The 224,711-nt window shown below is 70.8% G+C and carries 231 protein-coding genes, 3 tRNA genes and 1 pseudogene (2 of these 235 only partly in view); 72 read left to right on the top strand and 163 right to left on the bottom strand.

The window, feature by feature from the left end; translation table 11 throughout:
* The 3 genes from MUY22_RS16690 to MUY22_RS16680 form a co-directional block, all read right to left on the bottom strand.
* Positions 1-499: the 5' portion of an ABC transporter permease gene (locus MUY22_RS16690; RefSeq protein ID WP_247060761.1), read on the bottom strand. It extends 590 nt beyond the left edge of the window; 499 of the gene's 1,089 nt are visible here — the first part of the coding sequence; it begins with the start codon at positions 497-499; its stop codon lies off the left edge, out of view.
* Positions 496-2,067, bottom strand: a complete 1,572-nt coding sequence (locus MUY22_RS16685; RefSeq protein WP_247060760.1) for an ABC transporter ATP-binding protein — start codon at positions 2,065-2,067, stop codon at positions 496-498. The genes MUY22_RS16690 and MUY22_RS16685 overlap by 4 nt, the downstream gene beginning before the upstream one ends.
* Positions 2,068-2,147: 80 nt before the next feature.
* A complete protein-coding gene (locus MUY22_RS16680) occupies positions 2,148-3,290 on the bottom strand; it encodes a BMP family protein (protein ID WP_247060759.1) in 1,143 nt (380 codons plus the stop codon).
* 1,398 nt (positions 3,291-4,688) lie between these two features.
* Between MUY22_RS16680 and sdhC the strand changes: the two genes are divergently transcribed.
* The 5 genes from sdhC (at position 4,689) to MUY22_RS16655 (ending at position 9,221) form a co-directional block, all read left to right on the top strand.
* The gene (gene sdhC / locus MUY22_RS16675) at positions 4,689-5,132 is read left to right on the top strand and encodes a succinate dehydrogenase, cytochrome b556 subunit (RefSeq protein WP_086861784.1); all 444 of its coding nucleotides are present in this window, start codon (positions 4,689-4,691) and stop codon (positions 5,130-5,132) included.
* Position 5,133: 1 nt separating this feature from the next.
* Positions 5,134-5,547: a succinate dehydrogenase hydrophobic membrane anchor subunit gene (locus MUY22_RS16670; protein WP_247060758.1), complete on the top strand. Its 414-nt coding sequence runs from the start codon at positions 5,134-5,136 to the stop codon at positions 5,545-5,547.
* Positions 5,548-5,566: 19 nt separating this feature from the next.
* The gene (sdhA, locus tag MUY22_RS16665; protein WP_247060756.1) at positions 5,567-7,321 is read left to right on the top strand and encodes a succinate dehydrogenase flavoprotein subunit; all 1,755 of its coding nucleotides are present in this window, start codon (positions 5,567-5,569) and stop codon (positions 7,319-7,321) included.
* Positions 7,321-8,091, top strand: coding sequence for a succinate dehydrogenase iron-sulfur subunit (locus MUY22_RS16660; protein ID WP_247060754.1), 771 nt, complete (start codon positions 7,321-7,323; stop codon positions 8,089-8,091). Before sdhA ends, MUY22_RS16660 begins: the two co-directional genes overlap by 1 nt.
* Before the next feature lie 164 nt (positions 8,092-8,255).
* Positions 8,256-9,221: a hypothetical protein gene (locus MUY22_RS16655; RefSeq protein WP_247060752.1), complete on the top strand. Its 966-nt coding sequence runs from the start codon at positions 8,256-8,258 to the stop codon at positions 9,219-9,221.
* 62 nt (positions 9,222-9,283) lie between these two features.
* Here MUY22_RS16655 and MUY22_RS16650 read toward each other — a convergent pair whose 3' ends face one another.
* Both MUY22_RS16650 and MUY22_RS16645 read right to left on the bottom strand, forming a co-directional pair.
* Positions 9,284-10,678: a S8 family serine peptidase gene (locus MUY22_RS16650; protein WP_247060750.1), complete on the bottom strand. Its 1,395-nt coding sequence runs from the start codon at positions 10,676-10,678 to the stop codon at positions 9,284-9,286.
* Positions 10,679-10,741: 63 nt separating this feature from the next.
* Positions 10,742-10,978, bottom strand: a complete 237-nt coding sequence (locus MUY22_RS16645) for an SCO4848 family membrane protein (protein ID WP_247060748.1) — start codon at positions 10,976-10,978, stop codon at positions 10,742-10,744.
* Between the two features lie 43 nt (positions 10,979-11,021).
* Between MUY22_RS16645 and MUY22_RS16640 the strand changes: the two genes are divergently transcribed.
* Positions 11,022-12,269 carry a D-alanyl-D-alanine carboxypeptidase family protein gene (locus MUY22_RS16640; protein WP_247060747.1) on the top strand — a complete coding sequence of 416 codons (1,248 nt, stop codon included), beginning with the start codon at positions 11,022-11,024 and terminating at the stop codon, positions 12,267-12,269.
* On the opposite strand, the gene MUY22_RS16635 is transcribed toward MUY22_RS16640, so the two are convergent.
* The 7 genes from MUY22_RS16635 to MUY22_RS16605 all read right to left on the bottom strand — a co-directional run bounded on the left by MUY22_RS16635 (position 12,266) and on the right by MUY22_RS16605 (position 18,140).
* Complete coding sequence (locus MUY22_RS16635) at positions 12,266-12,712, bottom strand: helix-turn-helix domain-containing protein (RefSeq protein ID WP_247060745.1); 447 nt, start codon at positions 12,710-12,712, stop codon at positions 12,266-12,268. The genes MUY22_RS16640 and MUY22_RS16635 overlap by 4 nt on opposite strands.
* On the bottom strand, positions 12,709-13,710 hold the full coding sequence (locus MUY22_RS16630; RefSeq protein ID WP_247060744.1) for an NADP-dependent oxidoreductase: 1,002 nt from the start codon (positions 13,708-13,710) through the stop codon (positions 12,709-12,711). Before MUY22_RS16630 ends, MUY22_RS16635 begins: the two co-directional genes overlap by 4 nt.
* A gap of 8 nt (positions 13,711-13,718) precedes the next feature.
* Entirely contained in the window at positions 13,719-14,825 is a 1,107-nt protein-coding gene (locus MUY22_RS16625) for an acyl-CoA dehydrogenase family protein (RefSeq protein ID WP_247060743.1), read from the bottom strand.
* Between the two features lie 56 nt (positions 14,826-14,881).
* Positions 14,882-15,895: an inner membrane protein YhjD gene (yhjD, locus tag MUY22_RS16620; protein WP_247060742.1), complete on the bottom strand. Its 1,014-nt coding sequence runs from the start codon at positions 15,893-15,895 to the stop codon at positions 14,882-14,884.
* Positions 15,896-16,196: 301 nt separating this feature from the next.
* On the bottom strand, positions 16,197-16,706 hold the full coding sequence (locus MUY22_RS16615) for an AAA family ATPase (RefSeq protein ID WP_247060741.1): 510 nt from the start codon (positions 16,704-16,706) through the stop codon (positions 16,197-16,199).
* Positions 16,703-17,734: a tryptophan--tRNA ligase gene (gene trpS, locus MUY22_RS16610; protein WP_247060740.1), complete on the bottom strand. Its 1,032-nt coding sequence runs from the start codon at positions 17,732-17,734 to the stop codon at positions 16,703-16,705. Before trpS ends, MUY22_RS16615 begins: the two co-directional genes overlap by 4 nt.
* Before the next feature lie 46 nt (positions 17,735-17,780).
* On the bottom strand, positions 17,781-18,140 hold the full coding sequence (locus MUY22_RS16605) for a hypothetical protein (protein WP_247060739.1): 360 nt from the start codon (positions 18,138-18,140) through the stop codon (positions 17,781-17,783).
* Between the two features lie 454 nt (positions 18,141-18,594).
* On the opposite strand from MUY22_RS16605, the gene MUY22_RS16600 reads away from it, so the two are divergent.
* Positions 18,595-19,332: a chitinase gene (locus MUY22_RS16600; RefSeq protein ID WP_247060737.1), complete on the top strand. Its 738-nt coding sequence runs from the start codon at positions 18,595-18,597 to the stop codon at positions 19,330-19,332.
* Positions 19,333-19,386: 54 nt separating this feature from the next.
* On the opposite strand, the gene MUY22_RS16595 is transcribed toward MUY22_RS16600, so the two are convergent.
* The gene (locus MUY22_RS16595; RefSeq protein ID WP_247060736.1) at positions 19,387-19,884 is read right to left on the bottom strand and encodes a MarR family winged helix-turn-helix transcriptional regulator; all 498 of its coding nucleotides are present in this window, start codon (positions 19,882-19,884) and stop codon (positions 19,387-19,389) included.
* 64 nt (positions 19,885-19,948) lie between these two features.
* On the opposite strand from MUY22_RS16595, the gene MUY22_RS16590 reads away from it, so the two are divergent.
* Positions 19,949-20,422: a cupin domain-containing protein gene (locus MUY22_RS16590; RefSeq protein WP_247060735.1), complete on the top strand. Its 474-nt coding sequence runs from the start codon at positions 19,949-19,951 to the stop codon at positions 20,420-20,422.
* Here the strand turns inward: MUY22_RS16590 and MUY22_RS16585 are convergent.
* The gene (locus MUY22_RS16585; RefSeq protein ID WP_247060734.1) at positions 20,419-21,225 is read right to left on the bottom strand and encodes an exodeoxyribonuclease III; all 807 of its coding nucleotides are present in this window, start codon (positions 21,223-21,225) and stop codon (positions 20,419-20,421) included. The two genes, MUY22_RS16590 and MUY22_RS16585, sit on opposite strands and share 4 nt — an antisense overlap.
* 896 nt (positions 21,226-22,121) lie before the next feature.
* Between MUY22_RS16585 and MUY22_RS16580 the strand changes: the two genes are divergently transcribed.
* On the top strand, positions 22,122-22,706 hold the full coding sequence (locus tag MUY22_RS16580; RefSeq protein ID WP_247060733.1) for a TetR/AcrR family transcriptional regulator: 585 nt from the start codon (positions 22,122-22,124) through the stop codon (positions 22,704-22,706).
* 79 nt (positions 22,707-22,785) lie between these two features.
* A complete protein-coding gene (locus tag MUY22_RS16575) occupies positions 22,786-23,334 on the top strand; it encodes a permease (RefSeq protein WP_247060732.1) in 549 nt (182 codons plus the stop codon).
* 9 nt (positions 23,335-23,343) lie between these two features.
* On the opposite strand, the gene MUY22_RS16570 is transcribed toward MUY22_RS16575, so the two are convergent.
* Positions 23,344-23,640: an SH3 domain-containing protein gene (locus tag MUY22_RS16570; protein WP_247060731.1), complete on the bottom strand. Its 297-nt coding sequence runs from the start codon at positions 23,638-23,640 to the stop codon at positions 23,344-23,346.
* A gap of 201 nt (positions 23,641-23,841) precedes the next feature.
* Positions 23,842-25,065 (bottom strand): NADP-dependent isocitrate dehydrogenase, encoded by a 1,224-nt coding sequence (locus MUY22_RS16565; protein WP_247060730.1) that lies wholly within the window; start codon positions 25,063-25,065, stop codon positions 23,842-23,844.
* A 258-nt stretch (positions 25,066-25,323) separates the two neighbouring features.
* Between MUY22_RS16565 and MUY22_RS16560 the strand changes: the two genes are divergently transcribed.
* The 4 genes from MUY22_RS16560 to MUY22_RS16545 are packed head-to-tail and all read left to right on the top strand — an operon-like array spanning position 25,324 to position 27,553.
* On the top strand, positions 25,324-25,833 hold the full coding sequence (locus MUY22_RS16560) for a hypothetical protein (protein ID WP_247060728.1): 510 nt from the start codon (positions 25,324-25,326) through the stop codon (positions 25,831-25,833).
* Positions 25,834-25,858: 25 nt separating this feature from the next.
* Positions 25,859-26,239 (top strand): DUF2203 domain-containing protein, encoded by a 381-nt coding sequence (locus tag MUY22_RS16555; RefSeq protein WP_247060726.1) that lies wholly within the window; start codon positions 25,859-25,861, stop codon positions 26,237-26,239.
* A 10-nt stretch (positions 26,240-26,249) separates the two neighbouring features.
* Positions 26,250-26,849 (top strand): class I SAM-dependent methyltransferase, encoded by a 600-nt coding sequence (locus tag MUY22_RS16550; protein ID WP_247060724.1) that lies wholly within the window; start codon positions 26,250-26,252, stop codon positions 26,847-26,849.
* The gene (locus tag MUY22_RS16545; protein ID WP_247060722.1) at positions 26,846-27,553 is read left to right on the top strand and encodes a hypothetical protein; all 708 of its coding nucleotides are present in this window, start codon (positions 26,846-26,848) and stop codon (positions 27,551-27,553) included. The genes MUY22_RS16550 and MUY22_RS16545 overlap by 4 nt, the downstream gene beginning before the upstream one ends.
* Before the next feature lie 48 nt (positions 27,554-27,601).
* On the opposite strand, the gene MUY22_RS16540 is transcribed toward MUY22_RS16545, so the two are convergent.
* Both MUY22_RS16540 and MUY22_RS16535 read right to left on the bottom strand, forming a co-directional pair.
* A complete protein-coding gene (locus MUY22_RS16540; RefSeq protein WP_247063920.1) occupies positions 27,602-28,102 on the bottom strand; it encodes a hypothetical protein in 501 nt (166 codons plus the stop codon).
* 140 nt (positions 28,103-28,242) lie between these two features.
* Complete coding sequence (locus MUY22_RS16535; RefSeq protein WP_247060719.1) at positions 28,243-28,656, bottom strand: DUF2000 domain-containing protein; 414 nt, start codon at positions 28,654-28,656, stop codon at positions 28,243-28,245.
* 49 nt (positions 28,657-28,705) lie between these two features.
* On the opposite strand from MUY22_RS16535, the gene MUY22_RS16530 reads away from it, so the two are divergent.
* Positions 28,706-29,485 carry an AraC family transcriptional regulator gene (locus MUY22_RS16530; protein WP_247060718.1) on the top strand — a complete coding sequence of 260 codons (780 nt, stop codon included), beginning with the start codon at positions 28,706-28,708 and terminating at the stop codon, positions 29,483-29,485.
* 64 nt (positions 29,486-29,549) lie between these two features.
* The gene (locus MUY22_RS16525) at positions 29,550-30,143 is read left to right on the top strand and encodes an HhH-GPD-type base excision DNA repair protein (RefSeq protein WP_247060717.1); all 594 of its coding nucleotides are present in this window, start codon (positions 29,550-29,552) and stop codon (positions 30,141-30,143) included.
* Positions 30,144-30,191: 48 nt separating this feature from the next.
* Here MUY22_RS16525 and MUY22_RS16520 read toward each other — a convergent pair whose 3' ends face one another.
* Positions 30,192-31,370, bottom strand: a complete 1,179-nt coding sequence (locus MUY22_RS16520; protein ID WP_247060716.1) for an MFS transporter — start codon at positions 31,368-31,370, stop codon at positions 30,192-30,194.
* A 109-nt stretch (positions 31,371-31,479) separates the two neighbouring features.
* Between MUY22_RS16520 and MUY22_RS16515 the strand changes: the two genes are divergently transcribed.
* Entirely contained in the window at positions 31,480-31,803 is a 324-nt protein-coding gene (locus MUY22_RS16515; protein ID WP_247060715.1) for a helix-turn-helix transcriptional regulator, read from the top strand.
* A gap of 195 nt (positions 31,804-31,998) precedes the next feature.
* On the top strand, positions 31,999-33,186 hold the full coding sequence (locus tag MUY22_RS16510; RefSeq protein WP_247060714.1) for an MFS transporter: 1,188 nt from the start codon (positions 31,999-32,001) through the stop codon (positions 33,184-33,186).
* Here MUY22_RS16510 and MUY22_RS16505 read toward each other — a convergent pair.
* Both MUY22_RS16505 and MUY22_RS16500 read right to left on the bottom strand, forming a co-directional pair.
* Complete coding sequence (locus MUY22_RS16505) at positions 33,183-33,506, bottom strand: DUF3017 domain-containing protein (RefSeq protein WP_371827622.1); 324 nt, start codon at positions 33,504-33,506, stop codon at positions 33,183-33,185. The genes MUY22_RS16510 and MUY22_RS16505 overlap by 4 nt on opposite strands.
* Positions 33,503-34,360, bottom strand: coding sequence for a bifunctional methylenetetrahydrofolate dehydrogenase/methenyltetrahydrofolate cyclohydrolase (locus MUY22_RS16500; RefSeq protein ID WP_247060712.1), 858 nt, complete (start codon positions 34,358-34,360; stop codon positions 33,503-33,505). The genes MUY22_RS16505 and MUY22_RS16500 overlap by 4 nt, the downstream gene beginning before the upstream one ends.
* A 188-nt stretch (positions 34,361-34,548) precedes the next feature.
* On the opposite strand from MUY22_RS16500, the gene MUY22_RS16495 reads away from it, so the two are divergent.
* A complete protein-coding gene (locus MUY22_RS16495) occupies positions 34,549-37,407 on the top strand; it encodes a TNT domain-containing protein (protein WP_247060711.1) in 2,859 nt (952 codons plus the stop codon).
* Between the two features lie 53 nt (positions 37,408-37,460).
* Here the strand turns inward: MUY22_RS16495 and MUY22_RS16490 are convergent, their stop codons facing one another.
* Positions 37,461-38,048 carry a pentapeptide repeat-containing protein gene (locus tag MUY22_RS16490; RefSeq protein WP_247060710.1) on the bottom strand — a complete coding sequence of 196 codons (588 nt, stop codon included), beginning with the start codon at positions 38,046-38,048 and terminating at the stop codon, positions 37,461-37,463.
* Positions 38,049-38,092: 44 nt separating this feature from the next.
* Positions 38,093-38,575 (bottom strand): VOC family protein, encoded by a 483-nt coding sequence (locus tag MUY22_RS16485; RefSeq protein ID WP_247060709.1) that lies wholly within the window; start codon positions 38,573-38,575, stop codon positions 38,093-38,095.
* Between the two features lie 72 nt (positions 38,576-38,647).
* On the opposite strand from MUY22_RS16485, the gene MUY22_RS16480 reads away from it, so the two are divergent.
* From MUY22_RS16480 to MUY22_RS16470, 3 genes are read left to right on the top strand one after another with little or no spacing between them, the layout of a single operon-like run.
* Complete coding sequence (locus MUY22_RS16480) at positions 38,648-39,487, top strand: helix-turn-helix domain-containing protein (RefSeq protein ID WP_247060708.1); 840 nt, start codon at positions 38,648-38,650, stop codon at positions 39,485-39,487.
* Positions 39,453-39,881: a thioesterase family protein gene (locus MUY22_RS16475; RefSeq protein ID WP_247060707.1), complete on the top strand. Its 429-nt coding sequence runs from the start codon at positions 39,453-39,455 to the stop codon at positions 39,879-39,881. Before MUY22_RS16480 ends, MUY22_RS16475 begins: the two co-directional genes overlap by 35 nt.
* 31 nt (positions 39,882-39,912) lie before the next feature.
* Positions 39,913-40,635 carry a class I SAM-dependent methyltransferase gene (locus MUY22_RS16470; RefSeq protein WP_247060706.1) on the top strand — a complete coding sequence of 241 codons (723 nt, stop codon included), beginning with the start codon at positions 39,913-39,915 and terminating at the stop codon, positions 40,633-40,635.
* Position 40,636: 1 nt separating this feature from the next.
* Here the strand turns inward: MUY22_RS16470 and MUY22_RS16465 are convergent, their stop codons facing one another.
* The 4 genes from MUY22_RS16465 to MUY22_RS16450 all read right to left on the bottom strand — a co-directional run bounded on the left by MUY22_RS16465 (position 40,637) and on the right by MUY22_RS16450 (position 47,296).
* Entirely contained in the window at positions 40,637-43,969 is a 3,333-nt protein-coding gene (locus MUY22_RS16465) for an error-prone DNA polymerase (RefSeq protein WP_247060705.1), read from the bottom strand.
* On the bottom strand, positions 43,970-44,605 hold the full coding sequence (locus MUY22_RS16460) for a hypothetical protein (protein ID WP_247060703.1): 636 nt from the start codon (positions 44,603-44,605) through the stop codon (positions 43,970-43,972). It lies immediately after the preceding gene.
* A gap of 2 nt (positions 44,606-44,607) precedes the next feature.
* The gene (locus MUY22_RS16455) at positions 44,608-46,152 is read right to left on the bottom strand and encodes a DNA polymerase Y family protein (protein WP_247063918.1); all 1,545 of its coding nucleotides are present in this window, start codon (positions 46,150-46,152) and stop codon (positions 44,608-44,610) included.
* A gap of 442 nt (positions 46,153-46,594) precedes the next feature.
* Positions 46,595-47,296: a hypothetical protein gene (locus MUY22_RS16450; protein ID WP_247060702.1), complete on the bottom strand. Its 702-nt coding sequence runs from the start codon at positions 47,294-47,296 to the stop codon at positions 46,595-46,597.
* A 382-nt stretch (positions 47,297-47,678) separates the two neighbouring features.
* Between MUY22_RS16450 and MUY22_RS16445 the strand changes: the two genes are divergently transcribed.
* Both MUY22_RS16445 and MUY22_RS16440 read left to right on the top strand, forming a co-directional pair.
* Positions 47,679-48,167 (top strand): GNAT family N-acetyltransferase, encoded by a 489-nt coding sequence (locus MUY22_RS16445; protein ID WP_247060700.1) that lies wholly within the window; start codon positions 47,679-47,681, stop codon positions 48,165-48,167.
* A gap of 46 nt (positions 48,168-48,213) precedes the next feature.
* Positions 48,214-48,966, top strand: a complete 753-nt coding sequence (locus tag MUY22_RS16440; RefSeq protein WP_247060699.1) for a hypothetical protein — start codon at positions 48,214-48,216, stop codon at positions 48,964-48,966.
* 7 nt (positions 48,967-48,973) lie between these two features.
* Here MUY22_RS16440 and MUY22_RS16435 read toward each other — a convergent pair whose 3' ends face one another.
* The 9 genes from MUY22_RS16435 to MUY22_RS16395 all read right to left on the bottom strand — a co-directional run bounded on the left by MUY22_RS16435 (position 48,974) and on the right by MUY22_RS16395 (position 59,016).
* Positions 48,974-49,735 (bottom strand): hypothetical protein, encoded by a 762-nt coding sequence (locus tag MUY22_RS16435; protein WP_247060698.1) that lies wholly within the window; start codon positions 49,733-49,735, stop codon positions 48,974-48,976.
* Positions 49,736-49,762: 27 nt separating this feature from the next.
* Entirely contained in the window at positions 49,763-51,334 is a 1,572-nt protein-coding gene (gene purH / locus MUY22_RS16430; protein WP_247060697.1) for a bifunctional phosphoribosylaminoimidazolecarboxamide formyltransferase/IMP cyclohydrolase, read from the bottom strand.
* Complete coding sequence (purN, locus tag MUY22_RS16425) at positions 51,324-51,941, bottom strand: phosphoribosylglycinamide formyltransferase (RefSeq protein ID WP_247063916.1); 618 nt, start codon at positions 51,939-51,941, stop codon at positions 51,324-51,326. The genes purH and purN overlap by 11 nt, the downstream gene beginning before the upstream one ends.
* A gap of 78 nt (positions 51,942-52,019) precedes the next feature.
* Positions 52,020-53,525: a DUF6350 family protein gene (locus tag MUY22_RS16420; protein ID WP_247060696.1), complete on the bottom strand. Its 1,506-nt coding sequence runs from the start codon at positions 53,523-53,525 to the stop codon at positions 52,020-52,022.
* A gap of 146 nt (positions 53,526-53,671) precedes the next feature.
* A complete protein-coding gene (locus tag MUY22_RS16415; protein WP_247060691.1) occupies positions 53,672-54,463 on the bottom strand; it encodes a DUF5336 domain-containing protein in 792 nt (263 codons plus the stop codon).
* Between the two features lie 207 nt (positions 54,464-54,670).
* Entirely contained in the window at positions 54,671-55,561 is an 891-nt protein-coding gene (sucD, locus tag MUY22_RS16410; RefSeq protein ID WP_247060690.1) for a succinate--CoA ligase subunit alpha, read from the bottom strand.
* Position 55,562: 1 nt separating this feature from the next.
* Positions 55,563-56,732 carry an ADP-forming succinate--CoA ligase subunit beta gene (gene sucC, locus MUY22_RS16405; protein ID WP_247060688.1) on the bottom strand — a complete coding sequence of 390 codons (1,170 nt, stop codon included), beginning with the start codon at positions 56,730-56,732 and terminating at the stop codon, positions 55,563-55,565.
* Positions 56,733-56,851: 119 nt separating this feature from the next.
* Positions 56,852-57,196, bottom strand: coding sequence for a hypothetical protein (locus MUY22_RS16400; RefSeq protein ID WP_247060686.1), 345 nt, complete (start codon positions 57,194-57,196; stop codon positions 56,852-56,854).
* Positions 57,193-59,016, bottom strand: coding sequence for a hypothetical protein (locus MUY22_RS16395; RefSeq protein ID WP_247060684.1), 1,824 nt, complete (start codon positions 59,014-59,016; stop codon positions 57,193-57,195). The genes MUY22_RS16400 and MUY22_RS16395 overlap by 4 nt, the downstream gene beginning before the upstream one ends.
* Before the next feature lie 1,689 nt (positions 59,017-60,705).
* Between MUY22_RS16395 and MUY22_RS16390 the strand changes: the two genes are divergently transcribed.
* Positions 60,706-61,386 carry a M23 family metallopeptidase gene (locus tag MUY22_RS16390; RefSeq protein ID WP_247060682.1) on the top strand — a complete coding sequence of 227 codons (681 nt, stop codon included), beginning with the start codon at positions 60,706-60,708 and terminating at the stop codon, positions 61,384-61,386.
* A gap of 902 nt (positions 61,387-62,288) precedes the next feature.
* Here MUY22_RS16390 and pcrA read toward each other — a convergent pair.
* Positions 62,289-64,700, bottom strand: a complete 2,412-nt coding sequence (pcrA, locus tag MUY22_RS16385; protein ID WP_247060680.1) for a DNA helicase PcrA — start codon at positions 64,698-64,700, stop codon at positions 62,289-62,291.
* Positions 64,701-64,808: 108 nt separating this feature from the next.
* Between pcrA and MUY22_RS16380 the strand changes: the two genes are divergently transcribed.
* The 7 genes from MUY22_RS16380 to MUY22_RS16350 all read left to right on the top strand — a co-directional run bounded on the left by MUY22_RS16380 (position 64,809) and on the right by MUY22_RS16350 (position 71,819).
* Entirely contained in the window at positions 64,809-65,234 is a 426-nt protein-coding gene (locus MUY22_RS16380) for a DUF1707 domain-containing protein (protein WP_247060677.1), read from the top strand.
* A 163-nt stretch (positions 65,235-65,397) separates the two neighbouring features.
* The gene (locus MUY22_RS16375; protein WP_247060676.1) at positions 65,398-65,694 is read left to right on the top strand and encodes a chorismate mutase; all 297 of its coding nucleotides are present in this window, start codon (positions 65,398-65,400) and stop codon (positions 65,692-65,694) included.
* Positions 65,695-65,758: 64 nt separating this feature from the next.
* Entirely contained in the window at positions 65,759-66,073 is a 315-nt protein-coding gene (locus MUY22_RS16370) for a hypothetical protein (RefSeq protein ID WP_247060675.1), read from the top strand.
* Positions 66,074-66,408: 335 nt separating this feature from the next.
* On the top strand, positions 66,409-67,671 hold the full coding sequence (locus tag MUY22_RS16365; RefSeq protein WP_247060674.1) for a hypothetical protein: 1,263 nt from the start codon (positions 66,409-66,411) through the stop codon (positions 67,669-67,671).
* A gap of 260 nt (positions 67,672-67,931) precedes the next feature.
* Complete coding sequence (locus MUY22_RS16360) at positions 67,932-68,801, top strand: hypothetical protein (protein ID WP_247060673.1); 870 nt, start codon at positions 67,932-67,934, stop codon at positions 68,799-68,801.
* Positions 68,802-69,016: 215 nt separating this feature from the next.
* Positions 69,017-70,654, top strand: a complete 1,638-nt coding sequence (locus tag MUY22_RS16355) for a serine/threonine-protein kinase (RefSeq protein WP_247060672.1) — start codon at positions 69,017-69,019, stop codon at positions 70,652-70,654.
* 16 nt (positions 70,655-70,670) lie between these two features.
* A complete protein-coding gene (locus MUY22_RS16350; RefSeq protein WP_247060671.1) occupies positions 70,671-71,819 on the top strand; it encodes a serine/threonine-protein kinase in 1,149 nt (382 codons plus the stop codon).
* Here the strand turns inward: MUY22_RS16350 and MUY22_RS16345 are convergent.
* Positions 71,816-72,718, bottom strand: coding sequence for a LysR family transcriptional regulator (locus MUY22_RS16345; protein WP_247060670.1), 903 nt, complete (start codon positions 72,716-72,718; stop codon positions 71,816-71,818). The genes MUY22_RS16350 and MUY22_RS16345 overlap by 4 nt on opposite strands.
* Positions 72,719-72,821: 103 nt before the next feature.
* Here MUY22_RS16345 and MUY22_RS16340 point away from each other — a divergent pair, with 103 nt between their 5' ends.
* The gene (locus tag MUY22_RS16340; protein ID WP_247060669.1) at positions 72,822-73,790 is read left to right on the top strand and encodes a DMT family transporter; all 969 of its coding nucleotides are present in this window, start codon (positions 72,822-72,824) and stop codon (positions 73,788-73,790) included.
* A 130-nt stretch (positions 73,791-73,920) separates the two neighbouring features.
* Here MUY22_RS16340 and MUY22_RS16335 read toward each other — a convergent pair whose 3' ends face one another.
* On the bottom strand, positions 73,921-74,589 hold the full coding sequence (locus MUY22_RS16335; RefSeq protein WP_247060668.1) for a response regulator transcription factor: 669 nt from the start codon (positions 74,587-74,589) through the stop codon (positions 73,921-73,923).
* Between the two features lie 40 nt (positions 74,590-74,629).
* Positions 74,630-75,955: an ATP-binding protein gene (locus MUY22_RS16330; protein WP_247060666.1), complete on the bottom strand. Its 1,326-nt coding sequence runs from the start codon at positions 75,953-75,955 to the stop codon at positions 74,630-74,632.
* Positions 75,956-76,133: 178 nt separating this feature from the next.
* On the opposite strand from MUY22_RS16330, the gene MUY22_RS16325 reads away from it, so the two are divergent.
* Together MUY22_RS16325 and MUY22_RS16320 are read left to right on the top strand one after the other, a co-directional pair.
* Positions 76,134-77,429 (top strand): PspC domain-containing protein, encoded by a 1,296-nt coding sequence (locus tag MUY22_RS16325; RefSeq protein WP_247060664.1) that lies wholly within the window; start codon positions 76,134-76,136, stop codon positions 77,427-77,429.
* A complete protein-coding gene (locus MUY22_RS16320; RefSeq protein ID WP_247060662.1) occupies positions 77,422-77,661 on the top strand; it encodes a hypothetical protein in 240 nt (79 codons plus the stop codon). Before MUY22_RS16325 ends, MUY22_RS16320 begins: the two co-directional genes overlap by 8 nt.
* Before the next feature lie 65 nt (positions 77,662-77,726).
* On the opposite strand, the gene guaA is transcribed toward MUY22_RS16320, so the two are convergent.
* On the bottom strand, positions 77,727-79,283 hold the full coding sequence (gene guaA, locus MUY22_RS16315; RefSeq protein WP_247060660.1) for a glutamine-hydrolyzing GMP synthase: 1,557 nt from the start codon (positions 79,281-79,283) through the stop codon (positions 77,727-77,729).
* 125 nt (positions 79,284-79,408) lie between these two features.
* Between guaA and MUY22_RS16310 the strand changes: the two genes are divergently transcribed.
* Both MUY22_RS16310 and MUY22_RS16305 read left to right on the top strand, forming a co-directional pair.
* The gene (locus MUY22_RS16310; RefSeq protein WP_247060659.1) at positions 79,409-79,954 is read left to right on the top strand and encodes a DinB family protein; all 546 of its coding nucleotides are present in this window, start codon (positions 79,409-79,411) and stop codon (positions 79,952-79,954) included.
* Between the two features lie 92 nt (positions 79,955-80,046).
* Positions 80,047-80,517 carry a hypothetical protein gene (locus MUY22_RS16305; protein ID WP_247060657.1) on the top strand — a complete coding sequence of 157 codons (471 nt, stop codon included), beginning with the start codon at positions 80,047-80,049 and terminating at the stop codon, positions 80,515-80,517.
* Here MUY22_RS16305 and MUY22_RS16300 read toward each other — a convergent pair.
* Entirely contained in the window at positions 80,505-81,110 is a 606-nt protein-coding gene (locus MUY22_RS16300) for a rhomboid family intramembrane serine protease (protein WP_247060655.1), read from the bottom strand. The two genes, MUY22_RS16305 and MUY22_RS16300, sit on opposite strands and share 13 nt — an antisense overlap.
* Positions 81,111-81,184: 74 nt before the next feature.
* Here MUY22_RS16300 and MUY22_RS16295 point away from each other — a divergent pair, with 74 nt between their 5' ends.
* Positions 81,185-82,219: a zinc-dependent alcohol dehydrogenase family protein gene (locus MUY22_RS16295; RefSeq protein ID WP_247060653.1), complete on the top strand. Its 1,035-nt coding sequence runs from the start codon at positions 81,185-81,187 to the stop codon at positions 82,217-82,219.
* A gap of 55 nt (positions 82,220-82,274) precedes the next feature.
* Entirely contained in the window at positions 82,275-83,720 is a 1,446-nt protein-coding gene (locus MUY22_RS16290) for an aldehyde dehydrogenase family protein (RefSeq protein ID WP_247060651.1), read from the top strand.
* A 1-nt stretch (position 83,721) separates the two neighbouring features.
* Here MUY22_RS16290 and MUY22_RS16285 read toward each other — a convergent pair whose 3' ends face one another.
* From MUY22_RS16285 to MUY22_RS16275, 3 genes are all read right to left on the bottom strand, one after another.
* On the bottom strand, positions 83,722-85,257 hold the full coding sequence (locus MUY22_RS16285; protein ID WP_371827621.1) for an FAD-dependent oxidoreductase: 1,536 nt from the start codon (positions 85,255-85,257) through the stop codon (positions 83,722-83,724).
* 118 nt (positions 85,258-85,375) lie between these two features.
* Positions 85,376-86,098, bottom strand: coding sequence for a maleylpyruvate isomerase N-terminal domain-containing protein (locus MUY22_RS16280; RefSeq protein ID WP_247060648.1), 723 nt, complete (start codon positions 86,096-86,098; stop codon positions 85,376-85,378).
* A 10-nt stretch (positions 86,099-86,108) separates the two neighbouring features.
* Positions 86,109-87,821: a GMC family oxidoreductase gene (locus tag MUY22_RS16275; protein WP_247060646.1), complete on the bottom strand. Its 1,713-nt coding sequence runs from the start codon at positions 87,819-87,821 to the stop codon at positions 86,109-86,111.
* 164 nt (positions 87,822-87,985) lie between these two features.
* Here MUY22_RS16275 and MUY22_RS16270 point away from each other — a divergent pair, with 164 nt between their 5' ends.
* A complete protein-coding gene (locus MUY22_RS16270) occupies positions 87,986-88,189 on the top strand; it encodes a DUF397 domain-containing protein (RefSeq protein ID WP_247060644.1) in 204 nt (67 codons plus the stop codon).
* Here MUY22_RS16270 and MUY22_RS16265 read toward each other — a convergent pair.
* The 4 genes from MUY22_RS16265 to guaB form a co-directional block, all read right to left on the bottom strand.
* Positions 88,173-89,306 (bottom strand): GuaB3 family IMP dehydrogenase-related protein, encoded by a 1,134-nt coding sequence (locus tag MUY22_RS16265; RefSeq protein WP_247060642.1) that lies wholly within the window; start codon positions 89,304-89,306, stop codon positions 88,173-88,175. The two genes, MUY22_RS16270 and MUY22_RS16265, sit on opposite strands and share 17 nt — an antisense overlap.
* A gap of 76 nt (positions 89,307-89,382) precedes the next feature.
* A complete protein-coding gene (locus tag MUY22_RS16260) occupies positions 89,383-89,847 on the bottom strand; it encodes a hypothetical protein (RefSeq protein WP_247060640.1) in 465 nt (154 codons plus the stop codon).
* Between the two features lie 11 nt (positions 89,848-89,858).
* A complete protein-coding gene (locus MUY22_RS16255) occupies positions 89,859-90,353 on the bottom strand; it encodes a hypothetical protein (RefSeq protein ID WP_247060638.1) in 495 nt (164 codons plus the stop codon).
* Between the two features lie 225 nt (positions 90,354-90,578).
* Positions 90,579-92,090, bottom strand: coding sequence for an IMP dehydrogenase (guaB, locus tag MUY22_RS16250; protein ID WP_247060637.1), 1,512 nt, complete (start codon positions 92,088-92,090; stop codon positions 90,579-90,581).
* 129 nt (positions 92,091-92,219) lie between these two features.
* Between guaB and MUY22_RS16245 the strand changes: the two genes are divergently transcribed.
* Entirely contained in the window at positions 92,220-92,615 is a 396-nt protein-coding gene (locus tag MUY22_RS16245; RefSeq protein WP_247060636.1) for a DUF5319 domain-containing protein, read from the top strand.
* A 67-nt stretch (positions 92,616-92,682) separates the two neighbouring features.
* Here MUY22_RS16245 and MUY22_RS16240 read toward each other — a convergent pair whose 3' ends face one another.
* The 4 genes from MUY22_RS16240 to MUY22_RS16225 form a co-directional block, all read right to left on the bottom strand.
* The gene (locus tag MUY22_RS16240) at positions 92,683-93,627 is read right to left on the bottom strand and encodes an anti-sigma-D factor RsdA (RefSeq protein ID WP_247060635.1); all 945 of its coding nucleotides are present in this window, start codon (positions 93,625-93,627) and stop codon (positions 92,683-92,685) included.
* Positions 93,628-94,200, bottom strand: a complete 573-nt coding sequence (locus MUY22_RS16235) for a sigma-70 family RNA polymerase sigma factor (RefSeq protein WP_247063912.1) — start codon at positions 94,198-94,200, stop codon at positions 93,628-93,630.
* A gap of 397 nt (positions 94,201-94,597) precedes the next feature.
* Positions 94,598-95,194, bottom strand: a complete 597-nt coding sequence (locus MUY22_RS16230) for a response regulator transcription factor (protein ID WP_003073605.1) — start codon at positions 95,192-95,194, stop codon at positions 94,598-94,600.
* A 131-nt stretch (positions 95,195-95,325) separates the two neighbouring features.
* The gene (locus MUY22_RS16225; protein WP_247060634.1) at positions 95,326-96,180 is read right to left on the bottom strand and encodes a hypothetical protein; all 855 of its coding nucleotides are present in this window, start codon (positions 96,178-96,180) and stop codon (positions 95,326-95,328) included.
* 33 nt (positions 96,181-96,213) lie between these two features.
* Between MUY22_RS16225 and MUY22_RS16220 the strand changes: the two genes are divergently transcribed.
* On the top strand, positions 96,214-96,360 hold the full coding sequence (locus MUY22_RS16220) for a hypothetical protein (protein ID WP_247060633.1): 147 nt from the start codon (positions 96,214-96,216) through the stop codon (positions 96,358-96,360).
* 62 nt (positions 96,361-96,422) lie between these two features.
* Here MUY22_RS16220 and MUY22_RS16215 read toward each other — a convergent pair whose 3' ends face one another.
* The gene (locus tag MUY22_RS16215) at positions 96,423-97,328 is read right to left on the bottom strand and encodes a MerR family transcriptional regulator (RefSeq protein WP_371827673.1); all 906 of its coding nucleotides are present in this window, start codon (positions 97,326-97,328) and stop codon (positions 96,423-96,425) included.
* A gap of 231 nt (positions 97,329-97,559) precedes the next feature.
* Here MUY22_RS16215 and MUY22_RS16210 point away from each other — a divergent pair, with 231 nt between their 5' ends.
* On the top strand, positions 97,560-97,880 hold the full coding sequence (locus tag MUY22_RS16210) for a WhiB family transcriptional regulator (protein WP_305879369.1): 321 nt from the start codon (positions 97,560-97,562) through the stop codon (positions 97,878-97,880).
* A 200-nt stretch (positions 97,881-98,080) separates the two neighbouring features.
* Here MUY22_RS16210 and groL read toward each other — a convergent pair whose 3' ends face one another.
* The 3 genes from groL to MUY22_RS16195 form a co-directional block, all read right to left on the bottom strand.
* On the bottom strand, positions 98,081-99,694 hold the full coding sequence (groL, locus tag MUY22_RS16205) for a chaperonin GroEL (RefSeq protein ID WP_247060629.1): 1,614 nt from the start codon (positions 99,692-99,694) through the stop codon (positions 98,081-98,083).
* 97 nt (positions 99,695-99,791) lie between these two features.
* Complete coding sequence (groES, locus tag MUY22_RS16200) at positions 99,792-100,085, bottom strand: co-chaperone GroES (RefSeq protein ID WP_007031106.1); 294 nt, start codon at positions 100,083-100,085, stop codon at positions 99,792-99,794.
* 212 nt (positions 100,086-100,297) lie between these two features.
* On the bottom strand, positions 100,298-100,699 hold the full coding sequence (locus tag MUY22_RS16195) for an ArsI/CadI family heavy metal resistance metalloenzyme (RefSeq protein ID WP_247060627.1): 402 nt from the start codon (positions 100,697-100,699) through the stop codon (positions 100,298-100,300).
* A 73-nt stretch (positions 100,700-100,772) separates the two neighbouring features.
* On the opposite strand from MUY22_RS16195, the gene MUY22_RS16190 reads away from it, so the two are divergent.
* Positions 100,773-101,105, top strand: coding sequence for a metalloregulator ArsR/SmtB family transcription factor (locus MUY22_RS16190; protein WP_247060625.1), 333 nt, complete (start codon positions 100,773-100,775; stop codon positions 101,103-101,105).
* A 72-nt stretch (positions 101,106-101,177) separates the two neighbouring features.
* Positions 101,178-103,070, top strand: coding sequence for an N-acetylmuramoyl-L-alanine amidase (locus tag MUY22_RS16185; RefSeq protein WP_247060623.1), 1,893 nt, complete (start codon positions 101,178-101,180; stop codon positions 103,068-103,070).
* Positions 103,071-103,131: 61 nt separating this feature from the next.
* Here MUY22_RS16185 and MUY22_RS16180 read toward each other — a convergent pair whose 3' ends face one another.
* Together MUY22_RS16180 and xrtP are read right to left on the bottom strand one after the other, a co-directional pair.
* Positions 103,132-104,508 (bottom strand): glycosyltransferase family 2 protein, encoded by a 1,377-nt coding sequence (locus MUY22_RS16180; protein ID WP_247060621.1) that lies wholly within the window; start codon positions 104,506-104,508, stop codon positions 103,132-103,134.
* Positions 104,505-105,014 (bottom strand): exosortase P, encoded by a 510-nt coding sequence (xrtP, locus tag MUY22_RS16175; RefSeq protein WP_247060619.1) that lies wholly within the window; start codon positions 105,012-105,014, stop codon positions 104,505-104,507. The genes MUY22_RS16180 and xrtP overlap by 4 nt, the downstream gene beginning before the upstream one ends.
* A gap of 313 nt (positions 105,015-105,327) precedes the next feature.
* On the opposite strand from xrtP, the gene MUY22_RS16170 reads away from it, so the two are divergent.
* The 3 genes from MUY22_RS16170 (at position 105,328) to wecB (ending at position 107,532) form a co-directional block, all read left to right on the top strand.
* On the top strand, positions 105,328-106,092 hold the full coding sequence (locus MUY22_RS16170) for a choice-of-anchor P family protein (protein WP_247060617.1): 765 nt from the start codon (positions 105,328-105,330) through the stop codon (positions 106,090-106,092).
* A gap of 11 nt (positions 106,093-106,103) precedes the next feature.
* Positions 106,104-106,286: a peptidase gene (locus MUY22_RS16165; RefSeq protein WP_247060615.1), complete on the top strand. Its 183-nt coding sequence runs from the start codon at positions 106,104-106,106 to the stop codon at positions 106,284-106,286.
* A 94-nt stretch (positions 106,287-106,380) separates the two neighbouring features.
* A complete protein-coding gene (gene wecB / locus MUY22_RS16160) occupies positions 106,381-107,532 on the top strand; it encodes a non-hydrolyzing UDP-N-acetylglucosamine 2-epimerase (RefSeq protein WP_247060613.1) in 1,152 nt (383 codons plus the stop codon).
* Between the two features lie 18 nt (positions 107,533-107,550).
* Here wecB and tsaD read toward each other — a convergent pair whose 3' ends face one another.
* Genes tsaD through tsaB form a run of 3 tightly spaced genes read right to left on the bottom strand, consistent with a single transcriptional unit; the run spans position 107,551 to position 109,738 of the window.
* Positions 107,551-108,597, bottom strand: a complete 1,047-nt coding sequence (tsaD, locus tag MUY22_RS16155; protein ID WP_247060611.1) for a tRNA (adenosine(37)-N6)-threonylcarbamoyltransferase complex transferase subunit TsaD — start codon at positions 108,595-108,597, stop codon at positions 107,551-107,553.
* On the bottom strand, positions 108,597-109,076 hold the full coding sequence (gene rimI, locus MUY22_RS16150) for a ribosomal protein S18-alanine N-acetyltransferase (RefSeq protein ID WP_247060609.1): 480 nt from the start codon (positions 109,074-109,076) through the stop codon (positions 108,597-108,599). The genes tsaD and rimI overlap by 1 nt, the downstream gene beginning before the upstream one ends.
* A complete protein-coding gene (gene tsaB, locus MUY22_RS16145) occupies positions 109,073-109,738 on the bottom strand; it encodes a tRNA (adenosine(37)-N6)-threonylcarbamoyltransferase complex dimerization subunit type 1 TsaB (RefSeq protein ID WP_247060607.1) in 666 nt (221 codons plus the stop codon). The genes rimI and tsaB overlap by 4 nt, the downstream gene beginning before the upstream one ends.
* Before the next feature lie 146 nt (positions 109,739-109,884).
* On the opposite strand from tsaB, the gene MUY22_RS16140 reads away from it, so the two are divergent.
* Together MUY22_RS16140 and MUY22_RS16135 are read left to right on the top strand one after the other, a co-directional pair.
* Positions 109,885-111,309, top strand: a complete 1,425-nt coding sequence (locus MUY22_RS16140) for an acyl-CoA synthetase (protein WP_247060605.1) — start codon at positions 109,885-109,887, stop codon at positions 111,307-111,309.
* Positions 111,302-112,630, top strand: a complete 1,329-nt coding sequence (locus tag MUY22_RS16135; protein ID WP_247060603.1) for a carboxyl transferase domain-containing protein — start codon at positions 111,302-111,304, stop codon at positions 112,628-112,630. The genes MUY22_RS16140 and MUY22_RS16135 overlap by 8 nt, the downstream gene beginning before the upstream one ends.
* Positions 112,631-112,815: 185 nt before the next feature.
* Here the strand turns inward: MUY22_RS16135 and tsaE are convergent, their stop codons facing one another.
* The 8 genes from tsaE to glmS all read right to left on the bottom strand — a co-directional run bounded on the left by tsaE (position 112,816) and on the right by glmS (position 122,654).
* Positions 112,816-113,277, bottom strand: a complete 462-nt coding sequence (gene tsaE / locus MUY22_RS16130) for a tRNA (adenosine(37)-N6)-threonylcarbamoyltransferase complex ATPase subunit type 1 TsaE (protein ID WP_247060601.1) — start codon at positions 113,275-113,277, stop codon at positions 112,816-112,818.
* The gene (locus MUY22_RS16125; protein ID WP_247060599.1) at positions 113,274-114,374 is read right to left on the bottom strand and encodes an alpha/beta fold hydrolase; all 1,101 of its coding nucleotides are present in this window, start codon (positions 114,372-114,374) and stop codon (positions 113,274-113,276) included. The genes tsaE and MUY22_RS16125 overlap by 4 nt, the downstream gene beginning before the upstream one ends.
* Positions 114,371-115,486, bottom strand: a complete 1,116-nt coding sequence (gene alr, locus MUY22_RS16120; RefSeq protein ID WP_247060597.1) for an alanine racemase — start codon at positions 115,484-115,486, stop codon at positions 114,371-114,373. The genes MUY22_RS16125 and alr overlap by 4 nt, the downstream gene beginning before the upstream one ends.
* 29 nt (positions 115,487-115,515) lie before the next feature.
* Positions 115,516-116,607, bottom strand: coding sequence for an ABC transporter ATP-binding protein (locus MUY22_RS16115; RefSeq protein WP_247060595.1), 1,092 nt, complete (start codon positions 116,605-116,607; stop codon positions 115,516-115,518).
* A 5-nt stretch (positions 116,608-116,612) separates the two neighbouring features.
* On the bottom strand, positions 116,613-118,043 hold the full coding sequence (gene xylB / locus MUY22_RS16110; RefSeq protein ID WP_247060594.1) for a xylulokinase: 1,431 nt from the start codon (positions 118,041-118,043) through the stop codon (positions 116,613-116,615).
* Positions 118,033-118,866: a DeoR/GlpR family DNA-binding transcription regulator gene (locus MUY22_RS16105; protein ID WP_247060593.1), complete on the bottom strand. Its 834-nt coding sequence runs from the start codon at positions 118,864-118,866 to the stop codon at positions 118,033-118,035. The genes xylB and MUY22_RS16105 overlap by 11 nt, the downstream gene beginning before the upstream one ends.
* A gap of 473 nt (positions 118,867-119,339) precedes the next feature.
* Entirely contained in the window at positions 119,340-120,776 is a 1,437-nt protein-coding gene (locus MUY22_RS16100; RefSeq protein ID WP_247060592.1) for an NAD(P)H-hydrate dehydratase, read from the bottom strand.
* Positions 120,777-120,791: 15 nt separating this feature from the next.
* Positions 120,792-122,654: a glutamine--fructose-6-phosphate transaminase (isomerizing) gene (gene glmS / locus MUY22_RS16095; protein WP_247060591.1), complete on the bottom strand. Its 1,863-nt coding sequence runs from the start codon at positions 122,652-122,654 to the stop codon at positions 120,792-120,794.
* 276 nt (positions 122,655-122,930) lie between these two features.
* Here glmS and MUY22_RS16090 point away from each other — a divergent pair, with 276 nt between their 5' ends.
* Entirely contained in the window at positions 122,931-123,755 is an 825-nt protein-coding gene (locus MUY22_RS16090; protein WP_247060590.1) for a dienelactone hydrolase family protein, read from the top strand.
* Between the two features lie 50 nt (positions 123,756-123,805).
* Here the strand turns inward: MUY22_RS16090 and MUY22_RS16085 are convergent, their stop codons facing one another.
* The 5 genes from MUY22_RS16085 to MUY22_RS16065 all read right to left on the bottom strand — a co-directional run bounded on the left by MUY22_RS16085 (position 123,806) and on the right by MUY22_RS16065 (position 129,222).
* Complete coding sequence (locus MUY22_RS16085; RefSeq protein ID WP_247060589.1) at positions 123,806-124,279, bottom strand: hypothetical protein; 474 nt, start codon at positions 124,277-124,279, stop codon at positions 123,806-123,808.
* Between the two features lie 57 nt (positions 124,280-124,336).
* The gene (locus MUY22_RS16080; protein ID WP_247060588.1) at positions 124,337-126,949 is read right to left on the bottom strand and encodes a WXG100 family type VII secretion target; all 2,613 of its coding nucleotides are present in this window, start codon (positions 126,947-126,949) and stop codon (positions 124,337-124,339) included.
* Positions 126,949-127,260: a hypothetical protein gene (locus MUY22_RS16075; protein WP_247060586.1), complete on the bottom strand. Its 312-nt coding sequence runs from the start codon at positions 127,258-127,260 to the stop codon at positions 126,949-126,951. The genes MUY22_RS16080 and MUY22_RS16075 overlap by 1 nt, the downstream gene beginning before the upstream one ends.
* Positions 127,261-127,409: 149 nt before the next feature.
* Positions 127,410-127,670, bottom strand: coding sequence for an acyl carrier protein (locus MUY22_RS16070; protein ID WP_247060584.1), 261 nt, complete (start codon positions 127,668-127,670; stop codon positions 127,410-127,412).
* Positions 127,663-129,222, bottom strand: a complete 1,560-nt coding sequence (locus tag MUY22_RS16065) for a fatty acyl-AMP ligase (protein ID WP_247060582.1) — start codon at positions 129,220-129,222, stop codon at positions 127,663-127,665. Before MUY22_RS16065 ends, MUY22_RS16070 begins: the two co-directional genes overlap by 8 nt.
* Positions 129,223-129,252: 30 nt before the next feature.
* Between MUY22_RS16065 and MUY22_RS16060 the strand changes: the two genes are divergently transcribed.
* Positions 129,253-130,134: a cytochrome P450 gene (locus MUY22_RS16060; protein WP_247060580.1), complete on the top strand. Its 882-nt coding sequence runs from the start codon at positions 129,253-129,255 to the stop codon at positions 130,132-130,134.
* A gap of 24 nt (positions 130,135-130,158) precedes the next feature.
* Here the strand turns inward: MUY22_RS16060 and glmM are convergent, their stop codons facing one another.
* The 3 genes from glmM to rplM form a co-directional block, all read right to left on the bottom strand.
* Entirely contained in the window at positions 130,159-131,493 is a 1,335-nt protein-coding gene (glmM, locus tag MUY22_RS16055; RefSeq protein ID WP_247060578.1) for a phosphoglucosamine mutase, read from the bottom strand.
* A 198-nt stretch (positions 131,494-131,691) separates the two neighbouring features.
* Positions 131,692-132,306, bottom strand: a complete 615-nt coding sequence (gene rpsI / locus MUY22_RS16050; RefSeq protein ID WP_247060577.1) for a 30S ribosomal protein S9 — start codon at positions 132,304-132,306, stop codon at positions 131,692-131,694.
* A gap of 14 nt (positions 132,307-132,320) precedes the next feature.
* Positions 132,321-132,773, bottom strand: a complete 453-nt coding sequence (gene rplM / locus MUY22_RS16045) for a 50S ribosomal protein L13 (RefSeq protein ID WP_247060576.1) — start codon at positions 132,771-132,773, stop codon at positions 132,321-132,323.
* 263 nt (positions 132,774-133,036) lie between these two features.
* On the opposite strand from rplM, the gene MUY22_RS16040 reads away from it, so the two are divergent.
* A complete protein-coding gene (locus MUY22_RS16040; RefSeq protein WP_247060575.1) occupies positions 133,037-133,930 on the top strand; it encodes a hypothetical protein in 894 nt (297 codons plus the stop codon).
* Positions 133,931-133,971: 41 nt separating this feature from the next.
* Positions 133,972-134,685 (top strand): DUF4333 domain-containing protein, encoded by a 714-nt coding sequence (locus tag MUY22_RS16035; RefSeq protein ID WP_247060574.1) that lies wholly within the window; start codon positions 133,972-133,974, stop codon positions 134,683-134,685.
* A 27-nt stretch (positions 134,686-134,712) separates the two neighbouring features.
* Here MUY22_RS16035 and MUY22_RS16030 read toward each other — a convergent pair whose 3' ends face one another.
* On the bottom strand, positions 134,713-135,081 hold the full coding sequence (locus MUY22_RS16030; protein ID WP_247060573.1) for a VOC family protein: 369 nt from the start codon (positions 135,079-135,081) through the stop codon (positions 134,713-134,715).
* Positions 135,082-135,143: 62 nt separating this feature from the next.
* Between MUY22_RS16030 and MUY22_RS16025 the strand changes: the two genes are divergently transcribed.
* Positions 135,144-135,593, top strand: a complete 450-nt coding sequence (locus MUY22_RS16025; RefSeq protein ID WP_247060572.1) for a MarR family winged helix-turn-helix transcriptional regulator — start codon at positions 135,144-135,146, stop codon at positions 135,591-135,593.
* A 107-nt stretch (positions 135,594-135,700) separates the two neighbouring features.
* On the opposite strand, the gene MUY22_RS16020 is transcribed toward MUY22_RS16025, so the two are convergent.
* From MUY22_RS16020 to eccCa, 5 genes are all read right to left on the bottom strand, one after another.
* Entirely contained in the window at positions 135,701-135,991 is a 291-nt protein-coding gene (locus tag MUY22_RS16020) for a WXG100 family type VII secretion target (protein WP_247060571.1), read from the bottom strand.
* Positions 135,992-136,051: 60 nt separating this feature from the next.
* Positions 136,052-136,369, bottom strand: coding sequence for a WXG100 family type VII secretion target (locus MUY22_RS16015; RefSeq protein ID WP_247060570.1), 318 nt, complete (start codon positions 136,367-136,369; stop codon positions 136,052-136,054).
* A gap of 253 nt (positions 136,370-136,622) precedes the next feature.
* Positions 136,623-136,988, bottom strand: a complete 366-nt coding sequence (locus MUY22_RS16010; protein ID WP_247060568.1) for a hypothetical protein — start codon at positions 136,986-136,988, stop codon at positions 136,623-136,625.
* A gap of 14 nt (positions 136,989-137,002) precedes the next feature.
* Positions 137,003-139,033: a type VII secretion-associated protein gene (locus tag MUY22_RS16005; protein WP_247060567.1), complete on the bottom strand. Its 2,031-nt coding sequence runs from the start codon at positions 139,031-139,033 to the stop codon at positions 137,003-137,005.
* Positions 139,034-139,250: 217 nt separating this feature from the next.
* Entirely contained in the window at positions 139,251-143,267 is a 4,017-nt protein-coding gene (gene eccCa, locus MUY22_RS16000; protein ID WP_247060565.1) for a type VII secretion protein EccCa, read from the bottom strand.
* Positions 143,268-143,730: 463 nt separating this feature from the next.
* Between eccCa and eccD the strand changes: the two genes are divergently transcribed.
* Together eccD and mycP are read left to right on the top strand one after the other, a co-directional pair.
* Positions 143,731-145,095: a type VII secretion integral membrane protein EccD gene (gene eccD, locus MUY22_RS15995; RefSeq protein ID WP_247060563.1), complete on the top strand. Its 1,365-nt coding sequence runs from the start codon at positions 143,731-143,733 to the stop codon at positions 145,093-145,095.
* 20 nt (positions 145,096-145,115) lie between these two features.
* Positions 145,116-146,741, top strand: coding sequence for a type VII secretion-associated serine protease mycosin (gene mycP / locus MUY22_RS15990; RefSeq protein WP_247060561.1), 1,626 nt, complete (start codon positions 145,116-145,118; stop codon positions 146,739-146,741).
* Positions 146,742-146,750: 9 nt separating this feature from the next.
* Here mycP and MUY22_RS15985 read toward each other — a convergent pair whose 3' ends face one another.
* From MUY22_RS15985 to eccB, 3 genes are all read right to left on the bottom strand, one after another.
* Positions 146,751-147,857 (bottom strand): WXG100 family type VII secretion target, encoded by a 1,107-nt coding sequence (locus MUY22_RS15985; protein ID WP_247060558.1) that lies wholly within the window; start codon positions 147,855-147,857, stop codon positions 146,751-146,753.
* Positions 147,854-148,171, bottom strand: a complete 318-nt coding sequence (locus tag MUY22_RS15980; RefSeq protein ID WP_247060555.1) for a hypothetical protein — start codon at positions 148,169-148,171, stop codon at positions 147,854-147,856. The genes MUY22_RS15985 and MUY22_RS15980 overlap by 4 nt, the downstream gene beginning before the upstream one ends.
* 66 nt (positions 148,172-148,237) lie before the next feature.
* Entirely contained in the window at positions 148,238-149,878 is a 1,641-nt protein-coding gene (gene eccB, locus MUY22_RS15975) for a type VII secretion protein EccB (RefSeq protein WP_256475939.1), read from the bottom strand.
* Between the two features lie 570 nt (positions 149,879-150,448).
* Here eccB and eccE point away from each other — a divergent pair.
* Together eccE and MUY22_RS15965 are read left to right on the top strand one after the other, a co-directional pair.
* The gene (eccE, locus tag MUY22_RS15970; RefSeq protein WP_247060553.1) at positions 150,449-151,684 is read left to right on the top strand and encodes a type VII secretion protein EccE; all 1,236 of its coding nucleotides are present in this window, start codon (positions 150,449-150,451) and stop codon (positions 151,682-151,684) included.
* A complete protein-coding gene (locus tag MUY22_RS15965) occupies positions 151,681-152,400 on the top strand; it encodes a hypothetical protein (RefSeq protein WP_247060552.1) in 720 nt (239 codons plus the stop codon). The genes eccE and MUY22_RS15965 overlap by 4 nt, the downstream gene beginning before the upstream one ends.
* 89 nt (positions 152,401-152,489) lie before the next feature.
* Here the strand turns inward: MUY22_RS15965 and truA are convergent, their stop codons facing one another.
* The 41 genes and pseudogenes from truA to MUY22_RS15760 all read right to left on the bottom strand — a co-directional run bounded on the left by truA (position 152,490) and on the right by MUY22_RS15760 (position 178,292).
* Positions 152,490-153,317, bottom strand: coding sequence for a tRNA pseudouridine(38-40) synthase TruA (gene truA, locus MUY22_RS15960; RefSeq protein WP_247060550.1), 828 nt, complete (start codon positions 153,315-153,317; stop codon positions 152,490-152,492).
* Positions 153,318-153,636: 319 nt separating this feature from the next.
* Positions 153,637-154,060 (bottom strand): annotated as a pseudogene (gene rplQ, locus MUY22_RS15955) (50S ribosomal protein L17); the annotation flags it as partial.
* Positions 154,061-154,104: 44 nt separating this feature from the next.
* The gene (locus tag MUY22_RS15950) at positions 154,105-155,175 is read right to left on the bottom strand and encodes a DNA-directed RNA polymerase subunit alpha (RefSeq protein WP_004558887.1); all 1,071 of its coding nucleotides are present in this window, start codon (positions 155,173-155,175) and stop codon (positions 154,105-154,107) included.
* A gap of 106 nt (positions 155,176-155,281) precedes the next feature.
* Positions 155,282-155,887, bottom strand: coding sequence for a 30S ribosomal protein S4 (gene rpsD / locus MUY22_RS15945; protein WP_247060548.1), 606 nt, complete (start codon positions 155,885-155,887; stop codon positions 155,282-155,284).
* Positions 155,888-155,910: 23 nt separating this feature from the next.
* Entirely contained in the window at positions 155,911-156,318 is a 408-nt protein-coding gene (rpsK, locus tag MUY22_RS15940; RefSeq protein WP_247060546.1) for a 30S ribosomal protein S11, read from the bottom strand.
* An 18-nt stretch (positions 156,319-156,336) separates the two neighbouring features.
* Entirely contained in the window at positions 156,337-156,522 is a 186-nt protein-coding gene (locus MUY22_RS15935; RefSeq protein ID WP_020643221.1) for a hypothetical protein, read from the bottom strand.
* Positions 156,519-156,899: a 30S ribosomal protein S13 gene (gene rpsM, locus MUY22_RS15930; protein ID WP_004558883.1), complete on the bottom strand. Its 381-nt coding sequence runs from the start codon at positions 156,897-156,899 to the stop codon at positions 156,519-156,521. The genes MUY22_RS15935 and rpsM overlap by 4 nt, the downstream gene beginning before the upstream one ends.
* A gap of 205 nt (positions 156,900-157,104) precedes the next feature.
* Positions 157,105-157,218 carry a 50S ribosomal protein L36 gene (gene rpmJ / locus MUY22_RS15925; RefSeq protein ID WP_004558882.1) on the bottom strand — a complete coding sequence of 38 codons (114 nt, stop codon included), beginning with the start codon at positions 157,216-157,218 and terminating at the stop codon, positions 157,105-157,107.
* A 34-nt stretch (positions 157,219-157,252) separates the two neighbouring features.
* The gene (gene infA, locus MUY22_RS15920) at positions 157,253-157,474 is read right to left on the bottom strand and encodes a translation initiation factor IF-1 (RefSeq protein ID WP_004558881.1); all 222 of its coding nucleotides are present in this window, start codon (positions 157,472-157,474) and stop codon (positions 157,253-157,255) included.
* 267 nt (positions 157,475-157,741) lie between these two features.
* On the bottom strand, positions 157,742-158,518 hold the full coding sequence (gene map / locus MUY22_RS15915; RefSeq protein WP_247060544.1) for a type I methionyl aminopeptidase: 777 nt from the start codon (positions 158,516-158,518) through the stop codon (positions 157,742-157,744).
* A gap of 44 nt (positions 158,519-158,562) precedes the next feature.
* Complete coding sequence (locus MUY22_RS15910; protein WP_247060543.1) at positions 158,563-159,117, bottom strand: adenylate kinase; 555 nt, start codon at positions 159,115-159,117, stop codon at positions 158,563-158,565.
* Positions 159,114-160,421 (bottom strand): preprotein translocase subunit SecY, encoded by a 1,308-nt coding sequence (gene secY, locus MUY22_RS15905; protein WP_247060542.1) that lies wholly within the window; start codon positions 160,419-160,421, stop codon positions 159,114-159,116. The genes MUY22_RS15910 and secY overlap by 4 nt, the downstream gene beginning before the upstream one ends.
* A gap of 285 nt (positions 160,422-160,706) precedes the next feature.
* Positions 160,707-161,366: a LysE family translocator gene (locus tag MUY22_RS15900; RefSeq protein ID WP_247060541.1), complete on the bottom strand. Its 660-nt coding sequence runs from the start codon at positions 161,364-161,366 to the stop codon at positions 160,707-160,709.
* Between the two features lie 21 nt (positions 161,367-161,387).
* On the bottom strand, positions 161,388-162,182 hold the full coding sequence (locus tag MUY22_RS15895) for a hypothetical protein (protein WP_247060540.1): 795 nt from the start codon (positions 162,180-162,182) through the stop codon (positions 161,388-161,390).
* A gap of 292 nt (positions 162,183-162,474) precedes the next feature.
* Positions 162,475-163,143 carry a hypothetical protein gene (locus MUY22_RS15890; protein ID WP_247060539.1) on the bottom strand — a complete coding sequence of 223 codons (669 nt, stop codon included), beginning with the start codon at positions 163,141-163,143 and terminating at the stop codon, positions 162,475-162,477.
* A 116-nt stretch (positions 163,144-163,259) separates the two neighbouring features.
* Positions 163,260-163,706 (bottom strand): 50S ribosomal protein L15, encoded by a 447-nt coding sequence (gene rplO, locus MUY22_RS15885; RefSeq protein ID WP_247060538.1) that lies wholly within the window; start codon positions 163,704-163,706, stop codon positions 163,260-163,262.
* Positions 163,703-163,888, bottom strand: coding sequence for a 50S ribosomal protein L30 (gene rpmD, locus MUY22_RS15880; RefSeq protein WP_247060536.1), 186 nt, complete (start codon positions 163,886-163,888; stop codon positions 163,703-163,705). The genes rplO and rpmD overlap by 4 nt, the downstream gene beginning before the upstream one ends.
* 1 nt (position 163,889) lies before the next feature.
* The gene (gene rpsE / locus MUY22_RS15875; RefSeq protein ID WP_247060534.1) at positions 163,890-164,537 is read right to left on the bottom strand and encodes a 30S ribosomal protein S5; all 648 of its coding nucleotides are present in this window, start codon (positions 164,535-164,537) and stop codon (positions 163,890-163,892) included.
* Between the two features lie 37 nt (positions 164,538-164,574).
* A complete protein-coding gene (gene rplR, locus MUY22_RS15870; protein WP_247060532.1) occupies positions 164,575-164,973 on the bottom strand; it encodes a 50S ribosomal protein L18 in 399 nt (132 codons plus the stop codon).
* A gap of 2 nt (positions 164,974-164,975) precedes the next feature.
* Positions 164,976-165,515, bottom strand: coding sequence for a 50S ribosomal protein L6 (rplF, locus tag MUY22_RS15865; RefSeq protein ID WP_247060530.1), 540 nt, complete (start codon positions 165,513-165,515; stop codon positions 164,976-164,978).
* Between the two features lie 16 nt (positions 165,516-165,531).
* Entirely contained in the window at positions 165,532-165,930 is a 399-nt protein-coding gene (gene rpsH / locus MUY22_RS15860) for a 30S ribosomal protein S8 (RefSeq protein ID WP_247060528.1), read from the bottom strand.
* Positions 165,931-166,129: 199 nt separating this feature from the next.
* Positions 166,130-166,315: a type Z 30S ribosomal protein S14 gene (locus MUY22_RS15855; RefSeq protein ID WP_020643210.1), complete on the bottom strand. Its 186-nt coding sequence runs from the start codon at positions 166,313-166,315 to the stop codon at positions 166,130-166,132.
* A gap of 4 nt (positions 166,316-166,319) precedes the next feature.
* Entirely contained in the window at positions 166,320-166,883 is a 564-nt protein-coding gene (rplE, locus tag MUY22_RS15850) for a 50S ribosomal protein L5 (protein WP_247060525.1), read from the bottom strand.
* On the bottom strand, positions 166,883-167,197 hold the full coding sequence (rplX, locus tag MUY22_RS15845; RefSeq protein WP_247060523.1) for a 50S ribosomal protein L24: 315 nt from the start codon (positions 167,195-167,197) through the stop codon (positions 166,883-166,885). The genes rplE and rplX overlap by 1 nt, the downstream gene beginning before the upstream one ends.
* Complete coding sequence (gene rplN / locus MUY22_RS15840) at positions 167,197-167,565, bottom strand: 50S ribosomal protein L14 (RefSeq protein ID WP_004558867.1); 369 nt, start codon at positions 167,563-167,565, stop codon at positions 167,197-167,199. Before rplN ends, rplX begins: the two co-directional genes overlap by 1 nt.
* Before the next feature lie 94 nt (positions 167,566-167,659).
* Positions 167,660-167,938: a 30S ribosomal protein S17 gene (gene rpsQ, locus MUY22_RS15835; protein WP_013222609.1), complete on the bottom strand. Its 279-nt coding sequence runs from the start codon at positions 167,936-167,938 to the stop codon at positions 167,660-167,662.
* Entirely contained in the window at positions 167,935-168,183 is a 249-nt protein-coding gene (gene rpmC / locus MUY22_RS15830) for a 50S ribosomal protein L29 (RefSeq protein WP_247060522.1), read from the bottom strand. Before rpmC ends, rpsQ begins: the two co-directional genes overlap by 4 nt.
* Positions 168,183-168,602: a 50S ribosomal protein L16 gene (gene rplP, locus MUY22_RS15825; RefSeq protein WP_004558864.1), complete on the bottom strand. Its 420-nt coding sequence runs from the start codon at positions 168,600-168,602 to the stop codon at positions 168,183-168,185. Before rplP ends, rpmC begins: the two co-directional genes overlap by 1 nt.
* Before the next feature lie 3 nt (positions 168,603-168,605).
* Positions 168,606-169,427 (bottom strand): 30S ribosomal protein S3, encoded by an 822-nt coding sequence (gene rpsC, locus MUY22_RS15820; protein WP_247060521.1) that lies wholly within the window; start codon positions 169,425-169,427, stop codon positions 168,606-168,608.
* Complete coding sequence (rplV, locus tag MUY22_RS15815; protein ID WP_247060520.1) at positions 169,427-169,840, bottom strand: 50S ribosomal protein L22; 414 nt, start codon at positions 169,838-169,840, stop codon at positions 169,427-169,429. The genes rpsC and rplV overlap by 1 nt, the downstream gene beginning before the upstream one ends.
* A gap of 28 nt (positions 169,841-169,868) precedes the next feature.
* A complete protein-coding gene (gene rpsS, locus MUY22_RS15810) occupies positions 169,869-170,150 on the bottom strand; it encodes a 30S ribosomal protein S19 (RefSeq protein WP_026468892.1) in 282 nt (93 codons plus the stop codon).
* A gap of 18 nt (positions 170,151-170,168) precedes the next feature.
* Positions 170,169-171,005 carry a 50S ribosomal protein L2 gene (gene rplB / locus MUY22_RS15805; protein WP_247060519.1) on the bottom strand — a complete coding sequence of 279 codons (837 nt, stop codon included), beginning with the start codon at positions 171,003-171,005 and terminating at the stop codon, positions 170,169-170,171.
* A gap of 14 nt (positions 171,006-171,019) precedes the next feature.
* Positions 171,020-171,331, bottom strand: coding sequence for a 50S ribosomal protein L23 (rplW, locus tag MUY22_RS15800; protein ID WP_091618496.1), 312 nt, complete (start codon positions 171,329-171,331; stop codon positions 171,020-171,022).
* Positions 171,328-172,017: a 50S ribosomal protein L4 gene (gene rplD, locus MUY22_RS15795; protein ID WP_247060518.1), complete on the bottom strand. Its 690-nt coding sequence runs from the start codon at positions 172,015-172,017 to the stop codon at positions 171,328-171,330. Before rplD ends, rplW begins: the two co-directional genes overlap by 4 nt.
* Positions 172,014-172,670, bottom strand: coding sequence for a 50S ribosomal protein L3 (rplC, locus tag MUY22_RS15790; RefSeq protein ID WP_247060517.1), 657 nt, complete (start codon positions 172,668-172,670; stop codon positions 172,014-172,016). The genes rplD and rplC overlap by 4 nt, the downstream gene beginning before the upstream one ends.
* A gap of 31 nt (positions 172,671-172,701) precedes the next feature.
* Entirely contained in the window at positions 172,702-173,007 is a 306-nt protein-coding gene (gene rpsJ / locus MUY22_RS15785; RefSeq protein ID WP_003102098.1) for a 30S ribosomal protein S10, read from the bottom strand.
* 409 nt (positions 173,008-173,416) lie between these two features.
* A complete protein-coding gene (gene tuf, locus MUY22_RS15780; protein WP_247060516.1) occupies positions 173,417-174,610 on the bottom strand; it encodes an elongation factor Tu in 1,194 nt (397 codons plus the stop codon).
* A gap of 132 nt (positions 174,611-174,742) precedes the next feature.
* Positions 174,743-176,842 carry an elongation factor G gene (gene fusA / locus MUY22_RS15775; RefSeq protein ID WP_247060515.1) on the bottom strand — a complete coding sequence of 700 codons (2,100 nt, stop codon included), beginning with the start codon at positions 176,840-176,842 and terminating at the stop codon, positions 174,743-174,745.
* Between the two features lie 63 nt (positions 176,843-176,905).
* A complete protein-coding gene (gene rpsG, locus MUY22_RS15770; RefSeq protein WP_247060514.1) occupies positions 176,906-177,376 on the bottom strand; it encodes a 30S ribosomal protein S7 in 471 nt (156 codons plus the stop codon).
* Positions 177,376-177,750, bottom strand: a complete 375-nt coding sequence (gene rpsL / locus MUY22_RS15765; RefSeq protein ID WP_003102113.1) for a 30S ribosomal protein S12 — start codon at positions 177,748-177,750, stop codon at positions 177,376-177,378. Before rpsL ends, rpsG begins: the two co-directional genes overlap by 1 nt.
* A 383-nt stretch (positions 177,751-178,133) precedes the next feature.
* A complete protein-coding gene (locus MUY22_RS15760; protein WP_247060512.1) occupies positions 178,134-178,292 on the bottom strand; it encodes a hypothetical protein in 159 nt (52 codons plus the stop codon).
* A 165-nt stretch (positions 178,293-178,457) separates the two neighbouring features.
* Between MUY22_RS15760 and MUY22_RS15755 the strand changes: the two genes are divergently transcribed.
* Genes MUY22_RS15755 through MUY22_RS15740 form a run of 4 tightly spaced genes read left to right on the top strand, consistent with a single transcriptional unit; the run spans position 178,458 to position 181,268 of the window.
* Positions 178,458-179,012: a YbaB/EbfC family nucleoid-associated protein gene (locus MUY22_RS15755; protein WP_247060510.1), complete on the top strand. Its 555-nt coding sequence runs from the start codon at positions 178,458-178,460 to the stop codon at positions 179,010-179,012.
* A complete protein-coding gene (locus tag MUY22_RS15750) occupies positions 179,012-179,353 on the top strand; it encodes a hypothetical protein (protein ID WP_247060508.1) in 342 nt (113 codons plus the stop codon). Before MUY22_RS15755 ends, MUY22_RS15750 begins: the two co-directional genes overlap by 1 nt.
* A gap of 11 nt (positions 179,354-179,364) precedes the next feature.
* Positions 179,365-180,618 carry a hypothetical protein gene (locus tag MUY22_RS15745; protein ID WP_247060507.1) on the top strand — a complete coding sequence of 418 codons (1,254 nt, stop codon included), beginning with the start codon at positions 179,365-179,367 and terminating at the stop codon, positions 180,616-180,618.
* Between the two features lie 2 nt (positions 180,619-180,620).
* Positions 180,621-181,268, top strand: coding sequence for a hypothetical protein (locus tag MUY22_RS15740; RefSeq protein WP_247060506.1), 648 nt, complete (start codon positions 180,621-180,623; stop codon positions 181,266-181,268).
* A 3-nt stretch (positions 181,269-181,271) separates the two neighbouring features.
* Here MUY22_RS15740 and MUY22_RS15735 read toward each other — a convergent pair whose 3' ends face one another.
* Entirely contained in the window at positions 181,272-181,496 is a 225-nt protein-coding gene (locus MUY22_RS15735) for a hypothetical protein (RefSeq protein ID WP_247060505.1), read from the bottom strand.
* A gap of 67 nt (positions 181,497-181,563) precedes the next feature.
* Here MUY22_RS15735 and MUY22_RS15730 point away from each other — a divergent pair, with 67 nt between their 5' ends.
* Positions 181,564-182,043: a GNAT family N-acetyltransferase gene (locus tag MUY22_RS15730; protein WP_371827620.1), complete on the top strand. Its 480-nt coding sequence runs from the start codon at positions 181,564-181,566 to the stop codon at positions 182,041-182,043.
* A gap of 140 nt (positions 182,044-182,183) precedes the next feature.
* Here the strand turns inward: MUY22_RS15730 and MUY22_RS15725 are convergent, their stop codons facing one another.
* From MUY22_RS15725 to MUY22_RS15705, 5 genes are all read right to left on the bottom strand, one after another.
* On the bottom strand, positions 182,184-182,417 hold the full coding sequence (locus MUY22_RS15725) for a hypothetical protein (protein WP_247060504.1): 234 nt from the start codon (positions 182,415-182,417) through the stop codon (positions 182,184-182,186).
* A gap of 25 nt (positions 182,418-182,442) precedes the next feature.
* Positions 182,443-182,637 carry a hypothetical protein gene (locus MUY22_RS15720; RefSeq protein WP_247060503.1) on the bottom strand — a complete coding sequence of 65 codons (195 nt, stop codon included), beginning with the start codon at positions 182,635-182,637 and terminating at the stop codon, positions 182,443-182,445.
* Positions 182,638-182,663: 26 nt separating this feature from the next.
* A complete protein-coding gene (locus tag MUY22_RS15715) occupies positions 182,664-184,364 on the bottom strand; it encodes a hypothetical protein (RefSeq protein ID WP_247060502.1) in 1,701 nt (566 codons plus the stop codon).
* Between the two features lie 20 nt (positions 184,365-184,384).
* The gene (locus MUY22_RS15710; protein ID WP_247060501.1) at positions 184,385-186,232 is read right to left on the bottom strand and encodes a selenium-binding family protein; all 1,848 of its coding nucleotides are present in this window, start codon (positions 186,230-186,232) and stop codon (positions 184,385-184,387) included.
* A gap of 362 nt (positions 186,233-186,594) precedes the next feature.
* Positions 186,595-187,236, bottom strand: coding sequence for a zinc ribbon domain-containing protein (locus tag MUY22_RS15705; protein WP_247060500.1), 642 nt, complete (start codon positions 187,234-187,236; stop codon positions 186,595-186,597).
* Positions 187,237-187,419: 183 nt separating this feature from the next.
* Here MUY22_RS15705 and MUY22_RS15700 point away from each other — a divergent pair, with 183 nt between their 5' ends.
* Positions 187,420-188,205: a M15 family metallopeptidase gene (locus tag MUY22_RS15700; RefSeq protein WP_247060499.1), complete on the top strand. Its 786-nt coding sequence runs from the start codon at positions 187,420-187,422 to the stop codon at positions 188,203-188,205.
* Positions 188,206-188,397: 192 nt separating this feature from the next.
* Here MUY22_RS15700 and MUY22_RS15695 read toward each other — a convergent pair whose 3' ends face one another.
* The 16 genes from MUY22_RS15695 to rplJ all read right to left on the bottom strand — a co-directional run bounded on the left by MUY22_RS15695 (position 188,398) and on the right by rplJ (position 210,785).
* Entirely contained in the window at positions 188,398-192,309 is a 3,912-nt protein-coding gene (locus MUY22_RS15695) for a DNA-directed RNA polymerase subunit beta' (RefSeq protein WP_247060498.1), read from the bottom strand.
* Positions 192,310-192,398: 89 nt separating this feature from the next.
* Positions 192,399-195,902 (bottom strand): DNA-directed RNA polymerase subunit beta, encoded by a 3,504-nt coding sequence (locus MUY22_RS15690; RefSeq protein ID WP_247060497.1) that lies wholly within the window; start codon positions 195,900-195,902, stop codon positions 192,399-192,401.
* A 1,031-nt stretch (positions 195,903-196,933) separates the two neighbouring features.
* Positions 196,934-197,800 carry an ADP-ribosylglycohydrolase family protein gene (locus MUY22_RS15685; RefSeq protein WP_247060495.1) on the bottom strand — a complete coding sequence of 289 codons (867 nt, stop codon included), beginning with the start codon at positions 197,798-197,800 and terminating at the stop codon, positions 196,934-196,936.
* An 88-nt stretch (positions 197,801-197,888) separates the two neighbouring features.
* On the bottom strand, positions 197,889-198,902 hold the full coding sequence (locus tag MUY22_RS15680; protein ID WP_247063908.1) for a hypothetical protein: 1,014 nt from the start codon (positions 198,900-198,902) through the stop codon (positions 197,889-197,891).
* Between the two features lie 80 nt (positions 198,903-198,982).
* Positions 198,983-199,582, bottom strand: coding sequence for a hypothetical protein (locus MUY22_RS15675; RefSeq protein ID WP_247060493.1), 600 nt, complete (start codon positions 199,580-199,582; stop codon positions 198,983-198,985).
* A 36-nt stretch (positions 199,583-199,618) separates the two neighbouring features.
* Positions 199,619-200,884: an MCE family protein gene (locus MUY22_RS15670; protein WP_247060491.1), complete on the bottom strand. Its 1,266-nt coding sequence runs from the start codon at positions 200,882-200,884 to the stop codon at positions 199,619-199,621.
* Complete coding sequence (locus tag MUY22_RS15665) at positions 200,884-202,068, bottom strand: MCE family protein (RefSeq protein ID WP_247060489.1); 1,185 nt, start codon at positions 202,066-202,068, stop codon at positions 200,884-200,886. The genes MUY22_RS15670 and MUY22_RS15665 overlap by 1 nt, the downstream gene beginning before the upstream one ends.
* Positions 202,065-203,249, bottom strand: a complete 1,185-nt coding sequence (locus MUY22_RS15660; protein WP_247060487.1) for an MCE family protein — start codon at positions 203,247-203,249, stop codon at positions 202,065-202,067. Before MUY22_RS15660 ends, MUY22_RS15665 begins: the two co-directional genes overlap by 4 nt.
* On the bottom strand, positions 203,246-204,232 hold the full coding sequence (locus MUY22_RS15655; RefSeq protein WP_247060485.1) for an MCE family protein: 987 nt from the start codon (positions 204,230-204,232) through the stop codon (positions 203,246-203,248). The genes MUY22_RS15660 and MUY22_RS15655 overlap by 4 nt, the downstream gene beginning before the upstream one ends.
* Complete coding sequence (locus MUY22_RS15650; RefSeq protein WP_247060483.1) at positions 204,229-205,257, bottom strand: MCE family protein; 1,029 nt, start codon at positions 205,255-205,257, stop codon at positions 204,229-204,231. The genes MUY22_RS15655 and MUY22_RS15650 overlap by 4 nt, the downstream gene beginning before the upstream one ends.
* Positions 205,254-206,588 (bottom strand): MCE family protein, encoded by a 1,335-nt coding sequence (locus MUY22_RS15645; RefSeq protein ID WP_247060482.1) that lies wholly within the window; start codon positions 206,586-206,588, stop codon positions 205,254-205,256. The genes MUY22_RS15650 and MUY22_RS15645 overlap by 4 nt, the downstream gene beginning before the upstream one ends.
* Positions 206,585-207,421 (bottom strand): ABC transporter permease, encoded by an 837-nt coding sequence (locus MUY22_RS15640; protein WP_003060266.1) that lies wholly within the window; start codon positions 207,419-207,421, stop codon positions 206,585-206,587. The genes MUY22_RS15645 and MUY22_RS15640 overlap by 4 nt, the downstream gene beginning before the upstream one ends.
* 4 nt (positions 207,422-207,425) lie before the next feature.
* The gene (locus MUY22_RS15635) at positions 207,426-208,220 is read right to left on the bottom strand and encodes an ABC transporter permease (protein WP_247060481.1); all 795 of its coding nucleotides are present in this window, start codon (positions 208,218-208,220) and stop codon (positions 207,426-207,428) included.
* Positions 208,217-209,419, bottom strand: a complete 1,203-nt coding sequence (locus tag MUY22_RS15630; RefSeq protein WP_247060480.1) for an ABC transporter ATP-binding protein — start codon at positions 209,417-209,419, stop codon at positions 208,217-208,219. Before MUY22_RS15630 ends, MUY22_RS15635 begins: the two co-directional genes overlap by 4 nt.
* Before the next feature lie 376 nt (positions 209,420-209,795).
* Positions 209,796-210,176, bottom strand: a complete 381-nt coding sequence (gene rplL / locus MUY22_RS15625; protein WP_247060479.1) for a 50S ribosomal protein L7/L12 — start codon at positions 210,174-210,176, stop codon at positions 209,796-209,798.
* Positions 210,177-210,230: 54 nt separating this feature from the next.
* Complete coding sequence (gene rplJ / locus MUY22_RS15620; RefSeq protein ID WP_247060478.1) at positions 210,231-210,785, bottom strand: 50S ribosomal protein L10; 555 nt, start codon at positions 210,783-210,785, stop codon at positions 210,231-210,233.
* A 304-nt stretch (positions 210,786-211,089) separates the two neighbouring features.
* Here rplJ and MUY22_RS15615 point away from each other — a divergent pair, with 304 nt between their 5' ends.
* A complete protein-coding gene (locus MUY22_RS15615) occupies positions 211,090-211,977 on the top strand; it encodes a hypothetical protein (protein ID WP_247060477.1) in 888 nt (295 codons plus the stop codon).
* Here the strand turns inward: MUY22_RS15615 and MUY22_RS15610 are convergent.
* The 6 genes from MUY22_RS15610 to MUY22_RS15585 all read right to left on the bottom strand — a co-directional run bounded on the left by MUY22_RS15610 (position 211,974) and on the right by MUY22_RS15585 (position 215,603).
* Positions 211,974-212,756 (bottom strand): alpha/beta fold hydrolase, encoded by a 783-nt coding sequence (locus MUY22_RS15610; protein ID WP_247060475.1) that lies wholly within the window; start codon positions 212,754-212,756, stop codon positions 211,974-211,976. The genes MUY22_RS15615 and MUY22_RS15610 overlap by 4 nt on opposite strands.
* A 70-nt stretch (positions 212,757-212,826) precedes the next feature.
* Positions 212,827-213,546, bottom strand: coding sequence for a 50S ribosomal protein L1 (gene rplA / locus MUY22_RS15605; RefSeq protein ID WP_247060473.1), 720 nt, complete (start codon positions 213,544-213,546; stop codon positions 212,827-212,829).
* A gap of 86 nt (positions 213,547-213,632) precedes the next feature.
* Positions 213,633-214,064 carry a 50S ribosomal protein L11 gene (gene rplK / locus MUY22_RS15600; RefSeq protein WP_155548843.1) on the bottom strand — a complete coding sequence of 144 codons (432 nt, stop codon included), beginning with the start codon at positions 214,062-214,064 and terminating at the stop codon, positions 213,633-213,635.
* Between the two features lie 73 nt (positions 214,065-214,137).
* The gene (gene nusG, locus MUY22_RS15595; RefSeq protein ID WP_247060471.1) at positions 214,138-214,992 is read right to left on the bottom strand and encodes a transcription termination/antitermination protein NusG; all 855 of its coding nucleotides are present in this window, start codon (positions 214,990-214,992) and stop codon (positions 214,138-214,140) included.
* A gap of 74 nt (positions 214,993-215,066) precedes the next feature.
* Positions 215,067-215,504 (bottom strand): preprotein translocase subunit SecE, encoded by a 438-nt coding sequence (gene secE, locus MUY22_RS15590; RefSeq protein WP_247060469.1) that lies wholly within the window; start codon positions 215,502-215,504, stop codon positions 215,067-215,069.
* Positions 215,505-215,530: 26 nt separating this feature from the next.
* Positions 215,531-215,603: transfer RNA gene (locus MUY22_RS15585), tRNA-Trp, on the bottom strand.
* A gap of 206 nt (positions 215,604-215,809) precedes the next feature.
* Between MUY22_RS15585 and MUY22_RS15580 the strand changes: the two genes are divergently transcribed.
* Positions 215,810-216,733, top strand: coding sequence for a TIGR03619 family F420-dependent LLM class oxidoreductase (locus tag MUY22_RS15580; protein ID WP_247060467.1), 924 nt, complete (start codon positions 215,810-215,812; stop codon positions 216,731-216,733).
* 23 nt (positions 216,734-216,756) lie between these two features.
* Here the strand turns inward: MUY22_RS15580 and MUY22_RS15575 are convergent, their stop codons facing one another.
* Entirely contained in the window at positions 216,757-216,972 is a 216-nt protein-coding gene (locus MUY22_RS15575; protein ID WP_247060465.1) for a hypothetical protein, read from the bottom strand.
* 136 nt (positions 216,973-217,108) lie between these two features.
* On the opposite strand from MUY22_RS15575, the gene MUY22_RS15570 reads away from it, so the two are divergent.
* From MUY22_RS15570 to MUY22_RS15560, 3 genes are read left to right on the top strand one after another with little or no spacing between them, the layout of a single operon-like run.
* The gene (locus MUY22_RS15570) at positions 217,109-217,459 is read left to right on the top strand and encodes a GntR family transcriptional regulator (protein WP_247060464.1); all 351 of its coding nucleotides are present in this window, start codon (positions 217,109-217,111) and stop codon (positions 217,457-217,459) included.
* Positions 217,456-218,418 (top strand): hypothetical protein, encoded by a 963-nt coding sequence (locus tag MUY22_RS15565; protein ID WP_247060463.1) that lies wholly within the window; start codon positions 217,456-217,458, stop codon positions 218,416-218,418. Before MUY22_RS15570 ends, MUY22_RS15565 begins: the two co-directional genes overlap by 4 nt.
* A gap of 35 nt (positions 218,419-218,453) precedes the next feature.
* Complete coding sequence (locus tag MUY22_RS15560) at positions 218,454-219,359, top strand: SGNH/GDSL hydrolase family protein (protein WP_247060462.1); 906 nt, start codon at positions 218,454-218,456, stop codon at positions 219,357-219,359.
* A gap of 3 nt (positions 219,360-219,362) precedes the next feature.
* Here MUY22_RS15560 and MUY22_RS15555 read toward each other — a convergent pair whose 3' ends face one another.
* From MUY22_RS15555 to MUY22_RS15530, 6 genes are all read right to left on the bottom strand, one after another.
* Positions 219,363-219,761: a MaoC family dehydratase gene (locus MUY22_RS15555; protein ID WP_247060461.1), complete on the bottom strand. Its 399-nt coding sequence runs from the start codon at positions 219,759-219,761 to the stop codon at positions 219,363-219,365.
* Entirely contained in the window at positions 219,758-220,207 is a 450-nt protein-coding gene (locus MUY22_RS15550; RefSeq protein WP_247060460.1) for a MaoC family dehydratase N-terminal domain-containing protein, read from the bottom strand. The genes MUY22_RS15555 and MUY22_RS15550 overlap by 4 nt, the downstream gene beginning before the upstream one ends.
* Before the next feature lie 81 nt (positions 220,208-220,288).
* Entirely contained in the window at positions 220,289-220,453 is a 165-nt protein-coding gene (gene rpmG, locus MUY22_RS15545) for a 50S ribosomal protein L33 (protein ID WP_005152047.1), read from the bottom strand.
* Positions 220,454-220,503: 50 nt separating this feature from the next.
* Positions 220,504-220,576 (bottom strand) — tRNA-Met (locus MUY22_RS15540).
* Positions 220,577-220,625: 49 nt separating this feature from the next.
* Positions 220,626-220,698, bottom strand: a tRNA-Thr gene (locus MUY22_RS15535).
* An 80-nt stretch (positions 220,699-220,778) separates the two neighbouring features.
* Positions 220,779-223,424 carry a bifunctional diguanylate cyclase/phosphodiesterase gene (locus tag MUY22_RS15530; RefSeq protein WP_247060459.1) on the bottom strand — a complete coding sequence of 882 codons (2,646 nt, stop codon included), beginning with the start codon at positions 223,422-223,424 and terminating at the stop codon, positions 220,779-220,781.
* A 240-nt stretch (positions 223,425-223,664) separates the two neighbouring features.
* Between MUY22_RS15530 and MUY22_RS15525 the strand changes: the two genes are divergently transcribed.
* Together MUY22_RS15525 and MUY22_RS15520 are read left to right on the top strand one after the other, a co-directional pair.
* A complete protein-coding gene (locus MUY22_RS15525; protein ID WP_247060458.1) occupies positions 223,665-224,603 on the top strand; it encodes a GNAT family N-acetyltransferase in 939 nt (312 codons plus the stop codon).
* Positions 224,604-224,675: 72 nt separating this feature from the next.
* On the top strand, positions 224,676-224,711 hold the 5' portion of the coding sequence (locus MUY22_RS15520) for an SAM-dependent methyltransferase (protein ID WP_247060456.1). Its footprint extends 816 nt past the window's final position; 36 of the gene's 852 nt are visible here — the first part of the coding sequence; it begins with the start codon at positions 224,676-224,678; the stop codon falls past the right edge of the window.

The raw sequence follows: 224,711 nt of genomic DNA, 5'->3' as shown, positions 1-224,711 counted from the left end.
TGTTGTTGCCCCGCTGCACGCCGAACTGGTCGGCGTTGATGAGGAAGGCGATGATCCCGCCGACGATCGAGTTCAGCATGATCGTCGCGATCACCTCGCTCACCCCGCGGGTGACCTTGAGGATCGCCGGGACCGCCGCGTACGCCGCACCGGCGACGACCGCGACGATGAGGATGACCAGCGTGTGGATCACCGGCGGCAGGTTCAGCGCGCCGCCGGCGATGGCCGCGACGACCGCGGCGAACCGGTACTGGCCCTCGACGCCGATGTTGAAGAGGTTCATCTGGAAGCCGATGGCGACCGCGAGCCCGGACAGGTAGTACACGGTCGCGAGGTTCGCGGTGTCGACCGCGGTCGAGCCCTTGAACATCTGGCCGATCATCGTGCCGTACGCCTCGAGCGGGTCGGCCCCCGAGATGACCAGCGCGATCGCCGACAGCAGCACGGCGAACGCGATCGCCAGCAGCGGTGGCAGCAGTTTCGTGCGCCAGGAGGTCATTCGTCGTCACCCTCTCCGGCGCCGGTCATCGCCGAGCCCAGTTCCTGCGGCGTCACGGTCGCGGGGTCGGCTTCGCTGACGAGCCGCCCGCGCAGCATGACGCGGATCGTGTCGGACAGGCCGATGAGCTCGTCGAGGTCGGCCGAGATCAGCAGCACGGCGAGGCCGGCGGCGCGGGCCTGGCGGATGTTCTCCCAGATCAGCGCCTGCGCGCCGACGTCGACACCGCGCGTGGGGTGCGAGGCGATGAGCAGCACCGGGTCGCCGGACAGCTCCCGCCCGACGATCAGCTTCTGCTGGTTGCCGCCCGAGAGCGCCGCGGCCGGGACGTCGATCCCGGGTGTGCGGACGTCGTACTCCCGCACGATCCGCTCGGTGTCCGCGCGCGTGCCCGCGATGTCGAGCAACTGTCCTTTGGAGACCGGTTCGCGGGTCTGGTAGCCGAGCATCCGGTTGACCCACAACGGTTGTGTCAGCAGCAGGCTGTGCCGCGTGCGGTCCTCGGCGATGTAGCCGATGCCCGCCTCGCGCCGGGCCAGCGTGCCCGCCTTCGTCAGGTCCCTGGCCACGCCCTCGGCGTCGACCAGTTCGATCGTGCCGCCGGACGCCTTGCGCATGCCCATGATCGTCTCGACGAGCTCGGTCTGGCCGTTGCCCTCGACCCCGGCGACGCCGAGGACCTCGCCCGCGCGCACGGTGAAGGTGATGTCGTCGAGCGCGTTGCGGTCGGAGCCCTCGGCGCCCAGCGTCAGCCCGGTCAGCCGCAGCACGGCCCGGTCGGTGACGGTGGACTCGCGGGTCTCCGGGCTGGGCAGCTCGGAGCCGACCATCATCTCGGCGAGCTGGCGCGAGGTGATGGTCTTGGGGTCGGCCGTGCCGACGGTGGTGCCGCGGCGGATCACCGTGACGGTGTCGGCGATCGCGCGCACCTCGTCGAGCTTGTGCGAGATGAAGAGGAAGGTGTAGCCGTCGGCCTTCATCTCCCGGACGGTCGCGAAGAGCGCGTCGACCTCCTGCGGCACGAGCACCGCGGTCGGCTCGTCCAGGATGATGATCTTGGCGCCGCGGTAGAGCACCTTGACGATTTCGACGCGCTGGCGGTCGGCGACGCCGAGCTCCTCCAGCAGCGTTTCCGGCTTCGCGCGCAGGCCGGTCCGCTGCGCGAGCTCCGCCAGCCGGGCGCGGGCGGCGCGGCCGATGCCGTGCAGGCCCTCGGCGCCGAGGAAGACGTTCTCGCCGACGGTGAGGTTGTCGGCGAGCATGAAGTGCTGGTGCACCATGCCGATGCCGGCGCGGATGGCGTCCTGCGGGTTGCGCAGTTTCACCTCGTCGCCGTTGATCGCGATGGTGCCCTCGTCCGGCGGCTGCATGCCGTAGAGGATCTTCATCAGGGTGGACTTGCCGGCGCCGTTCTCACCACAGATGGCGTGCACCTCGCCGGCGGCGACGGTGAGGTTGACGTCGGAGTTGGCCACCACACCAGGGAAACGTTTGGTGATCCCGGTCAGCTGGACGGCGGGCACGCCCCGGTCGGGGACGGCCGCGGCCGGGGCCTCGGCAGTGCTCATGGGCGGGAGAGTTCCATCTCTGTCAAAACACGTGAGGGCTCGGAGGGCGCTTGCCCTCCGAGCCCTGCCCGCGTTGTCAGTTACTTCTGCGGCTTGTCCGAAACGGTGATCGCGCCCGAGATGATCTGGGCCTTGTACCCGTCCAGGACGTCCTTGATGTCGTCGACCTTGCCGCCGGAGGTGGCGTAGCCGACGCCGTCGACCTTGAGGTCGAACCGCTTCGGCAGGGTCGTCAGGTCACCCTTGGCGACCGCCTGGATGTAGGAGAACACCGCGACGTCGACGCGCTTGAGCATGGACGTGATGATGACGTCCTTGTCGGCCGCGACGGTCTTCTGGTTGTACTGGTCGGAGTCGACGCCGATGGCCAGCGCGTTGCCCGACTTGGCGGCGTCGAAGACGCCCTTACCGGAGGCGCCGGCGGCGTGGTAGATGACGTCCGCGCCCTTGGCGATCTCGGCCTGCGCCTTCGCGTTGCCCTTCGGCGGGTCCTGGAACCCGGAGAAGTCACCGGCCGGCGTGAGGTACTCGTCCTCGATCTTGATCTTGCTGGAAACGGTCTTCGCGCCCTGCAGGAAGCCGGCCTCGAACTTCTGGATCAGCGGGGTGTTGACACCGCCGACGAAGCCGACGTGGCAGCTCTTGCTCTTGTACGCGGCGGCGACGCCGGCCAGGAACGAGCCCTGCTCCTCGGCGAACACCAGCGGCGTCACGTTGGGGAGCGTGATCGAGTCGTCGTCGACGATCGCGAACTTGGTGTTCGGGTACTTGGCCGCGACGGCCTTGACGGAGTCGGCGTAGGCGAAGCCGACGGCGACGATCGGGTTGAGGCCCTGCGAAGCCATCTGCTCGAGGCGCTGCTGCTTGGCCGACTCGGCCTCGCTGGCGGACGCGGTGCTCTCGTTGACCGTCGTCACGCCCAGGTCGGACTTGGCCTTGTCGGTACCCGCGGCGGCGGCGTCGTTGAAGGACGCGTCACCCCGGCCGCCGACGTCGAAGGCCAGGCCGATCTTCAGCTGGCTGCCGTCGACCTTGCCGGTAGCGGCGGTGCTGCTGGAGGCGACGGCGGGCGCCGCGGGCGGCTTCTGCGCGGTGACGCAGTCCGAACCGCCCGACGAAGGCGCGGCACTGTTGTTACTGCTGCCACCGCTCGAGTCCTTGGCGCACCCGGCCAGGGTGAGCACCCCGGCCATGGCCACGGCGGCCAGCGCGGTTCCACGCATGCGACGCAACGTGTGTCTCCCTCCCCGCTGATCCAGCGGATGGTCAAGGGCGCGTCCCGGCCCAACTGCCGGGTCGACCGCCAGACCGTACCCAACGGACAGGAAAGCGCCATAGGAAAGGCACGCTACGTAACACAAACGTTTACTCACGAGTCGCACGCGCGACGAGATGTACACCCAACGTGATCACCAGGAGCACCGCGAGTCGCTTTCGGTGGCTTCTCGACGCCTTCACGGCGCCCGGGACGGCCAAAATGCCACCGATTGTCACGGAACGTGCCGAAGGCTGATGCCGCTCGCGTCAGGTTGTCCACACCGTTCGGCGGTTGTGGACAAGTCGCTCGGTCCCGGCTGTTCCAGACCTTGCTGTCGGGGGGCGCCGATAGACTGGACCGGGGACGTCCCCCCGGAGAGGGTGGGGGACGGGGTTCGGCCGAGCGCGATTCGCGGGGGCGAGGGACAGCGGCGAGAGGCGGCTGGAGGCGGCCGCTCGGAGCGAGTGCGGCACCCGGCGCTTGGCGCCGCCGGGACGCGAGCGGGGCGCCCTCTGGAGCGAGCGTGAGCCGGACGACGACCGCGCGAGCCGGAGGCCGACCGGGCGAGCCGGAGGCCGACCGGGCGAGCGCGAGCCTGGCACGCGCGCACTCCCCGGCACCCGGCACTCCCCGGGGCGCGTGCGCGAGCGGGGCGTCCTCCGGAACACCCGTGAGCCGGACACCAGCCGGAGCGAGCCCGGCACCTGGCACCGCCGGACACGTGCGCGAACGAGTCGTCCTCCGGAGCGCTCGCGACCCGGACCGGCCGGAGCGAGCCCGGCACGCCCAGACGTGTGCGCGAGCGAGTGGTCATCCGGAGCACGCGCGAGCAGGCGCCTGCCGGAGCGAGCCCGTCACTCCAGCGCCTCGCGCCCGACACCCGACACCCGGCACCCGGCACCCGGCACCCGGCACCCGGCACCCGGCACCCGGCACCCGGCACCCGGCACCCGGCACCCGGCACCCGGCACCCGGACGAGGGTCCGCCAGGCGGGCGAACGGCGCGCCACCCGCGCACTCAGCGTCCACAGTGGACCCCCATCGGCTGTGACGGCGCCCACATCACGACGCGTGCGCCGCAGGTAGAGCCGATATCCGCTGCGGCGCCCCGAAAGCCGTCACCCGTGTGCTCCAGACCACACCTCCGGGTGGCCCCGGCACCACTCCGGTGTCTGGTCCATCACAGAGGGGAACCCGGAGGTGAGCCGTCCGTCGGAGGCGGGTCTAGCATCCTTGGCATCCACGCTCGATGACCCTTGATCTCGGCATTGCCGCCGTAGTTCGTCCCCAGTGGACCAGCGACGATCAGTGCGGACCTCACCGGTCACCCGGGCACAAGTCAGACGTTGGAGGCCGTTCACCGATGTCCACCACGGCGAGCACTGCCACTGAGGCAGGGGCGAGCGATCGGGCGGGTGCCTCACGCCGGCAGGGGACCTTCTACCGGGGCGACCCCGGCATGTGGTCCTGGGTGCTGCACCGCATCACCGGCGTGCTCACATTCTTCTTCCTGTTCGTGCACGTGCTCGACACCGCGCTGGTGCGCGTGTCGCCGAACACGTACGACCAGGTCATCGAGACCTACAAGACCCCGATCGTCAACCTCCTCGAGGTGGGCCTGGTCGGCGCGGTGCTGTTCCACGCGCTCAACGGCATCCGCGTCATGCTCGTCGACTTCTGGTCGAAGGGTCCGAAGCTGCAGAAGGCGATGCTGTGGGTGATCGGCGTGGTCTGGGTCGTCGTGATGGTCCCCGGTGCGTTCTTCATGCTGAAGCGCACCGTCGAAACGCTCTTCGGGGGTAACTGACATGGCCGACCTCGCCCTCGCGAACCCCCGCGCGCCGAAGCGTCCCGCCGCCCGCCGCAGCAACTTCGAGCTCTACAGCTGGCTGTTCATGCGGATCTCCGGCCTGGCGTTGATCATCCTGGTGCTCGGCCACCTGCTGATCATGAACATCCTCGACGGCGGTGTGCACCGGATCAACTGGGGCTTCGTCGCCGGCCGCTGGGCGTCCCCGTTCTGGCAGTTCTGGGACCTGGCGATGCTCTGGCTCGCCGAGATCCACGGCGGCAACGGGCTGCGCACCATCATCGACGACTACGCCCGCAAGGACAGCACGCGGTTCTGGCTGAAGATCCTGCTGTACGTGTCCATGGTCCTGATCCTGGCCGTCGGCACCATGGTGATCTTCACGTTCGACCCGAACATGCCCGCGAACTGAAGCCCGGAGAGCTCCCACCATGCAGTTCCACAAGTACGACGTGGTGATCGTCGGCGCCGGCGGCGCCGGGATGCGCGCGGCCATCGAGTCCGGCCAGCGCACCCGTACGGCGGTCCTCACCAAGCTCTACCCGACCCGGTCCCACACCGGCGCGGCCCAGGGCGGCATGTGCGCCGCGCTGGCGAACGTCGAAGAGGACAACTGGGAGTGGCACACCTTCGACACGATCAAGGGCGGCGACTACCTGGTCGACCAGGACGCCGCGGAGATCATGGCGAAGGAGGCCATCGACGCGGTCCTCGACCTCGAGAAGATGGGCCTGCCGTTCAACCGCACGCCCGAGGGCAAGATCGACCAGCGCCGCTTCGGCGGGCACACGCGTGACCACGGCAAGGCCGCGGTCCGCCGCGCCTGCTACGCCGCGGACCGCACCGGCCACATGATCCTGCAGACGCTCTACCAAAACTGCGTCAAGTACGGCACGGAGTTCTTCAACGAGTTCTACGTGCTCGACCTCGTCACCAGCCCGGACGAGGAAGGCAACCCGGTCGCGGCCGGCGTCGTCGCCTACGAGCTGGCCACCGGCGAGCTGCACGTCTTCCAGGCGAAGTCGATCGTGATGGCCACCGGCGGCGCGGGCAAGATCTTCAAGACGACGTCGAACGCGCACACCCTCACCGGTGACGGCCTCGGCATCATCTTCCGCAAGGGCCTGCCGCTGGAGGACATGGAGTTCTTCCAGTTCCACCCGACCGGCCTCGCGGGCCTGGGCATCCTGATCTCCGAAGCCGTCCGCGGCGAGGGCGGGATCCTGCGCAACGCCGACGGCGAGCGGTTCATGGAGCGCTACGCCCCCACCATCAAGGACCTCGCGCCGCGCGACATCGTGGCGCGCTCGATGGTGCAGGAAGTGCTGCAGGGCCGCGGGTGCGGGCCGAACAAGGACTACGTCGTCCTGGACGTCACGCACATCCCCGAGGAGACGCTGAACGCGAAGCTCCCGGACATCATGGAGTTCTCCCGGACCTACCTGGGCGTCGACCCGGTCAAGGAGCCGGTGCCGGTGTTCCCGACCTGCCACTACGTGATGGGCGGCATCCCGACCAACATCCACGGCGAAGCGCTGCGGGACAACGAGAACGTCATCCCCGGCCTGTACGCCGCGGGCGAGGTCGCGTGCGTGTCCGTGCACGGCTCGAACCGCCTGGGCACGAACTCGCTGCTGGACATCAACGTGTTCGGCCGGCGCGCCGGCATCGCGGCCGCGGAGTACGCGCTGGCGCACGAGCACGTCGAGCTGCCGGAGAACCCGACCACGATGGTCGAGGAGCAGCTGGCGGGCCTGCTGTCGGAGCACGGCGACGAGCGCGTCGCCGACATCCGCAAGGAAATGCAGCAGACGATGGACTCGCACGCGTCGGTGTACCGGACCGAGGACACGCTGAAGCAGGCGCTGACCGACATCCAGGCGCTGAAGGCGCGGTACGAGCGGATCACCGTGTCGGACAAGGGCAAGCGGTACAACACCGACCTGCTCGAGGCCGTCGAGCTGGGTTTCCTGCTGGAGCTGGCCGAGGTGCTGATCGTCGGCGCGATCGCGCGCAAGGAGTCCCGCGGCGGCCACGCCCGCGAGGACTACCCGACCCGCGACGACACGAACTTCATGCGGCACACCATGGCGTACAAGCAGGGTTCCGATCTTGCTTCCGACATCCGGCTCGACTACAAGCCGGTTACCTTCACCCGCTACGAACCGATGGAGCGGAAGTACTGATGACTGCCATTGCCGAAGCTCCTTCGTCTTCCGCGTCCGACGAGCACACCCCGATCACGGTCACGCTGAAGATCCTGCGGTTCAACCCGGAGGTCGACACCGAGCCGCACTGGGAGTCGTACGAGGTCCCGGCGCAGCGCACCGACCGCCTGCTGAACCTGCTTTTCCACGTCAAGGACTACATCGACGGCACGTTCTCGTTCCGCCGCTCGTGCGCCCACGGCGTGTGTGGTTCCGACGCGATGCAGATCAACGGCATCAACCGGCTGGCCTGCAAGGTCCTGATGAAGGACCTGCTGGCCAAGGACGGCAAGCCGACGACGATCACGATCGCCCCGATCAAGGGCCTGACGACGTTGAAGGACCTGTACGTCGACATGGACCCGTTCTTCGAGGCGTACCGCGCGATCAAGCCGTACCTGATCACGTACGGCAACGAGCCGACGCGCGAGCGCATCCAGTCCCAGGCGGACCGCGACCGCTTCGACGACACCACGAAGTGCATCCTGTGCGCGTGCTGCACGTCGTCCTGCCCGGTGTACTGGAACGACGGCTCGTACTTCGGCCCCGCGGCGATCGTCAACGCCCACCGCTTCATCTTCGACTCCCGCGACGAAGGGGCGGAGGAGCGCTTGGACATCCTGAACGACGGCGAGGGTGTGTGGCGCTGCCGCACAACGTTCAACTGCACGGACGCCTGCCCCCGGGGCATCCAGGTGACAAAGGCGATCCAGGAAGTAAAGCGAGCGCTACTCTTCAAGCGCGTCTGAGTTTCCTGCCGCGGCTTTAAAGCCGTGAAGGCCTCCTTACCGGCTCTTATGGCCGGGAAGGAGGCCTTCACGGCTTTCGGCAGTTATCCACAGGGGGTGGGTTATCCACAGGTAGTGGCAGTGGGGCTGGTCGGTTGGGGCAGTGCGGCTACACGATGTGTGGCATGCCTAAACGAGGACGGTGGGAACTTCACCCGGAACTGCTGCGCGAACGAAGCCGCGACGGCGTTGTGCGTGTCACGGACCTGGAAGCTGTCGGCATCGACAGCAAGACCGCCTACCGCAAATGCCTTCCCGGGGGCCAATGGCGAAGGCTGCTGCCTGGCGTAGTCCAGCTGCACAACCACGATCCGACCACGGATCAGCGTGCGACAGCGGCCTTGCTCTACGCCGGGGCGGGCGCGCAGATCACCGGTGTGGAATCCTGCCGGCGCCAAGGCATGCGGTCGGCTCAGCTGCCCGCCACCCACGACCTGCATCTGCTGATTCCCCATGAGCGCAAGATTCGGAGCACCGACTTCGTCACCGTCGAACGCACGCTCCGGCTGCCGGCACCGACTATCAGGAACGAATTCCCGCTGGCGCCGCTGACCCGCGCCACCACTGATGTGCTTCGCCGGCTCTACGACGACGAGATATGTACTCAGGTGCTGATCGAAGCAATCCAACGCGGACGCTGCACACCGGAGATGCTGCTCCGGGAGTTGAACAACGGCAGTCAGCGAGGAACAGCGATCCCGCGGCGGCTCCTGATGGAATGGACAACCGTCCGTTCCATGGCCGAAGCCCACGCGAAGCGGTTGAGCAGTCGACTGGCGAATCCGCCCAGCCATTGGAACGTCGATGTCCACGACGCGGCAGGCAGGTACGTCGCCTGCCCTGACGGCTGGTGGGACGACGTGGGCCTCGCATGGGAGATCGACTCGTTCGAGTTTCACTTCGCGCGCGGCGACTACGCCCGCACGCTTGATCGGAACACCCGGTACGCGGCAGCCGGCATCCCAGTCGTCCAGACACTGCCGTCCGAACTGACTCACAACCCGGCAGGCGTGCTCGTGAAACTGGAAGCCGCCCACCTCGCCGCCAAGGCCCGCCCACGACCGGCCGTGCACCTGACCCGCGTCGCCTGAAAGCCGTGAAGGCCTCCTTACCGGCCATAAGAGCCGGTAAGGAGGCCTTCACGGCTTTGGAACTAGCGGACTGCGTCTAGCGCGTTTACCTGGCCGTGGCCGTAGTAGGAGTTGTCGCGTGTCGGGCCGGAGCACGTCGCCTCGGCTGTTGGGCAGGCCACCGGGTCTGCCTCGCCCGTCAGGAACCGGGACAGCAGCTGCGGCGGGATGCCGCGGAACCGCGAAGCCAGCAAAGCCGCGACGCCCGCCGCGTGCGGGGACGCCATCGAAGTGCCGCACTTCGAGCCGTACTGGCCGCCGAAGACCGTTGATGACAGCGGGCACGCCGGGCCGGCACCGGCGGGCGGGGTCTGGGCGAAGTCGCCACCCGGAGCCGTTACGTCGATCTCGCCGTAGTTGCTGAACGACGACTTCGTGCCCGCGTAGCCCACCGAGGACACCGTCACCACCCCGTCGATCGCCTTCGGGAGGATGCCGCACGACGAATCCACCGGGTGGGGGCGGTTCGGGTCCGTGGTCTGCGTTGTCGTGTCGAAGCCCGAGTTGCCCGCCGCCGAGATGTTCAGGACCCCGTGGTGCGTCGAGTAGGTGATCGCGCGGCGGACCGCTTCGTACGCCGCCGCGTCGCCCGGCTCGCGGGAGCAGAAGAACATGCCCGGGTCGATGTAGTAGCTGTTGTTCGTCACCGGGAAGCCGTGCTTCGCCGCCCAGACGAAGCCGCAGACCGCGGACTCCGGGAAGATGTAGCCGTCGTCGTTGACGACCTTCACCGACGCCAGACGAACACCCGGCGCGATGCCCGTGAAGCCCGCCGCCGGGTCCTTGCCCGCGATCGTGCCCGCGACGTGCGTTCCGTGGTCGGACGTCGTCGGCGCCCACGACGCCGGCGTCAGGTCCGGCGCGCCCGTGATGCAGCCCGCCGACTCCGACGGGGAAATCGCAGCCTTGAGAGCCGGGTGCGTGGCGCCGATGCCCGAGTCCAGGACGCCGACCGTCACCGCGCGGCTGCCCTGGTACTTCTTGTTGGCCTCCGGCGCGTGGATCGCCTTCATGTCCCACTGCTGCGCCGACAGGTCACCCGCGGCGGCCACCGACTGGGTGTCCTCCAGCGTCCGGACCGCGCCGAGAGACGACCGGGCCGCACCGGCGGAGGCGACGTCCTTGCCGCCCGAGTACGCCCGGTAGACGCCGATCTTCTGCTGGAAGTCCGCGTTGCGCGAGCTGGCGATCGCGACGCCGATCTCGCCGTAGTACGCCACCTTCGTGCCGCACTTCGCGGCCAGCTCCTTGTCGACGGCCGACGCGCGGGTGCCCGGCTGGTAGGTCACGACGTACGTGTAGGCCGTGCTCATGGTGTCGCAGGCGACCGGGGCGGCCTCGGCGGCCGGCGCGGCGGCCAGCAGGCCACCCCCGACGACCAGCGCCAGCGGAGCCGCCATTCGGCGTAAACGGGACATTCCACCTCCATGTTCGGTGGCGTCAACCTAAACCGAGGGGCAACCGGGCGCCACCGACCAAAGTCAGGAGGCGACGCGAGCCGCACGCACGCCGCGCCAGCCCAGCACCCCGATGAGCGTGCCCAGCACGAACGACACGACCGTCAGCACGGCGTGCACGACGAAGTACGCGGTCGGCGAGCCGTCCGGCGTCCACGACTGGTCGCTCGCCCACAGGTTCTTGGCGAAGGTGATCCAGATGATCCACGACCACACGCCGAAGGCCAGCAGGAACAGCGAGGTGCGCTTGGAAATCCGCATGCCCCTGAGTATGCGCGGGCCGCGGCGACGCTAGATTGCGTGGGTGCACTCCGTCGCCTCCCGGTCGCTCAAGGTCTTCACGACGACGCTCACCGCCGGTCTCCTGGCCCTGGGCACGCCGGTCCTCGCGGCCGCCGCGCCGCCGCAAGGAGCGCAGTGCGCGAACCACCAAGCGCCGCCGCCCGCGGTCGACACGTCGGAGCGGCCCGCGCCCGGCCGGGCGGCGCCCGCGGCGCTGCCGGTGCCCAGCGTGCCCGTCGGCGGCCCGCGGCTGGCCGAGTGCGGCCTCGTCACCCCGGACGGCGCGCTCAACCCGCCGGACGGCAACACCGCCGCGTCCTGGGTGCTGCAGGACCTCGACACCGGCGCGATCATCGCGGCGAAGGACCCGCACGCCCGGCAGCGGCCGGCGTCGCTGATCAAGACGCTGCTCGCGCTCGTCGTCGTCACCCAGCTCAAGCCCGAGCAGGTGCTCGTCGCGACGAAGGAGGACGCCGAGCAGGAGTGCACCTGCGTCGGCATCGTCGCCGGCGGCGGCTACACCGTCGACCAGCTGCTCCACGGCCTGCTGATGCACTCGGGCAACGACGTCGCGCACGCGTTCGCCACGGCGCTCGGCGGGGTCGACGCCACCGTCACGAAGATGAACGCGATGGCCGTCCGCATCGGCGCCCTCGACACCCGCGCCGCGACACCGTCGGGGCTCGACGGGCCGGGCATGTCGACGTCGGCCTACGACCTGAGCCTGATCTTCCACTACGCGATGAAGCAGCCGGAGTTCGCGAAGGCCGTCGCGACGAAGGACTTCGAGATCCCGCCGGCCGGCGGCAAGCCGGCCATCCCGGTGTACAACGACAACAAGCTGCTCGGCGTCTACCCGGGCTTCCTCGGCGGCAAGACCGGGTTCACCGACGACGCCCGCCACACCTACGTCGGCGCGGCGCAGCAGCAGGGCAAGCGGCTCGCCGTCGTCATGCTGCGCGCCGAGCAGAAGCCGACCAAGGTCGTCGACCAGGCGGGCAAGCTGCTCGACTACGGCTTCGCGCTGGAGGCCGACCACGCCGAGCCGGTCGGCCGGATCACCTACCAGCCGCCCGCGACGCCCGAGAGCGGCGAGCCGTCGATCCTGCCCGATGGCAGCACCGCGACCAACAGCGGGACGTCGACAGCTTCAGGCGCCAAGGACGACCCGTTCGGCGTCACCGGCTGGATCATCACGCTGGTGGTGTTCCTGATCATCGTCGGCGCGTTCGTGGTCGGGCACCAGCGCAAGAAGGCCGCGGGCAGCTAGCGGAACGCGGGCCCGGGCTCCGGGGTCACCTTGTCGGTGGCGATCGCGCCGCCGCAGTGCCCGCAGGCGACGTACGTCTCGGTGATCTCGCCGCAGTCGTTGTGCCGCAACAGGATCGGCGGCCCGTCCGGCCCGGCGAGGTGCTTGTCGCCCCACTGCATGAGCGTGACGACGGCGCCGAAGAGGTCACGGCCGGCCTGCGTCAGGTGGTACTCGGGCCGGTCCGGCACTTCCTCGACGCGCTCCAGCACACCCGCCTCGGCCAGCGTCTTGAGCCGCGCGGACAACGTCGGCCGCGGGATGGACAGGTTGCGCGCGAACTCGCCGTAGCGCCGGACGCCGAAGAACGACTCGCGCAGGATGAGCAGGCTCCACCGCTCCCCGACCAGGTCGAGCGCCCGGCCGACCGAGTCCGCCGTGAACCGGTGCCGGAGATCGGTCACAGCGCCAGCACCAGCTTGCCGGTGTTCTCGCCGCGGAACAGCTTGAGCAGCGTCTCGGGGAACTTCGCGATCCCGCCCGTGACGACGTCTTCGCGCGTCTTCAGCTTGCCTTCGCGCACCCAACCCGCCAGCGCTTCGATCGCCTCGGGGTACCGGTCGGCGTAGTCGGAGAAGACGAAACCGGTCATGGACGCGCGCTGCACCAGCAGCTGCATGTAGTTGGCCGGGCCGCGCGGGCCTTCGGTGCTGTTGTACTGCGAAACCGCGCCGCTCAGCACGATCCGGGCGCCGCGCGCGAGCCGGGCGAGGGCCGCTTCGAGGACGGCGCCGCCGACGTTGTCGAAGAAGACGTCGATCCCGTCGGGCGCGTGCTCCTTCAGGTCCGCGCGGAGGTTCCCGGCGCGGTGGTCGACGGCGGCGTCGAAGCCGTACTCCTCGACCAGCGTGCGGCACTTGTCCGGGCCACCCGCGATGCCGACGACGCGGCAGCCGTGGATCTTCGCCAGCTGGCCGGTGACGATGCCGACCGACCCGGCCGCCGCCGACACCACGACGGTCTGGCCCGGCTCCGGGCGGCCCACGTCGAAGAGCCCGAAGTACGCGGTGATGCCGCTGATCCCGAGCGTCCCGAGGAACGTCGGCGCCGGGGCGAGCGACGTGTCGACGACCTGGACGCCCCGGCCGTCCGAGACGGCGAAGTTCTGCACGCCGAACGTGCCGAACACGCTCTGCCCGGGCTTGAACCCGGCGTGGTTCGACTCGACGACCGTGCCGATCCCGGCGGCGCGCATGACCTCGCCGATCCCGACCGGCGGCACGTAGGAGCGGCCCGGGTTCATCCAGGTGCGCATGGCCGGGTCGAGCGACAGGTACTGGACCTCGACGAGGAACCGGCCGTCACCGGGCGACGGGACGGCGTCCTCGGTGTACTGCCAGTCGTCGTCCTTCGGCAGGCCGGACGGCCGGGCGGCGAGGCGGTACTGGGCGTTGACGGGCACGGGGCTCCTCAGAACTGTTCGGTGCGGGCCGGCACGCCCAGCAGCAGCTTGCCGGACAGCTCGAAGCTGGCCGGGTTGACTTGGAAGTGCGCGGTGGCCGTGTGCGCGTCGCGGAACCGGCGTTGCAGCGGTGACGTCTCGTAGATCGCCGCGCCGCCGGCGAGGTCGTACATGCTGTCGGCGACCTTCGCGGCCGTGCGCGTGGTGTGCGTCGCGGCGAGTCTCAAACCGAGCTTGAGCCGGTCCGGGACCGGGTCGGTGCCCTGCGCGGCCTGCCAGGCGTCATCGATGCTGGTGTAGAACAACAACCGCGCCGCGCGCAGGGCGGCTTCGGCCTCCGCGACGGCGGCCTGGGTCTGCGACCGCTCGGCCAGCGACCGGCTGGAGCCGAGCGGCTTGCGCGTCGACGCCAGCTCGATCAGGTCGTCGATCGCGCCGCGCGCGTTGCCCAGCGCGGCCGCGGCGACGGACAGCGCGAAGAAGCCGAAGAGCGGGAACCGGTGCAGCGCAACGGCTTCCTCGGGCGGCCCGCCCAGCACGGAGAAGACGCGGTGCTCCGGGACGAACAGGTCGTCGGCCACGCAGTCGTGGCTGCCGGTGCCGCGCAGGCCGTTGGTGTGCCAGGTGTCGAGCACCTCGATCCCGTCCTTCGGCAACGCGGCGACATACAACGCGCTTTCGTGCACGAACCCGGCGAAAAGCCAGTCGCAGTGCGGGATTCCGCTGCAGAACGGCCAGCGGCCGGAGACGACGTACCCGCCGTCGACTCTTCGGCCGGTCCCGCGCGGCGCCCAGACGCCCGCGGCGACCGTCCGGGGGTCGCCGAAGACCTCCTCGGCGCACTTCCGCGGGGCGTAGGCCGAGAGCAGGCTGCTCGTCACGGCGATCGAGACGCACCAGCCGGCCGACGCGTCACCGCGCGCGACCGTCTCCGCCGTCTCCAGGCTGACGGCGGGCGGCGCTTCGGGGCCGCCGAGGTGACCGGGGACGCCGCTGCGCAGGAGCCCGCCGTCGGTCAGCTTCGCGACCAGCTCGGCGGGCAGCGCGCGCTGCCGCTCGGTGACCGGCGCGAGCGTCTTGGCGAGCGCGGCACACTCGCGAGCGGCGTCCAGCATGAAACCTCCGGTTCAGAATTCTTACCGGTTCAGTTTCTTTACCGCGCGGGTCGCTGTCAAGACTTGCGACGGCCACCCAGCCACGCGAGCAGCGCCCCGGCGCCGAACGCCCCCGCGACGGTGCCGAGCCCCGGCCCGCGCTGCACGGTGACGCTCTGCTCGAGCCGCACCGGCGCCGGTGGCTGGACGATCTTGTGCTGGTTCTCCTTCGCAGTCGCCGTCCACGCCGTGATGAGCAGGAGGAAGCGCGAGACGAGGTTCGCGAACACGAGCAGCCCGATGACCGGCCCGAACAGCGCGGCCGACGGCGACTTCGTGACGCTGGCCAGGTAGATCGAGCCGACCTGCTGCAGGATGACGAACCCGATGGCGGCGACCACGGCGCCCTTGACGGCGCTGCGCAGCGCGACCTGCTCCCGCGGCAGCCGCGCGATCACCCAGAGGAACACGAGGGTGTTGGCGGCCAGGCCGAGCACGATCGTCGCCCCGCGAAGCAGGACGATCGCCCAGGTCGCGTGTTCGAGCCCGACGAGCTCTAGCAGGAACTGCCCCACACCGCCGCCGACAGCGGTCAGCGCGAAGGAGACGATGAGCGCGACCCCGAGGCCGATGAGCGCGACCAGGTCCTTGAGCGTCTGCTTGACGACCGGCTGCGGCTGCTTCTCCTGGCCCCACTGCGCGGTGAGCGCGTCGCGCAGGTTCGACATCCAGCCGATGCCGGAGTAGAGGGCGATGAGCAGGCCGAAGATCCCGATCCCGCCGCCGGAGTCCAGCGCGCCCTTGACGATGCCGTTGACGAGCTCCTTGAGGCCGTCCGGTACGGAGCTGTTGATGCCGTCGGTGATCTTCGTGATGATCGTCTGGTCGTGGTTGACGACCAGCCCGACCACGGCGAACGCCACCATGAACAGCGGGAACACCGACAGGACGCTGAAGTAGGTGATGGCGGCCGCGTAGTGGTTGCCGTACCGCTCGCTGAAGGCCTCGTTCGCCCGGATCAGGTGATCGAGCCACGGGTACTTCCGCCGCAGCCGCGGCAGGAGCTTTTCCTTCGTTTCTTCGTTCGCCACCGTGAAACGCTAACCACGCCGGGTGACTCCCGCAACGCGAGCGGCCTGCGTGAGGGAGGCGAGAAGGGCCTGGTAGGTCCGATCTTGATCACCGGCGGGCGCCGGGACGACCGTCATTCCCGGTCACAGCAACAGGGTTGTCCACACGGCTCGACAGTTGTGGACAACCCGGGCCCTCCGGACCACGAAACCTCGAATCGTCGGTGGGCGCCGATAGACTGGACGTGGGGACGCCCCCCAGGGATGGGTGGGGGCTGAGTTGGGGTCGACCCGACGGATCTCACAGCCGGTGGAACCCTCGTCACGCCTGGGCAAGAAGGGCGAGGAGGTTCTCGTAAGCGTCCTCCGCGCGTAGGGCCATCGCCCGCGGCCGGGTCTTCGCGAACGCGGCCACGGCGTCATACGCCTTGGCCAGCTCGGCCCTGGTGAGCGGCACAGCCGCCTCGACCTCCGACGACCCGCGTTCGGCGAAGCGGCGCAACGCCACTTCGCGGCCGGGCAGGAGCACGATCTCGTGGAAACTCGCACCCGTCTCACGGGCCAGCGCTTCGAGGCGCTCGGCGAACTCCGGCCGGGCCAGCAGCTGCGGCACGACGACGTCGTGACCGGCGGCGAGGTGTGTCCGGGCGGCGGCCGTCGCGAGGTCCCGGGCCAGCAGACCCGCCGGACCCGGCGACTCGCGCCAGCCGCCGATCAGCGCGCGGACGCGGTCGACGTCCAGGGCCAGCGCCGGCGGGTGGTCGTCGGCGTAGCGCCGGGCGAGCGTCGACTTGCCGCTGCCCGGCGGGCCGTTGAGCAGGATGAGCTTCACCGCACCGGCGGCAGGAACCCGATCCGCTGGTACGTCTTGGCCAGCGTCTTCGAGGCCACCTCGCGAGCGCGTTCCGCGCCCGCGGCGAGGACCTTGTCCAGCTCGGTCACATCGTCCAAATAGGACTTGACCCGATCCTGGATCGGCGTCACCCACTCGACGAAGACCTCGCCGAGGTCCTTCTTCAGGTCGCCGTAGCCCTTGCCTTCATAGGCAGCTTCGAGGTCCGGGATCGTGCGCTCGGCGAGCGCCGAGAAGATCGTCAGCAGGTTCGAGACACCCGCCTTGTTCTCGGCGTCGAACACGACCTCGCGGCCGGTGTCGGTGACCGCCGAGCGGATCTTCTTCGCCGAGCGCTTCGGGTCTTCGAGCAGCTCGACGAGACCGTTCGCGGCGGACGCCGACTTGCTCATCTTGCTCGTCGGGTCCTGCAGGTCGTAGATCTTGGCCGTGTCCTTGATGATGTACGGCTCGGGCACGACGAACGTCTTGCCCAGGCGGTTGTTGAAGCGCTGCGCGAGGTCGCGCGTCAGCTCCAGGTGCTGGCGCTGGTCCTCGCCGACCGGGACCGCGTCCGCCTGGTAGAGCAGGATGTCCGCGGCCTGCAGGATCGGGTAGGTGAACAGGCCGACGCTGGAGCGGTCGGAGCCCTGCTTCGCGGACTTGTCCTTGAACTGCGTCATCCGGCCGGCCTCGCCGAACCCGGTCTGGCACTCCATGACCCAGCTCAGCTGGGCGTGCTCCGGCACGTGGCTCTGCACGAACAGGGCACTGCGCTGCGGGTCGATGCCGATGGCGAGCAGCTGCGCGGCCGAGACGCGGGTGCGCTGGCGCAGCACCTTCGGGTCCTGCTCGACGGTGATCGCGTGCAGGTCGACCACGCAGTAGAACGGCTCGTGCGTGTCCTGCAGCCGCACCCACTGGCGCAGCGCGCCGAGGTAGTTGCCGAGGTGGAACGAGTCGGCGGTCGGCTGGATCCCGGACAGGACCCGCGGACGGCGGGCGGCTGCGATCTGCTCTTCGGACACGCTGGGATTCTTTCAGGCCGCGACGCACTGACGGCGTCGAGGGGCCTCAGGCGTGCGGGTGCGGGGCCAGGAACGGGCGCGTCGGACCGGTGTCGGGCTCGGACAGGACGGCCTCCGCCAGCGCCGTCACCGGGCCCGTGACCTCCGGGACGACCGGAACGGCCTCGACGATCTCGGCGGTGGAGCGGGTCTTGCGGCGCTGGCGCAGCACACCCAGCGTCATGCCGACGATGCCGAGCGCGACGGCGACCAGGCCGACCGGGCCCAGCACACCGAAGCTGTCGGTGGTGGTGTCGGCCTGCGCGGTCGTGACGTCGGCCAGCGCGACCCCACCGACGGCCAGCAGGCCGGCCGGGACGAGGGCGAGGACCGCGACGGCGCGGAACCCGCGCAGCGTGGACCGCATCAGGAGATGACCTGGGTTGCGCACCGGAGTGCCTCCCGCGAGTGACGAGCGAAACGCTCACCCAAATGAGTGAGACGCTGCGTGCTACTGGTCAAAAAACTACCGAGCGTGTCAAGGCCTGAGGACCCACTCGACTCGGGGGCCGAGACTAGCGCCCATCTCGTACCACGATCCGGGCACCCCCAGGGTTCACAGCGATCACCCGAACGGTGTTGCGGAAGACGGAACGCTCATACTCAGAGTAGACGCTGACCGATCGTTGTCCGGCCGTTGGTCACCCGTTCATCGCAACACCACCTCACGTTCTGCCGTTTACCGCAGTTCACACTGCTCCGATCGCGGCCTCTTCGCCATGACCCCGTTTCACTCGTTGGTGATTGGTCTATACCTCTTGGCACAGGCCCACACGGCTCGGTCGGACCGCGCACGACCGACACGACCAGAGGAGTCCCGTATGTCTTTCCCCCGGTTCCTGAAGCTCGCCGGAGTGGCGGTGAGCGCACTCGCCGCCACCGCCGCGGCCGTCGTGCTCCCCACCGCGACCGCGTCCGCCGCACCGGCCACTTCGGACGCCGCGTTCGTGGTCAGCGAGGCCCAGTTCGACCAGATCTTCCCGGGCCGCAACAGCTTCTACACCTACAGCGGCCTGACGGCGGCGCTCGACGCGTACCCCGGCTTCGCGAACACCGGTGACGACACCGTGAAGAAGCAGGAAGCGGCCGCGTTCCTGGCCAACGTCAACCACGAGACCGGCGGTCTCGTCTACGTCGTCGAGCAGAACACCGCGAACTACCCGCACTACTGCGACACCAGCCAGTCCTACGGCTGCCCGGCGGGCACCGCGGCCTACTACGGCCGCGGCCCGATCCAGCTGAGCTGGAACTTCAACTACAAGGCCGCGGGCGACTCGCTCGGCATCGACCTGCTGAACAACCCGTACCTGGTCGAGCAGGACGCGGCCGTCGCGTGGAAGACCGGCCTCTGGTACTGGAACACGCAGACCGGCCCGGGCACGATGACGCCGCACGACGCGATGGTGAACCAGCGCGGCTTCGGCGAGACCATCCGCAGCATCAACGGGTCCATCGAGTGCAACGGCGGCAACCCGGCGCAGGTCCAGAGCCGGGTCGACAAGTACACGCAGATCACCGGGATCCTCGGCGTGCCGACGGGTGACAACCTGTCCTGCTGACCTCCTCCGGCGCGGCGATCAGGGCCTTCCCCCGCGGGGAGGCCCTGATCGCGTTCACGGGGTGTCGTACTCCCGCAGCAGCTTGCGCAGGACGTCGTCGAGCAGGCCGAGTTCCTTGCCCCGCAACGAAGAGAGCAGCTCGGTGACGTTCGCGGTGTGCTCGGTCATCGCCGCGTCGACGACCTCGAAACCCTTGTCCGTCAAGCGGATGCGGAAACTGCGGCGGTCGTTCGGGTCGAGCGTGCGCTCGACGAACCCGGCGGCTTCGAGCCGGTCGAGGCGGCTCGTCATGCCGGCGCGGGACATCATCAGCGTCGCGGACAGCTCCGACGGGATCAGCGTGTAGGGCTTCCCGGAGCGGCGCAGCGCGGCCAGGACGTCGAACTCCCCGCGTTGCAGGCCGAACTTGCCGAAGACGCGCTCCTGCGCCGGGCCGAGCACGAGGCTCAGCCGGCTGAGCCGGCCGGCGACGCCGATGGCGGTCAGATCGAGGTCGGGCCGTTCGCGGGCCCACGCCGACACCACGGCGTCGACGGCGTCTTCGTCAGTCACCCGGGCAGTCTATTCGCTCCCAGATAGTTTGACAGCGAACTATCAGCCGTGGAACCATCTCGGTATGACAACTTTGCTGGTACGCCACGACGAAGCCGAACAGCTCGGCACCACGCCCGACACGATGACGCTGCTCGCCGACGTCTCCCGGACGGACGGGCACCTGAGCACCAACCGCGCGTCGCTGGGCCGCGGGCGCGACGGCGCGACGCCGCACTTCCACACGGCGTCGGCGGAGATGTTCTTCATGCTCGACGGGGAGCTGGAGGTCCTTCAGGACGACGAGGTGGTGACCGTGCGGACGGGTGACATGCTGTTCGTCCCGCCGCACACCACGCACGCCTTTGGCGCGTCTTCGCGGTCCGGCGCGGACGTGCTGATCGTGTTCACGCCCGGCGTCGAGCGGTTCGAGTACTTCCGGCTGATCGACCGCATCCGGCGCGGCGAGGCGTCACCGGCGGAGATCCTGGCGTCGCAGGAGCGGTTCGACAACCACTTCGTGGACAGCGAGACCTGGCGCGCCGCCCGCGCGGCCTAGATGTCGTAGGTGGCGGTGACGGGCGCGTGGTCGGACCAGCGCTGGTCGTAGGCGGCGGCGCGCTCGACGACGACGGACACGACCTTCTCGGCGAGCCCGGGGGTGGCGAGCTGGCAGTCGATGCGCCAGCCGGAGTCGTTGTCGAAGGCCTGGCCGCGGTAGGACCACCAGGTGTAGGGCCCGGGGCCGTCGGGATCGAGGCGCCGCTGGACGTCGGCGTAGCCGGCCTCGGTGTAGACGCGGCCGAGCCACTCGCGTTCCTCGGGCAGGAAACCGGAGTTCTTGCGGTTGCCGCGCCAGTTCTTGAGGTCGACGTTGCCGTAGGCGATGTTCCAGTCCCCGACGACGACAACTTCCCGGCCGTCGGCGGCGGCCTTGGCCCGCAGTTCGACGAGGTAGGGCAGGAACGCGGCCATGAAGCGTTCCTTTTCGTCCTGACGCTCGGTACCGACGTCCCCGCTGGGCAGGTAGAGACTCGCGACGACGACCTTCGGCAGGTGGACCTCGAGGTAACGCCCGCTGTCCTCGAACTCGGGCTCCCCGAAACCGACGCGGACGGCATCGGGCTCCACACGGCTGTAGACGGCGACGCCGTTGCGCCCCTTCGCGGCGGAGGGAGCGTGCGCCGCGAACCAGCCATCGGGGTCGACGACGCCCGCGGGAAGCTGCTCCGCGGTGGCGCGCACCTCTTGGCAGCAGACGACGTCGGCCTTGGTGGCGGCAAGCCACTCGACGAAGCCCTTTTTGGCGGCGGCGCGAAGGCCGTTGACGTTCACGGTGGAGACGGTCAGCACGAACAGCACGCTACCGGCCGGGGTGCGGGTGGCTGTGGTGCCGGGTCGGGAGTGTTGCGCGGGGGTGTGGTTGGGGGCGGGGTCGCGGGTCGCTCGGTGGCGCCGCGGCCCGCACTGAGTTCGACGGCGAAGTGCTGGTCGCGGAGGAAGATCTCACCATCGCGCTCTGACCCCCGTCAGAACCCGGTCCCCAGGCTCGATCCTCCTCCGGACCACGTGCACCTGCCGCCGGCCCTACTGCGCGATCGGCCAAGCGCAACGGACGCCGCTCCCCGAGCTACACCCGTCTCCACCTCGACGACATGCGCCACCTCGACAGTGCCGGCGAACCCCAGCCGCGTCGCGCTCCCCAGCGCAACGCCAGGCTTCGCCGATCACCGCTCGGCCCTGCCGCACCACGCTTCCCAGCGCCGCGCGCAGCCACCACCCGGCCCGCACTGCAGGCTCCCCGGCGCGCAATGCGAGGAGTGCCCAGCCGCAGGGCGACCGCCGCACACCGCGCTCCCAGCTCGGTGCGAAGCGTCCCGACCGCCCCTCGGCCGCGCTCCCCTAGGCAATGTCAGGCGTTTCCCGGCAACCGCACGGCGTCCGCATCGCGCTCCCCAGCTCGACGCGAGCGTCCCCCGGCAACCGCCCAGCCCCACCACGCCGCGCTCCCCAGCGCCGCGCGCAGTCGCCCCTGCAGCCGGCTCCAGCGCCCGCGGAACTCCCCCTGGAGACCCCGCGGACACGTCCGCCACCCCGGCGCACCTCACCTCCCAAACACCGCTCCTCCCCCGGCGAACCACCCGCCGACCTGCGTTTTCCGACGGGATCAGTTCTAACACCCACCACCGACAATAAACGGGCCTTGACCCCACAAGCTACGAGCCTTAGCTTTAAGGCTATGCCAAGTAGCCAGAGTCATGTCGCCTAGGGCCGGGCTCACCACCAAAACCGTCGTCGATCTTGCGCTCGTCCTCGTCGACGAGCACGGGCCCGACGAGCTGACCCTCGCCAAGGTCGCCGAGCGGGCCGGGGTGGCCGCGCCCTCGCTCTACAAGCACGTCAAGAACCTCGCCGACCTGCGGCGGCTCGTCGATCTGCGGGTGGTTCAGGAGATGGCCGACGTCCTGCGCACCGCCGCCACCGGGCGCGCGGGGGACCAAGCCGTCGGGGCGCTCGCCGACGGTTATCGCGGCTACCTGCGGGAACACCCGCGCCGGACCGGTGCTCTCACCGCCGATCCGGACCGGGGGGACGTCGAACTGAGCACCGCGACCCACGCCGTCGCCGAGGTCGTCTTCGCCGTGCTCCGGCCCTTCGGCTTCGACCACGCGCGGTCCGTGCACGCGACGCGCTGTCTTCGCGCCGCCGTCCACGGCTTCGCCGGGCTCGAGGCCTCCGGCGGCTTCGGGCGGCCCGAAGACGTCGACGAGAGCTTCGAAGTCCTCAAGACCATGCTCGTCCAAGGCCTGAAAACCTATGCGGAGAAAGAGAATCCACGATGACCTTCATCATCGCCGTGCTCCTGTTCACCGTCGGGCTCGGTGTGCTCGACGCCCGCTTCCCCTGGACGGAGGCCCGCCGATGATCGCCGGGCACTTCGGGCTGGCGGCCGCGGTCAAGGCCGGCCGCCCGGCCATTCCCGTGTGGACGCTCATGCTCGCCACCGCGTGGCTGGACGTCGTGTTCGTGCCGCTCTACCTCTCCGGCGTCGAGACGATCGACGGCGAAGGGTACGGCGGCGGCGTCATCCACGCCGACTACACGCACTCCCTCGTCGGCGCGCTCGTGCTCGCCGCGTTGTTCGGCGCCGTCGCCGCGTGGCGGCTCGGCCGGGAAGCCGGCCTGGTCCTCGGCGGCGTCGTGTTCTCGCACTGGCTGCTCGACCTCGTCGTGCACCGCGCCGACCTGCCGATCCTGCCCGGCAACGCGGGCGACCTGCCGACGTTCGGCTTCGGGCTCTGGCGGCTGCCCGCCGTCTCGGCCGTCGTCGAACTGCTGATGCTGGTGATCGGCATCGGCCTCTACTGGCGCGCCGCGGCCAAGCGCGACCCGAAACGCGCGCGGGTGCTGGGGCTGACCGCCGCGCTGTGCGGCGTCATCACCCTCGGCACCGACCTCCTGGGCGTCTGACCGGGACGATCAGCAGGCGGACCCGGCGACCGGCTCGGTGAACGCGGCGGCGACCCACTTGTCGTCGGCCACCTTCCGGAAGCCGTTCTGGACACCCGGCAGCGCGTCGAACTGGGCGTCACGCAGGTACTTCCCGACGACCTTCGCGTTGCCGTCGGCGGCTTCGCGGGCGTTGAGGACGTCCGCGATCACCGTGACCTTGCAGCCGGTGGTCGACGCCCCGGACGCCTGCTTGTTCGTGTTCAACGCGTAGATGACGATGACCGCGACGATGGCACCGACGATGATCAGCGTTTTCTTCGACATACGAGGACCACGCCTTCCTTCACCACGAATCCCGTCCTGCACGCCAGGGTAGGCAATCCTTTACCCAGACGAACAGCGCCGGGCGGCGTAACCACCCGGAGGCGCCAATCAAGGCCCTCCGACGGTTACGCAGTGTGCTCGGCCGAACCACGCGAAAGCCCCCTTCCCGACATTCCGGGAAGGGGGCTTTCGTCCGATCGATCAGCCCTGGGCGATCTTCTTGGCCAGGTTGTCGTCCAGCGTCGCGAGGAACTCCTCGGTCGTCTGGAACGGCTGGTCCTTGCTGATGAGCAGCGCCAGGTCCTTCGTCATCTGGCCGGACTCGACCGTCTCGACGACGACCTCTTCCAGCTTGTTCGCGAAGCCGATGAGCTCCTGGTTACCGTCCAGCTTGCCGCGGTGCTCGAGGCCGCGGGTCCAGGCGTAGATCGACGCGATCGGGTTCGTCGACGTCGGCTTGCCCTGCTGGTGCTGGCGGTAGTGCCGGGTGACCGTGCCGTGCGCGGCCTCGGCCTCGACGGTCCGGCCGTCCGGCGTGCGCAGCACCGACGTCATCAGGCCGAGCGAGCCGAAGCCCTGCGCGACCGTGTCGGACTGGACGTCACCGTCGTAGTTCTTGCACGCCCAGACGTAGCCGCCCTCCCACTTCATCGCCGCGGCGACCATGTCGTCGATCAGGCGGTGCTCGTAGGAGATGCCCTTGGCGTCGAAGTCGGCCTTGAACTCGGCCTGGAAGATCTCCTCGAAGACGTCCTTGAACTGGCCGTCGTAGGCCTTGAGGATCGTGTTCTTGGTGGAGAGGTACACCGGCAGGCCGCGGTCGAGGCCGTACTGGAGCGAGGCGCGCGCGAAGTCCTCGATCGACTTCTTGTAGTTGTACATCCCCATGGCGACGCCGCCGCCCTCGGGGAACTTCGCGACCTCGAACTCCATCGGCTCGGAGCCGTCGTCCGGGGTGTAGCTGATGGTCAGCGTGCCCGGGCCGGGGACCTTGAAGTTGGTCGCCTTGTACTGGTCGCCGTGGGCGTGGCGGCCGATGATGATCGGCTTCGTCCACGTCGGCACCAGCCGCGGGATGTTCTGGATGACGATCGGCTCGCGGAAGATCACGCCACCGAGGATGTTGCGGATGGTCCCGTTCGGGGACAGCCACATCTTCTTGAGGCCGAACTCTTCGACGCGCGCTTCGTCCGGGGTGATCGTGGCGCACTTGACGCCGACGCCGTGCTTCTTGATGGCGTTCGCGGAGTCGATGGTGACCTGGTCGTCGGTGCGGTCCCGCTCCTCGATACCCAGGTCGTAGTAGTCCAGGTTCACGTCCAGGTACGGGTGGATCAGCTTGTCCTTGATGAACTGCCAGATAATGCGGGTCATCTCATCGCCGTCGAGTTCGACGACGGTGCCCTGGACCTTGATCTTGGCCATGAGCAGCGGTGCTCCTTCCGCGGATCTTCGCGTTCTTCTTTTAAGTCTCGCCGGTAGCGGTACAAGCGTACTGCTTGACGCGGCTGGATGGTTCAAGTAGTGGTCGGCATCAAGTCTCCACCCGTGGATTGTGGCCGGGATCACCGGGCACGACCTGCCGGTCACCCGATCCGACCGCTCGCCGAGCGATCGTCGCGCCGATGGGGTGAACCAGGGCACGATGCCATCCGTGAACTCATCATGCGGGAGGTGACGGCCATGTCGACCCATCGGTACGCCGAATACGAAGACGAATACGACGACTACGACGACACCCCGGACGTGCTCGAAGAACGGCCGCGCCGCGGCGTCGCCCACCTGGTGAGCGCACTGGGCGGGCTCCTGCTCACCCCGGTCGCGCTGGGTCTGCTGAGCTGGGGCGGGCTGCGGCAGCAGCAGCTGATCCAGGCCACCCTGAGCACCAACCGCGACCCGCTCGGCATCGCGCTGCTGGCCGGTGGCGCGATCCTGCTGCTGCTCGTCGCCGCGCTCGGCGCGCTGTCCGCCGCCGGCCCGATCCTGGGCGGGCTGATCTACGGCGTGCTGCCCGGCGTCGCCGCGATGGCCGTGCCCGAATGGGGCTTCAAGCTGGTGAACCTGATGCCGAAGAGCGACATCGCCTACGGCGTCATGGACTTCCTGTTCATCGGCGGGCTGCTGGGGGTCGGCTTCCTGCTCGTCGGCAGCGGGCTGGCCAACGCGCTGGTCCGGCGGCGCCGCGAAGCCTGACGCGCGCCGGTGGCAAAATCGGCGGATGGGACTGTTCACCGTCGCGGAAGCGTGTGACGAACTGGCGCGGCTGCGGCCGGTCCTCGACGAGCTGGTGCGCGTCCGCGCCGACGCGGCCGAGCTCGCCGCGTCACTGCGGCCGGGCGGCCGCGCGACGGTGCTGGGCGGGCTGCCCGAGTGGAAGGCCGCGCAGGCCCGGCTCGACGACCTGATGACGACGGTGCAGCACACCGGCGCCGAGCTGAAGGGCTTCGCGCCGCTGCTGGTCGACTTCCCGGCCGAGCTGGACGGCGTCGACGTCCTGCTGTGCTGGCTGGAAGGCGATCCGGAGATGGGCTGGTACCACCGCACGGACCTGGGGTTCGCGGGCCGCCGGCGACTGAAAACCGCTGGTCCGCCCGGCTAGGTTGGGTGCTGTGGACCACGACACCAGAGCCGATTTCTTCGACAGCACAGCCGAGAACTACGACGAAGACACCTTCCACGCTTCGGTGGCGGAAGCGCTGGTCCTACCCCTGCCGGAGGGGCCTGAGCTGGTCCTCGACGTCGCGTGCGGGACGGGCTTCGCGGCGTACGCGGCGTTGCGGCTGAAGCCCTCGCGGGTGCTCGCCGTGGACCTGTCGCCGGCGATGCTCGCGCGGGCCGAGGCGAAGGCGCCTTCACAGGACCCGTCGGGGGTGATCACGTGGCAGGCCGGACCGGCGGTCCCGATGCCGGTCGAGGACCACACGGCCGACGTCGTGCTGTGCGCGTCGTCGCTGCACTTCCTGGGCGCGGTGGCCTTCGCCGACTGGCGCCGCGTGCTGCGCCCGGGCGGCCGGCTGGCGTTCTCGGTGGTGTCGGGGCTGCGGTTCCGGCCGTCGGGGCAGTTCGAGGCGTTCGTCCCGCGGGACCTCACGTTCCCGACGGACGAAACCGAGGCGGCGGCGCTGGCCGCGGGGTTCGTGGACGTCTCGGCGACGACGTTCGCGGTCGGGACGCGAAGTGTGTTCGTGGTGCACGCGACGGCCCCGTGAATCTCGACCTGGCACGGTTCGCCGACGGTCGTCTGACGGCGGTCACGACGGACGGGAGCCGCGTCTCGCTGCGGTTGGAAGCGCACACCGGCGGCCGGTTCGTGCCCGGCGAGGTTTCCGTCTTCGAGGTCTACGAGCTGAGTACCGACCGCGGCGAGCTGGCGATGGCCGGGCCGCCGGCCGCGGACCACACGATGGAGGAACCGTCGTGCTGGGAAGCCGACGGGCTGACGACGGCCGAGTTCTTCGCGCCCCTCCGGATCCGCGTGACGGCTTCCGCGTTCGAGTTGACGCTGCTGCGGACGGACCGTCGGCCGGTGCTGCCGGAACCGAGCGCAAACGCTTGCACCTTGCGGCTCACCGCCCCGCTGGATCCCGCGCGGTGGCAGGAGGCGCTCGGCCCCACGGTGGCCTGGCGGATTCTCGGCGGCGACGCGGGCACACCCGCCGATCCCGACGGCTGGTTCCTCCAGCGCCGGGACCGGCTGGCGACGTCCCGCACCGGCGTCTTCTGCCGGACAGCCGGGGGCCGCGTGACCCTCGATCGGCACGACGCCGATGACGAGCTGTGGCAGGCCGTCAGGCTGCTCGCCGCCGAGAGCGCGAGCCGCGTGTGGTGCGGGAACTGCGTGTTCGCCCCGGCCGACTGGGTCACCTGGCTGACGACCGGGGCACTGCCCCCGCTGGAGCGGCTCGTGCCGTGAGGGGCACCTTCAGGGACCTAAGCGCCCTGGGGGTGCCCCTCATGGACTTCACACGTGGAAGTGGACCTCGCCGTGGGTGGCCGGGCCGTCCGGGGTGCCGCAACGCTGGACGAACGTTCCGTCGTAGTCCGTCAGCTTTCCGTCGGCCGAATGGTCCAGGCGGTCGATCGTGAACTCGGCGTAGTCGTCGCCGCAGACGAGACCGCCCGCGTAGACGAAGATCCCCGGGCCGGCAAGCGCCGGGTCGCTCTGGCCGCGGAACCGCGCGCCCGTGTAGGTCCCGGTGTGCAGGGTCTCCCCGGCCGGGGCGCTCAGCTCGACGTTCAGGTCCTTCAGGCCGGACTGGACGTCGATCCACAGCACGCCGCTGGTGGACTCGAAGACGGTGATCTCGTCACCCGGCGCCGAGTAGCTCGCGGAGCCCGTCAGCGGGTGTGCGCCAGGCTCCGAGACGTAGGCGACCGTCTGGACCGGATCCGCCGAAGCCACCGGCACGAAAGCGAGACCCAGCGCCAGCGTGGATGCGGCGAGCACACCGGTGCGCAGCATGGTTTTCAAGGACTACCTCCCCAGTCAGGGCCGCCTCCCGCGGCTCTGACGGCGATAATGGCACCGGTCGCGAGCCGCGCCCCGGGTTTGCGCGGTTCGCCACTTTTCGCCGGGCCGTGCAACCGTTTCCGGGGTCCCGGTCAGCGGTGCAGCGACGCGCCCTTGAGGATCTTGTCGACGGCGTTCTTCGGGCCGTGCACCGCGAGGCCCGCCAGCGCGAGCTTCTCCCCCGGCACCGCGCGGACCGCGGCGCGGTTGTCGTCGTCGTTGCCCGTGTGGAACAGCTCGTCGGTGAAGATCGAGATGCGCAGGCCGCGGCCGAGCGCGCGGCCGTGCGCCGCGGTCAGGACGTCCCCGGTGCCGGCGAAGACCAGCACCGGCTGGCCGAACATCGGCAGGTAGGCCGTGCCGTCGGCGTCTTCGTAGGGCTCGCCCATCAGCTCGGGCGTGACGTGCGCGATGCCGCTGACCAGGAACGCCGTGACGTTGAGCCGTTGCCAGGACGCCAGGTCGTCCCGCAGCAGGACGGCGATCTTCGTGTCGAAGGAACTCATGCGGAAAGCGTCGCCCGCCGCCGACGCCCGCGTCTTGTACGTTCTTGACATGGAGGCGCGCGTCTCGGCTTGGCGGCCGGCGGTCCCGGGGATCGCCGAGGTCTTCCACGCGCGGTTCACCACCCACGCCTACCCGCTGCACACGCACGACACGTGGACGCTGCTGATCGTCGACGACGGCGTCATCCGCTACGACCTCGACCGCCACCACCACGGCGCGCTCGGCCCGGCGGTGACGCTGCTGCCGCCGAACGTCGCCCACGACGGGCGCGCCGCGACCAGCCACGGCTTCCGCAAGCGCGTGCTGTACCTGGACGCGCCGGTGCTGGGCGAGGACCTGATCGGCGCCGCGGTCGACCGCCCGAGCCTCGCCGACGGCCTGCTGCGCACGCGGATCCACCAGCTGCACGAGTCCCTGGCCGACGCGGGTGACGCCTTCGAGGCCGAAAGCCGGCTCGTGCTGGTGGCCGACCGGCTGCGCACCCACCTCGGGCGACCCGCGGCCCACGAACCGAAGCGCGGCCTCGCCGACGAGCTGCGTGACCTGCTCGACGCGAAGCTGCCCGAAGCGATGACGCTCGCCGAAGCGGCGGACACGCTCGGCGCGCACCCCGCGTACCTCGTGCGCTGCTTCGGCGCGCGGTTCGGCCTGCCGCCGCACCGCTACCTGACCGGCCGCCGCGTCGACCGCGCGCGGCGGCTGCTGCTCGACGGCACTCCCGCCGCCGACGTCGCCGCGGCCGCCGGGTTCACCGACCAGGCCCACCTGACGCGGCACTTCAAGCGCTACCTGGGCGTGACGCCGGCGCGGTACTCCAAGACGCGCTGACCGGCCCGGGCGAACCCGCGCGACGGAGCACGTTCGGAGACGGCGCTTGTGTCAAAATGGCCACATGCTGCGCGAACTGCACCTGACCGGCGACCCCGCGGCCGACAAGCTGCTCAACGACGATCCCTTCGCCCTGCTCGTCGGCATGCTCCTGGACCAGCAGTACCCCATGGAGCACGCGTTCGCCGGCCCGCGGAAGATCGCCGACCGGATGGACGGCTTCGACATCGCCAAGATCGCCGCGACCGACGTCCAGACCTTCGTCGAGATGTGCGTCGTGCCGCCCGCCATCCACCGCTACGGCGGCTCCATGGCGCGCCGCGTCCACGCGCTCGCCGAGCACATCATCGAGAACTACGACGGCCACGCGGAAGGGCTCTGGACCGCCGGACGCCCGAAGCCCGACGGTCCCGAGGTCCTGAAGCGGCTGCGCGCGCTGCCCGGTTTCGGCGAGCAGAAGGCGAAGATCTTCCTCGCCCTCCTCGGCAAGCAGCGCGGCGTCGCCCCGAAGGGCTGGCGCGAAGCGGCCGGCGCCTACGGCGACCGCGGGTCCCACCGGTCCATCGCGGACGTCACCAACGCCCAGTCGCTCGCCCAGGTCCGCGCGTTCAAGAAGGCCGCCAAGGCCGCCGCGGCCGAACCCGTCTCACCCGCGTAACCACCGGCGCGACGCACTGTCCGAAGTGGACCGGCGCGGTCCCGTCGGCTAACCGACCGCGACCTCTTCACGGCGTTCCCGGACCCGGCCCCACGCCATGCTGACGAGCAGCAGCGCGACGAGCGTCAGCGCGGCGGCGACCTCGGGCAGCACCAGCGGGCCGGCGGAGTCGAGGACCGCGCCGCCGACGACGCCCGACAGGCCGACGCCCAGGTAGATCGCCGACGCGTTGAGCGAGAGCACCAGGCCCGCGTGGCCCGGGGCCAGCTCGATCAGGCGGTGCTGCACCGGCGGGCTGAACGACCACGTCGCCACGCCCCACACGAACAGCGTGACGCCGGCCGCGATCGGCGTCGTCGTCGCGATCGGCAGGAGCGCCAGCACGACGGTGATCCCGGCCGTCACGACGAGCAGCGGCGCGCGGGAACCCCAGCGGTCGGCCGCCCGGCCACCGGCGAAGTTGCCGACCGCCCCGCCGACGCCGTAGCAGAAGAGCAGCACAGTGACCGCCGTGCCGTGGACGCCCGCGGTCGCGGCCAGTAGCGGGGACACGAACGTGTAGACCATGAACGCGGCGAGGCACCCGAGGACCGTCACGGCCAGCATGACGAGCACGCGCGGGTCGCGGCCGGCGGCGAACCGCTCGGCCAGGGTGACCCGCGGCGGCGCGGCGACCGACGGCAGCGCCAGCCGCACGGCCAGCGCACTCGCCAGGGAGAACGCGGCGACCAGCGCGAACGCCGTCCGGTAGCCGAGGTGCTGCGAAATGAGGCTGCCCAGCGGCACGCCGAAGATGAGCGCGACGGTCAGGCCGCCGAACACGAGCGCGATCGCGCGGCCCCGGCGTTCGGGGCTGGTCAGCTCGGCCGCGACGGCACTGGCCGCCGGCGTGAACACCGCGGCACCGATCGCGGTCACCACCCGGGCGACCAGGAGCGTGCCGTAGCCGGGCGCGAGCGCGGCGAACAGGTTGCCGGCCGCGGTGACGACGAGCGCGGCGACCAGGAGCGTGCGGCGTTCCCAGGTGCCGGTGACGGCGGCGAACAGCGGCGAGCCGATCGCGTAGGCGATGGCGAACGCGGTCACCAGCTGCGCCGCGGCGGTGGCGGAGACGTGCAGCTCGCCGGTCAGCGCGGGCAGCAGCCCGGCGACGATGTAGCCGCTGGTCCCGACGCCGAACGCGCCGAAGGCGAGCACGGAGATCCTCGAGGGCGAGGGTGCGGACATGGTGGAGCCCCCCAAGCGAAGCAGGCGATTGGTTCGACGAACGTCGTAGTTCGATGGCCACCGTACTACGCGGTGGCGACAATTTCGACCGGCGTCGTACTATGGACCCATGGCCAAGTCCGTCACGCTGACGCCGCTCGTCCACCCCGGGCAGGACGAGATGACCGTCGAGGGCACGCTCCGCGCGCTCGCCGACCCCGTGCGCCTGGCGATCGTCCGCCAGCTGGCGGCGTCGGAGCGCGAGGTCTCGTGCGGTGCGCTGGCCGTCTCGGTGACGAAGTCCACACTCACGCACCACCTGGGCATCCTGCGTCAGGCCGGCGTCGTCGCCAGCCGCCAGGAAGGCACGACCCGGTTCAACTCGTTGCGCCGCAAGGATCTTGACGCCCTGTTCCCGGGCCTGCTGGACGGCGTCCTCGCCGCGCCTCGCTGACCCGCGCGTCCCGGGTGTGGATCGTCACCCGATATCGGGATGACAACGACCCCCCTCGTCGGTTGGACTGTGCGTAGGGCAGCTCACGGCGTCGGTGCCGGGTAGCTGTCTTCCTTTTTGCCCCCGGACTGAACCGATCCAGAAGCAGATCCAAGATCGTCCGGGTAATCGATTTCTCACCTTGGAAGGAGTGCCGTGCCCGTCGCGCTGCTCGCGCTCGCCATCGGAGCCTTCGGCATCGGGACCACCGAGTTCGTCATGATGGGCGTGCTGCCCCAGACGGCCGCCGACTTCGGCGTCGACATCCCGACCGCCGGCTACCTCATCTCCGGATACGCCCTCGGCGTCGTCGTCGGCGCCCCGCTGCTCACGGCAGCCGCGGTCCGATTGCCGCGCAAGACCATGCTGCTGGCCATGATGGGCCTGTTCACGCTGGGCAACGCCCTCTTCGCGCTCTCGCCGAACCAGGAGTTCGGCGTCGCGTTCCGGTTCCTCGCCGGCCTGCCCCACGGCGCGTTCTTCGGCGCCGGGGCGGTCGTCGCGTCCGGCCTCGTCGGCCCCGGCCAGCGAGCCAAGGCCGTCTCGATGATGTTCCTCGGGCTGACCCTGGCGAACGTCATCGGCGTGCCGCTGGGCACGCTGCTCGGCCAGCAGGTCGGCTGGCGCGCCACCTTCGGCGTCGTCGCCGTGATCGGCCTGGTCGCCGCGGCCGCCATCGCCAAGCTGGTGCCGCACCAGGGCAAGCCCGCCGAAGCGTCGCTGCGCACCGAGCTCAGCGCGTTCAAGCGGCCGCAGGTGCACCTGGCGCTGGCGATCGTCACGTTCGGGCTGGGCGGCGTGTTCGCCTGCCTGAGCTACATCACGCCGATGCTGACCGACGTCGCCGGCTACTCGCCGTCGAACGTCACGCTGCTGCTGTCCCTGGCCGGCGTCGGCATGACGATCGGCAATCTGCTCGGCGGCCGGCTGGCCGACAAGGCCCTGATGCCGGGTCTGTACGCCGCGCTGCTCGCGCTGGCCTGCGTGCTGGGCATCTTCACCATCACCGCGCAGGGCAAGGTCGGCGCCGCGATCACGATCTTCTTCGTCGGCGTCGCCGGGTTCATGATCGGCCCGATGATGCAGGCCCGGATCATGGAGAAGGCCGGCGGCACGCCGTCGCTGGTCTCGGCGGCGGTCCAGTCGGCGTTCAACATCGCCAACTCGATCGGGGCCTACCTCGGCGGCCTGGTCATCGCCGGCGGCCTCGGCCTCGTCGCCCCCAACTGGGTCGGCGCGCTGCTGGCCGTCTTCGGCCTCTCGCTGGCCATCGTCTCGGGCACATTGGACCGTCGCGAAGCCCGCGTCGAACGACGTGAGCGCGAACTCGCGATGGCGTCCTAAGAGGAGCTGAGCGGGCCGCCGATGATCGTCAGCGCCACGAACAGGATCAAGGCGGCCAGGCCCACGTAGGTGACGATGTCGACGACCTTGCCGCGGATCGCCAGCAGCCCGGCCTTCTCCGTCGACAGCACCGCCCGCAGCACCGCGGCGACGAGGAGCGCGGCGCCGATCAGCGCCGCGCCCTCGCGCCAGTGGTACTGGAAGATCCGCAGGGCGGCGACCGCCACGACCACCAGGACCGCCGCGAACGGCAGCTGCGTGAACCGCGCCTGCCGTGGCCGGCGGTCCCGCTGGTCCCGCCGGTCGTCGGTCATGGTCATCGGGCCTGGGCCGAGCGCTCCGCCGCTTCGACGACGTTGCTCACCAGCATCGCCCGGGTCATCGGGCCGACGCCGCCGGGGTTCGGCGAGATCCAGGCCGCGACCTCGGCCACGTCCGGGTGAACATCGCCGGTGAGCTTGCCGTCCACGTGGGACACGCCGACGTCGAGCACCGCGGCGCCCGGGGCGACCATGTCCGGCGTGATGATCCCCGGCACGCCGGCCGCGGCGACCACGATGTCCGCGCGGCGGACCTCGGCCGCGAGGTCGCGAGTACCGGTGTGGCACAAGGTGACGGTGGCGTTCTCGCTGCGGCGGGTCAGCAGCAGGCCCAGCGTGCGGCCGACGGTGATGCCGCGGCCGACGACGGTGACGCGCGCGCCGTTCAGCTCGACGCCGTGGCGCGTGAGCAGCTCGATGATCCCGTACGGCGTGCACGGCAAGGCGCCGCGCTGGCCGAGCACCAGCCGGCCGAGGCTGACCGGGGCGAGGCCGTCGGCGTCCTTCTCCGGGTCGATGCGCTCGAGGACGCGGTTGGCGTCGAGGTGCTTCGGCAGCGGCAGCTGGACGATGTAGCCGTGACAGGCCGGGTCGGCGTTGAGGTCGTCGACGACGGCCTCGAGCTTCTCCTGGGTGATGTCGGCCGGCAGGTCGCGGCGGATCGAGTTGACGCCGATCTTGCCGCTGTCGGCGTGCTTCATCCGCACGTACGAGTGCGAGCCCGGGTCGTCTCCCACCAGGACGGTGCCCAGGCCGACCGTCACCCCCTTCGCGGCCAGCGCCGCGACGCGCGGCTCGAGCTCCGCGAAAATGGCGTTCTTGGTGGCTTTGCCGTCGAGAATCTTCGCCGTCACAACGCCCATTCTGGCAAAGGGGCGCCCGCGCGTCGCTTCCAGGCGTACGCGGTCGCAGCCCGTAAACTCATCGCCACTCCCGGAGCGGCCCTCCGTGATCTTGTCCGCGACCAACCTGTGATCTATGGCACGTCGCATCACGCGAGGTCAGGGCGTGTGCGGCTGACCCGTCGAGCGGCAAAACCCACATGCGGGGTGCACTCGCGCGCGCGAACAGTCAAAATGTCCCCGTGGCACAACCGACGACGCAGCTGAACGCGACGGAGCAGGACACCCTGGTCAAGCAGATCGGGCTGGCACTGCTGCGCGCCGCCCCCCGCGACTGGCGCAAGGTCAGCGCGGAGTACCGAGCCGTCGGGAGGTACCACGAGCTGACCGGCGAGATCGTCACCGAGGACGGCTCGGTGCACGAATGGCTCGCCACCCACGACATCGCGACCCTCTTCGGGCGGTTGCGCGGTGGGATGTACCGCGACGGCCGGGGTACCTGGTTCAACGCGCGGTACCAGCTGGACCACCCGTCCAGCTACAACCTCGAGTACAACCGCGACGAACCCGTGTGGAACCTCGCGCCGCCCCCACAGGCCTATTCGGACGAACTGCGCATGTTCCCCCGCACGGAGGAGAACGTGCCCGAGTGGCTGATCCGGCGGATGTCCGGGCTCGGCCCGGAGCAGCCGGGGCCGCACTTCCGGATCGCCCGGATCTTCGACACGATCGGCCCGGCAGGCCGACCGGTGATCAACCGGCCCGACCTCGAGGTCGACGAGCAGGACCGGATGCTCGAGTACCTCGACCGGGCCCCCCTGGTCGTCACCGAGCGCGGGTACGACATCGACCGGCTGGCGCAGACGCCCGAGGCGACCGTCCCGGTCGCGTTCCACAGCGACGGCCAGTGGATCTGGCCCGCCGCCGTCAACTTCTACCTGCGCAAGTACGGCGTCTCGCCGGAGCCGGACCTGGTCGAGCACGTCCGCGCCGTCGGCTTCAAGCTGCCGCCGGTCGACGAGCCGACGCTGCAGGCCGCCGGGGCGTACCTGACCCGGGGCAACCCGCAGCAGCGTCCCGCCGGGCCGCCGCCGCAGGGCCCGCCCCCGCCGCAGCAGCAACAGCAGGGGCCGCCGCAGCAGCAGGCCCCCGCGGGCCCGCCGCAGGCGGCCATGGCCGCGCAGGCTCCCCCGGCCCTGCCGGTGCCGCCCGTGGCGCCGCCGCAGCAGCACCAGGAGCCGCCCGCGCAGGTCGAGCCGCCGCTCCTGACGCACACGGCGGAGCCCGAGACCCCGGCCGAGGAGCACTACGAGGACGAGGCGTACCCCGCCGCGGGCGCACCGCAGCAGGAGTACACCGAAGAGGCCGAGTACACCGAAGACGGCTACGACGACCAGGAGTTCGACGACCGCTTCGCCGAGGACGACCAGTACACCGAAGACGGCCACTACGAGCCGGCCGGGCACGCCGCCGGGACGAACGGCACAACGCCGGAGCCCGGCCGGGTGCCGGACCTCGAGGAGACCGCGGAGTACGTCCCCGACCAGCCGATCGGGCAGGAGGAGCCGGCGCACGACGGCGTCGCGTTCGACGCCGGTCAGCCGGAGCCGGCAGACCCGCACGGCTTCCCGCAGGGCCGCCACGACGAGGAGCCGGCCGCCGACGAACCGGCGCACGCCGCCTTCGAGCCTGCTCAGGATGCCGCGGGGCGGACCGTCTTCCAGCCGCCGGTGCGGGACGACGACGGGTTCGACGACCACGATGCCCAGGACGTCTCCCACGACGACGAGCCGGCGCGGGCCGCGTTCGAGCCCGGCCAGCCGCGGCGGGAGGACGAGCCGGCGCACGCGGCCGCGTTCGACCCCGGCCCGCCGACCATGATCACCCAGCCCGAGGTGCCCGGCGTGCTGCCGGTGCCGGAACCGCCGGCACCCCAGCCGGCCGTCCAGGCGCCTGCTCAGGCCGAGCCCGCCGCCCCTCGCTCGGGCCGGCGCGCGCTGCGCCGCGAGACGCCGGACCACCCGGTGCTGGCCGGGCTGCAGTCCAAACTGGACGAACTGGACGTCCCGGAGAGCAGCTACAAGCTGGGCGAGCCCGCCGAGCACGGCTGGAGCGTCGAGCAGGTCGACGACGGCTGGCGCGTCGGCTGGTACGACGGCAAGCTCAGCAACCCCGCGGTGTTCGGCGACGCCGAGGACGCGGCCGCGTTCATGCTCGGCAAGCTGCTGCTCCACCCGGAGGGCCACGTGGTCGCCGAGGAGCCACCCGCGCCGGAGCCCGAACCGGAACCCGAGCCTGAGCCGGAACCCGTGCCGCAGCGGGTCGTGGCGACGCTGTCGCCGGAGATCGCGACCGGCTCGTACCCGGTCCGCAAACCCGAGCCGGTGCCGCTGCAGGAGCAGACGGCGTTCACCAGCGCCGACGAGCTGTTCGGCGACCTCGAAGACGACGAGCCGCCGACGCCGGTGCGTCAGCCCGGCCCGCCCGCGCCGGTCGCCGCCGGCCCGGGTGGTCCGCCGCCACTGGCGCAGCAGCAGGCCGGACCGCCGCCCCCGGCCCCGGCCCCGCCGCGCCGTGAGCCGCCGCAGGCCGCGCCGACGGTCCTGGCGCCGGTGCCCCAGGGCGCCCCGCTGGTCCCGCCCGGCCAGGGTCGTCCGGAGCCGGTCCGCGGGGCTGTCAACGGCGGCGGTGGTGGCGGTAACCAGCAGTGGCCGATCGGGCCGATGTCCGGGGAGCCGCCGCTGACGCTGTTCCGCGGCAAGGAGCTGCGCGAGCTGCCCGCGGGCAGCGAACTGGACCGCTTCGGCGGCCCGAACGGCAACCTGACGTACGCGGCGGGCACGCCGTTCGCCGAGCGGTCGCTGGTGCCGGAGTGGATCAACCGCCCGTACCACGTGTACCGGGTGCAGCGGCCGCTGGAGACGCTCGCGGGCGTCGCGATCCCGTGGTTCAACCAGCCCGGCGGCGGGTCGGCGTACCTGCTCCCGGCGTCGATCGAGGAACTGGTCGCCGACGGCGCCCTGCTCGAGCTCGACCCGGGCGAACCGCCGATCGACTGAGTACACGCGTGAACCGGCGGCGAGCACCCTGTGCTCGCCGCCGGTTTCTTCGTCTAGCGGACGATCAGGCCGTGCGCGGCGGCGAAGGAGACCGCGGTCTCCATGTCGACCTGCGCACCCCGGAGATCGGCCTGCACCAGGGCGTTCGCGTCGAGCCGCGCGCCGCGCAGGTCCGCGCCGTCGAGCTTCGCGCCCTGCAGGCGCGCGCCCGTCAGGTCGCTGCCGCGCAGGTCGGCGCCGGTGAGGTCGGCCTCCATCAGGTTGGCTTCGCGCAGCCGCAGGCCGGACAGCCCGAGCCGGCGCAGCCGCGCCTTCGCCAGCGACGCCAGCGAGAGGTCGCACTCGGTGAGCGCGATCCCGCCGAACCCGCTGTCGCCGAACGACGAACCCAGCAGCGAGCACGACGACCAGCGGCTGTCGACGAGCACCGTCCGGTCGAACGTGCACGAGCGGAACGCCGACGCCTCGTGCCGCGAGCGCGACAGGTCGGCCCGGCTGAAGTCGCAGTCGTCGAACGTGCAGCCACGGGTCTGCAGCCCGCTCAGGTCCGCCCCGGTGAAGTCGCAGCCGGTGAACCGGCGCTTTTCCCACCACTGGCCGGACAACCCCGCTTCGCGGTAGTCCTCACCGGTTTCCAGCACGGCCCCAGGGTGTCACACCGCCGCGGCCGGGCCGCAACCGTCCACTATGGACGACGGCTGACCAGGTCCGCGCCCTGGACGTAGTTCATCGCCGCGACGTACTCGGGCAGCTGAGCGCGGCGCGTCATCTCGGCTTCGTCGAGGTTCTCCAGCCGGGTCTGGATCCACCAGAGGTTGCCGAACGGGTCGCGCACCCGGCCGACGCGGTCGCCGAAGAACAGTTCCGTCTGCCGCGTCACCTCGGTCGCACCCGCTTCCAGGGCCTTCCGCTGCGTCTCCTCGCTGTCCGGGACGTACAGGCGCAGGTACGCCGGGGTCTCCGGCCAGTCGTCCGCGGCGTCGAAGGCCATCACGACCGCGTCGCCGATGCGGACCTCCGCGTGCCCGATCTTCCCGTCCTCGCCGACGACCCGGCCGAGTTCTTCGGCGTCGAAGGCGTGCTTCAGGAAGTCGAGCAGGCCGGCGGTGTCGCGGCCGATGATCCACGGGGTGACCGTCGTGTAGCCGTCGGGAACGGGGTTGACCATGACGCCTCCTTGGTTGTGCGGGCGACGCTAACGGCGAAATAGGACAGCTCCTGACCGCTGCATACTGGCGTCATGGGAGTTCCGCTGCGGCCGCTGGCGGTCACCGCGAGCACGCGGTCGAGCTACCGCGAAGTCGCGCCGCCGCCCGCGCTCGCGGGCGTGCTGGCCTGCGGCTGGCACGGGCGCACCGGCTGGGCGCGGCCGCTGCGCGTGCTCCCGGACGGCTGCGCGGACCTGGTCTGGGACGGCGAGGCGCTCACGGTGGTCGTCACGGCCGGCGCGTCGCTGCGGCTGTGGGTCCCGGCCGCGGCGTCCCGGGTCGGCGTGCGGCTCCGGTGCGGCGCCGCGGGCGCGGTGCTCGGCACGCCGATGGCGGAGCTGCCCGCGGGCGCGACCCGGCTGAGCGACCTCTGGGGCGCGACGGCCCGACGCGCTTCCGACATCCTGGCCGCCACCGAGGATCCCTTGGTACAGCGGGAAGTTCTCGAAGAGCTGGTCGCCTCGCGCGGCGTGACACCCGATCGGCGCGTGCTGGCCGCGGTCGACGCGCTCGGCGGACCGGGGACGCGGACGACCGATGTCGCGGGCGAGCTGGGCGTCAGCGACCGCGCGTTGCGGCGGCACCTGGCGCACGCGGTCGGCGCCGGGCCGAAGCAGGTGCACCGGATCCGGCGGTTCCAGCGCTTCCTACGCCGGCTCGAACCGCTCGCGGCCCGGCGGACGTCGCTGGCCGCCGTCGCCGCCGACCTCGGGTACGCCGACCAGTCCCACCTCGGCCGCGACTGCCGCCGGCTGTCCGGCTCCTCCCCCGCCGCGCTCGTGCGCGTGGCCGAAAAGTTCCAGACGCCACCCGCCGCCCGCCGCGAAGATCCGGGACATGACCTTTCGCGTCACGATCGCGGTGCGCGCTGACGACCTCGACGTCAACGGCCACGTCCGCGGCCCGGCCTACCTCGCCTACGCCGACCACGCGCGCTGGACGTGCGTCCAGGCCGCCGGGATCGACCCGGCCGAGCTGACCGCGCGCCGGATCGGGCCGGTGAACCTGGAGACGACCGTGCGGTTCCGGCGTGAGCTCCGCGGCAGCGAGGTCGAGGTCGGCTGCGCGTTCCACTGGGGCACCGGGAAGACGTCGCGGGTGACGCAGGAGTTCCGCGCGCCCGACGGCACGCTCGTCGCCGAGGTCGAGAGCGTCTCCGGCCTGCTGGACCTGGACCGGCGGCGGCTGGTCGCGGACCCCGGCGCGTACTGGCGGGAGCTGGCCGTGCGGCCGGAACTGCTCGGCCTGGCACCGAAAACCGGATGAGTTCTCTTGAGCCGGTCACTACGTTGGCGTTGTGCCTGATCACGCCTTCGACGACGCCGGACTCGCCGCGCTGTACGACGCCTTGAACCCGCGGGAGAGCTCCGGCGACTTCGCGTTCTACCTGCCGATGATCATGGCCGCGGAGTCGGTGCTGGACGTCGGCTGCGGCACCGGCTCGCTGCTGCACTGGGCCCGCGAGTCCGGCCACACCGGCCGGCTGGTCGGCCTCGACCCGGCTCCCGGGATGCTCGCGCAAGCCCGCCGTCGTGACGACGTCGAGTGGGTGCTCGGCGATTTGTCGACCGCACGCTGGGACAGCGAGTTCGACTTCGCCGTGATGACCGGGCACGCGTTCCAGGTGCTGCTGACCGACGACGAGCTGCGGACGACGTTCGCCGCGATCCACCGCGCGCTGACCCCGGCCGGCCGCTTCGGGTTCGACACGCGCAACCCCGCGCGTCGCGCCTGGGAGCGCTGGACGCCGGAGAACGTGTCGCAAGCGGGCACGGTGCGTTCGTGGAACGACGCCGGCCCCTTCGAGGACGGCCGCGTCACCTTCAAGACGACCTTCGAGAGCCCGGGCTGGGACGCGCCGCGGTTCAGCGAGTCGACGTTGCGTTTCCTCGATGTGCCAACACTTTCCGCCTTCGTGGCGGAGGCCGGCCTGGTCGTCGACGAGCAGTATGGCTACTGGGACCGCACGCCGGTGACCGATTCCAGCCCGGAGATCGTCACGATCGTCCGCCGCGCCTGAGTCACTGGAAGTCGCGCGACTTCGCCTTGATCCGCATCGGCAGCGCCTCGACGCGGTCGGCGAGGACGCTGAGCACGCCGTCGGCCTTCTCGACGACGCCGCGGATCAGCAGCGCCGAGCTGCCGCGCGCGACGCGGTGGTAGCGCTGCCACAGGCCGAGCGTGCAGATCACGTTGACCATCCCCGTCTCGTCCTCGATGTTGAGGAACGTGATCCCGCCCGCCGTCGCCGGGCGCTGCCGGTGGGTGACCGCGCCGCCGATCAGCACGCGCGCGCCGTCGTCGTGGTCGGCCAGGCGGGCCGCCGGGACGACGCCGAGCGCGTCGAGGCGGTCGCGGATGAACTCGGTCGGGTAGCTGCCCGGCGAGACGCCGGTGGCCCAGACGTCCGCGGCCGCGACGTCGAGGCCGTCCATCCCGGGCAACGTCGGGGCCTGCGCGCTGATCAGGCCCGGGAGCTTCTCCGCGCGTTCACCGGCGACCGCGCCCGCGGTCCACAACGCCTGCCGGCGATCGCCGCCGAAGCTCTCGAACGCCCCCGCCGTGGCCAGCGCCTCGATCTGCGGCGTGGTGAGCCGGACGCGGCGGGCGACGTCGGCCATGTCCGTGTAGCCGCCCGTTTCCCGTTCGGTCACGATCTTCTTCGCCAGCTCCTCGCCGATCAGCCGGATCGTGCTCAGCCCGGTGCGCACGGCGTGCAGCTTTCCCCCGTCCGGCTCCAAAGTGGCGTGCGGCAGGCTGCGGTTGATGTCCGGGCCGTGCACGGTGACGCCGTGGCGGCGCGCGTCGGCGACCAGCGACTGCGGTGAGTAGAAGCCCATCGGCTGCGCGCGCAGCAGGCCCGCCAGGAACGCGTCCGGGTGGTAGAGCTTGAAGTAGGCACTGGAGAACACCAGGTGCGCGAAGCTCAGCGCGTGGCTCTCGGGGAAGCCGAAGTTCGCGAACGCCTTGAGCTTCAGGAAGATCTTCTTCGCGAGCTCTTCCTCGACGCCGTTGGCGGCCGCGCCCTCGAGGAACCGCTGCCGCAGCCGGTCCATCTTGCTCTCGGAACGTTTCGAGCCCATCGCGTGCCGCAGCTGGTCGGCCTCCGCCGCGGTGAAGTTCGCGACGTCCAACGCGATCTGCATCATCTGCTCCTGGAACAGCGGCACACCCTTGGTCTTGTGCAGCGCCTTCTCCAGCAGCGGGTGGTCGTAGGTCCAGGTCTCCTTGCCCTGCTTGCGGCGGATGTACGGGTGCACCGAGCCGCCCTGGATCGGCCCGGGCCGGATCAACGCCACCTCGACGGCGAGGTCGTAGAACTCGTCGGGCTTCAGGCGCGGCAGCGTCGCCAGCTGCGCCCGGCTCTCGACCTGGAAGACACCGACCGCGTCGGCGCGGCACAGCATCTCGTAGACCTTCTGGTCGGTGAGGTCCAGCTCGGCGAGGTCGACCTTGTCGCCCTTGTACTCCTCGACGAGGTCGAGCATGTAGTGCAGCGCGGAGAGCATGCCCAGGCCGAGCAGGTCGAACTTGACCAGGCCGGCGGCGGCGCAGTCCTCCTTCTCCCACTGGATCACGCTGCGGTCGGCCATCCGCGCCCACTCGACCGGCACGACCTGGCTGACCGGTTCCTGGCACATGACCATCCCGCCGGAGTGGATGCCGAGGTGGCGCGGGAAGTCCTCGAGCGCGAACGCGAGCTGCACGACCTCGTCCGGGATGTCGTGGTCGTGGTCCTTTTCGGTGTCGCGCAACGAGCCCCAGCGGTCGATCTGCTTGCTCCAGGCGTCCTGCTGGCCGGGCGAGTACCCGAGCGCCCGCGCGGCGTCCCGGACCGCGGACCGGGCGCGGTAGGTGATGACGTTCGCGACCTGCGCGGTGTTGAGCCGGCCGTGTTTCGCGAAGACGTACTGGATGGCCTCTTCGCGGCGGTCGGACTCGATGTCGAGGTCGATGTCCGGGTAGCCGTCGCGGTCCGGAGCGAGGAAGCGCTCGAAGAGCAGTTCGTAGGCGACGGAGTCGACCTTGGTGATGCCGAGTGCGTAGCAGACGGCCGAGTTCGCGGCCGAACCGCGGCCCTGGCACAGGATGTCGTTCTCGCGGCAGAACCGCACGATGTCCCAGACGATCAGGAAGTACCCGGGAAAGCCGAGTTCTTCGATGATGGCGAGTTCGTGCTTGATCTGCGCTTTCGCTTTGGCCTCGTGGTCCTTGCCGCCGAAGCGTTCTTCCGCGCCCGCGTTCGTGAGTTCGCGCAGGTACGTCGTCTCGGTGTGGCCTTTGGGGACGTCGAACGGGGGCAGCTTGGGCGCGAGGAGTTTCAGCGGGAACGCGCATTCGATGCCCAGCAACGCCGAACGCCGTACCGCGCCGGGATAACGCCGGAACATCACGTCCATCTCCGCGCCCGAGCGGAGGAAGGCCGCGCCGTCCGCGGGAAGCCAGCCTTCGAGGTCGTCGATCGCCCGCCGGGCCCGGATCGCGGCGAGCGCGTCGGCCAGCCGGGCCCGCTCGGGCCGGGCGTAGTGCGCGGCGGTGGTGGCGACGGTGGGCAGCCCGAGCTCTTTCGCCATTTCGCTGAGCAGATCGTTGTGCGTGCTGTCGAGCGGCTGCCGGTGGTCGGTGAGCTCGACGTAGACGTTGTCACGGCCGAACCTCTCGACGAGGCTTTGCAGGCTCTCGGCGGCGGCCGCCGGGCCGTGCGTGACGAGGGCCGAGCGCACCGCACCCTTGCGGCAGCCGGTGAGCACCACACACTGCCCGGCGACCTCCTCGGCGACCGCGTCGAGGTCGTAGACGGGCCGGCCCTTCTCGGCCTTGGCGCTCCGGCCGTCGAACCCGGACAACTGCCCGGCGGTGATGGCGCGACAGAGAGCCCGGTACCCCTGATCCCCGCGGGCGAGCAGCAGGAGGTGCTCGCCTTCGGGGTCGGCGACGCCGTTCTGCGGACCGCGGAGCCCGAAGCTGAGTTCGGTACCGAAGACGGTGTTCACGCCGAGTTCCCGCGCGGCCTCGGCAAACCGCACGACGCCGTACATGCCGTCGTGATCGGTGAGGGCGATGGCGTCGAGGTTGAGGCGGGCGGCCTCCTCGACGAGTTCTTCGGGATGGCTGGCGCCGTCGAGAAAGCTGAAGTTGGAGTGGCAGTGCAGTTCGGCGTAGGGCACCCGGACGGCCTCGCCGCCGTCGTCGGTGCTGCGTCCGGGCAGGTCGTCCGGCCGCTGGTAGCCCTCGCGGTGGCGGCTCCAGGCGGGGCTGTCGCCGTGGTCGCCGCGCGCACCGTGGTCGCCGTGGTCGCCGTTCAGCCGCCTCGCGAGGTCCTTCCAGGGGACGGGCGGGTTGTTCCACCCCATCTAGCGGCTCCGGTCCTCGGGATCGTCGTTGTCGTTGTTCCGGCCGTCGTTGCTCCGGTTGCGTTCCCGAGTCGCGTCAAGCTCTTCACGGCGGCTTCGGTCGATGGCGTCGTCCAGCTCCCGCCAGGGGCGCTGCTCATCGAGCCGATTCGAGCGGCTTGGCCGTCCGGCCTGGATGTCGGGATCGCGCAGCGGCCAGCGCGGCACCTCGGGCTCGGCCACGCGATCGCCGATCTCCGCACGCTCCGCCGCTTTCCGGCGATGCCAGTTGGAGGGATGGTTCCAGCGGCTCCGCTCCTCGGCCGCACTCCGGCTTTCCGGCTCCCGGCCCTCTCGGCCCTCCGCCGCAGTCCGGCCCTCCTCCTCAGCTCGGCTCTCCGGCTCGCCGCCGTCTCGGCCCTCCGCCGCAATCCGGCCCTCCGCCTCAGTCCGGTCCTCCTCCTCAGCTCGGCTCTCCGACTCGGCGCCCTCTCGGACTTCGGGCGCAGTCCGGCCCTTTGCGTCGCGGGGGCGGCGATTCTCCTCGGAGCGCCGGGGTAGCGGAATCGCCACGTCGTCGGAGTCCGGGCGGGGGCGCGGCGTCCCCGGGTCGGCGCGCAACCAGTCGCGCAGCAGGCGTGCGTAGTCCTCGTCCATGCTCAGTCGTACACTCCCTCAACCGTCCACAAAGGATTCTCGGTGCCCGCGCAGTGCACCAGCACCGCTTCGGGTGGCTCATCCGGTCCGGCCGCGAGCAGCAGCTGGAGCCGCGCCCGCTGCGGACGCGGCCGCCGGCGGTCGCCCGCGAGCGGCCACGGGCCGGCCCAGCCCACGACGTCCCGCGGTGCCCCGCCCGCGACGCTCAGCCGCCGCGGCGGTGCGGTGACCCACTCGCGCGCGGTGATCCCGACGGCGCGGCCTTCGGCGTCGAAGACCTGGGCGGGCACCGGCCGGTCGAGGACGGTCGCCGGGGAGGGCGCGGGGAGGCGTCCCGGCCAGGTGGCGCCGGCGGGCGTCGTCCGCTCGCGCGGGTCGCCCCACGGCACGAGCCGGAGCCGGGCCGCCGGGTCGCGGCCGCCGTCGAGCAGCGGGGTGAGCACGCCTTCGGGCCCGAGCAGCCCCTGGACCCGGACGAACGCCCGCGCCGCGCGTTCGTCGGCCTCCGCCAGTCCGCCTTCGCCACCCAGCTCGAGCTGCAGCGACCGCCCCTCGACGGTCTCCTCGGGCTCCAGCCGCAGCCGCACCACGCCGGACTTCGGCCGGTGCCCGGGCCGCAGCCAGCCTTCGAACTGCCAGCGCACGCGATCGGCGACCCCGGCGGGCGTCAGCGGTTCCGCGCAGCGCCACACCCGGCCGAGCTGTTCGCCGTCTTCGGTGACGGCGTGGATGCCGAGCCGGGTGCAGGCGAGCCCGTGGCCCGCCAGCCCGGCGCAGAACCGCGTCGCGAGGCCCTTTGCGAGGAACGCGGCGACGTCCACCCGCTCGACGACGGGATCGAACTCCTCGGTGAGCGTCAGTTCGGGCGGTGGACGTCGCCGCAGCGGCGGACGTTCCGAGCGGCCCCGGGCCAGCCGGTGGGCGAGCATCCCGTCGGCGCCGAACCGGTTGACGACGTCACGCTCCGGCAAGGCCGCGAACGCCCCGAGCGTCCGCAACCCGAGCCGTCGCAACAGATCGACGAGTTCGGGGCGGTCGTCAAGCTCGGTGATGGGCAGCGGCGCGAGGAACTCGGCCACCCGCCCGGGTTCGACGAACGCGCCGTGCCGCGCGGCGAGCGTCGCGGCGAAAAGCCCCTCGGCGACGCCGACCTGACACTCCACACCCGCGGCGGCGGACACCTCGTCGACGAGCCGTTCGACGAGCGCGTGTTCACCCCCGAAGTACCCCGCGGCCCCCGCGACCGGCACGGCCACGAGCCCGGGACGCACCACCTCGACCCCGACGACAAGCGCCTCGACAGCCCGCGCGACGGCCTCGAACAGCCGGGCATCCCGCTCGTCATCGTTCCCGAAGACAGCCAGGTCGGGACACCGCGACTGAGCCTCCCGCCGCCGCATCCCCCGCCGCACCCCATCCCGCCGCGCGACGGCGGTACAGGCGACAACCCGGTTGCCGGCGAAGACGGCAGCAGGCCGGGTAACGGCAACACCGCCCACGGCAGCCGCGGCGACGGCCGGCCAGTCCGGGCACCACAGCACGAGCATCCGGGTCGGGAGGTCGGAGGCACTGCGTTGCGTGGGGACGGTCATCCGACCTCCCCCAGCCGACGACTCACGACGGCGCCCCGAAGCACTCCGGCATCCCGGCAAGACCGCCGACAAACCTCGGGTGCCCTGTGATCGGCGGGTCGACACGCGTGATCGAAGAGCCGACTCGCGTGAGTGAAGAGACGACACGCGAACCCGTACGGCCGGCCCGCGTGCCCGGAAGGTCGGCTCACGTACCTGAAGGGTCGACTCACGTACCCGGAGGGTCGGCTCACGCACTCGGCCGGACGACACACGCACCGCGCCGGTTGACTCGCGTGACTGGGCGGTCGACTCGCGTGATTGAAGGGACGACTCGCGTGATCGGAGAGTCGACACGTGTGGGCGGGTGGGCGGCGCGTGGTGGGGCGCACGAGTCGGGTGTCTGCTTTGGGCTGGGTCATGCTGTTTCCTCGCGTAGCGAGGTGACCGTGCCCAGGCGGGAGGTGGCGATGGAGCCCGTGGGGGTGGGGAGGTCGACGTGCGCCGAGGTCGGGCGGGCCGCCGCGCCGCGGCCTCTGGCCCGGACCACGGCCCGGCGGTGGCGGAGGTGGCCGTAGCCGTCCTCCAGGCCAGACCAGGTGTCCAGGCGGCAGGACAGCTCGACGTCCGCGGCCGGCCACGCGCCGAACGGCAGCAGCACCGCGCCGCGGTGGCGGGCACGTGCCGACAGCCGCCGCGCCACGGCCGGCTGGATCGTCGACGTCGATGTCGCCACCAGGTCGACTCCGTCCAGCAAGGCCGCTACCACCGCCGGCAGCTCCGGGCCCGGCCGCGGGATCAGCGCCACCCGGCCCAGGTCCACGCCGTACTCGGCCGCCGCCGCTAGGCCCAGCGATGGCAGGCCGACCACCGCCGCCCATGAGCCGGCGGCGGTGGCTTCGGCCAGCAGGGCGAGGAGCAGTGAACTCGCCCCGTGGACCGCCACGGTGGTTCCGCGCCGGAGGCCGGCGTCGGGCAGCAACCCGGCCAGCGCCGGGACGACCGGGAGCACCCTTCCCGTCGCCCGCGCCTGGCCGGCCTGGGCCGCGACCCGGCTCGCCGTGCTGACCCCGGGCAGGGCCGCCAGCCGGGCCACCGGCGGCTCCACCACAGCGGTCACCGCACGCACCTCCCCACCAACGGGCCAGCGACGACGGCCGCGCCTCTCCCAAAACACGACCGGCGGCCCTGGCACGCCGCGGGGAAGGCGGCGGATCCATTACCAGCATCGAACACCTGTTCGACGCATTCAGTCAACCGCGAACGCCCACCCCTGTCAAGTCACCCACAAGTGGGTAACGCCAGCCACGCAACGGCGCCCAGGAAGAGCAGCGGCAGGCGAAGCCAGAGGAACGGAAGGCGGCGTGCGTGGCCGTGCTCAGCGACCCGCCAAAGCCCAGGCCCGCAGCGCGAGCGAGGGCCAGGCCGGGAAAGAGCCGGAAGTCACCCCGCCGCCGTAATGGAGTTGCCCGCGTCCCGGCCGCGTCACTAGACAGACCGCCGTGGACATCACCGACGCCCGGCCCGACGACTGCCCCGAACTGCTGGTCCTGCAGCGCTGCTGCTGGGCCCAGGAGGCGATCCTCAACGGCACCCTCGACATCCCCGCGCTGCACGAGACCCTCGAAGACCTGCGCGACTGGACGAAGAAGTGGTCGGTGTGGACGCTGCGGGACGGCCACCGCCTGGTCGGCGCCGTCCGCGCCCGGCTCGACGGCGACCGCTGGGAGCTCGGCCGGCTGATGGTCGCCCCCGACCTCGCCGGCCGGGGGCTGGGCCGGCGGCTGCTCGAACACGCCGAGGCCTGCGCGCCCGCGGAGGCGCGCACGTTCGTGCTGTTCACCGGGGCTCGCAGCGTCCGGAACATCCGGCTGTACGAGCGGGCCGGCTACCGGCTCACCGACGTCCCGGACGCGCCGGGGCACATCCCGGGCGCCGTTCATCTCGAAAAGGACGTCACAGAGCGCGAAAAGCCCGGTCCGCCCGCCTGACGCTGCGGGGTCGGCTAGATTCCCCGGTGGACTTCCGGGGGTGGCGATGACGAAGAGACCGATCCTGTGGGCGGCCGGGGTGCTGGTCGTGGCGGGCGCGGTGCTGGCCGTCGTGCTCGCGTCCGGCGGCAGCGGCCTGCCCGGCGCGAAAGCCGCGGCCCCCGGCCCGACGACCATCGGCCCGGAGTGGCGCTCGTTCCGCGCCGACGTCACCGGTATCCGCCCCGGTCCCGACCCGTTCAGCCTGTTCGTCCAGGTCGCGCTGCCCGGCCCGGACCCCGGCTGCGTCCGGGAGCCGCGGATCGAGCAGGTCACCGAGGCCAAGACCGACATCCGCGCCGACGTCGTCTACTCGACGCGGCCCGCGGCGGGCGGCTGCGAGGACAAGGTGCCCGCCGAGCTGCGGCTGGCCACGACCGGGCCGGTCGCGGACCGCACGGTGATCCTCAACGCCGACAACGGCAACGCCTGGCACAAGCTCGGCGCCGGCTGGGGTCACTGCGCCCCGCAGGGCACCTGCGCCCCGCCCGCCGACCACTGCGACCCGGCGTGGATCGGCGCGGCGGTGTCCGCGACGGGCGCCGAGAGCAGCGGCGCCACCCGCGCCTGCGACTCGAACTGGCTGGTCCTCGACCTGCTGCTGCACCAGACCGACCCGCCGTCGCGCACGGCGTTCCGCTGGAGCGACGCCGGGTGGACGGCGTTCGCGCAGGCGAAGTCCGCGGGCTGCGCGGAGATCCGGGCGGCCGACCCGAAGTTCCCGGCGGCGCTCTGCAAGGCGCTGCCGGCACCCGCGTGAGCCGCTCCTAGCGCGGCAGCTTCTTGACGACCTCGGCGCCGACGGCCTTCACCGCGTCGTCGGCTTCCTGCTGGGGGATCGGCGAGTTCGAGAAGAACCCCTTGTCCCAGCCGGTGACCTCGACCGTGAAGACGGTTGTCCCCTTGAGCACGTGCAGTTCGGCGCCGCTGAACGCGCTTTGGGTGATCAGGCGGACCAGCGCCGCCTTGTCGCCGAGGCCGCGCACCTCGATCGGCGGTGTCTCCGGCTTGTACAGCATGAAGTTGTTCTTCGCCTGCTGCGCCGCGCCTTCGCCGGAGTACTCGACGACCCGGACGTTCAGCGTCGCGTCGCGGACGTTCTCGTCGGGACCCGGCTTGAAGCCGCAGCCGATCTGCTTCAGGCCCGGCACCGTCGCGGCGGCGCCGGGGTTGCCGCTGACGAAGCTCGGGAACCCGGCCTTCGCCAGCACCTGCGGCGGGATCTGGCATTCGGCGGGCACCGGTGACGACACCGGATCCGCGCCGGTGCTCGCGTAGTACTCGCTCGCGAAGATGCCGAGCGGGATCCCGGCGCCGAGCAGCACGACGACCGCGCCGACGATGCCGACGATCAGCCCGGTCTTCTTTTTCTTCGGCGGCTGCTGCGGACCGCCGTACCCGGGCGGCGGATACCCCTGATGCGGCGGATATCCCGGCGGCGGGTAACCCTGCTGGGGCGGGTACCCGGGCTGCTGCCCGTAGCCCGGGTACCCCGGCTGACCTTGACCGTACTGCGGTGGTTGCTGCATCGAGCCCTCCCTCTCGAAGCCCGCGGGTCAGTGCGCGAAGTGGCGCGTCCCCGTCAGGTACATCGTGACGCCCGCCTTCTCCGCGGCCGCGATCACCTCGGGGTCGCGGACCGAGCCACCGGGCTGCACGATCGCCCGGACGCCCGCCTCGACCAGCACTTCCAAGCCGTCCGGGAACGGGAAGAACGCGTCCGACGCGCCGACCGAGCCCTTGGCCCGGTCACCCGCGCGCGAGACGGCCAGCCGCGACGAGTCGACGCGGTTGACCTGGCCCATGCCGACGCCGACGGTCGCGCCGTCGGCGGCCAGCAGGATCGCGTTCGACTTCACCGCGCGCAGCGAACGCCACGCGAACTCGAGGTCGCGCAGGGTCTGCTCGTCGGCCGCCGTGCCGGTGGCCAGCGTCCACGACGCCGGGTCGTCGCCCGGCGCGTCGATCGCGTCGACGGTCTGCACCAGGACGCCGCCGGAGATCGGGCGGAACTCGATCGGCGACGGCCGGTCGATCGCCGGCAGCTTGAGCAGTCGGATGTTCTTCTTGCGCTGCAGGATCTCCAGCGCTTCGGCGTCGAAGTCCGGCGCGAGCACGACCTCGGTGAAGACCTCGGCGATCTGCTCGGCGGCCTCGCGGCTGACCGGCCGGTTCGTCGCGATGACGCCGCCGTAGGCCGAAGCCGGGTCGCACGCGTGCGCCTTGCGGTGCGCCTCGGCGATGTCCGTGCCGACAGCGATGCCGCACGGGTTGGCGTGCTTGATGATCGCGACAGCCGGCTCGGCGAAGTCGAACGCGGCGCGGCGCGCGGCGTCCGTGTCGACGAAGTTGTTGTAGGACATGGCCTTGCCGTGCAGCTGCTCGGCGTGGGCCAGGCCCGGGGCCTGGCTCTTGTACAGCGCGGCCCGCTGGTGCGGGTTCTCGCCGTAGCGCAGGACGTCGGCGCGTTCCCAGGTGGCGCCGGTGAAGTCCGGGAAGCCGGAGTCGGCAGCGTCCGCATCGGGGGCGTAGACGTTGGCGAACCACGACGCGACGGCCGTGTCGTAGGCGGCCGTGTGCGCGTACGCCTGGGCCGCGAGCCGCTTGCGGTCACCGAAGTCGAAACCGCCGTCGGCGACGCGCTCGAGCACCCAGCCGTAGCGGGCCGGGTCGACGACGACCGCGACGCTGCCGTGGTTCTTCGCCGCCGCGCGGACCATCGCCGGGCCGCCGATGTCGATGTTCTCGACGCAGTCCTCGGGGCTCGCGCCGGACGCGACGGTCTGGGTGAACGGGTACAGGTTCACGACCAGCAGGTCGAACGCCGCGATCCCGAGCTTTTCCAGCTGCGCGACGTGGTCGGCGTTGCCCTGGTCGGCGAGCAGCCCGGCGTGCACGTTCGGGTGCAGCGTCTTGACGCGGCCGTCGAGCGACTCCGGGAACCCGGTGACCTGCTCGACCGGCGTGACCGGGACACCCGCGTCGGCGATGGCCTTCGCCGTGCCGCCGGTGGACACGATCTCGACGCCGGCCGCGTGCAGGCCGGCCGCGAGGTCCAGGAGGCCCGCCTTGTCCGAGACGCCGATCAGCGCCCGGCGGACCGGCCGCCGTCCCAGGTCAGTGCTCACGAAATGTCACCTTTCGTCCGTCCACGGTGCAGCCACCGCGGCCGAGTCGCTCGATCGTTTCCACCAGCAGCCTGCGCTCGACGGCCTTGATCCGTTCGTGCAGGACGTCTTCGTCGTCGTCGTTCTCCACGACGACCGCCTCCTGGGCGATGATCGGCCCGGTGTCGACGCCGGCGTCCGCGAAGTGCACGGTCGAGCCGGTGACCTTCACGCCGGCCGCGAGCGCGTCGCGGACCGCGTGCATCCCGGGGAACGACGGGAGCAGCGCCGGGTGCGTGTTGAGCACCGTGAACCGGCCCAGGAATTCCTCGCCGAGGATCTTCATGAACCCGGCCGAGACGACCAGGTCGGGCTGGTAGGCGGCGACGGCCTCGGCCAGCGCCTTGTCCCAGGCGGCGCGGTCGGGGTGGTCGGCGACGCGGACCGTGAACGACGGGATGCTCAGGCGTTCCGCGCGGGCCAGCGCCTCGATGCCGGTGCGGTCGGCGCCGACGGCGACGACCTTGGCCGGGAAACCCGACCGCCCGGCGGCGTCCAGCAGCGCCTGCAGAAGGGTGCCGGAGCCCGACGCGAGCACGACGAGCTTCACCGGAGTGGGCAGCTCCAACCGTTGAGACAGAGCAGGCTCCTTGCCGCCGGCGGTGCGCAGCCAGGGCGCACGGCGCTTCACCAGGTCGCGTCAACCCTAACGGTCGGCCTCGCCCGGCTCGACGTCGCCGCAGGTCTCGGTGCCTCCGGTCACAGCCTCGCCGGGCTCGGCGGCACTTTCACGTGAAAGTGCCGGGTCCTCGAAGGCGTCACTTTCACGTGAAAGTGCCGGGTCTTCGAGGCCGAGTTCGGCGTCTGCCTCGGCGTCGAACTCCGTGTCCTCGTCGGGCTCTTCCTCGTCGAAGGGCTCTTCGTCCTCTTCGGACTCTTCGAAGTCTTCTAGCGCTTCGGCTGCTTCGTCGGCGTCGACGTCTTCGGCGTCCTCGAAGGCTTCGTTGTCTTCGAGAGCCTCCGGCGGCGCGGGCGGCTCGTGCTCGCCCGCGAAGAACGCCGTGAACGCGCCCGGGATGACGATCCAGCAGAACGCGACCACCGAGGCGACCCCGACCGGCACGTTCACCGGGTCGAACGGGCCGTCGCCGAGCCGGCCGCCGGACAGCGTGCCCAGCAGGACGCAGCCGAGCGCGACCACCGCGCCGGCGACCGCGACCGTGCGGATGCGCTGGGCCGGGTCGGCGTCGACCTTGCGCAGCGACCAGCCGACCAGCACGCCGGTCGCGGCCGGCAGCACCAGCAGGGCCGGCCACCAGGTGCTCGAGTGCTCGGGCAGCCCGCCGAGGATCGGGACGCCGGGCACGGCGCCGCCGTGGTAGCCGAACATCCCGACGTTCAGGCCGCCGATCGAGAACCCCGGGCCGGTGACGAAGGACAGCGCCGCCGTCACGGCGTTCGGCAGGTACAGCACGGAAAGCAGGAAGAGCCCGAAGCTGTTGCCCAGCCCGGGCTCGTACATGTCGGCCACGGTCGACCAGGACGCGGCGGTCGCGGCGGTGAAGACCGCGGCCCCGCAGGCCAGCAGCACCGCGAGGCCCAGGGCGCCGGCCCGGATCCCGCGCAGCGCCATCGGGTCGACGCGGTCGGCGACGAAGTCCGGCAGCCCGCAGGCCGCGGTGATGCCCACGGCCGAGGCCACGGCGGCGAGCAGCCCGGGCACCGCGCAGGCGACCAGCGGGTTCGCCGTCACCGGCGAGCCCTGCGCGCAGAGCGCGATGACGAGCCCGAACACCGCGTGCGCCGCGGTGACCGTGACGAACACCGGCAGCGCCTCACGCGGCGAGCGGCAGCCCAGCCGCTGGGTGGCGCCGGACGCCGTCCGCGCGGCCAGCGCGACCGCGCCGAGGGTCGGCAGCAGCGGCAGCAGGCCGAGCGGGTGCCCGCCGATGCCGAGGCGCACCTGGTGCGCGGCGAGCCAGCCGGGCGCCGCGGCCAGCAGCACGCCGAAACCCGAGAAGACGGTGCGTTCGGCGGTGAGCGTGACGAGGGTCAGCACAGTGGCGACGACGGCGTAGCCGGTGACCAGCGGGCCCAGCGCGGCCGCGAGCAACACCCGCACCCGCGCCGCGCCGGTGGGGTCGACGTCGGCTTCGAAGTCGCTCACCGGCTCTTCGCGGGGGTCGCGGGTGAGCAGGTCCATGATCCGCACCTTGACATCCGGGCTGGTCCGTACGGGTGAGCCACGCCGCCTCCGACCTGCGTGGCGAAGCTAACCCACCCGGTCGGGTAACCCCCTGAGTGCAAAACACCCGCTGTGACACGGAGGGTCACAGCGGGTGTTTCACGCGGAAGGCGTCAGCTCGACTTGCCGAATCCCCCGGGCGGCGTGCCCGGGTTGTCGGACGGCGGCTGCTGGAAGAACTGGCCCTGCATCGGGGCGTACGTCGTGGCCTGCGGCGGCGGGTTGGTGGACGGCGGGTTCGGCGAGCCGTACTGGCCCGGCTGCGCGAACGGCGCCGAGGGCTCCCCCGTCGAACCGGCCGGGCCCGGCTGCTGCTGGCCGTACTGGGGCCCGCCCTGCGGTCCGCCCTGGCCGAACTGCTGCCCGCCCGGCTGGCCGAACTGGCCGCCCTGGCCGCCGTAGGACGGCGCGGCGGGCTTCGGCGCCGGCGGCTTGAGCACGTCGTGCTCGATGAGCAGCGCGCCGACCGCGCCGACCATCTGCAGGATCGCCAGGATCAGGACGACGATGACGAGGCCCGGCGTGTTCTGCAGCGAGACCAGCGTGTCCAGGACCTCGAGGGTGCCGAGGACGCTGAACAACGCGGCGAACGGCAGGGTCCGCGGGCCCTTCGGCAGGGCGTGCATCGCGGCGAGCAGGCCGCCGGCCAGCAGGAACGTCGTGCCGAGCCCGAGGTCGGCGTTGTCGGAGAAGCCCAGGAAGTACTGGACGATGCCGAGGACCGCGACGATGAGCGCGAGCAGCAGCGGCAGGTTCTGCGGCAGGCCCGCGAGGCCCGACGGCGCCTGGTGCGAGTGCTGCGGCTGGTGCTGTTGCTGCTGGAAGCCACCGGGGGGCGGGGGTCCGGGGGGCTGCTGGCCGCCACCCTGCTGGGGGTAGCCAGGCCCACCGCTGGGGAAGGTCATCGGGATGCACTCCTGTCGGTTCGACCGGCACTCCGGGGCACGAGGGCGCCCGGGAAAGACGAGGCGGCTTGTGTGCGCAGAACGCTAGCGCACTCGCAGGCCACCAGCCCATCAGACGCGTGAATACCTCAGGAGGTTTCGTCTTGAAACCAGGAAAGGCCGGGCACCCTGTGGGTGCCCGGCCTCACCAGGAGTTATCCCTCGGTATCAGCCGAGGTTGTTGTACAGCTCACGCGCCAGGACGGCGGTCTCGCTCGGGGTCTTCCCGACCTTGACGCCGGCGGCCTCGAGGGCCTCCTTCTTGGCGGCGGCCGTGCCGGAGGAGCCGGAGACGATGGCGCCCGCGTGGCCCATCGTCTTGCCCTCGGGCGCGGTGAAGCCCGCGACGTAACCGACGACCGGCTTCGTCACGTTGTCCTTGATGTAGGCCGCGGCGCGCTCTTCGGCGTCGCCACCGATCTCGCCGATCATCACGATGACCTTGGTCTCGGGGTCCGCCTCGAACGCCTCGAGAGCGTCGATGTGGGTGGTGCCGATGATGGGGTCACCGCCGATGCCGACCGCGGTGGAGAAGCCGATGTCCCGCAGTTCGTACATCATCTGGTAGGTCAGCGTGCCGGACTTCGACACGAGGCCGATCTGGCCCGGGCCCGAGATGTCGGCCGGGATGATGCCGGCGTTCGACTTGCCGGGGCTGATCACGCCGGGGCAGTTCGGCCCGATGATCCGGGTCGTGTTGCCCTTCGCCACCGCGTGCGCCCAGAAGTAGGCCGAGTCGTGCACCGGGATGCCCTCGGTGATGACGACGGCCAGCGGGATCTCGGCGTCAATCGCCTCGACGACCGCGTCCTTCGCGAACTTCGGCGGCACGAAGATGACCGACACGTCGGCGCCGGTCTCCTTGATGGCCTCTTCGACCGTGCCGAAGACCTTCAGGTCCTTGCCCTCGATGGTGACGGTCTGGCCGGCCTTGCGGGCGTTGACGCCGCCCACGATGTCCGTGCCGGACTTCAGCATCTTGGTGGCGTGCTTCATGCCCTCGGAGCCGGTGAGCCCCTGGACGATGACCTTGCTGTTCTCGTTGATGAAAATCGACATCTCACGCACCTGCCGCGGCGAGCTCGGCAGCCTTGTCGGCCGCGTTGTCCATTGTGTCCACCACGGTGACCAGCGGGTGGTTCGCGTCGGCCAGGATCTGGCGACCCTCGACGACGTTGTTGCCGTCCAGCCGGACGACGAGCGGCTTGGAAGCCTCGTCACCCAGGATCTTCAGCGCCTCGACGATGCCGTTCGCCACCGCGTCGCAGGCGGTGATGCCGCCGAAGACGTTGACGAAGACGCTCTTCACGTCGGTGTCGTTGAGGATGACGTCCAGCCCGGCCGCCATGACCTCGGCCGACGCGCCGCCGCCGATGTCGAGGAAGTTCGCCGGCTTCACGCCGCCGTGCTTCTCGCCCGCGTACGCCACGACGTCCAAAGTGGACATGACGAGGCCCGCGCCGTTGCCGATGATGCCGACCTGGCCGTCGAGCTTCACGTAGTTGAGGTTCTTGGCCTTGGCCTTCGCCTCGAGCGGGTTCTCCGCGTCCTTGTCGACCAGGGCCTCGTGGCCCGGCTGACGGAAGTCCGCGTTCTCGTCGAGGGTGACCTTGCCGTCCAGGGCGATGATCTTGTCCTGCGGGTCACGGACCAGCGGGTTGACCTCGACGAGGGTGGCGTCCTCGGAGACGAAGGTCTCCCAGAGCTTCACGACGACGTCGGCGGCCTCGTCGATGATGTCGGCCGGGAAGTTGCCGGCCTTCAGGATCTCGAGGGCCTTCGCCTTGTCGACGCCGGTGATCGAGTCGACCGGGATCTTGGCGAGCGCCTCGGGACGCTCGACGGCGAGCTGCTCGATCTCCATGCCGCCCTCGGAGGACGCCATCGCCAGGAAGGTCCGGTTGGACCGGTCCAGCAGGAAGGAGAAGTAGTACTCGGACGAGATGTCCGAGGCTTCGGCCACCAGCACGCGACGCGTGATGTGGCCCTTGATGTCGAGGCCGAGGATGGCTTCCGCCTTCTCCTTCGCCTCGTCGGGCGTCTGGGCCAGCTTGACGCCGCCCGCCTTCCCGCGGCCGCCGACCTTCACCTGCGCCTTGACGACGACCTGGTTACCGATCTGCTCCGCGGCGGCCTTGGCTTCTTCGGGGGTGCTAGCCACCGAGCCCGGCAGAACCGGTACTCCGTGGGCGGCGAAGAGATCCCTCGCCTGGTACTCGTAGAGGTCCACTACTCCAGTCTCCTGACGACACGCCACTGTGGTGGTCCGCACTACCGGACCGCGCTGTCGGACCAGTCGAGGTTAGCGACCTGCGCGAACGCAGGGCACTCCGCACCTGGTGAAGTCGGTCACCGTACGCGGTCAGACGGTGTTCCCGAGGTGTGAGACCGCCCACCGCGCAACCATTCCGCCGCTTCTTCGGGGGTTTCGAAGACGCCGCTCGCCGGGTCCGCGGGCTCGTCGAGGTAGAAAACGCGAACGTCTTTCAGGGTCGCCCGCAGCTCGCCGCCGAGCACGCCGACCGCGTCCGGGTCCTCCTGCTCGGCGATGCGGAGGACCTGCTCGGTGGTGTCCAGGGGGCCGGCGTGGACGACCTCCATGCCTTCGTCGCGCAGGACGCGGCCCAGCGCGACGGCGCGCGGGTCGGGCCCGCCGAGCTCGACGACGAGCACCCGCGGCATCGCCCGGCTCACGCCGTCCGCCGGGCACCCGCGGCCGACATGGCCGCCGCGGCCAGCAGCGCGACGGCCGCGGCGAGCGCGACCCAGAACCCGGTCGCCGGGCTCGCGCCGCCGAGCGAGCCGCCGACGAGCGGCAGCTCCGCGGCGTGCAGCAGGGCGAGCAGCGCGGCCCCGGCCAGCAGGGCCGCCGCCGGTTTCGGCCGCGACCGCAGGGCGAGCACCGCCGCGCCGACGACCACCGCGGCCGCCGTCAGCAGCCCCCACGAAGGCGTGTCGAAGTCCGACCAGAGCCCGGGCGCGACGTAGCCGGGCACGCTGAAGACGGGCAGCCCGAACGCCGCGACGGCCAGCACGGCCCCGGCCACGACGGGCGTGAGCACACCACCGTTGGCCCGGCTGCCGTCCACCGCGTCCTCGCGTTCGACGACGCCGGTCCCGACGGCGGCGAGCGCGGCCAGGACGGCGAGCACGAGCGCGGCGAACGTCCACGCGGCGCCGGCCCCGAGGTCGTAGGTGAAGGCGGGCGTGGCGCTGGAAGCGCCGTTCAGGTCGGCCCCGCCGAAGCCGGCGAGGTTGCCGGCCTGGGTGGCGGTGAGCGCGGTGTTCAGCACGGCCGTCCCGGCCAGGACGATCCCCGCCCAGGCGAGCCCGAGCAGCGCCCGCGCGCCGGGCGCCGTTTTCGGCGTCAGGACGCCGAAGCTCAGCACGGCCACCACGATCGCGGCGGTGAGCAGGAACCACCGGGCCGGGCTCTCGGCGGCCGCGCTGACGGGCGTCGCGGCGGCCGGGTTCAGCGCGGTGACGGCGACCTGCGGCGCGAGGGTGCCGATCACGGCGGCGACCGCCGTGGCCAGGCCGAGGAGGCCGGTCGTCAGCCGCCACCAGAACAAGCCGGGCAGTTTCGCCTCGCCGGCCAGGTTCTCGGCGTCTTCTTCCGAGGTTTCGGTCAGCCGGGTGCCCGCGAGCCCGGCGACGGCCGCCATCGCGACGAGCACGAGGACCGGCCCCCAGGTGACGTGCAGGTCGTCCCGGACGAGACCGGCCACCACGGGCGGCGCCGCGACACCGAACGCGGCCGCGGCGAGCCCGCCCAGGGCCCCACGGGCCACGTGTTCGAACGGTGCGGCCAGCGCCAGCACGGCGGCGAACGGCAGCGCGACGGCGAGCAGGAGGTACCCGCCGAGCGCGGGCCACGGCCCTTCGAAAGCGGAGCGGGCGAGCAGGAAACCGTTGTCCGACAACACAGGCGCGGTCAGCAGCCCGACGGATGCCGTGACGGCGAGCAGCGGGACGAGCAGCCGCCACCGCCGCCGTTCGGGCTCGTCGTCCCGCGCCCGGACGGCCCGCCAGGCGAGCACCCCGGCGACCGCGGTGAGGACGTCCCCGGCGACGAGCAGCCAGAACCCGCCCCCGACGGCCGAGCCGCTCACGAACCGGTCGGGCAGGTAGAGCTCGGGCCGGATGGTGAGCGGCCCGTTGACGGCGAACTGCAGGTCGAGCACCAGCCGCCCGGGAGCGAGCGCGGCCAGCCCGACCACGACGCCGGCGGCCAGCCCGGGTTTGCCGCGCACGAGGAAGGCGGCCACGACGGGCCCGAGCGCGAGAACGGCCAGCCACGGCCAGCTCGTGAACCCGGGCCCGGCGGCCGGGGAGACGTGGACGAAGGCCGCGACGGTCAGCGCGACCGCGCCGAGTGCGACCAGCACGAGGGCGACGGTGAGCTGCGGGGTGGGGCTGGGGTCGTCTTCCCAGGAGGTGATCGGGGGATCTTCCGGGGGTTCGGCCGGCTTGCCGGGGCGTCGGGTGGAGGGGGCGCGTGAAGGTGTGGCCACAGTGGAACCTGACTCGGCTGAGGGCTTGCGCCGGTATTCGGCGGCGGAGGAAGTCCGCGCGGGCACAGGGGAATCGCCGGAATCCGACGCCGCGTCGCTGGGGTCGGTTGGCTCGGCGGGTTCGCGCGGGGCCGTGAAGCCGAGTGCGGGCGTCGCGGTGGAGTCCGGCGCCGACGCGGGGCCGGACGGCTGAGGGGATCGCGCGGCGGCGGGGCCCGGCGCGGGCGTCTCCGCAGGGTCCGGCGCCGATTCGGGGCCGGCCGACTGGGGAGATCGGCGTACGGCGGTGGAGCCCTGTGTGGAGGTCGCCGCAAGCTCCGGCGCCGATTCGGAGCCAGCCGACTGAGCGGATCGGCCCACAGCGGCAGGGCCCCGCGTCGAAACCGTCGCAGGGTCTGGCGCCGATGCCGGGCTGGCCGACGGGGCAGGCCGGGGCACGGCGGTGGAGCCCGGCGCGGGCGTCTCCGCAGGGTCCGGCGTCGATGCCGGGCCAGTCGGCTGGGGGGATCGGCCCACAGCGGCAGGGTCCCGCGTCGAAGCCGCCGCAGGGTCCGGCGCCGATGCCGGGCTGGCCGACTGGGCAGGCCGGGGCACGGCGGCGGAGCCCGGCGCGGGCGTCTCCGCAGGGTCCGGCGTCGATGCCGGGCCAGTCGACTGGGGGGATCGGCGCACGGCGGCGGAGCCCAGCGCGGGCGTCTCCGCAGAATTCGGCGCCGACGCGGTGCTGGCCGGCTGACGGGATCGGCGTCCGGCGGCGAAGCCCTGCGTGGAAGTCGCCGCCGGGTCCGGCGCCGGTGCGGCTGCGGGGTCACGACGCTGTGCGGCCGCGCCTTGGTCGGGGGTCTGCCGCGCCCGATCGGGCTCCTGGGCGGGTTCGCTCGTGGTCGTGAAGCCCAGTGCGGGCGTCTCCGTGGCGTCCGGCGCCGGTCGCGTGGCGGGGAAGCCCGCCGTTGGCGGGTCCGGTGTGGAGTCCGTCGCTGCGGGCTTCGGGGCGTCCTTCGCTGCCTCGGCCGGTGCCGGCTGGGCTGGACGCGGCTGGGGAGGCGTCCGCTTGGCGGTGGGACCTGGGGCCTCGGGGGCCGGGTTCTGCGGGGGGCCCGGGGAGGCGGGGGCGCTCCCGGCTGGGGGCTCTGAGCGTGGGGGCATTGCCCGCGAACCTAGCAAGTCCGGGCGATTCCGGGCGGGTCGCCGGCGCTCCGGTCGTCGAGCGGTGTTCAACGCCCGTCCGCAAACCCTTATTCCGGCGGGCTGCGGCCCGGAGCACCCTCGGAGGTCTCCAACCAACCGGGGATCCTGTAAGCCAAGTCACACCAAACGCAGTAACCTCCCTTTAACTTTGCGTAATTCCTACAGGTGGACGCAAGATCGACACCACTCGATCGGCCGACGCGGGGGGCAGATCTTGCCTACAGCGGTGCCCCTTCGTTACTGTCCCCCGGTCCCCATTACAGTCAGGTCACGAAGTAGGACACCGAGCAAACCACCCCCGAGGTTGGCTCACCGGGTTCCCCCGCCCGCAGTCCTAGGCCCGGCTCCCCGACGATGGAAGGCCCTGTCTTGGCTTCACACCGCTCCCCCGGCGGCCAAGCTCCTTCCCCGGCATTGAAGGACGCACTGGAAGGTGCGGTCGTTCGTGTCCGGGGTGCGCACCGCATCGCTCCGCCCTCTTCGGCCCTTCGCGGCCGTGTCGTGGTTGCCGCTGTCGCGGCCGGTGCGTTCGCTGCAGCTGCTGCGGGCTCGACCCTCAAGACAGTCACCGACTCGGACACCGCGATCACGCCGCTGGCCAACAGCCAGGACGCCAGCGCCTCGTTCACCGCCGGAGGTGCGGGTTCCGGGGGCGCTCCCGAGCTCCTGCCGACCGGCCACGTCGTCGACGCCTCCGCCGAAGCCGCGAAGCTCGCCGACAGCGCCTCGATCACGCAGGCCCGTGAGCAGCGCGAAGCCGACGCCGCGAAGAAGGCCGCCGAAGAGGCTTCCCGGCCCAAGACCTGCCTGCCGGCGCACGGCACCTTCACCTCGGGCTTCGGTGCCCGGTGGGGCACGAGCCACCTCGGCATCGACATCGCCAACGCGATCGGCACCCCGATCTACGCCGCCTCCGACGGCACCGTGATCGACGCCGGCCCGGCCAGCGGCTTCGGCCTCTGGGTGCGCGTCCAGCTCGACGACGGCACGATCCAGGTCTACGGCCACATGAACAGCTTCTCCGTCAAGGAGGGCCAGAAGGTCAAGTGCGGCCAGCAGATCGCCGAGATCGGCAACCGCGGCCAGAGCACCGGCCCGCACCTGCACTTCGAGGTGTGGCAGAACGGCACGAAGAAGATCGACCCCCGGCCGTGGCTGGCCGCGCGCGGCATCGTCGTCTGAGTCGCCTGAGTCTTCCAAGCCGCCTGATCCGCAGTTCGCTCCACTCCTGACGGCCGCGCGAGAGCTGCACAGCAGCCGCGCGGCCGGGGTGTCGAAACCGTCCGCGGCTCCCTGAGCTGCCGGTGACGGCCGGAGACGCCCACCGGCCACGGGGATCACCGCAGGCTCGACGCGCCACTCCGGACACAGGTCCTCGACGCGGCGGCCGACCACAGGGCTCGCCGCCCCTTCGACCGGCGGCTCGAGCCTCGCACGACGCCGGAACACCGGCAGCGCCACAGAGCGCCTCAAGACTTCGCCGGTGGTTCGGACCACCGATCGCACCCCGGCGCCCGCCCAGCACGCCCTCAGCGCCGGGAACCACCTACCGGTGACCGCCCGGCAACCGGCGGATGAAGTACCCCACCGCGACCTGCCACACCGTGCACAGCTCCGCCGGTCTTCGCACCGGCAGCCAGCCCCACGCCACCGAGGCCGGCTCGGTCTTCGCGGAGCGGACACGCGCGGCTCTCCGGGCCCTGGTCGTCCAGCGGCGTCCCCGGCCGCAGGTGACACAGTGCCCGTCCGCGCCGAGCTCGTGCTGCCTGAGCAGCGCTCGCCAGGCGGCGGCCAGCCGGCACGCCTCCGCTCCCGCACGCGAGGTGCTTCCCGAAGCCCCCGATGGCTCCCGACCCCGATCCGGAACCGTCGTCTCCAGGACTCCTCGCAAGTATTTTCGTACCCCTTCGGCCAGCAGACCAAACAGCACCGCGTCCACACCACGTTCTCCCTTCGTCGAACTCGTGTTCGATCACGGGGTCAGTTCTACCGGTGGGGTACGACGATTCCGGCGGCGATCGCGGAGATCGCCGCCGGAATCACTCGGACGGGTGGTGCGGCCCTGAACAGGGCCGATGACCGGGCTAGAGCTTCACCATCGGGACGCTGCCGATCAGCATCAGCCGGACCTTGCCGGCCGCGCCGAAGTCGATCGTCGCCGTCGCGCGCGGGCCGACGCCGTCGCACGAAACCACCGTGCCCAGGCCGTACTTGTCGTGGCTGACGCGGTCGCCGACGTCCAGCTTCAGCGCCACCGTGTCCTTCCAGCCCTTGCCGAAGGAGCTGACACCGGGAGAAGGCGCGGACGAAGACCGGTTGCCCCACGTGGTCGCCGCCCGCGGCGTGCCGCGCGAACCGCTGCCGAACGACCCGAAACCGCGGTTGGACGGCTCCAGGCGCCGCCAGTCGACGAGGTCCGGCGGCAGCTCGTCCAGGAACCGCGAAGCCGGGTTCATCGAGGGCTGGCCCCACGCCGACCGCGTGATCGCGCGCGAGACGTAGAGCCGCTTGCGGGCCCGCGTGATCGCGACGTACGCGAGCCGCCGTTCCTCGGCCAGCTCGGCCGGGTCGCCCAGCGCCCGCATGTGCGGGAAGACGCCGTCCTCCCAGCCGGTGCAGAACACGACCGGGTACTCCAGGCCCTTCGCGGTGTGCACGGTCATCAGCGTGACCACGCCCGCGCCGCCGTCGCCTTCTTCGCCGCCGTCGGGCGACGGCACGGAGTCGGCGTCCGCGACCAGCGAGACGCGCTCCAGGAACGCGGGCAGCGAATCCGGCGCCGGGACGCCTTCGTCGACGATCAGCTCGGCGTTCTCGTCCGCGACGATCTCGGCGGTCAGCTCGGTGAACTCCCGCGCGACCGTGACGAGCTCGGTCAGGTTCTCCACGCGCGAAGCGTCCTGCGGGTCTTCCGACTCCTCGAGCTCGACGCGGTAGCCGGTCTTGTCCATCACGGCTTCGAGGACGTCGTGCACCTCGGCGCCGTCCGCGATCATCGTGCCCAGCTCGTCGAGGATCGCGACGAACCCGCCGATCGCCTTGACCGAGCGCGGGTTCAGCAGCGGCACCTTGTCCTCGACGGCGTCGCGCAGCGCCTGCGCGAACGAGATCCGCTCGCGCTCGGCGTGCGTCGCCACGACGGCTTCGGCGCGGTCGCCGATGCCGCGCTTGGGCACGTTCAGCACGCGCCGCAGGCTGACCGTGTCCTCCGGGTTCGCCAGCACACGCAGGTACGCGATCATGTCGCGGACTTCCCGGCGCTCGTAGAACCGCACGCCGCCGACGACCTTGTACGGCAGGCCGAGCCGGATGAAGATCTCTTCGAAGACCCGGGACTGGTTGTTGGTGCGGTAGAAGACGGCGACGTCGGAGTAGTCGGCTTCGCCCTTCTCCGCCAGCGCGTCGATCTCGTTCGCGACGAACGCGGCTTCGTCGTGGTCGTTGTCCGAGACGTAGCCGACGATCTTCTCGCCGTCGCCCGAGTCGGTCCACAGCCGCTTCGCGCGGCGGTTCGGGTTCCGCTCGATGACGGCGTTGGCCGCGGACAGGATCGTCTGCGTGGAGCGGTAGTTCTGCTCCAGCAGGATGGTGTGCGCGTTCGGGAAGTCCCGTTCGAACTCTTCGATGTTCCGGATCGTCGCGCCGCGGAAGGCGTAGATCGACTGGTCCGCGTCACCGACGACGACCAGCTCGGCCGGCTCGACGCCCGACTCGTTCGGCGTGGTCCCGGCCAGCTCGCGCACGAGGGTGTACTGCGCGTGGTTCGTGTCCTGGTACTCGTCGACCAGCACGTGGCGGAAGCGCCGCCGGTAGTACTCGGCGACGGCCGGGAACGCCTGCAGCAGCGAGACCGTGCGCATGATGAGGTCGTCGAAGTCGAAGGCGTTGGCCTGGTTCAGCCGCCGCTGGTACTCGACGTAGACCTCGGCGACGCGGCGTTCGAGGTCGTTGGCCGCGTTGGCCGCCGCCTCGTCCGGGTCGACGAGCTCGTTCTTCAGGTTCGAGATGTGGATGGCGAGCGTGCGGGCGGCGTAGCGCTTCGGGTCGATGTCGAGGTCCCGCGCCACGAGCGTGATGAGCCGCTTGGTGTCGTCCGAGTCGTAGATGGAGAAGCTCGACGACATGTCCAGCGTCTTGGCTTCCCGGCGCAGGATCCGCACGCACATCGAGTGGAACGTGGAGACCCACATCGCGTTGGCGCGGCGCCCGACGAGCGCGGCGACGCGCTCGCGCATCTCGGCGGCGGCCTTGTTGGTGAACGTGATCGCCATGATTTCGCCGGGGTGCACGTGCCGTTGCCCGAGGAGGTAGGCGATCCGGCGGGTCAGCACCCGGGTCTTGCCCGAGCCCGCACCCGCGACGACCAGCAGCGGGCCACCGGCGTGGGTGACGGCTTCGCGCTGAGCGGGGTTCAGGTCGTCGAGCAGATCGGCCTGCCCGCCGGAGGCGGGCTTGCGCGCGGGGGTCTCGGCGGGGAGATCGAAGAGGGTGTCCATCGCCTGTCCACGCTACCCCGGGCGGGTGGGCTACCGCGCCAGGCGTAGCGGGAGATGTCGCCTGGCGTCCGACGCGCCGCCGGCCCGCCGCGCGGAGCATCGGCGGGTATGGAAGACATCCGCCCCGCCCGCATCCGGGCCGCCGACGCCGATCGCGAGCGCGTCGCCACCATCGTCCAGTCCGCCGGCGCCGAAGGCCGGCTCACCCTCGACGAGGTCGAAGAGCGCCTCACCCACGTCTATTCCGCGCGGTTCACCGACGAGCTGACCGCGCTCACCGCCGACCTGCCGCGGCCCGTGCCGCAGTGGTCCGGCTTCCCGCTCTCCCTGGCCGCGTTGCGCCGCCATCCCGCGCTGCGGCTGCACCTCGCCGTGGTGGTCGCCATCGCGGTGGTGGCGATCGTGCGGTGGGCCGTGCTGGGCGCCGGGTTCTTCTGGCCCGCGTTCCCGATGTTCTGGCTCGCGGCGAGCCTCTTCATTCATGCCGGGGTCCGCTCGGCACGGGAACGCGTCCGGACGCCTGTGCCATACTGAACCCATGCGGCACCACGCAAAGCGATTTTTCTACGGGACCCGGACCCCGGCTCCCGTGATCGCGTAGTGCCCGAACCCGCCATCACGCCAGCCCCGGAGTCCACGGACCCGGGGCTGTCGCCGTCCCTGGGGCCGGATCCGGGCTTCAAGGAAGAGGTTCCCGATGAACGCACAAGCGACGAACGCCGACGGCCAGCCCGCCGAGGACACTCCCGCCGGTGACGACATCGCGTCGCTGCGGCAGGAGATCGACTGGCTCGACAAGGAGATCCTGCGGCTGGTGAAGCGCCGGGTCGAGGTGTCCAAGACGATCGGGGCGGCGCGGATGGCCGCCGGCGGCACGCGCATCGTCTACAACCGCGAGATGGACGTCCTCGCGCGCTACCGCGAGCTGGGTCCCGACGGCCGTCAGCTGGCCATGGCGCTGCTGAACCTGGGCCGCGGGCGGCTCGGCCGGTAACGGTTGACCGAATTCGGGGTCTTCCCCGAGGCACCGGTGGCCCCGGTACGGGCAGACTGGGGCCATGGACTGGATCGTGAACCTCATCGCCGTCATCGTCGCTCTCGCGAGCGTGCTGGCCGCACTGGGCCATGTGGGTTATCTGGCCCTGCTCAACAACGCGGCGGGTAAGCGTGCCGGCGGTGCTCCGGTCGCGCAGTACGTCCGCGGCCGGTGGGCGGTTGCCGGCGGTACCACTGCGGCGTCACTGTTCGCCTGGCTGCTCACGGCCGGGGGACCGACGCTCGACATCTTCGCGATCATCGTCGCTGCGGGTAGCGGCGTGGTGGCCACGAAGGCGCTGCAGTCGACCCGGGATCGCTACCGCACCGGCGGCTGAATCCCGCTGAGCTGCGGCGATCGCGCTGCGTGAAGTTTCGCAGCGCCCGTCTCCCCCTTTCGGTCGCGCCCGACCGAGTGAAACCTCTGCAACTTGCAGGTTTGGGGGCGACTTTCTACGCCGGATGCTCCTAGGGTTGACGCCGTGAGGACCCTTGCGCCTGGGTCGGGCGACGCCCGGAAGGCGCGCGGGGGCACTGGCCCCGCGCGTCCATTCTCGCATGCGCGTGCATCTGCGCAGGATTCCGAACAGGATTCCGCGCGTGAGGGTGCTCCGTTCGGGTTGACCCGGCCCCGGTCGGCGTCACACCCGAACCGGCAGGTGGTCGAATCCGCATGAGCAACGGCACGGAGTTCCACGGCCGCGGCACCGCCCCCGCGCACCCCGGACGGCACCGGCAGGGCGTCACCGACGGCTGGACGCCGACGGCGCCGCCGTACCGCCCCGTGCGGCACTGCGCGGACGACACGGCGCCGATCGACGTGCCGGTGTCCGGCTCGCTCCCGCTCCCCCAGCCCAGCCGGCCGCTGCTGCCCCAGCCGCGCGACCGGCGGCCCGCGCTCTTCCCCGCCGCGCAGGGGAACCTGCCGCTGGCCGAAGCCCCCGAGATGCCCGAGGCCCCCGACTTCGGCGACCCGGGAACGGGACCCGTCTCGATGCCCGACACCGAGTCCCGCGCGGAACAGGCCGCCCGGCGCACCCGGGTGTCGCTCGCCAACCCGAAGCCGCGCCGCCCGGAGCCCGACGACGACGAGGTCCGGATCTACGCCGCCCCGCCGATCGACGCCATCGACGGGCTCGGCGGCTTCACCATCGGCTCGGTGCCCGCGTCGGTGACCCCGCCGAAGACGTGGCGGAAGGCGGCCTGGTTCGCCACGGGCGCGTCCGGTGCCGTGGTCGTCGGCCTGCTCTTCGCCGGTTCCTTCCTGATGGGCAAACCGCCGATGGACCAGGCCGTGCAGGGCGCGTGGCCGGGTTACCAGGGCGCGCCGACGGTCGACGACCCGGTGAACGGCGGCGGCGACCGGCCGCAGCAGCCGACCTCCCGCCCCGGCGGGTCCGCGACCGGCCCCGACAGCACGTCGCAGCAGCAACAGCAGGACGACGCGACCGGCACGAGCAGTGGCGGGGGCGCCGGGCCGGTCGACGGCACGGTCCCGCCGCCCCCCGAACACCCTTCGGGCTCTTCGGGGTCGACGACCACCGGCGACACGGCCACGACGAGCGGCCTCCCGCAGAAGCCGCCGGTCACCGCGGCCGAGCGCGAAACCCCGGTGAAAGCGCCGTGGTGGTACTCCTTTCCGCCCGACGTCCAGACGCTGGGCGACAACTCGGAGAAGTTCTTCAACACGGTCACGACCGACCCCGGCACGGCGTCGACGGTGACCACCGGCGAGCTGCACGACCAAGGCCCGCACGCGCTCGCCGAGCGGTACGCCGGCATCGCGTACTTCGAGGTCAAGAAGGTCAGCATCGACCAGCAGCGCGGCGTCACGGTGAACACCGTCGAGATCACGCACGATGACGGGACCAAGACGATCGAGGAGCGCACGCTGGCGTTCGGGGACGGCGACAAGATCAGCAGCGACGGTCAGTAGTCGATCTTGCACGTGCGGTTCGCCCGTTCCGATGCACGTGCGGTGCGCCCAGCGGTTATGCCTGGTCCGGGTGGGTGACATAAGCTGCCGCTCGTCGTATCGCGACGGCATTCCGGCGACAGAGCCTGGTGGTTGCCGTCCGCACAGGGTTACCTGGCGACAGTGGCTCCGGATCCGGTCACGAGTCGGCCATCCGGAGCAACGGATACCCGGCCGAACGGCCGAGTGCCCGTCCCCGGAACCCCAGAGCGAGGACTTTCGTGCTTGATCGGCAGCGCACTCGGCGTGAGGCACCCAACGCCGTCCGCGTCGAGGACGTGATCCCGGCCGAGATTCTCGACGGCGTCGGTGACGCCGATCGCGACTACCTCGAGCAGGTCTTCCGCGATCCGCAGAAGTTCCTGCCGCCGCGCCCGGAACCGGTCCGCGACGCCGAGCAGGCCGACGACCAGGGTGAGCCGGAGAGCCGCTTCGCCCGCCGGGCCAAGCTGGCCGGGCTCCTCGCCGCCGGCGCGCTCGTCGCCGGAGCCGTCATCGCCGCACCCATGCTGACCAGCGCGCACCGCGCCGTCTCCGCGGGCGACACAGCCACGCCGGCCGACTTCACCGGAGCCGCGGAGCTCGGCGGCCTCGCCGTCCCGCAGCGCCAGGCCGGTGGCGGGGCACCGGAGCAGTCCGGCCCGACCACCCCGCAGGGCACGCACTCCGGTGGCGCGCCGTCGGCCCAGGAGTCGACGTCCGGTGGCAGCCCGCAGTCCGACACCACGGCCCCGAAGTCCGACACCACGGTGCCGGACGCGGCGGCCGATCCGCGCAGCGCGACCCGGAAGATCCAGGCCGTCAAGAACTTCTACGCCGCGATCGCCAAGAACTCGGACGGCGCGCTGGCCCTGCTGAGCCCGACGCTGGCCGACGGCGCGGCCGGTGAGCTCGTCCGCACCTGGAGCGCGATGGACGCCATCGACGTCCAGGAAGCCGACACGCAGATCAAGCCGGACGGCTCGATCGTCGCGGTCGCCACGCTCCACCGGCCGGACGGCGCGCTGGTGCGCGTGACCCAGCTGTTCCGGGTCGCCGACACGGGCGGGTTGATCACCGAAGCCGAGCTCGTGTCCGCCCAATACATGTAGCCCAGCGCGATCACTCCTTCACCCGTGGTTCAAGTGCCTGTACCGGATTCGTGTGCGCAGAGTGAGCGCCTAGCCTTGTCACGCGTCGGTCTCGGAAAAGCCGGCACACAGCCCACGACATGTGCATACGCTCCAGCGAAGCGGCGTGCGCCTGGCCGCGTCACCGGGAACCCATCCTCACGCCCTGGTGAAGTCGGAGCCCAAAGGGAGGTCGCGTGAGCGACGAGGGTCGCCTGGTCGCCGGTCGGTACCGCATCGACGGCCGGATCGGCACGGGCGCGATGGGGGCCGTCTGGCAGGCGCACGACGAAGTCCTGGGCCGCACCGTGGCCATCAAGCAGCTCCTGCTCCATTCCCACCTGGACGAGCACGACGCCGAGGACGCCCGCCAGCGCACGATGCGCGAGGGCCGGATCGCGGCCCGGCTGCACCACCCGAACGCCATCTCCGTGTTCGACGTCGTCACCGACGACAACGGCCAGCCGTGCCTGATCATGGAGTACCTCAACTCCACCAGCCTGGCCGCCGTGCTGCAGGAACGCCGCACGCTGCCGCCGACCGAGGTGGCGCGCATCGGCGCCCAGGTCGCCGCGGCGCTGCGCGAGGCGCACGCGGTCGGCATCGTGCACCGCGACATCAAGCCGGGCAACATCCTGCTCGGCGGCAACGGCGTCGTGAAGATCACCGACTTCGGCATCTCCCGCGCCAAGGACGACGTCACGGTCACCAAGACCGGGATGATCGCCGGCACGCCCGCGTACCTTGCTCCCGAGGTCGCCATCGGGGGTGATCCCGGTCCGGAGTCCGACGTGTTCTCCCTCGGGTCCACGCTCTACGCCGCGTGTGAGGGCCAGCCGCCGTTCGGCCTGTCCGAGAACACGCTGAGCCTGCTGCACGCCGTCGCCGCCGGGCAGATCAACCCGCCGCGCCAGTCCGGGCCGCTGGCGAGCGTCCTGGCCGTGCTGCTTCACCCGGACATCGAGCACCGGCCGACCGCCGAGGAGTGCGAGGAGCTGCTCGCCGCCGTCGCGCGGGGCGAGCTGCCGCTCGGCGGGCCGGCCGAAGAGACCGTGCTGGCCCCCGCGGCCGGGGTGCTCGGCGCGGCCGCCCTCGCCGACCCCGGCGCGACCCAGATGTTCGACGAGATCCCCGCGGGCCACTCCGGCACGCTGCTGGGTGGCGGCGCGGCGCCGACGCAGGCCGTGCCGTTCTACGACGATGACGACTACGCCGAGGGCACCGGCTACCCCGAGGACGACTACGACGGGTACGACCAGTACCCGGAGGACCGCCGGTACGCCTCGACCGGCGGCGTCCCGCCCGGCCTCGCCGCGACCCGCGCGGTGCCCGTGCCGCCGCACGGCCAGCAGGACCCGTACGCGGACGACCAGTACGACGACTTCGACGACGAGCCGGCCCCGCCGCCGCCTCCCCCGCGGCAGCGGCCGCAGGCGAGCCCGCCGCCGGACGACGACGACAAGCCCGGCGCCTGGAAGCGCCCGGCGATCATCGGCGGCATCGTGGTCATCGGCCTGGTCGCGCTGGGTGTCTGGCTGCTGAGCCCGAACAACCCGGAAGCGCCCGCGACGCCGGTGTCGAGCAACAAGCCGACGGTCGCCGCGACGACGGAGTCGCTGCCGTCGACGACCGAGGAGCCGACGGATACGGTGACACTGCCGTCGACGACCGAGGAAGCGACCTCGTCGTCGAAGCGGACGACGCCGCGGCAGACCGAGCCGCAGCAGACGACGCCGAAGACCACGCCGAAGACGACGACGTCGGAGGCGACAACTACTCCGACGACGCCTACTACGCCGCCGACGGAGACCTCTCCGACCGGCACCAATCCCTGACAGCCCGAGGTTTGTGTTGAGTTCCGAAGGCACCATCGTCGGCGGCCGGTTCCGGCTGGACCAGCCGATCGGCCGCGGCCGCGCCGGGATCGTGTGGCTGGCGTTCGACACTCGGCTGTTCCGCACCGTCGCGATGAAGCGGATGTACCTCCCGGTCGGCGCCGGTGACCGCGCCGAGCAGGCGCGCGCGGCCGCGATGCAGGAGGGCAAGGACGCGGCCCGGATCGAGCACGCGTCCGCGATCAAGGTGTTCGACGTGCTGCCCGAGGGCCAGGACGTCTGGCTGGTGATGGAGTACATCCCGTCGCGCAGCATGGCGACGTTCCTCGCCGAGCACGGCCGGCTCACCCCGGACCAGGCGGCGGCGCTGGGGATCCAGCTCGGCAACGCGCTCGCCGCGATCCACGCGGCCGGGTTCGTGCACCGCACGCTCGAACCGGGCACCGTGCTGCTCGCCGACGACGGCGGCGTGAAGCTCACCGACATCGGCATCAGCGGCGGCGGGCCGAGCCCCGCGTACGTGGCCCCCGAGGTGGCGCGCGGCCTGCCGCCGTCGCCGCCCGCGGACGTCTTCTCCCTCGGCTCGACGCTCTACACCTCGGTGGAGGGCGTGCCGCCGTTCGGCGACGACGGGCAGTCCTCGGAGCGCCCGGCGCAGAACGCCGGCGTGCTCACCGCGGCGCTGCGCAAGATGCTGCGCGCGGACCCGGCGACCCGGCCGACGATGGCGGACACCGTCCGGGCGCTGAGCGCGATCACCGAAGGCCGGGAGACGGCGTTCATCCCGCCGACCGCGCCCGGGATCCCGCCGCCGCCACCCCCGCCGCCCCCGCCCTTCAACCCGGCGCACACGCCCGCGGCACCGCCGCCGCCGTCGGGACCGCAGTACCAGCAGCAGATCCCGCTCAACACGCCTGCGCCCGGCTACTCCTCGGCGGAGGAGACGCAGCGGATGCAGCCGGTGCCGCCGTCCCAGCAGGCGACGCAGTACGTGCCCGCACCGGTTCCCCAGTCGCCGGCTCCGCAGTCCTCGCAGGCGTCACAGCAGGCGGCGGCCACGGACGAGTGGAACCTCCCGGTGTCGAAGAAAACGCTGATCACCGTGGCCGCGATCCTCGCGGCCGTGCTGGTGGGCATCCTCGTCTCGGAACTGTTCTTCGTTTAAGCCACTTTCGCGGTCGCCGCGCGCATCGCTTCGAGCAGCGTGCGGACGGCCGGGTGTCCCCAGGCGCGTGACGCGACGGCGGCGTGGATCGCCCGGATCGGCTCCGGGTGGCGGATCTTGCGCACGACCACGCCGGGGTGCTGCGAGCCGAGCCCGAGCTCCGGGATCAGCCCGACGCCGATGCCGGCGGCCACGAACCCCTGCGCCGTCTGGTAGTCCTCGGACTCGACGACGACGTTCGGCGCGAAGCCGGCCTGCGCGCAGGCGCCGAGCAGGATGTCGCGGCAGACGCCGGGCAGGCCGTCGACGCCGACCCACGGCTCCTCGGCGAACTCCGTCAGGTCGATGACGCGCTTGCGGGCCAGCGGGTGGGTCTTCGGCAGCACCGCGCGGTACGGGTCGTCCAGCAGGTGCACCAATTCGACGCCCTTGCCGGGCGGGGTCTTGCGCGGGAAGACGGTGATCGCGACGTCGGCCTCGCCCGACTCGACGTCGGCCAGCGGGTCCAGGGGTTCGACGAGCTTGAGGTCGAGGCGCACGCCGGGGTGCTCGCGGCGGACCGCGGCGATGGCGGGCGGGACCAGCGACGCGCCCGCCGTCGCGAAGTAGCGGATGGTGATGCGGCCGATGCGGCCCTCCTTGAGCTCGGTCAGCGCGGCCTCGGCCCGCGCGAGCTCGGTGCTGAGCGTCTCGGCGTGTTCGGACAGCAGCGAGCCCGCCGGGGTCGGCCGGACGCCGCGCCCGACGCGTTCGAGCAGCTCGGTGCCCGCCTCGCGTTCGAGCGCGGACAGCTGCTGGCTGATCGCGGACGGCGTGTAGCCCAGGTTGCGGGCCGCGGCGGTGATCGACCCGCTGGTGATCACGGCGCGGAGGACCTGCATGCGGCGGACGTCGAGCATGGCCCGATCGTACAGCTCGGCTTAAGTGTTCCTGCAGTTATTTGCGCTTGTCCTTACGTCTCGTGGGCACGAAGCTGGCGATGATCGTTGAAGGAGGACAGGGGTGGGCGAGACGAAGACCCTGCTCAGGATCGCCGCGCTGGCGCTGATGTGGGGCTCGAGTTTCTTCTGGATCAAGCTCGGGCTGGGGATGTTCTCGCCGGTGCAGCTGGTCCTGGCGCGGCTCGTGCTGGGCGCGGCCATGCTCCTGCTGCTGTGCAAGCTGCAGCGGGCCCGGCTGCCGCGCGACCGGCGGACGTGGGGGCACCTGACCGTCGCGGCGTTCTTCCACAACGCGCTGCCGTTCCTGCTCTTCGCGATCGGCGAGACGACGGTCGACTCCGGCATCACCGGCGTGCTGAACTCGACGACGCCGCTGTGGGTGCTGCTCGCGGCGCCGATGATGGGGACGTCGTCGCGGATGACCGGGACGCGTCTGGCCGGGCTGCTCGTCGGCCTCGGCGGGATCCTGCTGATCTTCGCGCCGTGGCAGGCGTCGGGCCTGCTGAGCTGGGGCGCGCTGGCCTGCCTCGCGGCGGCGGCGAGCTACGGCTTCGCGTTCGTCTACGAGGGCAAGTACCTGTCGGGGACTCCGCTGTCGCCGTACGCGCTCTCGGCCGGGCAGATGCTGATCGCGAGCGGGTTCCTGCTGCTGGCGCTGCCGGCGGGCGGGTTCACGCCGGTGCACTTCTCGGTGGGGCCGCTGCTCGCGATGCTGGTGCTCGGCATCGGTTCGACGGGCATCGCGTTCGCGCTGAACTACCAGCTGCTGGCGAGCGAAGGCGCGGTGGCGGCCTCGGTGGTCGGCTACCTGCTGCCGGTGGTCTCGGTGCTGCTGGGCGCGGTGTTCCTGGGCGAGCAGCTGAACCTGCGGGTGATCGCGGGGATGGCGGTCGTCCTCGGCGGGGTCGCGCTGACCCGGCTCCAGAAGCCGGAGCGAGGGGTCCTGGAGGAGCCCGGTGACCAAGCGGATGGGCTTGGTGACGACACCACCGGCCGCACGTCCAGGCCTCTCGCTCCACTGGCGGACTGAGGCTCGCTCGGAGTGCCGTCACGAACGGCCCGTTCGCGCAGCCCAAAACGCATCTTTCCTGGAGAAAGTGACGCCTCGGAGGCCGGATCGTGCATCTTTCCTGGTGAAAGTGACGTCCGAGGGGTTGCGGTCAGACCAGACGGCGGTCGGAGGCCCAGCGGGACAGCTCGTAGCGGTTCGACAGCTGGGTCTTCCGCAGGACGCTCGACACGTGCGTCTCGACCGTCTTCACCGAGATGAACAGCTCCGACGCGATCTCCTTGTACGCGTACCCGCGGGCCAGCAGCCGCAGGACGTCGCGCTCGCGGGGGGTCAGCAGGTCCAGCTCGGGGTCGTTGATCGGGGCCGAACCGGGGCGGTCGGCGAAGGCGTCCAGCACGAATCCGGCGAGCCGCGGGGAGAACACCGCGTCGCCGTCCGAGACGCGGACCACCGCGCGGACCAGTTCCTTCGACGAGATCGTCTTCGTGACGTAGCCGCGGGCGCCGGCGCGGATGACCGCGATGACGTCCTCCGCGGCGTCCGACACCGAGAGCGCCAGGAACACGATGTCCGGCAGCTCCGGACGGACCCGGCGCAGGACCTCGGCGCCGCCGCCGTCGGGCATGTGGACGTCCAGCAGCACCACCTGGGGCTTCGTCCGGGCGATCCCGGCCACCGCCTCGGCGACCGAACCGGCCTCGCCGACCACGCGGACCTCGTCCGTGATCGAGTCGAGCTCGGTGCGGACGCCCGCGCGGAACAACGCGTGGTCGTCGACGAGGAAGACCTTGACCGGTTCCCGCTTGCTATCCGTCACGACTCTCCCTCACTGGCCCTGGCCCCCGAGCATAGCCGCCTCACGCCGCCCCCTTGCCCGCTTTCACCGGCATGGCGAGCTGCACTTCGGTGCCCTCGCCCGGCGCGGTCCGCAGCTTGCACGTGCCGCCGTGGCGGGTCATCCGGCCGCGGATCGAGTCGGCGAGGCCGTGGCGGTCGCCCGGGACGACGTCCGGGTCGAAGCCCTTGCCGCGATCGCGGACGAACACCGTGACCGACGTCGGCTCGACCTCGGCGTAGACGCTGACCTCTTCGACCCCGGCGTGCTTGGCGGCGTTGACGATCGCCTCGCGCGCGGCCTGGACCAGGGCGATCAGCGCCTCGTCCAGCTCGGCGTCGCCGACCACGACCTGGCCGACGGAGATCGCGAAGGTGTCCTCGACCTCGCCGCACGCCGTCGCGAGCGCTTCGGACAGCTGTCCCGAAGTCTGGGTCTCCTCACCTTCGGCGGTCTTCTCGACGGGCTTTCCGTAGCCGTTCGGGCCGTAGAGCCAGCCGCGCAGCTCACGTTCCTGGCTACGCGCGAGGCGCGCGACCTCGCGCGGCTGCTCGCTCTGCTTCTGGATCAGCGCCAGCGTCTGCAGCACGGAGTCGTGCAGGTGGGCGGCGATCTCGGCGCGTTCGTCGGTGCGGATGCGGGCCTTGCGCTCGTCGGACAGGTCGCGGACCAGCCGCAGCCAGAACGGCACGGTCAGCACGGCGACGCCGATCAGCGTCGCGATCACCGCGATCAGCGCGAACTGGACCTGGTCGAGGCTGCCGCTGCGGAGCACGACGACGCCGATGCCGGTGATCACCAGCGCGACGCCGGCGACGATCCGGATGGCCGCCGACCAGCCGCCGCCCCCGAGGAAGGCGCCGGCGACGCTGTCCTTCGCGCCGGTGCGCCAGCGGCGGCGCTGCGACTCGTCGGCCTCCCGCCAGACGACGGCCGCACCGATCATGGCGACGGCGAGCGGCACGGCGACCCAGCCGCTGATGAACCCGGTGAGCGTCCCGCTGGCGACGGCGAGGCCGACACCCAGCGCGATCAGCCCGAACGCCTGCTGACGCTCTTTCGACGTCGGCGTCCTCGCGGTTTCTTCGGACTGCTGCTGGACGAACACCCAGAGCAGGCCGTACGCGAGCAGGCCGGCGCCGTTGAGGGCGGCCAGCAACGCGAACCCCGTCCGCACCCAGACAACGGGCACGCCGAGGTGATCGGCGAGACCACCGGCGACGCCGGCGATCGCCCGCCCGGACCGGCGCCGGAACATCTTCGGCGAGGGCGGGACGGTGACGGCCTGCGTCACCGTCTCGGGGACGACGACCTGGTCGTGGGACTCCTGCACGCCGTCCATGGTCACACGCGCGGACGTGGGGGTGCATCGGGGAAACCCCCTGATCCGGTGGATCGGCGCCCTTCCAGCCCACGGAACGGCCGACGAGGCGAAGGCCGGTGGGCAGCCTCGGGGGACCCTCTCCGGGGAGAATCAGGGTCCTTCCCGGATGTCTCCGGGACCGCCGTCGCGCATGCTTTGGCCTATGAGTGGTGCGAGTGAGACACGGGCACCGAAGCCGAGTCCGTTGAACGGCTTCGAGGAGACCGTCAAGGACTTCTGGGGCAGCCGGCCGCGGCGGCCGCACGGTGGGCGCAAGGTCGCCGGGGTGGCCGCGGCGATCGGGAACCGGTACGGGATCGATCCCGTCGTGGTGCGGGTCGCCCTGGTGGTCGCGACGATCTTCGGTGGCTTCGGGGTGACCTTCTACCTGCTGGGGTGGCTGTTCCTGCCCGGCGAGAGCGACGACGTCTCGGGCTTCGAAGGGCTGATCGGACGGGGACGCTCGTCGGTGTCACCGGCGTTCGCCGTGGTGCTGTCGATCCTGACCGTCGTGAGCGTCGGCGGGAGCTTCAGCGGCTCGTGGTTCGACGGCGGCGGCCTCATCAGCTTCGCGCTGCTCGGCATCGCGCTCTACCTGCTGCACCGCAGCCGGGGTCACGAGAACCGGCCGGCCCCGGTCACGCCGCGGTCGCCGGCCGCGGCCTTCACCGGGAACGGAGCCTTCACCATGACCGACACCGCGACCGCCGAAGCGCAGTCGCCGTCCCAGCAGGGCTGGGACCCCCTCGCCGCCGACCCGGCCGGCTGGGACCTGCCCGACGCACCGTCCTACCGGGAACCGCCGCCGCCCGTGCCGCCCAAGGCGTTCAAGGCACCCGTGCCCCGCCACCGCTCGAAGGTGGGCTCGGCGACGTTCGGCCTGGCCGTCGTGACCGCCGGTGGCGGCGTGCTCGCGAACCTCAACGGCGTCACCTGGTTCTCCGCGCAGCACATCATCGGGCTGGTGCTCGGGGTGGTCGGGATCGGCCTGGTCACCGGCGCGTTCGTCCGCGGCGGGCGGGGCCTGATCGGGCTCGCGGTGCCGCTGGCGATCGTCGGGATGATCCTGACGACGGCGCCGTTCCAGAACTTCGACTTCCGCGGCGGCGCCGGCGACCTCACCGTGACGCCGGTCGTGGCGACCGACGTCAAGCCGCTCTACCAGCACGCCGCGGGCGACATCGACCTCGACCTGACCAAGCTGCCCGTCGGTTCGCCGATCACCACGAACGTGGTCAACGGCGCCGGCAACTCGACGATCACCGTGCCGGACACGGCGGACGTCACGTTCGACTGCCGTACCGGCGCCGGTACGACGGAGTGCTTCAACCGGTCGACGGACGGCATCAGCCAGGACTCGCTGACCGGGACGGACTACGGCACCGACGGCGTCGGCGGCCAGAAGATCACCCTGCACGTGTCGAACACGGTGGGCGACGTGGAGGTGCGCCGTGGCTGACCAGAACCCTTACGCCTACGACAATCCGGCCGAAGCAACGCCCGCGCGGCGCGGCGTGGACTTCTTCACCCTGATCGTCGGTGTCGCGACGCTGCTGATCTCGGCGTACGTCCTCTCGGACGGCGCGAGCTGGCTGCCGCACTTCGACTTCCGCTGGGTGATCGCGGGCGGCGCGGTGTTCGTGGGGCTGATGCTCCTGGCCGCGTCGTTCGGCGGCAAACGCCGCCGCTGAGCCAAAACACACCACTCTCTCGAGGCCCCGGATCCCACGCCGGGGCCTCGAGTCCGTCTAAGGCCTTACTCCCACTCGATCGTGCCCGGCGGCTTGGACGTGACGTCCAGGACCACCCGGTTGACCTCCGCCACCTCGTTGGTGATGCGGGTCGAGATCCGCTCCAGGACCTCGTACGGCAGACGCGTCCAGTCCGCGGTCATCGCATCCTCGGACGACACCGGACGCAGGACGATCGGATGGCCGTACGTGCGGCCGTCACCCTGGACGCCGACGCTGCGGACGTCGGCCAGCAGCACGACCGGGCACTGCCAGATGCTGCGGTCCAGCCCGGCCGCCGTCAGCTCCTCGCGGGCGATCAGGTCGGCCGCGCGCAAGGTCTCGAGGCGCTCGGCGTCGACCGCACCGATGATGCGGATGCCCAGGCCGGGTCCGGGGAACGGCTGGCGCTGGACGATCGTCTCCGGCAGGCCCAGCTCGGTGCCGACCTTGCGGACCTCGTCCTTGAACAGCAACCGCAGCGGCTCGACGAGCTCGAACTGCAGGTCGTCCGGCAGGCCGCCGACGTTGTGGTGGCTCTTGATGTTGGCCGTGCCCTCGCCGCCGCCGGACTCGACGACGTCCGGGTAGAGCGTGCCCTGGACCAGGAAGCGGTAGTCGCCCTCGGCCTTGAGGTCGCGCTCGGCCTGCTCGAAGACGCGGATGAACTCGCGGCCGATGATCTTGCGCTTCTGCTCCGGGTCGGTGACGCCGGCGAGCGCGTCGAGGAAGCGGTCGCGGGCGTCGACGGTGACCAGGTTGACGCCGGTGGCGGCGACGAAGTCCTGCTCGACCTGGGTGCGCTCCCCCGCCCGCAGCAGGCCGTGGTCGACGAACACGCAGGTCAGCCTGTCACCGATGGCGCGCTGCACCAGCGCGGCCGCGACAGCGGAGTCGACGCCGCCGGACAGGCCGCAGATCGCGCGACCGTCGCCGACCTGCTCGGTGATCCGCTGGACCTGGTCTTCGACGATCGACGACGTCGTCCACTGCGGCTTGATGCCCGCGATGTCGTGCAGGAAGCGGCGCAGCACCTCCTGGCCGTGCGGCGAGTGCGCGACCTCGGGGTGGTACTGGACGCCGGCGAAACGGCGCTCGACGTCTTCGAAGCCGGCGACCACGGCGCCGTCGGAGGAGGCCGTGACGACCGAGCCCTCCGGGGCCTTGGTGACGCTGTCGTTGTGGCTCATCCAGGCGGGCTGGCGCGCGGGCAGGCCGGCGTGCAGGACCCCGCCGTCGCCGGTGACGCGGACCTCGGTGCGGCCGAACTCGCGGACGCCGGTCGGCTCGACGACGCCACCGAGCGCGCTGGCGAGCAGCTGGTGGCCGTAGCAGATGCCGAAGATCGGGACGCCCGCTTCGGTGAGCTTCGGGTCCATGCTCGGGGCGCCTTCGGCGTACACGCTCGAGGGGCCGCCGGAAAGGATGATCGCCGAGGGGTTCTTCGCGAGGAGCTCCTCGACGGACGCGTTGTGCGGCACGACCTCCGAGTAGATCTGCGCCTCCCGGACGCGCCGGGCGATCAGCTGCGCGTACTGCGCCCCGAAGTCCACGACGAGAACCGGACCGGTGGGACTGGGCACCTGGGAACCTCCTGGCGACGGTGGGATTCGCCTCCATCGTCCCAGGTGGGCCGGGTCACCCGGGCCCCGCCCCCACCGTCGAACGAGGACAGCCGCTGTCCGCGAAAGGCTCTACGGTCTGCGGCATGACTGTCGATTGGACCACCCAGCTCGCCGACCAGCTCGACTTCCACTGGCAGAACTTCTTCCGCCCGAAGCTCGACGGCCTCACGGACGACGAGTACCTGTGGGAGCCGGTGCCGGGCTGCTGGACGGTGCGGCCGCGGAAGTCGGACGACGAACCCGGCTCGGGCGAGTTCACCATCGACTTCGCCCACCCCGCGCCCGAACCGCCCCCGGTCACGACGATCGCCTGGCGGCTCAGCCACATCCTGGTCGGCGTGCTCGGCATGCGGACGGCGTCCCACTTCGGCGGGCCCGCGATGGACTACGACTCCTACGACTACCCGGGAACGGCCGCCGGCGCGCTGGGCCAGCTGGACGAGCTGTACGGCCGCTGGATCGCGGGCGTGCGCGCGCTGGACGCCGCCGGCCTCGCCCGGCCGTGCGGCCCGGCGGAGGGCCCGTACGCCGCGGAACCACTGGCCACGCTGGTCCTGCACATCAACCGCGAGACCCTCCACCACGGCGCCGAGGTCCTGCTGCTGCGCGACCTCTATCGCCGCCGCTGACCGAAGATCCTTGTAACGCCGAGTCACCGCCGGTGCGACTCAACGGGTGGAAGGTGGCTCCGACCGGGACCGCCGCCGAGGGGGACCCGCGCATGCTCTACCGACTCCGCCCGTCCGGCCGGCTGACCTGGTGTGACGTGCCCGGGTACGCGGTCTGCCGCGCCGACGACCAGCCGTCGCCCGACTGGGAACGGCTGTCGTGGGTGCCCGCCGAGACGCGGGCGTTCAGCAACGACCTCCTGCGGATCGCCGTCCGGCACGGCGTGCGCTCGGGCAGCGGGCTCGTCCTCGACGCGCGGCACACCGAGGACCTGGGCCGGGCCGACGAGCTGCGCTGCGACCGGATCGCCGCCGCCCACGCCCGGGCGGAGCTGCGCAGCGGCGCGGGCGGCCAGCCGGTGGGGGTGCTCGGCTCGGACACCCGCTGGGAAACCCAGGACTGGGACCGCACCGAGGAAGCCGCGCGCAAGGCCGAGGCGGATCTCGCCGAGATCCTCGCCGTGCCCGTGCAGCCGCACCTGGTCGCGCACTGGCGCCAGCTCGGCGGTCACTACCCGGACTGAGTCGTGACGGGCCGCGGCAGGAGCGCGAAGCCGAGCGCCATGCCCAGCAGGCAGGGCACGCCGTGGTTGTCGTGGACGACCGTGTCGGCCACCGCCAGCACCGGCAACGCCCACGCCAAGACCCGGAACTGCATGGGCAGCACCACGCCGTAGCGGCGCGACGCCACGATGACCAGCACGGCCAGCGCGCCGAGCAGGCCGGCGACGCACATCGAGTTGCCCGCACCGACCGGGTTGAGCCAGACGTAGCTCATGAACTGCCCGAACAACCCGCAGCCGAAGTACAGCACCAGCCACCGCCACCGGCCGAAGGTGCGCTCGGCGAGCGTGCCGAACACCGCCAGCCAGAGCAGGTTCGAGACCAGCCCGAACGCCCAGCCGTCCTGAAAGAACATGCCGGTGAGCAGGCGGTACCACTCGCCGTCGTCGATGCGGGCCGCGTCCCGCACGACGTGGTCGTACAGCGGCGGGTGCACCAGCTGCGCGATCCCGCACGCCAGCGTCACCAGGAAGACCACGCCCGTCAGCACCGGCAGGCGGGGACCGGTGGCGAGGGCCCCGAACGGGTTGCGAGCTGCGGCGCGAGTGGTCATGACGGAAAATCTAGGGGCGACGACGTGGTCGCACCCCCGACGTTTGTCACGTTCCACCCGAGAAAGGCACCTGCATGCGAGCGACAGTCATCTACGGTGCCGGCGACGTGCGGGTGGAGACCGTGCCCGACCCGAAGCTGGTCGAGCCCACCGACGTCGTCCTGCGCGTCGTGCGGTCCTGCATCTGCGGGAGCGACCTCTGGCCCTACGCCGACATGAAGCCGAGCGAGCACGGCCGCCGCATCGGGCACGAGTTCCTCGGCATCGTCGAGGAGACCGGCGCCGACGTGACGACCGTCGCGAAGGGCGACCTCGCCGTCGCGCCGTTCCTCTACTCCGACAACACCTGCGAGTTCTGCCGCGAAGGCCTCCAGACGTCCTGCCTGCACGGCGGCGGCTGGGGCGCGAAGGGCGTCGACGGCGGGCAGGGCGAGGCCGTGCGCGTACCGCAGGCCGACGGCACCCTGGTCAAGCTCCCGCACACCGAGGACGACGCGCTGCTCTCGTCGTTCCTCACGCTGTCGGACGTCTTCTCGACCGGTCACCACGCCGCGGTGAAGGCGCGCGTGAGCGCGGGCCAGAACGTCACCGTCATCGGCGACGGCGCCGTCGGCCTCTCCGCCGTCCTCGCGGCGAAGCGGCTCGGCGCCGACCGGATCGTCCTCATGGGACGCCACCAGGCGCGCACCGACCTCGGCCGCGAGTTCGGCGCGACCGACGTCGTCGCCGAGCGAGGTGACGAAGGCGTCGAGAAGGTCCGCGAGCTGACCGGCGGCCACGGGACGCACGCCGTGCTCGAGTGCGTCGGCACGAAGGGCGCGTTCGAGATGGGCATCGGGGCCGTGCGGGCGGGTGGCGCGGTCAGCCGCGTCGGCCTGCCGCAGTACGACGAGGGCCCGATCGGCGTGGGCGTGTTCCGCCGCAACGTCACCGTCACCGGCGGGGTCGCGCCGGCCCGGCACTACATCCCCGAGCTGCTGCCGGACGTCCTCGACGGCAAGTACCAGCCCGGCAGGGTCTTCGACCGGACCATCGACGTCGAAGGCGTCCCGGACGGCTACCGGGCCATGGCCGGCCGCGAAGCGCTGAAGGTGCTCATCAAGCCGTGACCCGTCCGGGTGGGGGTCCCACGCCGGACTCCTCACCCGGATTACGTTGGTACGCATGGACATGATCACCCCCGAGCCGCGCCCCGCCTGGATCGCCGGCCGCCCCGAACCGGGCGCGACCACCCTCGTCGTGCACCACCCGTACGACGGCAGCGAGGTCGCCACGGTCGCGGTTCCCGGGCCGGAGCAGGTCGAGCGCGCGGTCGTCGCCGCGGTGGCGAGCGCGAAGGAGCTGCGACGGCTGCCCGCGCACGTCCGGGCCGGCGCGCTCGAGCACGTCTCCCGGGTCCTCGCCGCCCGCGCCGACGAGATCGCCGAGGTGATCACGGCGGAGAACGGCAAGCCGCTGAAGTGGGCCGAGGCCGAGGTGAACCGCGCGGTGTCGGTGTTCCGCATCGCCGCCGAGGAGGCCCGCCGGTTCACCGGCGAGGTCCAGCGGCTCGACACCGACCCCGCGGGCGAGGCGCGGATGGCGCTGACCCGCCGCGTCCCGCGCGGGCCGGTGCTCGGCATCGCGCCGTTCAACTTCCCGCTCAACCTGGTGGCGCACAAGGTCGCGCCGGCCCTCGCGATCGGCGCGCCGATCATCGTCAAGCCCGCGCCGCGGACGCCGCTCTCGTCGTTGATCCTGGGTGAGATCCTGGCCGAGACGGACCTGCCGGAAGGCGCGTTTTCCGTGCTGCCACTGGGAAACGAGGAAACGCAGGCGCTCGTCGCCGACCCGCGGCTGCCGGTCGTGTCGTTCACCGGTTCCGGCCCGGTCGGCTGGTCGATCCGCGACGCCGCGCCGCGCAAGCACGTCGTGCTGGAGCTCGGCGGCAACGCGGCGGCCGTCGTGCTGCGCGACTGGCCCGACCCCGAGGGCGCCGCGCACCGCATCGCCACCTTCGGCAACTACCAGGCCGGGCAGTCCTGCATCGCCGTGCAGCGGGTGATCGTGGACGCCGCGATCGCCGGCGAGTTCGTCCCCGAACTGCTGGAAGCCGTGCAGTCGCAGCGGACCGGCGACCCGTACGACCGCAACACCGACGTCGGGCCGGTCGTCGACGAGGCCGCCGCCGAGCGGATCGTCGCGTGGGTCGACGAGGCCGTCGCGGCGGGTGCGAAGCTGCTCACCGGCGGCACGCGGGACGGCGCGACCGTCGCCCCCACGCTGCTCACCGACGTCCCGCCGGACACGAAGGCGTGGTCGGAGGAGATCTTCGGCCCGGTGCTCGCGGTGTCCGTTGTGGACGGTGTGGACGAGGCCTTCCGGTCGGTCAACGACTCCGCGTACGGGCTGCAGGCCGGCGTCTTCACCACCGACGTCCAGCTGGCCTTCCACGCGTCGGCGGAGCTGGAGGTCGGCGGCGTGATCATCGGCGACGTGCCGTCCTACCGCGCCGACCAGATGCCCTACGGCGGGGTCAAGGGCTCCGGCGCCGGCCGCGAGGGCGTGCTCGCCGCGATGCACGACCTCACCGAGGAGCGCGTCACGGTGTTCACCGGCATCGACCTCTGACTCAGACCTGGATGCCCTGCCCGAACCGGAAGACGTTGAAGGGGTCGTACTTCTTCGCGACGTCCTGCAGCCGGTTGACGTTGTCGCCGTAGTAGGCGGTCTTCCAGTCGGGCAGGGCCGGGTCGATGTAGTTGACGTAGCCGCCGCCCGCGCCGGCCGCGGCGAGGCCCGCGACGACGTCGGCGACGGACTGGCTCACCTTGGCCTGGTTCTTCGCCGTCGCCTGCGCGTAGACCTGCACGCTGGCCAGCGCGTCGCGGTGCCAGAACGCGGTGGCGTTCTTGGCCGGTTCACCGACCTTGCCGCCGAGGCCGTCGATGAGCAGGTCGGTGCCGGCGCGGCCGGTGGCGAGCGCGACGACCTTCGCCGCGTCGACCGGGGCCGTGATGATCCGCGACGACCCGAGGAACGACTGGCGGTCCGAGCTGCCCTCGAAGTACTTCATGGCGCCGAGGTAGTCGAGGCTGCGGACGGTGCGCTGCGTCGGCTTCGCGCCGGCGTTGGTGGTCAGGTTGTTCAGCAGCGTGTTCAGCCCGGACGCGCCGCCGACGTAGCAGCCGCCGACCCGGCACTGGACCGGCGAACCGCCCGAAACGACCAGGTTCGCCCACAGCTCCGGCGGCATCGCGGGGATCCACTGCTGCCACGCGTTGAGCACGTCGGCCGCCGAGCCGACCGGGAAGTGCAGCGAGAACACCGTCAGGTTCGGCGCCGGGTCGGTGTCGAAGGTGAACTCGGTGACGACGCCGAAGTTGCCGCCACCGCCGCCGCGCAGCGCCCAGAACAGGTCCGGCTCGGACGTCGCGGACGCCGTCACGAGCTTGCCGTCGGCCGTGACGACCTTGGCGGAGCTGAGGTGATCGCAGGTCAGGCCGTACTTGCGGGCGAGCACGCCGATGCCGCCGCCGAGGGTCAGCCCGGCGATCCCGACCGTCGGGCACGACCCGGCGGGCAGCGCGCGCCCGGCCGCACCGAGCGCCGCGTAGACGTCCTTGAGCTTCGCGCCGGCACCGATCACGGCCTTGGTGCCCTGGACTTCCACCTTGTTCATCGCGGACAGGTCGATGACCATCCCGCCCTCGGGCACGGAGTACCCGGCGTAGCTGTGCCCGCCGCTGCGCGCGGCGATGCTCACGCGGCCGGCGATGGCCTGGACGCACGCCTGCACGTCCTGGGCCGTCGAGGCCTGGGCCACGGCGACGGGGTTGCGGCCGTCGAAGAGCGGGTTGAAGGCGTGCTTGGCGGTCTCGTAGTCGTCGTCACCCGGGCGGAGGAGGCCACCGGTCAGCCGGGTGCGCAGGTCGTCCCAGTTCGGCGGCCCGGTCGGCGGCCTGCTGGTCGTCGGCGAGGCCGGGGGCGCGGTCGTGGGCGCGGTCGAGCCCACGGGCACCGGGCTGCCGCCGGTCGAGCAGGCCGCGGCGACCGCGCCTGCCGCCGAAACGCCCGCGATCCGGAGGAACGCCCTTCGGTCCAGGTCCATACGGGGGTAGACGTCCGGCTGTCCGGCGGGTTGTCCCGCGTCCTGCTCGCTGTCCACATCGGACTCCTCAGCCCCGGGGGAAGCACCCGGCGCGGCCAGTCTAGGTCCGCCGGAGAACATCAACACGCTGAGCCGCTCCGGCTCGATGGGTACACGCGCCCGCGCCGCGGCGCGTTCAGGACCAGGCAGGAACGCGTGGCACGGCACCGTCCAAGGCGGACCCGTCGGACCGGCCGCTCAGCCAGGCCAGCAGCGCGCCGGGCGTGCCCGTGACGGTCTCCTCCGGCGCGTCGCCCATCGTCCACTCGAAGCCGTCGGTGACCAGGCGCAACGCCGGCAGGTGGGCACCGCGGGAGGTGATCGCGTGCTGGACGACGTCCTCGGTGAGCGGGCCGAGCAGGGCCAGCACCTGGTCGAGGTCGGGCCCGATCCCCAGGTCGGCGAGGTGGATGGTCAGCTCGGACAGCCGCATCCGCGCGACGACGGCGCCGGTCACGGGCCCGCCCTGGCGGTTGCGGGCCTCGCGCGCCCAGGCGTCGTCCGGCATGGCCACGGCGTACTGCTCGAACCGCCCGGCCGACGCGACGAAGTCCGCGAGGATGTCCGGCACCGCCTGCCGCGCACCGGCCTCGATGTCCGTGTCGCGAGCCTCGGGGCTGGCGTACATCGGCGTCTCGACACCGGTGTTCGCCCAGGTCAGCAGGTTGCGCAGGCCATCGGCGTTGCGCGCGACGTGCGCCACGACGTGCGCCCGCGTCCAGCCGGGCAACGCACTCGGCGCGCGCAGTTCGGGCTCACCGAGCCCGCCGGCCACGCGGGCCCATTCGTCGTCGAGCCGCCGCACGCCGTCGAGCAATGCGCGTGCCTTCCCGGATGCCTGTTCCGATGCCGTCGTCACGGGCCCGAGTCTAGGACCGCCGCAGGGCTGCCGGGGCGTCCGCCGGGACGGCCGGGTTCTTCGGCGCGATCGGCTCCAGCCGCACGTACGGCACGTCCTGTGTGGGGCGCTCGTCCGGTTCGCCCTTGTTCGGCCAGAACGAGAACGCCCGCTCCGCCTGGGCCGTGATCGTCAGGGACGGGTTCACGCCGAGGTTGGCCGTGATCGCCGCGCCGTCGACCACCGACAGGCCCGGATAGCCGAACACCCGGTGGTACGGGTCGATCACGCCCTCGTCCGTCGTGGCGCCGATCGGGACGCCGCCGATGAAGTGGGCCGTCAGCGGGATGTCGAAGATCTCGCCCCAGGTGCCGCCCGCGAGGCCGCCGATGCGGTCGGCCGTGCGCTCGTTGGCCTCGTGGCCCGCCGGGATGAAGCTCGGGTTCGGCTCGCCGTGGCCCTGCTTCGAGGTGTACTTGCGCCGGCCGAACAGGCCGCGCTTCGTGTACGTCGTGATCGAGTTGTCGAGGCTCTGCATCACCAGCAGGATCACCGTGCGCTCGCTCCAGCGGTAGCCGTTGAGCAGCTTCGCCGTCTGGAGCGGGTGCTTGACCATGAACGACACGGCCTGCCGCCAGCGCGGCACCGGCGAGGCGCCGTCGGTGGCGATGGTCTGCAGCAGGCTCATCGCGTTGCTGCCCTTGCCGTAGCGGACCGGCTCGATGTGGGTGTTCTCGTCCGGGTGAATCGACGACGTGATCGCGACCCCGCGGCTGAAGTTGCGGCTCTCGTCGACGTCGGTGCGCGCGGCGCCGATGATCGCCTCGGAGTTCGTCCGGGTCAGCTCGCCCAGGCGCCGCGACAGCGCGGGCAGCGTGCCGGTGTCCTTCATCTTGTGCAGCAGGTTCTGCGTGCCCCACGTGCCCGCGGCGAAGACGACCTTCTCGGCCGTGATCGTCGTCCGGAACCGGCGGGACGTCGTCCCGGTCTTCTTCAGGTCGACGTCGTAGCCGCCGCCCGAACGGAGCCGGACCGACGTCACCGTCGTGAGCGGGATGACCTGCGCGCCGTCCTGCTCGGCGAGGTACAGGTAGTTCTTGACCAGCGTGTTCTTCGCGCCAACGCGGCAGCCGGTCATGCAGGCGCCGCACTCGGTGCAGCCGGTGCGCGCGGGCCCGGCGCCCCCGAAGAACGGGTCCGCGGCCTTCTCCCCCGGCTTGCCGAAGTAGACGCCGACGGGGGTCGGGTGGAACGAGCCGCCGACGCCCATGTCCTTCGCGACGTCGCGCATCACGACGTCCGACGGCGTGATGGTCGGGTTCGTGACGACCCCGAGCATCCGGCTCGCCTGGTCGTAGTGCGGCGCGAGCTCGGACTCCCAGTCGGTGATGTGCGACCACTGCTGGTCGGCGTAGAACGGCTTCAGCGGCCGGTACAGCGTGTTCGCGTAGACGAGCGACCCGCCGCCGACGCCGGCGCCCGCGAGCACCATGACGTCGTTGAGCATGTGGATGCGCTGGATCCCGTAGCAGCCGACCTGCGGCGCCCACAGGTAGCGCTTGAGGTCCCAGGACGTCTTCGCGAACTCGTCGTCGGCGAACCGGCGCCCCGCCTCGACGACGGCGACCCGGTAGCCCTTCTCGGTGAGCCGCAGCGCCGCGACGCTGCCGCCGAACCCCGACCCGACCACGACGACGTCGTAGTCGAAACCATCTGCACTGGTGGTGGTGTTACTGGCAGTCACACCTTGAGCGTAACCCCGGGTCCGCTTCCTGACCAGAGGTAAGTTACTGGCCAGTCACCCGTCTGCACGCTTCTCGGACGGTGATTGTGGGTATACAAACAGTAGCTCGATGTTCACGTCGGCGAGACCCGTTCGGCGGGACACGATTTCCGGGAGGGACCGACATGGGCCCCCAGCAGCTCACCGGTTGGCGCAAGTCGAGCCACAGTCACTTCGAAGAGAACGCCTGCGTGGAGATCGGTTCCGCGCCCGGCGTCGTCGGGGTGCGGGACACCAAGCAAGCGGCACTCGGTGCCGCCCGCCCGGTGCTCGTCTACCCCGCGGAGGCCTTCGCGGCCTTAGTGCGGCACCTCACCGGCGAACGGTGAGCCCCACCCGCTGGAACTCCTTCAAATCCGAATAACCCGTTTTCGCCATCGCGCGACGCAGGGCCCCGAAGAGGTTCACCACGCCCTCCGCGTCGGACGACGGCCCGAACAGCAGGGTCTTGAGGTCGACGGCGTAGTCCGGCCCGGCCGCCACGCGCGAGCGCGGCAGCGACGGGTGCGCGGCCGCCGCCGTCCAGTACAGGCCCTGCCCGGGCGCGTCCGACGCGGCGGCCAGTGGTGAACCGAGCATGACGGCGTCCGCGCCGCACGCGATGGCCTTCGCGATGTCCCCCGACGTCGTCATGCCGCCGTCCGCCAGCACGTGCACGTAGCGGCCGCCGGTCTCGTCGAGGTAGTCGCGGCGGGCGGCCGCGGCGTCGATGACGGCCGTGGCCATCGGCACGCCGATGCCGAGCACGCGGTCGGTGCTCGTCACGCCCGGCGTGTAACCGTGGCCGACGATCACGCCGGCCGCGCCGGTGCGCATCAGGTGCATCGCCGTGCGGTAGTCGCTGACGCCGCCGGCGATCACCGGCACGTCGAGGCGGCCGATGAAGTCCTTGAGGTTCAGCGGCTCGGCGTCGCGCACCACGTGCTCGGCGGAGATGATCGTGCCCTGCACGACGAGGATCTCGACGCCGGCCGCGATCAGGTCCGGGGTCAGCTCGGCGGCGTGCTGCGGGCTGACGCGCGCGGCCACCGTGACGCCGGACTCGCGGACCGTCTTGATCGCCTCGGTCAGCAGGTCGAGCCGGATCGGCGCGGCGTGCAGCTCCTGCAGCACCCGGCCGACGGCGGTCGGGTCCTCGACGTCCTCGGCCGCGCGGACCAGCTGGAAGATCGCGTCCTCGACGTTCGGGTGCCGGGCCCAGAGCCCTTCGGCGTTGAGCACGCCCAGGCCGCCGAGCTCGCCGACGGCGACCGCGGTGCCGGGCGAGACGATCGCGTCCGTCGGGTGGGTGACCAGCGGCAGGTCGAAGCGGTAGGCGTCGATCTGCCACGAGGTGGACACCACCGACGACGACCGGGTCCGCCGTGAGGGCACGATCTCGACGTCGTCGAGGTCATACGCCCGCCGCGCGGTGCGGCCCATCCCGATCTCGACCAGGTCCCGCACGTGAAGCCTCCTCCGACGACGACAATCTGCCGTGCCCCATTGTCGCCAGTCCGTGTGGGTGACCCGCGCACGGGGGTTAGAACAGCAGGAACACGGGCACCGCGCCCGCCGCGAGCCCCGCCGCGGAACCGGCCAGCCCCAGGCCCAGCCGGCGCTGCTCGGCGGTCCCGACGAGGACGGCGGCCTGGATCCAGCCCCCGAACAACACCGCCCAGAAGACCAGGGCCAGGCCCGAGCCGACCGCGACCCGTTCACCGAGGCGCTCGACCGCCCGCACCTGGTGGCCGACCTCGGAGATCTCCAGGCGGACCGGCTCACCCGGCGGCATGTCGAAGCCCTCGTCGGCGCTCCAGGCTTCGAACCGCTCGCCTTCGGCCGTGCGGAAGACGAGGTGGTGGCTGTCCCCCGTGCTGCTCCGCGTCACGGTGACGGCTTCGGTCCGCTCGACCGGCCCGATCGACTGAACGGTCCAGAACGCCGCGAAGCAGAGGGCGGCCCCGGCGGGGATCGTCACCAGCGCCGCCGTCGCGAGCGTCGCCACGCGGCCCACGGCTACACGCGGACGAACACGGCGACCGGCGACAGGGTCGCGCCCAGCGCCAGGGCCAGCCAGGTCGCCATGGGTGGATAGACGTTGAGCCGGACCGCGCCGAAGTAGACCGCGCCCAGTGCGAGCAGGGACGCGACGATCAGGAGCACCGGCCGGATCACGCCCGCCCGCAGGTCGAGCACGCCGCCGCCGGCCCGCAGGTAGGCGATGGTGCCGTCCGCGGTCGAGACGTCGAGCGCGACCGGCTGCCCCGGCGGCAGGTCGAGGCCGGACCCGACGGTGGTGATGCTGTAGTGCCGCCCGTCGGCCGCGTCGATGCCGATGGTGTGCCGGACGGCGCCGTCGTCGCCGCCGACCGGGAGCTCGCCCCGCTCGTGGGACGCCACGTGCCCGTCGACGCGGTAGGTGGGCGCGTCCCGGCCCGCGAGCACCTGGCACATGAGACAGACGACGCCGCCGAGGAACAGCGAGACGAGCGCGACTGCCGTGAAGAACACCCTGCGGAGCAAGCGCGTGAAGCGGCCGGCCGTCATGGCGTCCAGTGCACACCAAGGTGGCCACGGAAGGCGATAGGCCAGTTACCGTAAGCACTCTGGGTAACGAAGGTTCAGCCGAAGAGGCCTATGGCCCAGGCCGAACGGGGGCATTTGCCGCCGGAAGACCCGCGATCTTGTAATCAGAGCAGGTCGCGAGCGGTGCCGTGGGCACCGCTCGCGCCTCCCTCAGCGAGTCGTGTAGTTGGGGGCCTCGACGGTCATCGTGACGTCGTGCGGGTGGCTCTCCTTGAGCCCGGCCGCCGTGATCCGGACCAGCTGCGCCTCCTGCAGCTGCGGGATCGTCTCGGCGCCCGCGTAGCCCATGCCCGCGCGCAGGCCGCCGACCAGCTGGTGCACCACGTTGGCGAGCGGGCCGCGGAACGGGATCCGGCCCTCGATGCCCTCCGGGACCAGCTTGTCCTCGTTGAGCACGTCGTCCTGGGCGTAGCGGTCCTTGGAGTAGGACTTGCCCTCGCCGCGCGACTGCATGGCCCCCAGCGAGCCCATGCCGCGGTAGACCTTGAACTGCTTGCCGTTGACCAGGATCAGGTCGCCGGGCGCTTCGGCCGTGCCGGCCAGCAGGCTGCCCAGCATCACGGTGGACGCGCCGGCTGCGATGGCCTTCGCGATGTCGCCGGAGTACTGGATGCCGCCGTCGCCGATCACCGGGATGCCCGCCGGGCGGGCGGCCTGGTCGGCCTCGTAGATCGCCGAGATCTGCGGGACGCCGACGCCGGCGACGATCCGGGTGGTGCAGATCGAGCCCGGGCCGACGCCGACCTTGACGCCGTCCGCGCCCGCGTCGACCAGCGCCTGCGCGCCCGCGCGGGTCGCGACGTTGCCGCCGACGATGTCGACCGCGTCGCCCAGCTCCTTCTTCAGCAGCGAGACGGTGTCGACGACCGCGCGGGAGTGCCCGTGCGCGGTGTCGACCATCAGGACGTCGACGCCCGCGTCGGCCAGGGCCATCGCGCGCTTGTGGCCGTCCGCGCCGACGCCGACCGCGGCGCCGACGATGAGCCGGCCGTCCGGGTCCTTCGTCGCCTTCGGGTACTGCTCGGTCTTCACGAAGTCCTTGACCGTGATCAGGCCGCGCAGCTTGCCCGCGCCGTCGACGATCGGGAGCTTCTCGATCTTGTGCCGGCGCAGCAGGCCGAGCGCGGCGTCCGCGGACACCCCGACCTGCGCGGTGATCAGCGGGGCCTTGGTCATGACCTCGGACACCGGGCGGCTGTGGTCGACCTCGAACCGCATGTCGCGGTTGGTGATGATGCCCACGAGGGTGCCGGCGGCGTCGGCGACCGGCACGCCGGAGATGCGGAACTTCGCGCACAGCGCGTCGACCTCGGCCAACGTGGCGTCGGGCGCGCAGGTGACCGGGTCGGTGACCATGCCGGCTTCGGACCGCTTGACCACCTCGACGGCGGCGGCCTGCTCGTCGATCGGGAGGTTGCGCTGGAGCACGCCGATGCCGCCCTGGCGGGCCATGGCGATCGCCATCCGCGCCTCGGTGACGGTGTCCATGGCGGCGGAGACCAGCGGCACGCCGAGCGTGATGTTCCGGGTCAGCCGGGTGCCGGTGTCGACCATGCTGGGGACGACGTCCGATTCCGCCGGCAGCAGCAGCACGTCATCGAAGGTCAGGCCGAGCATGGCGAACTTGGCCGGAACGGGGGCGGTGATGCCGTCGCTGGTCATAGCGGGTGAAGGGCCTTCCTGGCGCGGGGTGAGCGGCGTCGCTGTGGCGACTCGGAGCCTTCCCCTCATGATATCCGGGTCCGGCCCCCGCCCCGGGTGGTGGGCGAGCCGCGAGGACCGACCGGTAGCGTGCAGGCCGTGGCGCATGACGTTCTGCCTCCGGACCCGTTCGCGGACGACCCGGACGACCCGGCCCGCGCGTTCCTCGACAACGAGGAGCGGCTGGACGAGCCGATCAGCGACCAGGAACGCACCGAGCTGCTGGCCGATCTCTCTGATCTGGCCGTCTACCAGGCGCTTCTCGAGCCTCGCGGGGTCCGCGGGATCGTCGTGGACTGCGGCGAGTGCGACGAACCGCACTACCACGACTGGCACCTGCTGCGGGCCAGCCTGGAGCAGCTGCTGGCCGACGGGCGGATGCGCCCGCACGAGCCGGCCTACGACCCGAACCCCGGCGACTACGTCAGCTGGGACTACTGCCGCGGCTTCGCGGACGGCGTCACGGCGAACGAAAGCGCGTACTGAGCGCCCCTGACCGAACGAAGAAGCCCCGGTGAGTTTCCTCACCGGGGCTTCTTCGGCATCTGGACGACTACGGCGTATCGGTGACGCCCTGCTGGCCGGCACCGCCGACCGTCTCGCTGCGGGGTGACGTGCCCGGGTCGTTGCCGCTCGCGGCCGTGGAGGTCGGCGTGGTCGGCGGCGGGGGCGTCGTCTCGGTGGTCGGCGGCGGGGGCGTCACGGTCGGCGTCGCGGTGCCCGGCAGGCTGGTCGTGCCGCCGCTGCTGCCCGGGATCGACGTCGCCGAGCCGGCCGGCGGCACCTGCGTCGCCGAGACACCACCGGGCGGAATCTGCGTCGACGTGGGCTGCTGGGTCGGGCCCTGCACCGGCGCGTCCGGGTTCTGGAGCTGGGCGGCGAGCTGCCGGTGCTGCTCCATCAGCTGGTCTTTGTTGTCCTCGTCGCTGACCTGCGAGAGCGCGGTCTGGGCGTCCTGGAGGGCCTGGCGGGCGGCGACGAGGTCGCCGCCGGCGATGGCGAGGTTCGCCTTCTCGAGGTCGAGCTTCGCGTTCGCGGCCGCCTCGACCGAGTGGGTGTGATCGGAGTACAGGACCTTCGCGAGGCCCCAAAGCGTGTCGCCGGGCTCCGCGGAGCGCGCGGCCAGCCCGGTTCCGGTGAACGCGATCGCCAGCACAGCGGCGGCGACGGCGACCGGGACGAGCAGCCTGCGGCGGCGTCCGCTCGAGGCGTGCCGCCGCGCGAGAGCGGCGGTGGTGACGGTGCGTACAGCGGTGTCGACGTCGACCAGTTCGGCCAGTGGCTCACTGTCGATGTCTCTTCGCCACGCCACCAGCAACGCGTTGAGCTCCTGGTCGCCGAGGCCGTCGGCCAGGGCCGGGTCGGATCCGCCGAGCGCGTCGAGCAGGGCGTCGTCCGCCTGCACCGCCGTCAGGTCGGCGGCGAACTCCGCCTCCGAACCCGACAGGCCGCCGGCCCAGACGTCATCCGGCTCGAAACCCTTTTCGTGACCGGTCACTCAGAGCACCTCCTCCGCGGCCAGGACCTTTCTCAGCCGCGCGAGCGCGCGGTGCTGAGCGACGCGGACGGCTCCGGGGGTGGACCCCACGGCGTCCGCGGTCTCCTCCGCCGACAGGCCGACGACCACGCGCAGCACCACGATCTCCCGCTGCTTGTCCGGCAGCACCTGCAACAACTGGGACATCCGCTCGTTCAGCTCACCCTGCAACGCCCGCTGCTCGGGACCGACGCCACCCTCGACCTCGTCGGGGATCTCGGCGACCGGTTCGGCGCGGTTGCGAGCCGCCGCGCGGTGCGCGTCGGCCACCTTGTGCTGGGCGATCCCGTAGACGAAGGCCAGGAAAGGGCGCCCTTGGTCACGGTACGAAGGCAATGCCGTTAGCACCGCGAGACACACCTCCTGCGCAACGTCGTCCGCCGAAGCGAACGATCGCTCCTGCCTGCCAACCCGAGCGCGGCAATACCGCACTACCAGTGGACGGATAGCAGCCAGCAGCCGCTCCACTGCCTGGGGATCTCCCTCGACAGCAGCGGCGACCGGTTCATCCAGTCCATCCCCCACATTGGCCATCGCAGACAACAGTCCCAGTGTTACGTGTAGGCGTGCAAAGAGTCCGGCTCGTGGCTGCCCGCGCCGCGGACCGGTGACCGTTACCGTACCTGCGGCCGGCTCGGACCGGCGCGCGCGGTGCTCCCCGGCGCGCCGCGCCTGCCGGCGCCGCGAAAATACGGATTAGCCTCTGCGGCCCACGGTCGATGTCGTCGAATCAACGAGCGACCGGGGCCACAGGTACGAGTTCCCGTCCGGAGGGCGGGAGCCGGGGCGGGAGACCGCCCCGAGGGCTGCCCCGAAGGGCGCCGGAGTGTGATGGGGACCACACAGGTACGGGCCAGGACGATACGTCGCCCTGGCCCGCTGTCACCTGTATTCCGGCCGTGTCAGGATCGAGGAGAGTGCCGCGGAACGGTCAGCTGACCAGGCCGCGGCGGAAGCCGTGAGCCACGGCCTGCGCGCGGTCGCGCACGCCGAGCTTGCGGAACAGCCGCCGGGCGTGGGTCTTGACCGTGTCCTCGGACAGGTACAGCTCGCGGCCGATCTGGCCGTTGCTCTTGCCCTGGCTCATCCCGCGGAGCACCTGAAGCTCGCGCTCGGTCAGCTGGACGCCCGGGTCGGACGGCTGACGGGGCGCGGGCACCGAGGTGCTCGCGAGGGTGTGGGCCAGTGCGGCGACCAGCTCCGGCCGGGACGCGTCCCAGCGGAGGTAGCCGCGGGCACCACCGGCGATGGCGGCAGCGATGCTGCCGGCGTCGTCGGGGGCGCCGAACACGATGACGTTCGCCTGGGGGTTCGCGGAGACGAGCCGCCGGGTGGCTTCGACACCTGTCGGGACCGCGCGTTGCGTCCCGACCAGCACGACGTCGACGGGCTGACGGGAGTACCGGGCCAGCAGCTCGTCACCGTGCGCTACGCAGTCGATGCGACTGACCCCAGGGACCGCGGACATCACTCGGGTGAGCCCTTCACGGACACTGCGTCGGTCGTCGCAGATCAAGACCGTCGTCACGGGGTTTCCTTCCTGCAGCCGGGTGACATTCCACTTCCCCTATCGGACGCTTTAGCCCGAACCTTGACACGATCCGGTGGCTTTTTTTGAAACTTCTTAGCCCGGATGCCGGAACACCCCATTCCGACGGCTCAACCACCCGGGGCGGGGACCCATGGCGATTCCCCCGCGATCCTCCTCCCGCAAGGATCTGCGCTTCGTAACACTGCGTGCAACACCTCGGCGACTCTGAATCGATACTCCTCGGCGTGTCCTGGGCGCAGGTCGGCCGCGACGAGGGCGGCGGGCCACAAAAGTGAAAGCAATTCGCATTCTTCGGCGGCCGCCATTGCCTTTCCGACGAGAGCGTCCGAAATGTTCCGGTGATCGGGAGCTCCGGCCGCCCGCAGGGCCACGGCCAGCACGATGCCGGATTTGGTCGCGTGGCGGCGGGCACCACGGGCGACGGCGGTTTCGAACGCGCGCTCGGCGGGCGCCACGGCGGCGGCACCCTGACCTGCGGCGAGCTCGATCTCGGCGCCGACCCAGCCACCGCGGACCTCGGCCCGCCACCCGGCGTCCTGCGCCGCGGCCCGCGCGGCCAGCCGCCGCGCGGCGCTCAGCCGGCCCAGGGCGAGGTTGTCGGCGGCCAGCCCGAGCAGCGCGTCCGCCCGGGCCCCGGCGGGGTCGAGGCCATCCGGGTCGGGGTCGCCGCGCAGGGCCGCCGCCCGCGCGAAGGCCTCGCCGTCGAGTGCGCGGGCCCGGGCGTGGCCGCCCAGCTGCCGCCGGTGCGCCGCGAGGGTGCTGGCGGCCAGGGAGCCGAGCAAGGGGTCGCCCGCGGCACGCAGGGGGTCCAGGAGCGCCGCGGCGGCCGCGTACCGCCCCTGGGCGCCCAGGACGACGGCGGCGAGCAGGCGGGCGCGTGGCGGCCCGGTACCGCGCAGGACGGCGGGGTCGGGCCGCGGGTCACTGCCGAAGGCCGCGGCGCGGAGGGCGGGTTCGTGCACCCGTCCTTTCTAGCGCCTGCCACCGACAGAAACATGATCGAAGTGCGCTGGGCCCGGATCGAGCCGGCCCGGGGCCGCGGCTCGATCCGGGGTGCGGACGGATCGGCCGAATGGCCGCAGGACGGATCGAGCCACAACCAGCGCACGACGCGCTGCGCGTTGGGCTCGGCACGGCCGTGAGGGGCACCCTCAGGGACCTGAGCGCCCTGAAGGTGCCCTTCACGGCGTTCCGCGCGGGTCGGTTAGTGGTGGACCCCGACCAGGACGTGCTCGATGCGGTCCGCCGCGCCCTGCAGGTCCGGGAGGTGCTCCACCTTGTCCGGCAACCCGGACGGGTCCCAGCCCGGGCCGCAGGCGAACAGCCGGCTCCGCTGGCGCCCGCGCGACACCCGGGCGAACAGGCGGGTGTCCGCCATCCCGTGGCGGTGGGCCCACAGCACCACCGCCGCCGGCGCGCTGCGGCGGACCGCCACCGCCAGGACGTCCGCGGGCAGCGGGACCCCGAACAGCTGGGCGCCGATCCGCCGGCCGGCCAGTGACGCCGCAAGCGCGTACATCGGCATCGTGTCGCGCTCCTCCGGGACGCAGCCGAGCAGCACCGGGCGGGTGTTGCGCGGCTCGTCGAGCACCGGGGTGGCGCGGATCAGGGCGGCGTACACGCACTCGGCGAGCAGGTACTCGACCTCGGCGCCCGCGCTGGCCCCGCGCCAGCGGGCCCGCAGCGCCGACAGGACCGGTTCGAGGACGCCCGTCCAGGCGGGCAGCACCCCCAGCTCCGCGACGGTGTCGGCGAGCATGCGCTGCACGGCGTGGACGTCCATGGCCAGCGCGGCGGTGCTCAGCCGGCGCGCCAGGCGGGAGCGGACCTCGTGACCGTCGTCGGCGGTGCCGGGTTCGGGAGGCTCCTCGGGCTCCTCCGGCTGCGGTGAGCCGGAGCGCGGGATCTGCTCGAGGGCGTAGCGCGCGGCCTCCGCCGTCGACGCGCCGCTGAGGAGGGCCCGCTGCATCAGTTCGAGCCGGCCGATGTCGGAGGTGCCGTAGCGGCGGTGACGGCCGTCGGTGTGGCGGCTGGGGCCCAGCCCGTAGCGCCGGTCCCAGGTTCGGAGGGTGGACGGCGCGACCCCGAGCCGGCGGGCGACCGAGGCCACCGGCAGGGTGGGTTCTTCGGTACCCGACCCAGCTCCCACGAGCCTCAATATCCAGGCACCCACCGAGGTCGGCAACCGGAGGCGAACCCCCCGCTCACACATCCGGGGGATGCCTAACGGCTGATATCGAACCGAATCGCTTGAACAACTATTGGCGCGCTTCTAACGTTACGGCCGTTGCACCGAATGGAGTATCGGCACCACAGCAGAGCAGCTAGCGGCATCGACCGAATGACGGAGGCGGTCAGGATGGCAGACACGCGCAGGCTCCCAGGACCCAACGCCGACATGTGGGACTGGCAGCTGGAGGGGTCGTGCCGGGGGATGGACAGCGCGTCCTTCTTTCACCCGGACGGCGAGCGCGGCCCGGCGCGGGCACGGCGGGAGGCCAGGGCGAAAGCCGTGTGCCTGAGCTGTCCCGTTTTGGAGATGTGCCGCAGCCACGCGCTGGCGGTGCACGAGCCCTACGGCATCTGGGGCGGGCTCTCGGAGTCCGAACGCGAACACTTGATCAAGGCCGACAAGCGCACGCTCAGCATGTCGGGCGGCTGAAGGCCCACGAACACCGGAGGGCGGCGCCGGGTGGGGTGGCCGCCCTCCGTGCTTTCCGGGTGAGTTCTGCCCGGGACGGGACCGGGGCGGCATCCCTCGCGGATGCCGCCCCGTTTTCGCGCGCGGAGCAGGCCCCGTCCGAGACGAGAAAGGGGCGGCACCCCTTGCGGGATGCCGCCCCTCTCGTGCTCAGGACTGCGTCAGTGCGAGTGGCCGTGGCCCGCTGCGGCGGACTCTTCCTCGGCCGGCTTCTCGACGATCGACGACTCCGTCGTCAGCACCAGGCGCGCGATCGAGGCGGCGTTCGCCACCGCGGACCGGGTCACCTTGACCGGGTCGACGATGCCGGCGGCCAGCAGGTCCGTCAGCTCGCCGGTGGCGGCGTTGAAGCCGTGGCCCCAGCTCTGCTCCCGGACCTTGTTCACGATGACCGCACCTTCGTGGCCCGCGTTGGTCGCGATCCAGAACAGCGGGGCGGACAGCGCGTCACGCACGATGCGGACACCGGTCGCTTCGTCGCCCTCGAGGCCGAGGCCGTCTTCGAGCTCCTTGACCGCGTGCACCAGCGCCGAGCCGCCGCCGGGCAGGATGCCCTCTTCGACAGCCGCCTTTGTCGCCGCCACGGCGTCCTCGATGCGGTGCTTGCGCTCGTTCAGCTCGGTCTCGGTGGCCGCGCCGACCTTGATCACCGCGACACCGCCGCCCAGCTTCGCGAGCCGCTCCTGCAGCTTCTCGCGGTCCCAGTCGGAGTCGGTGGTCTCGATCTCCTTGCGGATCTGCGCGATCCGGCCCTGGATGGCGTCCTTGGCCCCGCCGCCGTCGACGATCGTGGTGTCGTCCTTGGTGACGACGATCCGGCGGGCCTTGCCCAGCGAACCGAGGTCGGTCTCGGACAGCTTCTGGCCGATCTCCGCGGAGACGACCTCACCACCGGTGACGAACGCGAGGTCGTCCAGGAACGCCTTGCGACGGTCACCGAAGAACGGCGCCTTGACGGCGACGGCGGTGATCGTCTTGCGCAGCGAGTTCACCACGAGGGTGGACAGCGCTTCGCCGTCGACGTCCTCGGCGATGATCAGCAGCGGCTTCTTGGCCTCAACGACCTTCTCGAGCACCGGCAGCAGCTCCGCCAGCGACGAGACCTTCTCGCGGACGAGCAGGATGTAGGCGTCCTCGAGGATCGCCTTCTGCTCCTCCGGGTTGGTCGCGAAGTGCGCCGAGAGGAAGCCCTTGTCGAACTGGACGCCCTCGGTGATCACCAGCTCGGTCGCCAGGGTCGACGACTCCTCGATGGTGATGACGCCGTCTTCGCCGACCTTCTCGACGGCTTCGCCGAGCAGGGCGCCGATGTTCGCGTCACGCGAGGTGACGGTGCCGACCTGCGCGATGCTCTCGCGGCCCTTGACCGGGGTCGCCTTGCTCTTGAGGACCTCGATGACCTTCGCCGCGGCGGCTTCGATGCCACGGCCGATCGAGGTCGGGTTCGCGCCGGCCGCGACGTTGCGCAGGCCGACCTTCACCAGCGACTGCGCGAGCACCGTCGCGGTCGTGGTGCCGTCGCCGGCGACGTCGTTGGTCTTGGTGGCCACGCTCTTGGCGAGCTGGGCGCCGAGGTTCTCGAACGGGTCGTCGAGCTCGATCTCACGGGCGACGGTCACGCCGTCGAGGGTGATGGTCGGGCCGCCGAACTTCTTGTCGAGCACGACGTGGCGACCGCGCGGGCCGAGGGTGACCTTGACCGTGTCGGCGAGCTTGTTCACCCCGCGCTCCAAGGCGCGACGAGCGTCCTCGTCGAATCTGATCTGCTTGGGCATAGCGTGTTCCGCTTACCTTTCGGTGGGTCTGAAACGCACGAACGCCCCGCTCCCCGGCTTGTGCGGGGCCCGGGGCGTCATGCGCTGCGAGCGGACGTCAGTTGATGACGGCCAGCACGTCGCGGGCGGACAGGATCAGGTAGTCCTCACCGTTGTACTTGACCTCGGTGCCGCCGTACTTCGAGTAGATGACGACGTCGCCGACGGAAACGTCGAGCGGGACGCGGTTGCCCTTGTCGTCGATCCGGCCCGGGCCCACGGCCAGAACCTTGCCCTCCTGGGGCTTCTCCTTGGCGGTGTCGGGGATGACGAGACCGGAAGCGGTCGTCTCCTCGGCCTCACTCGTCTGGACAACGATCTTGTCCTCGAGCGGCTTGATGTTCACGCTCACCGGGTTGACCTCCACGGTCGTCGAAAGCGTTGGCAGGTTGTGGTTACGGCTCTACCACCCCCGCCGTCGCGGGTGCCGGGGCTGTCGGGCCGTGCGATTAGCACTCTAGCCACGGGAGTGCCAGTCTCGCAAGGAGGGTGCGTCTTGCCGGTGATAACGCGCCTGACCGGCGGCTTTGTTCCGCCGCCCCCACCGCCGCCCACCGGCGCCGCTCAGGAGCAGCAGCCCCCGGACGGCGCCGCGCTCCCCGCGTCGACCTTGACGACGTAGACCTCCCACGGCTCCCGCCCCGGCCCGTGCACCCAAACCTTGTCCTGGACGGCGTAGCAGCAGGTGGTACCGGTCTCGGCCCGGGTTTCGAGGCCTTCGCCGGCGAGCCGCCCGGCGGCCGACTCGACCTGCTCGGCGGACTCGACCTCGACGCCGAGGTGGTCCAGGACCGTGGCCTGCCCGGGCTCGCCCTCCAGGAGGACGAGCTTGAGCGCGGGTTCGGCGACGGCGAAGTTCGCGTAGCCGGGCCGGCGCTTGGCGGGGCCGGTACCGAACAGCTTCGAGTAGAAGCCGATCGAGCCTTCGAGGTCGCCGACCCGCAGAGCGAGCTGTACTCGGGACACCACTGCCTCCTTGGATAGATGATTGTCTAAGCAGAGGATTGCGCCTTGGATAGACATCCGTCAAGATAGAGAGGTGTCGAATCAGCTTCCGATCGCCTGCTGCGCGCCGCTCGTCCGCGAGCCGCTGACCGGACCGCAGGCCGTGGAGCTGTCCGCGTTGTTCAAGGCGATGGCCGACCCGGTGCGGCTGCGCCTGCTGTCCCTGATCGCCTCCCACGGTGGCGGCGAAGCGTGCGTGTGCGACCTGACCGAGGCCTTCGACCTGACCGGCCCGACCATTTCGCACCACCTGAAGGTGCTGCGGGAGGCCGGCCTGATCACCGGCGAACGGCGCGGGACGTGGGTCTACTACCGCGTCCACCCCGAGGTGCTGGCCCGGCTGGCCGCCGTGCTCGTTCCCGCCTGAGCGCGGGCTCTTACCCCCGGCGTGAGTTTCTGGTTAGGTTCTCACCGTCTGGCACCTGAACCCTGGGGGTTTATGCCCATGTCGTCTCGTTCGCTCTCCAGAACGGCGGCGCTGGCCGCCGCCGTCGCCCTGCTCGGCGGGGCCCTCACCGGCCAAGCCCACGCCGCGAGCACCACCACCGATCAGCGGCAGCGGGACTTCGCCGCCGCCGCGGCCGAGTTCGGCGTTCCGGTGGACGTCCTGCTCGGCGTCTCCTACCTCGAATCCCGGTGGGACTTCAACGCCGGGACGCCCAGCGCATCCGCCGGCTACGGCCCGATGCACCTCACCGACCTGCGGGAAGCCGGGGTCGCCGGCAGTCACCACGACGTCGGCAGCGAGGACCCGCGCGGCGACGACGCGCGGCCCGCGCTGCACCCGGCCGCCGGGCCCGACGTGCCGCCGCAGACCGGGCTGCAGACCGTCGACGAGGCCGCGGCGCTGACGAAGACCGACGCGCGGACCCTGCGCACCGACACCCGGCAGAACATCCGGGGCGGCGCCGCGCTGCTCGCGAAGTACCACGTCGGCCAGACCGGCTGGTACGACGCCGTCGCGCGCTACAGCGGCTCGACCGGCGACGCCGCGCAGACGTTCGCCGACGAAGTCTTCGAGACGATCAAGAGCGGGATGAGCCGCACCACCGACGACGGCCAGCAGGTCACCCTCGCCGCCACGCCGGGCCTCGCGCTGCCGAAGCACGCCGAGGCCGCGGCGAACCCGGCGAACGTCGAGTGCCCGCGGACCGTCACCTGCGAGTCCGTCCCGGCGCCCTACCAGGAACTGCCGGGCAACGACTACGGCAACCACGACCTGGCCAATCGGCCGGTGAGCCAGAAGATCGACCACATCGTCATCCACGACACCGAGGGCTACTGGGACAGCGTCCTCAAGCTCGCCCAGGACCCGACGTACGTCAGCTGGAACTACACCATCCGCTCGGCCGACGGCCTGATCGCGCAGCACGTGCCGACCAAGGACGTCGCCTGGCACGCGGGCAACTGGTACATCAACGCGAAGTCGATCGGCGTCGAGCACGAGGGCTTCGCCGCGAAGGGCACCTGGTACACCGAGGCGATGTACCGCTCGAGCGCGAAGCTCGTCGGCTACCTGGCGCGCAAGTACGACATCCCGCTCGACCGCGCGCACATCATCGGCCACGACAACGTGCCGGGCACGGTCCCGTCGACGATCGCGGGCATGCACTGGGACCCGGGCCCCTACTGGGACTGGTCGCACTACTTCGACCTGCTGGGCGCGCCGCTCGGCGGGTTCGGCCTGCCCGGCTCGTCGCTGGTCACCATCGACCCGGACTTCGCGAAGAACCAGCCGCTCTTCACCGGCTGCGACACCGCCGGAACCCCTTGCGCGCCGAGGGGTTCCGAGGCTGTCGTGCTGCACTCGCAGCCCAGTGACGCCTCGCCGCTGCTGGTCGACATCGGCCTGCACCCCGCGGGCGGACCGTCCACAACGGACGTCTCCGACGTCGGCAGCCGCGCCGCCACCGGGCAGCAGTTCGCCGTCGCCGGCACCAGCGGCGACTGGACGGCGATCTGGTACCTCGGCCAGAAGGGCTGGTTCCACAACCCGCACAACGCGCGCGTCGCCAAGCCCGCGATCGGCCTGGTCGTGACGCCGAAGCCGGGGCTGGCCACGATCCCGGTGTACGGGCGCGCCTACCCCGAACCCGAGGCCTACCCGGCGAACCTCACGCCGCAGGCGATCACGCCGCTGCCGTACACGCTGGCCGCCGGGCAGAAGTACTCGTCGGCCGGGGTGGTCGGGTCGGAGTACTACTCGGCGACCACGTTCGACGTGGCCGATCACGTGGTCGTGAAGGGCAAGCTCAAGTACGTCCAGATCCAGTTCGGGCACCGGATCGCGTTCGTCAAGGCGGACGACGTCCGGTTCCTGCCGGCGTTCTAGCCCAAAGCCGTGAAGGCCTCCTTACCGGCCGTAAGAGCCGGGAAGGGGGCCTTCACGGCTTTCAGGCGTCGAGCGCGACCTTCGCTCCCCCGGTCCGCTCGGTGTTGCGGCGCGTCTTCGCCCAGCCGTTGCGGCCGCGGATCAGCCGGAACACGGCGCGCCACGACGTCACGTAGAACGTGTAGATGTACGCCGCGTAGGCGAAGCCCAGGCCGATGCCACGCAGCACATTGCGGCTGCGCAAGCACTTCAGCTGGTAGATCGGGCCCCAGACGATGAACGGCAGCAGGCCGAACGAACCGTAGATCGCGAACAGGATCCAGGCGCCGCCGGTGAACCACGTCCACATCTGCGCCGGGTCGCCGGCGGTGCTGAAGATCAGCAGCAGGAACGGGATCGGGTACAGCAGCGAGCCGAGCAGCTGCAGCCACGGCTGCGCGAGGTAGTACATCATCTCCGCCGCGCCGAGCGTGCTGACGTGCGGTGAGTCCCAGATCCGCCGCAGGTACCGCGCGCACTGCATGGTGCCCTGGCCCCAGCGCGTGCGCTGCACCAGGAACCGCCGCAGGCTGTACAGACCTTCCTGCGCCACATGGGAATCCGGGGTGAACCCGGTGCGCCAGCCCGCGGTCAGCAGGTGGACGCCGAGCTCGAAGTCCTCCAGCAGCGAGCCGCGCCACGGCTGCTCGCCGGGGCCGGCGATCGAGTCGAGCGCGGTGAGCCGGGTGAACTGGCCGTTGCCGCCCATGGAGATCGTGCCGGTGAAGCCGCGCGACGTCTGGATCGCCGCGATCGCCGTCCGGAACTCCAGGTCCTGCAGCTGCGCGAGCTTCAGCCCGAACCAGCGGCCGGCCGGGTTGCGCGTCGGCGGCGGGGTCTCGACGTTGCTCATCCGGACGTCGAGCTGCACCGCGCCGATCCCCGGGTCGCCGAAGAGGTGGTCCGCCGCGCAGACCTCGAGGCAGTTCGGCGCCGGGCGGCCGTCGGCGTCGACCACCACGACCACGACGTCGTCGCGGGCCGCGTCCGGCCCCATCCAGTCGTTCAGAGCCCGGTAGGCCGCGTTGAGCGCGTCACCCTTGCCGGTGCGGGCTTCGGGCCGGACGCGCGGCACGAGGTGCAGGTACGGGTCATAACCGCCGTTGCGCCGCCACAGCATCCGGACGACGCGGGCGGTGCGGTCCTCCGAGTCGTCGTCGACGACCCAGACGTGCGCGTGCCGGAACGTCGTGCGCAGGTAGCGGATCGTCTCGCGGATGACGGTCTGCTCGTCGCGGCACGGGACGAAGAAGTGCCACGTGAAGTCCGCCGGGTCGCCCACCGGGCCCGGCTTGCGGCGCAGGTACGGCACGACGATCAGCACGACGTAGACCAGGAACGCCACGCTCATCGTCAGCGCGAACGCCTGGGTGATCGCCAGCAGGACCTTGCCGCTCATGCGTTCTTCTTCCGCGTGGCCAGCCAGACGAACAGGACGAGCGAGACGGCGCCGCCGAACACGCTCACCATCGAGCCCAGCAGCGTGTGCCCCCAGTAGTAGCCCTCGTCCGGGCCGAGCCAATGGACCAGGCCGACGATCGTGAGAATGCGCAGCTGGTTCACCAGCACCACGACGACCACGGAAACGCCGAGGGAAAAGAACAGTCGTTTCGCATTGGCGGGCCGGAACCACAGCATGGCCATCGTCACAACGAGCAGTGGCAACAGAAGAAACGCCGACGAACATTCCGGCGTCATTCTCAACCCGAATGGAGCAGCACCGCTCAACCCAAAGTAAACGGACTCCCGATCACCGGCGACATAAACACCCGATGTAGTGATGATGTTGAGGATCGCGCCCGCCAGCTGCACTTCCAGCTCGCGGTACAGCCGCTCGGCCAGCACCACGACGGCGCCCGCGGCGGCCAGCGCGCCCAGCCCCACGACCAGCGGGAACTTCGCCATCCCTGAGTTCGGAGCGCTCGCTACGGCCACGACGTTCCTCTCGGTGTCGATTTCTCATGGAGGTTCAAGCGGCCATTCGGCAGGTGCGGCGGCGAACTTGCTAGACCGTCCGAGTGATGCCGTATTCGACCTGCGAAGACGTCCGAAAGCATTACCCGATCCGGTGATTCGGTGAATTTCATGTGCTATTCGAGGCCCTGTTGGCGATAGTCGATTCGCGTGCCGACTCGAGGCTGGCCGGACCGATCCGCGCCGGAGTCGTACACACCACGCGAACCCCCGAGAAACTCAGCGAAATTCGGAGGACCAGTTGATGAAGAGCTCCCTCGTGCGCCGTGGCGGACTGCTCGCCGCGGTCGTGGCGAGCGTCGTGCTCGCCGGCGCGGCCCCCGCTTCGGCGGCCCCCGGCGACGGTTCCGCGTACGGCGTCAGCGTGAACGTGACGCTGCTCGGCCGGCCCGCGGTGAAGGTGGGGCCGCTCGCGGTCGCCAACACCGCCGGCCCGACCACGAGCACCGTGGCCGGCGCGAACGCGGCCGGCATCCTGACGGCCGGGGTGATCACCGCCGAGGCCAAGCGTGACGACGACTCCGGCGCGGTGACGGCGAAGGCGACCACCGCCGACGTCGGCCTGCCGCTGCTCAAGGCCGCGCTCGGCACCGTCGGCGTCAAGACCGTCGAAGCCGTCTGCACCGCCACCCAGGAAGGCGTCAAGGGCAGCAGCACGCTGGCCGACGCGAAGCTCGGCAGCGTCGGCGCGGTCGACGCCAACCCGGCGCCGAACACCCAGGTCAAGGTGGCCGTCGGCCTGGTCAACGTCGCGACGATCATCCTGAATGAGCAGGCCAAGAACAAGGACGGCAGCCTCACGGTCAACGCGCTCCACGTGCAGCTGCTCGGCGGTGTCGTCGGCGCGCTCGGCTCGGGTGACGTGATCGTGTCGTCGGCGACCTGTGGCCCGGCCGCGCCGCCGATGCCGCTGGCCTCTGGCGCCGGCCTGTGGGTCGGGCTCGGCCTGCTCGGCGCCATCGCGCTGCCGGTCGGCACGCGTTTCCTCCGCAACCGCCGCACGGTCTGAGCGAGGTCCGGGTGTACAGGATGCCAGGTGCCGGCGTCGGCGTGGCCGGTGGCGGGGTGGGCACCCTCGCCGTCACCGGGGCCGACGTCGGGTGGTGGCTGGCCGTCGGTGTGCTGCTGGTCCTGCTCGGGACCGTCGCGCTGATCGCCGTCCACCGCCGCAGCCGCCGGCTCTCCCGGGCGCGGGAGCACTGAAACCCGGGGTCGCCGGCGTGCGCCCTCGCACGCCGGCGACTCCGGACGGAAATTCTCGTGGACACTGGACGATGTGGAAAAGAGGCACCGCGGGGTGGATGTGATGTTGCTGGCCGGGACCCGCCCGGAAGCGCTCAAACTCGCGCCGCTGGCGCTGGCCATGGACGCGCACCCGACACTCCGGCCGATCCTGGTCCACAGCGGCCAGCACGCGGGCATGGTCGAGCAGGCGCTGCTGCCGTTCGGCCTGGTCGCCGACGCGTGGCTGGACGTCCCGTCGCGCGTCACCGGCGGACAGGCGGAGCTCGTGGCGGGCCTGCTGCCTGCCCTCGACGACGCGCTGCGCCGGCTCGCCCCGGCCGCGCTGGTCGTCCAGGGCGACACGACGACGACGCTGGCGGGCGCGCTGGCCGCGTTCTGGCTGGGCATCCCGGTGGTGCACCTGGAGGCCGGGCTGCGCACGCACGACCTCACGGCGCCGTTCCCCGAGGAGGGCGCGCGGCAGATGGTGTCCCGCCTGGCCGCGCTGCACCTCGCCCCGACGCTCGGCGCGGCGGCCGAGCTGCGCGCGGAAGGCGTTGCGCGGCAACGCATCGCGGTCACGGGCAACACGATCGTCGACGCGGTGCTGGAGATCGCGGCGCGCGATCTCCCGGCGCGCGACACAGCGCTGGCCTTGCTGGAGATGGAGATCGCGGAGGCCGGCGAGCGGCTGGTGCTGGTGACGTCGCACCGCCGCGAGTCCTGGGGCGAGCCGCTGGAGCGGACGCTCGCCGCGGTGCAGCTGATCGTCGCCGAGCACCCGGACGTCCAGGTACTGTTCCCGGCCCACCCGAACCCGCAGGTCAGGACCCAGGTGGACGCCGCGCTGGGCGGCCTGCCGCGGGTGACGGTGACGGACCCGCTGGAGTACCCGGACCTGGTCCGCGCGCTGCGGCTGGCGTCGCTGGTGCTGACGGACTCGGGCGGTATCCAGGAGGAGGCGCCGACGTTCGGCACGCCGGTGCTGGTCCTGCGCGACGTCACCGAGCGCGCGGAGGTCGTCGACGCGGGGTGCGCGTGGCTGGTGGGTACGGACACGGCCCGCATCGCCGACACCGCGGCCCGCCTGCTGCGCGGCGAGCTGTGCACGGCCCAGGTCGGAAACCCTTACGGCAACGGCAATGCGGCCGTCTTGGCGGTGGCGGCGATCGAGGAGCTGCTGGGCGTCGGGACGCCCGCGCACAGGCACGCCGCGGCTTCCTAGGACCAAGACTCACGAGGCCTAGAGCGAGATGACGGTGACCGGGAGGGCCGGGTTCGCGCTGAAGTCCAGGGCCGCCGTGGGGCGCTTGGCCGCCACCACGTGGGCGCCCAGCGCGGCGATCATCGCGCCGTTGTCCGTGCACAGCCGCGGCCGCGGGACGCGCAGCTCGATGCCCGCCGCCGCGCAGCGTTCCGCCGCCAGCGACGACAGCCGCGAGTTCGCCGCCACGCCGCCGGAGATGACGATCGTGCCGATCCCCTGCTCCTTCGCCGCGCGGATCGCCTTCGCCGTCAGGACGTCCGCGACGGCTTCCTGGAACGACGCCGCGACGTCGTCCACCGGGATCTCCTCGCCGCGACGCTGAGCGCCTTCGACCCAGCGCGCGACCGACGTCTTCAAGCCGGAGAAGGAGAAGTCGAACTTCGCGTCGCGCGGGCCGGTCATGCCGCGCGGGAACGCGATCGCGGCCGGGTTGCCGTTCTTCGCCGCCTTGTCGATCGGCGGGCCGCCCGGGTACGGCAGGCCGAGCACGCGCGCGACCTTGTCGTACGCCTCCCCCGCCGCGTCGTCCACAGTGGACCCCAGCTCGGTGATCGACGACGCGATGTCGTCGACGCGCAGCAGCTGCGTGTGCCCGCCGGAGACCAGCAGCGCCAGGCACGGCGCCGGCAACGGCCCGTGCTGCAACGTGTCCACCGCGATGTGCCCGGCCAGGTGGTTGACGCCGTAGAGCGGCACGTCCAGCGCCGTCGCGTACGCCTTCGCCGCGGAGACGCCGACGAGCAGCGCGCCCGCGAGGCCCGGCCCCGCCGTCACGGCGATGGCGTCCACATCGGACAGTGACAGCCCGGCCGTGGCGAAAGCCCGTTCAGTCGTCGGGACCATCGCTTCGAGGTGCGCCCGGCTGGCGACCTCGGGCACGACGCCGCCGAAGCGCGCGTGCTGCTCGACGCTCGAGGCGACCTCGTCGGCCAGCAGCTCGAGCGTGCCGTCGTCGTGCAGGCGGACCAGGCCGACGCCGGTCTCGTCGCACGAGCTCTCGATGCCCATGATGATGCGCGACATCAGCCCGCCACCTCGTCTCGCGTCCGCGCGGGGCGGACCATCGTGTACGCGTCGGCGCCGGAAGGCTGGTAGTAGCGCTTCCGGATGCCGAGCCGTTCGAAGCCGTGGCGCTCGTACAGCCCGAGCGCGGTCGTGTTGTCCGTGCGGACCTCGAGGAACACCGGTGCCCCGAACTCGTCGGCGCGTTCGAGCAGGGCCAGCAGCAGCGCCTTGCCGATGCCTTGGCCCTGGTACTCCGGCGCGACGCCGAGGGTGTGCACGGTCGCCTCGTACTCGCCGCGGCGCCGCCCGAGGACGGCCAGCCCGCCGTACCCGAGCACCTCGTCACCCTCGTCCGGGCGGGCGGCCAGGTAGAAGTGGCCGATGTCCAGCTCGGAGTGGAACGCGTGGGCGTTCCACGGGTCGTCCCCGGGGAAGAGGATCTTCTCGATCTCGACGCAGCGGGCGATGTCCTTGCGGCGCAGGGGATCGAGTCTCACGGCGCGGTCACCCGCTTCGGCGCCGACGGCTCGGCGGCGTCGGGGCGCCGCAGGTACAACGGCGTCAGCGGCGCGGGCGTCTCCTGCGCGAGCAGGGCGCTCCGAGCGGCCTTGACCAGCCCGGCGGGCGACGGGAAGCGCGGCTCGATCGGCCGGACGTCGAGCACCGCGCCGTAGAGGACCGCGCCGTCGCCGGCCGCCGCCTTGACGTCGGTTTCGAGGTCGGCCGGGCGCTGGACGTCGGGGCCGTGCGTGCGCGCGCCGGACGCGTCGTAGGCCGCCCAGTAGACCTCGCGGCGGCGGGCGTCGGTGAGCACGAGGAACGGCTTCTCGCCCGGGGCGACGTCGGCGGCGATCGCGTCGAGGCTGCCGACCGGGTACACCGGGATGCCGAGCGCGTGGCCGAAGGCGGCCGCGGTGGCCATGCCGGCGCGCAGGCCGGTGAACGGCCCCGGGCCGACGCCGACGACGATGGCGTCGAGGTCCTTGAGGGTGACGCCGGCGGCTTCGGCCGCGGCCAGCGCGTGCGGCGTGATCAGCTCGCCGTGGGCGCGCGGGTCGACGGTGACGCGGTCGCCGCGCGTCTCGACCCGGTCGCCGTCCAGTGCGACGACGCCCGCGGTGACCGCCGGGGTCGAGGTATCGATCGCCAGTACCAACACGGTGTCCCAGCCTACGACCAGGCCGGGATGTCGCATTCGCGGGCCCGGATCACCGGTGAAACCGGTCGCTGCGGGGGCCAGATCAGCACGGTAACGTGCGAATCGGGGTTCGCAGGAGCGAGTCCCCCGAGCTGGAGGTCCCCGCGGTGCCCGACCCGTTGTTCCCCGCCCTCACGTCAGCCTCGGGCAACGAAGCCCTCCGCTTCGGCGAACAAGCCCTCACCTACGCCGAGCTGGCCGCCGTCGCCGGCAGCCTCGCGGCAGAACTCCCCCGCGGCCGCGTCGCCGTGTGGGCGACGCCGACCCTGCACACCAGCGTCGCCGTCGTCGCCGCCCTGCTCGCCGGGGTGCCCGCGGTGCCGCTGAACCCGAAGATCGGCGAGCGCGAACTGGCACACATCCTCGCCGACAGCGAGCCGCGGCTGGTGCTGGCCGAACCCGGCGTCGAGCTGCCCGCCGGGCTGGCCGGCCTGCCGCGGCGGGACATCCCGCTGACCGGGCCGGCCACGCCGCTGCAGGAAGAACCGGACGCCGAGGCGCCCGCCCTGATCGTCTACACGTCGGGGACCACCGGGCCGCCGAAGGGCGTCGTCCTCCCCCGCCGTTCGATCGCGACCACACTGGACGCCCTCGAAGACGCCTGGGCGTGGACCGCCGACGACGTCCTGGTGCACGGACTCCCGCTGTTCCACGTGCACGGCCTGATCCTCGGCATCCTCGGCCCGCTGCGCCGCGGCGGCTCGGTCCGCCACCTCGGCCGGTTCTCGACCGACGGCGTCGCCCGCGAGCTGAAGGCCGGCGCGACCATGGTGTTCGGCGTCCCGACGATGTACCACCGCATCGCCGGTGAGGTCGGCACCGACAGCGCGCTGGCCGACGCCCTGCGCGGCGCGCGGCTGCTCGTCTCGGGGTCGGCGGCGCTGCCGGTGCACGACCACCAGCGGATCACCGAAGCGACCGGCCAGCAGGTCGTCGAGCGCTACGGCATGACCGAGACGCTGATGAACACGAGCGTCCGCGCGGACGGCGAACGCAAGCCCGGCACCGTCGGCGTCCCGCTCGGCGGCGTGGAGCTCAGGCTGATCGGCGACGCCGGCGAGGTGCTCGACGGCGCCGAGACCGTCGGCGAGATCCAGGTGCGCGGCCCCAACCTCTTCACCGAGTACCTCAACCGCCCGGACGCCACCGCGGCCGCGCTGGCCGACGGCTGGTTCCGCACCGGCGACATGGCCACGCGCGACGCCGACGGGTACGTCAAGATCGTCGGGCGCAAGGCGACCGACCTGATCAAGAGCGGCGGCTACAAGATCGGCGCGGGCGAGATCGAGAACGCGCTGCTGGAGCACCCCGGCGTCGCCGAAGCGGCCGTCACCGGCGAGCCGGACGACGACCTCGGCGAGCGGATCGTCGCCTGGGTCGTCCCGGAGGGCGAGCGGCCGTCGGCCGACGAGCTGGCCGACCACGTCGCCCGGCTGCTCGCGCCGCACAAGCGCCCGCGGGTCGTCCGGTACCTGGATGCCTTGCCGCGCAACGACATGGGCAAGGTCCTGAAGCGAGCGCTCGGTGACTAGGCGGCCGGCGCGCGAGGTCGTCGACACGATTTCGACCGGTTTCGAGGAGTTCACGACGCCGCTGCGCGAGGAGCCCGCCGACGGGCCGATCGACTGGCCGGGCTACCGCGAAGCACGCTCCGCCGCCGAAGAGCGCACCGGCGAGAAGGAGTCGGTCGTCTGCGGGACGGCGAAGATCGGGGACGCCGAGGCCGTCGTGATCGCGTTCGAGTTCGGGTTCCTCGGCGGCTCGCTGGGGCAGCGCACCGGCGACCGGATCGAAGCGGCGTTCGCGCACGCCCGCGACGTCCGGCTGCCGGTGGTCTCGCTGATCGCGACCGGCGGCAGCCGCATGCAGCAGGGGATGCGCGCGCTCATGCAGCTGCAGCGCGTGGCCCGGGCGGCAGCGCGGACGCGCGCGGCGGGCGTCCCGCAGATCGCGGTGCTGCGCGACCCGACGACCGGCGGCGGCTGGGCGACGCTCGGCGCGGGCGCCGACGTCATCCTCGCGCTGCCCGAGGCCCAGGTCGGCTTCGCGGGTTCACGAGTGCGTCCGGCCGGCTCCCCCGAGGCGTACACGGCGGAGGCGAAGCTCGAGTGGGGTCAGGTCGACGCCATCGTCACGGCCGAGGACCTCGGGCCGGCGTTGGAGCGTTGGCTGCGCTTGCTGACGTCCCCGTCGAACGCCGCGGCGCCACCGCCCCGGGCGCTGCGCGAGGCGGCGCTGCCGGACACAGGCTGGGACGCGGTCCAGGCCGCGCGGTCGCCACGCCGGGCGCGAGCCGTCAAGTACCTGGACGCGTACTTCGACTGGCGCGAGGACATCAGCGGCGACCGCTGCGGCGGCGTCGACGACGGCGTCCGCTGCGGCTTCGGCCGGCGCAACGGCCGCACGATCGCGTACGCGGCCCAGTGCGGCACGCCGACGCTGCCGTCGGGCTTCCGCACGGCCGCGCGTCTGGTCCGGTTGGCGTCACGGCTGGCGATCCCGGTGCTGACGCTGGTCGACACCCCGGGCGCGGCCAACGACGCGGCGGCGGAACAAGCGGGCGCGGGCGGCGCGATCGCGGACCTGTTCGAGGCGGTCGCGACGGCGTCGGCCCCGGTGACGACGCTGGTGATCGGCGAGGGCGGCTCGGGCGGCGCACTGGCGTTCGCGGCCCCGGGCTCGACGTGGGTGACCCCGGACGCCTACTTCTCGGTGACCTCACCCGAAGCGGCGGCGGCGATCCTGAAGCGTCCCGCGTCGGAGGTCCCGGAGCTGGCCAACCAGCTACGGCTGCGGCCGCAGGACCTGGTGCAGCTGGGCGTGGCCCGAGCGGTCGTGAGCCCCGCCGACTAGCCCGGCTGCGGCTGCCTGCCGAAAGCCGTGAAGGCCTCCTTACCGGCGCTAAGAGCCGCGAAGGAGGCCTTCACGGCTTTCGCACGGGCGAGCGCTAGGCGAAGGATCCTCGGCGAAGCTGCCCAGCGTCGCCGGGAAGTCCGCGTCGATCCAGGTCGCCTTCGGCAAGCCGGAAGGCGCGTGCGTCACGAGCGGGCCAGCTCCGGCACTCGGTCGGCCCAGGTGCCGTGGGGTTCCAGGGTCACCTCGCGGACGTCGTCGTCGCGGCGGTCCAGCCGGACCACCAGGTAGTCCGACGACAGCCGTTCCGCCGAGCCCTCGCCCCACTCGACGACGATGGCCGAACGCTCCAGGTCCGTGTCCAGGTCCAGGTCGTCCAGCTGGGACAGGTCGCCGCCCAGGCGGTAGGCGTCGACGTGCACCAGCGGCACGCCGGCGGCACCCGCCGGGTGGACGCGGGCCAGCACGAACGTCGGGCTGCTCACCCGGCCGCCGACGCCAAGGCCGTCCGCGATGCCGCGGGTCAGCGTGGTCTTGCCCGCGCCGAGGGGCCCGGCGAGCAGCACCAGGTCACCCGCGCGCAGGGACCGGCCCAGCGAGCGCCCGAACTCCATCGTGTCTTCGGGCGTGGGAAACACCAACGTCAACGCTGCCACCACCAGTTCCGCCGGGCCGAGTCCTCGCCGTCCACACCGGAGCAGCGTTGCAACAAGTCGATCAGGTGGCTGGTCACCAGGTCGGGCTGCTCCAGCAGCACCATGTGCCCGGCGCCGCGGACGCGCACCAGCTCCGCGTCGGGCAGCTCGGACGCGATCCGCTCGGCGTGCGCGAACGGCGTGAACCGGTCCGAATCACCGCCGAGCACCAGCACTTCCGCGGTCTTCAGCCCGGCCAGCGCCGCGTAGCGGTTGTGGCTGCCGAGCGTGTCGACGAAGTTCACGAGCCCGCGCACCGGCGTCACTTCCAGCATCTCGAGCATGAAGTCGACGAGCCGGGGCGCGACGTCGCGGCTGCCGAACGCCAGCCGGCGCACGGCCTGCCGCGTCAGCTGGCCACCGGCCGCGCGGACGAACTCGACCAGGCCCGGCTGCCAGCCGGCGAGACCGCCGGCGGCGCGCGTCAGCGGGTTGTACTTCGAGAGCAGCGAACGCGGCAACCCGCGCGCCCCGACTTCGCCCGCCGCCGTCGCGATGAAGGCGACGCCGGCCACGCGGTCCGCGAACAGCTGGGGGAACTCCGCGGCCAGCTCCATGATCACCATGCCGCCCATCGAGTGCCCCACCAGCACGATGGGCCCCGTCGGCACCAGCGACCGCAGCACGACGTCGAGGTCGCGGGCCAGCTGCTCGATCGTCGAGTTCTCCGCCGACGCCGCGCCGGACAGGCCGTGGCCGCGGTGGTCGTAGTAGACCTGACGCACGCGCGGCAGCCGCAGCTTCGCGAGGTCGCGGCGCTGGAAGTGGAAGCACCGCCGCGAAAGCGCGAAGCCGTGCACGCCCACGACGGTCAGTTCGGGCTCGCCGCCGTCTTCCGGGTCGATCTCCTCGACCGAAAGCGGGGTGCCGTCGTCGGCCGCGACCGTGGACGTGCGGTCCGGCTTCAGCTCCCCCAGTGGCTCGTCCACGTACGGGTCCTCACTGTGCCGCCGCTGCTGGGCGGCGACCGCGATGGCGGCCGCGGCGGTCCCGGTGGCCACGGCTCCGACGCCGCCGGCGATGGCCAGCAGTCGACGTGAAGGTGTCACGAGGCCGCCCCCGGATACCGGCGGCGCACCCGCGGGCGGTACATCGACGTCACGATCTCGTAGTCGATGGTGCCGAGCTTGTCGGCCCATTCCCGCGCCGTCGGCTCGCCGCGCGTCCCCGGTCCGAACAGGACGACCTCGGTGCCGACGGCCGGCTCGAAGTCGCCGCAGTCGACGATCAGCTGGTCCATGCAGACGCGCCCGACGACCGGCCGCCGTTGCCCACCCAGTAGTACGTCCATCCGGCCCGACAGCGACCGCGGCACGCCGTCGGCGTAGCCGGCCGGCACCAGGGCCAGGTTCGTGTCGTGCGCCGCGGTCCAGGTGTGCCCGTAGGACACCGACTCCCCGGCCTCGATGCGCTTGACCAGCGCGACGGCGGACCGGAACGTCATGGCCGGGCGCAGGTCCTCGGCCTGCGGCACCGGGTTGAGGCCGTACATCGCGATGCCCGGCCGCACGACGTCGAAGTGCAGGTCCGGCCGGGTCAGCAGGGCCGCGGAGTTCGCGAGGTGGCGCAGCGGGTCGAGCCCGGCGGCGCGGGCGACGTCGTAGGCGTCGTCGAAGCGCTTCGCCTGGGCGTCGATCGACGGATGACCCGGCTCGTCCGCGCACGCGAGGTGCGACCAGATCGCGACGACGTCGACGCGCGGTTCGGCGGCCGCCGCGGAAACCAGCTCGGCCCAGCCCGCGGGCGGGCAGCCGTTGCGCGAGAGGCCGGTGTCGATTTTGAGGTGCACGCGAGCCCGGGTACTCGCGGGGACAGCGGCGGCGATGCGACGTAGCTCACCGACCGAGCTGGCGGCGAGGTCGACGCCGGCCTCGACGCCCGCGGCGAAGTCGACCTCGGGCACGTCCAGCCAGCTGAACAGCCGGGCGGTGATCCCGGCGCGGCGCAGGTCGAGGGCCTCGCCGAGCGAGCAGGTGCCGAGCCAGCTCGCGCCGGCCTCGACCGCGGCGCGCGCCACCGGCAGCGCGCCGTGGCCGTAGGCGTCGGCCTTCACCACGGCCATCACTTCGGCGCCGGGCGCGCGGGCGCCCAGCAGCGTGAGGTTGTGGCGGATCGCGTCGAGGTCGATGTCGACCTGCGCTCTTGGGAAACTGGGGGTCATGACGACCCCCAGTTTCCCATGAGCCGAGGTCAGGACAGGCGCGCCCCGGACGTGGCGGAGAACACGTGCAGCTCGTCGGGACGGATCCGCAGGTGCAGGGTGTCGCCCATGGCCGGCGGCTTGCGCGGGTCGACCCGGGCCACGACGTTGGACTTGGTGCCCTCGGCGTCGGTCTCGGCGAGCTTGCCGTAGACGTAGGCGTCCGAACCGAGCTCCTCGACCAGTTCCACCTTGATCGGCACGGTGCCGTCTTCGGTGGCCGACACCTCGAGCGACTCCGGCCGGAAGCCCAGCGTCACGGTGTCGCCCTCGGCGGCGGCGATGATCTCGCGGGTCAGCGGCACGCGCGCGCCACCCACCTCGGCGCCGTCGGTGGTGAGCTTCGCGGTGACGAGGTTCATCGCGGGCGAGCCGATGAAGCCGGCGACGAACGCGTTCGCGGGCTTGTCGTAGAGCGCGCGCGGGGTGTCGCACTGCTGCAGCAGGCCGTCCGACAGCACGGCGACGCGGTCACCCATCGTCATGGCCTCGACCTGGTCGTGCGTGACGTACACGGTCGTGACGCCGAGGCGGCGCTGGAGCGCGGCGATCTGCGTACGGGTCGACACGCGCAGCTTCGCGTCGAGGTTCGACAGCGGCTCGTCCATCAGGAAGACTTGCGGCTCGCGCACGATCGCGCGGCCCATGGCGACGCGCTGGCGCTGACCACCGGAAAGCGCCTTCGGCTTGCGGTCGAGGTAGTCCTCGATGTCGAGCAGCTTGGCCGCGTCGAGCACCTTCTGCTTGATCTCGGACGCGGGGCGCCCGGCGATCTTCAGCGCGAAGCCCATGTTCTGCCCGACGGTCATGTGCGGGTAGAGGGCGTAGTTCTGGAACACCATCGCGATGTCACGCGAGCGCGGCGGCAGCTGGGTGACGTCGCGGTCGCCGATCCAGACGGCGCCGTCGTCGATGTCCTCGAGGCCGGCGAGCATGCGCAGGCTGGTCGACTTGCCGCAGCCGGACGGGCCGACCAGCACCAGGAACTCGCCGTCGGCGATCTCCAGGTCCAGTGCGTCGACGGCCGGGCGGTCGCTGCCGGTGTAACGCCGGGTCGCCTTGTCGTAGGTGATGGAAGCCATCGGGGTCAGTCCTCTCCGAAAGTCCGCCGGACCCCGTGCGCGGCTTCGCGCGCTTCGAGGTGGCGCTGCTGGATCCGGTGGCCCTCGGCGCGCTGCGCCTCGGTCGGCTCGTCCAGCTCGAGCCGTGTCTTGTTGTTTCCTTGCCAGGACGGGGGTTCCGCACCGGAAGCCAGGGCCCAGGCCGCCTGCCGCGCCGCGCCGATGGCGACGTACTCGGCGACCTCGGGCAGCTGCACGGGCACGCCGAACACGAGCGGCGCGACCGCGCGGACGGCGGCCGACTGCGCGCCACCGCCGATCAGCAGCACGCGGTGGACGTCGAGGCCGTGCGCGCGGACCGCGTCGAGACCGGCGGCCAGGCCGCACAGCATGCCTTCGACGGCGCTGCGCGCGAGGTTCTCCGGCGTCATGTTGGCCCGGGTCAGGCCGGCCAGCGAGCCGGTGGCGTCGGGCAGGTTCGGGGTGCGTTCGCCGTCGAGGTAGGGCAGGAACGTCAGGCCGCCGGCCCCGGGCTCGGCGCGCAGGGCGAGCCGGTCGAACTCGCTCAGCGTCGCGCCGAGCATCGTCGCGGTCGACGTCAGGACGCGGGCGGCGTTGAGCGTGCAGGCCAGCGGGAGGAAACGGCCGGTGGCGTCGGCGAACCCGGCGACCTCGCCGCTGGCGTCGGCCGCGCCGGTCTCGGCGACGCCGAACACGGTGCCGCTGGTGCCCAGCGACACGACGACGTCACCCGGCTGCAGTTCGAGCGCCAGCGCGGCGGCCATGTTGTCGCCGGTGCCGGCGGAGACGAGCACGCCGCCGGGCGTGTGGCCGGCGGTGTCGGCCGGGCCGAGCACGGTGGGCAGCTCCGGCGTCCGGCCGCCGAAGGCGTGCGCGAGGACGTCGAGGCGGTAGGCGTTGTCGGACGGCGAGAAGTAGCCGGTGCCGGAGGCGTCACCGCGGTCGGTGACCGGGTCGCCGCCGGTGAGCTTCCAGGTCAGCCAGTCGTGCGGCAGCAGCACGCGGGCGACGCGGTCGGCCAGCTTCGGCTCGTGGTCGGCCAGCCAGCGCAGCTTCGTGACGGTGAAGCTGGCGACGGGCACCGACCCGACGGACTTCGCCCAGACGGACGGCCCGCCGAGCTCGTCGATCAGGTCGAGCGCGGCCTGCGCCGAGCGGTTGTCGTTCCAGAGCAGCGCGGGCCGGACGACGTCGCCGTCTTCGTCGAGCGTCACCATGCCGTGCTGCTGGCCGCCGATGCCGATGGCCTTGACGTCGTCGAGCAGCCCGGAGGTCGCTTCCTGGAAGGCGCCCCACCACGCGGCGGGGTCGACCTCGGTGCCGTCCGGGTGCGGCGCGCGGCCGGTGCGGACGATCTCCCCGGTTCCGGCGTCGCACACGACGACCTTGGTCGACTGCGTGGACGAATCGATGCCGGCCACCAGCTCAGCTGTCATACGGCTGCCCCTCCTCGACGTGTTCGACGATCTCGATCGCCGTGCCCGCGTTGAGCGCGGCCTCGATCTCCTCGGTCGGCGTGGTCTCGCCGGTGATCAGCAGGTCGTAGTCCCCGACGTCGCCGTGCGCGTAGGTCGCGGTCCGGCCGAACTTCGAGTGGTCGACGACGAGGACGCTGTGGTTCGCGATCTTCAGCGCGGTCTTCTTCAGCTCGGCGTAGTCGCGATCGGGGTGGTAGAGCCGCCCGATGGCGACCGCGGTGACCGACACGAAGGAGACGTCCGCGCGGATCGAGTCGAGCAGGTTCAGCACCTCGGGCCCGGCGCAGGAGTCGTACTCGTGGCTGTACCGCCCGCCGGCGAGCACGACGTCGACCTTCGGCCCGAGCAGTCGGGCGGCGTGCAGCGAGTTGGTGACGACGGTGAGGGCGTCGATCTCGGCGAGCCGCTTGACCAGCGGAAGGAGCGTGGTGGAGTCGTCGACGAAGACGGTCTGCCCGGGCTGGACGTGGTTCGCGGCGGCCTCGCCGAGCGCGTCCTTCTCGCCGTGGTGGAGGGTGTCGCGGAAGCGGGCGGCGGTCTCGATGGTGAGCGCCGGATAGGCCTCGACCTTGCCGCGCAGCTTGCGCAGGAGACGACGTTCGTCGAGGTCGTCGAGGTCGCGGTGCATGGTCATCAGGCTGACCTTGAATTTTGTCGTCAAGTCGTCGATCCGGGCTTCACCCTGCTCGATGACGTGATCGAGGATGTCCTGCCGCCGCTGTTCGACGACAGCATCGGACGGCCGGGTCTTCCGGTCTCCAGACGCTGTGCCGCCGCTCACACGCACTTCTTACCAGATTTAACGCCCGGAGTTAACAGAGAACTCGATAACTCTTCGCACGCCGGTCGCTCGGGTGCTGGTTTCGTGGGCTTGGTGGGGGTGGCACGAACGGCCCGTTCGCGACGCTCGGCGGGCACGAACGGCCCGTTCGCGACGCTCGCCCGGGCACGAACGGGCCACTCGCGCCCCCTCGCTGGGCACCAACGGGCCACTCGCGACGCTTGCCCGGCACGAACGGGCCACTCGCGACCTTCTTCGCGCACGAACGGGCCACTCGCGACGCTCATCCGGCACGAACGGCCCGTTCGCGACGCTCCCCTGGGCACCAACGGGCCACTCGCGACCTCCTGCCAAGGCGCGAACGGGCCACTCGCGCCCCCTCGCACCGCTTCGAGCGGCACCAACGGACCGTTCGCACCTCACGCACGCCCCCCCAAAGCGGCACTTTCACGTGAAAGTGCCGCTCGGCCACGTCAGGACGTCAAAGACCGGACCGCGCGGATCGCCTCGGGGATCGCGTGGACCAGCGCCGACGACGACGTCGGGGCGTTCTGGGCCGCGATCGCGCCCGCCAGGGAGTGCACGTGAGCCGCCGCGGCTGCCGCCAGCCACGGGTCCACTCCCGCCGCAAGCAGGGCGCCGATCAGGCCTGAGAGCACGTCGCCCGAACCCGGTGTGGCCAGCCATGCTCCGTGTGGCTTGTTGACCGCCACCCGGCCGTCCGGGGCCGCGATCACCGTCACGTACCCCTTCAACAGCACCACCGCGTTGTACCGCCGGGCCGCGTCGCGCGCGGCCTTCACCCGGTCGGGGCCCGGCGCGGCGCCCATCAGCCGTGCGTACTCGCCCGCGTGCGGGGTCAGGACCAGCGGTGTGTCCGGGTCGCGCGCGTCCAGGACCTCGGGGGACTTCGCGATGATCGTCGTGGCGTCCGCGTCCGCGCACACCGGCAGGCCCCGGCCGAGGACGTACCGGACGACGTCGCGGCCCTCCGAGCCCGTGCCGATTCCGGGGCCGACCGCCCACGCCTGCACCCGGCCGGCGTCGGCGACCGTGCCCGTCGCGATGACCTCCGGCCACTGCGACCGGACGACGTCGGCCGCGTGGCCCGCGTACCGGACCATCCCCGCCGTCGCGCGGACCGCCGAGCCCGCCGTCAGCACCGCCGCGCCCGGGTAGGTCGCCGAGCCCGCCGCGACGCCGACGACGCCCTGGCTGTACTTGTCGTCCTCCGGCCCGGGCACCGGCCACGCCGCCGCGATGTCCGCGATGTCCAGCTGCCGGATCGACGGCTCCCCCAGCTCGAGCCCGATGTCGACCAGCACGACCTCGCCGCACCACGTCGGCGCCAGCACGTGCACCGGCTTGCGGGCGCCGAAGGTGACCGTCAGCGTGGCCCGCACCGCCGGGCCGTCGACCGCGCCGGTGTCCGGGTCGACGCCGCTGGGCAAGTCGACCGCCACGATCGGCGCTTCGACGAGGGAGACCAGCCGCGCGGCTTCGGGGCGCAGTGAGCCCGAAGCGGAGATCCCGACGATCCCGTCGACCACGACGTCCGCCCGGACGATCCACTGTGGACCGTCCTCGGCGGACACGACCCGGCCGCCCGCGCGGCGCAACGCCGCGAGCCCGGCCTCGTGCGCCCGCGAACCCAGCAGCACAGCCGTGACGGCGACTCCGCGACGGCGCAGGAAAGCCCCGGCCCACAGGGCGTCACCGCCGTTGTCACCGGAGCCGACCAGCAGCACGACCCGGCGGCCGGACACCGTGCCGGTGTGCTCGGCGAGGAACTCCGCCAGCCGCACGGCGAGCCCGAACGACGCGCGCCGCATCAGCTCGCCCTCGGGCGTGACGGCGAACAGCCGCCCCTCCGCCTCGCGAATCCGTTCCGTGGTCCAGATTCCCTGCACGGCGAAGGCCTCCCGCTATTCGACGGTGACAGACTTCGCCAGGTTACGCGGCTTGTCGACGTCGTACCCGCGGGTGCGGGCGATCTCCGCGGCCAGCACCTGCAGCGGCACCGTGGACACCAGCGGCTGCAGCAGCGTCGGCACCGCGGGGATCTCGATCAGCTCGTCCGCGAACGGCCGGACCTTCTCGTCACCCTCTTCGGCGATCACGATCGTGCGCGCGCCGCGGGCCTGGATCTCGCTGATGTTCGACACCAGCTTCGAATGCAGCACCGCGCGGCCCTTGGGCGAGGGCATCACGACGACGACCGGCAGGCCGTCCTCGATCAGCGCGATCGGGCCGTGCTTGAGCTCGCCGGCGGCGAAGCCCTCGGCGTGCATGTACGCGAGCTCCTTGAGCTTCAGCGCGCCTTCGAGGGCGACCGGGAACCCGACGTGGCGGCCGAGGAACAGCACGGCCTTCGAGTCGGCGATCCGGCGGCCGAGGTCCCGCACCTGGTCCACAGTGGACAGCACCTTCCGGACGGCCGCGGGCATGGCCTCCAGCTCGGCGAACTCGCGGGCGACCTCGTCCGGGTACTTCGTGCCGCGGGCCTGCGCCAGCGCCAGGCCGACCAGGTAGTTCGCCGCGATCTGGGCGAGGAACGCCTTCGTCGAGGCGACGCCGATCTCGGGGCCGGCGTGCGTGTAGAGCACCGCGTCGGACTCGCGCGGGATCTGCGCGCCGTTGGTGTTGCAGACGGCCAGCACGCGCGCCTTCTGCTCGCGCGCGTGGCGGACGGCCTCGAGGGTGTCCGCCGTCTCGCCGGACTGCGACACGGCGACGACGAGCGTCGCGCGGTCGAGCACCGGGTCGCGGTAGCGGAACTCGCTGGCCAGCTCGACCTCGACCGGCAGGCGGCACCAGTGCTCGATGGCGTACTTGGCGACCAGGCCGGAGTGGTAGGCCGACCCGCAGGCGACGACGAAGACCTTGTCGACGTCGCGCAGGTCCTGGTCGGAGATGCGCTGCTCGTCGAGGATGATCCGGCCGTTGTCGAAGTGCCCGCGAAGGGTGTTCGCCAGTGCTTCGGGCTGTTCCTCGATCTCCTTGAGCATGAAGTACTCGTGGCCGCCCTTTTCGGCGGCCGAGAGGTCCCAGTCCACGGTGAACGGCTTCGCCTGGGCGGCGTCGCCGTGGAAGTCGGTGACCTCGTAGCCCTCGCGGGTGATCACGACGAGCTGGTCCTGGCCCAGCTCGACGGCCTCGCGGGTGTGCTCGATGAACGCCGAGACGTCGGAGGCGACGAAGTGCTCGCCCGCGCCGACGCCGACGACCAGCGGCGACGACCGGCGCGCCGCGACGATCGTGCCCGAGTGGTCGGCGTGCGTCACGACCAGCGTGAACGCGCCTTCGAGACGACGGCAGACAGCGGCGACGCTGGCCGCGAAGTCCCCGGCGGTCTCGCCGCCGGTGTACGCCCGCGCGATCAGGTGCGCGGCGGTCTCACTGTCGGTGTCGCTGGCCATCTCGACGCCGTCGGCTTCCAGCTCGGTGCGCAGGGCGGCGAAGTTCTCGATGATGCCGTTGTGCACGACCGCGACGCGCTCGGAGGCGTCCCGGTGCGGGTGCGAGTTGCGGTCCACCGGGGCACCGTGGGTGGCCCAGCGGGTGTGGCCCATGCCGGCGGTGCCGGCGAAGCTGCCGCGGCCGACCTTGTCCAGCTCGGCTTCCAGGTTGGCGAGCCGGCCGGCCTTGCGCTCGACGTTCAGCGCGCCCGCGCCGTCGAGGACCGCCACGCCGGCCGAGTCGTAACCGCGGTACTCCATGCGCCGGAGCCCGCCGAGAACGACGTCCAGGGCCGGGCGGTGCCCGACATATCCCACGATTCCACACACGCGCACCAGCCTAACGAGGGACGTTCAGCGGGCTGACCGGGCACGTGAACCGCCCGCGACCTGCGCGAACACGAGTTACCGTGGTCCGGACCAATACAAAACCGGGTGACCCCGCACCGGCACCCTCCCGAGCGCCCCAATGTGGCGTTGGGTGCGTTGGACGCACCGAACGCCACATTGGGTGCGTTGGACGCACCCAACGCCACATTGGGGCGTTTGCGGGGAGCCGGGGCGGCGAGCGAGCCGGGGCCGGGTGCGGGCAGTAGGGTTCCGGCCATGGCCAGCAAGCCCAAGCAGCTGCTCGCGGAGCTCAAGCACCCGGGTCCGCACGAGGTCCTCCGGGGCAACCTCGCCCTGGTCGGCCTGCCGGGCGTGGTGTATACGCCCCGCGCCGGTCTCGGCCTGCCCGCCGTCGCCTTCGGGCACGGGTGGCTGCAGCCGCCCGACCGGTACCGGCAGCTCCTGCACCACCTCGCCAGCTGGGGCATCGTCGCCGCGGCGCCGGCCACCCAGCGGGGGCCGCTGCCGTCGCACCGGTTGCTCGCCGCCGACCTGCTGACCACCCTCGACGTCGTCACGACGGTCCGGCTCGGCCCGGACGGCATCAGCGTCGACCCGGCGAAGCTCGGCCTCGCCGGGCACTCGGCCGGCGGCGGCTCGGCCGTGCTGGCCGCGGCGCAGGACGCGCAGGCCGAACACCCGCGGATCCGCGCCGTCGCGACGATCGCGGCCGCCCAGACGCTCCCGCCGGCGAGCGAGGCCGCGCGCGGCATCACCGTCCCGGGCCTGCACCTGGCCGCCGACGAAGACCTGGTCGCGCCGGCCGTCGGGCACGCCGAGGCGATCTCGGACAACTGGGGCGGCGACGACGTCCAGCTGCGCACCCTCGGCAAGGCGTCCCACCTCGGTGTCACCGAGGGCCGGCACTGGTCGCAGCTGATCATGCACGGCAAGCCGCACCGCGGCACGCAGCAGCTCACCCGCGCGCTGTTCACGGCGTTCTTCCTGACCCACCTGACCGGCACCGACAAGTACCGGCCCCTGCTGGAGGCGGACGTCAAGCGCGCGACCATCGAGCGCGAGGACGAACCCGCTCACTGACCACACGAGAAAGGCCCGGCGAACCGCCGGGCCTTTCCGCTGTCAGAACCTCAGACCAGCCAGCTCGTGCTGGAGAAGTCGTCCTCGTCCTCGACCGGACGCGCGTGCCGTCCCCGCGGGCGCTGCGCCTCGGGTGCCGGGGGCGGTGGCTCCGGTGCGGGCACGGGCGCCGTCACCGGCTCGGGCCGCGGCGCGGTCGCGGCCAGGGCCGGAGCCGCGGGGAAGCTGTTGGTCGGCGTCGAGTCCTCGTCCTCGCCGCCGAACTGCATCAGCGACTCGCGGCCCTTGTCGGCCAGGGTCTTCTCCGTCGCCCAGCCACCCGCGCTCTGCTTGCGCTTGTTGAGCTCGTCCATGTGCTCGGCGTACTTCTGCGCGGCACCCAGCTCGTTCTTCAGGCCTTCACGCGCCTGCGTCTCGGCCTCCGCGACGCGCCGTTCGCGCAGCCCCCGCTGCTCGTCCTGCTCGCGCGCCGCGGCGTCCATCGTGGAGATCGCCGCGCGGTACCGCTCTTCGGCGCTGCTCATCGCCCCTCCTCAGCTCTCACTCGAAAGCCCTCCCAGAAATCCGGCGCTGAACGCCCGTCACCGGTCGTACCGGATCGAGCGCTCACCCTCGTCGTCCAGCGAGCCGCTGATCCGGCCCTTCGCCCCGCTCGTCTCGAAGACGCCGCCTTCGATGCGGTACTGGCTGGGGCCGCGCTGCTGGTCGCCACCGCCGCCACCACCACCGGGCGAGCCACCCATGCCGCCCATCATCCCGCCCATCCCGCTCATGCCACTGGCCGAGCCGCTCGCGGCCGCCTGGTGCATGCCGGGGTCGACCGGGGTCGCGCCGAGCCCGCCGCCGTCGGCCGCCGGGAGCGACGCGTCGCTGCCCGTCTGGGCGCCCGGCTCCAGCGACACCGCGCCGGCGAAGTCGGCCGTGGTGTGGCCACCGGTGACGGCGGAGCCGAAGTCGCTCGCCCCGGCCGTCGTCGTCGAGTCGCCGCCGCCGGCCCCGGCGTCGGCCGTGGCCAGCGCCGGTTCGGCCGTCGCGCCGGTGCCGAGGTCACCGGAGAAGTCCATGCCCCCCGGCGCGCTGAACCCGCCGCCGCCACCGGCCGACGAGCCCTGCGTCATACCCGGGTCCGGGTTGTCCGGCGCCGGGTCCTTCGTCAGCGGCGGCTCGGCGTCCGCGTCGTGCTGGATCTCGGCGGCGACGCCACTGCCGCTGTCCGGCCCACCGGCCGCGCCGTCGGACCCCCCGGTGCCGCCGGGGGTCGCGCCGGACGTGCTCGTGCCGGACGCCGCGCCGGTGCCGTCGGCCTTGAGGTCGTCGGCCTTCGGGCCGTCCTTCGAGTCCAGGGTGTAGGTGGTCGGCTCGCCCTTGCCGTCGTCGACGGTGACGACCGTCGGCCCGCCGGGGCCTTCCGGCCGCTCGGCGGTGATCTTCAGGTTGCCGTCCTGGATGTGGATCTTGCCGTCGGCGCCCGGCTTGTAGCTGCCGTCGGCCGAGGGCTGCCCGTCCTTGACGGCGTGGCTGCCCTGCGGCCCGAACGCGGCGTCCTTGCCGTCGGTGGTCTTGCCGTCGGCGCCCTTGGCCTCGGCCTTGTCGTCGTCGCCCCAGTCGAGGGGGTAGTCCTTCTTGTGGCCCTGGCCGTCGTCGACCGTGATGTCCATCTTGCCCTGCTTGTCGGGCTCGGACATCTCGATCGTGTTGTCGCCCTTCTTGACCGACACGGTCTCCGTGTCGTCGGCGTCCTTGATGGCCTCGCCGGTCTTCGGGTCGATCGGGTACGGCTCGCCGGTCGACGGGTCGACCTCGAGGGGCTTGCCGGTGACCGGGTTGGTGCCGGCGTCGTCCGGCTTCGGCGCGGCGTCCTCGGGCTTCGGCGGCTCGCTCGCGGACGGCGTCGTGGTACCGCCGCCACCGCTGCCGGTGCCGCCGCCACCCGTGCCGGGCCCGCCCCCGCCGGTACCGGGGCCGCCGCCACCGGTGTTGGAGTCCTTGCCCCCGCCGCCGGTGCTGGTGTCCTTGCCGCCGTCACCCTTGCCCGTGTCCGGGCCGGCACCCTTGGCCTCGGTCAGCTGGTTGGTGTAGCCGGACAGGTACTGGTCGAGCGCGCCCCACTGCTGGTCGATGGTGTCCTTGGCGGACTTGCAGGAGCCGTTGAACGCGTTGATCAGGCCCTGGTACTCGGTGGTGAACGCGCCGTCGCGCCAGTAGCGGCAGACCTGGCGGCCGTACTCCTTGTTCTCGTCGTTGAAGCCGCAGTCGTCGTTCTGCAGCCGCTCGGCGAGGTTCGTCTGGTTGCCGTTCTGCGCGTTGACGCTGTCGACCCAGCCGGCGACCTTCATGAAGTCGTCGAACTCGCCGGTCTCGCCGTTCGCGATCTTGAGGACGTCGCGGGCCATGGTGATGTCGGCCTGGGCGATCGTCGTGCGGTGCAGCGCGAGGACCTCGTCGACCTTCTTCTTGACGGCGTCGAAGACGTGCCCGACGGTCTCCGGGAGCAGCTTCGCGGCGCCGTCGATCTGCTGGGAGAGCTCCTTGGCGTGCGGCTTGATCGCCTCGTCGTACTTGATCTCCGCCGCGTTGGCGCCCTTGCCCTTCCACTCCCCGAAGAGGGTCTGGAGCTCGGTGTCGCTCTTGGAGAGCGTGTCCTCGACGACCTTGTGCGCCTTGCCCAGGTCGTCGGCGTCGGTGAGGAACTTCTGGTACTGGATGCCGCGGTTCTCGTGGAACTTGTCCTTGAGGTCCTTCTGCGGGTCGAGCTGGCCGCTGCCGCCCTTGATCTTGTTCCAGATGTCGGTGGTCCACAGCACCAGGAAGTCGACCGTGACGTTGCCCTGGTCGAGCTGCTCGTCGGAGCTCTTCGCGCCCGCGTTGAGCGTCGGCTTCGCGATTCCGTCGAGGTTCTTCTTCGCCTGGTTCTTGCGGTCGGTCTGGGCCTGCTGTTCCTTGCCCTTGGCCTGCGACTCCTGCTGGGCTTCCTTCAGCCGGTCGTCGACCTCGCCGTCGGAACCCGTGGGATAGAGCGGCGTGGTGGCCCAGTTCCGGTCGGAATACCCGTCGATGTATTCCTTGGCGTACTTTTCTTCTTCGTCGTTGAAGTTCCAGGTGTCCTTGTCGTACGCCTCCATGAGGGCGGATTTCTTTTCCATGGAGACGTTCGGGTCGTCGAGGACCTTCTTGATGTCAGCCCATTCGGCCATTACTTGCTCCCCGCCGCGTTGGCCTGCGCACCCGCGTCCGATTCCTGCGTGGTGTACTTCCCGCCCGCGGTACCGATGCCACTGCCGAGGTTCATCAGCGCGTTCGACAGCCCGGTCATGCCCGCGCCGATCTCGTCGATCCCGGCCTTGTACTTGCCGAAACCTTCCTGGTGGACGCGGCCGAAGTCCGCAGCCACGATCGCCGTCGGCGCGACTTTCTTCGCTTCGCCCGCCGGGTCGTCCGCGACGTCGTTGAGACGGATCTGCGCCCGCGTCATCGCTTCCGAACTCGCCGTATAACCGTCTGGCATGGTGGCTGCCCCCTTCGATCCCACAGTCCCTGGCACCTGTTCGAAGACTGTGACGCGCCCGGACGCCGATCGGTGCCGTCGCAGATGCACACAGAGTCTAGCGTTCGGCCGTCTGGCCAGCCGCGACTTCGGAAAAGTGCACCCGGGAGTCACCCGGTGGCGCGCTGTGCTTCGACGGCTTCGGAAATGACCTCGGCGACACCCCGGACGTCGACCAGCCGGTCGAGCTCGTCCAGGTCGACGGAGACGCCGAAGCGGACCTCGACCCGCGCGAGCAGCTGGATCCGCTGCCGGGACGTCAGACCGATGTCGTCGAACGGCGTCGAGTCGGCGAGCCGGTCCGGCGGGAGCTCCAGCGCGAGCGCGACGATCTTCCGGATCTCGTCGGCGTAGGCGGCCGCGTCAGTCATGGCGCCCATTCTCACCCCACCAGCGGTCCCGGGCCGCGGCGCGGGAGACCTTGCCGCTGGAGGTGCGCGGCACCGCGCCGGGCCGGACCAGCCACAGGCCGCGCAGGGGCAGGTCATGGCCCGCCGACACGGCCCGGCGGACGGCGGTGGCCACGGCGTCGTCGTGGTCCGCGGCGCCGACCACGGCCGCCACGCCCTCGCCGCGGCCGTCCCGCACCGCGAACGCCGCGACCCGGCCGGCCCGGACGGCGGGGTGCGCGGCCTCGATCGTGGCCTCGATGTCCTGCGGGTGGTGGTTGCGGCCGTCGACGATGATCAGGTCCTTCAGCCGCCCGGTGACGTACAGCAGGCCGTCGTGGACGAACCCGAGGTCGCCGGTGCGGAGCCAGCCCGGCTCGGCGAAGGCGTCACCGCGGTCCGGCCGGCCCCAGTAACCGTCGGCGACGTTGGGCCCGGCCACCCAGATCTCTTTGTCGACAACCTGGACGCGCTGGCCGTAGGGCCGGCCCGCCGAGACCAGCCGTTCGCCGGCGAAGTCCGTGATCGTCGGGCCTTCGTCCCCCGCGCTGGCGACGAACACCGTCGCCTCCGCCAGGCCGTAACACGGCTTCTGCGCGGCCCGGGGCAGCCCGAACGGCGCAAAGGTGCGATCGAACGCCTCGACGGTGGCCGCGCGGACCGGTTCGCTGCCGTTGAGCACCGAGTTCACGTGCGACAGGTCGACGTCTTCGAGCTCCCCGGCGGCTTCCGCGGCCAGGTCGAAGGCGAAGTTCGGGGCCGCCGTGATCGCGCCCGGGTGCCCGGCCAGCAGCCGGATCCAGCGGAGCGGGTCGCGCACGAACTCCATCGGCGTGAAGAACACCGAATGCGCGCCCAGGAACACGGGCGTGCCGATGAGCAGGACCAGGCCCATGTCGTGGAAGAACGGCACCCAGCCGGCCAGGTGGGTCGACGCGTCGGCGTGGTAGCACTCGGTGGTCTGCCAGCAGCTGGCCACCAGCGCGCGGTGGGAGATCACGGCGCCGGCCGGGCGGCTCGTCGAGCCCGAGGTGTACTGCAGGTAGGCGGGGTCGGTCATGGCGACCGCGGCGGGCGGCTCGGCGTCGTCCGGCTCGACGTCCTCGATCGCCAGCAGCACCTCCGGCCGGGACGCCAGGCTCCCCAGGAAGTCCTTCGACGTCAGGATCACCGACGGCGTGGCGTCGGCGAAGGCCGACTCGAGCCGGGCGCGGTGGGTGCGCCCGGCCGGGACGGACAGCGGCACCGCGACGCGCCCGGCGTACAGCGTCCCGAGGAAGCAGACGACGTACCCGAGGTCCTGACGGGCGACGATCGCCACCCGATCACCCGGCCGGGTGACGCGGCGCAGCTCGCGGGCGACCCCGCGGACGCGCGCGAGCACCTGCGGCCACGTCAGGGTGTGATCGGTGTGGCCGTCGGGTCCCGGGAAGACCCGGCAGGTGAACGCGGGGCGGTCGGCGGCCGCGTTGCGGAGCAGGAGGTCCGTGAGGGGCGTGGTCAGGACCTCGTCCGGGACGGCTGCGGGCGGCACCGCCCCATCCTGCCCTACGGTGTGGATCCGATGGACGAGTTCGAACGGCACGGGATCGCCGTGGTCGAGGGCCGCGACGCGGCCGCGCGCGCCCTGCGGTCGCCGGAGCTGACGTCGGATCCCGGGCTCGGGTCACCCAGCGTGCTGCTGCGCGACGGCGACGGCCACGCGCGGGTGCGCGGTGTGCTGCGGGAGATCATCGCCACGCTGGAGCCGTTCCCGGACGCGGTCCGCGACGGCGTCGAAACGGTCGTCGGCGCGCTGGGGACGTCGTTCGACCTCGTACGCGACTTCGCGCGGCCGGTCGCGGGCCTGGTGACGTCAGCGGTGCTGGGCGTGCCGCTCGACGACGTCTTCCTGGATCACCTGGAAGCGACGACGGCGAACCTCGACGTCTTCGGCGGCACGGACCGGCAGGGGCAGGCGTCGGCGTTCCGGCTGTCCGTGCAGCTCAGCCGGGCCCCGGCCGAGCCGGGCAGCGGTCTGGCGGCCCTGCGCGCGGCGCACGCGGCGGGCCGGCTCGACGACGACGAGCTGGCGATCAACCCGGTGGTCCTGGCGCACGCGGCGTACGAGAACTCGCTGAACTTCCTGGCGAGCGCCGGACTCTCACTGGCTTCCGCCGCCGAGCCTCGCAGTGCGCGTGACCTGGCGGCGGAGATCTGCCCGGCCCGGTACGTCCTGCGCTTCGGCCCCGACGGCCCGGTGGCGATCTCCCTGACCGACGGCTTGCCGTTCGGCCTGGGCCGCCACGCGTGCCCGGGATCCGGGGTGGCGCTGGCCGAAGCCGAGATCGCGCTGCGCGCGCTGGCCGACGTCCTCAGCGGCGGGTGCCGGGTCGAGGACGTGCGGTGGAAGACCCACCCGGTGTTCCACGGCCTGGCCTCGGCGCGGGTTCTCGTGAGCGGCTAACCGCTCACGAGAGCCGCGGCAGACTCAGGAAACCGCCGAGACCACTCCGGCGAGGCGGTCGGCGGCGGCCTGGGCGGTGGCCTGGGCCGGGGCCTCGACCATCACGCGGACCAGCTGCTCGGTGCCGGACGGGCGCAGCAGCACCCGGCCTTCCTCACCCAGCTCGGCCTCGACCTCGCCGACGGCGTCGCGGACCTCGCTCGACCCCGCGACCGCCGCCTTGTCGGCGACCCGGACGTTGATCAGCACCTGCGGCAGGCGGTTCATCACGGCCGCCAGGTCGGCGAGGGACTTGCCCGTCTCGGCCATGCGGCTCATCAGGCGCAACGCCGTCAGCAGGCCGTCGCCCGTGGTGGCGTGCGCCGGGAGGACGACGTGGCCGGACTGCTCGCCGCCGAGCGCGAAGCCGCTGGACCGCAGCTCCTCGAGGACGTAGCGGTCGCCGACCGCGGTGGTGACCACGGTGATGCCGTGGGCGCGCATCGCCAGGTGCAGGCCGAGGTTGCTCATCACCGTCGCGACCAGCGTGTCCTTGGCCAGCTCGCCGGACTCGGCCAGCGCGAGCGCCAGCACGGCCATGATCTGGTCGCCGTCGATCAGCTCGCCGGCGGAGTCGACGGCCACGCAGCGGTCGGCGTCACCGTCGTGGGCAATGCCGAGGTCGGCGCCGTGCTTGACGACGGCCTCGCGCAGCCGCTCCGGGTGGTTGGAGCCGCAGTGGTCGTTGATGTTGACGCCGTCGGGCTCGGCGTACAGCGCCACGACCTCGGCGCCGGCGCGGCGGTAGATCTCGGGCGCGGCCGCGGACGAAGCGCCGTTCGCGCAGTCGACGACGACCTTGAGGCCCTCGAGCGAGTGCGGCGTCACCGCGAGGAGGTGCTCGGCGTAGCGGTCGAGCGCGTCTTCGACGTCCGTGACACGGCCCACACCGGCGCCGGTCGGGCGGATCTTGCCGTCGGCGAGGCCGGCTTCGATCTCGTCCTCGATGCCGTCGGGGAGCTTGTGCCCGCCCGAGGCGAAGAGCTTGATGCCGTTGTCCGGCATGGGGTTGTGCGACGCGGAGATCATCACGCCCAGGTCGGCCTCGAGCGAGCCGACCAGGTAGGCGACGGCCGGCGTCGGCAGGACGCCGACCCGGCGCACGTCCGCGCCGGCGGAGGTGAGCCCGGCCACGACCGCGGCTTCGAGCATCTCACCACTGGCGCGCGGGTCCCGGCCGACGACCGCGATGGGCCGGTGCGAGCGGTCGTGCGCGGCGAGGACGCGGGCGGCGCTGGCGGCGAGCGCCAGCGCGAGTTCGGGCGTCAGCTCGGCGTTGGCCAGACCACGTACCCCGTCGGTACCGAACAGGCGTGCCATCGATCGACCTCCTCAGAGCGGCTGCGGCAGCGCAACCACCACGACAACCTAGCGAGCGTTCCCAGGTGCACTCCCCCACCCCCGAATGTCGCTCCGAGCACCGGAAATGCGACATCGGCCCGGGCGGGTCGGTAAAAACACCGAAGCGCCCATCCGATAGACGGATGAGCGCTCCGGTGGGTTGCGCCAGAGGCGCGATCAGCGCTTGCTGTACTGCGGGGCCTTACGGGCCTTCTTGAGGCCGTACTTCTTCCGCTCCGTGGCGCGCGCGTCACGGGTCAGGAAGCCGGCCTTCTTGAGGGCCGGGCGGTCGTCCGCGTCGACCTCGATGAGCGCACGGGCGATGGCCAGGCGCAGCGCGCCGGCCTGACCCGAGACGCCGCCACCGTGCAGGTTGGCGAAGATGTCGAACGCGTCCGGCTTCTCGACCAGGACCAGCGGGTCCTTGATGAGCTGCTGGTGCACCTTGTTCGGGAAGTACTCCTCGAGGGTGCGGCCGTTGAGCTTGAACTCACCGGTGCCCGGGACGACACGCACGCGAACGACGGCTTCCTTGCGGCGGCCGACGGTCTGGGCGTTGCCGCCCGCGGCCCGCGACGGGCGCGGGGCGGTGGCGGACTCGCTGGTCGCCGCCGGGGTCTCGCTGGTGGCGACCGGAGTCTCGCTCGTCGCGACCGGCGTCTCGCTGGTGGCGACGGCAGCCTCGGGAGCTTCCGTGCTTTCGGGAGCCTCGGTGGCTTCCGGGGTCTCGACGGCGCCGGTCTCGGTCGCCTCGGTGGTGACCTCGGCGGTCTCGGGCTCGGTGCTGGTCACAGACTGTTCCTCACTCACTGCGCGACCTGCGCGATCTTGGTGATCTCGCGCACCTGTGGCTGCTGCGCGGTGTGCGGGTGCTGCGGGCCGGCGTAGACCTTCAGCTTCTTGGCCTGGGCGCGGCCGAGCTTGTTCTTCGGCAGCATGCCCTTGACGACCTTCTCGAGAAGGTGTTCGGGCTTGGTGTCGAGCAGCTCGCCGAAGGACCGCTTGCGCAGACCGCCGGGGTAACCGCTGTGCCGGTAGGCGAACTTCTGCGTGCGCTTGTTTCCGGTGAGCGCGACCTTCTCGGCGTTGACGATGATGACGAAGTCACCGGTGTCCACGTGCGGGGCGTAGGTCGGCTTGTGCTTGCCGCGCAGCAGCGTGGCGACCTCGGTCGCGAGCCGGCCGAGCACGACATCCTCGGCGTCGATCACGTGCCAGGCACGAGTGACGTCGCCGGGCTTGGGGCTGTACGTGGGCAAGGGTCTACCTCGTCGTCAACATTGCGTGTGGGTTCTGTGCGGGCCTAGCGCGCTGATGCGCCGCAACGCACAACGACATATGAAGATACCCCCACGCTCGCCGCAGCCACGCATCGGGGGTGGGTGGAAGCGCCGGGACAGGCCCGGCCCCTGCGGACTCTACCCGGTTTTCCGGCCGAAGTGCCCGCACGCGCGGCCCCGACACGCGAGGATGAGACGATCCGAGCGCTGGGAGCACCGGCACAGTCGAGCAGGGGACGGCGATGAGGAAACGACCGACGGCGATCTTCGTCCTGGGGGCGTTCCTGGCGCTCGTCAGCGCCTGCGGCCAGGCCAAGGCGGGCACGCCGCTGCCGAAGGGCGACGACGCGGCGGACTACGTCGGCGGCAAGTTCGAGCAGGTGATCGGCAAGCTCGAGGACAGCATCACCGACACCCGCGACGTCACCAACTCGCTCGACGCCTACTTCAAGTTCGACGACAAGTGGGTCCACAGCACCGTCACCTCGGCCCGCACCGGCAGCCCGGAGAACCGGGTCGTGCGGCACCGCTCGCTGAAGAACCCCGACGAGATCATCGACACGTACACCCCGGCCGACGGCCCGGTCGAGTACACCTACCTCGGCCCGATGTACGTGCAGAAGGGCGTCTCGCCGACGGCGTGGGTGTCGATGCCGAAGCCCGAGGCCGGCCTGATCCAGCCCTGCGTCTGGGGCGGGGTGCTGACCCCGTGCCGGATGGCCGACTCGACGGTGGACGCCTACCGGGCCGACAAGCGGGCGGTCCGCGGGGCGAAGAGCCTCGGCGACGGCAAGACCGCGCTGACGGTCAACGTGCCCTTCGAGGTCTTCGTCAAGAACCGGGTCGAGATCCTGCCGGCCAGCGTCACCAGCCTGATCGGGCCGGAGCTGAACAAGGCCATGGTGCCGACCACGATCACGCTGAACCCGGACGGCAGCCTGGTCTCGTTCGCGATGGACGCCAAGTTCGGCGGCGACAGCCACCAGGTCGAGCTCAAGTACGAGTTCAAGTTCACCGGCCCGGCGAGCCTGCAGGACATGCCGAAGCTGCCCGACGCGTCGCAGATCACCGTGCTGCCCGACCGCGCGGCGATGGACGACTTCTACCGCCGGCTCGGCGACGCGCAGGGCAACTGAGCCGTGGCCGTCTCCCCCCGCCCGACCCGAGGTGATCCCCGATGACCCAGCCGCCCGACCAGCAGCCGCAGTGGTGGCAGCCGCCGGCCAACCCGCCGGCACCGGCCAACCCGCAGGCGCCGCAGGCCCCGGCCTGGCAGCCGGAGCAGCAGGCGACCGGCCCGCATTCCGGGCAGTGGCAGCAGAACGACACCCCGGGCGCGGCCACCGGGTCCTACACGGGCCAGTGGGCCCCGCAGCAGCCCGGCCCGAGCGGGTCGTTCTCCGGGCCGTGGCAGGGACAGCAGAACGCCCCGTGGCAGCCGCAGCCGCCGGCACCCCAGCAGGGCGCCCCGGGCGGCGGCCGGCCGCCGCAGCAGCCGGGCCCGCAGTACGGCGGCGGGTTCCAGCCGTCGCAGTACGGCGGCCTCGGCGCGTTCGCCGCGGCGCCCGAGAAGAAGCCGAAGTCGAAGAAACCCTTGCTGATCGCCGGGATCGTGGTCCTGGTGCTCGTGCTCGGCGGCGGTGGCGCGTGGCTGCTCGGCGCGTTCCGCGGGGACGTCCTGGACCAGGAGTCCCTTCAGGACGGTGTGGTCAAGGTCCTGAACGAGAACTACGGCGAGCCGGACGTGAAGAACGCGCAGTGCCCGTCGAACGAGGCGGCCCGGAACGGCACGACCTTCGACTGCACGGTGCAGATCGGCGGTCAGGCCAAGAAGGTCACCGTGCGGGTGCTCAACGACCGCCCCGAGTACGAGGTCGGCGCGCCGCACTGAGTCCCCGGCCCGCCACCGTCCGGCCGGTCAGGCGCGGTCGTGGAGGGTGACCTGGTAGCCGTCGGGGTCGGCGAAGGTGAACGTCCGGCCGAAGGGGCCGTCGATCGGCGCGGCGACGATGGTGTGGCCGTCGGCGGCGAGAGCGTCGTGGATGGCCTGGACGTCGGTGGCGTGCAGCCAGATCGCGGCACCGATGCCGGGCTGGGCCACGGATGCGAGGTCGGTGCCGGGCACGACGTCGCGGAGGGCGAACGCGATCGGCTTCGTCTCGAAGACGACGGCGTGCGGCGGTCCGGCCGGCGAGCGGACGAGGCCGAGGTACTGCTCGTAGAACGCCTGTGAGGCGCCGAGGTCGCGCGCTTGGAGCGAGATGAAGTCGGGGCCGGTGACGGGCATGTGGTGCTCCTTCTTTCCGTGTCAGTCTTCTGACACGGCTCAATCTATGTCAGAATACTGACATGAGTCAAGACGGAGTCGGCGTCGACCTGGAGACGTCACTGGGCTACCTGCTGAAAGAGGCGTCGAGCGCCCTGCGCGCGGCCATGGACGAGGTGCTGCGGCCGCTCGGGATGAGCGTGACGCACTACTCCTGCCTCGAACTGCTGGCCCAGCGACCGGGCTTGTCGAACTCCGAGCTCGCGCGGGGCGCGTTCGTGACCCGGCAGTCGATGAACGTGCTGCTCCAGACCCTGGAACGAGAGGGCCACGTGACCAGGCCCGAGGCGGCGCCCGTCGGGAAGGTGCTGCCCACGCGGCTCACGCCCCGAGGCCGGCGGAGCCTCGAGAAGGCGACCGTGGCGGTGCGGTCCGTCGAGGTCAGGATGCTGGCCGGGATGACCGGAACCGAGCAGGCGGACGCGTTCCGGATCCTGCGGAGCATGATCCGGTCCCTGCGCGACGGCGGCTAGCTCGCTCCTCCATCTTCCGCGATGAGCCGGTTTTCCTTGTCCGGAAACGGAAAACGGCGGGCCCCGCACCGAAGTGCGGGCCCGCCGTGGTTCCCGGGGCTAGCGGCTCAGAACAGGCCTTCGACGGCGCTGTCCGTCGACTGGTAGCCGTCGGCGATCTGCGGCAGGGCGGCGGCGATCTGCGCCAGAACCTGCTTCAGGTCCTCGAAGCTCTGGTCCCACGCGCGCTGGGCCTGGTCGTACTGCTCCTTGGCGGAACCGGTCCAGGTGGTGATCAGCGGCTTCAGGTCGTCCTTGAGGCGGTCGAACGCCTGCTGCAGCTCGCCCCCGGTCTGCGTGCAGTCGTCCGCGGCAGCGCGGATGGTGGCGTAATTGACGACAATGCCGGCATCGGACATGACGTACTCCTTCGGAACTCAAGAATTTCGGGTGAATGAAAAGAAAGACGAGGGTGAAGCTCAGCCGAGCGCGTCGAAGCCGCGGTTGACGGCGCCCAGGATCTCCTGCTGCTGCTGCTCGGACTTCTCGTACTTCGAACCGGCCTCGCGGAGGAGCTCCGCGATCTTCTGCAGCGCCTGGTTCATCTTGCGGGCGTCCTCGTCGAAGCGCTGCATGACGTGGTCGAACGCCTTCTGCGCGTCGCCCTGCCAGCCGGCGCGGGTGGCCTCGATGCGGTCGCGCAGCGTGGACAGGTTGCTGTCCATGCCCGCGCGGACCTCGGTGACCTTGCCCTCGGCGTCGGTGAACTGCTGAACTGTCCCTGTGAATCCAGCCATGCTGGAAACCCCCTTCATAAGAGTGGTTGGCCGTAGCGCGTCTCGTTCGTTTGTACGGCCCTACGACGCAGACCCTGCCATGCCCGGTTCCCTCTTGTCGTGCTTCGCCGGCAAGTAGTTGCTTGCGTGAACGCTCCCCCTGGGAACCGATCGCCGCCCGTTGCGGCAGATCACCCCGATCCGGCGACCTGTCACCCGAAAATACGTTCTCCACCAGCGGGGTTAGCACACGCACAGCGAACACGCGGTGAACTCACTGGCCACGATTCATGATTCGCATTTGGGAAAAGTCTTCGTCATCGTCACTCGTTCGAGGAGCCCGAGCGGGAGATTGCGAACGCGAAGGAACCGAATCGGGAACCACAGGGGTCTCGGGGGTCTCCGGAACCGCCAGCCCGCGGGCCCGGCGGAACCGTTCGGCGGCCGCCCGCAGGGTGCCGGGCGTCGGATCGCCGGACTTCGCGCCGCGACCCGTTCGCTTCAGCAATTCGACGTTTTCGCTGTGGTGGCGCTGATTGCGCGCCTTCGCGTTCCCGGAGACGCGCCGGGCGTGCGTCACGGCGTCCTGGCCGATCCGCTTGAAGGACGCCGCGGCGCTCTCGAATTCTTCGGACGGCACCGCGTGCCCTCCTCTCAGTTGAGGATTTCCACCGTCCGCACGGCCTGCGTGCAGGCGGCGGCGACCCGGTCGCGCAGCTCGGGCTTCACGTACTGGCAGCCGACGTGGACCCGGATCCGGCCCTTCGCCACGACGTACCAGTCGACCTGGATGTCGGGGCGGTCCGGCTTGACCTGGTGGTAGAAGATCACCGTGCGACCCGCGTACGAAGCGCTCGGGTTGTACGCACTGTACTGCTCCGGGTCGTTGTCGGCGCTCTTCTTGAGCTCGTCCGAGAGCTTCTGCGGGTCCGCCGTCGCGTCGTAGTCCATGACGTACTCCTGCGCGACGAGCAGGTCGTTGCCGTCCGCCGACTCCTGCGGGTGGATGACGACCTGGCGGTCGGCGACCCGGTCGTCGGTCTGGACCCAGTCGGTGGGCGCGACGAACTTGAAGTCGTACTGCGAGAGCGTCCGGCCGGTCTCGGCCTGGGTGCTGTCGCGCGTGAAGAAGAGCACCCCGCCGACGACGAGCGCGGCCACGACGACCACCGCGACGGCCACGACCCCCCACAGCTTCTTGCGGTCCTTCGCGGGCGGCTCGGGCGCGGGCGGAGCCGCGGACGCGCCGCCGGGCCGGGGCCCAGGGCCGCCAGGGCCGCCGGGGCCGCTCTGGGCGGGCTGGCCGGCCGCCGGCGTCCACGGGCGGGCCGCCGGCTGGCCGTGAGGCGGCGACGGTGGCGGCCCGGGACGGTTCGCGTTCGGCGGGGTGAACTGAGCCGGTACGGACCGGGGTGGCGCCGGGCGCGGGGCGACGTCGCCGGGGCGGACGACCTCCGTGCGCTGCGCCGCCGGGTTCAGCGCACCCCCCGGCACCGCGCCCATCCGGGCCATCGCCTCGCCGGGCAGCGCGCCGGTGCGGTCCGGGTCGACCAGCACCGCGCGCAGCGCGCCGCGCGCGACCACCGTCTCCGGCTGGTCGAGGCTCGTCGGGACGACGCCGGTGCGTTCGTGCACCAGCCGGGAGATCATCGGGATCCGGCTCGACCCGCCGACCAGGAAGATCGCGGTGAGCTGCTTCGGCCGCAGGCCGGCGTCGCCGATCGAGGCGACGGTCAGCTCCACCGCGCGCCCCAGCGGCGCCGCGATCAGCCGTTCGAGGTCCTCGCGGGTGACGTGCGCGTCGGCGAACGGCGGCGGCATCGGGACGTCGGTGTAGGCGTGCCGCGACAGGGTTTCCTTCGCCCCGCGCACGTCCTGGCGCAGGACGCGGCGGCGTCGGCGGTCGACGAGCTCCCGGCCTTCGACGAGCTGGCGCCAGGCGTCCTGCTCCCCACCCGCCACGAGCTCGCCGACGTGCTCCAGCAGCGCCTGGTCGATGTCCGCGCCGCCGAAGGCGGGATCACCCCGGGTGGCGAGGACCTGGAAGCCGCCGCGCTGCGGTCGGCCGGCCCGGTCCCGCGCGGTGTCCGGCGGGAGCCGGCGCACGACGCTGACGTCGACCGTGCCGCCGCCGAGGTCCAGCACCGCGAGCGCGTCGCCCGGGCGGCCGCTGAACTCGACGGTGCGGTCGTTGGTGACGTCCTGCGGTGCGAACGTCGCGGCGTGGTAGACCGCCGCCGCGACCGGCTCCGGCACCAGCGCGACCTCGCGCGCCAAGCCGCCGGCCGCCTGCCGCAGCAACCGGGTGCGGATGGCACCCCAGTCCGCGGGGTGGGTCAGCACGAGCAGGTCGACCTCGGCCTCGCCGGCCAGCCGGCGCGCCTCGGCGACCGCGCGGCCGAGCACGGCGTGTACGACGTCGGTGACCCGCAGGACGCTGTCGCCGAGCAGCAGCTCGCCCTCGTCGATCCGCCGCTTGGGGTTGGGTTCGTAACGCGACGGGTCGACCGCCGCCTGCCGCTCGGCCTCCTGGCCGACGAACAGCGTGCCGTCGGCCGCCGCGTACACGGCCGAGGACATCAGCGGCTGGCCGTCGATCACCACGACCTGCGGATCGCGCCCGTTGACCGAGGCGACGACACAGGTGCTCGATGTCCCGAAGTCCACCGCTACCCGCACTGTCACCCGATGCTCCCGCAATACTCGCCGCGATCCCCCGCGCCACCGCGATCACGCCGGCGGGGCGCACCCTCGGGGAGGAAACCTACCCCGTCGTCGAAGGTGCGCCCCGCGGCACTGTTCCCGATCCGGCCAAAAGCAGGCCGCCGCCCCCGGAGGACGCGACCGTTCCACGAAACCCTTCGGCCGTGGCTGTGGCCGGATCGGGGACGAACGGCACAGTTCAGTCCGGCTGGATCCACGACACCTGGATCAGCTGCTTGCCGTACTTGCGGGTCAGCATCAGGCCCCGGCCCGGCGGCATCGCGCTCGGCTTGATGTTGCCGATCAGCGCACCTTCGTCGCGCGAACCGTTCATCACCATGCCCGGCGCCGCGATCTCCTTCAGCTTGCCGATGATCGGGTCGTACATCGCCTTGCTCGCACCACCGGTGCGCCGCACGACCACCAGGTGCAGGCCGACGTCCTTGGCCTGCGGCAGGAAGTCCGAGATCTTCCGCAGCGGGTTGTTGGACGAGGTGGCCACCAGGTCGTAGTCGTCGACCAGGATGAACAGCTCCGGGCCCTTCCACCACGACCGCGTCTTCAGCTGCTCCTGCGTGACGTCCGGGCCGGGCAGGCGCCGCGTCATCGAGTTGAAGACGTCGTTGACCATGCTCTCCAGCTGCGCCGCCGACACCGCGTAGCCGAGCAGCGAATCGCCCTGGACGAACCCGAGCATCGAGCGCCGGTAGTCGACCAGCAGGATCAGCGCTTCCTTCGAGGTGAACCGCTCGGAGATGCCCCGGGCGATCTGCCGCAGCAGGTTCGTCTTCCCGGACTCGCCGTCGGCGAACGCGTAGAAGTGCGGCTCGGCGTTGAAGTCCAGGTAGATCGGCTGCAGGTCCTCTTCGTTGACGCCGATCGGGATCAGCTTCGACTCGCGGGCCGTGTCGAGCTTCAGCACCTCGTCGTAGGTGATCATCTCCGGCAGCAGGCGCACCTGCGGCGCCACCCGGCCCCGCCACGCCGCCTTGATCTTCGCCACCGCGTCGGCCACGCCGGACGCGATCGTCTCCGCGTCACTCGAGCCGTCGATCCGCGGCAGGCCGCCGAGCAGGTGCAGCTTCTCCCGCGTCAGGCCGCGGCCCGGCCGCCCGGCCGGGATGTTGACCGCGATCCGGCGGTCGATGTCCGACTCGGTCGGGTCACCGAGGCGCAGCTCGAACCGGGTGCCGATCATGTCCTTGATCGCCGGGCGGATGTCCGCCCACCGGTTGGCGGAGATGATCACGTGCACGCCGTAGGACAGGCCCTGGGTGGCGAGCCGGGTGATCGTGGTTTCGAGCTCTTCGAAGTCGTCGCGCAGGGCCCGCCAGCCGTCGACGATCAGGAACGCGTCGCCGAACGGGTCCTGGTCCGGCCGGATCTCGCCGCGGCGCTTCCGGTTGCGGAACTCGGTCATCGAGTCGATGCCCATCGCCCCGAACCGGCCTTCCCGCTCGACGAGCAGGGTGGTCAGCTCGGCCACGATCCGGCGCGCCTTGTCCGGCTCGCGCCGGGCCACGGCCACCCCGCCGACGTGCGGCAGGTCGGCCAGCCCGGCCAGGGTGCCACCACCGAGGTCGAGGCAGTAGAACTGCGCCTCTTCCGGCGTGTGCGTCAGCGCCATCGACATGATCAGCGTCCGCAGCATCGTCGACTTGCCCGACTGCGGGCCGCCGACGATCACGCCGTGCCCGGCCGCACCGGCGAAGTCCGCCCACAGCGGGTCACGGCGCTGCTCGTACGGCCGGTCGACGATGCCCAGCGGCACCTGCAGCCGGCCGTTGCCGAAGAAGCCGACCGGGGACAGGCCGCGGTCGTCGGTCGGGTTCAGGTTCGGCAGCAGCGTGTCGAGCGAGTTCGGGTCCTTCAACGGCGGCAGCCACACCTCGTGCGCCGGCGGGCCCTGCCCGATCAGCCGCGAGACGATGACGTCCAGCTCGCTGGGCTCGACCGCCTCTTCGGGCTGCTGCCGCTCTTCGACCTTCGGCGCCGCGTCGAACAGCTCCGGTTCCGGTTCCTTCGGCAGCTCGACGAAGTCCGGGACGAACAGCTGCGGGCGCTTGTCCGCGCGCACCACCGTCGCCGCCGGGCCCGCGGCCTGGATGCCGGCCGGCCGGTACGGGCCCGACACGTAGGACGCCTTGAACCGCACCAGCGTCGAGGTGTCGAACTTCAGGTAGCCACCACCGGGAACCGAGGGCAGCTCGAACGCGTCCGGGACGCCGATCGCGGCGCGGGACTCCGCCGCCGAGAACGTCTTCAGGCCGATCCGGTAGGACAGGTGCGAGTCGAGACCGCGCAGCTTGCCCTCTTCCAGGCGCTGCGACGCGAGCAGCATGTGCATCTGCAGCGACCGGCCCAGCCGGCCGATCGCGACGAACAGGTCGATGAAGTCCGGCTTCGCCGCGAGCAGTTCGGAGAACTCGTCGCAGACGATGAACAGCGCGGGCAGCGGGTCGAGGTCGGCGCCGTTCTCACGGGCTTTCTCGTACTCCCAGACGTTCTTGAAGTTACCGCCGTTCTTCAGCGCTTCCTGCCGGCGGTTCATCTCGCCGGCCAGCGCGTCCTTCATGCGGTCGACCAGCGTGACCTCGTCCGCGAGGTTGGTGATGACCGCGGAGACGTGCGGCGCCTTGTCCAGGCCCAGGAAGGTCGCGCCACCCTTGAAGTCGACGAGGACGAAGTTGAGCGTGCTCGACGAGTGCGTGGCCAGCATGCCCAGCACCAGCGTGCGGAGGAACTCCGACTTGCCGGAACCGGTCGCGCCGATGCACAGGCCGTGCGGGCCCATCCCCTCGGCGGCGGCTTCCTTGATGTCCAGCTCGACCGGCTGGCCGTACTCGCCGACACCGAACGGGACGCGGTAGCGGTCGCGGATCGGCCGGGGCCGCCACGCCTGCTGGACGTCGAAGGTCATCGGGTCGCCCGGGATGCCGAGCAGCTCCAACAGCGACGGGTTGGATAGCAGTGGCTCCTCGTCGCTGACGTCCTGCCCGGCCGCGCCGCCGACGCGGTACGGCGAGATGAGCCGCGCGAGCGACTCCGTCTCGACGACGCTCAGGGTGTCCGGGCGGCCGAACCACTCGACGCCGCCGGCACTGCGCGCGCCGAGGCGATCGGCCTCCACGACCAGCCGCAGCCCGCGGCGGGCGGCGAGGTTGCCGATGGAGTCGGACAGGTCGATCAGCGTGACGCCGACCAGGCCCTCTTCGAGGATGATCTGCTCTTCGCGGGTCACCTCGGCGTCGTCGACGATGATCACGACGTGCGGCTGGTCCGGCGCCGGGGTGGCGTTGCGGGAGAACCGCTGGCGGTCACGCAGTTCTTCGTCGAGCCAGTTTTCGATCTGGGCCAGCGAGCCGGCCATCATGCGGAGCTGGCCGATGCCGTCGGACATCGTGGGGTGCTGGGCGTGCGGCAGCCACTTCGCCCACTCCCACTCCTCCTTCGCGCGCCCCGCGGTGGCGACCGCGATCAGCACGTCGTCGGGGCTGTGGAAGGTGACCATCTGCGCGAGCATCGCGCGGGTCAGGCCGCGGGTCAGCGCCCGGTCGCCCTGCATGCTCACCGCGGCGAACCCGCGCAGCGTGATCTGGGTGGGCAGGTCCGGCACGATCGAGTGCGCGCGCACGAACCGGCGCAGCGCGAGGGTGGCGATCGGCTCCAGCTCGTCGACCGGCCCGGTCTGCGGCGGGACCAGCCGCGTCGCGAGGCGGTGCGAGCTGCGCCCGACGCGCAGGTGCAGGAAGTCCTGGTCGTTCTGGCGGCGCTCCCACATCCGGCGGCTGCCGGCCAGCGGCCACAGGGACTGGGGGTCCGGGTGCACCCACTCGAGCGCGGCCCGCTGGTCGACCATCGCCTCGCGGGCGCGGTCGCGCATCTGGCCCAGGTAACGGAGGTAGTCCTTGCGGTCCTCGTCCATCTCGGCGCGCTTGGCGCCACCGCCCTTGCCGCCACCGCCGGCCATCATCCCGAGCGTGCCGACGACCATCATGCCGCCCATGGCCATCATCATCGGGTTCCGGTTGCTGGCCTGGAACATGAAGACCATCATCCCGAGCGACGCCACGATCATCACGATCGGCAGCGCCTTCATGACGATGTTGCCGGGGATGACGCGGGGCACCTCGGGCGGCGGCTCGAGGTGCACCTCACCACCCGGCGGGCGCGGTGCCGCCAGCCGCGGCGACTTCTTGAACTGCAGCGTGCTCATCGAAGGACCCCTCATTCAAACTCGACGATGGCGGCCACCGTTTAGTGCACAAGGTGCGCGGAACAACCTAGCGAACGTCGCGGAGGAATTCCGGCGGATACCGCAACCGCCTCTGTGACCCACGTCGGGCGTCCCTGCCCTCGTCCGGCGAGTGTACGGCCCACGACCGACAGTCATGATCGCTCGGGGAAATCCGCTGTCACACTCTTGGTTACGGCGGGTTCACCCTTGGCGACAGGCGTGGTGATCATGATCTGGGATGATCACCGTGCGGAGGGCCGCTTCGCCCGCTTCTCCCGCGACGACGTCATCACCGACAAACGACTCGGACCGACCTGCGGCGGGCAGTGATTTTCGGACGTTCGATGATGTCGGCGCCCGGGTCCGGTATAAGTTCCCCCGGGAGCAGTATCAACCGAGCGGGGGCAGTGCAGTGGCTACGGGCACGACAGTTTTCAGCAGGGTGACGGTGGTGGCGCCCTCCACCCGGATCGACGTGGCGCTGCCCGCCGACGTCGCGGTGGCCGATCTCCTCCCGATGCTGCTCGACATGGCCAAGGAATCGTCGCCCGACGGCGGCGCCCGCCACGGCGGCTGGGCGCTGGCGAAGCTCGGCGACGCCCCGCTCGACCCCAGCCGCACGCTCGCCTCGCTCGGTGTCGTCGACGGCGAGCTGCTGCAGCTGCGCAAGCGCAACGAGAACCCGCCGCCGCCGCTGTACGACGACGTCGTCGACGCGATCGCCGAGTCCTCCCCGGACAGCTTCCGCCCGTGGACCAAGGAAACCGCCAACCGCTTCGGGCACGTCGCGGGCGGGCTGGCGCTGGTCGTCGCCGCTGTCGCGCTGTTCTTCAGCGGGTCGTTCTACGGCGGCAGCGCGCTCGGCGCGGCCATCGCCGGCGGCATCGGCGCGATCGCGTGCGTCGCGGTCGGCGCGACGCTCGCCAAGGCGTACCAGGCCGAGTCGACCGGCGTGCTGGTCGCCGCGGCCGGCGGCCTGCCACTGGCCTTCGTCAGCGGCTTCTACATCGTGCCGGGGCTGTCGCTGCGGGCGAACCTGCTGCTCGGCGCGGTCCTCGTGATCATCGTCGCCTCGGTCTGCATCATGGTCATCGGCGCCGGCATCACGACGTTCATCGCCGCCGCCACCGCGGGCACCTTCGGGGCGCTGGCGTTCCTGTTCGGCACGCTCATCGCGCACCCGGCCGCCGGCATCGCGGCCGGCACCATCGCCGTCGCCCTCGCCTGCATCTCGATCCTGCCGCGCGCCACGATCTGGCTCGCGAAGCTGCCGCTGCCGCACGTGCCGGGCAGCGCGGAGGAGCTCAAGGAAGACTCCGGTTTCCCCGACTACCGGGCGATCGAGCGCCGCACGGCGATCGCGCACAACTACATGACCGGCCTGATGATCGGCTGCGGCGCCACGGTCGCGGTGGCCGCGGTCATCGCCTCGTCGGCGCCCGGCGTGTTCGGCATCATCCTCGGCGTCGTCGCGACGCTCGTGCTGCTGCTGCGCGCCCGCGCGTACGCGAACGGCAGCCAGGCCATCGCCCTGCTCACCACGGGCATGGTCTCGGCGACCGGCATCGCGATCGGCTGGCTGACGACGTCGAGCCCGCAGAACCGCCTGCTCATCGTCTTCGGTGTGCTGATCCTGCTGGCCGCGGGCGCGCTCGTGGTCGGCGTGATCTTCCCGAACCAGCGCTTCTCGCCGCCGCTGCGGCGCACGGTGGAGATCATCGAGGCGCTCTGCATCGCGTCGGTGCTCCCGCTCGCCCTGGGTGTGATGGACCTCTACACCACCCTGCGGCACCTGAACTTCAAGTGACCGGATCGGGTGAATCTCGGATGGCTGCAGGACGCCGCTTCGGCGCGACCCGGCGAACGACCACGGCGTTGCTGGCCGGCACCATCGGCGTGCTCGCGCCGCTCGGCGTCGCGCTGCCGGTGTGGGCGCAGACGGCCCCGGCGGACGGCTACTACGCGACCCCGCCGCCGGTCGACGACAGCAAGCGGCCGGTGGACGAAAAGAAGCCCGACAAGGCTTACACACAGACCAAAGGCTGCGTCCAGCGCGCCGTCCTGGGCCAGAACATCCAGATCAACAACCGGCCGTGGGGCCAGGAGTACCTGCAGCTGGCGAAGGCGCAGGAGATCGTCCGCGCCGCCACGTCCGACCACTCCGCCGGCGGCGGTGTCAAGGTCGGGGTGATCGACACCGGTGTCACCGGGCACCCGTGGTTCCAGAACCGCCTCGAGTCGGGCGGCGACTACGTCGCGGCGACGACCCACGGCCAGCCACCCGGGCTCGAGGACTGCGACGGCCACGGCACCGAGGTCGCCGGGATCATCGCGGGCCGGCCCGACAACCCCGAGGTCGGCTTCGTCGGCGTGGCACCGGACGCGACGATCGTGTCCTTCCGCCAGCTGAGCGAGAACTACGGGCCCCCCAAGGAGACCCCCACCCCGCCGGCCGGCACCACCAGCAGCTCGCCGTCGTCGAGCGAGAACCCGCCCGCCGGGTCGGAGTCGCAGCTGCCGCCGAGCACCGGCGCCGGAGGCGGCGGGGAGGGCGAGGGCACCTCGCCGGGACAGACGAACGGCGGCCGCCAGCTCGAGAAGGACGGCACAGCGGGGACCCTGAAGACGCTCGCGGAGATCCTGGTGCGGATCGCCGACCGCGGCGACATCAAGGTCGTGAACATGTCGGTCGACAACTGCCGGGTGGCCGACGGCACGATCACCCAGGGCGAGCAGCAGGTGCAGGCGGCCGTCCACTACGCGGCTTCGAAGGACGTCGTGATCGTCGCCGCGGCCGGCAACGTCGGGGACAAGTGCCTGCAGAACGACCAGCCGGACGCGCGCAAGCCGAAGACGATCGTGACCCCGCCGTGGTTCGCGGACGACGTGCTGTCGGTCGGCGCGATCGACGAATTCGGCAGTGTGGCGCCGTTCAGCGTGCACGGCCCCTGGGTCGGCGTCGCCGCCCCCGGCACGAAGATCATCTCGCTGGATCCCGCCGAAGGGTCGACGGGGCTGGCGAACCTGACGTTCGAAAGCGGTGACAAGGCCAGCGAAATCCAGGGCACGAGCTTCGCGGCGCCCTACGTCGCCGGTCTCGCGGCGCTGGTCCGGGCGAAGTACCCCGACCTCAAGGCGAAGCAGGTTGTCGACCGGATCAAGGAGACCGCCCAGCACCCGGCCGCACAGGGCGGGCGAGACAACTTCGTCGGCGCCGGCGTGATCGACCCGGTGGCGGCCCTGACGCAGAGCCTGCCGTCGGAGGTCGGGGTCGTGGCGTCGGACCCGGGCCCGCAGATGGCCCAGCTCCCCCCGGCCAACGACCGCAGCTCGACCCCGATGATCGTGGCCCTGGCCGGCACCGGTGGTGGCCTGGTGGCCCTGCTGATCACGCTCTTCGTGATGCGCACGATCCGCCGCAACCGCCCGGAGCCCACCGGCCCGGTCCGCTGACCGCAGGCACTACCGCTGCGCGGGCGGCGCCGGGGGCTTGGGCTTCGGCGCCGTCTCGTCCTCGCCGATCACCGGCGGGGCGACCAGGTCCGGCTCGCCGAGCAGCTCCGACGACTTGATCATCGGCCGGTTCTTCGACGGGCGGCGAGCCTGACCGCCGCCTCCGCCGAAGCCGCCGATGCCCATCATCGGCATCATCGGCATGCCCGACGCGCTGTGGTCCGCGGTGTCCGCCACGACCGGGGCGACCGGCGCCTGCGGGACGGCCGCGTCCGCGGGCCGGCCGGAGTCGGTGTGCTTGCTGTCCTCCGCCGACGACGCCGTCATGACCTCATCCGAGCCCGAGTCCGAACCGGTCGAACCCGTCGAAGAAACCGCCGTCGCACCGGACTCCGTGTCCTGCAACCGAAACCGGTCCTGCGGGTACCGGTGGTTGATCTCGACGCTGCGGGTGGCGACGTCGGGGTCGTCGACCCCGTCGCACAGCCGGTCGAACGCCTCCAGGACGTCGCGCGCGGTCTCGTAAAGCCCCTTCGCCGACTCCTGCGTCTCCCGCAGCTGCGTCCGCGCTCGCCGGGTGCCGCCGCTGGGGAGCGTCATCGACTCCGACACCAGCTCCGCCGCGTCCACCAGCACTTCGACGAGGTCGACGACGACGTGGCGCAGGGTCGTCACCAGGTCGTCGAGGGCGCCGGCGAGGACGGTCAGCGCTTCCTGGAGGTCGCCGCCCGCGGCGCCGATCTCGCGGATGTACGCGACGAACGCGTCCGCGTCCCGGCCCTCCCAGCCGCCGTCCAGGCGGCCGAGCCGGTCGTCGAGCCGGGCGGACACCTCGGCCGCCGCGGCGGCCGCCCGGCGCAACCGGCCGGCCTCGGCACCGAGGTCGCCCCAGCGGCCGATCAGCGGGCGGAAGTACGTCTCGACGGGGTCGATCAGCCCGAGCTGCCCCGAAAGGTCCGTGAGGTACGACAGGTACGGCTCGGCCGCGGCGGCGATGTCGTCGCCCGCCGCGTCCGGCCCGAAGGTGATGGCGGGTGCCGCCGCGGGGGCGGCCGTCCGCTTGGCCAGGGGGTGCGGGATGGAAGCGGTGGACGCTTCCGGTTCGGCGAACGTCATTCGAGCCTCCCGGCGCGCTTGATCAGCTCCGCGGCCTGGGCGTCCTGATCGCTGTGGCGGACCGTGACGTGCCGCAGCGCCTCCGCGGCCGACCGCAGCGCCTCGGCGCCGTCGGCCAGCTGCTGCCGCAACGCCCCGGCCGCGCGGCCGTACGACGCACCGAGGCCGAGCTGCGCCCCCAGAGCGCCGTAGGACTCGTCGGAAACGCCTTCGCCGCCCACCTCGGCCGCCGCCGAATCCAGGTCGGCTGCAGCCTCCTCAGCCGTCTTGGCGTACTCGGCGACGACAACGCCGTCCATCCTCAAGCCGGCCACGGCACCTCCGCTCGCGAAAAGACCATCCGAGCGTGTGTGACGCGCGGAGCGGCCCGATGGTTCCGCTCAGCTGCCCGGCTGCGGGCCGGGCGTCGGGAACGAGCCGGCGTTCGGGTCGATCGGCACGGAGTCGAACTCCCGCAGCACGTCCTGGGTGTTCAGCGAAGCGCCGGTCGGCAGCAGCCCGATGATCGACTCCGGCGCCGGCTGCCGGTTGTTCAGGCCGATCGCGTCCGCGGTCGCGGCGTCCGGGACGCTGTAGCGGATGCCGCGGTCGGAGATCAGCTGGATCGAACCCTTGCCGAAGCTCGCCTTGCCGGTGGCGGACTGGACGACCGCGCCGAACCCGGGCTGCAGGTAGAACCCGTTGACCGGCACGCGGTTCGGGCCGGGCGTGGTCACCTTGATCGTGCTGAACTTGTCGCCGTGGCTGTTCTGGCCCGGCAGCTGGGTGTCGATGTAGACCGAGGTGTGGGCGTCGCGGTTGTCGCCGTCGCCGACCACGGACCAGCCGAGGCAGGCGACCGCCGAGTTCTTCGTCGCGTCGAGGACCGTCGGGACCGTGCGCGGGAAGTCGTCGACCTTGATGTAGTCCGGGTCGGTGGGCTGCAGGACGCGGACGCCGGACAGCTTGTCGAGGCCGAGGATCTGGATCCGGCTCGCGCTGCCGTGCTTCGCGACGCGGATGACGTCGGCGACCGCGTTCGACACCTGCTGGATGCCGCCCGTGGTGATGGCCCAGTACTGCGGCTGGGCCCCGGTCGGCTGCGTGGAGAAGACGTCGCCCGCGGTCAGGCCGTCGAAGTCGGCCGGCGCGTTGCCGTCCGCGATCACCGGCGGGGTCAGGCGCGCGACCTCGGGGATGGCGTTCAGCAGCCCCTGCGTGATCTTCCGCGGTTTCTGGTTCAGCTGCAGGGCCGTCGAGACCGCGTTGTGCGAGTCGCCGGTGTCGATCTCGGCGCGCACGGTGTTGGCGTTGGGGCGGTTCTGCGTGCTCGGCAGGCGGTAGATCAGGTACGTCTTGCCGTTGTCCGCCGCCGCCAGCAGCGCTTCCTTGTCCCCCAGCTCCGTGCCGAGGGCGCTCGGCGCGATTCCGCCGAAGACGTAGGTGTTGGTCTTGTTCACGCTGTCGGGCTGCGGCAGCGAAGGATCGAGCTGAACCTGGTCGCAGACGGCCCAATTCGCGGAAGTCCGCTGCGAATCCCCCGGAATCAGTTGCGGGCCGTCCGGAATTCCGGTCAGTTTTCCGCGCGGGATGTTCTTCAGCTGTTCATCGGAAACGACCGTGGGATTCTTCACAGCGGCCGGGCTCGCCGCGGCCGCCGGCGCCGCCACGCTGTTGCCGCCGGCCGCACCGGACGACTGCTGCTTCGACTGGGCGAGCAGCAACAACCGCGCGGACGCGAGGTTGAAGGTCGGGACGAGCATCTTCGGGTTGCCCATCACCACGTAGACCGTGCCGGACTGCTCACCGATCACGATGCCGCCGGCCTCGGGCACCGACGGCGCCGGGCTGAGCAGGCCCCAGACGACGAACACGATGGCGCCGAGAGCGCCGAGCACAACACCGACGATCGTGGCCCTCGTGTGGGTGCGCATCGGGTCGTGCAGCATCACGGCATCACGCCGGACCAGTGCCGACTGCATCCGGCGCAGGACGAACTTGTACGCCTGAACCTGAGACTTAGTCGTGGGTGTTGATGGCATTCTCGACCTACAGCTCTCCCCGTCGCGGTACGGTTCCGCAGGATAGCCGTACGGGGACCGTCTGGTGTGGGGTTTCTACCAACTCAAGCTAGTGTCGGACTCCCCGGGACCCGGCTTCCGGGTACGCAGCAAGCACGAGGGGAAGAGAAAGCGCGGATGTCCGTCACCAACCCTCCACGTCCGCCTGGCCCGCCCGGGCCCCCGCCGCCCGGCCGTCTGCCGGGCCCGCCGCCTCGTCCGGGCAGACCGACCGGCCCCAACGTCCTTCCCGGTGGCCCTGGCGGACCCGGTGGGGTGCCGGGTGGCCCCGGTGGCGGACCCGGCGGACCCCAGGGGCCCGGTGGTGGCCCCGGCGGACCCCCTCGCGGCCCCGGCGGCCCCGGTCCCGGCCCTGGTGGCCCCGGCGGACCGGGTCGTCCCGGTCCCGGTGGCCCGGGCGGACCTGGTGGGCCCGGCGGCCCGGGAGGTCCCGGTGGACCCGGCGGCCCGGGCGGACCCGGTGGTCCCAGCGGCCCGCAGGGGCCCGGTGACTCCGACGGCCCGGCCAGTACCCCGGCCGGCGCGACCCGGATGGCCCCGCCCGCGCGGCGCCGGTCCTCGGGCGTGAACCTCGGCCCGCTCCCCGTGGCGAACCTCGTCGTGCTCGAGGTCGGTCTCGCGGTCGGGCTGGTGCTGCTCGCGATCGACATGTCGTTGAAGTACGTGGGGATCGGCATCCTCGGCGCCGCCCTGATCGTCGCGCTGCTGCGCTGGCGCGGCCGCTGGTTCACCCAGTGGGTCGGCCTGACGATGCGGTACTCCTTCCGGTCCCACGACCGCGTCGCCGAGCCGCTGCCGCCGAGCAGCGTCGAGGCGATGGCGGCCGAGGAGACCGCGGTGACCGGCGCGGACGACGCCCGCGTGAACCTGCTCCGCATCGCCGTCCCGGACCTCGTCGTCGCGCACGGCGTCGACCACGAGCGCCAGCAGGTCGGGCTCGCCTGGCACGACGGCTCCTGGACGGCCGTGCTGCTCGTCGAGCCCACCCCGGCGATGATCACCCAGGCCGGTGACGCGCCGAGCCTGCCGCTCGCGGCGCTCGCCCCGTGCCTGGAGGACCGCGGCGTGGTCCTCGACTCCATCCAGATGATCTGGCACTGCTACCCGGGCAGCGCGGCGCTGCCGTCGGACTCGCCCGCGCTGAGCTCCTACATGGAGGTGCTCGGCCCGCTGCCCGCGGCGGCGCGGCGGACGACGTGGGTCGCGATCCGGCTGGACCCGAAGCGCTGCCCGGCGGCGATCCGGGAGCGCGGCGGCGGCGTCGTCGGCGCCCACCGCGCGCTGATCGGCGCGCTTTCCCGCGTGCGCAACGCCTTGGAGTCGCAGGGTGTCCCGACCCGGCCGCTCGACCCGGACGAACTGCTGCGCGCGAGCATTTCCGCCGCGGAGCTGACGTCGGTCGCCGGCTCGCCGGACAAGGTGATGCTGCAGGAGCGGTGGTCCGGCGTGACCGCGGCCGGCATCGGCCACGCGAGCTACGCGATCACCGGCTGGCCGAAGGGCAAGATCACCGGCAGCCTGAACGCGCTGACGAGCGTCCGCGCGCTGTCCGCGACGGTCGCCATGTCCATCTCGCCGGCGTCGGACGAGGGCAAGATCGGCCTGCGCGGCGTGGTCCGGCTCAGCGCGCGCAACCCGCGTGAGCTCGACGCCGCCGACCAGCGGCTGCACGGCCTGTCCGAGCGGCTCGGAGTGGTTCTGACGCCGCTGCGCGGGCTGCAGGTCTCCGCGCTCGCCGCGACGTTGCCGATCGGAGGTACGGCATGACTTCCCGTCTCCGCGACGCCGGGCAGAACACCGGTGTGGCGCCGGAGTTCACCGTGGACCCCGCGATGCTCGACGCGATCAGCCCGTCGGGCGACCGCGGCGGCATCGTGCTCGGCTCGGGCCTCAAGGGCGAGCCGCTGACGATCTCGGCCCTGCGCTCGACGCCGACCCGCATCGTGCTGGTGGGCGGGCTGTACCTGGCCCGCCAGGTCGCGATGCGCGCGATGGCCGTCGGCGCGTGGGTCGTGGTGGCCACGGGCCGCCCGACCGAGTGGCAGGTGCTGTCCCGCGCGGCCGGCAGCCGCGACGGCCGGCCGTCCCCGCTGGTCCAGATCCGCCGGCTGTCCCCGGTCGAGCTGCCCCGCCCGTCGGAGGACGCCCCGCTGCTGGTCGTCACCGACGGCGGCCCGACCCCGCAGGACCTGTTCCCGCCGAGGTCGCCGTGGCAGACGACGATCTACGTCCTCCCGTACCTGCACCCCCAGGCGGGCGCGACGGCGAACGCGGCGGACCTGGTGCTGATGCAGCGCCTCCCGGCCGGCCAGGCCGAGCTGGCGGCCCGCATCTGGCGCCTGCCGCCGCAGATGATGCGCCAGCTGACGACGTTGAAGGACGACCAGGTGGTAGCCCTGGGCCGCAACCTCTGGCGACCCCTGCGCCTGGTGACGACGGGCAAGGAGCAGCAGCTCCTGGGCCCGGTCCGCCGCGGCGACTGAGGTTTCCGCTCTCGGCAACGTCGTGAGGGGCACCTTCAGGGACTCAGCTTCCCTGAAGGTGCCCCTCACGGCGTTCCTGGGCACGGCTTTCAGGGGGAGGTGCGGACGTTGCGCGTTTGCTCGGCTCGTGCGGCCAGTTCGGTGTCCGGCGGGTAGTCGACCGCTGTGAGGGTCAGGCCGTGGGCCGGGGCCACCGCGCTGTCGCGGACGCCGCTCGCCAGGACCTCGCCCGGCCAGCTCGGCCCGCGGCGGCCGTCGCCCACCAGGAGCAATGCTCCGACCAGGCTGCGGACCATCGAGTGGCAGAACGCGTCCGCGGAGACCTCGACCTCCAGCAGGTGCTCGTCCACCCGGCGCCAGACCAGACGCTGCAGCTCGCGGATCGTCGTGCCCGTGTCGCGCTGCTTGCAGTACGCCGCGAAGTCCTGCAGGCCCAGCAGCGACGCCGCCGCGGCGTTCATGGCGTCCGTCGACAGTGGACGGTTCCAGGCCAGCGTGTCGTTGCGGCGCAACGGGTCCACGCCCCAGGGGGCGTCCGAGACGCGGTAGCGGTAGTGGCGGCGGACCGCCGAGAACCGGGCGTCGAAACCCGCCGGGGCCACGCGGGCGCCCAGGACGCGCACGTCGCCCGGCAGGAGGCGGTTCCAGCGCCCGGCCATGCGGGTCAGGTCCGGGATCCCCTCGGGTGACACCGGGACCCGGCCGGAAGGGCCCGTGAGCGGCACGACGTCGACGTGCACCACCTGGCCGGCCGCGTGCACCCCGGCGTCCGTGCGGCCCGCCACGACCACCGACTTCGGTACCGAGGCCCCCGGCGGCTGGCGCTGCAGGGCCTCCTCCAGCTCCGCCTGGACCGTGCGGCGGCCCGGCTGGCGGGCCCAGCCCGAGAAGTCCGTGCCGTCGTAGGAGACGTCCAAGCGCAGACGAACGAGCCCGCCGTCCCCAGCGGGGATGGCGGGCTCGTTCGGAACGGCTTCCGTCGTCAGGACTCGTCGTCCTGCTGCGACGGCGGCAGCGAGAAGCCCGCGGCTTCCGCGGCCTCGGCGGTGGCGAACCACACCTCGGCCTTGGTCTGCTCGTAGTACGGGCTTTCCTCGGTGTGGTAGTACTTCGACTCGTCGTTGCCCTTGATCGGGAAGCCCTCGGGCTGCGTCCCGTCCTCGAGCGGCGCGTGGCTGCCCTCACCGTAGGGAGCCTCCGAAGCGGCTTCCTCGGCGGCCGGGGCGGCCTCGACAGCGGCGGCCGGCTTCTCGTCCTTGGCGAACTTGGTCTTGCGCGCGCGCTCGGCCTCGCTCGTCACGGTCTTCTCGTTCACCAGCTCGATGACGGCCATCTTGGCGTTGTCGCCCTTGCGGGCCATCGTCTTGGTGATCCGGGTGTAACCACCGGGACGCTCCGCGAAGTGCGGACCGATCTCGGCGAACAGCTTGTGGACGACGTCCTTGTCACGGACGACGCGCTGAACCTGACGGCGGTTGTGCAGGTCGCCCCGCTTCGCCTTCGAGATCAGCTTCTCGGCCAGCGGGCGGACCCGCTTCGCCTTCGCCTCGGTGGTGGTGATCTTGCCGTGCTCGAACAGCTGCGTGGCCAAGTTGGCCAGGATCAGCCGCTCGTGCGCGGCTGATCCGCCGAGCCGGGCTCCCTTGGTAGGGGTGGGCATTGGTTCTCCTACTAGTTCAGCTCGCAGCGTCCAGGCACAGAGCCCTAGAGCTGCTCGGTCTCTGCGTAGTCCTGGCCATCGTCGTGGCCGTCCGAAATCCCGTCGGCGATGCCACCGACACCCTCCGACCAGCCTTCACCGTCGTAGCTGGCGGCAGCCGCGGTCGGGTCGAACCCGGGCGGGCTGTCCTTCAGCGCGAGGCCGAGACCGACGAGCTTCAGCTTGACCTCGTCGATCGACTTGGCGCCGAAGTTGCGGATGTCGAGCAGGTCCGCCTCGGAGCGCGAGACCAGCTCGCCCACCGTGTGGATGCCCTCGCGCTTGAGGCAGTTGTACGACCGGACGGTGAGGTCCAGGTCCTCGATCGGCATCGCGTAGGCGGCGATGGTGTCCGCTTCCTGCGGCGACGGGCCGATCTCGATGCCCTCGGCGTCGACGTTCAGCTCGCGGGCGAGACCGAACAGCTCCACCAGCGTCTTGCCGGCCGACGCGACCGCGTCGCGCGGCGTGATCGACGGCTTGGTCTCGACGTCCAGGATCAGCTTGTCGAAGTCGGTGCGCTGCTCGACACGGGTGGCCTCGACCTTGTAGGTCACCTTCAGCACCGGCGAGTAGATCGAGTCGACCGGGATCCGGCCGATCTCCGCGCCCGCCTGCTTGTTCTGCAGGGCCGGAACGTAACCGCGGCCGCGCTCGACGACGAGCTCGATCTCGAGCTTGCCCTTGCCGTTCAGCGACGCGATGTGCAGGTCCGGGTTGTGCACGGTGACGCCGGCCGGCGGCACGATGTCGGCCGCGGTGACCTCACCGGGGCCCTGCTTGCGCAGGTACATGGTGACCGGCTCGTCCTCTTCCGAGGACACCACGAGCTCCTTGAGGTTCAGGATGATGTCGGTGACGTCTTCCTTCACACCGGGAACGGTGGTGAACTCGTGCAGCACGCCGTCGATGCGGATGCTCGTCACGGCCGCGCCCGGGATGGACGACAGCAGCGTGCGCCGCAGCGAGTTGCCGAGGGTGTAACCGAAGCCGGGCTCCAGCGGTTCGATGGTGAACCGGGAACGGGTCTCGTTGACCGTCTCTTCGCCGAGAGCCGGCCGCTGGGAAATCAGCATTCTTCCTTGTTCCTTTCCAGACGACGCCCGCCATATGACGTCGAAGGGATGGCGAGGCGGCGGCGCACTGTGGGCGCCGCCGCCCGTAACCGGCCCGGAAGCCGGATTACTTCGAGTAAAGCTCGACGATCAGCTGTTCCTGAACCGGAACGTCGATCTGCGCACGCTCCGGCAGCTGGTGGACCAGCACGCGGAGGTTCGACGAAACGACCTGCAGCCACGCCGGGATCGGGCGGTCGCCGTAGGACTCCTTGGCCACGACCAGGGGCAGCATCGTGAACGACTTCGGCCGCACGTCGATGATGTCCCACTTCGAGACCTGGTAGGACGGGACGTTGACCTTGACGCCGTTGACCAGGAAGTGGCCGTGGCTCACCAGCTGCCGCGCCTGACGGCGGGTGCGGGCGATGCCGGCGCGGTAGATCACGTTGTCCAGACGGGACTCGAGGATCTGCAGCAGGTTCTCACCGGTCTTACCCGGACGCCGGACGGCTTCCTTGTAGTACCGGACGAACTGGCGCTCGAGAACGCCGTAGGTGTAGCGAGCCTTCTGCTTCTCCTGCGACTGCAGGAGGTACTCGGACTCCTTGATGCGCCCGCGGCCGTGCTGGCCCGGCGGGTAGGGGCGACGCTCGAAAGCCTGGTCGCCGCCGATGAGGTCAACCTTGAGGCGACGCGAAATACGCGTCGCGGGGCCGGTGTAACGAGCCATTTCTTCTTACTCCTCCCCGTTCCTCAGACCCGGCGCCGCTTGGGCGGGCGGCAGCCGTTGTGAGGCTGCGGGGTCACGTCCTGGATGGTGCCGACCTCGAGGCCGGCTGCCTGCAGCGAGCGGATCGCCGTCTCGCGGCCCGAACCCGGGCCCTTCACGAAGACGTCGACCTTCTTCATGCCGTGCTCGGCAGCCTTGCGGGCGGCGTTCTCGGCGGCCATCTGCGCGGCGAACGGGGTGGACTTGCGCGAGCCCTTGAAGCCCACGTGACCACTCGACGCCCACGCGATCACGGCACCGGTCGGGTCCGTGATCGAGACGATGGTGTTGTTGAAGGTGCTCTTGATGTGCGCGTGACCGTGCGCGACATTCTTCTTTTCCTTGCGGCGGACCTTCTTGGTCCCCGCCGCGGTACGAGACTTCGGTGGCATGTTCTGAGGGTTCTCCTGTTAGCGCGCGTTCTCTTGGTGAGCGGCGACCGCTTCGGCCTGTCCGCGCCGGATGATCGAACCGGCGTCGGTGTACAGGTTGCGGAGCGCCATCGGGCGGGCGTAGAGCGCCTTGGGCGAGACACAGGCCGAGCCGCGACGCTGAGCGCCGCCCATCTGCACGACCTTCTTGCCCTGGACGCTCACTTCTTGCCAGCCTTCTTCTTGCCGGCGACCGTCTTCTTCGGACCCTTGCGGGTACGGGCGTTGGTCTTCGTGCGCTGACCGCGGACGGGCAGTCCGCGACGCCAGCGAAGGCCCTCGTAGCACCCGATCTCGATCTTCCGACGGATGTCGGCGTTCACCTCGCGGCGAAGGTCACCCTCGACCTTGAAGTTCTCTTCGATGTACGTACGCAGCTTCGCGAGGTCGTCATCGCTGAGGTCCTTGACGCGGGTGTCCGCGTTGAGCTCGGCAGCCTTGATGAGCTGCTTCGAGCGGGTACGGCCGATGCCGTAGATGTAGGTAAGCGCGATCTCCAACCGCTTTTCGCGGGGGAGGTCTACGCCAGCGAGTCGTGCCATTGGCGTTGATGCTCCTTCTTAGAATTCATCCTCAGGTCTGCTCCCCGTCCGGTTCCGGGACCGACTCGCCTGTCGTGCCCTCGGCTCGCGCTTCGGGTGTCCCGGCCCCGGCCTGAAGTCCGGGGGTGAACCGGATCACTCGCGTGACCCGGCAGGTGCGGGGAGGTTGTGTAGCCGTCAATCCACTCTGGTCGAGTGCGGGCGATCAGCCCTGCCGCTGCTTGTGCCGCAGGTTTTCGCAGATCACCATGATCCGGCCGTGACGGCGGATCACCTTGCACTTGTCGCAGATCTTCTTGACGCTCGGCTGGACCTTCACGTCTTCTGCTCTCCTGTTTAGCTGCTCTTCGTGATCACTTGTAGCGGTAGACGATGCGACCACGAGAGAGGTCGTAGGGCGAGAGCTCCACGACAACCCTGTCCTCCGGCAGGATGCGGATGTAGTGCTGCCGCATCTTGCCGCTGATGTGTGCCAGGACCTTGTGACCGTTCTCCAACTCGACGCGGAACATCGCGTTGGGGAGCGGCTCGACTACGCGGCCTTCGACCTCGATGGCCCCGTCTTTCTTCGCCATGTCCTCCGCATTTCCTTGTCGGCATTGCCTGTCGCTACACTGAGTGATCAGATGAGCACGAGTGCCTGTCTGGTGTGCAACGTCGGCACACTCGTGCCCGAGTCCCAGTACCGTGAATTCACGAACGCGCAGGATCCGGGCGCGATAAGTGCGCCGACTTGACAGTGTACGCAACCCGTGTCGCGACCCCCAAACCGGGGGTAACCATGCTAGAAGAAGGCGCAGGTCGCCGTGCGGATGATCAACACCGACGGGTGAACGCGCAGGTCAGGCGTCTTCCGGAGCCGTGAGCACCCACGGGCCGTCTTCGGTGATCGCCACCGTGTGCTCCCAGTGGGCCGCGCGGGAGCCGTCGGCCGTGACGACCGTCCAGCCGTCGTCCAGCTCGCGGGTCTCGCCGCCACCGCCGGTGAGCATCGGCTCGATCGCCAGGGCCATGCCGGGCTTCAACCGCGGGCCCTTGCCCGGCTTGCCGACGTTCGGCAGGAACGGGTCCATGTGCATCTGGCGGCCGATGCCGTGGCCGCCGTACTCGACGATCATCCCGTAGTCGATGCCGTCGTCCTTGGCCGCGCGCTCGGCGGCCGACTGGACGGCGTAGGAGATGTCGGTGAGCCGGCCGCCGGCGCTGACCGCCTCGATCCCGGCCCACATCGCCGCTTCGGTCGCCGCGGACAGCGCCAGGTCGGCCTTCGCGACTTCCCCGATGGCCAGCGTGACGGCGGAGTCGCCGTGCCAGCCGTCGAGGATCGCGCCGCAGTCGACCGAGATCAGGTCGCCGTCGGCGAGGACCTGGGTCTTCGCCGGGATGCCGTGGACGATCTGCTCGTTCACCGACGCGCAGATCGACGCCGGGAAACCGTGGTAGCCCTTGAACGACGGCACCGCGCCGGCGTCCCGGATGGTCTGCTCGGCGAGCTCGTCGAGCTCGGCGGTGCTGACCCCCGGGACCGCGGCGGCGCGGACGGCGGCGAGCGTACGAGCGACGACGAGCCCCGCGGCCCGCATCGACTGCAGCTCGCCCGGGGTCTTGACCTCGATCATGCGCCCACGCCGGAGCACTTGCAGAACACGCAATCCTCCGAGATTCACGTGCGGTCGCGCAGCGCTTTCAGCACGCGGTCCGAGATCTCCTCGACACTGCCGACGCCGTCGACGGTCACCAGGATGCCGGCGTAGTACTCGAGCAGCGGCGCGGTGTCCGACACGTAGATCTGCTGACGGCGGCGGATGACGTCTTCGGTGTCGTCCGCGCGGCCCCGCGACATGAGGCGGCCGACGACGACGTCCTCCGGCACCTGCAGCTGGATCACCGCGGTGAGGGAAGCGTCCGCCTCGCCGAGGATCTCGCCGAGGACCTCGGCCTGCTTGGTGTTGCGGGGGAAGCCGTCGAGCAGGAAGCCGGCCTTCGCGTCCGGCTCCGCGAGCCGCTCGCGGACCATCTCGTTCGTCACCGAGTCGGGCACGAGCTCGCCCGAGTCCAGGTAGCGCTTGGCTTCCTGGCCGAGCGGGGTCTCCTGGCCGACGTGGGCGCGGAACAGGTCGCCGGTCGAGATGTGCGGGATCCGCAACTGCTCGGACAGCGCCACCGCCTGCGTACCCTTGCCCGCGCCGGGCGGACCCACGAGAACCAGCCGCGTCACTTCAAGAACCCTTCGTAGTTGCGCTGCATCAGCTGGCTTTCGATCTGCTTCACGGTGTCGAGCCCGACACCGACCATGATCAGCACAGCCGTGCCACCGAACGGGAAGTTCTGGTTGTTCCCGCTACCGGTCAACGACAGGAAGAAGTTCGGGAGGATCGCGATGATACCGAGGTACAGCGAGCCCGGCAGGGTGATCCGGCCGAGCACGTAGCTCAGGTACTCCGCGGTCGGCCGGCCCGGGCGGATGCCCGGGATGAACCCGCCGAACTTCTTCATCTCATCCGCACGCTCGTCCACGTTGAACGTGATCGTGATGTAGAAGTACGTGAAGAAGATGATCAGGGCGAAGTACAGCGCGATGTGCACCCAGCTGGACTGGTTCACGATGTAGTTCTTGATGAAGACCTGCCAGCCGGAGTTGGCGTTCTGGTCGCCGACGAGGCGGCTGATCAGGTCCGGCAGGTACAGCAGGGAAGACGCGAAGATGACCGGGATGACGCCGGCCTGGTTCACCTTGATCGGCAGGTAGGTCGACGTGCCGCCGTACATCCGGCGGCCGATCATGCGCTTGGCGTACTGCACCGGGATCCGGCGCTGCCCCTGCTCGACGAAGATGACGCTGGCGATGATCACCAGGCCGAAGACGCAGACGATCGTCAGGCCGAGACCACCCGCGTTGCTGAGGATGTTGCCGCCCTCGACCGGGATGCGCGCGGCGATGTTCAGGAAGATCAGGACGGACATGCCGTTGCCGACACCGCGTTCGGTGATCAGCTCACCCAGCCACATCATGACGGCGGTGCCCGCGGTCATGGTGATGACGATGATCGCCAGCGAGTAGACGCTGTTGTCCGGGATGATCGGCGAGTCGCAGTCCGGGAAGAGCTGCTTGCGGTCCGCGAGCGCGACCACACCCGTGGCCTGCAGGATCGCCAGCGCGACCGTCAGGTACCGGGTGTACTGGGTCAGCTTGCCCTGGCCGGACTGCCCTTCCTTCTTCAGCTCCTCGAACCGCGGGATGACCACGGTCAGCAGCTGGATGATGATGCTCGCCGTGATGTACGGCATGATGCCGGTCGAGAAGAGCGACAACTGCAGCAGCGCACCACCGCTGAACAGGTTCAGCAGCTGGTAGACGCCCTCCTGCTGCGCCTGGGAGCTGCACGCCTGAACGGCTCCGTACGAGATCCCGGGGGCCGGAATGGTCGCACCGATTCGGTAGACCGCGACGATGGCTAGCGTGAACAGGATCTTCTTGCGTAGATCCGGCGTCGCGAGAGCCGAGCGGAAGGCGCTGAGCACGCGGGGGACCTCCTCGGCGTCGTCGGCTGTCCTAACCGACGATCGGCTTGGCCGGCACGGGTGGCCGGCGGGAACACAGCACTACTGGCACGCAAGCCAGGAACGCTTCGGGGCACACTCGTCCCGAAGCGTGTCGCCGACTCTAACAGCTTCACAGGGCGTGTCCGCAGTGCGTGTGCGTTTTCCGTACCAAGGTTGCTCCGGCGGGTTGATCCACTTCGGCGTCTTGGCTGTATTCCTTGACACACCGGGCCGTGATCATGGTGGATACGGGCCCTTTCCGGCTCAGGAACCGGCCGTCGCGAGGACGCCGGCGAGGCCGACCAGGACCACTCCGGTACCGCGGTCCACGTTGCGCCGCGCGCGTGGCGACGGCTTGATCGACTTCACCGCGGCGCCGACACCGACGTAGGCCGAGCCGGCCAGGAACTCGGCCAGCAGGTAGACCCCGCCCAGCAGCGCGATCTGCGCCGGAAAGGGCCCGTGAGCTGGCTCGATGAACTGCGGGACGAAAGCGGTGAAGATGAGGACGGCCTTCGGGTTCGTGATCGCGACGCCGAACTCCTTGCGCGCGACCCGCCACGCGGACATCGGCACGGCGGGCTGCGCGGCCGCATCGGTGGCGTCGCCGGCGTCGTCGCGGCGGCGGATCGTGGACCACAGCAGGCGCGATCCGAGCCACAGCAGGTAGGCGGCCCCGGCCCACTTGATGATCGTGAGCGCGGTTTCGGAGGCGGCGAGCAGCTGCCCGAGCCCGGCCGCCACGGCCGTGATCAACAGCGTGAACGCGACCAGCCGGCCGACCAGTCCGGCGAGCCCGCGGCGAACACCGTGCGTCATGCCGTGGTGCAGACCGAGCAGGTTGTTCGCCCCTGGCGTAAGCGCGACGAGCACCGACGCGCCGAAGAAGACCAGTACCCACACGACGACCACCTCCACGTCCACCGTAACGACGGCGGCGAGCGGTTAACGGCGCTCGGGATCCTCCGGCGGCAGCACCGTGATGGCGATGCCGGAAGGCGGCGTGGGCGTGTCCGCGTAGGCCGCGCCGGGGTCCGCCCAGGCCGGGCTCGGCTCGGCGGGCGTCAGGTGGCCCAGCACCGCGGACGCGGCGGCGAGGACGACGCCGATGATCAGCGACCACAGACCGAGGCCGAGGCTGACGTCCAGGCCTTCGTCGCCGAGACCGGAGGAGAACCCGAAGGCGCTCATCCCGATGGTGGCGGCGACGCCGGCGGCGAAGCTCGCCCCGATCACGGTGAGCCGGGCACCGAGCCGGCCGGATCGCCTCGTGAAGCTGAAGACCGCCGCGGCCGCCAGCACCGCGACCGCGATCACGATCGGGATCCCGACGGGCGCCGCAGGCTGGTCGATCGAGTAGTTGCCCTCCGCGGAGACCTGGCTGCTCCAGGCGGACTGGGTGAAGACCAGCTTGGGGGTGAAGAAGGTCTGCTGGGGCGTCACGTGCTGCTCGATCCGGAGCAGCGGCAGGAAGCTCGCGCCGAGAACCAGCAACGCACCGAGCACCACGAGGAGTGGCGCGAGCACCCGCGGCGGTCCGGTGGCCGGTTTCGGGGGCTCCGGAGCGGGCGTCTCGGCCGGTGCCGAGGGCGCGGCCGGCGGCGAGCCGGGCAGGATCGCGACCGGGACCGGCTCGGTGGGCGGGCTTTGGCTGTCGGACAGCGAAAGCGGCGGTTGCGGCGCTCCGACGGGGAAGGCGCCGGCCGGTTCGGGCCGGGGCGCCTCGACGGGGAACGCCAAGGGCGACCCCTCCGCCGCCGGTCGCTCCGCCGGGGGCTTCACCGCATCGGGATCGGCCGGGCCGAACAGGTCCCCCGTCGCGGACCCCGACGTCTCCACCGGGAAGGCCAGCGGCGACGCGGGGGCGTCCGGCTCCGCAGGCCGTGGTGCTCCGGGATGCGCCGGTTCCGGCGTTCCGGACGGCTCCGCAGGCCGCGGCCCGTCGGACGGGTCTGGCGGGTTCGGGTCCTGCGGCGATCTGTCCACTCTGCGATCTTCCGCGCCGGATCCGGTATCGGCAAGAAACTCCGGTTCAGCCACCCGGTCGCTCGGGCGGCGCTTCCGGCGGGAGGACCGTGATCGAGACCCCGTCGAGCGCCTGGACCGCCGGCATCGCGAACCCCGACGGCGGGGTGTCCGTGTCGGCGTAGGCCACCGCCGGGTCGGCCCAGTCCGCGCCGCGGTGACCGTCCGCGCGGTGGGTCAGCACCGCCGCGGCCGCGGCCACCAGCGTGCCGCCGATGAGGAGCCACATGCCCGGCTCGGTGGTCAGGTCGATGCTGCCGTAGTCCGCACGCGCCCCCTGGCCGAGGCCGACCATCTCGATGGTGAGGACGACGCCGGCGGCGAAGACCACGCCCACCTGGCCCAGCCACCCGCCCAGGCGCCGGCGGGCGAGGAGGAGGCCCGACGCGGCAGCGAGCAGCACCACCACCACGATGATCGGGAAGCCGAAGGGCGCGCCGGGCCGGGCGAGGGACTCCTGGGCGGTGAACTCGATCCGGGTCCCCCACGCCGACGTCGTGATGACGGCCATGGCGCCGGCCTGCAGCTGGGAAAGCGGGTAGACGGCGCGGAAGAGCGGCAGGAACAGCCCGCCGGCCATGAGCACGGCGGCCAGCGCGTAGAGCCCCGGTGCGAGGAGAGCCCGCTTCCGCCGCGGCGTCGTGGCGGGCGGCGGGGGCTGCTGAGGGGTGTCCACTCGCCGATCTTCCAGGCGAAATGCCCGGTGGGCAAGGCTGCCGCACGAGGGCGCGGGAACGCCGAAGGCCCGCCTGGCTGGGCCAGGCGGGCCTTCGGTCAGTACTGCGAACGAGCTCAGTTGGTGGTGGCGGAGCCACCGGCCGCTTCGAGCTTCTCCTTGGCGGAGCCGGAGAAACCGTCGGCGGTCACGTCGAGCTTGACGCCGTCGATGTCACCGTTGCCGAGCACCTTGACGAGCTTGCCCTTGCGGACGAGACCCTTGGCGACGAGCTCCTCGGCGCCGACCTTGCCACCGTCCGGGAAGACGCGGGCGATGTCGCCCACGTTCACCGGCTGGTACTCGGTGCGGAAGCGGTTCTTGAAGCCGCGAAGCTTCGGGAGCCGCATGTGGATGGGCATCTGCCCACCCTCGAAGCCGGCGGGCACGTTCTTCCGGGCCTTGGTGCCCTTGGTACCGCGACCGGCGGTCTTGCCCTTCGAACCCTCACCACGACCGACGCGCATCTTCTCGCGCTTGGCGCCCGGAGCCGGACGCAGGTGGTGGATCTTGATGGCCGTCATGCCTGGACCTCCTCGACCTCCACCAGGTGGCGGACGGTGTGGATCAGGCCGCGCACCTGGGGGGTGTCATCACGCACGACGCTCTGGCGGATCTTGCGCAGCCCGAGGGTGCGCAGCGACTCGCGGTGAGCGTGCTTCGTGCCGATCTTGCTCTTGATCTGGGTGACTTTGAGCTGAGTCATGTCAGGACCCCTGACCCGCGCGCTGGCGCAGCATCCGGGCCGGAGCGACGTCCTCGAGCGGGAGACCGCGGCGGGCCGCGACCTCTTCGGGACGCTGCAGACCCTTCAGGGCCGCCACAGTCGCGTGCACGATGTTGATCGCGTTGTCGGAGCCGAGCGACTTCGACAGCACGTCGTGGACGCCCGCGCACTCCAGCACCGCGCGCACCGGGCCACCGGCGATGACGCCGGTACCGGCGGAAGCCGGACGGAGCAGCACGACACCGGCGGCTTCCTCACCCGTGATCGGGTGGGGAATGGTGCCACCGACGCGGGGGACGCGGAAGAAGTTCTTCTTCGCTTCCTCGACGCCCTTGGCGATCGCCGCGGGAACTTCCTTGGCCTTGCCGTAGCCGACGCCGACCTGACCGTCACCGTCACCGACGACGACGAGGGCGGTGAAGCTGAAGCGACGACCACCCTTGACGACCTTGGCGACGCGGTTGATCGTCACGACCTTCTCGAGGTGCGGGGTCTTGTCCTGGCCGGCCCCGCCACGGCCGCTGTCGCGCCGGTCCCGGCCGCCACCGCGACGGTCATTGCGGTCGTTGCCGCCCTGCCCGCCGGGTCCGCCCTGTCCGCCGCCGAATTGCCGTGTACGTCCCGGCATCAGGCTGTCCCTTCTTGCTTCTGCAACTGCATGGTCGTCAGAACTCCAACCCCGCCTCACGGGCGGCGTCGGCGAGCGCGGCGATGCGGCCGTGGTAGGCGTTGCCCCCACGGTCGAACACCACAGCCGAGATCCCGGCGTTCTTGGCACGGGCCGCGACGAGTTCCCCGACCTTGGCGGCCTTGGCCTTCTTGTCGCCGTCCAGCGCCCGCACGTCCGCCTCGAGGGTGGACGCCGACGCCAGCGTGTGGCCGGCGAGGTCGTCGATGACCTGCACGGCGATGTGCCGCGAAGACCGCTTGACGACCAGGCGCGGACGCTGTTCGGTGCCCGCGACCTTCTTGCGGAGCCGGAAGTGCCGACGGGTCTTCGCAACGCGGCGGCGGGTCGAGATGTCCTTGCCCACCGGCTTGCGCTTCGTAGTCGTGTCGCTCATGATCACTTACCCGTCTTTCCGACCTTGCGGCGGATCTTCTCACCCTCGTAGCGCAGGCCCTTGCCCTTGTACGGGTCCGGGCGCCGCAGCTTGCGGATGACGGCCGAGATCTGGCCGACCTTCTGCTTGTCGATACCGGAGACCGAGAACCGGGTCGGGGTCTCCACCTTGAAGGTGATACCTTCCGGGGCTTCGATCTTCACCGGGTGCGAGTAGCCAAGGGCGAACTCGAGGTCCGAGCCCTTGGCCTGCACGCGGTAACCGACACCGTGGATCTCGAGCTTCTTCTCGTAGCCGGCGGTGACGCCCACCACGAGGTTGTTCACGAGCGTGCGGGTGAGGCCGTGCATGGCCTTGCTGTAGCGCTCGTCGTCCGGGCGCTTGATCAGCAGGGTGCCTGCCTCGTCGCGCTCGACCGTGATCGGCTCGGCGATGATGTGTTCCAGGGTCCCCTTGGGGCCCTTGACGCTGATGCGCTGACCGTCGATGGTCACCTCGACCCCGGAGGGGACGGCGACCGGCAGCTTTCCGATGCGTGACATGTCTGTGCCCCCTTCCTTACCAGACGTAGGCGAGGACTTCGCCGCCCACGCTGTTTCGCTTGGCCTGACGGTCCGTCTGCAGCCCCGAAGACGTCGAGAGGATCGCGACGCCGAGGCCACCCAGAACGGACGGCAGTTCGGTCGATTTTGCGTAGACCCGCAGGCCGGGCTTGGACACGCGCCGGAGGCCGGCGATGCTGCGCTCACGGTTGGGGCCGTACTTGAGCTCGACGATCAGGTTCTTGTGCTTCTCGCCCGGCTCGTCGCGGTAGCTCGCGATGTAACCCTCGCGCTTGAGGATCTCCGCGATGTTCGCCTTGAGCTTCGAGTGGGGAAGCACGACCTCGTCGTGGTACGCCGAGTTCGCGTTACGCAGACGGGTCAAGAAGTCTGCGATCGGGTCGGTCATCGTCATGGTGACCTGTCAACCTTTCTCGCCTGGTTCCCCGCCACCCGGGAGTTCCGGGCAGCGGGGCCTGTGGCGAAGTGGGAGTTCTGTGTCGAATGCTTGCCAATCCGACCGGCAGTCACGGCGGAAGGGTGCCGGTGAGCCGGTGAGCTCTCGGCCCGTGCCGCCTGCTTTCGGCCGGATTGGCAAAGATGAAGAACCGCTTCTACCAGCTGGACTTGCGGACCCCGGGCAGCTCGCCCGCGTGCGCCATCTCGCGAAGGCAGATCCGGCAGAGCCCGAACTTGCGGAACACCGCGTGCGGGCGGCCGCACCGCTGGCAACGGGTGTAGCCGCGCACGGCGAACTTCGGCTTCTTCGAGGCCTTGTGGACCAGTGCTTTCTTGGCCATCGGCTCAGTTCTCCTTGAACGGGAAGCCGAGCTTGCGCAGCAGCGCCCGGCCCTCGTCGTCGTTCGTGGCGGTCGTGACGACGGTGACGTCCATGCCGCGCGGGCGGTCGATGGAGTCAGGGTCGATCTCGTGGAACATCGACTGCTCGTTGAGACCGAACGTGTAGTTACCGTGGCCGTCGAACTGCTTCGGCGAAAGCCCGCGGAAGTCGCGGATACGCGGCAGCGCGATGGTCAGCAACCGGTCGAGGAACTCCCACATCCGGTCGCCGCGCAGCGTGACGCGCGCACCGATCGGCTGCCCCTCGCGCAGCTTGAACTGCGCGATGGACTTGCGAGCCTTCCGGACCTCGGGCTTCTGGCCGGTGATCAGGGCGAGGTCCTTGACCGCGCCATCGATCAGCTTGCTGTCGCGAGCGGCGTCACCGACGCCCATGTTCACGACGACCTTCACGACGCCCGGGATCTGGTGGACGTTGACGAAGGAGAACTCCGCCTGAAGCTGTCCCTTGATCTCTTCGCGGTAGCGCACCTTGAGGCGCGGCGCGACCTTCTCTGCGGTGGTCATCAGATGTCCTTACCGTTCCGGCGCGAGATCCGGACCTTCTTGCCGTCCTCGCCGATGCGGTAACCCACCCGGGTCGGCTTGCCGTCCGCGTCGACCACCATCACGTTCGAGATGTGGATGGGGGCTTCCTGGGTGACGATGCCACCGGACTGCGCGCCGCGCTGGGTCTGGCTGATCCGCGTGTGCTTCTTGATCCGGTTAACGCCCTCGACCAGCACGCGTTCGCGCTCGGGGTAAGCCTGGATGACCTTGCCCTTGGCGCCCTTGTCCTTGCCGGCGATGACGACGACCGTGTCGCCCTTCTTCACCTTCATTACAGCACCTCCGGCGCGAGCGAAATGATCTTCATGAACTTTCGGTCGCGCAGCTCGCGGCCCACCGGGCCGAAGATGCGGGTGCCGCGGGGCTCGTTGTCGTTCTTGATGAGCACGGCGGCGTTCTCGTCGAACCGGATGTAGGAACCGTCCGGACGACGACGCTCCTTGACCGTGCGGACGATGACCGCCTTGACGACGTCGCCCTTCTTCACCCCGGCAGCCGGGATGGCGTCCTTCACGGTGGCGACGATGATGTCGCCGATGCCGGCGTAGCGCCGCCCGGAGCCACCGAGAACCCGGATGCAGAGGATTTCCTTCGCACCCGTGTTGTCGGCTACCCGAAGCCGCGACTCCTGCTGGATCACGTCAACTCCTGTATGTCGCGCCGGTTCTCGCCAGCTCGTGAAAGGTCACAGTGAGCGAGCCTTGCGGAACTAAGGACTCTCGAGAGAGCCCTGCTTACTTGGCCTTCTCCACGATCTGCACCAGGCGCCACCGCTTCGTCGCCGACAGCGGGCGGGTCTCCATCAAGGTGACCCGGTCGCCCACGCCCGCCTCGTTGTTCTCGTCGTGCACCTTGACCTTGGTGGTGCTGCGAACGACCTTCGAGTAACGGGGGTGCTTCTTGCGGTCTTCGAGCTCGACCACGATCGTCTTGTTCATCTTGTCCGAAACCACGTAGCCCTCGCGGACCTTGCGGTCGTTCCGGGCCGGCGTCTCGGTGGTGGGCTCGCTCATGCGGCACCTTCACTCTCGGCGTCGGGGGCCACGGACAAGCCGAGTTCGCGCTCGCGCATGACCGTGTAGATCCGCGCGATGTCCGTGCGGACGGTGCGCAGACGGCGGTTGTTGTCGAGCTGCCCGGTCGCCATCTGGAAGCGGAGGTTGAAGAGCTCCTCCTTGTATTCCTTCAGACGCAGGACGAGCTCTTCCGCGGTGAGCTCACGCAGCTCCGATGCCAGAGCGGCACCTGCCTTCGCCATCAGAACTCACCACCTTCACGGGTCACGATGCGGCACTTCATGGGCAGCTTGTGGATCGCGCGACGGAGCGCCTCGCGGGCGGTCTCCTCGTTCGGGAAGCTGATCTCGAACATCACGCGACCCGGCTTCACGTTGGCGATCCACCACTCGGGCGAACCCTTACCGGAACCCATGCGGGTTTCGGCCGGCTTCTTCGTCAGCGGGCGGTCCGGGTAGATGGTCGTCCACACCTTGCCACCACGCTTGATGTGACGGGTCATGGCGATACGAGCGGACTCGATCTGCCGGTTCGTCACGTAGCTGTGCTCAAGCGCCTGGATGCCGTACTCGCCGAAGCTGACCTTCGTGCCACCCTTGGCGGCGCCGTGGCGCTTCGGGGAGTGCTGCTTCCGGTGCTTGACCCTGCGCGGGATGAGCACGTCTCAGCCCTCCGTCTTTTCTGCGGTCTCGGTGGCCGGGGCCGCCTCGGTCGTGGCGGCAGCGGCGGCGCGACCGGCTTCGGTCGAGGTGGCGGTCGTGCCCGACGCGCCGGAACGACGCGGACGGGCCGGCCGGTCACTGCGCTCGCGACGCGGCGCGCGCTCGGCGGCGTCACGGGCTTCGCGGGCCTTCAGGCCACCGACGAGCTCACCCTTGTAGATCCACACCTTGACGCCGATGCGACCGAACGTCGTCTTGGCCTCGAAGAAGCCGTAGTCGATGTCGGCGCGCAGCGTGTGCAGCGGGACACGGCCGTCGCGGTAGTGCTCGGAGCGGGACATCTCGGCACCGCCGAGACGACCGCCGCACTGCACGCGAATGCCCTTGACCTGCGGCGAACGCATGGAGGTCTGGATCGCCTTCCGCATCGCGCGGCGGAACGCCACACGGTTGGAGAGCTGCTCCGCGACCGCCTGGGCGACCAGCTGGGCGTCGGCCTCGGGGTTCTTGACCTCGAGGATGTTCAGCTGGACCTGCTTCTTGGTCAGCTTCTCCAGCGCGCCGCGGATCCGGTCGGCTTCCGCGCCGCGGCGGCCGATGACGATGCCCGGCCGGGCGGTGTGGATGTCGACGCGGACGCGGTCACGGGTGCGCTCGATCTCGACCTTGGAGATGCCGGCGCGCTCCATGCCCGTCGCCAGCAGCTTCCGGATCTTGACGTCCTCGGCCACGTACTCGGCGTACTGCTTGTCGGCGTACCAGCGCGACTTCCAGTCCGTGGTGATACCCAGGCGGAAACCGTGCGGGTTGATTTTCTGGCCCACTACCGGCCACCTGCCTTCTTCTTGCTCTGAGCCTTCTGCGCGGCGGCCGGACGCGACTCCACCTCGACGGTGATGTGGCTGGTCCGCTTGCGGATCCGGTACGCGCGCCCCTGGGCCCGCGGGCGGATGCGCTTGAGGGTCGGGCCCTCGTCGGCGTACGCGTTCTTGACCCAGAGCGTCTCCGGGTCCAGCTGAAGGTTGTTCTCGGCGTTGGCCACGGCGCTCGCGAGCACCTTCGCGACCGGCTCGCTCGCCGCCTGGGGGGCGAAGCGGAGCACGGCCAAGGCGTCGGCGGCGCTACGTCCCTTGATGAGCTCGATGACCCGGCGCACCTTGGTAGGCGAGTCCCGGACAAAGCGAGCCCGCGCGTAAGCCACAGGCAGAGCCTCGGCCACGTCGTTCTGGGCGTTCATCGCTAGTTCCTTGATCTCTCGTGCCCGCTCAGCGGCGGCGCGACTTCCGGTCGTCCTTGATGTGACCCTTGAAGGTCCGAGTCGGGGCGAACTCCCCCAGCTTGTGACCCACCATTGCCTCGGTGACGAACACCGGGACGTGCTTGCGGCCGTCGTGCACCGCGATCGTGTGACCCAGGAAGTCCGGGATGATCGTGGACCGACGCGACCAGGTCTTGATGACGGTCTTCTTGCCCGACTCGTTGAGAACGTCCACCTTCTTGAGCAGGTGGTCGTCCACGAAGGGGCCCTTTTTGAGGCTACGTGGCATGTTCTTCTACCTCCCTGCTCAGCGCTTGTTCTTGCCGGTACGGCGACGGCGGACGATCATCGCGTCGGATGCCTTACGGCGACGCGTGCGACCTTCGGGCTTACCGTTCGGGTTGACGGGGTGACGACCACCGGACGTCTTGCCCTCGCCACCACCGTGCGGGTGGTCGACCGGGTTCATGACGACACCACGGACCGTGGGGCGCTTGCCGCGCCAGCGGTTGCGGCCGGCCTTGCCCCAGTTGATGTTAGCGTGCTCGGAGTTGCCGACCTCGCCGATGGTGGCGCGGTTGCGCACGTCCACGTTGCGGATCTCACCCGAGGGGAGACGCAGCTGGGCGTACGGACCGTCCTTGGCGACGAGCTGCACCTTCGCGCCCGCGGACCGCGCCATCTTCGCGCCGCCACCGGGGCGGAGCTCGATCGCGTGGATCACGGTACCGACCGGGATGTTGCGCAGCGGCAGGTTGTTGCCCGGCTTGATGTCGGCGCGGGGGCCGTTCTCAACCGTGTCACCCTGGCGAAGCTTCTCCGGTGCGATGATGTAGCGCTTCTCACCGTCGGCGTAGTGCAGCAGCGCGATGCGAGCGGACCGGTTGGGGTCGTACTCGATGTGCGCGACCTTGGCGGGAACGCCGTCCTTGTCGTTCCGGCGGAAGTCGATCAGCCGGTACGCACGCTTGTGGCCACCACCCTTGTGCCGGGTGGTGATCTTGCCGGACGAGTTGCGACCGCCCGTGCCGCTCAGCGGACGCAGCAGCGACTTCTCGGGAGTCGAGCGGGTGATCTCGGCGAAGTCCGAGACGCTCGAACCGCGACGACCCGGGGTCGTCGGCTTGTACTTGCGGATGCCCATGTCAGCTCAGTCCTTTACGCGGTGGGTCCGCCGAAGATCTCGATCGCCTTGCTCTCAGGCGAAAGAGTCACGATGGCGCGCTTCGTGTCCTTGCGCTTGCCGAAGCCTGCGCGAGTCCGCTTCCGCTTGCCCTGGCGGTTGGCCGTGTTGACGCTGACCACCTTGACGCCGAACACCTTTTCGACCGCGATCTTGATCTGGGTCTTGTTGGCGTCCGGACGAACGATGAACGTGTACTTGTGGTCCTCGAGCAGTCCGTAGGACTTCTCGGAGATCACCGGCGCGAGCAAGATGTCGCGGGGATCGGCAATGGCGACCGAACTCACTGCTCGTCACTCCCTTCCGAAACCTCGCTCGACCGCGCCGAAGCCTTCGCGCTCTTGCCCCGGGCGGGGCCGGCGACGAAGCCGTCGTAAGCGGCCTTGGTGAACACGACGTCGTCGTTGACCAGCACGTCGTAGGTGTTGAGCTGGTCGAACCAGATCAGGTGAACCTCGGGGAGGTTCCGCAGGGAAACCCAGCTGTACTCGTCGTCCCGGTGCAGCACCACGAGCACGCGCGTCGCCTGCGTCACCGCGGCGAGAACGGCCTTGGCGGCCTTCGTGGACGGCTTCTCACCCGTCACCAGTTCGGTGACGATGTGCAGCTGGCCGGCGCGAGCCCGGTCCGAGAGGGCGCCACGCAGAGCGGCGGCCTTCATCTTCTTCGGGGTGCGCTGGGAGTAGTCACGCGGCGTGGGGCCGTGGACGACGCCACCGCCGACGAACTGCGGCGCACGGGTCGAACCCTGGCGGGCACGGCCGGTGCCCTTCTGGCGGTACGGCTTCTTGCCGCCACCGCGAACCTCGCCACGGGTCTTCGTGTCGTGCGTGCCCTGGCGGCCGGCGGCCTGCTGGGCCACCACCACCTGGTGCATCAGCGCGACATTGGCCTGCACGTCGAAGATCTCCTCGGGGAGGTCCACGGTGCCGTCGGCTTTACCGGCCGGGGTCTTCAGCTCGACGCTTGTCATTCGGAGTTACCACCCTTCGCGGCGCTGCGCACGAACAGCAGGCCGCCCTTGGGACCGGGCACGGCGCCCTTGATCAGCAGCAGGCCGTCCTCGGCACGCACCGCGTGCACGGTCAGGTTCTGCGTGGTGACGCGGTCGGAACCCATCCGACCGGCCATGCGCACGCCCTTGAAGACGCGGCCCGGGGTGGCACAGCCACCGATCGAGCCCGGCCGGCGGTGCACGGCCTGCGCACCGTGGCTCGCGCCCTGGCCCTTGAAGCCGTGGCGCTTCATGACGCCCGCGTAGCCCTTGCCCTTGCTGGTACCGGTGACGTCGACCTCGACGCCGGCGGCGAACACCTCGGCGGTGATCTCCTGGCCGACCTCATAGGTCTCGGCGTCGGTGGTGCGCAGCTCGGCAAGGAAGCGGCGCGGCGTCACGCCCGCCTTGTCGTAGTGGCCGGTGCGCGGCTTGTTCACCCTGCGCGGGTCGACCGCGCCGAACGCCAGCTGCACGGCCGTGTAGCCGTCCTTGTCCTGGGTCCGAACCTGGGTCACCACGTTCGGACCGGCCTTGACGACCGTGACCGGAACGACCCGGTTCAGTTCGTCGAAGACCTGGGTCATGCCGAGCTTGGTGCCCAGGATGCCCTTCATTTGCCTGTCAGACATGAGTCTCTTATCTCCGCCGCTCGCCCAACGCTTACTGGATGTTGACGTCGACGCTCGCCGGCAGATCGATGCGCATGAGCGCGTCGACCGTCTTCGGCGTCGGGTCGAGGATGTCGATCAGACGCTTGTGCGTGCGCATCTCGAAGTGCTCGCGCGAGTCCTTGTACTTGTGCGGCGAGCGGATGACGCAGTAAACGTTCTTCTCGGTGGGCAGCGGCACCGGCCCGACAACACGGGCGCCGGTGCGCGTGACCGTCTCCACGATCTTGCGCGCCGAGGTGTCGATCGCCTCGTGGTCGTAGGCCTTGAGCCGGATGCGGATCTTCTGTCCCGCCATGGTGGCTGCTCGTTCCTTGTCGTCTCGTGCCGCTATCTCACAAAACCCGCCCCGGATGTTGCCATCCGGTCCCGAGTTTCCGCAGTTCAACGGCCCTGTCCCCGGTCCACGCGGTCGGGCGTGTCGCGCCCGACGCACAGACGGATCCCGCGGGATCGTCGTCTTGCCTGGTCTTCCTCAACGTGAGGAGGCTATGCGCCGGCACGCTTTCGCAAGCACTGCCGGCTCACCGCCTTTGCCCGCTCGCCTCACCCGAAGGAAAGTGCTCCGCGGACCGTGGCCACTCGCACCGAGGCGGCCGGATCCCCGAAAGGATCGGCCGCCCCAGGACGAGCAACCTGAATAGTGTCGCACACGTGATTTGACGCCCCGGACCCGGGGGTGTATCAGCCCCGGGTGGGGCGCCGAATCACTTGATGATCTTGGTGACCTGACCCGCACCGACGGTGCGGCCACCCTCGCGGATGGCGAAGCGCAGGTTCACGTCCATGGCGATCGGCTGGATCAGCGCCACCGAGATGTCGGTGTTGTCGCCCGGCATGACCATTTCGGTGCCCTCGGGGAGGGTCACGACGCCGGTCACGTCCGTGGTGCGGAAGTAGAACTGCGGGCGGTAGTTGTTGAAGAAGGGGGTGTGACGGCCACCCTCGTCCTTCGACAGGATGTAGACCCGGCCCTCGAAGTCGGTGTGCGGGGTGGTGGTACCCGGCTTCACGACGACCTGGCCGCGCTCGACGTCCTCACGCTTGATACCGCGGACGAGGAGGCCGACGTTGTCGCCCGCCTGGCCCTGGTCCAGCAGCTTGCGGAACATCTCGACACCGGTGACAGTCGTCTTGGTCGACTTCTCCTTGATGCCGACGATCTCGACCTCTTCGTTCACGTTGACCACGCCACGCTCGACGCGGCCGGTGACGACGGTGCCGCGACCGGTGATCGTGAAGACGTCCTCGATCGGCATGAGGAACGGCTTGTCGAGCTCGCGCACCGGGTCCGGCACGTTGTCGTCGACAGCGTTCATCAGCTCGAGAACGGCTTCGCCCCACTTCTCGTCGCCCTCAAGGGCCTTGAGGCCCGAGACGCGCACGACCGGAGCGTCGTCGCCCGGGAACTCCTGCGAGGACAGCAGCTCACGGACCTCCAGCTCGACGAGCTCGAGGATCTCCTCGTCGTCGACCATGTCGGCCTTGTTCAGCGCGACCACGATGTAGGGCACGCCGACCTGGCGGGCGAGCAGCACGTGCTCACGGGTCTGCGGCATCGGGCCGTCGGTCGCCGCGACCACGAGGATCGCGCCGTCCATCTGAGCGGCACCGGTGATCATGTTCTTGATGTAGTCAGCGTGACCGGGGGCGTCGACGTGCGCGTAGTGACGCTTCTCGGTCTGGTACTCGACGTGCGAGATGTTGATCGTGATACCACGCTGGCGCTCTTCGGGCGCGTTGTCGATCTGGTCGAACGCACGCGACTCGTTGAGGTTCGGGTACTTGTCGTGCAGAACCTTGGTGATCGCCGCGGTCAGCGTGGTCTTGCCGTGGTCGACGTGACCGATGGTCCCGATGTTGACGTGCGGCTTGCTCCGCTCGAACTTCGCCTTCGCCACTGGAATGTCCTCCTGGACTGATTTCGCTTTGTGCTCGGGGGCCGGCGTGGCTGCCAGCCCCCGAATGTTCCTTACGTCGGTGCTAGCGGACGTTCAGGAGAATCCCTTAATGCCCGCGCGCGGTGGGGGGAGTTACTCCCCCGTCGCCTTCGCGATGATTTCCTTCGCGACGTTCGCGGGAACCTCGGCGTAGGAGTCGAACAACATGGAGTAGTTCGCCCGGCCCTGGGTGCGGGACCGAAGGTCGCCGACGTAGCCGAACATCTCCGACAGCGGGACCAGCGCCTTCACGACGCGGATGCCCGCCCGCTCCTCCATGGCCTGGATCTGGCCACGACGGGAGTTGAGGTCACCGATGACATCGCCCATGTAGTCCTCGGGCGTGGTCACCTCGACCGCCATCATCGGCTCCAGGATCACCGGGCCGGCCTTCTTCGCGGCTTCCTTCATCGCCATGGAACCGGCGATCTTGAACGCCATCTCCGAAGAGTCGACCTCGTGGTAAGCACCGTCCAGCAAGGTGAACTTCAACCCGACGAGCGGGTAGCCGGCCAGGACGCCGTACTGCATCGCGTCCTGCGCGCCCGCGTCGACCGACGGGATGTACTCCCGCGGCACGCGGCCACCGGACACCTTGTTGACGAACTCGTAGAGCGCGCCATCGGTGCGCTCGAGCGGCTCCAGCTTCACGATGACCTTCGCGAACTGGCCGGAACCACCGGTCTGCTTCTTGTGGACGAAGTCGAGCTTCTCCACCGTCTTCTTGATCGTCTCGCGGTAAGCGACCTGCGGCTTGCCGATGTTCGCCTCGACCTTGTAGTCGGACTTCATCCGGTTCACCAGCACCTCGAGGTGCAGCTCGCCCATACCCGCGATGATCGTCTGGCCGGTGTCCTCGTCCAGCTTGACCTGGAACGTCGGGTCCTCTTCGGCCAGCTTCTGGATCGCCAGGGACAGCTTCTCCTGGTCGGCCTTCGTCTTCGGTTCGATCGCGACCCGGATGACCGGCTCGGGGAACGTCATCGACTCGAGCACGATCGGGTTCTGCGGGTCCGCCAGGGTGTCACCCGTGGTGGTGTCCTTCAGCCCGATGACCGCGTAGATGTGGCCGACCTGGGCGTCGTTGACCGGGTTCTCCTTGTTGGAGTGCATCTGGAAGATCTTCCCGATGCGCTCCTTCCGGTCCTTGGTCGCGTTGACGACCTGGGCGCCGGCGGCGACCTTGCCCGAGTACACCCGGATGTAGGTCAGCTTGCCGAAGAACGGGTGCGCGGCGATCTTGAACGCGAGCGCGGCGAACGGCTCGTCGACCGACGCCTTGCGGGACGCGACGGTCTCGCCGTCGGGCAGCAGGCCCTCGACGGCCGGGACGTCCAGCGGGGTCGGCAGGTAGTCGATGACCGCGTCGAGCATGGGCTGCACGCCCTTGTTCTTGAACGCGGAACCGGCCAGCACCGGGAAGACCTGGCTGGTGATGGTGAGCTTGCGGATGCCGGACTTGATCTCGGCCTCCGTCAGCTCCTCACCCTCGAGGAACTTCTCCATCAGCGTGTCGTCCGCCTCGGAGACGGTCTCGATCAGCTTCTCGCGGTACTCCGCGGCCAGCTCGGCCAGCTCGGCCGGGATCTCCTCGACGGAGTAGTCCTCGCCCTTCTGCACCTCGCCACGCCAGGTCAGCGCCTTCATGCGGACCAGGTCGACGACGCCTTCGAAGTCGTTCTCGGCACCGATCGGCAGCTGGATGACCAGCGGCCGGACGCCGAGACGATCGATGATCGTCTTGACCGTGTAGTAGAAGTCCGCGCCGAGCTTGTCCATCTTGTTGACGAAGCAGATGCGCGGGACGTCGTACTTGTCCGCCTGCCGCCAGACCTGCTCGGACTGCGGCTCGACGCCTTCCTTGCCGTCGAAGACGGCGACCGCGCCATCGAGCACCCGGAGGTTGCGCTCCACCTCGACGGTGAAGTCGACGTGGCCCGGGGTGTCGATGATGTTGATCTGGTGGTCGTCCCAGAAGGTGGTGGTGGCAGCCGAGGTGATGGTGATACCCCGCTTCTGCTCCTCCTCCATCCAGTCCATGGTGGCGGCGCCGTCGTGGACTTCACCGATCTTGTAGTTGACCCCGGTGTAGAACAGGATCCGCTCGGTGGTCGTCGTCTTGCCGGCGTCGATGTGGGCCATGATGCCGATGTTGCGGACCTTGTTCAGGTCGGTCAGCACGTCACGTGCCACGAGAGTGTTCCCCTGTTCTCAAGCTTGGGGCCCGGCATGGCTTGATCGACAGCCGGGCGATCATCACCAGCGGTAGTGCGCGAAGGCCCGGTTGGACTCGGCCATCTTGTGCGTGTCCTCACGGCGCTTCACGCTGGCACCGAGGCCGTTGGAAGCGTCGAGGAGCTCGTTCTGCAGGCGCTCGATCATCGTCTTCTCGCGACGAGCCTGCGAGAAGGAGACCAGCCAGCGCAGCGCCAGGGTCGTGGAGCGACCCGGCTTGACCTCGATCGGCACCTGGTAGGTGGCGCCACCGACACGGCGGCTCTTCACCTCGATGGTGGGCTTCACGTTGTCGAGAGCGCGCTTCAGCGTGACGACCGGGTCGGTGCCGGACTTCTCGCGAGCGCCTTCGAGCGCGCCGTACACGATGCGCTCGGCGAGGGAGCGCTTCCCGTCCTTCAGCACCTTGTTCACCAGCTGGGTGACCAGCGGGGAGGCGTAGACGGGGTCGGAGATCAGCGGCCGCTTGGGGGCCGGACCCTTGCGGGGCATTAGCTCTTCTCCTTCTTCGCGCCGTAGCGGCTGCGCGCCTGCTTGCGGTTCTTCACACCCTGGGTGTCGAGAGAACCACGGATGATCTTGTAGCGGACACCCGGAAGGTCCTTCACACGACCACCGCGCACGAGCACCATCGAGTGCTCCTGCAGGTTGTGGCCCTCACCGGGGATGTAGGCGGTGACCTCGATGCCGCTGGTCAGCTTCACACGCGCGACCTTGCGCAGCGCCGAGTTCGGCTTCTTGGGGGTCGTGGTGTACACGCGAGTGCACACGCCACGCCGCTGCGGGCTCCCCTTGAGGGCCGCGGTCTTCTGCTTGGCAGCCTTGTCCTGGCGGCCCTTGCGGACCAGCTGCTGGATCGTGGGCAATGGACCAGCTTCCTGTCGTGATCTTGCTTCTACGTGTCTTCACCGGCCCCCGCGGTCGGGCGTGTCGGCCCGCGTCACGGTCTCTCGACCGGTAACTTCCCGTAGGGATTTTCCGTCGCAACCCCGACCTGCCGAAGCCGGTGACCGGGTGCCTGAGCACCCCGCCCATGCCGCACGGCACGCGGAGCGGCCCGACGCCTGCCGGGCACGGTCTCCAAAGATACCCGCCCATCTACCGGACGGGCGAAGCGGGGGGTCTGAAGGTCGACGAACCCTCAGCCTACCTCTCAACACGGGCGGAGCGCCGGACATTCCGCAGGGTGGCGCGGCCGGGCCCGACGGGGCCGGGAACGCCGCCACGGCCCCGTTTCGCGCCCCGCCGCTCAGTCTTCTTCGGGCTTCGCGTGGTCCGGCTTGCCCGGGTTCGGGTCACGCGAGAGATCGATCAGCGGGTGCACACCGGCCCCCTCGGGCGCCGCGTGGCTGCCGCTCTGCTTGCGGTCTTCCTCTTCGGACCGTCCGGCCCCTTCGGTGCTGCTCATCACACACTCCTAGCGCTTGTCCCCTGCTTCCCCTTGCGGCCGAAACCTACCCATTTCCCGATCGGGTGACGCAGAGGGATCGGATCCGCCGTTCCCCGCGTCACACCGTCGCCGAGGGGCCACGATGGGTGGACCACGTACCGGGCGTTCGGGAGGAAGCAGGACATGTCGGCGGAGTTCGACCAGCTGGTCGCCGAGTTCCAGCGGTTCGAGGCGGGTATCCGGGACGCCGGCGAGCGGTTCGCCGGGCTGGACGCGATGCGGCAGGAACTGACCGGGCTGCGGGCGACCGCGGCGTCGCCGGACGGCGGGGTCACGGTGGTCACCGGGCCGGGCGGCGCGGTCCTCGACGTCACGTTCACCGACGCGGCGCTGGCGAAGGGGCCGCAGGCGCTGTCGGCGGCCCTGATGGCGACGCTGCGGGAAGCCGTCGGCGCGGCCGCGCGCCGGCAGGCCGTCATCGTCCAGGAGCACGTCGGCGACGACGGGCTCGTCGAGCAGGTCCTCGAAACGCAGGCCGAGGCGTTCGGAACCAGCGTCGAAGAACTGCGGTCGAAGCTGGCGGAAGAGACCGCGCCGCCGACCGCGGCTCCCGAGGACTTCTCCGAAGACCGGGTGCTGCGGAAGGCCGACGCCCCGGACCCGCCGGCGGCCCCGCCCGCGAGCGGCGGGTCCGCGGGCGACAGCTTCCTGCGCAACCTGTTCGACGAGGAGGACTGATGCCCGACGGTGCCGGTGGTTACCAGGTCCGGGTGGACGCGCTGCACAGCTACGCCGGCGTGCTCGGCAAGTACCGCGAGCAGGGCGCGAAGTTCACCGAGAAGGTCGGCCAGGCCGACGTCGGGGACAAGTCCTGGGGCGTGGTGGGCCTGTTCACCAAGCACGGGTACGACGAGACGCTGCGCGAGCTGCGGGACCTGCTGGGGTCGATGGCCGACGGCCTGACCTCGGCGCAGGAGAAGTTCACCGACGCGGCGCGCGTCTACCAGGGGACCGAGGACGACCACAAAGCCTTCTTCGGGCAGGTCGAGGTCCTGCTCGACGGGCCGAAGAAGCCGTAGGGGGACCGACGATGGCGGAGTTCCAGGACGTCGCGAGCGGCGTCACGGTCAAGCCGGCCGACCCGGCCACCGTGCTCGGCGTGAACGCCGGCAACGCGGTCAAGGCGACGCCCTTCGCGGGCAGCGCGGTGACCGTCGGCCAAGACGCCGTCTCGGTGGTCAAGGCCGTCTCCGCGCCGCACCCCGACGGCGCGGACATCACGCTCGGGCTCACCTCGATCGCCACCGACACGGCGGGTTTCATCCAGTCGAGCTCCAGCACGATCACCGACATCGCCACCGACCCGCTCGGCTGGCTCGTCGGCCAGGGGCTGAACTTCCTGCTCAGCGCCGTCCAGCCGATCCAGGACGCGATCCACTTCGTCAGCGGTGACGGCCCGGCGCTCGGCGTCGCGGCGGAGAACTTCTCCGCGATCGCCACCGGTCTGGACCAGCTGGCGAAGAACTTCGCCGAGGTCGCCGACTCGTCGCTCGCGCAGTGGCAGGGCGACGCGGGTGACGCGGCCCGCCGGTCGCTCGGCGAGTTCGCGCACGGCATCGGCGGCGTCTCCGCGAAGTCCGGGGACCTGGCGCGGATGCTGCAGCTGAGCAGCATGCTGATGAGCTTCGTCGAGGACCTGATCAAGGCGATCCTGACCGAGCTGATCACCTGGCTGATCATGATCTGGGTGCCGGCGCTGGCCGCCGCGGTGCCGACCTGCGGGGCGTCGGTGGCCACGGCGGGGACGGCGTCCGAGGTCAAGCTCGGCACCACCACGGCGAAGACGACGCAGAAGGTGTCCAAGGTCCGCGAGCTGCTGCAGAAGATCCTCGCCTGGCTGGAGAAGATGAAGGCCGAGCTGGCCGCGTCGAAGCTCGGCCGGGTGTTCGCCGGCTCCGACACGGGCAAGGCGCTCGCGAAGATCACCAAGGGCAACGAAGGCCGGACGCTGCTCGAGAAGGCCATGGGTGAGAACGGGATGCTCGGCTCGCGCTGGGCCAAGGCCTGGGAGAACCCGGTCAAGGACGCGGCGGGCAACATCCAGTACACGCCGACGATCCTGAAGACCGGCGCCACCGAGGTCCTGAAGAAGGGCGGCGAGGCCGCGGTCAAGGGCGTGCTCGGGTTCGACCCGGCCAACCCCGGCGACAACCCGGCCAAGACGGTCAACGACCACCTCGGCAAGCTCAACAGCCACGTCAAGAACGCCAAGAAGGCGAGCGACCACGGCGAAACGGGCCGGGACCAACCGGACGACGAGACCCGCGCGGACCTGGACTTCTGACGATGCTCCTCGCCGATGGTGGCAGTACCGGAGCGGTGATCCTCGGGATCGCGCTCGTCGTGGTGGTGGTCGCGGCCGTCGTCGGGCTCTGGTGGCGGTCGCAGACCAAGTCGTCGGAGAACCGGGAAGAACACTGGTTCAAAGCCTTCGCGGCCGAGCGCGGGGGCACGTTCCACAGTGGCGTCCCGGGCGAGGAGGGCGCGGCGCCGACGTTCGGCGTCGTCCACCCGACCGGCCGGCCGCTGGCGGACCACCCACGCGAGACCTGGGTCGAGTTCCGCCACCGCGACCGGCAGGCGATCGGGATCGACGACCGGGAGCCTTACCGCAACTTCGACGACCACACCCACCTGCGCGACACCCACGTCACCCAGGTGCGGGTGCCGGAGTGCCCGGAGCTGCGGATCGTGGCGGGCCGGGCGATGACCATGCCGACGCTGCCGCCGGACTCGCGCCTCGAGGGCGAGCTCGCCCGCTGGCTGGCCGCGAACCCGCGGTTCGCGCGGCGGGACGTCGTCGTCGAGCACGGGTCGGCGCGGACCTGGGGCCCGGGCTGCGCGACGCGGCAGAACCTCGTGGCCGAGGCCGACTACCTGGCCGACCTGGCCGGGAACCTGCCCGCGGCGCTGTGGGAGCACTCGCCGCGGTAGCCGTCAGCGGCGGCGGGACGTCAGGTGCGTGAGGCCGGCCGACAAGGCGAACACCACGCCCAGGCCGACGACGTACGGCCCGGCGAGCAGGGCGAACCCGGCGCCGATGTTGGCGTCCGGCTCGTCGGAGGTGGCCCGGAAACCGATCGCGCCCACCGACAGCAGGACCGCACCCGCCGTGATCAGCAGGACGGCCACGATCGTGAGGCGCTTCGTGACAGGCGTCATGCCCTCATGGTGCCCGGGGTCGGGCGCCGCCGCTGAATTCGGTGGACAGCTTCCCCAGGATGGGGACGTGGAGTGGAACATCACCGAGGTCCCCGTCAGTCACCCGGACGCCGTCGCGATCATGCGCGAGTACATGGAGGAAGTCGCTTCGCGGTACTACGGGCGCCCTGTCACCGACGCGGAGATGGCGATCGCGCTGGCCGACGAGCCGGGCACCGACCTGGTCGCCCCGACCGGGGCGTTCCTGCTGGGCTCGTGGGACGGCGTGCTCGCCGGCTGCGTCGGCACCCGCGTCCTCGAGCCGGGGGTCGGCGAGCTGACGAAGATGTACGTCAAGCCCGCCCACCGCGGCTCGGGAGCGGCCCCGCGGCTGGTCGCGGCGGCCGAGGACGCGGCCCGCAGGCTCGGCGCGCGGCACATGCGGCTCGACACCCGCCACGACCTCGTCGAGGCCCGGGCGCTCTACGCGCGGACCGGGTACGCCGAGGTCGAGCCCTTCAACGACGACCAGTACGCCGAGCACTGGTTCGCGAAAAGCCTGGCCTAGCAACGGTCTTCCCGAGTGGCTCGTCGCCGTGGGGCCCCGGCTCCCGCGGGTGGCGGCGCTCGTCGGACGTCGCCCCTCCGGCGGGAGCCGGCTACGGGCCTGCAGGCGGCCCCCGGCCGGAGCGGGGGCCGCCGGGTGGGTCAGAAGGAGGGCAGGATCTTGCCCGGCACTCCGTTGATCGACTGGAGCAGGCCGAGTGCCGGGACGCCGAGCGGGGCGAACGTCCAGATGTTGTTCAGGCCGCTGGTGTCCGGTTCGTCGACCACGGTGACGCCGCCGGGGGCGTCGGCCGCCAGTGCCGGCGCGGCCGCGCCGAACAGGACCGCGCCGGTGAGCACCGCGGCACCGGCCGCGCGCACGAGAGTCTTCTTCATCGTTCCCAACCTTTCTGTTTTGTACTCAGGAAATCGCGGTGATGAGCCCGAACACCGGTGCGAGCAGACCGACCGGCCCGAGCACGCTGCCGAGGTCGAGGCCGGGCCCGACCCAGACCGAGCCGTCGGTCGGGTCGGCACCGGCGACGCCGCCGGCCAGGCCGGTGAGCGCGGTCGCCGCGGCGAGCGGCAGCAGCACGCGGGCAGCGAGACGCTTCATGAGAACTTCCTTTCGACACAAGGGATTCAGCGGAGAACCGACGTGATCGGCACGATGGTTCCGTCGGGCACCCACTGGCCCGCGTAGTCGCGGTCCATCACCATTCCGGTGGCGTGGGGTTCGGTGGGGTACATCGGCATGGCGTTGACCTGGGCGGCCGCGAAGATCTGGACGTCACCCGCCGGGTTGCCTGCCCCGAGCCAGCTGCGAAAACCGCCGGCAGACGGGCTTTCGCCGCCGAAGCGGTCGCCGACCGCGACGGCGTACCCGACCGCCGTCGCTTCCCGCGGGTCGAACCGCAGCGGCAGCGACGCGCTCGCGACCGCGTTGACGATCGGCCCGTTGAGCAGCCACGGCGCCAGGTAGAGCCCGTACTGGTGGGTCGGCTCCAGGCGTTGCGACTCGGCGGCGCGCGTCATCGCCAGGTACGCCGGGGCCCAGCCGGCGACGACGACGAGCGCGGTGTCCGGCCCGGCGTCCGGCTGCACGGCCAACCCGGTGCGCGCCGCCGTCTCGCGCACCAGTTTCGCCGCCGCGACGCCGCGGGGTGAGTCGTCCTCGACCAGCGTGATCGCCGACGGCTTCCGCCCCGCGAGGAACTCGACGAGCTTGACCAGCGCCCCGCTGTCCGCCGGCGTCAGCGCGCCGGACGGGCACGCGGTCAGCACGTCGGAGCGACCGGCGACCAGGCCGCCGAGCGCCGCCGCCGCGCACTCCGGCGCGTCGGCGTCGGTGATCGACGGGCCCGGCGTCTCCCCCGCGTCGACCTCGACGACCGTCGTCGTGCCGCCGCGGTGGATCTCCAGGTCACTGCGCCCGGCCGGCAGGTCGACGTCGGCCCAGGTGCCCGCGGCCCCGGCCCGCACCACGGCCTTGGTGAGCACTCCCCCGCGCACGCCGGCCGACAGGTCCTCGCCCGCGCTCGCCGGGAAGTGGACGAGGTTGCGGCCCGGCCGCTGCGGGCTGACCAGCACCGGGAAGCCCGCCCGGCCGGCCAGCAGCGGCACCCCCGGCACGGGCAACGGCGGCGGCGCCGGAATCGCGCCGAGCGCGCTCCACGCGACGAACCCGAGCGCGACGCCGACCGCGCCGAACCGGTAGGCCCGCCCGCGCAGGACCGCCGCGAGCCCGGTCACCACCAGCGGGAGGACCACGACGGTGAGCACCGCGATCCCGAAGACCGTGCTGTGCAGCCGCCGGTCGAAGCCGACGCCGGACACCCCGAACCGCACCGCGCCGGCGAGGACCAAGAGCCCGCCGAGGGTGAGGGCCAGGGGGCCGGGCCGGATCGACGACGACGACGACGACGACGTCGGGACGGGCCCGTTGACCGCGAAGCCGAACCAGACGGCGGCCCCGGCGACGAACACCGAGTCGAGCGCGAACCCGACGCCGGAACCGCCCGACGACGTTTCCAGCACGACCAGGACCAGCAGTGCGACCGAAGCCCAGCGGCCGGCCTTCGGCCACCGGACGAGGATCGGCACCGCGACCGCGAGCACGACGTGGACCGCGAGGGCGACGACGTTGACGTCGACCGCGAACTCCGAGACCACGGCGAGCGAGGCGGAGGTCCCGCCCAGGACGTACAGCGTGCGGCGCGCCGGCCCGGGCACCAGCCCGCCGCCGGCGAGGAACGCCGTCGAAAGCAGCAGCGCCAGCCGCAGCACCAGCGCCAGGACGTCCACTGTGGACGAACCGGCCGGGGCGGCGTGGTCGTGATCCATCAGGACTCCCAGGTCGGGGACTACTTGACGGTCGCGTCCGCGACCACGAACAGCTCGGAGTGCGGCTTGGCGTTGCCGAAGTCCCCGTGCGGCCACGACTTGCGGTTGAAGTTGATGCCGACCTGGCCGGTGAATTCGTCCCGGAAGTCCGGGTCGACGGCGATCTTCCCGTCCGGTCCGATGTCCAGCAGGTTGACCTTGTGGTCACCGTCCAAACCGGACCGTGCGACGAAGTAGTTCGACACCGCGAGGTGCTGCGGCGTGTCCGTTTCGTGGTAAAAACCGTCATCGCCGAGCGCCAGGTTGTCGTAGGCGCCCCAGTGCGGGCCCGCGCCCGGCGTGCCGGGGTTGATCGGGGCCGCGCCGACGACGGTCGGCAGGTCGCCGCCCCCGCCCTGCTGCGCCTTCGCCTTGGTGTCGACCCGGCCCTGGATGTCCTCGATCCGGTCGCCGGCGGCGAGCAGCTTCCGGATGTCGAGGACGTAGACGCCGCCGGTGGTGCCGGGGTCGTCCGCCGAGAGGGTGCCCTTCTGCCGCCCGACGATAGCGCGGTAGAGGTACTTGTCGTCCGGGCTCGTCTGGATCCAGCCGCCGTTGGAGCTGGCGCCGTTCGAGTCGTTGTTCGGGTAGATGGCCTTGTTCGCGGCGCCGTCGTCGAACACCTCGATCCAGTGCGGCTCGGCCGCGGTGATGTCCGGCGTGTAGAACACCGCGCCGCCCTGCATGGTCTGGGCGAACGCGCCCTTGTGCCCGGGCAGGTTCGTCACCGTCGTCTCCATGACCGCGCGGCTCTCGGCGTGCAGCGGGTCGGCCGGATCGGCGCGCGGGCCGTCCTGCAGGTACGACACCGACTTCAGCTTCGGGTGGTTGCGGTCGGCGATGTCCCAGGTCCGCACGGTCGGCCGGCGCAGGTACGGCGACGGCTGCTTCACCGGGTCGAGGATGATGTTGCGCGGCTCGGCGTAGTCGCTGGTGACGAGCGTGTTGAGGTCCTCGCGGGCCTGGATGCCGTGCGGGTTGGCGCACGTCGGCTTGCCCAGCTGCGGCAGGTTGTCGCAGAGCTTCCGGTTGTCGCCCTGCGGGGTCGCCGCCGGGGACTCCGAGAGCACCTGCGCGTTCTGTCCGAAGTGGACGACCTCGCCGGGGCTGCCCGCGAAGCCGTTTCCGATCTGGGTCGAGCCGTCGGCGTAGCTGTGCGGGCCGGGGACGACCGGGCCGCCCATGTAAGTGCCGTACGCGGTGCCGTCCTTCAGCACCCAGTAGGCGTCCGGGACGCTGCCGCCAAGGGTGTTGGTCGGCAGGCTGACGCCCTTGAGCTTGAGCTGCGGCAGCGCGCTGACGTCGAAGGCGTACGTCGCGGCGGCGAACAGCGCGCCGGCGTAGACGGTGTCGCCCTTGTGCCACACGTACTGCATGTGGTGCGGCTCGTTCTCGACCAGCGGGCCGACGGTCGCGGTGTTGACGACCTTGCCGTAGGTCGGCGACCCCTGCGTCGCGTCGATCACGGCGAGGAAGTCCGGGCCGGGCAAGGCGTTCTTGATCTTGTTGAGCCCGCCGCCGAGGGTGCCCGGCAGGTTCTTGACGTCCTTGACGAGGGTGTCGGCGATGTTCTCGTCGCCGGCCCAGACCAGCAGCCACTTCTTCGGCGTGCCCTCGGCGCGCGCCGCGAGATCCTTCGTCACCAGGTGGTTCTGCACCCAGTACTGCTTGCCGTCGGACGCCGTCTTCGCGTCCGTGATGGTCTGGACGTCGGCGTAGGCGCCGGTGGCCGACCCGGTGTACGTGACCGCGCCGACGGCGAGGGCGAACGCCGCGGCGCCGGTCACCACCTTTCGCCACCGGCCGGGACGCAACGGTTTCGATCGCATTCGTCTCCCTGTTCTCATTTCCCGGGCGGAAAAGGGCGCGCCGAACCACCGATTCACCGGGGAATCGTTGGGGCACAACGGAAAGTGTCACCAGCCGGGACCGGCGGACACCGGCGGAATATTCGCGCCGAGCGGGCAAAGCGTCCAGCCGTGATCAAAGAATGAGAAAAGACCCGAGCGGGTGAATGTCTCACGACTCGGACCGAGTTGCGCGCCACCATTGGGCCGAAAGGGTGACCGCCGCGGTTGCGCAACGGTTGGACCACCCGGCGGTGTCACGGTTGGTCACAATGGCGCAGCCCCGGCGCCTGAACGCCGGGGCTGCTCGTTACTCACTCGTTATGGATGCCGGGAACTCCGGGTCAGAATCGGTTGCCGCAGTCCGAGCAGAACATCGCTCCGGCCTTGTTGCTCTCGCTGCCACAGCCGCCGCAGCGCACCTTCATCGCCAGCGCGGTGCCGCACGACTGGCAGAACTTGCCGCCTTCGGCCTTGAGGCCGCAGCCCGGGCAGGACACCTTCGCGCGGGTGTCGATGTCGAGACCGGACGTCCAGTCCCGCTCGCGGGCCTTGTCCCAGATCTGGTCGCGCTGCGCGGAAGCCTGCGCGCGCGAGATCTCCTCGGCGACGCTCGGCGAGCAGCGCAGGCACTGGCCGATCTCCTCGTTCCAGCACTGGTCGTGGCACATCCAGTCGCCGCAGCCGCGGCACTGCCGGAAGCTCGGGGTGATCTCCTTGACGGCCGCGGCCAGCGCGCGGTCCTTGGCGGGCGAGTTCGTCGCGCGGTCGTAGCGCCACTGGTCGGCCGAGTTGCTCAGGTCCCGCAGCGTCCCGCCGAAGAACGAGCCGACGGTGCGAAGCACGCTTCGCCCGGTTTCCATGTTGTCGCGCTGGAACGCGGAACGGAAACCGTTCCCGCAGCGTTCACAGCGGAACTCGAACTGGTACCCCTGCGTGTTGGAGAGGTCCGAGAAGTTGTCCGTGAAGGGCACAGAGTCAGCCACAGCCCATCTTCCCCAGCCGACCGCGATCACGGTGACGGAAGATTTGCCGACAACGGCTCGGCTACCGGACGTCACGACCCTGCGCGCGAAAACCGTTACACCGCACGCAAATCGGCCAAAATCCGTCAAGTCTCCCCCTGAGCGGCGGCTGATCGCGAGACGATTTCCTGCTAGACGTGCGGTATGCCGATTTCCACCCGGATACGCACCCTCGCCGTCACTCTCGCGGCCCTGTCCACCTTCGCCGTCCCCGGCCCGGCCGAGGCGACCACCACGTCGCACGAGTTCGTCGCCCTGTCCGATGTCGCGCCGTCGATCCTGCAGGACATCCGCTACGCCACCCCGCACAACTTCGTCGGCCGGCGCGTCGACGGGTACCTCGAGCCCACCTGCGTCCTGACCCGGCAGGCCGCCGAGGGCCTGCGCACCGCCCAGACGCAGCTGCGGAAGCTGGGCTACACGCTCAAGGTCTACGACTGCTACCGGCCGCAACGCGCGGTCGACCACTTCGTGCGGTGGGCGAAGGACCTCGCCGACGAGAAGATGAAGGCCGAATTCTACCCGAACGTCGCCAAGGACCGGCTCTTCGAGGACGGCTACATCGCCGAGAAGTCCGGGCACAGCCGCGGCAGCACCATGGACCTCACGCTCGTCAGGATCCCGCCGCGGCCCCAGCGGCCCTACTTCCCGGGCGAGCCGCTGAGGCCGTGCTTCGCGCCGCAGGGCAGCCGCTTCCCCGACAACACGGTCGACATGGGCACGGGCTACGACTGCTTCGACCCGCTCGCCCACACCGACAACCCGGCGATCACGGGCATCGCGCGGCAGCACCGCGACCTGCTCCGGACCACCCTGATCGCGGCGGGCTTCCACAACCTGCCCGAGGAGTGGTGGCACTACACCCTGGACAACGAGCCGTTCCCGGACACGTACTTCGACTTCCCGGTGAGCCGCCACGGCCTCCCGTGAACGACGGTGCCCCCGGTCCACAGTGGACCGGGGGGCACTGTCTCGTTCAGCTCTGTCACCGCAGCCCGGCGGTAGGTGAGCAAGCCGGGCAGCGCCACGGCCCGCCGAAAGAGCCGTCACCGCGGGCACGCCGGAAACGGGAAGGGCCCCCGCCGGAAACCCGGCGGGGGCCCTTCTCGTGGATCAGCTTCGTCAGCGGAAGTCGCGGCCGAAGTCGTAGTCGTCCAGCGGGACCGCGGCACCGGTGCCCGTACCGAACACGTCCGGGGTGTAGTAGCCGTCGTCGTAGGACGGGATCGCGTACGCGGCGACCCGGGCCTCTTCCGTCGGCTGCACCTGGATGTTGCGGTACTTGTTGATGCCCGTACCGGCCGGGATCAGCTTACCGATGATCACGTTCTCCTTGAGGCCCACGAGCCGGTCCGAGCGGCCGTTGATGGCCGCGTCGGTCAGGACGCGCGTGGTCTCCTGGAACGACGCCGCCGACAGCCACGAGTCCGTGGTGAGCGACGCCTTCGTGATCCCCATCAGCACCGGACGGCCCGAAGCCGGCTCGCCGCCTTCGGAGACCGTCGAACGGTTGCGTGCCTCGAACTTGGTCCGCTCGGGCAGCTCGCCCGGCAGGAAGTCCGTGCCACCCGAGTCGATGACCGTCACCCGGCGCAGCATCTGCCGGACGATGACCTCGATGTGCTTGTCGTGGATCGACACACCCTGGGCCCGGTACACCTTCTGGACCTCGTCGGTGAGGTGCATCTGCGCCTCACGCGGGCCCATCACGCGCAGGACCTCGTGCGGGTCCGGGGTGCCCTCGAGCAGCTGCTGCCCGACGTTGACGTGGTCACCGTCGCCCAGCGGGCCGTTCGGGGTGTTGGCGAGCCGCTGACGCTTGGACAGCTTGTCGAAGACGATCTCTTCGCCGCCGTCGTCCGGGATCAGCGTGATCTTCCAGAACCGCTCGCTCTCCTCGATGCGCACACGGCCATCGACGTCGGCGATCGGCGCCTTGCCCTTCGGGACCCGGGCCTCGAACAGCTCCTGGACACGGGGCAGACCGGTCGTGATGTCGTCACCGGCGACACCACCCTGGTGGAACGTACGCATCGTCAGCTGCGTACCCGGCTCACCGATCGACTGGGCCGCGACGATACCCACGGCCTCGCCGACGTCGACGAGCAGACCGGTCGCCATCGAGCGGCCGTAGCAGGTCGCGCAGATGCCGACGGCCGACTCGCAGGTCAGCACCGAGCGGACCTTGACCTTCGAGATGCCGCTGGAGATCAGCTTGTCGATGGCCGGGTCGCCGATGTCGTCCGCGGCGTTCAGCACGACGTTGCCCTTGGCGTCCACCGCGTCCGTCGCGAGGTTCCGCGCGTACACGCTGGTCTCGACGTGCTGGTCACGCAGCACCTTGCCGTCGCCGATGTCCTCGCCGATCGGCATCATGATGCCGCGGGTGGTGCCGCAGTCGACCTCGCGGACGATGACGTCCTGCGAGACGTCCACCAGACGACGGGTCAGGTAACCCGAGTCGGCGGTACGCAGCGCCGTGTCCGCCAGGCCCTTGCGGGCACCGTGCGTCGCGATGAAGTACTCCGCCACCGACAGGCCTTCACGGAAGTTGGCCTTGATCGGACGCGGGATGTACTCACCCTTCGGGTTCGACACCAGGCCACGCATGCCGGCCAGCGACCGGACCTGCGTCATGTTGCCCGCCGCGCCCGACTTCACGATCATGGCGATCGGGTTGTCGTCCGGCAGCGCCGTCTCCATGATCTTGTGGACCTCTTCGGTGGCCTGCGTCCACACCTTGACGAGCTCGTTGTTGCGCTCGGTGTGCGACAGCTGACCACGCTGGTAGCGCTTCTCCACCTGGGAGGCCTTGCCCTCGTACTCGTCGAGGATGGCCTTCTTGCCCACGGGCACCAGGACGTCGGAGATGGCCACGGTGACACCCGACCGGGTCGCCCAGTAGAAACCGGCGTCCTTCAGCCGGTCCAGGGTCTGCGCGACCTGGGTCATCGAGTACCGCTCGGCGAGGTCGTTCACGATCGCGGCCTGCCGCTTCTTCGGCATCGGCTCGTTGATGAACGGGTAGTCCGCCGGCAGCAGCTCGTTGAACAGCACGCGGCCCAGGGTCGTCTCGGCCAGCCAGGTCTTGCCCGGCTCCCAGCCCTTTTCCGCGAGCCGGGCCTCGTCGGCCTTCGCCGGCTGACGGTCCTTGACGCGGATCTTGATCGGGGCGTGCAGGCTCAGCGCCTTGCGGTCGAAGGCCATGATGGCCTCGGCCGGCGAGGAGTACGCGCCGCCCGCGCCGTCGGCCTTCTCGTTGAGACGGGTCAGGTGGAACAGGCCCGTCACCATGTCCAGTCGCGGCATGGCGAGCGGACGGCCCGACGCCGGCGACAGGATGTTGTTCGCCGACAGCATCAGGATCCGGGCCTCGGCCTGCGCCTCGGCCGACAGCGGCAGGTGCACCGCCATCTGGTCACCGTCGAAGTCCGCGTTGAACGCTTCGCAGACCAGCGGGTGCAGCTGGATGGCCTTGCCCTCGACCAGCTGCGGCTCGAAGGCCTGGATGCCGAGGCGGTGCAGGGTCGGTGCGCGGTTCAGCATCACCGGGTGACCGGTGATGACCTCTTCGAGCACGTCCCACACCTGCGGCCGCGAGCGCTCCACCATCCGCTTGGCGGACTTGATGTTCTGCGCGTGGTTCAGGTCGACCAGCCGCTTCATGACGAACGGCTTGAACAGCTCGAGCGCCATGTCCTTCGGCAGACCGCACTGGTGCAGCTTCAGCTGCGGCCCGACGATGATGACCGAACGGCCCGAGTAGTCGACGCGCTTGCCGAGCAGGTTCTGGCGGAACCGGCCCTGCTTGCCCTTGAGCAGGTCGGACAGCGACTTCAGCGGCCGGTTGCCCGGGCCGGTGACCGGACGGCCGCGGCGGCCGTTGTCGAACAGCGCGTCGACGGCCTCCTGCAGCATCCGCTTCTCGTTGTTGACGATGATCTCGGGCGCGCCGAGGTCGATCAGCCGCTTGAGGCGGTTGTTGCGGTTGATCACGCGGCGGTACAGGTCGTTCAGGTCCGACGTCGCGAACCGGCCACCGTCGAGCTGCACCATCGGGCGCAGGTCCGGCGGGATGACCGGGACGGCGTCGAGCACCATGCCGCGGGGGTCGTTGCCGGTGGCCTGGAAGGCCGCGACGACCTTGAGCCGCTTCAGCGCGCGGAGCTTCTTCTGCCCCTTGCCGTTGCGGATGGTGTCGCGCAGGTTGTCGGCTTCGGCCGCGACGTCGAACTCGGTGGCCAGCTTCTGGATGGCCTCCGCGCCCATGCCGCCGGTGAAGTACTCGCCGTAGCGGTCGACGAGCTCGCGGTAGAGCAGCTCGTCGGCGATCAGCTGACGGGTGTCGAGCTTCGTGAAGGTCGTCCAGACCTCTTCGAGGCGGTCCAGCTCGCGACCGGCGCGGTCACGCAGCTGACGCATCTCGCGCTCGCCGCCTTCCTTGACCTTGCGGCGGACGTCGGACTTGGCGCCCTCCGCCTCCAGCTCGGCCAGGTCGGCTTCCAGCTTCTGGGCGCGGGACTCGATGTCCGCGTCACGCTTGGTCTCGAGGTTCTTGCGCTCGACGCCGATCTCGTTCTCGAGGGTCGGCAGGTCGTTGTGGCGCAGCTCCGTGTTCACGCCCGTGATGACGTAAGCAGCGAAGTAGATGATCTTCTCGAGGTCCTTCGGCGCCAGGTCCAGCAGGTAGCCGAGGCGGGACGGAACGCCCTTGAAGTACCAGATGTGGGTGACCGGAGCGGCCAGCTCGATGTGGCCCATCCGCTCACGGCGCACCTTGGCGCGGGTCACCTCGACGCCGCAGCGCTCACAGATGATGCCCTTGAAGCGGACGCGCTTGTACTTGCCGCAGTAGCACTCCCAGTCCCGGGTCGGGCCGAAGATCTTCTCGCAGAAGAGGCCGTCCTTCTCGGGCTTGAGCGTGCGGTAGTTGATGGTCTCCGGCTTCTTCACCTCACCGAAGGACCACTGGCGGATGTCGTCAGCGGTGGCAAGGCCGATGCGGAGCTCATCGAAGAAATTGACGTCCAGCACGTCTTTGCATCCCCTTGGGGTTGATTCGACTAGAGGGGTTGGCGGGCGAGCCGGGACCCGCGGGAGGCAGGTCCCGGCTCAGCTCGCGATCAGTGCACGACGTCGTCCACCGAGGGCGACTCGTTGCGGGACAGGTTGATGCCGAGGTTCGCCGCCGCGCGCTCGAGGTCCTCGTCGTCGGAGTCGCGCATCTCGATGGCCGCACCGTCGCTGGAGAGCACCTCGACGTTCAGGCACAGCGACTGGAGCTCCTTGAGGAGCACCTTGAACGACTCCGGGATACCCGGCTCGGGGATGTTCTCCCCCTTGACGATGGCCTCGTACACCTTGACGCGGCCGACCACGTCGTCCGACTTGATCGTCAGCAGCTCCTGCAGCGTGTAGGCAGCGCCGTACGCCTGCATCGCCCAGCACTCCATCTCACCGAAGCGCTGGCCACCGAACTGCGCCTTACCACCCAGCGGCTGCTGCGTGATCATCGAGTACGGACCGGTGGAGCGGGCGTGGATCTTGTCGTCGACCAGGTGGTGCAGCTTCAGGATGTACATGTAGCCGACGGCGACCGGGTACGGGTACGGCTCGCCGGAGCGGCCGTCGAGCAGCGTGGCCTTGCCGTTCTCCTTGACCATGCGCTCGCCGTCGCGGTTCGGCTTGGTCGCCCCGAGCAGCCCGGTGAGCTCCTCTTCCTTCGCGCCGTCGAACACCGGGGTCGCGGTGTTCGTGCCGGGCGCGACGTCGTAGAGCTCCTCGTTGAGGTTCTTCGCCCAGTCGGGGTTGCCCTTGATCTCCCAGCCCTGCGAGGCCAGCCAGCCCAGGTGCAGCTCGAGGATCTGGCCGATGTTCATCCGTCGCGGCACACCGTGCGTGTTCAGGATGATGTCGACGGGCGTGCCGTCCTCCATGAACGGCATGTCCTCGGCCGGCAGGATCTTGCCGATGACGCCCTTGTTGCCGTGGCGCCCGGCGAGCTTGTCGCCCGGCTGGATCTTGCGCTTCTGGGCCACGTAGACGCGGACCAGCTCGTTGACGCCCGGGGGCAGCTCGTCGTCGTCCTCGCGCGAGAACACGCGGATGCCGATGACCTTGCCGGTCTCGCCGTGCGGCACCTTCAGCGAGGTGTCGCGGACTTCGCGGGCCTTCTCACCGAAGATCGCGCGGAGCAGGCGCTCTTCCGGCGTCAGCTCGGTCTCGCCCTTCGGCGTGACCTTGCCGACGAGGATGTCGCCGTCGCGGACCTCGGCACCGATCCGGATGATGCCGCGCTCGTCGAGGTCCGCGAGGACCTCTTCGGAGACGTTCGGGATGTCCCGGGTGATCTCCTCGGCGCCCAGCTTGGTGTCGCGGGCGTCGATCTCGTGCTCCTCGATGTGGATCGACGTGAGCACGTCGTCCTGCACCAGGCGCTCCGAGAGGATGATCGCGTCCTCGTAGTTGTGGCCCTCCCACGGCATGACCGCGACGAGCAGGTTCTTGCCGAGCGCCATCTCACCGTTCTCGGTGGACGGGCCGTCGGCGATGACCTGACCCTGCTCGACCCGGTCGCCCTCGTTGACGATCGGGCGGTGGTTGAAGCAGGTGCCGTGGTTCGAGCGGCGGAACTTGTACAGTCCGTAGCTCTTCCGCGTGCCGTCGTCGTGCATGATCGTGATCAGGTCCGCCGAGAGCTCCTCGATGACACCCGACTGCTCGGCGACGAGCACGTCACCGGCGTCGACCGCGGCACGCAGCTCCACCCCGGTGCCGACGTACGGCGCCTGGTTGCGGAGCAGCGGCACGGCCTGGCGCTGCATGTTCGCACCCATCAGGGCGCGGTTCGCGTCGTCGTGCTCGAGGAACGGGATCATCGCCGTCGCGACCGAGACCATCTGCCGCGGCGAGACGTCCATGTAGTCGATGTCGAGCGGGTCGATCAGCTCGACCTCGCCGCCCTTGCGGCGGGCCATGACCCGGTCTTCGACGTAGGTGCCGTCGTCGGTGATCGGTGCGTTGGCCTGCGCCTTGACGTACCGGTCCTCCTCGTCCGCGGTCAGGTAGTCGACCTGGTCGGTGACCCGGCCCTCGACGACCTTGCGGTACGGCGTCTCGATGAAGCCGAACGGGTTGACCCGCGCGTAGGAGCAGAGCGAGCCGATCAGGCCGATGTTCGGGCCTTCCGGCGTCTCGATCGGGCACATCCGGCCGTAGTGCGACGGGTGGACGTCCCGGACCTCCATGCCGGCGCGCTCACGGGACAGACCACCCGGGCCGAGGGCCGACAGACGACGCTTGTGCGTCAGGCCCGACAGCGGGTTGTTCTGGTCCATGAACTGCGACAGCTGCGAGGTGCCGAAGAACTCCTTGATCGCCGCGCCGATCGGGCGGATGTTGATCAGGGTCTGCGGGGTGATCGCCTCGACGTCCTGCGTGGTCATGCGCTCACGCACGACTCGCTCGGTGCGCGACAGGCCGACCCGGATCTGGTTCTGGATCAGCTCGCCGACGGTGCGCAGGCGACGGTTGCCGAAGTGGTCGATGTCGTCGGTCTCGACCGGGATCTCGGTGCCGTTGTCGGCGTCCATCCGGTCCTCGCCGGCGTGCAGCCGGACCAGGTACTCGATGGTGGTGACGATGTCCTCTTCGGTCAGCGTCCCCGTGTCGTACGGCGTCGACAGGCCGAGCTTCTTGTTGACCTTGTACCGGCCGACCTTGGCCAGGTCGTAGCGCTTCGCCTTGAAGAACAGGTTCTCCAGCAGGGTCTGCGCGCTCTCCTTCGTGGGCGGCTCGCCCGGGCGCAGCTTGCGGTAGATGTCGAGCAGGGCCTCGTCGGTGCCGGCCGTGTGGTCCTTCTCGAGGGTCGCCAGCAGCGTCTCCGAGAAGGAGAAGCGCTCGCGGATCGCCTCGGTGGTCCAGCCGAGCGCCTTCAGCAGCACGGTGACCGGCTGGCGGCGCTTGCGGTCGATCCGGACGCCGACGGTGTCGCGCTTGTCGACGTCGAACTCGAGCCACGCGCCGCGGCTCGGGATCACGCGGACGCTGAAGACGTCCTTGTCGGTCGTCTTGTCGACGTCCTTCGAGTAGTAGACGCCCGGCGAGCGGACCAGCTGGGACACGACGACACGCTCGGTGCCGTTGATGATGAAGGTGCCCTTGTCGGTCATCACCGGGAAGTCGCCCAGGAAGACCGTCTGGCTCTTGATCTCGCCCGTGTTGTTGTTGACGAACTCCGCCGTGACGAACAGCGGGGCCGCGTACGTCATGTCCTTGTCCTTGCACTCCTCGATCGAGGCCTTGACCTCGTCGAAGCGCGGAGCGGAGAAGGACAGGGACATCGAGCCGGAGAAGTCCTCGATCGGGGAGATCTCGTTGAGGACCTCTTCGAGGCCGCCGACCGGGTTTTCTTCACCTTCTTCGACACGGCGTTCGAACCACGCTTCGTCCCCGGTGAACCACTGGAACGACTGGATCTGGACGTCGAGCAGGTTGGGGGTGTTGAGCGGTTCGCGAATCTTTGCGAAGGAAACCCGCTTGGGCGCGCCGGGGATTCCCGTGGACTCCGAGCGAGATTCAGCCGAGGTGGTCGCAGCAGTGGCCTGGTTCGCGGGAGAGACTGCCAAGATGCGTCCTTCCGGGGACATGAGCGGTGACGGCCGCCATAGCAACAGCTATGAGCGACTGTCAAGGGTGCCGTGTGCCCACTATCCTAACTACCGGCTCCGGGCAGCCTGAAAGAGGGCAGCGCAAAGAGGCAGTCTAGCCCGAACGGCGCGGTCTGTCCAGGGGGCGCTCCCGATGGGGCCCAGCCTGCTTCGCGACGTCTTCAGGTATGCCTCCAGGCGACCCGGTTGTCCCTCCCGCAAGGGCTGCCGGTTTCGCCGTCGGGAGTAAGCGTGAACCCACCGGGCGCGAGAGTCAAGATGCCACACGGGGGTCCCGCCGGTTGGCGCAGCGTGGAAGTAGGTCTGCGGAGCGTGAGCGGCCGAACATCCTCCCAGCTACCGGCCAGTAGCGCCACCACTGTCCGCTGGACCTGCGGGTTTGCCGAGTTCTTGTACCGTGCGGCCGGCGTTCCGGACCACTTCGGACGGCCCCGGGTTCCGCCATCGGTGGCGTGTCGCGGCGGTTTGCGTGAGCGGTTGACGCCCTGCGGGGGCGACGTCACACCCGCACCAGGAGTCCCGCCCGCCCCGGCCCGTCCGGGCTCTTCCCGGGGCTTCCCGGCGCCTCCGCGGGGCTTGGTGGTCCGGTCGGCTGGAGCCGTCGGCGACAGGGGTGCTGGAGGTCGCTGAGGGCCGCCGAGACGGGTCCGGCGGGGCGAGCGGAGTGACTCGGGCGGGTCACAGCTCGCCCACCGGTCCTCCGGGGCCGTCGACCGGTCGTGCCGGGGCGCTCGGACCCGGCCGGTGAGCCGGACCCGAGTCGGCTCGTTGGGGGCGCCGAGCGCCGTCAGCCGGGCGTGTCGGGCCGCTCAGGGCCAGCCGGCGAGCCGACCCACGTCGGCAGCGGCTCGCATCTTCCGGGGGCGCCGAGCGCCGTCAGCCGGGCGTGTCGACCGCTCAAGCCCGGCCGGAGAGCCGGACCCACGTCGGCAGCAGCTCGCACGCCTCGAGAGGCACCGAGCGCCGTCAGCCGGGGCGCGTCGAGCCGCTCAGGGGCGGCCGGAGAGGCCGACCCACTCCGGCAGCGGTTCGCACGCCTCCAGCCACTGGTCCGGGATCGGCGTGCCGTCCGCGGCCAGGACGCCGCCCACGATGGCCGACACCGTGTCGACGTCCTCGGCCACCTGGGCCGCCGTCCAGAGGGCGTCGGTGAAGTTGTCGCCGAAGCGGGCCGCGATCCACAGGGCCAGCGGGACCGTGTCGTGCGCGGCCGTCTCGCGGCCCGTGCCCAGCTTGGCGGCCGCCTCACGGGCGTCGGAGAACTTCAGGGCCCACGTCAGCCCGTCGCGCACCCGGCCGGGCGGGACCAGCGGGATCACCTCGTCCAGCAGGTCCGCGCCGGCCAGTCCGGGTGACGCGGCCCGCAGCGCGGCCGCCGCCGCGACGGCCACCGCGCCCGCGACGCCTTCGAAGTGCGAGTGCGTGACCACCGCGGACAGCTCGGCCTGGCGCAGCGCCTGCGGCAGCTGGTCGCAGAACCACGCGCCCAGCGGGGCCACGCGCATCGCGCCGCCGTTGCCCCAGGAGCCGCGGCCGTCGCGCTCGGCGACCTCCGGCCACGGCTGCCCGGCCTTGATCCGGGTCAGGCGCCACTCCGCCCCGGGGCCGTAACCGCGGCCGGGGTCGAAGTGCTCGGCGAACGAGGCGGCGAGGGCGTCCTGGTCGAGGTGGCCGTGCCGCGCCAGGACGGCGACGATCGAACACGCCATCTCGGTGTCGTCGGTCCAGGTCCACGGCGCGGCCGGCAGCCGCCGGCCGGCGACGTCCGGGTGGTCGCCGGGCAGGAGGATCTGCGCACCGAAGGCGTCACCGACCGCTAGGCCGACGAGGCTGGCGTGCGCCTGCTCGAATCCCATCGGCCCACCGTAGCGGCGGGACTACCGCCCGCTGCGCACCGCCGGCGCCCCGGGATCGACGAGCGGCAGCGCCTGTCGCCCGGCGGCTTCACTTCGTCGGGGAGGGCGAAGCCGGGGCCGACGATGACGGCGCCGCGGTCGCAGCCGGGACCTTGGGCGCGTTGTACGTGTCCATGTCCGTGATCTTCCACTTGTCGCCCTGGAGCTGGGCGTTCAGGTGGAGCTGCGCGGTGCCGGCGGTCGTCTTCTTCGTGTCCGTGCGGGTCGAGGTCTGGTCGACGAAGACCATCACCTTCGCCAGGTCGTCGTTGAGCATGATCACCGCGGCGCGGGTGACCTTGCACGTGACGATCATCTTCTGGGCCGGCGCGAGCCGCTTCACCTCGCCCATCAGCGAGTTGTACTTGTTCCGGACGTCGTCGTTGGCGAGCAGGTCGTTCGCCGCGTCCTCGGTCTTCTTGATGTTGTTGAAGTCGTAGGAGAACAGGGACTCGGCCGCCTTCGAGACGGCGTCCTTCACCTGCGCGGTCTTCGCGACGTCCAGCAGCGCCGTGTTGCTGGTCGCGTTCGAGACCTGGACCTCTTCCGACTTGAACCAGAACGCCAGCCCGCCCAGGACCAGCGCGACGAGCACCAGCGCGCCGGCCACGAGGTACGGCCGCTGCGCGCGGGACGTCGCGAGCCCCGCCGGCTTGTCGGCGGACTCCTCGGGGACCTCGTCGACCTCGGTCGGCTTCGCGATCCCGGTGTCGCGCTTCTTCCGCCGCGGCGCCGGCCGGACCGGCTCGGCCTCGACGTCGGTGTCCGCGTCCGCGGGAGCTGCCGGCTCACCCGTGAGCGCGTCGACCTTCGGGTCCTCGTCGGTGCCGATCGCGGCGAACACGGCGGTGTCCTCGGCGGGCGCCGTGGCGAAGCCACCGGGCGCTTCGAACGGCTCCTCGGCGGCCGGCTTCGCCACGGGCCGGGGCACCGGCCGCGGTGCCGGGCGCGGCCGCGGCTTGCGCGTCTCGGCCGGCGGCGAAGCGGACTCGGGCACGGCGGGAAGCTGGCCGGTCCGTTCGGCGGGCGACTCGTCCGTCGAGGGCTTGCGCAGCCCGGCCACGCGGGGCCGGCGCACCGGCGGGGTGCTGCGGGGCGGCTGGCGGCGGGAGGGGGGCACTACAGCTCCTTCTGGGTGACGCTCTACTGGCCGGCCGCGACGAGGGGGACGCTGTCGATGCCGGACAGCTTCCAGTCGTCGCCCACGCGGGTCATCGACACTTCGAGGCGCAGCGGCTTCGCGCTGCTCTTGTCCCCCTGAGTGACGGTCGTGGCGATCGCGGCGAGGAAGCTGGCCTTGCCTTCGTGGTCGTCGAGCTCCTCGACGGCGATGTCCTGGACGTCGGTGGTGACCTTGGTCTTGGCGTCCGAGAGGGCCTTGCGGAACGTCGGCGCCGACTGGTCGATCTGCTGCGACATCGTGGCGTCCGAGACGGACTTCTGCCGGGCGAAGAAGCCGTCCAGGTCCTGGTAATCGACCTCGGTGTAGGCCTTCAGCGCGTTGGTGCCCGCCTTGACGACGGCTTCGCGCGAGGCGGCCAGCCCGGCGTTGGAGTCGGACGCGGCCGCCCACCACTGGATCCCGAAGAGCGCGGCGGCGATCAGCGCGGCCAGGGCCAGCGCCGCGGCCCCGAGCACCAGGATCCGCGAGGAGGACTCGTTCGGCGACGACGCCGCCGAAGACGCCCCGGCTTCCTCTTCGGGCTCCGCCACCGCGACGGCGGCCCGCTCGTCCGAACTCATAGCACTCCAGGGTAGGTAACGGTCATCAAGTCCGCGTCAGGCGAGCCCGAGCAGCGAACCCAGGCTGTTGAGGCTGACGCCGGGGCTGCCGATGATGCCGGGCACGCCCCGCGTGTTCCGCTCCTCGGCCAGCTCGTCGGCCGGCCGGTTCGCGTTCGCCGCGACGTCGCTGTTGCTCGGCGCCACCGGCACCCCGTTGTACGGGGCGTTCTGCGCGCCGCGCACGTTGATCGGGCTGCCCTTCGGTTCGGCACAGTACGCGTCTTCCTTCGCCGGCTTCGCCGAAAGGTCGGCCCCCGTCCGGTACTGCTGGTACGGGATGTAGCCCTTGGTGCAGGCCGGCGGGTTGAAGAGGTTGAGCACCAGCCCGAGGTGCGCGGTGCCGTCACCCGGCGCCACGCTGCTGGCCGCGCCGGCCAGCGCCGGGTAGGTCACCAGGCCCTGCTCGATGCCGTCGAGCCGGGTCACGGTCAGGTTGGCCGTGGTGAGCAGGTTCGCCGTCAGCGCGCCCAGGCCGGGGCCGGACTCGGCCAGCACCTGGCTGATCTGCGACGCCACCTGCGGCGTGATGCCGATGAGCTTGCGCAGGTCGCCGTCGGAGTTCTTCAGGGTGCCGGTGAGCTCGTTGAGGCTCTTGCTGAACGACGCGAAGTTCTGCGCCTCGTCGTTCTGCGTGTCCAGCACCTGGCCGCCGGCGTCGAGCAGCTGGATCGTCTGCGGCAGGTACTGCTGCGCCGTCGTGGTGAAGCTGCGCGCGGTGTCGAGCAGCTTCTGCAGGTCGCCACCGGTGCCCTGGAAGGCGTCGTAGGACTCGTCGACGACCGTGCGCAGCGAGTCGACCGGGACCGACGCCGCGAGTGAGTCGAGGTCGCCGATCAGCCGGTCGGTGCTGACCGGGGTGGTCGTCTTGCTGGCCGGGATGACCGAGCCGGCCGCGAGGTACGGGCCCTTGTCGCCCTTGGGCCGCAGGTCGACGTACTGCTCACCGACGGCCGAGCGGTTGGCGACGACGGCGTCGAGGTCCGCGGGGACCTGCGGCGCCGACGGGTCGATGTCGAGGTCCGCCTCCAGGCCGGTCTGGGTGAGCCGCAGCTCCCCCACCCGGCCGACGTTGAAGCCGCGGTAGGTGACCTCGGCGTTGGTGAAGATGCCGCCCGACTCGTTGAGCTCGAGCTTCACCGTGTAACCGCTGTTGCCGAACACCGTGCCGAGCCCGGCGAACCGGATCAGCGCGTACACGATGGCGGCGATCGAGATGATCGCGAACGCGACCAGCTGGAACCTCGTCCTGCGCACCAGCATCAGCCGTTACCTCCCGACAGGAGACCGAAGAGCCCGGACAGCCCGGACGACTTCCCGGGTTGGCCCGGCTGACCGCTGTCACCGGGGATCGGCAGCGGCGGCGGCTGGTTGGCGGGCGTGCCCTCGACGCCACCGGTCAGGCCCGGGAGCGGGAGCTGCCCGTTCAGGATGTTCTGCCGGCTGTTGCCCAGGTTGCTGACGATGTTCTGCAGGTTCAGGTCCACCTTGGCGTACAGGTTGAAGTAGTCGCCCTTGACGCCGTTGACGGCCTGGTCGCTGAACGGGAACGTCAGCAGGATCTGCAGCGCCTTCGGCAGGTCGTTGCCCGCCTCGCCGAGCTTCTGCAGCGTCGGCGTCAGCGCCTTCAGGTCGGCGACGAGGTCCTTCTGCGACGCGTTCACCGTCTCGGTGGCCACGCCGGAGAGGTTGTTCAGCGCGTTGAGCATCGTGACGAGCTGGCCGCGCTGCGACTCGAGCACGCCGAGGCCGGGCCCGAGGTTGTCGACCGCGCCGACCAGCTTGTCCTTCTGGTCGTTGAGCGTCGAGGAGAGCCGGTTGAGCCCGTCGAGGGCGCGGGTGATGTTCTTCGACTGGTTGTCCAGGTTGGTGACCAGCAGGTTCGCGTTGTCCAGCAGCGCCTTGATGTCCGGCTCGCGGCCCGACGTCGCGTTGTTGAGCTCCTTGGTGATGGTGTTGAGCTGGTCGACACCACCGCCGTTGAGCAGCAGGGACAGCGCGCCGAGCAGCTCTTCGACCTCGACGCTGCGGTTCGTCCGGGCCAGCGGGATCGTCGCGTTGTCGGCGAGCTTGCCCTGGGCCTGGTCGTCACCGGGCGAGGCCAGCTCGACGTACTTCTCGCCGAGCAGGCTGGACTGCTTCACGTTGGCCAGCGCGTTGGCCGGCAGCTTGACGTCGCCGTTGACCTTGAGCGTCACCAGCGCGTGCCAGCCGTCCTTGGTGAGGCCGACGTTCTCGACCTGCCCGACCGGCACCTCGTTGACCTTCACGCCCGCCTTCGGCGTCAGGTCGAGGACGTCCCGGAACTCGACGTTCACCGTGTACGGGTGGTCGCCGAGGTCGGCGCCGCCGGGCAGCGGCAGGTCGTAGATGCCCCTGAACGAGCAGCCGGTGAGCACCAGCGCGGACGCCGTCACCAGCGTTCCGACGGTCAGCAGCTTCCTCACTGGCCACCTCCGAAGAGCTGCCCGGCGATGGGCAGCGGCAAGGGCGGCAGCTGACCGGACTGCAGGGCCTGCAGGGTCTGCGCCAGGGACGGCAGCGGGATCGCCTTGTCGACCACGCCGGCGATGTTCTCGCAGGCGTTGCCGAGCACGTCCGGGATGCTGCTGGTGCCGACCTGCTTGAGCAGCCGGCAGATCATCACGAGCGGCGGCTGGGTCAGCTCGTTGAGGTTCGGCCGGGCGTCGAGCGTGCCGGCCGCGCCGTTGTAGGTGTTGACCAGGTTGCTCAGGCCGACCGGCGCGACGTCGAGGATCTCGGCGAGCGAGCTGCGCTGGTCGACGAGCACGTTGGTGATGCCGGCCAGCTTGTCCACATTGGACTTGAGCCGGTCGTGGTTCTGGTCGATGAACGCCTGCACCGAGGTGAGCGTGGTGCCCAGCTGCTGCACGGTCGCGGCCAGGTTGTCCTTTTCGGACGCCAGGTAGCCGCTAACGTCGGCGAGCTGGCCCTCGAAGGTGCGGACCTGGCTGTCGGAGTCGGCCAGCGACTGCGAGAACTTGCCGAGGTTCTCGACCGTGGAGAACAGGTCGTCCTTGTTGCCGGCCAGCGTGCCGGCCGCCTGGCCGAGCTTGGTGATCGTGTCGTGCAGGGCCTGGCCGTTGCCGTCGACGTTGGCCGCCGCGGTGTTCAGCAGGTTCGACAGCGACCCCTGCTTGTTGACGCCGTTGGGGCCGAGGGTCTCGCTGACCTTGGCCAGGCTGGCGGCGAGCTGGTCGACCTCGAGGGGCACCTCGGTGCGGTCGAGGCCGATGACGGCGCCGTCGGAGATCCGCGGGCCGCCGGTGTAGGCCGGGGCCAGCTGGACGTAGCGGTCCGACACCAGCGACGGCGCCACGATCAGCGCCTTGGCGTCGGCCGGGACGGCGACCGAGCGGTCGTACTCGAAGTCGACCTTCACCTGGTTGCCCATGGGCTGGATCTTGGTGACCGTGCCCATGTCGACGCCGAGCATCCGCACGCTGTTGCCCTCGTACAGGCCGACGGTGCCGGCGAAGTACGCGGTCAGGTGGTTGCGGCCGGCGTCCTTGAGCGTCCACCAGATCCCGCCGGCGACGACGAGCGCGAGGACGATCGCGATGGTGAAGCCCCGGGTCAGGGACTGGCCGAAGCGGGTGTCACTCATTTCGTGTAGCACCCCTCTTCGTTGAGCGGACCGAACGACGGCAGGACCAGGCCGCAGATGTAGTTGTCGAACCAGCGGCCGTTGCCGATGGTGTTGGTGAAGACGCGGATGAACGGCGCGAACTTCGCGATGCCCTGGCCCAGCGCGTCCTGGTTGCGCTGCAGCATCGACGTCAGCTGGTCGAGCTGGGTGAGCACCGGGTCCAGCTGCTTGCCGTTGTCGTCGATCAAGCCCTGCAGCTGCGTCGCCAGCTCGCGGGAGCCGTTGAGCAGCGACGTGATCGCGTCTTCGCGCTTGGCCAGCTCGCCGAGCAGCGCGTTGCCGTCGGTGAGCAGCTTCTGCACCTCGGCGTCGCGGTCGACGAGCGTCTGCGACACCTCGCGGGTGTTGGCCAGCAGGTTCGACAGCTGGCTGTCGCGCGAGGCGATCGTGTCGGACAGCTTCGACAGCCCCGACAGCGCGCCCTTCACGTCCTGCGGCGTGTTGGCGAAGGTCCCCGAGATGGTGTCGAAGCTCTGCGCCAGCTGCTTGGTGTCGATGTCGTCGACGGTCTGCGAGAGGCCACGGAAGGCGTCGAGGACGTCGTAGGGGGCCATCGTGCGGTCCCGCGGGATGGCCGCGCCCGGGTTCAGCGCGCCCTCGCCCTGCGGGTCCAGCGACAGGTACTTCTGCCCGAGCAGCGTCTTGATCTTGATCGCGGCGCTCGTCCGGTCGCCCAGCCAGGCGTCCTTGACCTTGAACGAGACCTTCACCGACGCGCCGTCGAGCTCGATGTCGCTGATCTTGCCGACCTTGACGCCGGCGATCCGGACGTCGTTGTCGGTCTGCAGCCCGGACGCCTCGCTGAACTCGGCGGTGTAGGTCGTGCCGCCGCCGATCACCGGCAGGTCCTCGGAGTTCAGCGCGGCGATGAACGCCAGCGCGAGGACGGCGATGCCGACCAGCGCGATCGGGACGGGGTTGCGCTTCTGGAAGGACTTCATCCCGTGCACCTCTCCCGGTTGAGGGGCACCAGCGGGATCGCGACGTTGTTGATCAGTGGCGGCAAGCTGACGCTCCCGGAGAACTCGCAGGCGTAGAAGTTGAACCAGGAGCCGTAGTCCGCGGTGCGGGTCAGCGTGCTGACCTTCTCCGGCAGGAACTGGATGAAGTGCTCCAGCTCCGGCTCGTTCTTGTTGAGCTTGCCGGTCAGCGTGCCCAGCGCGCTGATGTCGTTCTTCAGCGGTTCGCGGGCCTCGCCGAGCAGGCCGGACGTCGTCTGGGCCAGGTTGCCGAGGCTCTCGATCGCGTCGCCGATCGGCTTGCGGTCCGCGGCCAGCCCGGACACCAGCTGCTGCAGCTTCACGATCAGGTCGTTGAGCTGCGGGGTGTGCGCGTTGACCGTGTCGAGCACCGAGTTGAGGTTGTCGATGACCTGGCCGATGACCTGGTCCTTGTCGGCGATCGTGGTGGCCAGCGACGCGGTGTGCGACAGCAGGCTCTCCACGGTGCCGCCCTCGCCCTGCAGGACCTGGATGACCTCGTAGGAGAGCTTGTTGACGTCGTCCGGGTTGAGTGCGGTGAACAGCGGCTTGAAGCCGTTGAACAGCTCGGTCAGGTCCAGCGCCGGCTGCGTCCGCTCCAGCGGGATGGTGCCGCCGGGGCCGAGCGTCCTGCCGGAGGTGTCGGCCCCCTCGCCGAGCGAGACGTAGCGCTGGCCGACCAGGTTGCGGAACTTGATCTGCGCGGTCACCCCGGCCGGCAGCTGCCGGCCGGCGTCGACCTCGAACTCGACCTCGGCCTGGCGCTTGTCGACGATCTTGACGTCCTTGACCTGCCCGACCCGGACGCCGGCGATGCGGACGTCGTCGTTGGGCAGCAGGAGCGTCGCGTCGGTGAAGCGCGCCTTGTAGGCGTTGGTGCTGGTCGTGTTGATGTTGGCGATGCTGATCCCGAGGATCGTCGTGAACAGCACGGTGACGACCACGAAGACGCCGAGCTTGATCAGCGGTGCGAGCAGTCCCCTCACTTGACCGTCACCTCCGCGCCCCGGTACAGCGGGCCGACGAGCAGCGCGCTCCAGCTGGGGACGTCCGCGGCGTTCATGCCGAGCTGCGGGCCGAGCAGGTCGGCCAGGAAGCCCTGCTCCGCCGTCGAGTAGGCGAGTTGACCAGCACCGCTGCCGCTCCCATTGCCGCCGGTGGCGTCGGCCTTGAAGTTGGCCGGGTTGAGGCCCTCACCGACGGTCTTCGGCGGGGTCTGGTGGATCGTGCCGTCCTTGAAGGCGCCGTCCGGCGGCTCCGAGGGGAACGGCTTCGGCAGGTTGTCCGCGTCGTAGCACCGCGGGCCGCGCTTGTCGTCGAACCGCGGCTCTTCCTTGCCCGCTTCGTACGGCGCGCGCGGCACGACGACCTCGATCGTCGCGTGCAGGCCGGGCTGGTCGGTGCCCTTGCCCAGCGCCTGGTCGATCAGCGGGACGTTCTTGGCCATCTGGGAGATCACGCAGGGGTACTCCGGCGCGTACTTCGCCAGCAGCTCGGCCGTCGGCCGGGCGGTGGCGGCGAGGGCGATGATGTTGTCCTTGTTGTTCTGCAGGAACGTCTGCAGGTCCACGGAAGCCTGGGTCAGGGTGCCGTAGAGGTTCGACAGGTTCTGCTGCTGGTCGACCACGGTGCGGGTCGTCGTGCTCAGGTTGTCGAGGCTCTGCACCAGGTCGGGCGCCGAGTCCTTGAGGTGGTCGGAGAACTCCGCCAGCGCCTTGAGGTTGTGCTGCAGCTCCGGCTCGTGCGGGTTCAGCTCGCCGATGTAGCTGCCCAGCTGGGAGAGCGTGTCACCGAGCTGGTCGCCGCGGCCGGACAGCGCGGTCGAGATCGCGGTGAGCGTCGCCGACAGCTTCTGCGGCTGGACCGCCTGCAGCACCGGCATCAGGTGCGAGAACGCTTGCTCCAGCTCGACCGCGCTCGACGTCCGGTCCTGCGGGATCACGTCGCCGTTGGCGAGCGTCTTCGCCGACGGCTTGGCGGGGATCTCCAGCGAGACGAAGCGCTCGCCGAAGAGCGTCTTCGGCAGGAACCGCGCCGAGACGTTCTCCGGGATCAGCTTCGCCGACTCCGGGTTCAGCGCGAGCGTCAGCTCCGCGCCGTCGGCGGTGGCCGAGATGTCCTTGACCGAGCCGACGATCAGGCCGCGGACCTTGACGTCGGACTGCTGGATCAGCTGGTTGCCGATCTTGTCGGCCTGCAGCTTCACCGTGACGAACTTGGTGAACGCCTTGTCGTAGAGCGCGATGGAGAGCGCCACACCGCCGACCATCACGGCGACCAGCAGCAGGCCCAGCAGCCTGCGTCGCAACGTGGTCATCCCGCGATCCTTACCGTGACGTCGGTTCCCCAGATGGCGAAGCCGATGAAGAAGTTCATGATCGAGACCGTGACGATCGAGAGCCGGACCGCCTTGCCCACCGCCACGCCGACACCGGCCGGGCCACCGGTCGCCCGGTACCCGAAGTAGCAGTGCGACAGGATGATCAGGACGCTGAAGAGCAGCACCTTGATGAACGAATAGAGCACGTCCTGCGGTGGCAGGAACAGGTCGAAGTAGTGGTCGTAGGTACCGGCCGACTGGTTGTAGATGTAGATCACGACCAGTCTCGACGCGAGGTACGAGCTCAGCAGGCCGATGATGTAGAGCGGGATGACCGCGACGAACCCGGCGATGATCCGGGTCGTCACCAGGTACGGCAGGCTCGGCACGCCCATCACCTCGAGCGCGTCGATCTCCTCGGAGATCCGCATCGCGCCGAGCTGCGCGGTGAACCCGGCGCCGACCGTCGCGCTCAAGGCGAGGCCGGCGACCAGCGGCGCGATCTCGCGGGTGTTGAAGAACGCCGTCAGGAAGCCGGTGAAGGCCGACGTCCCGATCGAGTTCAGCGCCGAGTAGCCCTGGAGGCCGACGAGGACACCGGTGAACAGCGTCAGGCCGACCATCACCCCGACCGTGCCGCCGATGACCGCCAGCGAGCCGGAGCCGAAGCTCACCTCGGCCAGCAGCCGGAGGACTTCCTTGGTGTAGCGGCGCAGGGTCCGCGGCGTCCACAGCAGCGCACGGCCGTAGAACGACATCTGGTCACCCAAGGTGTCCAGCGTCTGGAGCGGTCGGTTGGCGACGCGTTTCGCGCCCTGGAGGAACGTCATGGCGCTAGTCCAGCTTTCCGGGCACGATCTGCAGGTAGATCAGGGTGATCACGAAGTTCACGACGAACAGCATGAGGAACGTGATGACCACCGACTGGTTCACCGCGTCCCCGACGCCCTTGGGGCCGCCGGTGGGGTTGAGACCCCGGTAGGACGCGACGACGGCGGCGATGAACCCGAAGATCAGCGCCTTCAGTTCACCGACCCACAGGTCGGGCAGCTGGGCCAGGGCGGAGAAGCTCGCCAGGTACGCACCCGGCGTCCCGCCCTGCAGCACGACGTTGAAGAAGTAGCCGCCCAGCACGCCGATGACGCTGACCATGCCGTTGAGCAGCAGCGCGACGAGCATCATCGCGAGGGTGCGCGGGACGATCAGCCGCTGCACGGCGGAGACGCCCAGCACCTCCATCGCGGCGATCTCTTCGCGGATGGTCCGGGCGCCGATGTCGGCGCAGACGGCCGAGCCGCCCGCGCCCGCCACCAGCAGCGCGGTGACCAGCGGGCTGGCCTGCTGCACGGTGGCGAGCACGGAGCCCGCGCCGGTGTAGGACTGCGCGCCCAGCTGGCGGGCGAGCGAACCGAACTGCAGCGAGATGACCGCGCCGAAGGGGATGGCCACGAGAGCCGTCGGCAGGATCGTCACGCTCGCGATGAACCAGGCCTGCTGGATGAACTCCCGCAGCTGGAACGGGCGCTGGAAGATGCCACGAACGATGTCGAGGCCGAGGGCGAACAGGTTCCCGGTTTCGCGGAGGATGCCGATCCCGGGGATCTTCGCCTGTGAAGCGGGAGAGCTCACCTGCCACCTGGCCCGTTGTTCGGCGGCGGGGGCATCCGGTGCGAGCCACCGGGTCTCGGCTGCTGGCCGCCGGGAATCCGGGCGACCTGGTCGGCGGGCAGCTGGCCGTGGTGCTGGTTCGGGACGCCGTCACCCTGGCGCGCGCCGGCCGGGACCTGCTGCTGTTGCTGCTGCTGGGCCTGCGCCACCTGCCGCGGGCTGACGCGGTAGTGGCGCTGCTCCTCCGGGCTCAGCGAGGCGATGATGCTCTGCTGCGCGGCGTCCGGCAGCCGGTGCATGATCTCCATGACCCGGTCCTTGCGGCGGACCGCGCCCATCCGCTGCGGCACACCCGGCGTCGTCTGCATCTGCGGCGGCACACCGGTGACGTCCTCGACGCCGCCCGCGTGGTGCCCGGCGTCGAACATCGCCTGCTCGGCGGCCATCTGCGCGGAGTCCTTCTCCTCGGACATGCCGATCGGACCCTGCATCTTGCCGTTGAGGAACTGCTTGACGACCGGCTCCTCGCTGGTCAGCAGCACCTCGCGCGGGCCGAACATGACCAGTTCCTTGCGGAAGAGCATGCCGAGGTTGTCCGGCACGGTCCGGGCCAGGTTGATGTTGTGCGTGACGATCAGGAACGTCGCGTCGATCTGCGCGTTGACGTCGAGGAACAGCTGCGAGATGTAGGTGGTGCGGACCGGGTCGAGGCCGGAGTCCGGCTCGTCGACCAGGATGATCTCGGGGTCCAGCACGAGCGCGCGGGCCAGGCCGGCGCGCTTGCGCATCCCGCCGGAGATCTCGCCCGGCAGCTTCTTGTCGGCGCCGGCGAGCCCGGTCATCTCGAGCTTCTCGCGGACGATCTGCCGGATCTCGGTCTCGGACTTCTTCGTGTGCTCCCGCAGCGGGAACGCGACGTTGTCGTAGAGGTTCATCGAGCCGAACAGCGCGCCGTCCTGGAAGAGGACGCCGAAGAGCTTCCGGATCTCGTAGAGCTTGTGCTCGGAGCAGGTGACGATGTCCACCCCGTTGATCACGCAGCGGCCGCGATCCGGCTTGAGCAGCCCGATCATCGACTTGAGGAACACCGACTTACCGGTTCCCGACGGGCCGAGCATCGCCGACACCTCGCCCGGAGGCAGCGTCAACGTGACGTCCCGCCAGATGGCCTGCTTACCGAAGGACTTCGTCAGACCTTCGATGACCACCTCGGCACCCATCGCACCTCCAGGAGCTGTTCCGCGTCATTGCGCCCGCTGCCACACCCATGCCACCCCACGTCGGCGGCGAGTGTGGGCCTCCGGGCCCCGAGAACCCGCGTCAACCAGGTGCAACGAGCTGAGTGCGAACAGGTTACTCACGAGTTTTCTTTTCTGGCCAGCCCCGGCGGCATCGTCATCCCGCCGTGATCGGCAACTAGCGGCAACTTAGTCGACGGAATGCGTGGTCGCAGGGCAACCGAGCCCCGAACCCACGATTTAGGGACCCCGGGGGCCGACCGGACACCACTCCTAGGGGATCGCACAGCGAAGGGCGGGCACCCGGTGGGTGCCCGCCCCTTCACGAGGTGGTGCGTAGGCGCTTGCGCGCCCGAGATCACTTGATGGAGATCTTGGCGCCCGCAGCCTCGAGCTTCTCCTTGGCGGCCTCGGCGGCCTCCTTGTCGACCTTCTCCAGGAGGGCCTTGGGAGCGGCCTCGACCAGCTCCTTGGCCTCCTTCAGGCCCAGACCCGAGACGACCTCGCGGACGACCTTGATGACCTGGATCTTCTTGTCGCCCGCACCCTCGAGGATGACGTCGAACTCGTCCTGCTCCTCGACCGGGGCGGCAGCGGCGGCGACCGGCGCGGCGGCAGCGGCCGGAGCGGCGGCGGTGACGTCGAAGGTCTCCTCGAACTCCTTCACGAACTCGGACAGCTCGAGGAGGGTGAGCTCCTTGAAGGCGTCGATCAGCTCGGCGGTGCTCAGCTTCGCCATGATGGCTTCCTCTCAGAAAAACGAACTAAAGAAACGTTCGGGATGGGGGGTGGATCAGCTCTCGGCGGGTGCTTCGGCTGCTTCGGTACCGGTGGCGTTGCGCTGCTTCTCCTCCAGCGCGGCAGCCAGGCGGGCGACCTGGGACGCCGGCGCCTGGAACAGCGCGGCGGCCTGGGACAGCTTCGCCTTGAACGCGCCCGCCGCCTTGGCGAGCAGGACCTCACGGCTGTCGAGATCGGCGATCTTGTTGATCTCGTCCACGGACAGCGCTTTGCCGTCCATGTAGCCGCCCTTGATCACAAGCGCGTTGTTGTCCTTCGCGAAGTCGCGAAGCGCCTTGGCGGCGTCGACCGCTTCACCCTCGACGAAGGCGATGGCGGTCGCGCCGACGAACAGGTCTTCGAGCCCCGTGACGCCGGCGTCCTCGGCGGCCCGCTTGACGAGGGTGTTCTTCGCGACCCGGTACTTGGCACTGGTGCCGAGAGCGCGGCGCAGCTGGGACAGCTGGGACACGGAGAGGCCGGTGTACTGGGTAACGACGGTGGCCGAGCTGCTGCGGAAGCTCTCCGCGATCTCGGCGACGGCCGCCACCTTGTCGGGCTTCGCCATGGTCGCCTCCTCTCTTGGCTAGTGTTTCCACTGGCCCGAAGAGCCCCCGAAACGACAAAACGCCCTCGCGCAGCAGGCGCGGGGCGTTGATGGGCACACAAGTGTGTCCGGCCTCGTTCCTCCTGCGCGGGCCGCCCGGCGATGCGGGGCCTTCGTTCCTCGTGTCCGTGGGGGCACTCGGATAACCAGCGGTCTTCGGTAGAACTGTCGGTAACTATACCTGGTGGGTTTGCCGGGCTCGCTCCGACCTGCCTTTAGGGCGGCTGGGGGTTCCTTCGCGTGCTCCGGAGGGCATCATGGTCACGTGGCGGAGCAGCGTGATGACGGAAAGCCGGGCGCGGAAGTCGAACCGGCGGGCTCTCACACGCCCACCTCTCCGCCTCCCCCGCCTTCCCCGCCGCCGGTCGATCCCGCGGAGCTGGAGCAGTTCCGCCAGTTCCAGCAGTTCCAGGACTACCTGAGGTTCACCCAGACCCAGCAGGGCAACCAACCGGCGCCACAACCTGGAGCGGGGCAGGTCCAGGCGCCCCAGGGCTACCCGGCCACGCAGTACGGCGGTCAGCCACCGCTCCCGCCTGGCCCGTCGCACGAACTCGTCCCGGCCGAACGGCGCCGGCGTCCCGCGCCGAAGTGGCTGACGTGGCTGGGCAAGAAGATCATCGCGTGGGTGCTGGCGTTCGTCGTGCTGGTGGTGGCGGGAACGTGGCTGTACAACCACTACTTCCCCAGTGACAAAGGTGAGGACACGCAGACCTTCGTGCAGCACGGAGGGGGCAAGTACCACACCAACCAGAGCCTGCCCACCGACCCGTTCCAAGCGGTACGCGGGATCTACGACGCGATCGGCAAGCCGGATTCACCGGAGAGCAAGGTCGACCACGTCTGCCTCCTGATGAGCAACGAGGCCCAGCTGCAGTTCGGCCGTGACCTCGGTTACCCGGACTGCGCTTCGGCCGTACCGGCCTTGAGCAGCAAGGTCACGGACATGAACTCCTACATCTACGCCGTGCGGCCCATCTCCAGCATGCTGATCCAAAGCCCGATGACCATCCACTCGTGCTGGTACAGCGTGCAGGGCGGACCGCTTCTGGGAAGCTTCACGCTCACCAAGGTGGAGCTGGGACAGTGGCTGATCACCGGTCATTCCAACGACCCGAGTACATGCCCGGCTCCCCCGACGGGGAATCGCTAGCGCGGGTGCGGGGCCGACAGGAACGACACCAGCGCCTCCGAGAACGCCGGGGCCATGACCGCCGTCATGTGGTCGCCCGGGATTCGGACCAACCTCGCTCCGGCGATCGCCGCCGCCAGGCGTTCGGGTTCTGCGGCCAAGACGTCCTGGTCGCCCGCCAGTACCAGTGTCGGGACGCCGATGGCCGACAGGTCCACCACTCCCTCGCGCGACGCCAGTGCCACCGCCGCCAAGGCCTGGCGGTCGCCGCCAACGGCGTCGGCCAAGAGGCGGAAGGGGACTCCGGACGGCGGGACCGTGGTCGGGTCCTCGGCCAGCAGGGCCGAGGCGATGTCGGCCGGCTTGACGACGCGTAGGTCGACCCCGCCGAAGTCGACGATGCCTGAGCCCACTCCGCCTGTTGCGAGGCGGCGGATGCGCTTGTCCGCCGCCGTGACCGCCAGGGCGATGATCGCGCCCATCGAGTAGCCGACCATCGAGACTTCGTCCAGGGCCAGCTCGTCCAGCAACGCCGAGACGTCGCGGGCCATCGTCGTCTCGGTGTAGCGGGACTCGTCGTGCGGTTTCTCGGAACGGCCGTGGCCGCGGGCGTCCAGGGAGATGACCGTGAGGCCGGCCTTGCGCAGGGCGGCGACGACGCCGGTGGCGATCCAGTTCGCGTTCGTGTCGGCGGCGAAACCGTGCTGCAGCAGCACCGGGCGGGCGGCTTGGGCGGCACCGTCGCCCTCCCACACGGTGTAGTTCAGCTGGAGCCCGTCGAACGACGCGAAAGTCGGCATGACGTCCATGAGACACGAAGAAAGGGCGCCCCCGCAGCAAGCGGGAGCGCCCTTTCCGGTGATGTCCGACTCAGATGTTCGCGTCCTCGGAGAGGAGGTTGCGAGTCCGCAGCGGGTCGACCGGGATGCCCGGGCCCATCGTCGTGGCGAAGGTGACCTTCTTCAGGTAACGGCCCTTCGCGGACGACGGCTTGGCGCGGAGGATCTCGTCCAGCGCCGCCGCGTAGTTCTCGACCAGCTTCTCGGTGTCGAAGGAAGCCTTGCCGATCACCAGGTGCAGGTTGGCCTGCTTGTCGACGCGGAAGTTGATCTTTCCGCCCTTGATGTCCTGGACCGCCTTGGTGACCGCGGGGGTCACGGTGCCGGTCTTCGGGTTCGGCATCAGGCCACGCGGGCCGAGGATGCGGGCGATGCGGCCCACCTTGGCCATCTGGTCCGGCGTCGCGATCGCGGCGTCGAAGTCGAGCCAGCCACCCTGGATGCGCTCGATCAGCTCGTCGGTGCCGACCGCGTCGGCGCCGGCGGCTTCGGCCTCGGCGGCCTTGTCGCCGACCGCGAAGACGATGACGCGGGCGGTCTTACCGGTGCCGTGCGGCAGGTTCACGGTGCCGCGGACCATCTGGTCGGCCTTGCGCGGGTCCACACCGAGACGCATCGCGACCTCGACGGTCGCGTCCATCTTGGTCTTGGAGGTTTCCTTCGCCAGCTTCGCGGCGTCGAGCGGCGCGTAGAGCCGCGCCTTGTCGATCAGCTCCGCAGCCTGGCGGTAAGCCTTGCTGTGCTTGGTCATGCTTCTGTCCTTAACTTCTCAAAAACGGATCAGTGTGGTGACGAGCCGCACCGGGCTCTCCCACGTGTAGCTGCAGACGTCAGACGTCAGACGACCGTGATGCCCATGGAGCGGGCGGTGCCGGCGATGATCTTCGCCGCCTGGTCGATGTCGTGCGCGTTGAGGTCGGACTCCTTGGTCTTCGCGATCTCGCGGACCTGGTCCCAAGTGACCTTGGCGACCTTGGTCTTGTGCGGCTCGCCGGAGCCCTTCTCGACACCAGCGGCCTTGAGCAGCAGGCGCGCGGCCGGCGGCGTCTTCAGCTTGAAGTCGAACGACCGGTCCTCGTACACGGAGATCTCGACCGGGACGACGTCCCCACGCTGCGACTCGGTCGCGGCGTTGTAGGCCTTGCAGAACTCCATGATGTTGACGCCGTGCTGGCCCAGAGCCGGGCCGACCGGCGGAGCGGGGTTGGCCGCACCCGCCTTGATCTGCAGCTTGATGATCGCCGCAAGCTTCTTCTTCTTGGGTGGCATTTCTTTTCCTGTCCTGTACTACGTTCCCCGCGTACCTGCCGTGGACGTGGGGACTGCGACCGCGCGGCGGCCGTCAGATCTTGGAGACCTGCGTGAACGACAGCTCGACCGGGGTCTCCCGGCCGAAGATCGACACCAGGACCTTCAGCTTCTGCCCGTCGACGTTGACCTCGGAGATCGTCGCCGGCAGGGTCGCGAACGGACCGTCCATGACCGTGACCGACTCGCCGATCTCGAAGTCGACCTCGACGGCCGGGCCACCGAGCGGGGCCGAGGCCGAGCCGGACTCGCCCTTGCCGCCCTTGGCCGGGGCTTCGTTCTCGACCTTCGGGGCGAGGAACTTCAGCACCTCGTCCACGGTCAGCGGAGACGGCCGCGAGGTGGCGCCGACGAACCCGGTGACACCCGGCGTGTTGCGCACCGCGCTCCACGAGGCGTCGTTCAGGTCCATCCGGACCAGGATGTAGCCGGGCAGCACCTTGCGCTGCACCTGCTTGCGCTGGCCGTTCTTGATCTCGGTGACCTCTTCGGTCGGGACCTCGATCTGGAAGATGTAGTCCTCGACGTCCAGCGTCGTGGTGCGGGTCTCGAGGTTGGTCTTCACCTTGTTCTCGTACCCGGCGTAGGAGTGCACGACGTACCACTCGCCCGGCGCGGCCACCAGCTCGGCGCGCAGCGTGGCGACCGGGTCGTCGTCCGCCGCGGCGGGCTCGGCTTCGGCACTCTCGGCGTCAGCGTCGTCCGCCACCTCGGCGGTTTCGGCGTCGGCGGAGTCTTCCTCGGAGGCGGCTTCGTCGACCTCTTCGGCTTCGGGCACGTCGACGGGTTCCAGGTGCTCGGACTCCTCGTCACCGAGTGCCGCGTGCACCTGCTCGTCGGAAAGCTCGGTCAGCTCCTGACCGGCTGCTGTGCCGTTGTCGGAGGTCACGTTCCGTCCTCTCAGTTGATCATTGCCGGGGTCAGGCCGGGACCTGGAGCCCCATCGGCGCGCGCCAGGGCGCGTCAGCCGAATACGTGGCCGATGCCCCACTTGAACAGCAGGTCCAGGCCACTCACCAGGGCCACCATGAACACCACGAAGACCAGCACGACCGCGGTGTAGGTGACCATCTGCTTGCGGTTCGGCCAGATGACCTTGCGCAGTTCCGCCCACACCTCGCGGACGAAGCGCACCAGCCGCGCGAACACGGAGGCCTTCTTCGGCTTCTGGTCCCGCTTCGGGGTCGGAGCGCCCTTCGCGTCGGCGGACTTCTCCCCCGACTTCCCGGCCGGCCGCGCCTTGTCGTCCGCACGTGCCGCGGACTTGCCCGCCGGACGAGCGGTCGCGCGGCGTTCACGCCTGGCAGCGGCTGTGACCGGGCGGGACTGGCTCTCGGGCTTCGACCCGGTGCCGTCCTGCTCCTGCTCGCCGCCGCTGGCGTCGCTGTCGCTCACGACCACTCCTTCGCTCCACCAGTTCCGTTACGCAGGGGTGACAGGACTTGAACCTGCAACCTGCGGTTTTGGAGACCGCTGCTCTGCCAATTGAGCTACACCCCTGTGAGGTCCCGATCGCTCGGGGCCCCCGTGGACGCCTTCCAGCATCCCCACCATCCAGGCGGGGATGACCGTAGTGCTTTCCAAGTCCCGAAGTCTACGGCAACCCCCGGGAGAGTCCGCAACCGCGCCCCCCGAGCGACCGCCGAACCCCGGTCGGCCTGCGGGAAACTCCCCGCCGACCTGGTGATCATGCCAGGATGTCCGCCATGACGAGCAACCCGGAGTCCCGCTCACCGGTGAGCGGGACGCGACTCGGGCTCGCCCTGCCCCAGTACGGCGCCCTCGCCGATCCCGCCGCCGTCGCGCGCTTCGCCGTCGCCGCGGAGGAACTCGGCTTCGGCTCGCTGTGGGTCGGCGACCGGATCCTGACGCCGCTCGAGCCGTCCGATCTCTACCCGGGCGGCGGAACGCCGGAGCACCCGTACCCGGAGGAGTTCAAGACCTTCGCCGACCCGTTCACGACGCTGGCGACGGCGGCGGCGGTGACGAACACGGTCCGCTTGGGCATGAGCGCCCTGACCGGCCCGGTCTATCCCCCCGTCCTGCTCGCCAGGGCGCTGACCTCGCTCGACCTCGCCAGCGCGGGACGGCTGGACGTCGGCTTCGGGCTCGGTTGGCTGCGCGAGGAGTACTTCGCGACGGGCGTGCCGTGGGCGGGCCGGGGCGAGCGGCTCGACGCGGTGCTCGACGCGCTCGACGCGATCTGGACCGGTGACCCGGTGGCGCACGAGGGCCCGCAGTGGCGGATCGCGCCGTCGACGGTCGGCCTGCGCCCGGCGCAGGATCCGCGGCCACCGGTGCTGCTCGGTGGCTTCGCGCCACCGGCGCTGGCCCGCATCGGCCGCCGCGCGGACGGCTGGCTGGCCGGCTGGATGCCCCGGCAGTACCTCAAAGCCCTCTGGACAGTGGCGCTCGAAACGGCCGAAAAAGCCGGCCGGGACCCCGGCACCCTGCGGCGGGTACTGCGGATCAACCCGCGCGCGGGCACCGGGGTCGAGTCGGTCGCGGACGTCCTGCCGTGCCTGGACGTGGCCCGCGAAGAGGGCATCACGGAGGTGCTGGTCGACCTGCACTACGTCGCGAAGGACGTCGACCACGCACTGGAGCTGGCCGGCGAACTGGCCGGCTGAGCCTCGGGCCGCTCAGGCCCCCCTCAGGACTCGCTGTCGGCGAGCGTGGCGAGCGCCTGCGCCTTGGCCGCGAACTTCCAGCCGGCGAGGTCGCGGATCGTCTTGATCTTCAGCTCGGCGAGCAGCTCGTCGTGCTTCGGCGTGAGCCCCTCGAGCGCGGACGGCGGGGCGTCCAGCAGCTCCTTGATCGACTTGTCTTCGTAAGCCTTGTCGACGAGCTTGTTCAGGTTCAGGGCCACAGCGCTTGCCTGCCTTTCTCGGTTCGGCTTCTTCAGCGGGGCCCACCCTCGCTGTGATCCTCGTCGCACGCAAGTGTCGATCCCTCGTTCAGGTTCACCCACCCAAAGGCCAGTTAGTTCTAGTACAGTTAGAACTATGCTCGTACGGATCGATCCGAGTTCGACCGTCCCGCTCTTCGAACAGGTGGCGGGTTCCATTCGCCGCGCCCTCGCCGCGGGCAGCCCGGCGCAGGGCGACCAGCTGCCGCCGGCCCGCGAGCTGGCGACGTCGCTCGAGATCAACGTCCACACCGTGCTGCGGGCGTACGCGCTGCTGCGCGACGAAGGCCTCATCGACCTGCGAAGACGGCGTGGTGCCGTCGTGCTCGGCGGCGCGCCGTCGCGGGCGCGGCTCACCGAGCTGGTCGCGGAACTGGTCGACGAGGCGAAGCGTGCGGGCGTCGGCCTGGACGAGCTCACCGGGGTGATCAAGGAGAAGTACTCATGACCAAGCTGATCCGGGTCCTGATCGCGACGGCCGTGCTGCCGGGCGCGGTCCTGGCCGTCGTCGCCGTCCTCGCGAACGCGTGGGCGGACCGGCTGCCCGACCCCATCGCGACGCACTGGAACAACGGGCCGGACAACGCCGGCTCCCTCGGGCTGTTCGTCACCGTGTGCCTGGCGCTCGGCGTGGTCGTGACCGCGGTCGTGGTGGTGATCGCCGTCGTCGCGCTGCGCAACGGCCGCCCGCTGCCGCGGCTGTCCGCCGGGATGGGCGCCGGGCTCGCCGCGATGCCGGCCGCCGTCCTGGTGTCGACGCTCGCGCTGAACCTCGACGCGCCGGACTGGCACGCGGCCCGAGGGGGCGCCCTGGTCCTGCTCTTCCTGCTGGGCGTGGCCGGGCTCGGCGTCGTGGCCGGGTTCGTCGGCGGCCTGCCCACGCCGGCCCGCGAGCACCGGACCGGCGCGAACCGGCCGAGCGTCGGGCTCCGGCCGGGGCAGCGGGCGTTCTGGTCGGGCCGGGCGGCCAACCCGGCGATGCTCTGGGCGCTGCTGGCGATCCCCGGCGCGATCGCGTTCCTGCCCGCCGGGCTCCCGTGGCCGACGGCCGTCTGGATCGGCTTCGTGGGCGCGGTGGTCGCGGCGTTGACCTACCGGCTGCGGGCGAAGGTGGACGGCACGGGCGTGACGATCCGCTTCGGCCTCGTCGGCTTCCCGTGGCGGCACCTCGAGCTGAGCGACATCCGCGAGGCCACCGTGCGCGAGCTGACGACGTTCGGCGACGGCGGGCTCGGCCTGCGCTTCAACTCGGTCACCGGCACGACGGCGTACAAGGTGCGCGGCGGCCCGGCGCTGGAGCTGACCTTGGCGAACGGCCGGACCGTGCTGGTGAGCGTCGACGACCCGGAGACCGGCGCCGGCCTGGTGAACGACCTGATCGCCCAGGGCGTCACCCGGATTGACTAGGTGCGCGGAGCACGGCGGCCGGTAGAAACGGACGAGTGGCGAAAAAGAGCGGTGGGGGCGGCTGCCTCGTGGTCGTGCTCGTGGTCGGGTTGCTGATCTTCGGGTACTACAAGTGGCAGCACGGCTCGTCCGCCGCGCCGCCGGACGGCGCGGACACCGGCGGCGGCAGCGGCCGCTACGTGGCCCTGGGGGACTCGTACACGTCTTCGCCGCGCACCGGCGGGCAAGCGGGCCGGCCGGCGGGCTGCGAGCGCACGGACGACAACTACCCGCACCTCGTGACGGCCAAGGTGAAGCCGGCCGAGTTCGCCGACGTCAGCTGCGGCGGCGCGACGACCGCGAGCCTGAGCAGCACGCAGAAGACGTCGAACGGCTCGAACCCGCCCCAGCTGGACGCGGTCGACGGGAAGACCACGCTGGTGACGCTCGGCATCGGCGGCAACGACGTCGGCTTCCTGGGGATCGCGCCGTCCTGCGCGACGGCGCACCCGTCGGCGTCACCCTGCAAGGACAAGCTGACCGCGGGCGGGCACGACCAGATCGCCGAGCGGATCGCGAGCACCGCGCCCAAGGTGGGCGCGGTGCTCGACAAGATCCACGCGAAGGCGCCGCAGGCGAAGGTGATCGTGGTCGGCTACCCCACGGTCCTCCCGGACGGCGACGGCTGCTGGCCCGTGCTGCCGTTCGGCTCGGGCGACGTCGCGTACTTCCGCGACGGGCTCGCCGACCTGAACTCGATGCTCGAGGACCAGGCGAAGTCCCACCGCGCGGGCTTCGCCGACACCGCGACGCCGAGCAAGGGCCACGACGTGTGCGCCGACTCGGACAAGCGCTGGGTGGAGGGCCTGCTGCCGGCCTCGCCCGCCGCGCCGATGCACCCCAACGCGCGCGGCGAGCAGGGCATGGCCGACGTCGTGGTGACCCTGCTGAAGCTGCCTTGACGGTCAGACGCGGACGAGGACCTGCGGCTTGCCCAGCACGGTCTTGCCGTCGGACTTCACCACGAGGTCGATGCGGGCGATGCCGTCGTCCTGCAGCGCGCCGACCTTTCCGGTGATCTCGACGAGCGCGCCTTCCGGCGTGTTCGGGACGACCACCGGGCGCGTGAAGCGGGCGCTGAAGTCGACCAAGCGGCCCGGGTCGCCGAGCCAGTCCGTCACCACGCGGCCGGACACGGCCATCGTGAGCATGCCGTGCGCGATGACGTCGGGGAGGCCGACGTCCTTCGCGAACGCCTCGTTCCAGTGGATCGGGTTGAAGTCGAGCGCCGCGCCGGCGTAGCGGACCAGCTGGTCGCGGGTGATCCGGACCTCGAGGGCGGGCAGTTCGTCGCCGACGTTCACGCGGCCTCCCCCCGCACCACGAGCTGCGCGCGCGTGGTGGCGATGTGCGCGCCGGCGCTGTCGGTGATCTCGGCGCGCAGGTTGATGAAGTCGTTGCCGGCCCGGGCCATGATCCGGTCGATGTGCGTCGTCAGCAGCAGCGTGTCCCCGGCGTGCGCCGGGCGGCTGTAGGAGAACTGCTGGTCGCCGTGCACCATCCGCGAGTAGTCGAGGCCGAGCTCGGGGTCGGTGACGATCGCGTTGATCGAGGCGAGGTTGATGATCGTGAGGAACGTCGGGGGCGCGATGACGTCCGGGTGGCCGGCGGCTTTCGCGGCGTCGACATCCCGGTAGACCGGGTTCTGGTCGCCGATCGCGTCCGCGAACTCCCGGATCTTCTCCCGGCTCACTTCGTAGCTGGTCTTCGGCGGGTAAACCCGTCCGGTGAACGACTCGTCCAAGGGCACGCCGACGAGGCTACCAACAGCAAAGAGCCGCCCCGATGGTCCAGGGCGGCTCTTCGAAGCTGGTGCGAACGCGCTACGCGGTCAGCGGGTTTCCTTGTGCGTCCGGTGCGTACCGCAGTTCGGGCAGAACTTCTTCATCTCCAGGCGATCCGGGTTGTTGCGCCGGTTCTTCTTGGTGATGTAGTTGCGGTGCTTGCACTCTTCGCACGCCAGCGTGATCTTGGGTCGCACGTCGGTGGCAGCCACAGCGTTTCCTTCTCTCTCAGGTCCCGGGGCGAGCCCCAGTCGTTACCGCGTAGCGGTGGCCGGACTTGAACCGGCGACACAGCGATTATGAGCCGCTTGCTCTGCCAGCTGAGCTACACCGCCCTACATGACCCAAGCCGCGACACGCAGGCGTGACGCGGCTGAGGTCGTGAGCCCCTTTACGGAATCGAACCGTAGACCTTCTCCTTACCATGGAGACGCTCTGCCGACTGAGCTAAAGGGGCCTGGCCTCTCGCGAGGACTTGGAAAGATTACCAAGTCCCGTCACCCGGCTGTGCAACCGGGGTCCCGAAAGAGCAAAACCTCAGGTCAGCAGGGTCAAGACGGTCTCGGAGTGGCGGCCGGGAGACCGCGCGGTACGGGCCTGCAGCCACGCCTCCAGGCGGTCCTCCGGCAGCGGCCGCGAGATGAGGTAGCCCTGCGCGACGTCGCAGCCCATCGCCTCGAGCTGGTCGCGCGCGACGTCCTCTTCGACGCCTTCCGCGACCACCGTCAGGCCCAGCGAGTGGCCCAGCTCGACGATCGAGCGCACCACGGCCAGGTCGCCGAGGTCGGTGCCCATGCCGAGGACGAAGCTCTTGTCGATCTTGACCTGGTCCACCGGCAGCTGGCGCAGGTAGGCCAGCGACGAGTAGCCGGTGCCGAAGTCGTCCACCGCGAGCGTGATGCCCAGCGAGTGCAGCTCGCGCAGGATCGGCAGCGCCTTCTGCGGGTCGGACATCACGCCGGACTCGGTCAGCTCGAACGTCAGCAGCTCGGGCGGGATGCCGACGCGGTCCAGCTCGCGGGCCACCTTGTTCGGGAAGTCCTCGTCGGCCAGGTTGCGCACCGACAGGTTGACCGCCACCGAGATCCGCAGGCCCTCGTCGAGCCACTTGCGGCAGCGCTTCAGCGCCTCGCCGAGCACGAACGACGTCAGCACGCCGATCAGGCCGGCCGCCTCGATGGCCGGGACGAACTCGTCCGGGCCGAGCCTGCCGAACTCCGGGTGCACCCAGCGGACCAGCGCCTCGACGCCGGCCACCTGCCGGTTCGGCAGCGTGATCTTCGGCTGGTAGTGGACGCTGACCTGGCCGTCTTCGAGGGACTGCCGGAACTGCGTGACCATCTGGAAGCGGCGCAGGAAGATCTGGCCCATGCTCGGCACGTAGCCGCGGACCTCCTCACCGCCCTTGGTAGCGCGAACAGCGACGTCGGCGCGCTGCAGCAGGCCTTCGATGTCGACGGCGTCGCCGGTTTCCTCCGCGGACGTCGTCGCGTAGCCGATCATCGCGTTGGCCTCGACCGAAAGCCGGTCCACCGGGTACGGCGCGGACAGCTCCTCGCGCAGCCGCTCGGCCGCGTGGTGGGCGTCCTCGGGCGGGGTGCCGACGAGCAGCGCCGCGAACGACGCGCCTTCGAGCCGGGCCAGCGGGACGTCGGGGCCGAGCGCGTCGCGGATGCGGCGGCCGGCGGCGATGACCATCCGGTCGGCCCAGGCGTAGCCCAGCGCGTCGGAGACGGTGGAGAAGACGTCGAGGTCGATCCGCAGCACGACGGCGTTCGCGAAGTCCCGCAACGGTTCCTTCGCCACCTGCCGGAAGCCCGGCCGGTTGAGGTGCCCGGTGAGCGGGTCGTGGTAGGCGTCGTGGCGCAGGGTCGCGAGCAGCCGCCGGTTGTCCAGCGACGTCGCGAGGTGGCTGGCCATCGTGCCGAGCAGCTGGACGTCGTACTTGCCGAAGCCGCGCCAGCGGGACAGCCGGTCGTGCGCCTCGACGACGCCGAGCAGCTGGTTCGCGCTGCGCAGCGGGACGACGAGCGCCTCCTGCGCGCCGCGGTCGAGCAGCGCCGCGCGGACGTCGGGGTTGGCCTCGGTGATCCGGAAGTGCCGGACGTGCGCGCCGGGCAGGCGCAGCAGCGGGTCGTCGGCGCCCGGGTCGGCGGCCGGCAGGTCGTCGCCCGCGACGACCACGCGCATGGTGTCCTTCGGCTCCAGCCGCAGCCGCAGCACGACGCGGCCGGCGGCGAGCTGGTCCTTGATGCGCTCGGCGATCGTCGCCCACTCGCGGACGTCGACGCCGCCGACGAGCTCGTCCGCGCGGCTGGCCGGGCGCGCCGCGGCCTGCTGGCCGGAGCGGGCGACCATCAGGCTGACGTCCGAGAGCGCCTCCATGTCCCGCTGCTCGCGCAGCAGGTCGGAGTAGGCCCAGTAGAGCGCGGTGAGACCGAGGAAGACGGCGAGCACCAGCGGCCACGCCTTGGGCGTGTTCGAGATGACGAGGTAACCGGAGAGGCCGACCGACGCGTTGACGAACCCGACGACCAGGATCCGCGCGGTGAGCCGGACGGCGGTGCTGACGCGCATCCGGCGGCGCAGCACGCGTACCGCGGCGAGCGCGAGCAGCGTGCTGACGAGCGGCGCGGTCAGCGTGCCGGCGAGCGCGGCGACCCAGGGGATCTCGCTGCCCGAACCGGCGCCTACGGCGACCTTCACCAGACCGGCGACCGCGAAGGCGCCGGTGATCTCGAGCAGGAACGCGCCGGCGTTGTAGAGGACGCGGCCGGCGACCTTCCGCGCGAGCAGCGTGCCGATGCCCGCGACCAGGTGCGCGGCCAGCACGACCTCGAACGGCGCGATGAAGAAACCGATGACGAGCGGGATCTCGGTGAAGGAGATGGTCCACGAGATGCCGCTGCGGACGTCGACGTTGATGCCGAGCTGCTCGGCGAGCAGGAACGCGACCGCGAGGACCGGGCCGATCCACAGCAGCTTGCTGTCCCAGTGGAACGGCAGCCACGAACCGACCGCGAACGCGGCGACGAGTCCCAGGCTCAGTACCGCGAAGGTGTAGGCGCGGAACCGGCGTTCGTCGGTCCGTGCCTCGGCGGAGGCCACGGGGAGCGGCGCGGTCGCGGGACCGCCCGGCCCGGGCTGCGCCACGGCGTCGCCGTGCGCGTTGGTCTCCGGCATCCGTTCTTCCCTCCCGGATTGCCCACCGGTCCTGATCCGTGACGTCAGGTGTGGACAAGGGCCATACCGTACCCCGTAGGGCGTACTCATGTCCCTTTCGAGACAGTAGGAGATCACCCCAGGGTTAACAATGCCTCGATAGCGCTGACCTGCGTGGACCAAGGGGTGAAACATCAGGTATCCCCTATCCCCGAGGCACCCTCTACGCATTCCGGGCCGGTTAGCGCTTCAATGTGCCCCATGCACAGCGATGTGATTGCCAGCGAGCACGCGACGCGGCTCGCGGCGGTGGACCCCCTCCTCCCCGGCTCCTCCCCCTTCGAGAGCACCGAAAACGCGGTGGTGCTGGACGTCGACCTCGGCGACTCGGCTGCCACCGGGCGCGCGTCCCGCGTCCAGGTGGACCGCGACGCCCCCAACGCGCCGTGGCGCGCGCTCACCGAGCACCGCCTCGACCTCCAGCTGGCGGGCCCGCAGCCGGCCGCCGCGCTCGACGCCCTACTCACCCGATGGGATGAACATCTGCGCGCGGTCGCCGAACCGGGCGACACCGAGACCGCCGCGGTCCTCCCGCGGGCCAGCCGGGACGCCGCCGGCACGCGCGAAATGCTGCACCACGGCTTCGCGCCGCTGCGCGTGGTCGCGGTCCGCCCGGCCGACCGGATGATCCCGGAGGGCCCGCGCGGCACCCCGGGCGTCAAGATCCGCCGGGCCGAGCCCGGTGACCTCGACACCGCGGTGGCGCTGGGGATGGAGCTGCACTCCTTCGACGCCCAGTACGGCACGGTGAACCTGCGCTCGGGCGTCGAGGACATCCTGGCCAAGGACCTCGCCGAGCAGCTCAACCGGCCGGAACCGCCGTTGTGGATCGCCGAGCTGTACGGCCGGGCGCTCGGCATGGTGAACGTCCAGCACCCCGGCGAGACCGGCTGGATCAGCGACCGCGTCAAGGCCGGGCGCGTCGGCTACCTGTCGTCCTTGGCCGTCGCCGAAGCGGCGCGGTCGTCCGGTGTCGGTACCGCGCTGTCGGCCCACGCCCACCAGGTGCTCGACGAGGAGGGCACCGACGTCGTCCTGCTGCACCACGCCGCGGCGAACCCGCTTTCGACGCCGTTCTGGTACGCCCAGGGCTACCGGCCGCTGTGGACGTATTGGCAGCGTCGCCCAGCCGTTCGGTGAACCACTGGCGGATTACCGGTCGCACTCCGTCCTTATAGGCTGGCGCCAGGACTCGAGGGATGGGGAGCCGAAGTGAACGAGCGGGACGCCGCGCCCAGAGCACCCGAG

The organism is Amycolatopsis sp. WQ 127309 (assembly GCF_023023025.1).
Lineage (GTDB): Bacteria > Actinomycetota > Actinomycetes > Mycobacteriales > Pseudonocardiaceae > Amycolatopsis.
This window is presented reverse-complemented; position numbering and strand designations above follow the sequence as displayed.

Coding starts and splice junctions, on each gene's coding strand:
- MUY22_RS16685 (WP_247060760.1), bottom strand. CDS start 2,067: ATGAGCACTGCCGAGGCCCCGGCCGCGGCCGTCCCCGACCGGGGCGTG.
- MUY22_RS16680 (WP_247060759.1), bottom strand. CDS start 3,290: ATGCGTGGAACCGCGCTGGCCGCCGTGGCCATGGCCGGGGTGCTCACC.
- sdhC (WP_086861784.1), top strand. CDS start 4,689: ATGTCCACCACGGCGAGCACTGCCACTGAGGCAGGGGCGAGCGATCGG.
- MUY22_RS16670 (WP_247060758.1), top strand. CDS start 5,134: ATGGCCGACCTCGCCCTCGCGAACCCCCGCGCGCCGAAGCGTCCCGCC.
- sdhA (WP_247060756.1), top strand. CDS start 5,567: ATGCAGTTCCACAAGTACGACGTGGTGATCGTCGGCGCCGGCGGCGCC.
- MUY22_RS16660 (WP_247060754.1), top strand. CDS start 7,321: ATGACTGCCATTGCCGAAGCTCCTTCGTCTTCCGCGTCCGACGAGCAC.
- MUY22_RS16655 (WP_247060752.1), top strand. CDS start 8,256: ATGCCTAAACGAGGACGGTGGGAACTTCACCCGGAACTGCTGCGCGAA.
- MUY22_RS16650 (WP_247060750.1), bottom strand. CDS start 10,678: ATGTCCCGTTTACGCCGAATGGCGGCTCCGCTGGCGCTGGTCGTCGGG.
- MUY22_RS16645 (WP_247060748.1), bottom strand. CDS start 10,978: ATGCGGATTTCCAAGCGCACCTCGCTGTTCCTGCTGGCCTTCGGCGTG.
- MUY22_RS16625 (WP_247060743.1), bottom strand. CDS start 14,825: ATGCTGGACGCCGCTCGCGAGTGTGCCGCGCTCGCCAAGACGCTCGCG.
- MUY22_RS16605 (WP_247060739.1), bottom strand. CDS start 18,140: ATGCGGTCCACGCTGCGCGGGTTCCGCGCCGTCGCGGTCCTCGCCCTC.
- MUY22_RS16600 (WP_247060737.1), top strand. CDS start 18,595: ATGTCTTTCCCCCGGTTCCTGAAGCTCGCCGGAGTGGCGGTGAGCGCA.
- MUY22_RS16590 (WP_247060735.1), top strand. CDS start 19,949: ATGACAACTTTGCTGGTACGCCACGACGAAGCCGAACAGCTCGGCACC.
- MUY22_RS16580 (WP_247060733.1), top strand. CDS start 22,122: ATGTCGCCTAGGGCCGGGCTCACCACCAAAACCGTCGTCGATCTTGCG.
- MUY22_RS16575 (WP_247060732.1), top strand. CDS start 22,786: ATGATCGCCGGGCACTTCGGGCTGGCGGCCGCGGTCAAGGCCGGCCGC.
- MUY22_RS16570 (WP_247060731.1), bottom strand. CDS start 23,640: ATGTCGAAGAAAACGCTGATCATCGTCGGTGCCATCGTCGCGGTCATC.
- MUY22_RS16565 (WP_247060730.1), bottom strand. CDS start 25,065: ATGGCCAAGATCAAGGTCCAGGGCACCGTCGTCGAACTCGACGGCGAT.
- MUY22_RS16560 (WP_247060728.1), top strand. CDS start 25,324: ATGTCGACCCATCGGTACGCCGAATACGAAGACGAATACGACGACTAC.
- MUY22_RS16555 (WP_247060726.1), top strand. CDS start 25,859: ATGGGACTGTTCACCGTCGCGGAAGCGTGTGACGAACTGGCGCGGCTG.
- MUY22_RS16540 (WP_247063920.1), bottom strand. CDS start 28,102: ATGCTGCGCACCGGTGTGCTCGCCGCATCCACGCTGGCGCTGGGTCTC.
- MUY22_RS16535 (WP_247060719.1), bottom strand. CDS start 28,656: ATGAGTTCCTTCGACACGAAGATCGCCGTCCTGCTGCGGGACGACCTG.
- MUY22_RS16530 (WP_247060718.1), top strand. CDS start 28,706: ATGGAGGCGCGCGTCTCGGCTTGGCGGCCGGCGGTCCCGGGGATCGCC.
- MUY22_RS16525 (WP_247060717.1), top strand. CDS start 29,550: ATGCTGCGCGAACTGCACCTGACCGGCGACCCCGCGGCCGACAAGCTG.
- MUY22_RS16520 (WP_247060716.1), bottom strand. CDS start 31,370: ATGTCCGCACCCTCGCCCTCGAGGATCTCCGTGCTCGCCTTCGGCGCG.
- MUY22_RS16515 (WP_247060715.1), top strand. CDS start 31,480: ATGGCCAAGTCCGTCACGCTGACGCCGCTCGTCCACCCCGGGCAGGAC.
- MUY22_RS16505 (WP_371827622.1), bottom strand. CDS start 33,506: ATGACCATGACCGACGACCGGCGGGACCAGCGGGACCGCCGGCCACGG.
- MUY22_RS16495 (WP_247060711.1), top strand. CDS start 34,549: ATGCGGGGTGCACTCGCGCGCGCGAACAGTCAAAATGTCCCCGTGGCA.
- MUY22_RS16485 (WP_247060709.1), bottom strand. CDS start 38,575: ATGGTCAACCCCGTTCCCGACGGCTACACGACGGTCACCCCGTGGATC.
- MUY22_RS16480 (WP_247060708.1), top strand. CDS start 38,648: ATGGGAGTTCCGCTGCGGCCGCTGGCGGTCACCGCGAGCACGCGGTCG.
- MUY22_RS16475 (WP_247060707.1), top strand. CDS start 39,453: ATGACCTTTCGCGTCACGATCGCGGTGCGCGCTGACGACCTCGACGTC.
- MUY22_RS16465 (WP_247060705.1), bottom strand. CDS start 43,969: ATGGGGTGGAACAACCCGCCCGTCCCCTGGAAGGACCTCGCGAGGCGG.
- MUY22_RS16460 (WP_247060703.1), bottom strand. CDS start 44,605: ATGGACGAGGACTACGCACGCCTGCTGCGCGACTGGTTGCGCGCCGAC.
- MUY22_RS16455 (WP_247063918.1), bottom strand. CDS start 46,152: ATGCTCGTGCTGTGGTGCCCGGACTGGCCGGCCGTCGCCGCGGCTGCC.
- MUY22_RS16440 (WP_247060699.1), top strand. CDS start 48,214: ATGACGAAGAGACCGATCCTGTGGGCGGCCGGGGTGCTGGTCGTGGCG.
- MUY22_RS16435 (WP_247060698.1), bottom strand. CDS start 49,735: ATGCAGCAACCACCGCAGTACGGTCAAGGTCAGCCGGGGTACCCGGGC.
- MUY22_RS16415 (WP_247060691.1), bottom strand. CDS start 54,463: ATGACCTTCCCCAGCGGTGGGCCTGGCTACCCCCAGCAGGGTGGCGGC.
- sucD (WP_247060690.1), bottom strand. CDS start 55,561: ATGTCGATTTTCATCAACGAGAACAGCAAGGTCATCGTCCAGGGGCTC.
- pcrA (WP_247060680.1), bottom strand. CDS start 64,700: ATGGACACCCTCTTCGATCTCCCCGCCGAGACCCCCGCGCGCAAGCCC.
- MUY22_RS16380 (WP_247060677.1), top strand. CDS start 64,809: ATGGAAGACATCCGCCCCGCCCGCATCCGGGCCGCCGACGCCGATCGC.
- MUY22_RS16375 (WP_247060676.1), top strand. CDS start 65,398: ATGAACGCACAAGCGACGAACGCCGACGGCCAGCCCGCCGAGGACACT.
- MUY22_RS16370 (WP_247060675.1), top strand. CDS start 65,759: ATGGACTGGATCGTGAACCTCATCGCCGTCATCGTCGCTCTCGCGAGC.
- MUY22_RS16365 (WP_247060674.1), top strand. CDS start 66,409: ATGAGCAACGGCACGGAGTTCCACGGCCGCGGCACCGCCCCCGCGCAC.
- MUY22_RS16345 (WP_247060670.1), bottom strand. CDS start 72,718: ATGCTCGACGTCCGCCGCATGCAGGTCCTCCGCGCCGTGATCACCAGC.
- MUY22_RS16325 (WP_247060664.1), top strand. CDS start 76,134: ATGAGTGGTGCGAGTGAGACACGGGCACCGAAGCCGAGTCCGTTGAAC.
- MUY22_RS16310 (WP_247060659.1), top strand. CDS start 79,409: ATGACTGTCGATTGGACCACCCAGCTCGCCGACCAGCTCGACTTCCAC.
- MUY22_RS16305 (WP_247060657.1), top strand. CDS start 80,047: ATGCTCTACCGACTCCGCCCGTCCGGCCGGCTGACCTGGTGTGACGTG.
- MUY22_RS16300 (WP_247060655.1), bottom strand. CDS start 81,110: ATGACCACTCGCGCCGCAGCTCGCAACCCGTTCGGGGCCCTCGCCACC.
- MUY22_RS16295 (WP_247060653.1), top strand. CDS start 81,185: ATGCGAGCGACAGTCATCTACGGTGCCGGCGACGTGCGGGTGGAGACC.
- MUY22_RS16290 (WP_247060651.1), top strand. CDS start 82,275: ATGGACATGATCACCCCCGAGCCGCGCCCCGCCTGGATCGCCGGCCGC.
- MUY22_RS16270 (WP_247060644.1), top strand. CDS start 87,986: ATGGGCCCCCAGCAGCTCACCGGTTGGCGCAAGTCGAGCCACAGTCAC.
- guaB (WP_247060637.1), bottom strand. CDS start 92,090: ATGACCAGCGACGGCATCACCGCCCCCGTTCCGGCCAAGTTCGCCATG.
- MUY22_RS16235 (WP_247063912.1), bottom strand. CDS start 94,200: ATGGCCAATGTGGGGGATGGACTGGATGAACCGGTCGCCGCTGCTGTC.
- MUY22_RS16220 (WP_247060633.1), top strand. CDS start 96,214: ATGATCGAAGTGCGCTGGGCCCGGATCGAGCCGGCCCGGGGCCGCGGC.
- MUY22_RS16210 (WP_305879369.1), top strand. CDS start 97,560: ATGACGGAGGCGGTCAGGATGGCAGACACGCGCAGGCTCCCAGGACCC.
- groL (WP_247060629.1), bottom strand. CDS start 99,694: ATGCCCAAGCAGATCAGATTCGACGAGGACGCTCGTCGCGCCTTGGAG.
- MUY22_RS16185 (WP_247060623.1), top strand. CDS start 101,178: ATGCCCATGTCGTCTCGTTCGCTCTCCAGAACGGCGGCGCTGGCCGCC.
- MUY22_RS16180 (WP_247060621.1), bottom strand. CDS start 104,508: ATGAGCGGCAAGGTCCTGCTGGCGATCACCCAGGCGTTCGCGCTGACG.
- xrtP (WP_247060619.1), bottom strand. CDS start 105,014: ATGGCGAAGTTCCCGCTGGTCGTGGGGCTGGGCGCGCTGGCCGCCGCG.
- MUY22_RS16170 (WP_247060617.1), top strand. CDS start 105,328: ATGAAGAGCTCCCTCGTGCGCCGTGGCGGACTGCTCGCCGCGGTCGTG.
- tsaD (WP_247060611.1), bottom strand. CDS start 108,597: ATGTCGCGCATCATCATGGGCATCGAGAGCTCGTGCGACGAGACCGGC.
- alr (WP_247060597.1), bottom strand. CDS start 115,486: ATGACCCCCAGTTTCCCAAGAGCGCAGGTCGACATCGACCTCGACGCG.
- MUY22_RS16115 (WP_247060595.1), bottom strand. CDS start 116,607: ATGGCTTCCATCACCTACGACAAGGCGACCCGGCGTTACACCGGCAGC.
- xylB (WP_247060594.1), bottom strand. CDS start 118,043: ATGACAGCTGAGCTGGTGGCCGGCATCGATTCGTCCACGCAGTCGACC.
- MUY22_RS16090 (WP_247060590.1), top strand. CDS start 122,931: ATGGCCAGCAAGCCCAAGCAGCTGCTCGCGGAGCTCAAGCACCCGGGT.
- MUY22_RS16085 (WP_247060589.1), bottom strand. CDS start 124,279: ATGAGCAGCGCCGAAGAGCGGTACCGCGCGGCGATCTCCACGATGGAC.
- MUY22_RS16080 (WP_247060588.1), bottom strand. CDS start 126,949: ATGGCCGAATGGGCTGACATCAAGAAGGTCCTCGACGACCCGAACGTC.
- MUY22_RS16075 (WP_247060586.1), bottom strand. CDS start 127,260: ATGCCAGACGGTTATACGGCGAGTTCGGAAGCGATGACGCGGGCGCAG.
- MUY22_RS16070 (WP_247060584.1), bottom strand. CDS start 127,670: ATGACTGACGCGGCCGCCTACGCCGACGAGATCCGGAAGATCGTCGCG.
- MUY22_RS16060 (WP_247060580.1), top strand. CDS start 129,253: ATGGACGAGTTCGAACGGCACGGGATCGCCGTGGTCGAGGGCCGCGAC.
- glmM (WP_247060578.1), bottom strand. CDS start 131,493: ATGGCACGCCTGTTCGGTACCGACGGGGTACGTGGTCTGGCCAACGCC.
- MUY22_RS16040 (WP_247060575.1), top strand. CDS start 133,037: ATGAGGAAACGACCGACGGCGATCTTCGTCCTGGGGGCGTTCCTGGCG.
- MUY22_RS16035 (WP_247060574.1), top strand. CDS start 133,972: ATGACCCAGCCGCCCGACCAGCAGCCGCAGTGGTGGCAGCCGCCGGCC.
- MUY22_RS16030 (WP_247060573.1), bottom strand. CDS start 135,081: ATGCCCGTCACCGGCCCCGACTTCATCTCGCTCCAAGCGCGCGACCTC.
- MUY22_RS16025 (WP_247060572.1), top strand. CDS start 135,144: ATGAGTCAAGACGGAGTCGGCGTCGACCTGGAGACGTCACTGGGCTAC.
- MUY22_RS16020 (WP_247060571.1), bottom strand. CDS start 135,991: ATGTCCGATGCCGGCATTGTCGTCAATTACGCCACCATCCGCGCTGCC.
- MUY22_RS16015 (WP_247060570.1), bottom strand. CDS start 136,369: ATGGCTGGATTCACAGGGACAGTTCAGCAGTTCACCGACGCCGAGGGC.
- eccCa (WP_247060565.1), bottom strand. CDS start 143,267: ATGAGCACGCTGCAGTTCAAGAAGTCGCCGCGGCTGGCGGCACCGCGC.
- mycP (WP_247060561.1), top strand. CDS start 145,116: ATGGCTGCAGGACGCCGCTTCGGCGCGACCCGGCGAACGACCACGGCG.
- MUY22_RS15985 (WP_247060558.1), bottom strand. CDS start 147,857: ATGACGTTCGCCGAACCGGAAGCGTCCACCGCTTCCATCCCGCACCCC.
- eccB (WP_256475939.1), bottom strand. CDS start 149,878: ATGCCATCAACACCCACGACTAAGTCTCAGGTTCAGGCGTACAAGTTC.
- eccE (WP_247060553.1), top strand. CDS start 150,449: ATGGCCCCGCCCGCGCGGCGCCGGTCCTCGGGCGTGAACCTCGGCCCG.
- MUY22_RS15965 (WP_247060552.1), top strand. CDS start 151,681: ATGACTTCCCGTCTCCGCGACGCCGGGCAGAACACCGGTGTGGCGCCG.
- MUY22_RS15950 (WP_004558887.1), bottom strand. CDS start 155,175: ATGCTGATTTCCCAGCGGCCGGCTCTCGGCGAAGAGACGGTCAACGAG.
- rpsD (WP_247060548.1), bottom strand. CDS start 155,887: ATGGCTCGTTACACCGGCCCCGCGACGCGTATTTCGCGTCGCCTCAAG.
- rpsK (WP_247060546.1), bottom strand. CDS start 156,318: ATGCCACCGAAGTCTCGTACCGCGGCGGGGACCAAGAAGGTCCGCCGC.
- rpsM (WP_004558883.1), bottom strand. CDS start 156,899: ATGGCACGACTCGCTGGCGTAGACCTCCCCCGCGAAAAGCGGTTGGAG.
- infA (WP_004558881.1), bottom strand. CDS start 157,474: ATGGCGAAGAAAGACGGGGCCATCGAGGTCGAAGGCCGCGTAGTCGAG.
- map (WP_247060544.1), bottom strand. CDS start 158,518: ATGATCGAGGTCAAGACCCCGGGCGAGCTGCAGTCGATGCGGGCCGCG.
- rplO (WP_247060538.1), bottom strand. CDS start 163,706: ATGACGGCCATCAAGATCCACCACCTGCGTCCGGCTCCGGGCGCCAAG.
- rpmD (WP_247060536.1), bottom strand. CDS start 163,888: ATGACTCAGCTCAAAGTCACCCAGATCAAGAGCAAGATCGGCACGAAG.
- rpsE (WP_247060534.1), bottom strand. CDS start 164,537: ATGCCGGGACGTACACGGCAATTCGGCGGCGGACAGGGCGGACCCGGC.
- rplR (WP_247060532.1), bottom strand. CDS start 164,973: ATGAGCGACACGACTACGAAGCGCAAGCCGGTGGGCAAGGACATCTCG.
- rplF (WP_247060530.1), bottom strand. CDS start 165,515: ATGTCACGCATCGGAAAGCTGCCGGTCGCCGTCCCCTCCGGGGTCGAG.
- rpsH (WP_247060528.1), bottom strand. CDS start 165,930: ATGACGATGACCGACCCGATCGCAGACTTCTTGACCCGTCTGCGTAAC.
- MUY22_RS15855 (WP_020643210.1), bottom strand. CDS start 166,315: ATGGCCAAGAAAGCACTGGTCCACAAGGCCTCGAAGAAGCCGAAGTTC.
- rplE (WP_247060525.1), bottom strand. CDS start 166,883: ATGACCACCGCAGAGAAGGTCGCGCCGCGCCTCAAGGTGCGCTACCGC.
- rplX (WP_247060523.1), bottom strand. CDS start 167,197: ATGAAGGTGAAGAAGGGCGACACGGTCGTCGTCATCGCCGGCAAGGAC.
- rpsQ (WP_013222609.1), bottom strand. CDS start 167,938: ATGAGCGAGCCCACCACCGAGACGCCGGCCCGGAACGACCGCAAGGTC.
- rpmC (WP_247060522.1), bottom strand. CDS start 168,183: ATGGCGAAGGCAGGTGCCGCTCTGGCATCGGAGCTGCGTGAGCTCACC.
- rplV (WP_247060520.1), bottom strand. CDS start 169,840: ATGAACGCCCAGAACGACGTGGCCGAGGCTCTGCCTGTGGCTTACGCG.
- rpsS (WP_026468892.1), bottom strand. CDS start 170,150: ATGCCACGTAGCCTCAAAAAGGGCCCCTTCGTGGACGACCACCTGCTC.
- rplB (WP_247060519.1), bottom strand. CDS start 171,005: ATGGGCATCCGCAAGTACAAGCCGACGACCCCGGGTCGTCGCGGTTCG.
- rplD (WP_247060518.1), bottom strand. CDS start 172,017: ATGACAAGCGTCGAGCTGAAGACCCCGGCCGGTAAAGCCGACGGCACC.
- rplC (WP_247060517.1), bottom strand. CDS start 172,670: ATGTCTGACAGGCAAATGAAGGGCATCCTGGGCACCAAGCTCGGCATG.
- rpsJ (WP_003102098.1), bottom strand. CDS start 173,007: ATGGCGGGACAGAAGATCCGCATCCGGCTCAAGGCCTACGACCACGAG.
- rpsG (WP_247060514.1), bottom strand. CDS start 177,376: ATGCCCCGCAAGGGTCCGGCCCCCAAGCGGCCGCTGATCTCCGACCCC.
- MUY22_RS15760 (WP_247060512.1), bottom strand. CDS start 178,292: ATGAGCAGCACCGAAGGGGCCGGACGGTCCGAAGAGGAAGACCGCAAG.
- MUY22_RS15755 (WP_247060510.1), top strand. CDS start 178,458: ATGTCGGCGGAGTTCGACCAGCTGGTCGCCGAGTTCCAGCGGTTCGAG.
- MUY22_RS15750 (WP_247060508.1), top strand. CDS start 179,012: ATGCCCGACGGTGCCGGTGGTTACCAGGTCCGGGTGGACGCGCTGCAC.
- MUY22_RS15745 (WP_247060507.1), top strand. CDS start 179,365: ATGGCGGAGTTCCAGGACGTCGCGAGCGGCGTCACGGTCAAGCCGGCC.
- MUY22_RS15740 (WP_247060506.1), top strand. CDS start 180,621: ATGCTCCTCGCCGATGGTGGCAGTACCGGAGCGGTGATCCTCGGGATC.
- MUY22_RS15735 (WP_247060505.1), bottom strand. CDS start 181,496: ATGACGCCTGTCACGAAGCGCCTCACGATCGTGGCCGTCCTGCTGATC.
- MUY22_RS15725 (WP_247060504.1), bottom strand. CDS start 182,417: ATGAAGAAGACTCTCGTGCGCGCGGCCGGTGCCGCGGTGCTCACCGGC.
- MUY22_RS15720 (WP_247060503.1), bottom strand. CDS start 182,637: ATGAAGCGTCTCGCTGCCCGCGTGCTGCTGCCGCTCGCCGCGGCGACC.
- MUY22_RS15715 (WP_247060502.1), bottom strand. CDS start 184,364: ATGGATCACGACCACGCCGCCCCGGCCGGTTCGTCCACAGTGGACGTC.
- MUY22_RS15710 (WP_247060501.1), bottom strand. CDS start 186,232: ATGCGATCGAAACCGTTGCGTCCCGGCCGGTGGCGAAAGGTGGTGACC.
- MUY22_RS15700 (WP_247060499.1), top strand. CDS start 187,420: ATGCCGATTTCCACCCGGATACGCACCCTCGCCGTCACTCTCGCGGCC.
- MUY22_RS15685 (WP_247060495.1), bottom strand. CDS start 197,800: ATGGGATTCGAGCAGGCGCACGCCAGCCTCGTCGGCCTAGCGGTCGGT.
- MUY22_RS15675 (WP_247060493.1), bottom strand. CDS start 199,582: ATGAGTTCGGACGAGCGGGCCGCCGTCGCGGTGGCGGAGCCCGAAGAG.
- MUY22_RS15670 (WP_247060491.1), bottom strand. CDS start 200,884: ATGCTGGTGCGCAGGACGAGGTTCCAGCTGGTCGCGTTCGCGATCATC.
- MUY22_RS15660 (WP_247060487.1), bottom strand. CDS start 203,249: ATGAGTGACACCCGCTTCGGCCAGTCCCTGACCCGGGGCTTCACCATC.
- MUY22_RS15655 (WP_247060485.1), bottom strand. CDS start 204,232: ATGAAGTCCTTCCAGAAGCGCAACCCCGTCCCGATCGCGCTGGTCGGC.
- MUY22_RS15645 (WP_247060482.1), bottom strand. CDS start 206,588: ATGACCACGTTGCGACGCAGGCTGCTGGGCCTGCTGCTGGTCGCCGTG.
- MUY22_RS15640 (WP_003060266.1), bottom strand. CDS start 207,421: ATGACGTTCCTCCAGGGCGCGAAACGCGTCGCCAACCGACCGCTCCAG.
- MUY22_RS15630 (WP_247060480.1), bottom strand. CDS start 209,419: ATGGGTGCCGAGGTGGTCATCGAAGGTCTGACGAAGTCCTTCGGTAAG.
- rplL (WP_247060479.1), bottom strand. CDS start 210,176: ATGGCGAAGCTGAGCACCGCCGAGCTGATCGACGCCTTCAAGGAGCTC.
- rplJ (WP_247060478.1), bottom strand. CDS start 210,785: ATGGCGAAGCCCGACAAGGTGGCGGCCGTCGCCGAGATCGCGGAGAGC.
- MUY22_RS15610 (WP_247060475.1), bottom strand. CDS start 212,756: ATGCCGACTTTCGCGTCGTTCGACGGGCTCCAGCTGAACTACACCGTG.
- rplA (WP_247060473.1), bottom strand. CDS start 213,546: ATGACCAAGCACAGCAAGGCTTACCGCCAGGCTGCGGAGCTGATCGAC.
- rplK (WP_155548843.1), bottom strand. CDS start 214,064: ATGCCACCCAAGAAGAAGAAGCTTGCGGCGATCATCAAGCTGCAGATC.
- MUY22_RS15580 (WP_247060467.1), top strand. CDS start 215,810: ATGACGAGCAACCCGGAGTCCCGCTCACCGGTGAGCGGGACGCGACTC.
- MUY22_RS15570 (WP_247060464.1), top strand. CDS start 217,109: ATGCTCGTACGGATCGATCCGAGTTCGACCGTCCCGCTCTTCGAACAG.
- MUY22_RS15565 (WP_247060463.1), top strand. CDS start 217,456: ATGACCAAGCTGATCCGGGTCCTGATCGCGACGGCCGTGCTGCCGGGC.
- MUY22_RS15530 (WP_247060459.1), bottom strand. CDS start 223,424: ATGCCGGAGACCAACGCGCACGGCGACGCCGTGGCGCAGCCCGGGCCG.
- MUY22_RS15525 (WP_247060458.1), top strand. CDS start 223,665: ATGCACAGCGATGTGATTGCCAGCGAGCACGCGACGCGGCTCGCGGCG.